General features: G+C 43.5%; 220 protein-coding genes, 5 tRNA genes and 10 pseudogenes. 95 read left to right on the top strand and 140 right to left on the bottom strand.

Features of this window, described 5'->3' with window-relative positions:
* Positions 1-1,038: 1,038 nt before the first annotated feature.
* From putP to CW735_RS10050, 4 genes are all read left to right on the top strand, one after another.
* Positions 1,039-2,538, top strand: coding sequence for a sodium/proline symporter PutP (gene putP, locus CW735_RS10065; RefSeq protein WP_100971940.1), 1,500 nt, complete (start codon positions 1,039-1,041; stop codon positions 2,536-2,538).
* Positions 2,539-2,553: 15 nt separating this feature from the next.
* Positions 2,554-3,663 (top strand): glutamate 5-kinase, encoded by a 1,110-nt coding sequence (gene proB, locus CW735_RS10060; RefSeq protein WP_100971938.1) that lies wholly within the window; start codon positions 2,554-2,556, stop codon positions 3,661-3,663.
* Entirely contained in the window at positions 3,660-4,907 is a 1,248-nt protein-coding gene (locus tag CW735_RS10055) for a glutamate-5-semialdehyde dehydrogenase (protein WP_100971936.1), read from the top strand. Before proB ends, CW735_RS10055 begins: the two co-directional genes overlap by 4 nt.
* A gap of 184 nt (positions 4,908-5,091) precedes the next feature.
* Positions 5,092-6,039: a mechanosensitive ion channel family protein gene (locus CW735_RS10050; RefSeq protein WP_100971934.1), complete on the top strand. Its 948-nt coding sequence runs from the start codon at positions 5,092-5,094 to the stop codon at positions 6,037-6,039.
* On the opposite strand, the gene CW735_RS10045 is transcribed toward CW735_RS10050, so the two are convergent.
* Both CW735_RS10045 and CW735_RS19560 read right to left on the bottom strand, forming a co-directional pair.
* Positions 6,036-6,587, bottom strand: a complete 552-nt coding sequence (locus CW735_RS10045) for an HNH endonuclease (protein ID WP_100971932.1) — start codon at positions 6,585-6,587, stop codon at positions 6,036-6,038. The two genes, CW735_RS10050 and CW735_RS10045, sit on opposite strands and share 4 nt — an antisense overlap.
* A 139-nt stretch (positions 6,588-6,726) precedes the next feature.
* The gene (locus CW735_RS19560; protein ID WP_157812679.1) at positions 6,727-6,882 is read right to left on the bottom strand and encodes a hypothetical protein; all 156 of its coding nucleotides are present in this window, start codon (positions 6,880-6,882) and stop codon (positions 6,727-6,729) included.
* Positions 6,883-6,885: 3 nt separating this feature from the next.
* Here CW735_RS19560 and pnp point away from each other — a divergent pair, with 3 nt between their 5' ends.
* From pnp to CW735_RS10030, 3 genes are all read left to right on the top strand, one after another.
* Positions 6,886-8,997 (top strand): polyribonucleotide nucleotidyltransferase, encoded by a 2,112-nt coding sequence (gene pnp / locus CW735_RS10040; RefSeq protein WP_100971930.1) that lies wholly within the window; start codon positions 6,886-6,888, stop codon positions 8,995-8,997.
* A gap of 148 nt (positions 8,998-9,145) precedes the next feature.
* Positions 9,146-9,439: a DUF1244 domain-containing protein gene (locus CW735_RS10035; protein ID WP_100971928.1), complete on the top strand. Its 294-nt coding sequence runs from the start codon at positions 9,146-9,148 to the stop codon at positions 9,437-9,439.
* 360 nt (positions 9,440-9,799) lie between these two features.
* The gene (locus tag CW735_RS10030) at positions 9,800-11,080 is read left to right on the top strand and encodes an MATE family efflux transporter (protein WP_232368257.1); all 1,281 of its coding nucleotides are present in this window, start codon (positions 9,800-9,802) and stop codon (positions 11,078-11,080) included.
* Positions 11,081-11,089: 9 nt separating this feature from the next.
* On the opposite strand, the gene CW735_RS10025 is transcribed toward CW735_RS10030, so the two are convergent.
* A protein-coding gene (locus tag CW735_RS10025) for an IS3 family transposase (protein WP_100970927.1) occupies positions 11,090-12,267 on the bottom strand; the annotation gives its coding sequence in 2 pieces (ribosomal slippage) (positions 11,090-12,018 and positions 12,018-12,267; 1,179 coding nt in all).
* A gap of 388 nt (positions 12,268-12,655) precedes the next feature.
* Between CW735_RS10025 and CW735_RS10020 the strand changes: the two genes are divergently transcribed.
* Together CW735_RS10020 and CW735_RS10015 are read left to right on the top strand one after the other, a co-directional pair.
* Complete coding sequence (locus tag CW735_RS10020) at positions 12,656-15,400, top strand: M16 family metallopeptidase (protein ID WP_100971926.1); 2,745 nt, start codon at positions 12,656-12,658, stop codon at positions 15,398-15,400.
* Between the two features lie 77 nt (positions 15,401-15,477).
* Positions 15,478-16,536, top strand: coding sequence for a PhzF family phenazine biosynthesis protein (locus CW735_RS10015; protein WP_100971924.1), 1,059 nt, complete (start codon positions 15,478-15,480; stop codon positions 16,534-16,536).
* Positions 16,537-16,584: 48 nt separating this feature from the next.
* On the opposite strand, the gene CW735_RS10010 is transcribed toward CW735_RS10015, so the two are convergent.
* Positions 16,585-16,824, bottom strand: coding sequence for an RNA recognition motif domain-containing protein (locus CW735_RS10010; RefSeq protein WP_100971922.1), 240 nt, complete (start codon positions 16,822-16,824; stop codon positions 16,585-16,587).
* Between the two features lie 213 nt (positions 16,825-17,037).
* Between CW735_RS10010 and CW735_RS10005 the strand changes: the two genes are divergently transcribed.
* Positions 17,038-18,558, top strand: a complete 1,521-nt coding sequence (locus tag CW735_RS10005) for a M24 family metallopeptidase (protein WP_232368256.1) — start codon at positions 17,038-17,040, stop codon at positions 18,556-18,558.
* Positions 18,559-19,036: 478 nt separating this feature from the next.
* Here the strand turns inward: CW735_RS10005 and CW735_RS10000 are convergent, their stop codons facing one another.
* The 3 genes from CW735_RS10000 to cysK all read right to left on the bottom strand — a co-directional run bounded on the left by CW735_RS10000 (position 19,037) and on the right by cysK (position 22,344).
* Entirely contained in the window at positions 19,037-20,227 is a 1,191-nt protein-coding gene (locus CW735_RS10000) for an alpha/beta hydrolase (RefSeq protein WP_100971920.1), read from the bottom strand.
* Positions 20,228-20,610: 383 nt separating this feature from the next.
* Positions 20,611-21,069: a hypothetical protein gene (locus CW735_RS09995; RefSeq protein WP_071979052.1), complete on the bottom strand. Its 459-nt coding sequence runs from the start codon at positions 21,067-21,069 to the stop codon at positions 20,611-20,613.
* 309 nt (positions 21,070-21,378) lie between these two features.
* On the bottom strand, positions 21,379-22,344 hold the full coding sequence (gene cysK, locus CW735_RS09990) for a cysteine synthase A (RefSeq protein ID WP_071979051.1): 966 nt from the start codon (positions 22,342-22,344) through the stop codon (positions 21,379-21,381).
* Positions 22,345-22,557: 213 nt separating this feature from the next.
* Here cysK and CW735_RS09985 point away from each other — a divergent pair, with 213 nt between their 5' ends.
* Together CW735_RS09985 and CW735_RS09980 are read left to right on the top strand one after the other, a co-directional pair.
* Entirely contained in the window at positions 22,558-23,394 is an 837-nt protein-coding gene (locus CW735_RS09985; RefSeq protein ID WP_071979050.1) for an AAA family ATPase, read from the top strand.
* On the top strand, positions 23,394-24,575 hold the full coding sequence (locus CW735_RS09980) for a vWA domain-containing protein (protein WP_071979049.1): 1,182 nt from the start codon (positions 23,394-23,396) through the stop codon (positions 24,573-24,575). The genes CW735_RS09985 and CW735_RS09980 overlap by 1 nt, the downstream gene beginning before the upstream one ends.
* 54 nt (positions 24,576-24,629) lie before the next feature.
* Here CW735_RS09980 and CW735_RS09975 read toward each other — a convergent pair whose 3' ends face one another.
* The 3 genes from CW735_RS09975 to CW735_RS09965 form a co-directional block, all read right to left on the bottom strand.
* Positions 24,630-25,994 (bottom strand): MATE family efflux transporter, encoded by a 1,365-nt coding sequence (locus CW735_RS09975; RefSeq protein ID WP_071981177.1) that lies wholly within the window; start codon positions 25,992-25,994, stop codon positions 24,630-24,632.
* A gap of 143 nt (positions 25,995-26,137) precedes the next feature.
* Positions 26,138-27,391 (bottom strand): molybdopterin molybdotransferase MoeA, encoded by a 1,254-nt coding sequence (gene moeA, locus CW735_RS09970; RefSeq protein WP_071979048.1) that lies wholly within the window; start codon positions 27,389-27,391, stop codon positions 26,138-26,140.
* Positions 27,392-27,578: 187 nt separating this feature from the next.
* Positions 27,579-28,208, bottom strand: coding sequence for a phosphoglycolate phosphatase (locus CW735_RS09965; RefSeq protein WP_232368255.1), 630 nt, complete (start codon positions 28,206-28,208; stop codon positions 27,579-27,581).
* A 155-nt stretch (positions 28,209-28,363) separates the two neighbouring features.
* On the opposite strand from CW735_RS09965, the gene CW735_RS09960 reads away from it, so the two are divergent.
* Positions 28,364-29,563, top strand: a complete 1,200-nt coding sequence (locus CW735_RS09960) for an IS4 family transposase (protein ID WP_100970741.1) — start codon at positions 28,364-28,366, stop codon at positions 29,561-29,563.
* Between the two features lie 119 nt (positions 29,564-29,682).
* Here the strand turns inward: CW735_RS09960 and CW735_RS09955 are convergent, their stop codons facing one another.
* The 6 genes from CW735_RS09955 to cmoA form a co-directional block, all read right to left on the bottom strand.
* Positions 29,683-31,437 carry a sugar phosphorylase gene (locus tag CW735_RS09955; protein WP_100971916.1) on the bottom strand — a complete coding sequence of 585 codons (1,755 nt, stop codon included), beginning with the start codon at positions 31,435-31,437 and terminating at the stop codon, positions 29,683-29,685.
* Position 31,438: 1 nt separating this feature from the next.
* Positions 31,439-32,665 carry a glycosyl transferase gene (locus tag CW735_RS09950; RefSeq protein WP_071979045.1) on the bottom strand — a complete coding sequence of 409 codons (1,227 nt, stop codon included), beginning with the start codon at positions 32,663-32,665 and terminating at the stop codon, positions 31,439-31,441.
* Between the two features lie 12 nt (positions 32,666-32,677).
* Positions 32,678-33,487: an HAD-IIB family hydrolase gene (locus tag CW735_RS09945; RefSeq protein WP_071979044.1), complete on the bottom strand. Its 810-nt coding sequence runs from the start codon at positions 33,485-33,487 to the stop codon at positions 32,678-32,680.
* Complete coding sequence (locus CW735_RS09940; RefSeq protein ID WP_071979043.1) at positions 33,487-34,356, bottom strand: kinase; 870 nt, start codon at positions 34,354-34,356, stop codon at positions 33,487-33,489. Before CW735_RS09940 ends, CW735_RS09945 begins: the two co-directional genes overlap by 1 nt.
* Before the next feature lie 95 nt (positions 34,357-34,451).
* Positions 34,452-35,426 carry a tRNA 5-methoxyuridine(34)/uridine 5-oxyacetic acid(34) synthase CmoB gene (gene cmoB, locus CW735_RS09935; protein WP_071981176.1) on the bottom strand — a complete coding sequence of 325 codons (975 nt, stop codon included), beginning with the start codon at positions 35,424-35,426 and terminating at the stop codon, positions 34,452-34,454.
* A gap of 77 nt (positions 35,427-35,503) precedes the next feature.
* Positions 35,504-36,235 (bottom strand): carboxy-S-adenosyl-L-methionine synthase CmoA, encoded by a 732-nt coding sequence (gene cmoA / locus CW735_RS09930; RefSeq protein WP_071981175.1) that lies wholly within the window; start codon positions 36,233-36,235, stop codon positions 35,504-35,506.
* A gap of 173 nt (positions 36,236-36,408) precedes the next feature.
* Between cmoA and CW735_RS09925 the strand changes: the two genes are divergently transcribed.
* Positions 36,409-37,044 carry a response regulator transcription factor gene (locus CW735_RS09925; RefSeq protein ID WP_071979042.1) on the top strand — a complete coding sequence of 212 codons (636 nt, stop codon included), beginning with the start codon at positions 36,409-36,411 and terminating at the stop codon, positions 37,042-37,044.
* A 279-nt stretch (positions 37,045-37,323) separates the two neighbouring features.
* On the opposite strand, the gene fadE is transcribed toward CW735_RS09925, so the two are convergent.
* The 4 genes from fadE to purM all read right to left on the bottom strand — a co-directional run bounded on the left by fadE (position 37,324) and on the right by purM (position 42,583).
* Positions 37,324-39,786 carry an acyl-CoA dehydrogenase FadE gene (gene fadE, locus CW735_RS09920; protein ID WP_071979041.1) on the bottom strand — a complete coding sequence of 821 codons (2,463 nt, stop codon included), beginning with the start codon at positions 39,784-39,786 and terminating at the stop codon, positions 37,324-37,326.
* 358 nt (positions 39,787-40,144) lie between these two features.
* The gene (locus CW735_RS09915; RefSeq protein ID WP_071979040.1) at positions 40,145-40,906 is read right to left on the bottom strand and encodes a DUF3108 domain-containing protein; all 762 of its coding nucleotides are present in this window, start codon (positions 40,904-40,906) and stop codon (positions 40,145-40,147) included.
* Positions 40,893-41,543 (bottom strand): phosphoribosylglycinamide formyltransferase, encoded by a 651-nt coding sequence (gene purN / locus CW735_RS09910; RefSeq protein ID WP_071979039.1) that lies wholly within the window; start codon positions 41,541-41,543, stop codon positions 40,893-40,895. The genes CW735_RS09915 and purN overlap by 14 nt, the downstream gene beginning before the upstream one ends.
* Positions 41,540-42,583 (bottom strand): phosphoribosylformylglycinamidine cyclo-ligase, encoded by a 1,044-nt coding sequence (gene purM / locus CW735_RS09905; protein WP_071979038.1) that lies wholly within the window; start codon positions 42,581-42,583, stop codon positions 41,540-41,542. The genes purN and purM overlap by 4 nt, the downstream gene beginning before the upstream one ends.
* Positions 42,584-43,079: 496 nt before the next feature.
* Here purM and CW735_RS09900 point away from each other — a divergent pair, with 496 nt between their 5' ends.
* Positions 43,080-44,507, top strand: a complete 1,428-nt coding sequence (locus CW735_RS09900; protein ID WP_071979037.1) for a DUF2066 domain-containing protein — start codon at positions 43,080-43,082, stop codon at positions 44,505-44,507.
* Between the two features lie 6 nt (positions 44,508-44,513).
* Positions 44,514-45,251, top strand: coding sequence for a DnaA regulatory inactivator Hda (gene hda / locus CW735_RS09895; protein WP_100971914.1), 738 nt, complete (start codon positions 44,514-44,516; stop codon positions 45,249-45,251).
* Between the two features lie 84 nt (positions 45,252-45,335).
* On the opposite strand, the gene CW735_RS09890 is transcribed toward hda, so the two are convergent.
* Genes CW735_RS09890 through arsC form a run of 3 tightly spaced genes read right to left on the bottom strand, consistent with a single transcriptional unit; the run spans position 45,336 to position 46,742 of the window.
* Complete coding sequence (locus CW735_RS09890; protein WP_071979035.1) at positions 45,336-45,755, bottom strand: DUF2069 domain-containing protein; 420 nt, start codon at positions 45,753-45,755, stop codon at positions 45,336-45,338.
* Between the two features lies 1 nt (position 45,756).
* On the bottom strand, positions 45,757-46,389 hold the full coding sequence (wrbA, locus tag CW735_RS09885; protein WP_071979034.1) for an NAD(P)H:quinone oxidoreductase: 633 nt from the start codon (positions 46,387-46,389) through the stop codon (positions 45,757-45,759).
* Complete coding sequence (gene arsC / locus CW735_RS09880) at positions 46,386-46,742, bottom strand: arsenate reductase (glutaredoxin) (RefSeq protein ID WP_071979033.1); 357 nt, start codon at positions 46,740-46,742, stop codon at positions 46,386-46,388. The genes wrbA and arsC overlap by 4 nt, the downstream gene beginning before the upstream one ends.
* Before the next feature lie 471 nt (positions 46,743-47,213).
* Between arsC and CW735_RS09875 the strand changes: the two genes are divergently transcribed.
* On the top strand, positions 47,214-47,738 hold the full coding sequence (locus CW735_RS09875) for a TlpA family protein disulfide reductase (RefSeq protein ID WP_071979032.1): 525 nt from the start codon (positions 47,214-47,216) through the stop codon (positions 47,736-47,738).
* A 61-nt stretch (positions 47,739-47,799) separates the two neighbouring features.
* On the opposite strand, the gene CW735_RS09870 is transcribed toward CW735_RS09875, so the two are convergent.
* A complete protein-coding gene (locus tag CW735_RS09870; protein WP_071979031.1) occupies positions 47,800-49,263 on the bottom strand; it encodes a M48 family metalloprotease in 1,464 nt (487 codons plus the stop codon).
* Positions 49,264-49,585: 322 nt separating this feature from the next.
* On the opposite strand from CW735_RS09870, the gene CW735_RS09865 reads away from it, so the two are divergent.
* Positions 49,586-50,671, top strand: coding sequence for an AI-2E family transporter (locus CW735_RS09865; RefSeq protein ID WP_071979030.1), 1,086 nt, complete (start codon positions 49,586-49,588; stop codon positions 50,669-50,671).
* 386 nt (positions 50,672-51,057) lie between these two features.
* On the opposite strand, the gene CW735_RS09860 is transcribed toward CW735_RS09865, so the two are convergent.
* Entirely contained in the window at positions 51,058-51,264 is a 207-nt protein-coding gene (locus CW735_RS09860) for a hypothetical protein (RefSeq protein WP_015068459.1), read from the bottom strand.
* On the opposite strand from CW735_RS09860, the gene CW735_RS09855 reads away from it, so the two are divergent.
* Positions 51,265-51,645 carry a hypothetical protein gene (locus CW735_RS09855; protein ID WP_157812678.1) on the top strand — a complete coding sequence of 127 codons (381 nt, stop codon included), beginning with the start codon at positions 51,265-51,267 and terminating at the stop codon, positions 51,643-51,645. It begins immediately after the preceding gene.
* On the opposite strand, the gene CW735_RS09850 is transcribed toward CW735_RS09855, so the two are convergent.
* A complete protein-coding gene (locus tag CW735_RS09850) occupies positions 51,642-51,980 on the bottom strand; it encodes a hypothetical protein (protein ID WP_100971910.1) in 339 nt (112 codons plus the stop codon). The two genes, CW735_RS09855 and CW735_RS09850, sit on opposite strands and share 4 nt — an antisense overlap.
* A gap of 298 nt (positions 51,981-52,278) precedes the next feature.
* On the opposite strand from CW735_RS09850, the gene CW735_RS09845 reads away from it, so the two are divergent.
* The 8 genes from CW735_RS09845 to CW735_RS09810 are packed head-to-tail and all read left to right on the top strand — an operon-like array spanning position 52,279 to position 55,788.
* Positions 52,279-53,079, top strand: a complete 801-nt coding sequence (locus CW735_RS09845) for a tyrosine-type recombinase/integrase (protein ID WP_157812677.1) — start codon at positions 52,279-52,281, stop codon at positions 53,077-53,079.
* Positions 53,072-53,356, top strand: coding sequence for a helix-turn-helix domain-containing protein (locus tag CW735_RS09840; protein WP_100971906.1), 285 nt, complete (start codon positions 53,072-53,074; stop codon positions 53,354-53,356). Before CW735_RS09845 ends, CW735_RS09840 begins: the two co-directional genes overlap by 8 nt.
* A gap of 29 nt (positions 53,357-53,385) precedes the next feature.
* The gene (locus CW735_RS09835) at positions 53,386-53,637 is read left to right on the top strand and encodes a hypothetical protein (protein ID WP_157812676.1); all 252 of its coding nucleotides are present in this window, start codon (positions 53,386-53,388) and stop codon (positions 53,635-53,637) included.
* An 11-nt stretch (positions 53,638-53,648) separates the two neighbouring features.
* Positions 53,649-54,050 (top strand): hypothetical protein, encoded by a 402-nt coding sequence (locus CW735_RS09830; RefSeq protein WP_157812675.1) that lies wholly within the window; start codon positions 53,649-53,651, stop codon positions 54,048-54,050.
* Between the two features lie 34 nt (positions 54,051-54,084).
* A complete protein-coding gene (locus CW735_RS09825) occupies positions 54,085-54,312 on the top strand; it encodes a hypothetical protein (RefSeq protein WP_100971901.1) in 228 nt (75 codons plus the stop codon).
* 21 nt (positions 54,313-54,333) lie between these two features.
* Complete coding sequence (locus CW735_RS09820; protein WP_100971899.1) at positions 54,334-55,044, top strand: hypothetical protein; 711 nt, start codon at positions 54,334-54,336, stop codon at positions 55,042-55,044.
* Positions 55,045-55,054: 10 nt separating this feature from the next.
* Complete coding sequence (locus CW735_RS09815) at positions 55,055-55,282, top strand: hypothetical protein (RefSeq protein ID WP_198520967.1); 228 nt, start codon at positions 55,055-55,057, stop codon at positions 55,280-55,282.
* Between the two features lie 23 nt (positions 55,283-55,305).
* Positions 55,306-55,788 carry a hypothetical protein gene (locus CW735_RS09810; protein WP_100971897.1) on the top strand — a complete coding sequence of 161 codons (483 nt, stop codon included), beginning with the start codon at positions 55,306-55,308 and terminating at the stop codon, positions 55,786-55,788.
* A 223-nt stretch (positions 55,789-56,011) separates the two neighbouring features.
* On the opposite strand, the pseudogene CW735_RS09805 reads toward CW735_RS09810, so the two are convergent.
* A pseudogene (locus CW735_RS09805) lies at positions 56,012-57,904 on the bottom strand (pectate lyase family protein); the annotation flags it as partial.
* A 635-nt stretch (positions 57,905-58,539) separates the two neighbouring features.
* Here CW735_RS09805 and CW735_RS09800 point away from each other — a divergent pair.
* From CW735_RS09800 to CW735_RS09785, 4 genes are all read left to right on the top strand, one after another.
* On the top strand, positions 58,540-59,100 hold the full coding sequence (locus tag CW735_RS09800; RefSeq protein WP_020743577.1) for an RNA polymerase sigma factor: 561 nt from the start codon (positions 58,540-58,542) through the stop codon (positions 59,098-59,100).
* Positions 59,087-60,007, top strand: a complete 921-nt coding sequence (locus CW735_RS09795; protein ID WP_020743578.1) for a FecR family protein — start codon at positions 59,087-59,089, stop codon at positions 60,005-60,007. The genes CW735_RS09800 and CW735_RS09795 overlap by 14 nt, the downstream gene beginning before the upstream one ends.
* 99 nt (positions 60,008-60,106) lie before the next feature.
* Positions 60,107-62,710 carry a TonB-dependent receptor domain-containing protein gene (locus CW735_RS09790; RefSeq protein WP_198520966.1) on the top strand — a complete coding sequence of 868 codons (2,604 nt, stop codon included), beginning with the start codon at positions 60,107-60,109 and terminating at the stop codon, positions 62,708-62,710.
* Positions 62,711-62,719: 9 nt separating this feature from the next.
* Positions 62,720-64,285: an alkaline phosphatase D family protein gene (locus tag CW735_RS09785; RefSeq protein WP_020743580.1), complete on the top strand. Its 1,566-nt coding sequence runs from the start codon at positions 62,720-62,722 to the stop codon at positions 64,283-64,285.
* 162 nt (positions 64,286-64,447) lie between these two features.
* Here the strand turns inward: CW735_RS09785 and CW735_RS09780 are convergent.
* Positions 64,448-64,953 (bottom strand): annotated as a pseudogene (locus CW735_RS09780) (epoxyqueuosine reductase QueH).
* A 60-nt stretch (positions 64,954-65,013) separates the two neighbouring features.
* Between CW735_RS09780 and CW735_RS09775 the strand changes: the two are divergent.
* The 4 genes from CW735_RS09775 (at position 65,014) to CW735_RS09765 (ending at position 68,920) form a co-directional block, all read left to right on the top strand.
* Positions 65,014-65,340: a hypothetical protein gene (locus CW735_RS09775; RefSeq protein WP_100971891.1), complete on the top strand. Its 327-nt coding sequence runs from the start codon at positions 65,014-65,016 to the stop codon at positions 65,338-65,340.
* Between the two features lie 20 nt (positions 65,341-65,360).
* Positions 65,361-65,489, top strand: coding sequence for a hypothetical protein (locus tag CW735_RS20020; protein WP_269748008.1), 129 nt, complete (start codon positions 65,361-65,363; stop codon positions 65,487-65,489).
* A 179-nt stretch (positions 65,490-65,668) separates the two neighbouring features.
* A complete protein-coding gene (locus CW735_RS09770) occupies positions 65,669-65,866 on the top strand; it encodes a hypothetical protein (RefSeq protein ID WP_100971889.1) in 198 nt (65 codons plus the stop codon).
* A gap of 48 nt (positions 65,867-65,914) precedes the next feature.
* On the top strand, positions 65,915-68,920 hold the full coding sequence (locus CW735_RS09765) for a Tn3 family transposase (RefSeq protein WP_088941599.1): 3,006 nt from the start codon (positions 65,915-65,917) through the stop codon (positions 68,918-68,920).
* Positions 68,921-68,946: 26 nt separating this feature from the next.
* Here CW735_RS09765 and CW735_RS09760 read toward each other — a convergent pair whose 3' ends face one another.
* Entirely contained in the window at positions 68,947-69,513 is a 567-nt protein-coding gene (locus CW735_RS09760) for a recombinase family protein (protein ID WP_015068652.1), read from the bottom strand.
* A gap of 917 nt (positions 69,514-70,430) precedes the next feature.
* Between CW735_RS09760 and CW735_RS09755 the strand changes: the two genes are divergently transcribed.
* The 4 genes from CW735_RS09755 to CW735_RS19555 are packed head-to-tail and all read left to right on the top strand — an operon-like array spanning position 70,431 to position 72,960.
* Entirely contained in the window at positions 70,431-71,183 is a 753-nt protein-coding gene (locus CW735_RS09755; protein WP_015068650.1) for a Phenylacetic acid catabolic protein, read from the top strand.
* Positions 71,184-71,206: 23 nt separating this feature from the next.
* Positions 71,207-72,340 carry a radical SAM protein gene (locus tag CW735_RS09750; RefSeq protein WP_015068649.1) on the top strand — a complete coding sequence of 378 codons (1,134 nt, stop codon included), beginning with the start codon at positions 71,207-71,209 and terminating at the stop codon, positions 72,338-72,340.
* Positions 72,340-72,786, top strand: a complete 447-nt coding sequence (locus tag CW735_RS09745; RefSeq protein ID WP_015068648.1) for a MaoC family dehydratase — start codon at positions 72,340-72,342, stop codon at positions 72,784-72,786. Before CW735_RS09750 ends, CW735_RS09745 begins: the two co-directional genes overlap by 1 nt.
* A 21-nt stretch (positions 72,787-72,807) precedes the next feature.
* Positions 72,808-72,960: a hypothetical protein gene (locus CW735_RS19555; RefSeq protein ID WP_020742482.1), complete on the top strand. Its 153-nt coding sequence runs from the start codon at positions 72,808-72,810 to the stop codon at positions 72,958-72,960.
* A gap of 86 nt (positions 72,961-73,046) precedes the next feature.
* On the opposite strand, the gene CW735_RS09740 is transcribed toward CW735_RS19555, so the two are convergent.
* From CW735_RS09740 to tnpA (CW735_RS09720), 5 genes are all read right to left on the bottom strand, one after another.
* On the bottom strand, positions 73,047-73,316 hold the full coding sequence (locus tag CW735_RS09740) for a response regulator (protein WP_015068647.1): 270 nt from the start codon (positions 73,314-73,316) through the stop codon (positions 73,047-73,049).
* A 217-nt stretch (positions 73,317-73,533) separates the two neighbouring features.
* The gene (locus CW735_RS09735) at positions 73,534-73,866 is read right to left on the bottom strand and encodes a hypothetical protein (RefSeq protein ID WP_100970760.1); all 333 of its coding nucleotides are present in this window, start codon (positions 73,864-73,866) and stop codon (positions 73,534-73,536) included.
* A gap of 7 nt (positions 73,867-73,873) precedes the next feature.
* Positions 73,874-75,460 carry an IS66 family transposase gene (gene tnpC / locus CW735_RS09730; RefSeq protein ID WP_198520977.1) on the bottom strand — a complete coding sequence of 529 codons (1,587 nt, stop codon included), beginning with the start codon at positions 75,458-75,460 and terminating at the stop codon, positions 73,874-73,876.
* A gap of 23 nt (positions 75,461-75,483) precedes the next feature.
* Positions 75,484-75,819 (bottom strand): IS66 family insertion sequence element accessory protein TnpB, encoded by a 336-nt coding sequence (gene tnpB / locus CW735_RS09725; protein ID WP_100970759.1) that lies wholly within the window; start codon positions 75,817-75,819, stop codon positions 75,484-75,486.
* A complete protein-coding gene (gene tnpA / locus CW735_RS09720; RefSeq protein ID WP_100970758.1) occupies positions 75,819-76,091 on the bottom strand; it encodes an IS66 family insertion sequence element accessory protein TnpA in 273 nt (90 codons plus the stop codon). The genes tnpB (CW735_RS09725) and tnpA (CW735_RS09720) overlap by 1 nt, the downstream gene beginning before the upstream one ends.
* 140 nt (positions 76,092-76,231) lie before the next feature.
* Between tnpA (CW735_RS09720) and CW735_RS09715 the strand changes: the two are divergent.
* Positions 76,232-77,101 (top strand): annotated as a pseudogene (locus CW735_RS09715) (IS5 family transposase); the annotation flags it as partial.
* Positions 77,102-77,452: 351 nt separating this feature from the next.
* On the opposite strand, the pseudogene CW735_RS09710 reads toward CW735_RS09715, so the two are convergent.
* From CW735_RS09710 to CW735_RS09675, 8 genes and pseudogenes are all read right to left on the bottom strand, one after another.
* A pseudogene (locus CW735_RS09710) lies at positions 77,453-77,815 on the bottom strand (ISAs1 family transposase); the annotation flags it as partial.
* A 263-nt stretch (positions 77,816-78,078) separates the two neighbouring features.
* Positions 78,079-78,567, bottom strand: coding sequence for a site-specific integrase (locus tag CW735_RS09705; RefSeq protein ID WP_100971884.1), 489 nt, complete (start codon positions 78,565-78,567; stop codon positions 78,079-78,081).
* Entirely contained in the window at positions 78,568-79,329 is a 762-nt protein-coding gene (locus tag CW735_RS09700) for an IS5 family transposase (RefSeq protein ID WP_100970740.1), read from the bottom strand.
* Between the two features lie 79 nt (positions 79,330-79,408).
* Entirely contained in the window at positions 79,409-80,263 is an 855-nt protein-coding gene (locus CW735_RS09695) for a hypothetical protein (protein WP_157812673.1), read from the bottom strand.
* Between the two features lie 988 nt (positions 80,264-81,251).
* Positions 81,252-82,757 carry an IS66 family transposase gene (gene tnpC / locus CW735_RS09690; protein WP_100971880.1) on the bottom strand — a complete coding sequence of 502 codons (1,506 nt, stop codon included), beginning with the start codon at positions 82,755-82,757 and terminating at the stop codon, positions 81,252-81,254.
* Positions 82,758-82,843: 86 nt separating this feature from the next.
* The gene (gene tnpB, locus CW735_RS09685) at positions 82,844-83,194 is read right to left on the bottom strand and encodes an IS66 family insertion sequence element accessory protein TnpB (protein ID WP_100971818.1); all 351 of its coding nucleotides are present in this window, start codon (positions 83,192-83,194) and stop codon (positions 82,844-82,846) included.
* Positions 83,191-83,517, bottom strand: coding sequence for an IS66 family insertion sequence element accessory protein TnpA (tnpA, locus tag CW735_RS09680; protein WP_232368427.1), 327 nt, complete (start codon positions 83,515-83,517; stop codon positions 83,191-83,193). Before tnpA (CW735_RS09680) ends, tnpB (CW735_RS09685) begins: the two co-directional genes overlap by 4 nt.
* A 307-nt stretch (positions 83,518-83,824) precedes the next feature.
* Positions 83,825-84,775: an IS30 family transposase gene (locus CW735_RS09675; RefSeq protein WP_100971878.1), complete on the bottom strand. Its 951-nt coding sequence runs from the start codon at positions 84,773-84,775 to the stop codon at positions 83,825-83,827.
* Positions 84,776-85,098: 323 nt separating this feature from the next.
* Here CW735_RS09675 and CW735_RS09670 point away from each other — a divergent pair, with 323 nt between their 5' ends.
* On the top strand, positions 85,099-86,310 hold the full coding sequence (locus tag CW735_RS09670) for a tyrosine-type recombinase/integrase (protein WP_232368409.1): 1,212 nt from the start codon (positions 85,099-85,101) through the stop codon (positions 86,308-86,310).
* A 244-nt stretch (positions 86,311-86,554) separates the two neighbouring features.
* Positions 86,555-86,905, top strand: a complete 351-nt coding sequence (locus CW735_RS09665; RefSeq protein WP_100971876.1) for a hypothetical protein — start codon at positions 86,555-86,557, stop codon at positions 86,903-86,905.
* A 76-nt stretch (positions 86,906-86,981) separates the two neighbouring features.
* Here CW735_RS09665 and CW735_RS09660 read toward each other — a convergent pair whose 3' ends face one another.
* Positions 86,982-87,404 (bottom strand): universal stress protein, encoded by a 423-nt coding sequence (locus tag CW735_RS09660; protein ID WP_071978962.1) that lies wholly within the window; start codon positions 87,402-87,404, stop codon positions 86,982-86,984.
* Between the two features lie 139 nt (positions 87,405-87,543).
* On the opposite strand from CW735_RS09660, the gene CW735_RS09655 reads away from it, so the two are divergent.
* Positions 87,544-88,032: a c-type cytochrome gene (locus tag CW735_RS09655; protein WP_100971874.1), complete on the top strand. Its 489-nt coding sequence runs from the start codon at positions 87,544-87,546 to the stop codon at positions 88,030-88,032.
* 71 nt (positions 88,033-88,103) lie between these two features.
* Here the strand turns inward: CW735_RS09655 and CW735_RS09650 are convergent, their stop codons facing one another.
* Complete coding sequence (locus tag CW735_RS09650; protein WP_100971872.1) at positions 88,104-89,732, bottom strand: FMN-binding glutamate synthase family protein; 1,629 nt, start codon at positions 89,730-89,732, stop codon at positions 88,104-88,106.
* Between the two features lie 324 nt (positions 89,733-90,056).
* Here CW735_RS09650 and CW735_RS09645 point away from each other — a divergent pair, with 324 nt between their 5' ends.
* The 3 genes from CW735_RS09645 to bfr (CW735_RS09635) all read left to right on the top strand — a co-directional run bounded on the left by CW735_RS09645 (position 90,057) and on the right by bfr (CW735_RS09635) (position 92,706).
* Complete coding sequence (locus CW735_RS09645; RefSeq protein ID WP_100971870.1) at positions 90,057-91,640, top strand: cation:proton antiporter family protein; 1,584 nt, start codon at positions 90,057-90,059, stop codon at positions 91,638-91,640.
* 122 nt (positions 91,641-91,762) lie between these two features.
* Entirely contained in the window at positions 91,763-92,239 is a 477-nt protein-coding gene (bfr, locus tag CW735_RS09640) for a bacterioferritin (protein ID WP_071978966.1), read from the top strand.
* Positions 92,239-92,706, top strand: coding sequence for a bacterioferritin (gene bfr, locus CW735_RS09635; protein ID WP_100971868.1), 468 nt, complete (start codon positions 92,239-92,241; stop codon positions 92,704-92,706). Before bfr (CW735_RS09640) ends, bfr (CW735_RS09635) begins: the two co-directional genes overlap by 1 nt.
* A 16-nt stretch (positions 92,707-92,722) precedes the next feature.
* Here bfr (CW735_RS09635) and CW735_RS09630 read toward each other — a convergent pair whose 3' ends face one another.
* The gene (locus CW735_RS09630) at positions 92,723-93,136 is read right to left on the bottom strand and encodes a hypothetical protein (protein WP_232230632.1); all 414 of its coding nucleotides are present in this window, start codon (positions 93,134-93,136) and stop codon (positions 92,723-92,725) included.
* A gap of 288 nt (positions 93,137-93,424) precedes the next feature.
* On the opposite strand from CW735_RS09630, the gene ccoN reads away from it, so the two are divergent.
* The 12 genes from ccoN (at position 93,425) to CW735_RS09565 (ending at position 104,505) form a co-directional block, all read left to right on the top strand.
* Complete coding sequence (ccoN, locus tag CW735_RS09620; protein WP_100971866.1) at positions 93,425-94,858, top strand: cytochrome-c oxidase, cbb3-type subunit I; 1,434 nt, start codon at positions 93,425-93,427, stop codon at positions 94,856-94,858.
* Between the two features lie 15 nt (positions 94,859-94,873).
* Complete coding sequence (gene ccoO, locus CW735_RS09615) at positions 94,874-95,479, top strand: cytochrome-c oxidase, cbb3-type subunit II (protein ID WP_071978971.1); 606 nt, start codon at positions 94,874-94,876, stop codon at positions 95,477-95,479.
* Between the two features lies 1 nt (position 95,480).
* Positions 95,481-95,642, top strand: a complete 162-nt coding sequence (locus CW735_RS09610; protein WP_071978972.1) for a cbb3-type cytochrome oxidase subunit 3 — start codon at positions 95,481-95,483, stop codon at positions 95,640-95,642.
* 16 nt (positions 95,643-95,658) lie between these two features.
* Positions 95,659-96,612 (top strand): cytochrome-c oxidase, cbb3-type subunit III, encoded by a 954-nt coding sequence (gene ccoP, locus CW735_RS09605; RefSeq protein WP_100971864.1) that lies wholly within the window; start codon positions 95,659-95,661, stop codon positions 96,610-96,612.
* Between the two features lie 285 nt (positions 96,613-96,897).
* Positions 96,898-97,377: a FixH family protein gene (locus CW735_RS09600; protein WP_071978974.1), complete on the top strand. Its 480-nt coding sequence runs from the start codon at positions 96,898-96,900 to the stop codon at positions 97,375-97,377.
* Entirely contained in the window at positions 97,377-99,755 is a 2,379-nt protein-coding gene (locus tag CW735_RS09595; RefSeq protein ID WP_071978975.1) for a heavy metal translocating P-type ATPase, read from the top strand. The genes CW735_RS09600 and CW735_RS09595 overlap by 1 nt, the downstream gene beginning before the upstream one ends.
* A 1-nt stretch (position 99,756) precedes the next feature.
* Positions 99,757-99,972, top strand: coding sequence for a cbb3-type cytochrome oxidase assembly protein CcoS (ccoS, locus tag CW735_RS09590; RefSeq protein WP_071978976.1), 216 nt, complete (start codon positions 99,757-99,759; stop codon positions 99,970-99,972).
* Entirely contained in the window at positions 99,959-100,618 is a 660-nt protein-coding gene (locus CW735_RS09585) for a sulfite exporter TauE/SafE family protein (protein WP_071978977.1), read from the top strand. The genes ccoS and CW735_RS09585 overlap by 14 nt, the downstream gene beginning before the upstream one ends.
* Positions 100,619-100,665: 47 nt before the next feature.
* On the top strand, positions 100,666-101,406 hold the full coding sequence (gene fnr / locus CW735_RS09580; RefSeq protein ID WP_071978978.1) for a fumarate/nitrate reduction transcriptional regulator Fnr: 741 nt from the start codon (positions 100,666-100,668) through the stop codon (positions 101,404-101,406).
* 101 nt (positions 101,407-101,507) lie between these two features.
* On the top strand, positions 101,508-102,431 hold the full coding sequence (uspE, locus tag CW735_RS09575) for a universal stress protein UspE (RefSeq protein WP_100971862.1): 924 nt from the start codon (positions 101,508-101,510) through the stop codon (positions 102,429-102,431).
* Between the two features lie 119 nt (positions 102,432-102,550).
* On the top strand, positions 102,551-103,504 hold the full coding sequence (gene ttcA / locus CW735_RS09570) for a tRNA 2-thiocytidine(32) synthetase TtcA (protein ID WP_100971852.1): 954 nt from the start codon (positions 102,551-102,553) through the stop codon (positions 103,502-103,504).
* Positions 103,504-104,505, top strand: coding sequence for a patatin-like phospholipase family protein (locus tag CW735_RS09565; protein ID WP_100971850.1), 1,002 nt, complete (start codon positions 103,504-103,506; stop codon positions 104,503-104,505). The genes ttcA and CW735_RS09565 overlap by 1 nt, the downstream gene beginning before the upstream one ends.
* On the opposite strand, the gene CW735_RS09560 is transcribed toward CW735_RS09565, so the two are convergent.
* The 8 genes from CW735_RS09560 to CW735_RS09525 form a co-directional block, all read right to left on the bottom strand.
* A complete protein-coding gene (locus CW735_RS09560) occupies positions 104,497-105,132 on the bottom strand; it encodes a DUF2987 domain-containing protein (RefSeq protein ID WP_100971848.1) in 636 nt (211 codons plus the stop codon). The two genes, CW735_RS09565 and CW735_RS09560, sit on opposite strands and share 9 nt — an antisense overlap.
* The gene (locus CW735_RS09555; RefSeq protein WP_100971846.1) at positions 105,129-105,920 is read right to left on the bottom strand and encodes a glucosaminidase domain-containing protein; all 792 of its coding nucleotides are present in this window, start codon (positions 105,918-105,920) and stop codon (positions 105,129-105,131) included. The genes CW735_RS09560 and CW735_RS09555 overlap by 4 nt, the downstream gene beginning before the upstream one ends.
* The gene (locus CW735_RS09550; protein WP_100973227.1) at positions 105,913-106,644 is read right to left on the bottom strand and encodes a stress protein; all 732 of its coding nucleotides are present in this window, start codon (positions 106,642-106,644) and stop codon (positions 105,913-105,915) included. The genes CW735_RS09555 and CW735_RS09550 overlap by 8 nt, the downstream gene beginning before the upstream one ends.
* Before the next feature lie 86 nt (positions 106,645-106,730).
* Positions 106,731-107,357: a LysE family translocator gene (locus CW735_RS09545; RefSeq protein WP_071978984.1), complete on the bottom strand. Its 627-nt coding sequence runs from the start codon at positions 107,355-107,357 to the stop codon at positions 106,731-106,733.
* An 11-nt stretch (positions 107,358-107,368) separates the two neighbouring features.
* Positions 107,369-108,169 carry a Sir2 family NAD+-dependent deacetylase gene (gene cobB / locus CW735_RS09540; RefSeq protein WP_232368408.1) on the bottom strand — a complete coding sequence of 267 codons (801 nt, stop codon included), beginning with the start codon at positions 108,167-108,169 and terminating at the stop codon, positions 107,369-107,371.
* Entirely contained in the window at positions 108,130-108,957 is an 828-nt protein-coding gene (locus CW735_RS09535; RefSeq protein ID WP_100971842.1) for a sulfurtransferase, read from the bottom strand. The genes cobB and CW735_RS09535 overlap by 40 nt, the downstream gene beginning before the upstream one ends.
* 106 nt (positions 108,958-109,063) lie before the next feature.
* Positions 109,064-109,561: a thiol peroxidase gene (tpx, locus tag CW735_RS09530; RefSeq protein WP_100971840.1), complete on the bottom strand. Its 498-nt coding sequence runs from the start codon at positions 109,559-109,561 to the stop codon at positions 109,064-109,066.
* 193 nt (positions 109,562-109,754) lie between these two features.
* Positions 109,755-110,438 (bottom strand): tRNA-uridine aminocarboxypropyltransferase, encoded by a 684-nt coding sequence (locus CW735_RS09525; protein WP_100971838.1) that lies wholly within the window; start codon positions 110,436-110,438, stop codon positions 109,755-109,757.
* Between the two features lie 188 nt (positions 110,439-110,626).
* Between CW735_RS09525 and CW735_RS09520 the strand changes: the two genes are divergently transcribed.
* Entirely contained in the window at positions 110,627-111,742 is a 1,116-nt protein-coding gene (locus CW735_RS09520) for an EAL domain-containing protein (RefSeq protein WP_100971836.1), read from the top strand.
* 62 nt (positions 111,743-111,804) lie between these two features.
* Here the strand turns inward: CW735_RS09520 and CW735_RS19755 are convergent, their stop codons facing one another.
* The 14 genes and pseudogenes from CW735_RS19755 to CW735_RS09455 all read right to left on the bottom strand — a co-directional run bounded on the left by CW735_RS19755 (position 111,805) and on the right by CW735_RS09455 (position 122,714).
* Positions 111,805-111,999 carry a hypothetical protein gene (locus CW735_RS19755; RefSeq protein WP_198521004.1) on the bottom strand — a complete coding sequence of 65 codons (195 nt, stop codon included), beginning with the start codon at positions 111,997-111,999 and terminating at the stop codon, positions 111,805-111,807.
* A gap of 56 nt (positions 112,000-112,055) precedes the next feature.
* Positions 112,056-112,424, bottom strand: a complete 369-nt coding sequence (locus CW735_RS19750) for a methyltransferase domain-containing protein (protein ID WP_198521003.1) — start codon at positions 112,422-112,424, stop codon at positions 112,056-112,058.
* A gap of 63 nt (positions 112,425-112,487) precedes the next feature.
* Positions 112,488-112,709, bottom strand: a complete 222-nt coding sequence (locus CW735_RS09510; RefSeq protein WP_100971834.1) for a hypothetical protein — start codon at positions 112,707-112,709, stop codon at positions 112,488-112,490.
* A gap of 185 nt (positions 112,710-112,894) precedes the next feature.
* Positions 112,895-112,981, bottom strand: a tRNA-Leu gene (locus CW735_RS09505).
* A gap of 58 nt (positions 112,982-113,039) precedes the next feature.
* A tRNA-Cys gene (locus CW735_RS09500) sits at positions 113,040-113,113 on the bottom strand.
* A gap of 65 nt (positions 113,114-113,178) precedes the next feature.
* Positions 113,179-113,254 (bottom strand) — tRNA-Gly (locus CW735_RS09495).
* A gap of 175 nt (positions 113,255-113,429) precedes the next feature.
* Positions 113,430-113,996: a CDP-diacylglycerol--glycerol-3-phosphate 3-phosphatidyltransferase gene (gene pgsA, locus CW735_RS09490; protein WP_071978991.1), complete on the bottom strand. Its 567-nt coding sequence runs from the start codon at positions 113,994-113,996 to the stop codon at positions 113,430-113,432.
* A gap of 111 nt (positions 113,997-114,107) precedes the next feature.
* Positions 114,108-115,925 carry an excinuclease ABC subunit UvrC gene (uvrC, locus tag CW735_RS09485; RefSeq protein ID WP_071978992.1) on the bottom strand — a complete coding sequence of 606 codons (1,818 nt, stop codon included), beginning with the start codon at positions 115,923-115,925 and terminating at the stop codon, positions 114,108-114,110.
* 18 nt (positions 115,926-115,943) lie between these two features.
* A complete protein-coding gene (gene uvrY / locus CW735_RS09480; protein WP_071978993.1) occupies positions 115,944-116,588 on the bottom strand; it encodes a UvrY/SirA/GacA family response regulator transcription factor in 645 nt (214 codons plus the stop codon).
* A 146-nt stretch (positions 116,589-116,734) separates the two neighbouring features.
* A complete protein-coding gene (locus CW735_RS09475) occupies positions 116,735-118,129 on the bottom strand; it encodes an aminotransferase class I/II-fold pyridoxal phosphate-dependent enzyme (RefSeq protein WP_100971832.1) in 1,395 nt (464 codons plus the stop codon).
* A 157-nt stretch (positions 118,130-118,286) separates the two neighbouring features.
* A pseudogene (gene ovoA / locus CW735_RS09470) lies at positions 118,287-120,398 on the bottom strand (5-histidylcysteine sulfoxide synthase).
* Positions 120,399-120,931: 533 nt separating this feature from the next.
* Positions 120,932-121,023, bottom strand: a tRNA-Ser gene (locus tag CW735_RS09465).
* A 145-nt stretch (positions 121,024-121,168) separates the two neighbouring features.
* Positions 121,169-122,029, bottom strand: coding sequence for a DODA-type extradiol aromatic ring-opening family dioxygenase (locus CW735_RS09460; RefSeq protein WP_100971830.1), 861 nt, complete (start codon positions 122,027-122,029; stop codon positions 121,169-121,171).
* A gap of 238 nt (positions 122,030-122,267) precedes the next feature.
* Complete coding sequence (locus CW735_RS09455; RefSeq protein ID WP_100971828.1) at positions 122,268-122,714, bottom strand: DoxX family protein; 447 nt, start codon at positions 122,712-122,714, stop codon at positions 122,268-122,270.
* A gap of 238 nt (positions 122,715-122,952) precedes the next feature.
* Between CW735_RS09455 and CW735_RS09450 the strand changes: the two genes are divergently transcribed.
* A complete protein-coding gene (locus CW735_RS09450) occupies positions 122,953-123,858 on the top strand; it encodes a LysR family transcriptional regulator (protein ID WP_100971826.1) in 906 nt (301 codons plus the stop codon).
* A gap of 140 nt (positions 123,859-123,998) precedes the next feature.
* Here the strand turns inward: CW735_RS09450 and CW735_RS09445 are convergent, their stop codons facing one another.
* Together CW735_RS09445 and CW735_RS09440 are read right to left on the bottom strand one after the other, a co-directional pair.
* Complete coding sequence (locus CW735_RS09445; RefSeq protein ID WP_100971824.1) at positions 123,999-125,465, bottom strand: DUF3360 family protein; 1,467 nt, start codon at positions 125,463-125,465, stop codon at positions 123,999-124,001.
* A gap of 160 nt (positions 125,466-125,625) precedes the next feature.
* Positions 125,626-125,717, bottom strand: a tRNA-Ser gene (locus CW735_RS09440).
* A gap of 239 nt (positions 125,718-125,956) precedes the next feature.
* Here CW735_RS09440 and CW735_RS09435 point away from each other — a divergent pair.
* The 5 genes from CW735_RS09435 to CW735_RS09415 all read left to right on the top strand — a co-directional run bounded on the left by CW735_RS09435 (position 125,957) and on the right by CW735_RS09415 (position 128,206).
* On the top strand, positions 125,957-126,625 hold the full coding sequence (locus CW735_RS09435; RefSeq protein WP_071978994.1) for a Bax inhibitor-1/YccA family protein: 669 nt from the start codon (positions 125,957-125,959) through the stop codon (positions 126,623-126,625).
* A gap of 64 nt (positions 126,626-126,689) precedes the next feature.
* Complete coding sequence (gene tusD, locus CW735_RS09430; RefSeq protein ID WP_100971822.1) at positions 126,690-127,079, top strand: sulfurtransferase complex subunit TusD; 390 nt, start codon at positions 126,690-126,692, stop codon at positions 127,077-127,079.
* Positions 127,079-127,447: a DsrE family protein gene (locus tag CW735_RS09425; RefSeq protein ID WP_071978996.1), complete on the top strand. Its 369-nt coding sequence runs from the start codon at positions 127,079-127,081 to the stop codon at positions 127,445-127,447. The genes tusD and CW735_RS09425 overlap by 1 nt, the downstream gene beginning before the upstream one ends.
* Positions 127,447-127,779, top strand: coding sequence for a DsrH/TusB family sulfur metabolism protein (locus CW735_RS09420; protein WP_071978997.1), 333 nt, complete (start codon positions 127,447-127,449; stop codon positions 127,777-127,779). Before CW735_RS09425 ends, CW735_RS09420 begins: the two co-directional genes overlap by 1 nt.
* A gap of 79 nt (positions 127,780-127,858) precedes the next feature.
* A complete protein-coding gene (locus CW735_RS09415; protein ID WP_071978998.1) occupies positions 127,859-128,206 on the top strand; it encodes a TusE/DsrC/DsvC family sulfur relay protein in 348 nt (115 codons plus the stop codon).
* A 34-nt stretch (positions 128,207-128,240) separates the two neighbouring features.
* On the opposite strand, the gene CW735_RS09410 is transcribed toward CW735_RS09415, so the two are convergent.
* Positions 128,241-128,960, bottom strand: a complete 720-nt coding sequence (locus tag CW735_RS09410) for an SOS response-associated peptidase family protein (protein ID WP_232230580.1) — start codon at positions 128,958-128,960, stop codon at positions 128,241-128,243.
* A 359-nt stretch (positions 128,961-129,319) separates the two neighbouring features.
* On the opposite strand from CW735_RS09410, the gene CW735_RS09405 reads away from it, so the two are divergent.
* A protein-coding gene (locus tag CW735_RS09405) for an IS3 family transposase (RefSeq protein ID WP_100970927.1) occupies positions 129,320-130,497 on the top strand; the annotation gives its coding sequence in 2 pieces (ribosomal slippage) (positions 129,320-129,569 and positions 129,569-130,497; 1,179 coding nt in all).
* A 38-nt stretch (positions 130,498-130,535) separates the two neighbouring features.
* Positions 130,536-132,200 (top strand): Tn3 family transposase, encoded by a 1,665-nt coding sequence (locus CW735_RS09400; protein ID WP_157812672.1) that lies wholly within the window; start codon positions 130,536-130,538, stop codon positions 132,198-132,200.
* A gap of 169 nt (positions 132,201-132,369) precedes the next feature.
* On the opposite strand, the gene CW735_RS20055 is transcribed toward CW735_RS09400, so the two are convergent.
* Positions 132,370-132,597, bottom strand: coding sequence for a MerR family DNA-binding protein (locus tag CW735_RS20055; protein WP_332310103.1), 228 nt, complete (start codon positions 132,595-132,597; stop codon positions 132,370-132,372).
* A gap of 49 nt (positions 132,598-132,646) precedes the next feature.
* Between CW735_RS20055 and tnpA (CW735_RS09390) the strand changes: the two genes are divergently transcribed.
* The 3 genes from tnpA (CW735_RS09390) (at position 132,647) to tnpC (CW735_RS09380) (ending at position 134,897) form a co-directional block, all read left to right on the top strand.
* Positions 132,647-132,967, top strand: coding sequence for an IS66 family insertion sequence element accessory protein TnpA (tnpA, locus tag CW735_RS09390; RefSeq protein ID WP_100971820.1), 321 nt, complete (start codon positions 132,647-132,649; stop codon positions 132,965-132,967).
* Complete coding sequence (gene tnpB / locus CW735_RS09385; RefSeq protein WP_100971818.1) at positions 132,964-133,314, top strand: IS66 family insertion sequence element accessory protein TnpB; 351 nt, start codon at positions 132,964-132,966, stop codon at positions 133,312-133,314. Before tnpA (CW735_RS09390) ends, tnpB (CW735_RS09385) begins: the two co-directional genes overlap by 4 nt.
* Positions 133,315-133,400: 86 nt before the next feature.
* Positions 133,401-134,897: an IS66 family transposase gene (tnpC, locus tag CW735_RS09380; protein WP_100971816.1), complete on the top strand. Its 1,497-nt coding sequence runs from the start codon at positions 133,401-133,403 to the stop codon at positions 134,895-134,897.
* Here the strand turns inward: tnpC (CW735_RS09380) and CW735_RS09375 are convergent.
* The 6 genes from CW735_RS09375 to merR form a co-directional block, all read right to left on the bottom strand.
* Positions 134,871-135,164, bottom strand: coding sequence for a hypothetical protein (locus tag CW735_RS09375; RefSeq protein ID WP_232368407.1), 294 nt, complete (start codon positions 135,162-135,164; stop codon positions 134,871-134,873). The two genes, tnpC (CW735_RS09380) and CW735_RS09375, sit on opposite strands and share 27 nt — an antisense overlap.
* Positions 135,165-135,277: 113 nt before the next feature.
* Entirely contained in the window at positions 135,278-136,717 is a 1,440-nt protein-coding gene (gene merA, locus CW735_RS09370; RefSeq protein ID WP_008467329.1) for a mercury(II) reductase, read from the bottom strand.
* Between the two features lie 20 nt (positions 136,718-136,737).
* Positions 136,738-137,157, bottom strand: coding sequence for an organomercurial transporter MerC (merC, locus tag CW735_RS09365; RefSeq protein WP_008467331.1), 420 nt, complete (start codon positions 137,155-137,157; stop codon positions 136,738-136,740).
* Positions 137,157-137,441: a mercury resistance system periplasmic binding protein MerP gene (merP, locus tag CW735_RS09360; RefSeq protein WP_008110847.1), complete on the bottom strand. Its 285-nt coding sequence runs from the start codon at positions 137,439-137,441 to the stop codon at positions 137,157-137,159. The genes merC and merP overlap by 1 nt, the downstream gene beginning before the upstream one ends.
* Before the next feature lie 46 nt (positions 137,442-137,487).
* On the bottom strand, positions 137,488-137,835 hold the full coding sequence (locus CW735_RS09355) for a mercuric transporter MerT family protein (RefSeq protein WP_016899520.1): 348 nt from the start codon (positions 137,833-137,835) through the stop codon (positions 137,488-137,490).
* Between the two features lie 190 nt (positions 137,836-138,025).
* Positions 138,026-138,397, bottom strand: a complete 372-nt coding sequence (merR, locus tag CW735_RS09350; RefSeq protein WP_033011277.1) for an Hg(II)-responsive transcriptional regulator — start codon at positions 138,395-138,397, stop codon at positions 138,026-138,028.
* A gap of 197 nt (positions 138,398-138,594) precedes the next feature.
* On the opposite strand from merR, the gene CW735_RS09345 reads away from it, so the two are divergent.
* The gene (locus CW735_RS09345) at positions 138,595-139,551 is read left to right on the top strand and encodes an IS1595 family transposase (protein ID WP_157812624.1); all 957 of its coding nucleotides are present in this window, start codon (positions 138,595-138,597) and stop codon (positions 139,549-139,551) included.
* Between the two features lie 340 nt (positions 139,552-139,891).
* On the opposite strand, the gene CW735_RS09340 is transcribed toward CW735_RS09345, so the two are convergent.
* The 11 genes and pseudogenes from CW735_RS09340 to CW735_RS09295 all read right to left on the bottom strand — a co-directional run bounded on the left by CW735_RS09340 (position 139,892) and on the right by CW735_RS09295 (position 152,439).
* Positions 139,892-140,236, bottom strand: coding sequence for a copper-binding protein (locus CW735_RS09340; RefSeq protein ID WP_198521002.1), 345 nt, complete (start codon positions 140,234-140,236; stop codon positions 139,892-139,894).
* A gap of 101 nt (positions 140,237-140,337) precedes the next feature.
* A complete protein-coding gene (locus tag CW735_RS09335; protein WP_100971814.1) occupies positions 140,338-143,541 on the bottom strand; it encodes an efflux RND transporter permease subunit in 3,204 nt (1,067 codons plus the stop codon).
* Entirely contained in the window at positions 143,535-145,145 is a 1,611-nt protein-coding gene (locus tag CW735_RS09330) for an efflux RND transporter periplasmic adaptor subunit (protein WP_100971812.1), read from the bottom strand. The genes CW735_RS09335 and CW735_RS09330 overlap by 7 nt, the downstream gene beginning before the upstream one ends.
* Positions 145,138-145,797 (bottom strand): TolC family protein, encoded by a 660-nt coding sequence (locus tag CW735_RS09325; RefSeq protein ID WP_157812671.1) that lies wholly within the window; start codon positions 145,795-145,797, stop codon positions 145,138-145,140. The genes CW735_RS09330 and CW735_RS09325 overlap by 8 nt, the downstream gene beginning before the upstream one ends.
* Before the next feature lie 45 nt (positions 145,798-145,842).
* Positions 145,843-146,175 (bottom strand): hypothetical protein, encoded by a 333-nt coding sequence (locus tag CW735_RS09320; RefSeq protein WP_100970760.1) that lies wholly within the window; start codon positions 146,173-146,175, stop codon positions 145,843-145,845.
* A gap of 7 nt (positions 146,176-146,182) precedes the next feature.
* Positions 146,183-147,769, bottom strand: coding sequence for an IS66 family transposase (tnpC, locus tag CW735_RS09315; RefSeq protein ID WP_198520977.1), 1,587 nt, complete (start codon positions 147,767-147,769; stop codon positions 146,183-146,185).
* 23 nt (positions 147,770-147,792) lie between these two features.
* The gene (tnpB, locus tag CW735_RS09310) at positions 147,793-148,128 is read right to left on the bottom strand and encodes an IS66 family insertion sequence element accessory protein TnpB (RefSeq protein ID WP_100970759.1); all 336 of its coding nucleotides are present in this window, start codon (positions 148,126-148,128) and stop codon (positions 147,793-147,795) included.
* A complete protein-coding gene (gene tnpA / locus CW735_RS09305) occupies positions 148,128-148,400 on the bottom strand; it encodes an IS66 family insertion sequence element accessory protein TnpA (protein ID WP_100970758.1) in 273 nt (90 codons plus the stop codon). The genes tnpB (CW735_RS09310) and tnpA (CW735_RS09305) overlap by 1 nt, the downstream gene beginning before the upstream one ends.
* Positions 148,401-148,554: 154 nt before the next feature.
* Positions 148,555-149,643, bottom strand: a pseudogene (locus tag CW735_RS19925) (Tn3 family transposase); the annotation flags it as partial.
* A 45-nt stretch (positions 149,644-149,688) separates the two neighbouring features.
* Positions 149,689-150,495, bottom strand: a pseudogene (locus CW735_RS19920) (PAS domain-containing protein); the annotation flags it as partial.
* 405 nt (positions 150,496-150,900) lie between these two features.
* A complete protein-coding gene (locus CW735_RS09295; protein WP_071979000.1) occupies positions 150,901-152,439 on the bottom strand; it encodes a methyl-accepting chemotaxis protein in 1,539 nt (512 codons plus the stop codon).
* A gap of 339 nt (positions 152,440-152,778) precedes the next feature.
* On the opposite strand from CW735_RS09295, the pseudogene CW735_RS09290 reads away from it, so the two are divergent.
* A pseudogene (locus tag CW735_RS09290) lies at positions 152,779-152,969 on the top strand (IS5/IS1182 family transposase); the annotation flags it as partial.
* A gap of 9 nt (positions 152,970-152,978) precedes the next feature.
* Positions 152,979-153,311 carry a hypothetical protein gene (locus tag CW735_RS19740; RefSeq protein ID WP_198033625.1) on the top strand — a complete coding sequence of 111 codons (333 nt, stop codon included), beginning with the start codon at positions 152,979-152,981 and terminating at the stop codon, positions 153,309-153,311.
* Here CW735_RS19740 and CW735_RS09285 read toward each other — a convergent pair.
* The 10 genes from CW735_RS09285 to lrp all read right to left on the bottom strand — a co-directional run bounded on the left by CW735_RS09285 (position 153,288) and on the right by lrp (position 166,540).
* On the bottom strand, positions 153,288-154,979 hold the full coding sequence (locus CW735_RS09285; RefSeq protein WP_100971808.1) for a GGDEF domain-containing protein: 1,692 nt from the start codon (positions 154,977-154,979) through the stop codon (positions 153,288-153,290). The two genes, CW735_RS19740 and CW735_RS09285, sit on opposite strands and share 24 nt — an antisense overlap.
* A complete protein-coding gene (locus CW735_RS20015) occupies positions 154,958-155,083 on the bottom strand; it encodes a hypothetical protein (RefSeq protein ID WP_269529704.1) in 126 nt (41 codons plus the stop codon). Before CW735_RS20015 ends, CW735_RS09285 begins: the two co-directional genes overlap by 22 nt.
* Positions 155,084-155,199: 116 nt before the next feature.
* Positions 155,200-158,124, bottom strand: coding sequence for a bifunctional diguanylate cyclase/phosphodiesterase (locus CW735_RS09280; protein ID WP_100971806.1), 2,925 nt, complete (start codon positions 158,122-158,124; stop codon positions 155,200-155,202).
* 392 nt (positions 158,125-158,516) lie between these two features.
* Complete coding sequence (locus CW735_RS09275; protein WP_071979004.1) at positions 158,517-158,915, bottom strand: DUF4158 domain-containing protein; 399 nt, start codon at positions 158,913-158,915, stop codon at positions 158,517-158,519.
* A gap of 251 nt (positions 158,916-159,166) precedes the next feature.
* Positions 159,167-160,462, bottom strand: a complete 1,296-nt coding sequence (gene serS, locus CW735_RS09270; RefSeq protein WP_071979005.1) for a serine--tRNA ligase — start codon at positions 160,460-160,462, stop codon at positions 159,167-159,169.
* 10 nt (positions 160,463-160,472) lie between these two features.
* Positions 160,473-160,856, bottom strand: coding sequence for a fluoride efflux transporter CrcB (crcB, locus tag CW735_RS09265; RefSeq protein ID WP_071979006.1), 384 nt, complete (start codon positions 160,854-160,856; stop codon positions 160,473-160,475).
* Between the two features lie 66 nt (positions 160,857-160,922).
* Positions 160,923-162,233: a replication-associated recombination protein A gene (locus tag CW735_RS09260; RefSeq protein ID WP_083595211.1), complete on the bottom strand. Its 1,311-nt coding sequence runs from the start codon at positions 162,231-162,233 to the stop codon at positions 160,923-160,925.
* Positions 162,220-163,095, bottom strand: coding sequence for an outer membrane lipoprotein chaperone LolA (lolA, locus tag CW735_RS09255; protein ID WP_232368406.1), 876 nt, complete (start codon positions 163,093-163,095; stop codon positions 162,220-162,222). The genes CW735_RS09260 and lolA overlap by 14 nt, the downstream gene beginning before the upstream one ends.
* Positions 163,096-163,099: 4 nt before the next feature.
* Positions 163,100-165,853, bottom strand: coding sequence for a DNA translocase FtsK (locus tag CW735_RS09250; RefSeq protein WP_071979008.1), 2,754 nt, complete (start codon positions 165,851-165,853; stop codon positions 163,100-163,102).
* A 201-nt stretch (positions 165,854-166,054) separates the two neighbouring features.
* Positions 166,055-166,540 (bottom strand): leucine-responsive transcriptional regulator Lrp, encoded by a 486-nt coding sequence (gene lrp, locus CW735_RS09245; RefSeq protein WP_071979009.1) that lies wholly within the window; start codon positions 166,538-166,540, stop codon positions 166,055-166,057.
* Between the two features lie 158 nt (positions 166,541-166,698).
* Between lrp and ald the strand changes: the two genes are divergently transcribed.
* Positions 166,699-167,832 carry an alanine dehydrogenase gene (gene ald / locus CW735_RS09240; protein ID WP_071979010.1) on the top strand — a complete coding sequence of 378 codons (1,134 nt, stop codon included), beginning with the start codon at positions 166,699-166,701 and terminating at the stop codon, positions 167,830-167,832.
* 148 nt (positions 167,833-167,980) lie between these two features.
* Here the strand turns inward: ald and pyrF are convergent, their stop codons facing one another.
* The 5 genes from pyrF to CW735_RS09215 form a co-directional block, all read right to left on the bottom strand.
* Positions 167,981-168,694 carry an orotidine-5'-phosphate decarboxylase gene (pyrF, locus tag CW735_RS09235; RefSeq protein WP_232368405.1) on the bottom strand — a complete coding sequence of 238 codons (714 nt, stop codon included), beginning with the start codon at positions 168,692-168,694 and terminating at the stop codon, positions 167,981-167,983.
* 6 nt (positions 168,695-168,700) lie between these two features.
* Positions 168,701-169,870, bottom strand: a complete 1,170-nt coding sequence (lapB, locus tag CW735_RS09230) for a lipopolysaccharide assembly protein LapB (RefSeq protein ID WP_071979011.1) — start codon at positions 169,868-169,870, stop codon at positions 168,701-168,703.
* Complete coding sequence (locus tag CW735_RS09225) at positions 169,870-170,115, bottom strand: LapA family protein (RefSeq protein WP_232230582.1); 246 nt, start codon at positions 170,113-170,115, stop codon at positions 169,870-169,872. The genes lapB and CW735_RS09225 overlap by 1 nt, the downstream gene beginning before the upstream one ends.
* A gap of 106 nt (positions 170,116-170,221) precedes the next feature.
* Positions 170,222-172,561 carry a PilZ domain-containing protein gene (locus CW735_RS09220; RefSeq protein ID WP_100971804.1) on the bottom strand — a complete coding sequence of 780 codons (2,340 nt, stop codon included), beginning with the start codon at positions 172,559-172,561 and terminating at the stop codon, positions 170,222-170,224.
* Positions 172,562-173,048: 487 nt separating this feature from the next.
* Positions 173,049-173,255, bottom strand: coding sequence for a hypothetical protein (locus tag CW735_RS09215; protein WP_015068459.1), 207 nt, complete (start codon positions 173,253-173,255; stop codon positions 173,049-173,051).
* On the opposite strand from CW735_RS09215, the gene CW735_RS09210 reads away from it, so the two are divergent.
* Positions 173,256-173,570 carry a hypothetical protein gene (locus CW735_RS09210; RefSeq protein ID WP_157812670.1) on the top strand — a complete coding sequence of 105 codons (315 nt, stop codon included), beginning with the start codon at positions 173,256-173,258 and terminating at the stop codon, positions 173,568-173,570. It begins immediately after the preceding gene.
* A gap of 14 nt (positions 173,571-173,584) precedes the next feature.
* On the opposite strand, the gene ihfB is transcribed toward CW735_RS09210, so the two are convergent.
* From ihfB to gyrA, 6 genes are all read right to left on the bottom strand, one after another.
* The gene (ihfB, locus tag CW735_RS09205) at positions 173,585-173,872 is read right to left on the bottom strand and encodes an integration host factor subunit beta (protein ID WP_032096429.1); all 288 of its coding nucleotides are present in this window, start codon (positions 173,870-173,872) and stop codon (positions 173,585-173,587) included.
* A 77-nt stretch (positions 173,873-173,949) separates the two neighbouring features.
* On the bottom strand, positions 173,950-175,620 hold the full coding sequence (rpsA, locus tag CW735_RS09200) for a 30S ribosomal protein S1 (protein ID WP_071979013.1): 1,671 nt from the start codon (positions 175,618-175,620) through the stop codon (positions 173,950-173,952).
* A 120-nt stretch (positions 175,621-175,740) separates the two neighbouring features.
* Complete coding sequence (gene cmk / locus CW735_RS09195; RefSeq protein ID WP_071981172.1) at positions 175,741-176,412, bottom strand: (d)CMP kinase; 672 nt, start codon at positions 176,410-176,412, stop codon at positions 175,741-175,743.
* Positions 176,413-176,543: 131 nt separating this feature from the next.
* Entirely contained in the window at positions 176,544-177,821 is a 1,278-nt protein-coding gene (gene aroA / locus CW735_RS09190) for a 3-phosphoshikimate 1-carboxyvinyltransferase (protein ID WP_071981173.1), read from the bottom strand.
* A 19-nt stretch (positions 177,822-177,840) separates the two neighbouring features.
* Complete coding sequence (gene serC / locus CW735_RS09185; protein WP_071981174.1) at positions 177,841-178,926, bottom strand: 3-phosphoserine/phosphohydroxythreonine transaminase; 1,086 nt, start codon at positions 178,924-178,926, stop codon at positions 177,841-177,843.
* A gap of 171 nt (positions 178,927-179,097) precedes the next feature.
* Positions 179,098-181,791, bottom strand: a complete 2,694-nt coding sequence (gyrA, locus tag CW735_RS09180; RefSeq protein WP_071979014.1) for a DNA topoisomerase (ATP-hydrolyzing) subunit A — start codon at positions 181,789-181,791, stop codon at positions 179,098-179,100.
* A gap of 305 nt (positions 181,792-182,096) precedes the next feature.
* Here gyrA and ubiG point away from each other — a divergent pair, with 305 nt between their 5' ends.
* The 4 genes from ubiG to yfaE all read left to right on the top strand — a co-directional run bounded on the left by ubiG (position 182,097) and on the right by yfaE (position 187,204).
* Positions 182,097-182,801 carry a bifunctional 2-polyprenyl-6-hydroxyphenol methylase/3-demethylubiquinol 3-O-methyltransferase UbiG gene (ubiG, locus tag CW735_RS09175; RefSeq protein ID WP_083595212.1) on the top strand — a complete coding sequence of 235 codons (705 nt, stop codon included), beginning with the start codon at positions 182,097-182,099 and terminating at the stop codon, positions 182,799-182,801.
* A 552-nt stretch (positions 182,802-183,353) separates the two neighbouring features.
* Positions 183,354-185,675, top strand: a complete 2,322-nt coding sequence (nrdA, locus tag CW735_RS09170; protein WP_100971800.1) for a class 1a ribonucleoside-diphosphate reductase subunit alpha — start codon at positions 183,354-183,356, stop codon at positions 185,673-185,675.
* Positions 185,676-185,788: 113 nt separating this feature from the next.
* Positions 185,789-186,919, top strand: a complete 1,131-nt coding sequence (nrdB, locus tag CW735_RS09165) for a class Ia ribonucleoside-diphosphate reductase subunit beta (RefSeq protein WP_071979017.1) — start codon at positions 185,789-185,791, stop codon at positions 186,917-186,919.
* Positions 186,920-186,931: 12 nt separating this feature from the next.
* A complete protein-coding gene (yfaE, locus tag CW735_RS09160; RefSeq protein ID WP_071979018.1) occupies positions 186,932-187,204 on the top strand; it encodes a class I ribonucleotide reductase maintenance protein YfaE in 273 nt (90 codons plus the stop codon).
* Positions 187,205-187,344: 140 nt separating this feature from the next.
* On the opposite strand, the gene CW735_RS09155 is transcribed toward yfaE, so the two are convergent.
* Positions 187,345-187,719, bottom strand: coding sequence for a winged helix-turn-helix domain-containing protein (locus tag CW735_RS09155; protein WP_071979019.1), 375 nt, complete (start codon positions 187,717-187,719; stop codon positions 187,345-187,347).
* 242 nt (positions 187,720-187,961) lie between these two features.
* Here CW735_RS09155 and CW735_RS09150 point away from each other — a divergent pair, with 242 nt between their 5' ends.
* Positions 187,962-188,357 carry a DUF3718 domain-containing protein gene (locus CW735_RS09150; RefSeq protein ID WP_071979020.1) on the top strand — a complete coding sequence of 132 codons (396 nt, stop codon included), beginning with the start codon at positions 187,962-187,964 and terminating at the stop codon, positions 188,355-188,357.
* A gap of 152 nt (positions 188,358-188,509) precedes the next feature.
* Here the strand turns inward: CW735_RS09150 and CW735_RS09145 are convergent, their stop codons facing one another.
* Positions 188,510-189,745 carry a sensor domain-containing phosphodiesterase gene (locus CW735_RS09145; protein WP_071979021.1) on the bottom strand — a complete coding sequence of 412 codons (1,236 nt, stop codon included), beginning with the start codon at positions 189,743-189,745 and terminating at the stop codon, positions 188,510-188,512.
* A 234-nt stretch (positions 189,746-189,979) separates the two neighbouring features.
* Between CW735_RS09145 and CW735_RS09140 the strand changes: the two genes are divergently transcribed.
* On the top strand, positions 189,980-191,077 hold the full coding sequence (locus CW735_RS09140; protein WP_100971798.1) for an NADH:flavin oxidoreductase: 1,098 nt from the start codon (positions 189,980-189,982) through the stop codon (positions 191,075-191,077).
* Positions 191,078-191,157: 80 nt separating this feature from the next.
* Here the strand turns inward: CW735_RS09140 and CW735_RS09135 are convergent, their stop codons facing one another.
* The 5 genes from CW735_RS09135 to dapA all read right to left on the bottom strand — a co-directional run bounded on the left by CW735_RS09135 (position 191,158) and on the right by dapA (position 197,572).
* Positions 191,158-193,467: a sensor domain-containing phosphodiesterase gene (locus CW735_RS09135; RefSeq protein WP_071979023.1), complete on the bottom strand. Its 2,310-nt coding sequence runs from the start codon at positions 193,465-193,467 to the stop codon at positions 191,158-191,160.
* 344 nt (positions 193,468-193,811) lie between these two features.
* The gene (locus CW735_RS09130) at positions 193,812-194,687 is read right to left on the bottom strand and encodes a DMT family transporter (RefSeq protein WP_071979024.1); all 876 of its coding nucleotides are present in this window, start codon (positions 194,685-194,687) and stop codon (positions 193,812-193,814) included.
* Between the two features lie 157 nt (positions 194,688-194,844).
* Positions 194,845-195,558 (bottom strand): phosphoribosylaminoimidazolesuccinocarboxamide synthase, encoded by a 714-nt coding sequence (gene purC / locus CW735_RS09125; protein WP_071979025.1) that lies wholly within the window; start codon positions 195,556-195,558, stop codon positions 194,845-194,847.
* A 12-nt stretch (positions 195,559-195,570) separates the two neighbouring features.
* Positions 195,571-196,674: an outer membrane protein assembly factor BamC gene (gene bamC, locus CW735_RS09120; protein WP_071979026.1), complete on the bottom strand. Its 1,104-nt coding sequence runs from the start codon at positions 196,672-196,674 to the stop codon at positions 195,571-195,573.
* 13 nt (positions 196,675-196,687) lie between these two features.
* Positions 196,688-197,572, bottom strand: a complete 885-nt coding sequence (gene dapA, locus CW735_RS09115; RefSeq protein WP_071979027.1) for a 4-hydroxy-tetrahydrodipicolinate synthase — start codon at positions 197,570-197,572, stop codon at positions 196,688-196,690.
* A 178-nt stretch (positions 197,573-197,750) separates the two neighbouring features.
* Here dapA and CW735_RS09110 point away from each other — a divergent pair, with 178 nt between their 5' ends.
* Both CW735_RS09110 and bcp read left to right on the top strand, forming a co-directional pair.
* Positions 197,751-198,308, top strand: coding sequence for a glycine cleavage system protein R (locus CW735_RS09110; RefSeq protein ID WP_071979028.1), 558 nt, complete (start codon positions 197,751-197,753; stop codon positions 198,306-198,308).
* Positions 198,286-198,753, top strand: coding sequence for a thioredoxin-dependent thiol peroxidase (bcp, locus tag CW735_RS09105; RefSeq protein ID WP_071979029.1), 468 nt, complete (start codon positions 198,286-198,288; stop codon positions 198,751-198,753). The genes CW735_RS09110 and bcp overlap by 23 nt, the downstream gene beginning before the upstream one ends.
* On the opposite strand, the gene CW735_RS19550 is transcribed toward bcp, so the two are convergent.
* Complete coding sequence (locus CW735_RS19550; protein WP_157812669.1) at positions 198,739-199,110, bottom strand: hypothetical protein; 372 nt, start codon at positions 199,108-199,110, stop codon at positions 198,739-198,741. The genes bcp and CW735_RS19550 overlap by 15 nt on opposite strands.
* Here CW735_RS19550 and CW735_RS09095 point away from each other — a divergent pair, their 5' ends adjacent.
* Positions 199,111-199,317, top strand: a complete 207-nt coding sequence (locus CW735_RS09095; RefSeq protein WP_015068459.1) for a hypothetical protein — start codon at positions 199,111-199,113, stop codon at positions 199,315-199,317.
* A 370-nt stretch (positions 199,318-199,687) separates the two neighbouring features.
* On the opposite strand, the gene CW735_RS19735 is transcribed toward CW735_RS09095, so the two are convergent.
* The 4 genes from CW735_RS19735 to CW735_RS09080 all read right to left on the bottom strand — a co-directional run bounded on the left by CW735_RS19735 (position 199,688) and on the right by CW735_RS09080 (position 202,108).
* Complete coding sequence (locus CW735_RS19735) at positions 199,688-199,861, bottom strand: hypothetical protein (RefSeq protein WP_198521001.1); 174 nt, start codon at positions 199,859-199,861, stop codon at positions 199,688-199,690.
* A gap of 8 nt (positions 199,862-199,869) precedes the next feature.
* On the bottom strand, positions 199,870-200,058 hold the full coding sequence (locus tag CW735_RS09090; protein WP_100971796.1) for a hypothetical protein: 189 nt from the start codon (positions 200,056-200,058) through the stop codon (positions 199,870-199,872).
* Between the two features lie 91 nt (positions 200,059-200,149).
* Positions 200,150-201,610, bottom strand: a complete 1,461-nt coding sequence (locus CW735_RS09085; protein ID WP_100971794.1) for a hypothetical protein — start codon at positions 201,608-201,610, stop codon at positions 200,150-200,152.
* 42 nt (positions 201,611-201,652) lie between these two features.
* Positions 201,653-202,108, bottom strand: a complete 456-nt coding sequence (locus CW735_RS09080) for a hypothetical protein (RefSeq protein WP_100971792.1) — start codon at positions 202,106-202,108, stop codon at positions 201,653-201,655.
* 188 nt (positions 202,109-202,296) lie between these two features.
* Here CW735_RS09080 and CW735_RS09075 point away from each other — a divergent pair, with 188 nt between their 5' ends.
* The 6 genes and pseudogenes from CW735_RS09075 to CW735_RS09055 all read left to right on the top strand — a co-directional run.
* Positions 202,297-203,472 carry a hypothetical protein gene (locus CW735_RS09075; protein ID WP_100971790.1) on the top strand — a complete coding sequence of 392 codons (1,176 nt, stop codon included), beginning with the start codon at positions 202,297-202,299 and terminating at the stop codon, positions 203,470-203,472.
* 91 nt (positions 203,473-203,563) lie between these two features.
* Entirely contained in the window at positions 203,564-203,998 is a 435-nt protein-coding gene (locus tag CW735_RS09070; RefSeq protein WP_100971788.1) for a hypothetical protein, read from the top strand.
* A gap of 24 nt (positions 203,999-204,022) precedes the next feature.
* The gene (locus CW735_RS09065) at positions 204,023-204,346 is read left to right on the top strand and encodes a hypothetical protein (RefSeq protein ID WP_100971786.1); all 324 of its coding nucleotides are present in this window, start codon (positions 204,023-204,025) and stop codon (positions 204,344-204,346) included.
* A 293-nt stretch (positions 204,347-204,639) separates the two neighbouring features.
* A complete protein-coding gene (locus CW735_RS20125) occupies positions 204,640-205,086 on the top strand; it encodes a DUF4158 domain-containing protein (protein WP_442857499.1) in 447 nt (148 codons plus the stop codon).
* Positions 204,974-206,452: pseudogene (locus CW735_RS09060) on the top strand (Tn3-like element ISShfr9 family transposase); the annotation flags it as partial. The gene CW735_RS20125 and the pseudogene CW735_RS09060, both read left to right, overlap by 113 nt.
* 118 nt (positions 206,453-206,570) lie before the next feature.
* Positions 206,571-207,371, top strand: a pseudogene (locus CW735_RS09055) (IS481 family transposase); the annotation flags it as partial.
* 7 nt (positions 207,372-207,378) lie between these two features.
* Here the strand turns inward: CW735_RS09055 and CW735_RS09050 are convergent.
* From CW735_RS09050 to CW735_RS08985, 14 genes are all read right to left on the bottom strand, one after another.
* Positions 207,379-207,711, bottom strand: a complete 333-nt coding sequence (locus CW735_RS09050) for a hypothetical protein (RefSeq protein WP_100970760.1) — start codon at positions 207,709-207,711, stop codon at positions 207,379-207,381.
* Positions 207,712-207,718: 7 nt separating this feature from the next.
* Positions 207,719-209,305 carry an IS66 family transposase gene (gene tnpC / locus CW735_RS09045; protein ID WP_198520977.1) on the bottom strand — a complete coding sequence of 529 codons (1,587 nt, stop codon included), beginning with the start codon at positions 209,303-209,305 and terminating at the stop codon, positions 207,719-207,721.
* Positions 209,306-209,328: 23 nt separating this feature from the next.
* The gene (gene tnpB / locus CW735_RS09040; RefSeq protein WP_100970759.1) at positions 209,329-209,664 is read right to left on the bottom strand and encodes an IS66 family insertion sequence element accessory protein TnpB; all 336 of its coding nucleotides are present in this window, start codon (positions 209,662-209,664) and stop codon (positions 209,329-209,331) included.
* Positions 209,664-209,936 (bottom strand): IS66 family insertion sequence element accessory protein TnpA, encoded by a 273-nt coding sequence (gene tnpA, locus CW735_RS09035; RefSeq protein ID WP_100970758.1) that lies wholly within the window; start codon positions 209,934-209,936, stop codon positions 209,664-209,666. The genes tnpB (CW735_RS09040) and tnpA (CW735_RS09035) overlap by 1 nt, the downstream gene beginning before the upstream one ends.
* 599 nt (positions 209,937-210,535) lie before the next feature.
* Entirely contained in the window at positions 210,536-210,895 is a 360-nt protein-coding gene (locus tag CW735_RS09030; protein ID WP_100971782.1) for a DUF6488 family protein, read from the bottom strand.
* A gap of 17 nt (positions 210,896-210,912) precedes the next feature.
* Complete coding sequence (locus CW735_RS09025) at positions 210,913-211,425, bottom strand: hypothetical protein (protein ID WP_039227589.1); 513 nt, start codon at positions 211,423-211,425, stop codon at positions 210,913-210,915.
* 20 nt (positions 211,426-211,445) lie between these two features.
* Positions 211,446-212,144 (bottom strand): HupE/UreJ family protein, encoded by a 699-nt coding sequence (locus CW735_RS09020; protein WP_100971779.1) that lies wholly within the window; start codon positions 212,142-212,144, stop codon positions 211,446-211,448.
* Positions 212,145-212,148: 4 nt separating this feature from the next.
* The gene (locus CW735_RS09015; protein WP_061439146.1) at positions 212,149-215,295 is read right to left on the bottom strand and encodes an efflux RND transporter permease subunit; all 3,147 of its coding nucleotides are present in this window, start codon (positions 215,293-215,295) and stop codon (positions 212,149-212,151) included.
* Positions 215,296-215,307: 12 nt separating this feature from the next.
* Positions 215,308-216,546, bottom strand: coding sequence for an efflux RND transporter periplasmic adaptor subunit (locus CW735_RS09010; RefSeq protein WP_100971777.1), 1,239 nt, complete (start codon positions 216,544-216,546; stop codon positions 215,308-215,310).
* Positions 216,543-217,832, bottom strand: a complete 1,290-nt coding sequence (locus tag CW735_RS09005; protein WP_100971775.1) for a TolC family protein — start codon at positions 217,830-217,832, stop codon at positions 216,543-216,545. The genes CW735_RS09010 and CW735_RS09005 overlap by 4 nt, the downstream gene beginning before the upstream one ends.
* 87 nt (positions 217,833-217,919) lie before the next feature.
* Positions 217,920-218,864 carry a M56 family metallopeptidase gene (locus tag CW735_RS09000; protein ID WP_100971773.1) on the bottom strand — a complete coding sequence of 315 codons (945 nt, stop codon included), beginning with the start codon at positions 218,862-218,864 and terminating at the stop codon, positions 217,920-217,922.
* A gap of 9 nt (positions 218,865-218,873) precedes the next feature.
* On the bottom strand, positions 218,874-219,260 hold the full coding sequence (locus CW735_RS08995; RefSeq protein WP_100971771.1) for a BlaI/MecI/CopY family transcriptional regulator: 387 nt from the start codon (positions 219,258-219,260) through the stop codon (positions 218,874-218,876).
* A 144-nt stretch (positions 219,261-219,404) separates the two neighbouring features.
* Positions 219,405-219,803, bottom strand: a complete 399-nt coding sequence (locus tag CW735_RS08990; RefSeq protein ID WP_232368404.1) for a hypothetical protein — start codon at positions 219,801-219,803, stop codon at positions 219,405-219,407.
* A gap of 159 nt (positions 219,804-219,962) precedes the next feature.
* Entirely contained in the window at positions 219,963-220,145 is a 183-nt protein-coding gene (locus CW735_RS08985; RefSeq protein ID WP_100971769.1) for a hypothetical protein, read from the bottom strand.
* Positions 220,146-220,307: 162 nt separating this feature from the next.
* Here CW735_RS08985 and CW735_RS08980 point away from each other — a divergent pair, with 162 nt between their 5' ends.
* Positions 220,308-220,724: a DNA replication terminus site-binding protein gene (locus CW735_RS08980; protein WP_232368403.1), complete on the top strand. Its 417-nt coding sequence runs from the start codon at positions 220,308-220,310 to the stop codon at positions 220,722-220,724.
* A gap of 93 nt (positions 220,725-220,817) precedes the next feature.
* Here the strand turns inward: CW735_RS08980 and CW735_RS08975 are convergent, their stop codons facing one another.
* Entirely contained in the window at positions 220,818-221,561 is a 744-nt protein-coding gene (locus CW735_RS08975; protein WP_232368402.1) for a chromosome partitioning protein ParA, read from the bottom strand.
* 36 nt (positions 221,562-221,597) lie between these two features.
* Positions 221,598-221,867: a DNA-binding protein gene (locus tag CW735_RS19915; RefSeq protein WP_232368401.1), complete on the bottom strand. Its 270-nt coding sequence runs from the start codon at positions 221,865-221,867 to the stop codon at positions 221,598-221,600.
* A 207-nt stretch (positions 221,868-222,074) separates the two neighbouring features.
* Between CW735_RS19915 and CW735_RS08970 the strand changes: the two genes are divergently transcribed.
* Positions 222,075-223,082, top strand: a complete 1,008-nt coding sequence (locus tag CW735_RS08970; RefSeq protein ID WP_020744756.1) for a tyrosine-type recombinase/integrase — start codon at positions 222,075-222,077, stop codon at positions 223,080-223,082.
* A gap of 29 nt (positions 223,083-223,111) precedes the next feature.
* Here CW735_RS08970 and CW735_RS08965 read toward each other — a convergent pair whose 3' ends face one another.
* From CW735_RS08965 to CW735_RS08955, 3 genes are all read right to left on the bottom strand, one after another.
* Positions 223,112-223,954 (bottom strand): DUF1259 domain-containing protein, encoded by an 843-nt coding sequence (locus tag CW735_RS08965; protein ID WP_197044467.1) that lies wholly within the window; start codon positions 223,952-223,954, stop codon positions 223,112-223,114.
* A 118-nt stretch (positions 223,955-224,072) separates the two neighbouring features.
* Positions 224,073-225,530, bottom strand: coding sequence for a chromate efflux transporter (gene chrA / locus CW735_RS08960; protein ID WP_020744758.1), 1,458 nt, complete (start codon positions 225,528-225,530; stop codon positions 224,073-224,075).
* Between the two features lie 2 nt (positions 225,531-225,532).
* Positions 225,533-226,462 carry a chromate resistance protein ChrB domain-containing protein gene (locus tag CW735_RS08955; protein WP_020744759.1) on the bottom strand — a complete coding sequence of 310 codons (930 nt, stop codon included), beginning with the start codon at positions 226,460-226,462 and terminating at the stop codon, positions 225,533-225,535.
* A 169-nt stretch (positions 226,463-226,631) separates the two neighbouring features.
* On the opposite strand from CW735_RS08955, the gene CW735_RS08950 reads away from it, so the two are divergent.
* From CW735_RS08950 to CW735_RS08940, 3 genes are all read left to right on the top strand, one after another.
* Positions 226,632-229,565, top strand: a complete 2,934-nt coding sequence (locus tag CW735_RS08950) for a Tn3 family transposase (protein ID WP_020744760.1) — start codon at positions 226,632-226,634, stop codon at positions 229,563-229,565.
* A gap of 108 nt (positions 229,566-229,673) precedes the next feature.
* Complete coding sequence (locus CW735_RS08945; RefSeq protein WP_157812668.1) at positions 229,674-229,991, top strand: hypothetical protein; 318 nt, start codon at positions 229,674-229,676, stop codon at positions 229,989-229,991.
* A 72-nt stretch (positions 229,992-230,063) separates the two neighbouring features.
* Positions 230,064-230,453, top strand: a complete 390-nt coding sequence (locus CW735_RS08940) for a YkvA family protein (RefSeq protein ID WP_068434980.1) — start codon at positions 230,064-230,066, stop codon at positions 230,451-230,453.
* Positions 230,454-230,686 lie beyond the last annotated feature (233 nt).

Raw genomic sequence — 230,686 nt, 5'->3', positions numbered from 1 at the left:
AAGCTCATACAAGGAGCATTCCGTTTAAAAACTTTTACTGATGTAACTAATCTTCCTCTCGGTACAATACTTTTGATTTGTTTTTAAAGTCATGAATTTTATGGGTTTATAGGGTTTGTTAAATTAATGAAAGGGTGTGTTTGGCAAATAAAGAGAATGTGTTTTGCCTTTGCAATAAACCTCAGGCCTCGCTTTATCTTAAAAGACTCTACGTCGGATTTTCACTGTCTGTGCAAAATTTTCATCCCAATCAATGTGAAAATCAGTCAAAAGGGGCGAGGTGATTGTTGTGTTAGTTGTATTTATATAAATTCTGTTTTTATAGCGGTGGAGAAGATAAAACCATTTTGGTTTGCAGTAATAACCCTCTTCGGTCTTGATTTTGCGGAGTCTAAGTATAATTTCACCCGAAGGTGTTCATAGAGCAAAACTGGCGAATAAAGCGGTTATTTTAGTTTATTCGAACCTTTACTTTAAAAAGCGGCTAAAAAGATTTTGAAAGTAACAGTGTGCTCTAGATGCAGAGATTAAAGCTTCTTTTGAATGTTATTTGTTCTGGTGCTTGCTTGTATTTAATTTATGTCATAATTGTTTCTATAACTATTTAAGTACCCAGGTTTAGTTAAATACGCCGTAATTTGATATTGTTTCATGAAAATTTATAAAAAGTTAACCTGCTGATATTTAAGGTTTAAGTGCTTAATTTTCTGGTGTTGTTGCTTGTGAAACATCATTGGTGTGAAAGTCATGACAAATTGCTCTGAAATTAAGTTGTGCATAATTTGCGCTTGATATTTTCTCGCAAATCTATATATTGTTTGAACTCTAATGATTATTGCTCGATGCAATTGATGGGGTTTGGTCATAATTCCAAAAGCCTACAAGTCGATTGGCACAGTGCTCGCTCCATTGACGAAGCGTTAACGAAGCCAAGGTTAACGAAGCCAAGGTTAACGAAGAATGTGCAGTTTAAGCTATCAAGTTGTTAAATCGTCAAATTATTAGATTTTCGAGGCAGCAGAGGATTTTTCGCAATACATGGCATTTGAAAGTTACATATCGCTGGCAGTGTATTTTATTGCAATGCTAGGTATAGGCGTGTTTGCCTATCGCCAATCTACAAGCGATATTTCAGGTTATATCCTTGGTGGACGTCAAGTAAGTCCCCACGTAACAGCGCTTTCAGCCGGCGCTTCAGACATGTCCGGTTGGATGCTTATGGGTTTGCCTGGAGCTATGTACATATCAGGCTTCGATGCAGTTTATATAGCGATCGGTCTTTTGACCGGGGCGCTTTTAAACTATATTTTCGTTGCACCTAAGTTACGCGTATACACCGAGGTAGCAGATGACTCGCTTACGGTTCCAGAGTTTTTTGCTAAGCGCTTTAATTCGCCAAAGTCGAGTTTGCGCATTGTTTCGGCAACAATCATCGTACTGTTTTTCACCCTGTATACATCCGCTGGTTTAGTAGCAGGCGGCAAGCTTTTTGAGAGTGCATTTTCTCTCGATTACCAAGTTGGTTTGTTCATAACTCTTGGCGTAGTGGTGTCATACACTTTGTTAGGCGGTTTTTTGGCAGTTAGCCTAACCGACTTTGTTCAAGGTAGTATTATGTTTCTAGCGTTAGTGCTAGTTCCTGTTGTGGCCTTCAGTCAATTTGATAGCGCGTCGCAAATGACGAGCGCAGCGTATGCATCTGTACCGAATTTTTCAGACTCTTTGGAAGCGTTAACATTGGTCGGCTTGCTATCGAGTCTTGGATGGGGGCTTGGTTATTTTGGTCAACCTCACATCATTGTTAGATTTATGGCAATTAGATCGGTGAAAGCCATCTCCACGGCTCGAACAATTGGCATGTCGTGGATGACGGTAACTATCATAGGCTCTTTGGGTACAGGACTTGTAGGTGTTGCCTATGCAAACCAGTTTGGTCTTCGTGTAGATGATCCGGAAACTATTTTTATTATTTTCTCGCAAATTTTGTTTCACCCATACATTAGCGGGTTTTTGATGGCGGCTATACTCGCTGCGATCATGAGTACAATTTCGTCACAACTGCTGGTTTCTGCGAGTTCGCTGACCGAAGATATCTATCGAGTCATTACAAAGAAAGAAGTGTCTGATAAACAAACAGTCACAATTGGACGTTATGGTGTAGCAGGGGTTGCTGTAGTGGCTCTGATTTTGGCCCTAGATTCATCAAACACAATTTTGTCATTAGTGAGTAACGCATGGGCAGGATTTGGTGCTGCTTTTGGTCCTTTAGTGCTGTTTTGTCTGTATAAAAAGGACCTAACTGCGAAGGCTGCGCTTGCCGGTATGGTTTCGGGAGCAGTGACAGTACTGTTCTGGATATACGCGCCTATACTTGAAGGTGGGCAGGCATTGAGCAGCGTCATTTACGAAATTATTCCAGGGTTTGCAATAAGTGCAATTACTCTGTGGGCGGTAACTAGATGGGGCGAAAATCCATCACCAAATGTAGAAGCTACATTTGAACAAGCCGGCCAAGAATTAGCGAATCAACAATCTTAAGGTTAGATATATATTATGAGTCATCCAAATTGGAATCGCGTCGTCATTAAAGTAGGTAGTGCACTTATTGCGCCGAATCAACAGGGGTGTAGTAGCCACTATTTGCTGAGTATCGCACAATTTATAGTTCGCTGTAGAGCGAACGGTACGCAAGTTGTTCTTGTGTCATCGGGGTCAGTTGCCGCAGGGTCACACATGTTCGCAGATCAGGAAAAGACCAATATTGCGGTGAAAAAAGCGATGGCGGCCGCGGGTCAAACCGAAATGATCGCAACGTGGGATCGACTGTTTGATTTCCCATCGGCACAAATGTTGTTAACACATGCAGACCTTCGCGACAGAGAGCGTTACGTGAGTATTCGTGAAACAATTTTCAGCTTGCTGGACAACAATATTCTGCCGATTGTTAACGAGAACGACACCGTAACTACTGATAAACTCAAAGTAGGCGACAATGATAATTTGTCAGCGATGGTAGCGGCAGCGGCCGATGCCGATGCGCTTATCATTTGTTCTGACATCGATGGGTTGTATAACAAGAACCCGCACGAGCACGACGATGCAAAAATGCTGAAATCGGTGGATACTATCGACGAAAGTATTTATGCCATGGCCGGCGGCGCAGTGAAAGGCGGTGTTGGAACCGGCGGAATGCGCACCAAAATTGAAGCGGCCGAAAAAGCGGTATCTCACGGTATAGATACCTACATTATTAATGGCTTTACCGAGCTGTCTTTTAATATGCTGTTAGCAGGTGAAAATCCTGGCACGCATTTCAGACCGTTCAAGAAGCCAATGAAAGAAAACGAGCACTGGATGCGTCATACATCAAATGCGCAGGGCGAAGTGATTATCGAAGGTAATTTCGATGGCACGTTAGGTACCGACAGTGACCAGTTAACGAGTAGCGAAATAATCGGCGTAAAAGGCGAGTTTTCCGTAGGCGATACTATTTTGGTACGCAAGGAAGACGGCACTAAACTGGTAAAGGCCAAGTCGAATTATAGTAGCTGTTTATTGAATTTTATTGCGAATCAGGACAGTGATGAATTTGCCCACGAGTTCGAAGAGAAAACGGGGCCAATTATTTCTGATCAGCACGTAGCAAACCTGGAGAAAGAATGAGTATTATTACTGAGTTAGCACAACAAGCAAAACAAGCTGCACGTAAATTGGCTGTTTTAGACGAAAGCCAAAAGAACGCGGTGTTAACTGACATGGCTGCAGCTATTAGAGCCAACAAAGACAAGATAATTGCGGTTAACGAAAAAGAAGTAGCTCGCGCCAAAGAAAATAACCTTGATGAAGCTATGATCGATCGTCTCATCCTAGATGATGAGCGTATAGAAGCGATGGCAGAGGGAATCGAAGTTATTGTTGAGCTTGACGATCCCGTGGGTAAAGAACGTGTTTTCGGTACTCGACCTAACGGCATCGAAATTAAGAAAATGCGCATCCCTCTAGGGGTAGTGTGCATGATTTATGAAGCGCGTCCAAATGTAACTGCTGATGCAGGTGCTCTATGCTTCAAATCAGGTAATGCAGTTATTTTGCGTGGTGGTAAAGAGGCGCTAGATACGAGTCTTGCCATTGCAGAGCTAATGCAAGATACACTTGAAAAGCACAACTTGCCGAAGGCGTTAGTGACGGTTGTACCTAACCCTGACCGCGCGCTAATGCAAGAGTTGATGGAACAAAGAGACTATATTGACGTGATCATACCTCGCGGCGGTGAAGGTCTAATCAATTACGTTACCGATAACTCTAAAGTTCCGGTAATTCAGCATTTTAAAGGCGTTTGTCACTTATACGTAGACAGTGACGCTGACTTAGACAATGCACTAGAGATTTTGCTTAACGGTAAAACTCAGAGAACAGGCGTGTGTAATGCACTTGAAGGTTTAGTTGTTCACCAAGCAATTGCTGGCGACTTTTTACCTCGTGTTGCGCAAGCATTTAAAGAGCATGGTGTTAAGGTTCACGTTGACAGTACAGGCAGTGAATACTTTGAGGGTGCTGACGTTATTGATGAATCTGGGTTCGGTGAAGAGTACTTAGGTCTTGAAATAGCAATTCGTGTTGTTGATGACTTCGACGGTGCAATCGATCACATAGCGCAGTTTGGTAGTAACCACACCGAAGTTATTTGTACAAAAGACAAAGAAAAAGCGAAATTATTCCAACGCGCAGTTGATGCCAGTGTTGTTATGGTAAACGCTTCTTCACGTTTTTCTGACGGAAGTCAGCTAGGTTTAGGCGCAGAAATAGGTATAGCGACAACAAAGTTGCATGCCTATGGCCCAATGGGACTAGAGTCTTTAACCTCAGAAAAATATTTAGTGAATGGCGAAGGTCAAATTCGCCAATAAGCCAAATATAAGAGTTTTTTTGTTAAGGGTGTTTTTAATAAACAGTTTTCGGGAATAAAAGCTCGCAAAAAGCACATAGTGACTGGTCGGCATTGTGCCTGCTCGTTGAGTGCTTCATAATACAAAGCGCTGACATTCGTCAGCGTTTTTTTTTGCTTTCAATAAATTAGAGTGGAGTGACTTGATGGAGAATGTGATGGAACCAGCACAAATATGGCAAACATTCATCGCGTATGCGCATGAATACAAGCTATTGGCTTCTGTCTTACTGCTTATTTCTCTGCATTATACCAAAAAGGGCATGTTGCGCCTTATTAAACTCAGAAGTTCTCGCAAAGGTGAGGATAGACGAAATCAGATCAACATTTTAGAGCAGCTGGGTAATGCGTTAATCATCATATTGCTGATGGTGCTTTGGTCTGCTGAAATTCAAACCCTCGCTATATCAATTGCTGCATTCATGGTGGCCATTGTGCTGGCCACCCGCGAATTTATTCAATGCTTCATGGGCTTTATTTACTATCTGGGTGCTCGGCCTTTTCGGGTGGGCGACTGGATACAGATGAATAACAATATAGGTGAAGTGGTAGAAATGGACTGGGCCAAAACCACCATGTTGGAAGTGGATAGGGAGAGCTTCAACTATACGGGTAAGCACGTATACGTACCTAATAGCCAACTGGTTACTCAAACGGTACGCAACCTCAACTTTATGCGTCGATATCGCTTGCATTCTTTCAGTATTGTTAACGAGCCTACCGTAAACGCCTATAGTCTTTTACCGGCATTTCACGCAAGAGCGCAGGCTCACTGTGAGTATTTTCGCGATGTCGCAGAACGATACAAGGGTTTAATCGAAAGACATCTCGAGCAAGAATTTATTCGAATCGATCCGGAAATTGAAATCAAAACCAACGAGCTTGCAAAAGTGGTGGTGCAGGTTAACCTTTTTTGTCCTACGGACGAGGCACAAGAACTTGAGCACAAGATGTGTTCAGATTGGTTGAGCCTTTGGTTTAGAGCGTTGAAAGAAGAAAGTCAGATGCTGGCAACGCTTCAAGAGCAAAGTCAAACATCCATGCAGGCCCACAATGCAATAAGTACACAATCGTCTTCAGGTGGCGCACTCTAGCTGCACTTCCATTGCCTATATCGAGTAAAATGACTTTCCAAAAAAGCCATTTGGTCTGCTAAAATTTTTCTGTTCATCAAATAAAAACGCTCATATACGTTTGGCCTGAACGGAACTGCAAGTAATGGCATATTTGCCTCTTCGGGGGTCTTTGCTCCTTTTGCGTGATTACATCTCTGACAGGCAGAGGCCACGTTGGTCCAGTTGTCTTTTCCGCCCCTTGAACGAGGTATAATATGATCCCGCGTAAGCTGTTTTGGCGAAAACTGCGCACCGCAATAAAGGCACATATAACTATCGCGACGGAAAAGGTATTTATTGGTTAATGCAATTTTTCCACTCATATCAGTGACCTTGCCATCGCAAGCGATAATACTCGACAACGACAGCTCACTTTGAATACCTGCGTGATTCCATCCACCTTTAAGCGTTATGGCATCTGTGCCAAGCTCGAACAATACCTTGTCTTGGCAATAAAGTTTGGCGGCGTGCTCTATGTCTATCCACTCTTGTGGCATTCCAGCCTTATTCAGTCTTAGCACAAGCATAAATTCCCCTTAACGCACATTTGTTTTATACAGTTGTTTTATGTGGTTGTTAGTTTTGACCTTTGCTTTTTTCTATCGTACTCGATTTTGTGACATCAGTTTATTGCATTGTGATGAAAATATAGCCATGTAATCTTTTTTAATCGAGTGATGAAGCTGCGGTAGGAAATGCAGGAGATAAATACATAATAATTTCAATCTTCTCCTTCATTTGGCGATGGCAAAATTCTGTGTTCATCGCTATACTGAGCACCGCAATTAAAAGCGATAAATAAAGATTGGAATTAAAGGACAAATAGTGACTCCTATTACTAAATCATTTCAGTATGGTCAGCATACTGTAACTCTAGAGACGGGCGTAATTGCTCGTCAGGCAACAGCTGCGGTTTTGGCAAGTATGGACGACACGTCTGTATTGGTATCGGTAGTTGGTAAGAAAGAAGCGAATGCAGGTCAAGATTTCTTCCCACTAACGGTAAACTACCAAGAAAAAGCGTATGCTGCGGGTAAAATCCCTGGTGGATTCTTCAAGCGTGAAGGCCGTCCATCTGAAGGTGAAACGTTAATTGCACGTCTTATTGACCGTCCAATTCGTCCACTTTTCCCTGAAGGCTTCAAAAATGAAGTTCAGATTATCATCACTGTAATGTCTGCTAACCCAGATATTCCTACTGATATCATCTCACTTATTGGTACCTCTGCAGCACTAGCCATTTCTGGTATGCCGTTTAATGGTCCAGTTGGTGCAGCTCGTGTTGGATACAGCAATGGTGAATATATTCTTAATACACGTGCTGAAGAGCAAGAGTCAAGCGAACTTGACTTGGTTGTTGCTGGTACAGAAGGTGCGGTATTAATGGTTGAATCTGAAGCCAATGTGCTTTCAGAAGACACTATGCTTGGTGCCGTTATGTACGGTCACGAGCAAATGCAAACTGTTGTTAAGGCGGTAAATGAATTCGCGGCTGAAGTTGGTACTGAAAAGTGGGACTGGAAACCAGAAGCGGAAAATACATCGCTAAAAGACAAAGTAAAAGCGTTAGCTGAAGCAGAAATGACGGCTGCTTACCAGATTTCTGACAAGCTAGAGCGTAAAGACGCAGTTGTTGCTGCGACAGAAAAAGCGCTTGCAGCCATTGTTGCAGAAGACGAAGAGCAAGACCAAAAAGAAGTACTTGACCTTCTTCACGAGCTTGAGTCTGACGTAGTACGTTCACGTATTCTTTCTGGCGAGCCACGCATCGACGGTCGCGACCCTAAAATGATTCGCGCCATTGATGTGGCTACAGGCATTTTACCGCGCACTCATGGTTCGTCATTGTTTACTCGTGGTGAAACGCAAGCTATCGTTGCAGCAACGCTTGGTACAGAGCGTGATGCACAGATGATTGACGAGCTTCAGGGCAAGCGCGATAGTCGCTTCATGCTTCACTACAACTTCCCTCCATACTGTGTGGGTGAAACCGGTTTTGTTGGTTCACCAAAGCGTCGCGAAATTGGCCACGGCCGTTTAGCAAAGCGCGGTATTCAAGCAGTTATGCCAAGTGAAGAAGAATTCCCGTACGTAGTACGTGTAGTATCTGAAATCACTGAGTCTAACGGTTCATCATCTATGGCGTCAGTATGTGGTACTTCACTTGCGCTTATGGATGCAGGTGTTCCTATCAAGGCATCTGTTGCTGGTATCGCAATGGGTCTTGTGAAAAGTGATGACAACTTTGTTGTACTTTCAGACATCCTTGGTGACGAAGATCACCTTGGCGATATGGACTTTAAAGTAGCGGGTACTACCGATGGTATTACTGCACTTCAAATGGACATAAAGATTGAAGGTATTACTAAAGAGATCATGCAGATCGCACTTAAGCAGGCTAAAGAAGCACGTTTGCATATCTTAAAAGTGATGGATGAAGCCATTGGCGGACATCGCGAAGAACTTAGTGAATTTGCACCTCGCATCTACACCATGAAGGTAGACCAGGATAAGATCCGTGATGTGATTGGTAAAGGCGGCGCAATGATCCGTCAAATTACTGAAGAATCTGATACCAACATCGAAATTGAAGATGACGGCACTATCAAAATCTTCGCAACAGAGCGTGCGAAAGCAGAAATCGCTATTGCTAAGATTGAGCAAGTGACTGCTGAAATTGAAGTGGGTAAAACCTATAACGGTAAAATTACCCGCATCGTTGACTTCGGTGCATTCGTAGAAGTACTACCTGGTAAGGAAGGTCTTGTACACATTTCACAAATCGCTCACGAGCGTGTGAATAAAGTAACTGACTACCTTAAAGAAGGTGAGATGGTTGATGTTAAGGTTATGGAAATTGATCGCCAAAACCGCGTACGTCTAAGCATTAAAGAACTTCTAGAAAAGCCTGCGCCTAAGTCTGACGACGCAGAGTAATAGTGTGGAAAAAGCGCAAAAATGCTTTTGTACATTCATTAAAGAATGTGCCCATTAAGAAGTAAGAAAGACTGAAAAAGGGAGCCTAGCTCCCTTTTTTGTTTTGGTTGACCCGTCCTAAATAGCGTTAAGGTAAAAAAGGATAAAAATGGATAAGCAAACTCAAACTGAAATAGAAGCTGCCGTATTTCGTCGTTTAGTAGAGCACCTAGACGAAAATAAAGACGTTCAGAATATCGATTTGATGATTTTGGCTGATTTTTGTCGTAACTGTTTAGCGAAATGGTATTCGTCAGCGGCTAGCGAGAAAGGCGTTGATGTAGATTACGAGGCTGCTAGAAAGGTTGTTTATAAAATGCCTTATTCAGAATGGAAAGAAAAACACCAGCTTCCTGCTACAGATGAACAACTAGAGAAGTTAGCCGCTAGACAGCAGAAGTAATGCAGTACGTCACTGCTATTTGCCTCCAATTATACAGGCAGCACCGTCAAGTTTAGGCGTGCTGCCTTTAAACTCTTTTATCGCCTGCTCAAAATTCAGCCTCAATTTCTGCTATGACGTCATCATATTGATATCTTATCTTTACTATATAACTAAACTTAAAACTCCCGCCTGCGTAAAAACGTCCATGAAAGAAATCGCGCTTTGGTAAGTGCTTTTTATTATCGCATTTGCTCCTATAAACGAGCAGATGCGTCTTTATTATTGTTCGATTTTTGTTGTTTTTATGGAGTGTATTTTTCTTTGGGGCTTAAAAATCGGTATGTCACTAGCGTTATCCGACATAGCTGGAGTAGCTAAATGGAAGCAAAGAAGTCAGACCCATCTTTAACCGAAGGCTCAATTGTGGGCCACATGATTCGGTTATCTATACCTGCATCCACAGGCATGATTTTCAATACTCTCTACAACCTTACCGACATTTGGTTTGCGGGCTATCTTTCAGACAATGCGTTGGCCGGGCTGTCTATTGCCTCTAGCGTTTTCTTTTTGCTGCTGTCTATTGGTATAGGCATTCAAACTGGTGCTTCAGCTATGATAGCGCCTGGTGCTGGCCGTGGCGAAACACATGAGGTTAAAGGTTGGCTTGATAATGTCAGTGGTTTAGCGATTGCGTTTAGTGCATTGTCTTGTGTAATTGGCTTCTTTGCTGCTCGCCCTCTAGTGGTTTTACTTGGCGCCGAACCTAATATAGAACCTCTGGCTATGGACTATCTATGGGTAACTTTAGCTGGCTCTCTTGGTTTTACTTTGTCTTTTGGTGCCGCAGGTGCACTCATGGCATTAGGTGATACAAAATCTAACCGCAACGCCTTAATGGTGGGCTTTGTCGCTAATTTCGGGCTCAATCCTCTATTCACGTTTGTATTAGATTTAGGCGTAAGTGGCATTGCCCTCGCAACTGTTGTTATCAAGTTTGCAACCGCATTTTATTTGTTTCGAGTGCTGATGAAACGGTTGAATATCTCTGTGAAACCCACCTTTGATAAAGCACGATGGCGTGATTTATTACGGCAGATACTGCCAGCCAGTTTTAATATGCTCACCATCATTTTGGGCGGGTTTATTACGGTGGCTCTTATAGGGCAGTTCGGTAGTGAGCATGTTGCTGGCTACACTGTAGGACTTCGCCTCGAGCAAGTGTTGCTGTTACCGGCTTTGGGTTTAAACAGTGCAGTTATGGCTATTGCTGGGCAAAACATGGGGTTGAACTATTTCGACAGAGTATCGGAGACTTATCGCAAAGGGCTACTAATAGGTTTGTTTATGGCCTTTGTATCAATACCTGTAATGTATTTTCTTTCGCCCTTGGCCATGAGCTTATTTACTGATGATACAACCATACAAAGCACAGGTATTACTTATTTAAGGATAGACACATTAGCTTTCTATGCTTATGTAATCTTGTTCCAAAGCGTGGCGGTATTGCAGGCGATGCAAAAGCCCATGTTCCCCATGTATTTGGGTATAGCACGCCAACTTGTAGTGCCAGCAGCAATTAACTATACGCTCATTATTGTATTGGACTACCCTATGGTATCGATGTTCTACACTATAGTTGACGTGGTCAACCAAAATTGACCAACCCAGTTAAGCTACTTTCTTCTGTTTCAATGCTGCCACTTCATACTGATTCGGACTCATATATCCTAAGTATGAATGTAACCGCATCGGATTATAAAACATCGCGATGTACTGCAAGATATCTTGCTGTGCTTCGAGACGGGTTTGATATGACTTCCAATGCACACGTTCTTGTTTCAGTGTACCGAAGAAACTCTCTACCACGGCATTATCCCAACAGTCGCCTTTTCGACTCATGCTGCCAATAAAACCATGGCCTTTCAATAATCGACGATACTGGTCACTTGCATACTGACTTCCTCTGTCAGAATGAACAATCAATCCTGGCTTCGGGCGACGTTGCCAAATCGCCATTGTCAGTGCATCGCAAACAAGCTTGGCCTTCATTCGTGAACCCATACTCCAGCCCACAACCTTCCGCGAGAACAGATCAATAACCACGGCTAAATACAACCAACCTTCACGTGTCCAGACGTAGGTAATATCGCAAACATACGCTTGGTCCGGTGCGTTAACGTCAAACTCACGGTTGAGTACATTGTCGAATACGGGCTTGTCGTGATCACTATTGGTGGTGATTTTATACTTCTTCTTGTATCGAACCTTTACGTTGGCTTCTTTCATTAACTGCCGCGTTTGCTGTCGGCCTACTGGATAACCTAAACAGTTCAATGCTCGCTGCATTCTGCGGCTACCGTATGTATGCTCACTCGCAACATCTATGGCTTCAATCCATTCGAGCATCTCAGCTTTTTCGTTATCCTTCTGCGTCTGCGGCCATTCCTGCTTCTTCATATACCGGTAGAAGCCATTTCTATTCACGCCCAACAGTCGACACATTAAATCGACTGGATAGGTCTTTTTACGTTGCGCGATGAAACGATATTTTATTTCGTTTCCTTGGCGAAAAAGACCGTCGCTTCCTTTAATATGCGCTTTTCCATTTCAAGCTGTTTGACCTGCGCTTTAAGTCGACGGATCTCTTCTTGCTCTGGTGTTAATTTACCGTTGCCCCTAAATGCTTGCCCATCATCATCTTGCTGGTATTCCTTGACCCAGCGACTGATCATCTGATTGTTAACATCTAACATTTTGGCAACATCGGTTCTGCTATGGCCTTGATCAAGCACAAGACTAACCGCATCGAGTTTAAATTCTTTGGTGTAACGCTTTCTTTCAGGCATCTCTTTCTCCAGTTAAGCTGATATTATACTCTTAACTGGACTGGTCAATTCAATTGGACCACGTCAAGTGGGTGTTGTTATTCTCAGTGCCGTGATTGCCTTTTTCTATACCACAAGAGAAATAAGCCGACTAAGCAGCGCTTAAAAACTAGTTGAAATGTACAGTGGCTTCTTCCGTTTTTTAACGTTTTGTAACGATTCTTATTGCGTCTGATCATTGCGTTAGTGTCATCACAACGCTAACTTAATTGTGGGGAGCTTCTGCTTTCTTAGCATTGAAGAGGAAACGCCTCTAATTAATGGGAGTTAGGTTTCGGTGCTAACGAAAATAGATGACAAAATAGTACAAATATAAATAGAACGTTCATAAAAATAAGGACAATATTTTATGCGGGTGTTTAAAAATTTAACGAGGCGATGTCTTAGCGTTGTAGCCATCACCTTGGTGGGAATGTCACCGGTCGTTGCTGATGACGATATTGATATTAGCTACGAAAAGTTCACCATGGACAACGGCCTTACCGTTATTGTTCATGAAGATCGAAAGGCGCCGGTTGTGGCCGTGGCGGTATGGTATAAGGTTGGTTCGAAAGATGAGCCTGAAGGTAAATCAGGGTTTGCTCATCTTTTCGAGCACCTTATGTTCAATGGCACTGAAAACTATGATGACGAGTGGTTTGGTGCGCTACAAGAAGCCGGTGCTACGGGTCTAAATGGCACCACCAGTTTCGACCGCACTAACTACTTTCAAACCGTTCCGACACCTGCTCTTGACCGTATATTATGGATGGAATCAGACCGCATGGGTCACCTCCTAGGCGCAGTGACGCAAGAGAAACTGGATGAGCAGCGCGGCGTTGTTCAAAATGAGAAACGTCAACGTGGAGACCAGCCCTATGGTGCGTTTTTAGATCATGCCGTTAAAGCACTGTTTCCCAACGAACATCCGTATTCACATAACGTTATCGGCTCTATGGAAGATTTGAACTCCGCTTCACTAGACGATGTGAAGTCGTGGTTCAATAAATACTATGGCCCGAACAACGCGATTTTGGTGCTTAGTGGTGATATTAATGCTGACGAAGCCAAGCCTCTGGTCAATAAGTATTTTGGTGATATTGAACCTGGCCCATCTTTGTCTAAATGGCAATCTTGGATCCCAACGCGTACCGCGAACACCAGAGAAATTATTCAGGACAAAGTACCGCAAACTCGAATCTCACGCCTTTGGGTTTCGCCTGAAAACATGAGCCCAGAAGCCACAGATCTGCTTATTGCAGCAAGTGTGCTAGGTGATGGCAAAAACTCTCGCATGTACAAAGAGCTTGTTTACGACCAACAAATCGCAACAAATGCATCGGTGTTTAATTACGAGCTACAAATTGCGTCCATTTTCGGTCTTAGCGTAGATGTAGCACCAGGCGCAGATGTTAAGAAAGTAGAGCGTGAAATGGATAAAATTATCCAAGAGTTTTTGCGTAAAGGCCCTACCAAAGATGAAGTAAAGCTGGTATCAACAAAGCGCCGTGCTTCAATTATTCGTGGGCTTGAAGAAGTAGGAGGCTTCGGTGGTAAAGCTGATAGACTGGCATCAGGTGAATTCATTGCTGGCGACCCTACGTATTTTAAAACCGAGTTGAAAGAACTTGCTAGCGCCACACCCAAGAAGGTTAAAGCTGCGGCTAATGAATGGTTGGGCGATGGATGGCATCAAATTACCTTTGTGCCTTTTGCCGAGCATGCTGCGACTACTGAAGGGGTAGACAGAAGTTCAGGGCTTCCTACCATATCTGCGGAGACTCAATTGTCGTTTCCTGATGTGGAGAAAACCACCTTATCAAATGGTATTGAAGTGGTGTTTGCAAAGCGCTCAACTGTACCCATTGTGAATGTTGCCGTTCAGTTTGACGCTGGTTATTCTGCCGATGCGGGTGGAAAACTCGGATTGGCAAATTTTGCCACTGTCATGTTAGATGAAGGCGCTGGCCGTTATGATGCACTAGAGCTAGCGGCGGAGCTTGAAAAGCTAGGTACTAGGTTAAACAGTGGTTCTAACCTTGATACCACCACTGTCAGTATGTCTATGTTAAAAGAAAATATGGACGATTCTTTGTCGTTGTTTGGTGATATTTTGAAAAAGCCGACCTTTGATAAAGAAGAGATTGAACGTCAGCGCGCGCTTATTCTAAGCGAAATTGCGCAGCAGAAAACACGTCCAGTGAGCATTGCCCTTACCTTGCTACCACCGCTTATTTACGGCGATGATCACGCTTATGGGATCCCTTTTACCGGTTCTGGAACTGCTGAAGGTGTTCAGTCGGTCACTCGCAGCGACCTGGTCGACTTTAAAAACACCTGGTTACGTCCAGATAATGCCACGGTATTCGTAGTGGGCGACACCACGCTCGACGAAATTAAACCCGTGCTTGAAAAAGAGTTTGGTAAATGGAAGGCATCGGGTGAAAAGGGCACTAAGCAAATTGCCCAGGCAAGCATGCCAGAAAAGGGAAGAGCGATTATTATTGACCGTCCTGGGTCTCAACAATCGCTTATTCTTGCTGCACATTTAGCACCGCCTACCGGTGTAGATAATAACATTGCCATTATGGCGATGAATGAGACCTTGGGTGGAGCCTTTACTGCGCGTGTGAACATGAATTTGCGTGAAGACAAGGGTTGGGCCTATGGCGCCTACACTTTCTTACAAGAAGCAAGAGGTCAAAGGCCGTATATGGTTTATGCACCTGTACAAACCGATAAAACCGGTGCATCTCTACTGGAATTAAAGAAAGAGCTTAATGGCTACTTAGGCGACAAACCGCCCACAGAGTTAGAGTTAGAGCGCGCACGATTAGACCAAGTACGTTCGTTGCCAGGACAGTTTGAAACGGCTGGCTCTGTGCTTAGCAGTTTGCTATCGAGCAGTCGCTTTAATCGCGACTACGACTACCCTGAAAGTTTAGTGGAGAAGTATAATAGCTTGTCGCTAGACGACTTAAACGATGCTGCAAAGCAGGTGGTTCAGCCTGATAAATTAACATGGTTGATTATTGGCGATGCAGAGAAAATTAAAGCAGAAGTGGAAGCTGCTAATATTGGGCCTGTTTCTGTTCAGAGTATGAGTAGCCTTTAATAGCGTTATAACCCAAGACAAAGCCGAAGCCAAATAGCTTCGGCTTTTTTTGTTTTATAGGTATAAATAAAAAGAAAATGGACAAGAATAGAGTGAAGAAAATAAAAGTATTTTTGGTCAATGCATTTACTAAGAATAACGGCGGCGGAAACCCCGCTGGAGTGGTGCTAAATGCAGACGGGTTAACTTATGATGAAAAGTTAGCAATAGCCAAAGCGGTAGGCTATTCCGAAACGGCATTTGTTTCTAAAATTGTAAATAGTAAAAGTTCTAGTGGGGCTACTCGTAGAAGTGCAGTCGAGAATGCCAATACCGATGTCGATATGGATGCCGAAGTGTCGTTTTTTACTGTTACCGACGAGGTCGATTTTTGTGGTCACGCTACACTAGCAGCATTTTCAACGCTATTTCATCAAGGGGTGTTTCAACCTGGAAGCTATGTGCAAAAAACAAAAGCGGGTCTGCTAGGTGTTTCCATAATGTCGAACGGGCATGTTGAAATGAAGCAAAAAGCACCAGAGTTTATTGGAGAGCTAACCTGCGAAGCAATTTCTGACGTTATCTGTATTGCTCCACAAGTGCTTGCTCAAACAGAACTTCCAATTGAGATAGTCTGTACGGGACTGCCTGATATTATCGTGCCTGTGCCAATGGGGTATTTAGACAAGATACAGCTTGATAGCACGAAAACTATTGAATTTTGTAAGGCGCATAATGCTGTTGGCATTCACGCCTTTGAACTGTGTGAAAGTGATAATACGATAACGGCAAGCTGCAGAAACTTTGCCCCGTTACTTGGCATTACTGAAGAGTCGGCTACCGGAAGTGCCAGTGGTGCATTAGCGTGCTATCTCGCTAAGCATTATATTGGGCACAGCGCTGTAAGTCGCACCGGGAATAGCACTGGACAGCGTAATACACACTCTCAGCACAGTGCATTGGGTAAAAAAGGGACTGACTCTGCTATAACGTTTAATTTTGAGTTTGAACAAGGCCGCGCAATGAACTGCCCCTCAGCAATTACTGCGACTGTGGTCACAGCGACAAACAATGGCTTATCGAGTAGCAGTCACGGCTGGACAGTTTCTGTTGGCGGTTATGCTAGCCAGTTCGGTGAAAAAACAGTAGCGCTTTAGTGTAGTTACTTAAAAGGCGTGTGCCAGTAAGGAACTGTTACAAGCGCTCTAGTCTTGCGCAAGCTTAACTCTAATTTTGTTATTGGCTACAGTGGCGTGGTGTAAGCTTTTAAGGGCCTTTTGCGCATCGTCAGTATTGTTCATTTCTACAAAGGCAAAGCCTTTAGATTGACCCGTTTCTTTATCTAGCACTAGGCTGCATTCGTCCACTTTACCGTGGGCAGAAAAAAGAGAAAGTATTTCGTCTTGTGTCGTTGTTCTCGCAAGATTGCGAACTAAAAGTTTCATAGAGATTTCGCTTATATAATTAAGGCGACATTGTCTCAGGTATATTGTCGCAAACCAAGAAAAGAATATGTTTATTCATTGCACGGAAAATACTCTCATTTTTCTTGGTATTTTTCTTATTATTTCTCGGTAGCAACTAATGTGGTGCCACAATACGAATGGATGATAGAGTTTTAAAATTGAACATCTAAAAAGAAAAAAGAGAATAGAAGAATGACAACACGCTCACGTTTTATGTTCCTTGCACAGATTGTTGTGGTTGGCGTTAGTGCCTTCAATGCGCAAGTTGCTCTGGCAAATGTCGACAGTGACTTATCACAGAGCAGCAGGCAACTGTTGAATGAACCACTTGAAATAACAGCAAACACTGAAAACCGAATTCCCGATTTAAAGACGATAAACGAGTATATCGCGTATTTTAATTCGCCATCACCATGGGGTGAAATTAGAAAAAAGCGAATTAAAACACTGCTACCTTTAGCACTGAAAAATGCTGACTTACGTTATTGGCTAATTGTGTGCCGTGAGAATAATAATGACCCCTTAGCGAACCACGTAGGTTGCGAGAATGCTGGGGGCACTGCGGTCATTTTATTCAGTCTAGAAGAAGACGTTGCCGAGGAAGCCCGGACCAAGAGAGCAAACGCTATTAGTTCGCGAATATTTTCACCTACAAGTGAGTCTACGGCACTAAAAGAGCTTGGCACGTTCGACTACGTGGTTGATGTTTCAAAAGGTGAAAGTGCGGTTAACGCTGCAGCCACTTGGATGGCTAAGCAACAAATAAAAGGGCGGGTTGGCATAAACAGTTTCAGCGTTAATCCTTTTGCAGATGGCTTGAGCCACTCTCAATATCTCATGCTTGAGAAGGCATTTAAAAACCGTGATGTCTCACTGGTTTCTGCTGAAGACGTAATTTATTACTGGCTAGCTCGCAAACTTCCCGAAGAGGTAGATATTATGGAAAAAGCGGCTGCTATTACTTCACGGTGGGAATATGAAGCTTACCAAATGGTGAAACCCGGAATAACGACAGATAAAGACATTGCCGGTTTCTTAAAACAAAAGATGGCAGAGGCTGGTGTTACCGATGGATGGGCGGAAAGTCAGAATCCAGCAGTGAATTCTGGGCCCGATCGTGGTCATTCTCATCCTACAGAGCGAGTTATACAGGGCGGAGATGTTATCCAAATAGATTTTGGTATTCGCGTTTTTGAACAATGGGTGACAGATGTACAACGCTTCGCGTACGTACTCAACACTGACGAACAAGCGGCGCCTCAATTTATACAGCATGCGTGGGAAAGCGCGATAGCAGGACGCAACGCAGCATTTAATACAATGAAACCGGGAGTGTCGGGTAACGAAGTTCACAAAGCGCAGCTTGCAGTCATGCAGAAAAATGGCTCATTACCCGTGATGTGGAGTACGGGACATCCGGTTGGCTACGTCGCTCATGATGTAGGCCCCAACTTAGGCGTTCGGCCCGCATCAGACAAACTTCTGGATACACATATGACTTTTGCCTTTGATGGCTTTTTCAGTTGGCCTTATAACCCAGATGAAGGAGATAAGGCTACAGACGTTGAAACAGACAGCCATAGCGCGGGCAACGAAAAAAACAACGTTCAAAAGACTAAGACAATTTCAGTAGAAGATATGGTAGTCATCACTGAACAGGGCGCTAGGTTTCTCACCGCACCACAAACGTCTCTTGTTGTAGTAGGCCATTAAAGTTGTTATTCAAAGAAACATGACAACAAAGTTCGAAACTTATATGTGGGTAACAAGGTTACGAAACCGACAGGCAACGCAGCGCCTATTGATGCCTGCCGCTAAATCTTGTGGGGCCGCTGTGAGCGAATTGCGGTCATTCGGCATAGACCCTTGGCCTTCAGGCGATAGTTGTTTTAAGCAACGGCGTTGCGCGGGTTTCGCCTAAAGGCGAGTCTCTTTCTTTTGCTTCGCCAAAAGAAAGAAACCAAAGAAAAGGCGACCCCGGGATCGTTCGAAAGCCCGGTATTTTGGCCAATTTTTGAGGCAAATGCGCAAACTCGTGGTTCGCTACCGTCGAACCGCTCAGACACGCGCATTTTTAAAACCTCACAACCGGCCAAAATACCGGCTCACTTTACGGGGACCCCAAAAAGAAAACAGCTTTTTTGGACATCCATACAATCAGAGTGGTTTTCAACGAATATTTCGAAATGTATTAAATGCCTGCTTGCAACCATTCCATCGCCGCAGGGAATCGGCGCGACCAGTCCACTTCGCAGTGCCGCCCAACATCATCTTTCACCAACTTAAGATTTTCCGGTTTAAATCCCTGTTTAAGCAGCAGGCTATTTAATTGTTCGATCTGCTCGTAATTGCCATATTCCATCTGCCCTATATCAAAATATATTTTGCTATTGCCAATAGTTTGCTGCTGTTTAATGGCTTCGAATAACACATTTATTCCGTCCATATTTTCAATCGCTAAAGCCGGTGAAAATGCGGCTGTAAAACCAAAAGTGTCGCTATGCTTCAGCGCGGCATAAATGGCCATTAAGCCGCCCAGCGAGCTGCCCGCTAAACCGGTGCCGGCTGGCTGCGGATCGGTTCGGTAGCGGCTGTCGATAAAGGGTTTTAGAGTATCTTTAATCGAGCGAATCGTTAATTCTCCTTGGCCTTGTGTGGCTTTGCCATCGCGGTTTTTAAATGCCCAGGGGTTGTATTCAACCCATCGCTCAGCGCTATTGGGCACCGCCACCACAATCATTTCATCCAGATTGCCAGCACTGGTCAGCTCCTCCAATAGCTCATCAATGCGCCATTCATCGCTGTGTGCCGTTTGAGCGTTAAAAATATTTTGGCCATCCAACATATATAAAACCGGGTAGGTTTTGTCAGTGTTGTGTTGGTAGGACTTAGGCAGATAAACGGAGATATCACTGCTGCGGCCAAATTGGGGCAGTGTAATATTTTTATGCTGTACGATGCTGCCGCTTAAACTCGGCTCGGCTGCTTTTAAAGGCTTATCGCCAGTCCAGAGCGGAATATGAACTGCCATTTCCGCATCGCCACCCGTTGCTTTATGTAGATAGGTACATTGGCTTTTTGCCATTTCGTTGGCGGGCATCCATTGCCAATTTTTGTCTTTGACCATGGTAAAAAATACATTTTTCTCGGTGATCGGAATGGTAACGCTCAGCTCCTCGTTATTTTTTATAAGTGAGTAAGCCTTGTCACCGTCCAGTGCCCAATCATTAAAATTACCGACCAGATGAATAGTGTCATTAGCAGAGTAATCAGCCGGTGGTGTCACTTTGATAGTTAAGGTCGGTGCTGGCGGATTTTTGTCGGCACATGCGCTTAGGGCTAACACAGCGGCGATGGTCAGGGTGATTTTGTTATGAGTCATGGCTCTTGTATTCCTCTACTCTTGTGGCTGTTCTGATTGTTCCACATGCTAAGCGACTTTAGGGGGGGGACCCTAAGTAATTGTCATTTCAATAAATGATTGTTTGTATAACTTCTACAACCAGTTTCGCCATCAAAAGTATGTGATGTCGGCTATTGGCACAAAGCGGCACTATGAGCTTTGAAACCTGACCGTCCGTTGTTTGTCTTTAGCTGACCATGGTAAATTACTCGATGGGCTACCGTAAATCGCTTATTTACAATAGTCGCCAAAACTAGTTTTGAGGCAAAACATTGTTAGAGCGAAATGCAAGCTAAGTAATACTCCTCTAACTTTAATGTCACGGTTTCAGACTATTATTCTGGATGTGATATAAAGCGAGGCTATAAGTAGGTATCAGGGTGAATCTTGTTCACCTTCCAATCACCATCTTCTTTGATAAGGTCGAGACTGCGTAAGTCTTCTATTTTGTCTTCACCATACATACCGCTTAAAAATACAGTGATGGTCGATTTTTCGGCAAATTCAGTTCTGCCTATTTTGCCTGCTGTTTGAGGTGTCACCGTAACGGTGTCGTACTTCAAGTTGAGTAAATGGCGCTGTACATTTTTGTTGGTATGGTAGCGTTTTAGTATTCGGGTCATCTTTTCGCTAGATAAAGAAATTGCTCTATCTAAATTATCGTCTTCGTAAACACTGTTTAGAAAAACAACAGTTGTGTATTCTGGTGTACTCTCGTCAAGCATGCCGTAACGACCAATACCTTTTTCTTTTTCTCCACATGCACTGAGCAATAGTAGGGAGATAAGGCCAAACAAGGTATACAACTTATGGGCGTTCATTTTACAAGCCTCCTGAGGCGAAAAAGGTTAAAGGGCAAATATGTGTTTAATGACGTACTATGCCAGTTCTTTATTGACCTATACTGTTATTGTTTTGTCGTATTGTAACGATAATTAAGGACTAATAACTAAGTACTACTAATTAAGTGCTAAGGGTAACAGGGTAGCAAATAATGTGCAGCTATCCGTAATGTAAACGTCAATTTTTAATACAAAAAAAAGCGAGGGACTAAATATAGTCTTCCTCGCTTTTCAGTACGCTATTACAGCATTTTACTGTACGCGTAACGCTTTTAGTCTACCGTTCAACTATTGAACTTCTTCCTGTTCGTCGAACGCACCAGCAAACATTGGGCTACTTAAGTAACGCTCTGTACCGCTAGCAAGAAGAACAACAACAATCTTATCTTTGTTTTCCGGACGTTCAGCGAAACGCTTCGCTGCCACAACCGCTGCACCAGAGGAAATACCTGCTAAAATACCTTCTTCTGTCATTAGCTTGCGTGCCATGTCCATGCAGTCTTCGTTAGAGACTTGCTCAACTTCGTCGATAAGGTCTAAGTCAAGGTTTCCAGGAATAAACCCAGCACCAATACCCTGAATTTTATGTGGACCAGGAGTTAACTCTTCACCCGCTAATGCTTGTGTGATAACCGGCGAATCAGTTGGCTCAACCGCTACAGATGTAATAGCTTTGCCCTTGGTGTTTTTAAGGTAACGGCTTACACCTGTAATGGTACCGCCTGTACCCACACCCGCTACGAATGCATCAACTTTACCGTCGGTGTCTTCCCAAATTTCAGGGCCTGTGGTCTTTTCGTGAATAGCTGGGTTAGCAGGGTTGTCAAACTGCTGAAGCAGTACATACTTTTCAGGATCAGAGTTGACGATTTCTTGTGCTGCGGCCACTGCGCCTTTCATTCCTTTAGGAGCCTCTGTAAGCACTAGGTTTGCACCTAATGCTTTAAGCAGTTTGCGGCGTTCCAAGCTCATACTACTTGGCATAGTTAGCGTTATTTTGTAACCACGTGAAGCAGCAACGAACGCTAAGGCAATACCCGTATTACCACTTGTAGGCTCTACAATCTCTTTACCCTTTGTCAGAACACCGCGCTCTTCTGCATCCCAGACCATGTTTGCACCAATACGGCACTTAACGCTGAAACTTGGGTTGCGAGACTCTATTTTTGCGTACACATTACCAGAGGTAACGCGATTTAGTTTCACTAGTGGCGTACGGCCAATGGCTAGGGAATTGTCGTCAAATACGTTCATCTTTTATCCTTAACTCGTTCCTGATTCACAAGCAAACCCCAAAAGTCGTGATCTGTACGGCCAATATAATAGTTAATAATTCATAGCCTGAATTTGGGGATTTCTTTATACCCCTATATGATTGGTCCTAAAAGTAAAAATGCAAAGTGTTTTTTAGCTATATGTTATTGTTAAATTACATGAAGACGAAGAATTAAACGGAGTATAAGAAGAATGGCTTTTAGCGGCACGTCTAATTACATCGCAACCAAAGACCTACAGCTCGCTGTTAATGCGGCAATCACACTAGAGCGGCCTCTACTTATAAAGGGTGAGCCGGGCACGGGTAAAACCATGCTTGCCGAGGAGCTTGCCGACAGTTTAGGTACCGAACTAATTCAATGGCACATTAAATCAACCACGAAAGCGCAGCAAGGCTTATACGAATACGATGCGGTGTCTCGTCTTAGAGATTCGCAGCTAGGCGATGATAGAGTGCACGATATCGGTAACTACATTGTAAAGGGGAAACTGTGGGAAGCGTTTAGCGCAGAAAAACGCCCGGTGTTACTTATTGACGAGATAGACAAAGCCGATATCGAGTTTCCAAACGATTTATTGCTTGAACTCGATAAAATGGAATTTTTCGTTTATGAAACCCAAGAGCGAGTCGTTGCCGCTCAGCGTCCCATTGTGATTATTACGTCGAATAATGAAAAAGAGCTGCCAGATGCATTCTTGCGCCGTTGTTTCTTCCATTACATTCAGTTTCCTACGCCAGACGACATGCGAGAAATTGTTAATGTGCATTTTCCCGACCTTAAGAAAAACTTGTTAGACGAAGCACTGTCTGCATTTTTTAATCTACGTGACGTGCCAGGGCTTAAGAAAAAACCGTCGACGTCTGAGTTAATCGATTGGTTGAAACTGCTAGTCGCAGAAGACATTCCACCAGAGGCGCTTCACAACAAAGACGGTAAGGCTTCAATCCCACCACTATACGGGGCATTACTTAAAAACGAGCAAGATATTCACCTTTTTGAAAAACTGGTCTTTATGGCGAGACGCTAATGCTTATTGAGTTTTTTTTCACGCTGAGAAAGTATCAAGTAAAAACCACTCTTCGTGAGTTGCTTGATTTGTTGCGCGCATTAGAAAAGCATGTGGTTTATGCAGACATAGAGGGCTTTTATAGCCTGTCTCGCACCATAATGGTTAAAGATGAAACTCAATACGATAAGTTTGATCGCGCCTTTGCGCACTATTTTGAAGGTGTTGAATCTATCGATCTGTTCGGAAAGGAAATCCCTGAAGAGTGGTTGCGCAAAGAACTTGAAAAGAACTTAAGCCCAGAGGAGCGCGAGGCGCTGCGCAAAGCCGGTGGGCTTGATGAGCTTATGGAAACTCTTAAAAAGCGGCTGGAAGAGCAAGAAAAACGTCACCAAGGCGGTAATAAATGGATAGGCACAGGGGGGACTTCGCCCTTTGGTGCTTATGGAGATAACCCTGAAGGGGTTCGCATTGGTCAAAAAGGAAATAGAAAGTTTTCTGCTGCCAAAGTGTGGGATAAGCGAGAGTTTAGAAACCTCTCTTCCGATGTGGAGTTAGGCACCCGCAACATAAAAGTTGCATTGCGCAAATTGAGAAAGTTTGCTCGAACTGGCGCCAGTGAAGAGCTGGACGTGAGAACTACCATAGGCGAGACCGCTAAAAAAGGTGGCATGCTAGATATTCACATGGCACCAGAGCGTCACAACGCGGTAAAGGTGCTGATGTTTTTTGATGTGGGGGGATCAATGGACCCACACGTTAAAACTACGCAGGAGCTTTTTTCCGCCGTACAGTCAGAGTTTAAGTATTTAGAGTATTTCTACTTTCACAATTGTGTGTACGAGGAAGTATGGAAAGACAATCTTAGACGCAATAAAGAGCGCATTCCTATTTGGGATATCATTCATCGCTACGGCAAAGATTACAAAGTTATCTTTGTTGGCGACGCCACCATGGGACCCTATGAAATTACCTATCCGGGTGGAAGCGTAGAGCACTGGAATGAAGAGGCGGGCAGTGTATGGATGCAGCGGCTGCTTAATCATTTTAGTAACGCGGTGTGGCTAAACCCACAGGCCGAAAACTATTGGCCATACTATTCTTCCATTAAAATAATGAGAGAGATTATGGAAGATAAAATGTATGCGCTAACGCTCGAAGGACTAACAGACGCTATAAAAGGATTAAGCCGTTCTCGCTAGCTAAGAAATAAACAAAACGCCCTCGATAAAAAGAGGGCTAGCTTGTAAGTACAATTACGCTTTTAACACGGCGGTTTTTCGTTGAATATAAAGTAGTCTTGCACCAAGTAGCACAGCTGCTGCACTTAGCCCCACAATAAATCCAATCCAAAAGCCGGCAGCTGCCATCGGCTCAGCGGTAAGCCACGATGTTCTTCCCAAAACAACGCCTGTGGGCAAGCCAATAAGCCAATATGATACAAACGTGATTAGAAACATGGCGGTAGTGTCTTTATAACCCCTAAGCGCATTGGCAGATATAACCTGCACTGCATCAGATAGCTGAAAAAGTGCTGCATAGATAAGTAGCGCATTGGCAAGGGCGTAAACCTCGCTGTCGTTTGTATACAGCCCGATAATAAACCCCTTAGCCACTAGGGTAAAAGTAGCAGTGCATGCAGAGGTAACAAAGCCAATTAAAATAGCACTTCGCGCAGCTATTTTTGCTTGGCGTATATTGTTTTGCCCGATGCGATAGCCAATACGAATAGCCACTGCCATGCCAATGCTCATAGGAAACATAAACATAAGGGCTGAAAAGTTCAGTGCCACTTGATGAGCGGCAACCACATTTGCACCAAAGGGAGCGATAAGCAGCGCTACTGCAGAAAACAGTGTCACTTCAAACAATATGGTCATCGCGATTGGAAGTCCCATAGCGAAGGTTCTACCAATGACTTTTAAGTCTGGGCGATACCAATAAGTAAACAGGGCGTATTTTGCTAGCGCCGGTGCAAACTTTACGTAAATGATAGTGGCTACGAGCATGGTATAAATCACAAGGGCAGTAGCAACACCGCACCCTGCGCCCCCCATGGCGGGAAGGGGGCCCACCCCATAAATAAACAGGTAGTTACCGACCACATTTGCCATCAAACCAATGACTGTAATGATCATCGTAGGTTTAGTTTTCCCCAACCCCTCGCAATAGTTTCTCAACCACTGATATATGGCAAAGCCTGGCATTGCGATAAATACATAGATAACGTAGTCGACGGTGATCGTGTGTAATTCAGGTGCCATCGGAAACAACGAGACTATGGCCTCGGTAAAGGGCACAAGTGCGGCAATAAGCAAACCAACGAACAGTACTAAGTAGCCTGCTTGCTGACTTGCATTGGCTATGCCTGAGATATTTTTGTTGCCATGAAGCCGAGAAATTATAGGGGGTAGAGCAAGGGCGATACCCTGTATAAAACACAGAAGAGGAATGGTAATACTAAAACCTAGCGCTACCGCGGCCATGTCGGTTGCACTGTATCGCCCTGCCATAATTGTGTCGCTTACACCCATTAACATTTGGGTTATTTGCGCAATAAGCAGCGGCCACGCGAGTTTTAATACATCTCTGGCTTCAATAAAAAAGCGTTGTTTTATCACAGGTATAAATTCTCTTATTTGTTTTATGAAAGCCCAACATGGCAAACGTATGGTCAACGAAATTATTATAACGCAGCGCTTTGGCGCTTGGTCTCTGGCCATCAGTGCCTGACTCAGCCATTTCAAAAATAGCGTCACATGTTCTATGTAAAAGGAATAACGGGAATAGCGTCACCTTTGTTCAGCTCAGCGAGTTCTTCATGCACTACCATAAAACAATTCGCTGAGGTGATAGAGGTCATCACTCCCGAGCTTTGGTTTTTTAACGGTGTAACAACAAGGTTGCCTTGTGTATCAGTGCTCATTAGCGCACGCTGGAAATCACGGCGGCCTGGACGACGCTTGATGTCTTTCGTCAATGTGGCTGTAACAGTGAATAGACCTAGGTCATCTTGTCGGCCCTGCATTTTGCGAATTATAGGCAATACCAGTAGTTTGGCGGTGACGAATGAAGAAACCGGATTGCCTGGAAGCCCGCAAAATACAGTGTCATCAAGTTTACCTAGCGCAAAAGGTTTACCGGGTTTAACTGCGATCTTCCAAAACTCGATGCTGCCCATTGAATCAATGACGTCTTTAACATAGTCGGCATCACCAACAGACACGCCACCACTACTTATCATGATATCAACGGTGTTAGACGCTTGATGAAATAAGTCTGACAGCGAGGCTTTATCGTCTTTCACTATGCCAAAATCGATAATCTCGACATTTTCGTCCTCGACAATGGCGCTTATACCCGCACGGTTCGATTCAAAAATTTGCGTGTCGCTGCATGCTTCACCGGGCGCTGCTAATTCATTGCCCGTGGCCACAATGCCAACGCGAAGCTTTCTGTAGACAGGTAGCGTGTTTAATCCTTGAGACGACAATAGCATTAAGTGCTCAGCCCTAAGTAACGTTCCTTTTTTGATAAGTACCTCTCCGCTGGCAATATCATTGGCTTTCACACGAATATTTTCACCAGCATTAGGGAGGGTATGGACAGTCACTGTGTTTGCATCGCTAGAGCTAGTATTTTCTACCATCACCACGGCGTTTGCACCCTGAGGAATAGGTGCACCTGTCATGATTTTATAAGCATGTTCTGAATGAAGAGGTGTCGCGGCTCTGTCACCCGCGGTAATAACACCCTGCACAGTGAAAGTTTTACCGGAAGAATCCGTTGCTTCGGTATTGTCGTTAGCTAAAGAGCTGGATTCGGCAGTGACATGAATAGCATAGCCGTCCATAGACGAGTTATCCCATGGTGGCACGTTTGTCGAGGCAATAATATCTTCTGCAACTACTCTACGGTGAGCTTTTGCTAAACTGACATATTCAACGTCGCTCACTGCGTGAGCTGTTGCTCGCGCTTTTATCAGTGCGTCTTCCAAAGAAAGCCAGCTTGTCGACATACCCGTAACTCCCTGAATTATTTAACAGGCGGATAGTACAGAAAAAAGTATATTTTACCAAAGGGTAATGTCTCTATTTCCGCGTGTTGATCTTTGTTGTACGAATTATGTTCTAAGCGATGAAGTTTTAAATTCTAAGGCATTTTAATTGTGAAACGGTGTTGCAGGCTCAACTAATCTAATGCATTTAAGCCACTATGGATGCTATTTCTTTAAACTTGCTAAACACCCAGTCGGGTTGGTAAGTACTGATATCCTCTCCATAATTGTAGCCATAGGTTAAGCCTACACTGCGCATATTTGCAGCCTTTGAAGCTAAAATGTCGTTTTTCGAATCCCCCACCATAACGCATTCGCTCGCGTCAGTGTTTAGTGTTTTACACACATGGTTGAGAGGCAAAGGGGAGGGCTTTTTTTCTTTAAGTGAATCGCCACCAATAAACAGCGTAAAAAAGCTGTCTATGCTGAGTGCCTCAACAATAGGTGCAATAAACTTTTTGGGTTTGTTGGTAACCAAAGCAAGAGTAAACCCCCGAGCGGCCAGGCTTTTTAACGTGTCGTAAACTCCTGGGTATAAACTAGACTCTTTACAAACGTTGCGGTCGTAGTGATATAAAAAGCGCTGAAAAGTGTGTTCTATTAGCTCTTCGCTATTTAGTTGGTCTGGGGTGTCAGCATTGTTTACCCCGTTTGCTAATCCTCGCTCTACAAGTACTTTTGCACCATTTCCTACCCAGTTTCTAATAACGCAATTGCTGTGCGTAGGCATACCTACATCGTCAAGCGCAGCATTAAGTGCAATGGCTAAATCGGGCACAGAGTCGACTAAGGTACCGTCTAAATCAAAGATAAAAGTGGATATAGGTTCTGAGCTATCCCCACGAATAGTAAAATAAAGTCAAAGAGTTAGGGAACATTCATGGCATTTGGTGATCAGATCTTTCGCCAAAAAAAACCAACACAGAAAACACCATGAATGCACGCTCTATATTGAACAATCTTGTCTCTTTTGTCAGCCATAAAATGCATAAAACCCGCAAACAGGCCGTTGTCGCCTGTGTGCGAAGCTTGATTGAGAGCGGTTCGGCCACTGTGACCAGTATGGGGCGCGGTATCCGTTCCAATGCCTATGAGAAACACCGTATTAAGCGGGCTGACCGGCTGTTATCTAATGGTCACCTCCAGCGTGAAGTACCGTTTATCTATGCAATGATTTGCCGGTTATTTTGTACCTGTAAACATCCTGTCATTGCCGTTGACTGGTCAGATTTGGATAAGTGCAAAAAGCACTTTTTACTTCGCGCCGCAATTGTCGTTAAAGGGCGGCCTATTACCCTTTATCAGGAAGTGCATGATAGAAAAGCCAGTGCAAAAGCGACTACACATAGAGACTTTTTAGAGATATTGCACACGCTCTTACCGGATACCTGCCAGCCCATTATTGTCACTGATGCGGGCTACAAATCGCCGTGGTTTCGTGAAGTGCAGGCATTGAGATGGCATATTGTCGGACGTGTGCGAAAGCCACATTTATATTCGCTGGATGGCGGTAATGAATGGCAATCTATCGCTGAGCTTTATCTAAAGGCTACAACACGGCCCAAGCGATTTGATAACGCGCTTATCGTCAAGTCACGACCTTTTGCCTGTACCTTGGTGTTGGTTAAAGAGAAAGCGAAAGGTCGACGAGCGTTTAATGCCAATGGCTCGCGCCAACGGGATACCAATTCATTGAAATATGCTGATGGCGCAAGAGATCCGTGGCTACTGGCGACGTCATTGCCCTACCATCGTCACTTATCTAAACAAGTCATCGATATTTATCGCCAGCGCATGCAAATAGAAGAAGGCTTTCGGGATATGAAAAGCACGCGCTTTGGTCTGGGGTATGAAAATAATCGCAGCACAACCAAGACACGCATTACTGTTCTGGTCTTGCTTACCACACTGGCTTCGTTAGTGGCTGTACTGTTGGGCATGCTATTAGTTGTCAGTAACAAGCATCGACGCTTTCAGGCAAATACCGAAACAAAATCCGTACTATCCTTTCACTTTCTTGGCTTGAGAGCTTTTAACACCTCAATGCGATTTACCCTGCATCAGTGGAAAAAGACGATCCGCTGGCTTGATGAACTCACCGCTGAAGCTTGCATGAGCAAGATTACATGCTAAATTCGTGGGGATCCCTCAGATATAGGTTGCATAGATTATAAAACCGAGAATGTTGAAAGGAGATGAAAAGGCGCGTGAATATATTCTTCTCAAGCGCCTTCAAACATTATAAGCAGAACCTATTCAAAGTCTTGGTTACTTATCCATAAGGTCTGATAGGGTTTTAACTGAATAAAGCCGCTAGAAAGACAAATTTCATCCCGAGTGACTAAATCTATCCAATTGTCGGTGCCTATTAAATTAATGTCTGACAATAGAATCGTTCTTTCTTCATCGCAAATGTTGCTTACACAAAAGACGCTTTGCTTTCTATCGAGGCTTTGACGCCAGTAGCCAAATATCTCGTTACCGAGTTGTAGCGTAAATTGAGTGGCATTAGGATGAAAAGCAGGCTGCGCTTTTCTGATCCGTATCAGCTGCGACAAACGCGTGAGCACTTTATGATGCTGTGAGTGGGGCGAGTCTAGTAACACCTCTAACTCATCGATATCCCAGCGGCGTCGGTTTATACTTCGGTTTTGGCCGGTATTCGCGACTTTTTCATAGTCGTTAGATGTGCCAAGCAGACTGTGAATATAAAGCCCCGGAATACCTTCCATTCCCAACATAATTGCATGGGCGCAAATAAAGCGGTCTACCTGATATTTATCAGGCCCCTTGGTTGTGCCCTGTAAGGCATCGAACAAGGTGATATTTATCTCATAGGGCTTTTGCTTTCCGTGTTCGGATGCACGCCAAGAAATTTTACCACCAAAATTTTGCATGGTGTGCACTAGCTCAGATATTTCCTCATCGTCGAGCAGTCCTTCGGCTGGGCGTAAGCCAATACCATCATGAGAAGCAATGAAATTAAAATATGCCGTGCCGTTTTGCGCTGGTGGCATACTCATCATCCAGCTTTTCAAGTAGGTACAGTCTCCGGTAACTAACGTATTTACAAGCAAAGGAGGCAGTGAGAAGTTGTAAATCGCATGGGCCTCGTTTGCATTACCGAAATAGGTTAAATTCTCCCTATTTGGAATGTTGGTTTCAGTAATTATGATAATTGAGGGATCGACATGTTCAATCAATGTACGTAATAAGCGCACAACCTCATGGGTTTGCGACAAATTAATACAATTAGAGCCAACAATCTTCCAGAGAAATGCCACGGCATCCAAGCGGAAAAGCTTAGTTCCTTTATCGATATAAAGTTTAATAATATCGACAAAAGCAAGCAGCACTTTGGGGTTCCTAAAGTCAAAGTCGACTTGGTCGTGACTAAAGGTACACCATACATGTTTTACACCGTCGGCGGTTTCTGTTTCTCTTAGTAGCGGCGACACACGAGGTCGCGTAACCATAGAGAGATCGTCGCTTGGATCAGCGGTAAAGAAAAAGTCGGACCCAGGACCTTCGCTCTTGATGAAGTTATCAAACCATATGCTTCTTGCGGAACAATGGTTAATCACCAAGTCTGTCATTAGCCCATAGTCTTTTGCTATTGCCTCGATATCATCCCACGATCCCAAAGACTCATTCACGGTGGAATAGTCGATTACCGAAAAACCGTCATCGGAACTGTAGGGAAAAAACGGCAGAATATGCACATTATTAACGGTATTTTTGCAGTATTGATGCAAAAAGTTGTTTAGCGTTACCAAGGGACGTTCATTCTCTCGAATAACGCTGTCCCCGTAGGTAATCATAATAATGTCCTGCTCATCCCAATAGTTGTAATGTGATTTTGGGGAAGCAATATCTTCACTCGACGCAATGCCAATTGCAGCTAATAGCTGTGTTGCTAGGGTGTCATAAGACACATCTAGCGACACATCGGCGTAAATCGTTTCTAAATGGTGCTTTACTTTGTCATGGAGAGGGTCCCATGCCATATTATTTCTCCATATATTCAGCGGTATCGGCTTCAACGGCTTCAAGCAAGCGCTCTAGAATATCAGGCACTGCACTGGTAACGCGGTTCCAGCTTGGTATAAAAGGGGTTTCCATTGGGTTTTCCAAGAAATTCTGACCCGCTTTCATAATGTTACTTGCAAACATCTCTACGGCTTTTTCTTCGTTATGAATATCGAGGTTTAATCCGTTCATAACTGCGTCGTTGTGATACGTTTCGATAAAGTCTAACGCGATCCTGAAGTAGGTGGCTTTTATCGAACGGAACATTTCATTACTAAACGTGTAGCCTTGAGTTGCTAGTTTTCTGAATATGGCTTTTGTAATGTCGATAGACATCTTAGAAAGACCACCTTCGTCATTGTTGAGGGATAGGTCTTGGTGTTTGTGATCGTAAATATCGCAAATATCGGCCTGACACAGTCTGTTGTGTGAATAATTACGGTGCATTTCAGACAATACACCTATCTCTAGTCCCCAGTCACTTGGGATACGTATATCGTTTAGCACATCACGTCTAAATGAAAACTCTCCGGCCAGTGGATAACGGAAACTGTCCATAAATTCTAAGTATTCATTATCTCCCATTATGCGTTTAAGTGCTCTTAGCAACGGAGTAACTAATAGGCGAGAAACGCGGCCATTTATTTTGCCGTTGGCCACACGAGCGTAATATCCTTTACAGAACTCGTAGTTGAAGTTTGGGTTAGCAACCGGATAGATGAGTTTAGCAAGTAGGTCTTTTTCATAGGTTACGATGTCACAATCGTGAAGCGCAACCGATTCTGCGCGGTTCGATGCAAGGATATACCCCATGCAATACCACACATTTCTGCCTTTACCCATTTCTTTAGGGGCAAGGCCCTGAGCTTGAAGTTCTTCGTCGATTGCGCGTAAACGAGGTCCATCATTCCACAGCACGCGGTGGTGTTGCGGTAACTTGCTAAAAAACGAAAGAGCATGCTTGTACTGATCTTCGTTAGAGCGGTCGAGTCCGATAACAATTTCAGAAAGATAGGGCACGTTTGTGAGTTCTTCAACAATATGGGGTAGGGCTTCACCTTCCAACTCAGAAAATAGTGACGGCAAGATTAGCGCCATTGGACGTTTTTTTGAAAACTGCAGCAGTTCTGCTTCAATTTCCTCGGTGGGTCTACGAGCTAAGTTGTGTAATGTGGTTATAACACCGTTTTGATAAAAATCAGCCATGTGTCCTCCTGATCATAAAGATAATAATTGGGTAAGCATTTCAGTCCAGCCTTCTGGACCATTTAGGGTGCTGGTATATACCTCTTCTTTTTTTACATCTGGCGGAGGATTTACCGGTGAAAGTATTCTTATTGATATATCTGCAGCTTCTAACATAGCGATGTCGTTTTTGCCGTCACCTAAGGCTACGGTCTGAACGGCAACGCCATTTTGTCTTTGGTATTCTTTTGCCAGCCAAGAAAGGGCTTGGCCTTTGTCACAATTACCCGATACGTGTATAAAACGTCCGCCCTCTAGAGGAAACGCGCCTCGTTGGGTAATAGCGTCTAAAAATATCTGTTTGTCGTCATCAGAACCTTCCCATAACACGGGCTCGCCAAACTGACGTTTCGCGGCGAGAGAAGCCGACTGCTCATCAAGACCCGTGCAAGCTTGAATGTCTTCTATAGACATTTTTGAAAATTGCTTATAGCTACCTTCAAAGTCTCCGCTTATTTTTTCTAGTAGTTTTATCCAATGGTTTTTACTAGATATAAAGGCCTTGCACCAATAACCGTCGACCCAAACAGTACCACTTGGTTTTTGTTTAAAAAATCCATGAGGGATAAATATAGCCGCGCCGTTCTCAATAATAAAAGGGCCGGTTAAATTTATGTCCTCTCGCAAGGGCTGTAATTCAGCGAAGGTTTTGCTGGTGGTTGGGATAACAGGTATGTTTTTTTTATCGAGTGCTGCCAAGGCTGGTTTCGCCGCCTCAAAAGAGTACGTATGATGGTCTAACAACGTGCCATCCATATCGGTGAAAACAAGCGTTTTTGTCATTACTTCAAGTCCTGTTGTGAAATCGTTCTTTGTTCATCGAGATGGAAAACGGTATTACACTTATCTGGCAATGTAGCGAGCGCATGCTCTGTTAAACGCTGATAGTGCTGAATAAAACGCGCGACTTCTTCGTCACTCATAATGCCGTCAGCCTGGTTTTTTGTGGCTCTAGCAAGCTTGTGCTCTTGTTCTAGACGCCACTGATAAACACAGTCAAAAGATGGTGCTGCTAACATCACACTATAATCTATCTTTTCGAAAAGTGTTTGATATTGATCCTGCAATTCACCATTGACAAATGTGCGCCAAGTGCACAACGAGTCTTCGTTTTCTTCTAACGCATTGACGGGAGTTCTAAGTGCTGATTTGGCTTGCGGTGGTACACCAACACACCAGCCCTCGAGAATTATCACATCGGGCGTTTCGCTAATAAGCGGCCAGTTGCCAACAGGAAACGGGTTGTCAGATGCTTTATCAAAGCGCGGCAGTCTTGTCGGTTCACCATTTGTTAACTTTGCAAAAGTTTCCAGAGCTAGAGGGATATCGTGAGTACCCGGCACGCCTCGAGTTCTTAATAGTGGGTGTACTTTGATAGCAAGCGCATTGCGGCTCGCTTTATCTAGATAAAAGTCATCTATAGAGAGAGATACCACGCGTAAATCATGCTCAGTTTCTAAAAACGTCTCTATAAAATTAGTGAGCGTAGATTTTCCAGAGCCTTGGCAGCCATTAATGCCAAGGATAAATGGTTTTTTTGCACCTTTTTGGTGCTTAATGAGCCTTTCACAGAGTGGGGTGAACCACTTTTGTGCAGTATCTGCATAGCTACTTGGCAAATGATGGGCTGTTAAAAAGCCATGTATGTCCATGTTATTACCCTAATCAATACAGAATTCGCACTCCATAGCTGATTAGGGTTACAACATCTGTGCCAACAAAGCGGGTAGCAAGAATAGGCAGTAAATTACTTTTTGTTGGCCACAATAACGGCTCTTTGTGGTGCAGGGTAGCCTTCAATGGTGCGAGTAATATCTGCCGGATCAAGAAAATCTTTCAAAGACTGTGTTTCCATCCATTCTGTTGACCGCTGCTCATCAAGAGTGGTGTGATTAACATCAACAACGCGAATATTTTCAAATCCTAGCCGACCCAGCCAAACCATGAGCGCCTCAGAACTTGGAAGAAACCAGACATTGCGCATTTGAGCGTAGCGCTCGCCGGCCATTAGCACTGTATTTTCGTCGCCATCAACCACTAGCGTTTCAAGTATGAGTTCCCCGCCTTTTCTAAGCTGGTTTTTTAGCTGAGTGAGAAACTGCATAGGATCTTTTCGGTGATAGAGTACTCCCATGGAAAAGACAGTATCGAAGGCTTTAAGCGGCTGCATGTCCTCTATGCCCAGCGGCAAGAAATGTATGTTCCGCTGCCCGACAAAGTGTTTAATTGCCTGAAACTGGATTAAAAACAACTGCGTAGGATCAATGCCATAAACGCCAGCAGCGTCATCTCCTAGCATTCGCCACATGTGATAGCCACTGCCACACCCTACATCTAATACATACCTGTTTTTTAACGGCGCTATATGGGGTGCTACCCGATCCCATTTCCAGTCAGAGCGCCATTCAGTATCGATATGAATATCGTGTAGAAAAAAGGGACCTTTTCGCCAAGGCATAAATTGCTTCAACAACCCTGAAATTTGTTTCTTAGTGTAGTCGTTGATGTCAGATTCTTTGCCAATAGTAACGCTGTCACCTAATTCAACAACGCTTGGCGACGTGGTAGGAAGCTTATTAAGCAAGCGACACCACTTGTCGAATTCACCGTGTTTGTTATGTTGTTGCCAGGTATTAATTTGTGAAGGTAGGGTTTGAAGCCACGATGAAAGCGGGCTATCCAGCAAGGATTTATAACAGTCGTTAAACCATTCCTGCGCAATTTTGCTCATTATAAACTCATTTATTTAAGGTAAAATTCCCTATGCGAGTTGATAGGGAATCGATAGCATTGTTGATGCTATTTTTTGATAGCAACCATGGACGTGAAATTATAACACTTGAACCACATCACTACATCGTCGAATCCCGCGTCTAATAGTCGACGTTCATGCTCTTCAAACGTGTCGGTAAGCATGACTTTTTCAAGTGAGGCGCGTTTTTGGCTTACTTCCAACTCGCTGTAGCCGTTATTGCGTTTAAACTGGTGATGGAGGTCGATTAACAATTCATTACCGGCTACTGAGGGGTGACGTATCTTCTCTGACAGCACGAGTATTCCACCTGGATTAAGTCCGTCAAATATGCGCTCTAACAGTGCCTTTCTGTCTGCAGGAGGTATGAACTGAAGAGTAAAGTTCATAATCACCATTGAGGCATTTTCAATGCTTACGTCCTGTGCCATTCCTTTTTTAACTGAGACAGGGTTGGGCAAAGAAAAAGTCTGCACAATTCGCTGACATCTTTCTACCATGGCTTCAGAACTGTCAACGCCGATAATCTCGCAGTTGATATTCTGAGTGGCTCGGGCCACTGAAAGACTCGCAGCACCTAAAGAACAACCCAAATCGTATACACGACTTCTTTCGGTAACTTTCATGCTCGCAAGTTCGCCAATAGCATGAATTATTGATTCATAGCCTGGTACAGAGCGCTGAATCATGTCAGGAAACACATCAACCACCGACTCATCAAAGGTAAAGTCAGCGACTTTTGTTAGTGGAGTTGCAAAAAGGTTGTCGTGTTTCTTCACGTAATACTCATAGGTTTTGGTTTGGTGTCGTAATTTTACCGTTTGAATACCAAATGCCAAATCAAAACGTGATTTAAATGCTGAATTTATAGCTTTTTTGTTGTTTAGGGCTTTTCGTCACTAGCCTAAAGTATTAATCTATACACATATTATAAAAAGGACGTAGTACGTTAATGACTAGAATCTTAATAGCCGACGATCACCCGTTGTTTCGCGAAGCCTTGAGCGGTGCGCTTACTCCCTATTTTGAAAATGCTCAAATCATTGAAGCAGAAAGTCTAGACACTGCTTTGGCTAAGCTTGGTGAGTACGACGACATTAAATTAGTACTTCTTGATTTAAATATGCCAGGTGGTGAATATTTCAATGGACTTATAACTCTTAAAGAACAATATCCAAATGTTCCAATTGGTGTAATTTCAGGAAGCGATGGTGTTGAGGTTGTTGCTCAGGTAATGAGCTTAGGCGCACAAGGTTTTATCCCTAAAGTATCGGCAACACGAGAAATAGCTCAGGCTATTGTCGATATCATAGCGGGCAAGAAATGGCTTCCAGAGGGTGTTGCTGAACAGCTTGATAAAGTGGATGACGAACTTAAAGTGCTATTACAGCGATTCCGCGAACTAACGCCTAAGCAAATTCAGGTTCTTTCATATTTAAGAGCAGGCTTGATGAATAAGCAAATCGCTCATGAGATGAACGTGACAGAAGCCACAATTAAAGCGCACATCAGCGCCATATTGCGTAAATTAGAGATTAACACGCGTACTCAGGCCGTGTTGCTGATGGATAAACTCCAACTAAGTTAAAACATTCGTATTTTGAACGCCAATATACGTATACAAATCCGGAAAGCTTGACCAAGCTATCCGGATTTTTTGTTTTTATTGCCCTGCACTTTAATAATACCAGCCCGCCTAGATACTTAGCCACTCACTTAGTCACTTACTTAGCTACTCAGCGTGACTTAAAATATTCGTAATCGCGGCGTGTTATCGCAGGTATAACTTATCTTCAGATATATTCTAGACATAAAAAAGGCCACTGAATGTGGCCTTTATACATTTGAATTATCTCGCAGTTAATGGCTATGCCGCCTTACCGCTTTTCTTCTTCGCTACAGTAGATGAATTGATTTTTGCTACCAACTCTTCGTGGTCGAAGTCGTCAACGTTAATTGTACGAAGTCTTCCTGCTTCTGTTTTGTGCATCAAGTCTGCTTCTGACTGGTCAATGATACCTTCAGCAAGTGCTTCATCAGCAAGAACATCTAAGCGTGTAAACGGAAGCTTAGCTTTCTTGTGTTTACAGATGCGGTCGAAGATAGGCTCGCACAGTAAAACATCATCGAGAGTTTGTTCAAGATCACCAAACAAGCTGCCGTCTTCACGACTAAGGTACTGACCATGACCAAGGCGGCTTCTTGATGTTGACGGTGTTTGAAGCATTTTTGCAATAGCATGCTCGGTTTTGTCTGAAGGTTTTCCAACGCGACGACCAACAGGAAGTACCATTACACGAAGTGCAACAGCAATGGCCTTGTTAGGGAAGTTTGCAAGGAAGTCTTCAATAGCAGTCTCTATATCGTGAAGGGTAGTTTGCATTGCCCAATGTAGAAGCGGCAAATCTTCCTTCAAGCGACCTTCTTCGTCAAAGCGCTTCAACGTGGTGCTACCCATATAAATACCACTTAAGATATCGCCTAATCGGGCAGATAATCTCTCGCGACGTTTAAGGTCTCCACCAAGCACACCCATAGACACATCGGTAAGAAGCGCCAGGTTTGCACTGTAACCTTGCATTAGCTTGTAATAACGAGCCGTTTCGTCTGTAAATGGAGCACTACTAAAGGCACCATTTGTGAGCGAGAACCAAATGCTACGTACTGTGTTAGCAACAGCGAAACCAATGTGACCAAATACGGCCTTATCGAATGCGACTAATGCTTCTTTTTTGTCTTCAATGGCTGCAGCTTGCAATTCTTTGAGAACAAAGGGATGACAGCGCATTGCGCCCTGACCAAAGATCATCATGTTACGAGTAAGAATGTTGGCGCCCTCTACGGTAATAGAGATAGGCACACCTTGGTAGCCGCGGCCTAAATAGTTATTAGGGCCAAGCATAACGCCCTTACCGCCATGAACGTCCATGGAATCATCCATTACTTGTCGCATTTTCTCCGTCAGATGGTATTTACAAATTGCAGAGATAACAGATGGTTTCTCGCCCAAGTCAACACCGACTGTTGAGAAGCGTGTTACGCCATCCATTAAATAAGCATTACCACCAATGCGGGCCAACATTTCTTCTACACCTTCCATATGACCTACTGGCATACGGAACTGACGACGAATTCGGGCATAAGCACCTGTGGCAAGAGAAACAGACTTCGCGCCACCAGCAGCTGAAGACGGTAGAGTGATACAGCGACCTACTGACAGACACTCCATCAGCATACGCCAGCCGCGTCCGGCCATTGCAGGCCCGCCGATGATATAGTCGATTGGTACAAAGATGTCGTCCCCTTTAATAGGACCGTTTTGAAACGGTGTATTAAGCGGGAAGTGGCGACGTCCAATTTCTAAGCCCTTGGTGTCGCGAGGGATTAGCGCACAGGTAATACCTGGATCGGCATTGTCGCCTAGTAATCCATCAGGATCTTTCAGTTTAAATGCCAAACCGATAACAGTGGCAACCGGCGCAAGCGTGATATAACGCTTGCTAAAAGTTAGGCGCATGCCTAGTACTTCTTCACCGTTAAACTCGCCCTTGCATACAATACCTACATCTGGAATTGCCCCTGCGTCTGACCCTGCTTCTGGACCAGTAAGAGCAAAGCAAGGAATTTCTTCACCCGCCGCTAGGCGTGGTAGATAATGGTCTTGCTGTTCCTTCGTACCATAATGCTGAAGAAGCTCGCCCGGGCCTAAAGAGTTAGGAACGCCAACCGTACTTGATAATACGGCACTAACACCGGCTAGCTTCTGCAAAACGCGAGATTGAGCGAATGCAGAAAACTCGAGACCGCCATATTCTTTTTTGATGATCATCGCAAAGAACTTGTGCTCTTTGAGGAATTGCCAAATCTCTGGAGGCAGGTCTGCGTCTTTGTGATTTATTTGCCACTCGTCAACCATTGAGCAGACTTCTTCACAAGGTCCGTCGAGAAACGCTTGCTCTTCTGCGGTTAAGCGACCTTTTGGAATGCGATGCAATTTATCCCAATCTGGCTTCCCACTAAATATATCGCCATCCCACCAGACAGTACCGGCGTCGATAGCTTCTTGTTCAGTGCTCGACATTTCAGGCATAACCTTGCGGTAAAATGCCAGTAGCTTTTTAGAGATGTGTTGTTGTCTGATATTCGACAGCGTAAACGGCAGTGTTAATGCAAGATACACTAACCAACCAAACAGGCCAATATCGCCAAAAAAGGTGCCTAAAACCATGACGCCTGCACCCATAGCGACTGCTGTCACCAGGCTGGTACGCTGATAACTAGCAATGGCTAGCGTCAGAACGACCAGTGAGAACCATATAAAATCTGCCATACATCACTCCTGAAAGGCGTTGAACATTACACTTGTCTGCTTTATTACGCGTTGGCTCGTTACAATCTTGAGAACGGCTTTTGAGGTCAGACCAGCATGCCCTAAACCTATTATTTATAAGCCCAAAGATCAAGATTTTTACATGAATAATCTATTAATCACGATGTTAATAATGGGCTTTCATACACTGTTTTTAACAGTATAGTGGTTGGTGGGAAAAGTAGTTAATAAGAATGGACAGCCAAAAAAGGAGAGGGCTGTAAAATAAAAATAGGCTCTTACGACCTATTAAACACCGCCTGACAATAGGCGGCGCTAAAATAACAAGCAGCGTTTTTTGTAGAAGTACGCAGAGTATTTATAACAATGTGAAAGCGTTGAGCTTAATGTCACCTTGTTCGTCGCCTTCTTTAAATTGTTGTAATCTTACTAATGCGTAATTCAATTCTGGTGCAAACCATGCAAAGGTCTCGCGCTTTTTAGATTCGCGGATGAGCTTCACTTTTACCGCAGCGATTTTTCCATAGGGTAGTGAAAGAGTTTCGTTTGCAACCACTTCAACGCCATACTGTCTGCGTTGCCCTCGATAGTTCACAAAATCATAAGTAACAGAGGTTTCACCATTAGCCAGCTTTTTCGCTAAATCTAGGCGATAAATCTGATTATCAAACTCGCCATCCCAAGGGTATTTTTCACCGTTATCTACGGATATTTGCCCATCATTTTTTTGGGTAAAAGTGACTTCTAAAGACTTATCCGGGCCTGTACCAGAACGACTATAAGAATACTCTGAGGCTATCACCTCACCATCTTGAATGGAAAAAATAGAGTGCTCAGTGCGTTTGTCGGATAAAAAGAATTTGGATACTTTCGAAGTGTAAAGCAGGGAATACTTATCATCAGTAAGTTGTAACAGCTCAATTGAAGCCTCACCCACATCGTCTCCCCATTTGTAGGCTGTGTAGGTGGCTTTGTAGGGGTCTAGATTCAGCGCTGCCTTTGCATCAGTATCAGCATCAGATTTTACAACGCTGTCAGCGAACGCATTCGCTGACAGAGCCGAAAAAACAACGAAAATAAACGCCCTTGCTGCTACTTTAAACGGTTTAATCGTTTGCATAGCCTGTTTCTGGTAGCTCTTGCTCATCTAAGATAGCCTTATTGTCTCTCATCGATAACCTGCCAGCGCTGAACCAGCGAAGAACAAGAGGATAAATGCGCCTTTCTTGTTCTTGTACTCGCTCAGCTAAATCGTCAGCACTATCATCTTCAAACACAGGAACTCTACTTTGAATGATAACAGGGCCTCCATCAAGCTCGGGCGTAACAAAGTGAACACTAACGCCGTGCTCTGTATCACCGTTATCGATTGCCCGTTGGTGAGTATGTAAACCTTTGTACTTGGGCAACAAAGATGGATGAATGTTCACTAATTTACCAGCAAACTCATCGACAAACTCGGGTGTTAGGATGCGCATAAAACCAGCAAGAACAACACAATCGGCGCCAAAGGCATTTATTTGCTCCTTCAGCGCGCTGTCGTAAGACTCTCTGTCTTCAAATTGTGTATGGTCTAGACAGACCGCGTTTATGCCCGCATTTTTTGCGCGCTCCAGACCGTAAGCGTTGGGACGGTTACTAATAACGCCGCTAACTACGGCGTTAAGACGACCGGAACTAATTTCATCTATTATTGCTTGTAGGTTACTTCCGTTGCCTGAGATCAGGACACAAAGTTTTGTCACAGCGTTGCTCACTCGTTGATCTCTACTTGTTCATCGTTGCCTTCTTTTGCTTCGATGCTACCAATCAACCATGCGTTTTCGCCTTGCGCCGACAAAATGTCTAGGGAGCGCTGAACGTCATCTTCGTCAACCACGATCACAAGGCCAACGCCACAGTTAAACGTACGATACATTTCATGACGAGTTACGTTGCCGTTAGACTGTAACCAAGAGAAAATCTCGGGCCAATGCCATGTGGTTTCATCAATAATAACCTTCGCGTCATCTGGCAGCACACGAGGAATATTTTCCCAAAAGCCACCGCCAGTGATATGTGAAATGGCGCTTACTTTAACTTCGTCAAGTAAAGCGAGAACCGACTTAACATAAATGCGCGTTGGCTCCAGCAGGTGCTCTATGATGGGCTTGCCGTTTAAATCTGCGTTAACGTCGGCGTTGCTCACTTCAATAATTTTACGCACAAGAGAGTAACCGTTTGAGTGAGGTCCTGATGAGCCAAGAGCAATAAGCTTTTGTCCAGGTTTAACATTGGTACCGTCGATTACGTCTTCTGCCTCTACAACACCGACGCAGAAACCAGCGATGTCATAGTCACCTCCATGATACATGCCTGGCATTTCGGCGGTTTCACCACCTATTAATGCGCAGCCAGCAAGTTCACAGCCTGCACCAATACCAGTCACTACCGATGTTGCAACGTCAACATCTAGCTTACCCGTGGCATAATAATCGAGGAAGAATAAAGGCTCAGCACCTTGCACGATGAGGTCGTTCACACACATAGCCACAAGGTCAATACCTACGCCGTCATGTCGATTAGCATCCATGGCAACGCGGAGCTTGGTACCTACACCGTCAGTTCCAGAAACTAAAAGTGGTTTTTTGTATTTCGACGGTAATTCACACAGCGCGCCGAAACCACCTAAGTTACCTTTAACTTCAGGTCGGTGTGTTTTCTTTGTTACTGACTTAATGCGCTCTACAAGTTGATTTCCTGCGTCAATATCTACGCCTGCGTCTTTGTAGCTTAAAGAGGTTTTATTTTCGCTCACGGTTGGGCCCTGGAACTAAGAGGTAGAAAACCGCGGATTCTACCAGCAACTCGGCGCAAGTCCAATTTGTAGCGGCGATTTTGTGGGCTTTTTTCCAATAAGGCGTGATACTGTTTGATAATTCTCTACGGCTTGATGAAAGATTTTCTATTTTCGTAAAGTTTTGATTTGTTTTCGAGATGGCTTTTTAACAGTACAAAATGAATACGGGGCGTGCTAATCATTGATGCACGTTGGCTGTACATTATTACAGCAAACTTCAACAAGTGCTGAGGCCAGAAAGCTTAATGAAATACAGAAAAATTGAGATTAAATCGGCACTTAATTTAATTTTTCTCGGTTTAAGGATGAAATAAGCGCAAATATAAAAGAGAATGGAGTTTTGATTTTGCTTTTCCATTGTCCAGCTTGAATAAGGCTAGTGCAGTGGCGCGTACAATTTTTCAGTTTAGGGAATTACAGTGAACACGGATCAGGTAGAGTGGGAGTTAGTGTAGTGAGAGTGGATGATTTGCGTTCTTTATTGTTGTCAAAAGAAGCGTCTTCAAAAGATGCGGCTTCAACATATGTGGCTTCAAGACATGTGGTTTCAATACGAGAATATTCGCATCAAGGTGCTTTGATGCTAAAAGCGCTTATGTTATTTGTGATGTGCGCCACTGCCTTTGCTACAAATGCAATTGAAAGAATTGTGGTAAACGAAGCAAAAGTTCTTGTTGATGACCAGAGTTCTCGCACGCAGAAAAGCGCAGCAAAAAAAGCGCTACGTGAAGTATTTCTTAAAATGTCGGGCTCGTCTGAAACGTTAAGTAATGCAGGTGTAAGAGCTGCACTCGCTTCACCAGAGGCCTTGCTTCGTTCGTATCGCTATTCCTACAACGGTGACGAAACTTATTATGTTGCGGAATTCGATTCGTCAAAAATTGCTGAAATATTGCAGCGAGAAATGTTGCCGCTCTGGGGAGATAGAAGGCCCGAAACTTTGATTTGGCTGGCGATACAAGACGAAAAAGAAAACAAAGTTATTATTGATGAAGCGCTGAACCATCCTATTTCTGAGGCTATAAACACCACAGCTAAGAAACGAGGTTTGCCATTAAGTTTGCCGCTCATGGATTTAACCGACAGCGTCAACATTTCTACCTACGACATTTGGGGGCGCTTTGTGGAGCCTGTCCGAAACGCGTCCGAGCGATACCAAGTTGACAATATTATTGCCGCTCGCGTTTATAAAAACGACGCCACCTCGGTGCCAGATTTCCCCCGCGAGCCTGAAGTGCCTGCAAGCACAGAGAACGAAGAAACTTATGAATTATCCGATGAAGACGATTTTTCGAGTATAGACGAGTTAGTACAGAGCCAATTTGATAACGGCAACGTCGATAGTGTTGAAGCGGTGCCTAACGGAGCGATGACGGGGCAACAAACAGAGCAAACTGCGCCATCCAGTGTAAAACCTTTCACCATGGATGAATTTGAGGAATATGCAAAGCGTGCTGAAGCAGGTGACTTTGGCCTTGACTGGGTGTTTATTAGTAATGACAGTGTCAGCTATGGCAGTATTTACGATGACACTCCAGCGGCGCTAGGAAATGCTTTGGTCGATGCATATGCCAATTATCTCTCATCACAATACGCCGTGATTGGTGTTAACGAAGCAGACCGTGAAATACTTGAAATTTCTGTTGCTAACGTTGGCTCACTTTCAAGTTATGCCAGTTTGAAACGCTACTTAATGTCACTAAGCGTTATTGAAAATGCGGCGCTAATAAAGCAATCAGGCACAGTGGCGACGTTTTCGGTTACATTAATTGGCACGAGTGATGACTTAATGAATTCCGTTGGATTAGAAGCTAAACTGAACCCCGTTACCGATGCCTATGGGCAACCTGTTCAAGGGTTTAACTTTTACTGGAACAATTAGTCATTTATGCAATTACCACTGCCTGTAACGTTACCCGTAGACGAAAACTTTGATAGTTTCGTTAGGCATGGGAATGAAGAGATAGTGACCTTACTAGAAGATATCGTTTGCGCGTTGCCAACATGGCGCACGTCCGATTCGTTAGGTCAACTCGTCTCTCTTAAAATGCCTTTAGTCACGTTATTAGGAAGCGGGAGTGCAGGGAAAAGTCACTTATTGTTCGCAGCATGCCACCATTTAGCATCTAAGCAGGTTAGCCACCTGTATTTGAATCTCAATGATTATAAAGCTTGGTCTCACGACATTTTTGAGGGGCTTGAGAACCTCTCGCTTATTGCGCTTGATAATATTCACGCTATTGCTGGAAATGCTGAGTGGGAAGAAGCGCTGTTTGACCTATTGAACCGAGTGGTAGAAACCCAAAATGCACTGGTGCTTTGTGCTAGCCAACTCGGCCCATCTAACCCTGCATTTTCATTACCCGATTTGCGTTCTCGTTTAGCATGGGGGGTTATTTACCACATCAATGCACTTGACGACACCGGCAGAGAAGTAGCGTTGCGTTTGCGTGCAAAAGAACGAGGCCTTCAATTATCCAACCAAGCCCTAAACTTCTTACTGCACCACAGCGAAAGAGACTTAAAAAGCCTAATGACACTGCTTGGTAGGTTAGATACACGTTCGCTACAGGAGCAAAAACGGCTCTCGGTAGCTATGGTAAAACGAGAGTTGGGTATTGTATAACCCCTTTTTCCTGCGCTGACACGCCGCACTTACTAGCATTTTAAGTCTCGCTGAGTGGGTAAGTATCTTTGCTCAACGATATTACTATTTGTTTTGCTCGAAGTAGGCTTTTTCTTCTTCCATTTCTTCTTTAAGTTTCTTTATTCCCAAACCAAGCTCGCGCCCACGTTTTCTCGCAAATGCACTACAGCCAATAAACATGGTAGTGCAAAGTATCAGTTCAACTACGCCGTACCATCTTTCAGCCGGAACTGCATAAACTACGGTGCATGCATGGATTAAATAAAATAAAACCACAAAGTTAGCCCAAGCATGGGTGTAAGGCTTTCCTTTTAATACTCCTCTGTAGGGCAGTAAAAGCGGTAATAAATAAATTAACACTATAAATACGGGGGAATAGGTGTGTACCTTAGTGAATGTGAACTGCCATAATGTTAGCCAAACAATTAATAACGTATGACTTATAAGCGCTAAGTAGCGGAAAAAGCGCGTGTCTGAGGCCATTCTAACTCTCCGAACCTGGTTGTATTTGAAGTTTCTTTGCAAAAGAGGCAAGACGCTTACCCTGTGCTATGCAAAGTGTTTTTTCATCGTCACTCAATTGAGTTTTGTTACTGTTGGTTTCATGAGCCACATGAGTGACGCCATAGGGACTACCGCCAGTGGTGGTAGTGTGTAGCTCTGGCTCGCTGTAAGGAAGACCGCAAAACATCATACCGTGGTGAAGAAGCGGGATCATCATAGAAAGCAAAGTCGATTCTTGACCGCCGTGCATTGAGGATGATGAGGTAAATACACAGGCAGGCTTATCTATCAAAGATCCTTTCAGCCATAAGCTGCTCGTAGAGTCTAAAAAGTATTTCATAGGCGCCGCCATGTTGCCAAAGCGAGTAGGGCTCCCTAATGCCAATGCGCTGCATGATTCCAATTCGTTAATTGTAACGAGTGGAACGTCAAGTTCGCTGTCTCGGGTAGTCAACGACTTTACTTCGCTGTCCTCTTGCTTCTCAACTTTCAAACCAGGAACGGTGCGAACAATAACGGGTACATTTTCTGATGTAACACCCTGGGCAATAGCATCTGCTAGTCGCCGAGTGCTGCCATGATTGCTGTAGTAGAGTACAAGAACTGGGTTCACGATAATATATCCAACACATTTTCTGGAGGACGACCAATACGCGCTTTGTCACCACAAATGACAATAGGTCGCTCAATGAGTTTTGGTGTTTCTGCCATTGCGTTGAACAAACGTTTTTCCTCTATTGAAGGGTCTGCAAGATGCGCTTCTTTATATTCCTGCTCCTTTATACGCATCATTTGGCGAACCGATTCAATGTTAAGTTTTTTAAACACTGCTTTTAGTTCTTCCTCAGACAAAGGCGTCTTTAAATATTCAATAATTGTTGGTGACACCCCTTTTTCTTCTAGTAAAGCCAAGGTTTGCCTGCTTTTAGAGCAGCGAGGGTTATGTAATATAGTCACATCAGTCATATTTTGAGTGCTCTCAGTCTACTATTTTGCGCAGACTATTGCGTTTTTAATCAATGATTTCAAGCTATATTAGGGCGTGTTGAACTTTGTTGTACATTTTTGCAGCGGCCTGTGAGCATTTTACCCTTTGTCGCCGCTTTTTTATTTAGGCCCTTTGACTTAGCCCTTTTGACTTAGCCCCTTTGACTTAGCCCACTGGGCCTACAGGACTGTTTCGCGATTAAAATGCTTCCATTTAGCTCAACACTCGTACAACAAAGATCAGCACGCCCTTCAATGTTTATCTCAAAAATGTTGTAACTAGCTTTAACTATGTAATAGGTTAGTTAGAAAGCGCTTTGCCATGGTAATAAGTACAAGTTTTTAAGGTAATAGGTTTCAGAGCGCATGAATCTAGAGTACATGATTTAAAAAAGCACACGGATTTGGAGTTCAGACCGGTGTTAACTTATTAAAGTTGGTGAGGACAGTGTGAATTCAGTAGTCAAAGCAATTATCTTTTTTCTTATAGCAATAGCCGCGCTAAGTGGAGGCATATTCACATATCAGTCTCAACGAGGCGATTTGAAACCTTCAAAAGAACCAAGCTACGATTTTGTTACAACAAGCGGCCAAGAGTACCGCTGGCAAGACTTAGCGGGGAAGTGGACAGTCATTAATTATTTTGCCCCTTGGTGTGCGCCATGCTTACGAGAAATGCCTGAGCTAAACAGGTTCAATACGCAACTTCCCGACGACACGTTAATTTTCGCTATCAATTACGACCGAAAAACTCGTGTTGAGCTAAAAGAAATGGCGAATAAATTTGATATTAACGTGCCTATTATTTTTGCATCGGATGCCACTTATCTGCCAATGAAAAAACCGCCGTATTTACCGGCAACGTTCATTATTGGTCCAGACGGTAAGCTTAGCGATACCTTGATGGGCGAGGTAACCGAGACCCAGCTGCGTGAACGCATCATTTCGCTGAAAAATGCTCGCAACGCATCCTAGCTATTTAATTTAGGCCAATGGTATGGCTTTCCATTAGACGCTAATTAGTGTTTTACTGAGCCTAAAGTCGCTCTAGCCTGTCTTCTTGATCGCGAAATTGCTTGATTCGCGCTCGAATACGTTGTTTTTGCAAATGATTATCGGCGGCAAAATTGTAAGCATACTGAAGTTCATCAACCGCTCTGTTATAGGCTCCGTAAAGCGCATAAACTTCAGCTTTGCTCTGATGCATTTGAGAAAACTGCTTCGCTTTTTGATAAGCCTCACTCATCAGTTGATAGGCAACTTGATAATCCTTTTTCACTAGTAAGAAGTCTTTCAATAGCTCAATAGCGTCGTCATATTTCTGCGCGCTGATGAGAGCGTTAGCTTGGTTTAACGCTAACACCTGATTTCGTGGGTTATGCGTAACGTGTGGTTTAAGCATTTCTACCGCTTTTAACGGCTGACCTAGGGCAATATGAATATCTGTTGCAGCATCTAAATAAAATAGATTAGTTGGGTCTTTCTCCATTAATGTACGTAAAATTTCTTGCGCTTTGCGGTTCTCTTCATTTCGCATGTACGCTAAAGCAAGCCCATAAAGCGACGCTTCTCGACTGCGTTGAGCCTGCTGTTCTACCGCTGCCTGATAATATTCCAGGGCATAGTCTTTTTCAAAAGAATAACGAGATTTTATGCGTGCCTTCGCTAGCTCAAATTGTTTATTGATTGGCAGGTAGCGTCTTGGATAGTCGTTAGCTCTGCTACGCGCATCAGCAATACGGGTTTCGGTTAATGGGTGAGTTAACAATCTTGCAGGAGGACGTGAAACCATGCGGTACTCTTCCGCCATAGTTGAGAAAAAGCTGGCTGCGCCCTTGGGGTCGAACCCGGCTCTGGCCAACATAGCAATGCCAATTCGGTCGGCCTCTTGCTCATTAGAGCGCGTGTAGTCGATCTGTAACTGTGCCGATGCTGCTGAGCCTGCTTGCATGGCGGCCATACCCGCTTGGGGGTTTGCCATTGCAATAAGTATCCCGCCAATCAATGACGCCAGTGCAAGCGGAGAAGAGCGCTTTTGCGCCTGCATTCTTCTTGCTATGTGGCGCAGCGTGACGTGTGAGACTTCGTGCGCCAACACTGAAGCTAGCTCACTTTCATTTTCCGCTCGGCGCATCAACCCTGTATGCACGCCAATGTGACCGCCGAAAAAGGCAAACGCGTTAATAGCATCATTATTAACCCAGAAAAATTTGAAGGGGAATTTCGCATTATCTGCATGAACGACTAAACGGTTGCCCAAATCTTGTAAATATTCATCCAAAACTGGATCGGAAATAATCGGGCTTTGCCCCCGCATTTGACGCATGACAGCGTCGCCAATGAGCATTTCTTTATCAAGTGAAATAGCGTCTGACGCAACAACGCCAATTTCTGGAAGGGTATTCTTATTACTATAGCTCATATCTTGAGCAATGGCAGAAAGGCTGCCAATAAGCGCGCAAGATAAAAGAACAAAGAATGCAGATAATTGTTTTCTCATGAACCTACAACAAACGTTAATAACTGTTTCTTAGAGCGGTAAGTCGTTAAACAGTTTCAATTAAATTTTTATTTTGTGGCTACTTACTTAGGGCCTCACTATGAAACCATTGTGCATCAACCAACAATGTAATACCACTTCGACGAAATTATTGTTAACAAGGAGGTTAAACTTTAACCCACCGCCTTGCTTAACGTTAGTTATACGCAATCAAAGTCATACCAGTTTGATTTTCAAAGAATCTTGTCTAGTTAATATTGCTAATACGCCACCCGATAAACTATGATGCGTGTCCTATTCTTTGTATTTTCTGGATGTTGTTATGATCAGCGTTTTTGGGCGATGGTACCGACGCAAGTTTTCCGATCCTGATGCAGCTATGCTGCTGATACTCATTTTGCTCAGTACCGCAGTTTTGTTGCTATGGGGCGAATTAATTATGCCCGTTTTAGTGGCAGCTGTTATTGCCTACCTTCTTGACTGGCCCGTAACCCGATTAATTCGTTTGGGGGTGGGAAGAGGCATAGCGTGCGGTGTTGTCCTCCTTGGGTTTATTACGGTTACCATATTTACTCTCATTGGCCTTGTTCCTATTATTTCGAAACAAAGTGTTAATCTTATTCAAGAAACGCCACTGATTTGGCAAAAAGCACAAGAGTGGATCTTAACGCTCCCTGACAAATATCCAGATTATGTTCAGGTGTACCAAATTCATCAAATGATGGAGGGGCTTAACGATAGGCTCGTGGAAGTAGGGGAAACGTTAATCTCCATTTCCTTTAGCAATATAGCCAATATTGCGGCACTGCTGGTTTATATGGTGCTGGTTCCGCTTATGATATTTTTTATGCTGAAAGATAAGATGTTTTTTCTCGATAGCATTTCTAGAATTCTTCCCAAGGAGAGACGGTTAATCACTCAGGTTGGCCACGAGATGAATTCGCAAATAGCTAATTACATACGTGGCAAAGTTATAGAGATTTTGATTGTCGGTGTGGTGAGCTGCGTTACCTTCGTGCTGATGGATTTACGCTATGCTATTTTACTTGGCGTGTTAGTGGGGTTGTCAGTGCTTATTCCCTACATTGGCGCAGCCGTAGTCACAATCCCCATCGCTATTGTAGCCATGTTTCAATGGGGGATTAGCCCAGAGTTTTGGTACTTGATGATAGCGTACGGTATTATTCAGGGGTTAGACGGTAACCTATTAGTGCCGTTATTGTTCTCAGAGGCGGTGAGCCTTCATCCGCTCTACATTATTATCGCGGTATTGGTATTTGGCGGGTTGTGGGGCTTCTGGGGCGTGTTTTTTGCTATCCCCCTTGCTACGCTAGTCAAAGCGGTGGTAACGGCCTGGTCTAGTAACCCGGTTGGAAGCACGGCGAGCGAACCAGTTATTGAAAAGTAAACCTTATTGTGAAGAATAAGATCATAGGAATAGGGTTGTATCGAGTAGGGTGAGGCTTGCGCCTCATCCCTCTCACAGAACCGTACGTACGGGCCTCGTATACGGCTCCTGCATACTTCATATCACTTGCTAAGTGACACAATGCTAATTTGCAATCTAGTATCGTGCGCCCTATGGACATCGTTCATTTTCTAACATTGTGGTAACTTTCATTGCAGGGTTTGGCGTTCTAGCACTGAGGCAATCTACCAAATTTGACTACAATTACTTCCCATATACGGCCTGTCTCACCAGACATCACTATTCCTAGCGCACCGATTCGACTTGTCCCGCTGATCAGGCGGCTTGTGTATCAATGATAAAAAAACTCACAACTCATCAGAGTCTTAAAGTCTGCTTCCCCCCTTCGCAATCCATTTAAGCTTTTGGCTAAAATAGATCCTATCAAACACAATGCTGATAGTCGGCTTGGTTTTACCCTCCACACCATTACTGGCTTTCATCGGCCTAGCCTTACTCACTACTACGGGTTCATCTGCCACCTCACACTCGCAACATTCTTGGATCACTCCTTGAACGATACGTCCAACCATTTGATTGGATCTAATGCCAGGCTTCCCCAGTTACTGCACTGGCTCCCTGTTAGAAATTCCACCCTCAAACACAAAACAGGACTGACTGAGTATCGGGCTTCGCGCTATTTTGCACGCTTACCCTCCTGTCTTGCCGAATCAGGTTCACTTGCGTTGTGTACCTCTAACTTCCTATGGCTTCCTTCAGACCCTGCCGTTGGCCAACAACGCCCTTGCCATTCGGATTATCTTCCCCTCAGTCAGGGTGATTCAGGTTTCTTTCAACCTGACGGGTTTGCCAGCTTCGCTGGGCAAACAAAAAAAGGCACCTTCATCGAAAGGTGCCTTTTGCATAGGTATGTCCAAGAAAAGCAGCTTTACTGCATTCAATACAATCGTTAGGCGCGTGCGGCAAAATTGAACGCGATGACATTCGAACGTGCAGGCTCAAAAAAAGACTTTAAGCCTTCATTAGCTGAATGGTCGATAGATGCACTGTCACCAAACGCTGTCTTAATATCATTAAATACTCGCGCTGATTGGTAGTCTTTGAATGTCTCAGGCCAGTAGTACACTTTGCCATCGCTTGACGTGATGTGAAAAAAGTAGGTCCACGTTTTGGTCTTATAGTCTGGGCTGTGATTCTCGATTCGGCAGACAAGATGATTTCCTGCTCCAACGGCTTTATGAAGATCTCGAAGCTCTTTCTCGTCAGCAGATAATAATAATTCGTTCATGGTCTCTAAACCCTTTGTTATGTCTCTTTAAATATAATACGAAAAAAAATTCACCCTGATATTTATTAAGAGTGCAAAAAAATAGAGTTAACGTATCAAGCTGAAAATTATCAATAAAAGAGCTATACAGAAGTCTAAGAAGGTTGGGTAAAGATGAACTATTGTGGGAGAGTAATAAAGTGTCTACTGAATAATATGAATCATACTCTCTGCAAGTTTCCTATTACCCTTTATTCTTAGCGACCTGTAGACGGGCGATATTTTTTTATACTACTATGTTGGAAACATGGTTTCCTATATGAATATGTCTGACGAAAATATTGATTTTAAATGGCGCTGGAATCCTCCTTCTTTGCGAACAGTTAAACAGCCAGAAACCCTTACGCCAGATGAGTTTCTGGATATGGTTGAGCGTGTCGATAACGAGGGTGTTGATCCGCTGATTGGATTGCGCAACCAGTGCATGTTGCTAACTACCTATTTTAGTTGCTTCAGAGCTGTTGAAGTGAGCCAGTGGAAAGTAAAAGAAGCCCTATACCCTGACGGCTCCTTAATGTACGTCACACGCTTGAGAAAAGAGGGAACGAAGGGTAATTATCCAGCCATAGCCCATATCCCCAATGTGCGTGAATACAGAGAGTATTTAGAAAAATGGTTCGATGCGAGAGTTAAGCATCGAATTGGGCTGGCTAAAATTGGCTCAGTTGAATATAGGGGCTTAGATCCTGAGTCGCATGTATTTCTAAGTAACTGGCGAGGTATGTGGCAACCGTTTTCGCTCACTAGAAAAGTCTCGAAAGGCAAGGAATACAAGGTTGCTACTGCTGTTCAAAATTTACTGACCAAGCTTTACAAGGATTATGGTTATCTTAAATCAAGTAGTCACGCTGGCCGTCATAGCTTTGCTCGGTTCGCACAAAGATTATTAGAGAAGAAAAACAACCCTGACACATCACGTATAATTCAAACACTGCTCCACCATAAGACTGAAGAGGCGCAGCGTGACTATACGGATGTAGATTTCAACCATATTAGAAAGGTGGCTCAAAAGATGATGCCCAAACCCAAGAAACGGGGAAGACCGCCGAAAAATGACTAGCTATAGCAAAACAAAAACAAGCTACTACAGAAGGCTTTATGTAGCGTATCTGATTGACTCTGGCACCAATACTGTACCAGCGTTACTTGATGCTACTGAAATGCACCGCAGAACGCTTCAGGACACATTAAAGGCGCTTGCTGACCTAGATATCGTTATTGAGAGTCGGGGCGGGACTAAGAACGCCAGCTACGCATTTAAGTCATGGGGTGCAATTGATAAAGATTGGATACGAAATAACTTGCAGCACATTAAAGGCGTGCTAGAATGCAGTTAAGTTAAATAATTTAAATGGGAAACAGGAACGTGGCAAATACGGCATCAATCGAATCGAAAGACATTGATAGAGCGACTGAATTCAGCTTGTCAGGTTACAACAATGCCGGTGTTCGTGCGGTCTTCAATGAAAAAGAAGGTGGTTTTTGCACAACAAGCTATAGCTACTCAATGAGCCAAGAAGCTAAGAGCTATTCTGCGGCCAGAATCGCACTGCTACTTCAGATGGCTTCAGGTCTTACTAACGAACAGATCAGCCAAATGATGCTGAAAAATAGATAATGGGAAATATGATGGAAGACAAAGATATTCTAAAGCTAAACAAGCTTGTTAACCTATCAAGTGAAGAGTTTGGTCTTGATATGACTGTCGAGGTCGATTCCATTTCAGAGCCTTTAATGTTACAGGTGGGGGTTAGAGGAATTGGAGTCTTCAACTTCAAAGAAAAAGAAGCTCTACTGTTCATTCATGATCCAGCGTTGGCATTAGCAAAAAAGCACAATGTATCAAAGTCTCACCTGCTTGCTTTTTATTCTGCGAATAATAATGATTTAAATCGGTGTCAATCACTAACAAAGAAAGGGACGCGCTGCACTAGAGTTAGCAATGTTACTGTAAGCGGAATTAGTGATTATGTCCCGCAAAAAGTGTACTTATGCCATCAGCATGAGGAACGCGCAATTTTATCTAAATAAATCAATTTATAAGTAGAGGAAATACGAGGCAGCAATGAACACATTCATGTATATCGATAAGCGCTTAATCGACTTAGGCCAAGAACAAAAAGCAAAGCTTGTTCACGCTTTAAATGATGAAGAAAAAGCGTTGGTAAACGCGTTTTACACTGGTGCAAAAAATGAACTTGAGTCGCTGCGTGATGAATTAATTAGTGATGTGTCACCTGTTGATGACGAATTACCTGAAAATCACATCGTTAATCACGCAGAAATGCGTTAATCGAGCTAATGGGAAATAAGTATGGGCCAGTCTTTAACAAGGGATGAGTTAATTGGATGTTTAGGTGATTCCTGTGATCCAGAGGATAAGGCTTTTCTAGATATTGCTTTTCAAAGCATAGTCCGCCATCAACGCTACCTGTCATTCCATTATGAACAATTCAAATCGGCAGCCTCCTTACACCAGATGGCTATGCGAGGAGAAGTGCCGGAAGGAGGTAACGAGGAGCCACAGTTTCATCGAGACATTTTTGAGGCTAATGCATTCGCTTTTTTTAGATGCCTTCATGCTGTCATAGATTCAGTTCCCTATATTTTGAACTTAATTCTTGGTGACCTTGATAGAGAAGGGCGTGTCACTTGGGGCTCAGTCAAAAAGAAGCTTACAGTGTGCGGTGCCACCGACGTGATTGGTGCAATCAATAAGCTAGATGCAATGAATGAATACAAACAGCTTACTAAATTAGTAAATATCAGCAAACATCGCCGACTACCGAGGATTGATTCAGGTGAATTTTCGGAAGATAGAGCTCCTAAATTTAATAGTGAGGAGTTGGGCGAGGCGCAAGGAAAACTCAATATCGATTCTTTTATGCATCATTGCCACGACAGGCTATTGCCTCAATCACTTGAAGTGCTGAAATCGTTTTGTAAATTTTGGAGAAAAAAGACAGCGCCAAATGAACAGAAAGAACCTGAATCTAACAGCTCAAAGTCTCCTATTAGTTCATAAAGGAAACACGATGCCCCAGACACAGCAAGCTTTTGAAGAAAAATACAACTGTAAAATGGCCATCACTAAAATTGAAACTGGCAAGTATGCGTCATGCCCTTTTTGTGGAAAGTCTGTCCTGAGCGTCGAAAATCTGAAATCTGCTTGGGGTACTGGCGAAAGCGAAGAACATGTTGTTTGTAATAATTGCGCGGCCAGTGCTCCAGTAGAGTGTTGGCAAGAACGTAAATCGGCCTAATTGGCCTGATAGGAGATCGAACAATGGCGTTCAAGTGGTCAAAGCTATTCAAAAAAACTGTGCTTGAACGGCCAGCTGGGAATGGCAAAGAGAAATTGACGTTCCCATCCGCGATAGAAACTATTCCCTTGACTGTATGGATACTCACATTACTGAGTGCGCTTATACTCACTGAAGGCTACTTTGGCATATTATTTCAAATTAAAGCAGATACCGTTAAATATTGGTTTCAGCGCTCCGGTTCTTTAGTCACAATCTTGGGTATATTGGTCGAAATCTCTGTTAGTTCTAGGATGGAAAACATCAAAGCGAACTGGTTATCGCCCCAAAGCTTTATACATAATATGTGGAGGAATGATACTGATTACAGAAAAGCGCAAGCTGACATTATCGACACTGCGGTTCTGGCGACAAAATACATACCTGTTATCGTTATTGCCATTGGGACCATAATTTGGGGGTATGGCGATATGATTCACGATTTATTTTCAAGAATAAACACATAGGAAATACAGTTGACGCACTTCCTCTTTTTCAAAAAGTTGCGATTTCTGAGCATACAAATTTTCCGAAAGGTTCTTACACAGTTGAATATGAGTTGAAGTCTAAGGATACAGAAGAAAGGAAATACAAAAAAAGAGAGGGAGAAAAGAAAGACATACGCAAAGTATGATAATTTCACACAGTGAAAAAACAGACCTCATCAGTTGATGAGGTCTAAGAGTGCTACTATTGACTGATCAACTCAAACATTTGGTTTTGAGCGCCAGCAGTACAAGTCCACTGCACAATATCTGTACCATCTGCCGTTGCGTTGCCACTCACATCTAAACACAACTCACTCCACTTCGGAATGATACGCCACTTGCCAGTACCCGCAGATTGGAACCGGAACAATTGATTATCACCGCCCCAATAATCATAGAGGATCACTGTGGCTCCATTACCAGATATTGACGTATTGATATCTAACGATTTAGTAGGGGCATTCAATGGTGAGATACGGTGCCAGATCCCATCTACTTGCGAGATTGCGAACTTCTGACAATCGTTATCTAGCCATGCGTACTGCTGAATGTTGGTGAGGTTTGCGGTGCCACAGCCATTCACATCTACCGCTTTATCACTGTGTACCGGACTTATCCAATACCTACCATTCACTGTGCCATTATTGCCGCTACCGCCGCTTCTACCGCCACCTGAGCTATAACCATTGTAAACTTCAAACTCGGCTACACGGGGCTGAGTAGAAGACGACTGTATAACAAAACTGATTTTGTTCACTGTTGTATCGCTAAACGAAATAACGTTGGGCACAGCCCCTCCTGTCGCTAAGGTGACGCCGGTATCATAATTGACCAGTGCCCAATTGGTGATCGCATTTTCGTAACCCGATGCAGATACAATACGCACTGCATTTACCGTGGCATTCAGGTTTTTCACATTGATGGTGCCAGTTGACCCATTTGGAGACCAATAGGAACTGGTGTCACCATCTATAACGTTTCCATAGCTTGTTCCACTGGCTTTACTGCTGCCATCAGCAGCTGCAGATAGCGCCAAATTCGTTCCAGTTCCCGAGCCGTCGCCGTTGCCGCCACCGCCGTTACCGCCACCATTGTCTGGCGGAGTAGTTGTTGAACAATCACCATCAGACACAGCAAGCCCTTTATTAGCCCCTGCCGTTGCAGCTATGATTGAAGGCACACAGCTAGCGTTATCTAAGCTATAGCTATAAGGAATGCTAATGGATGTGGTAGATGATGGATTGGGGCCCGCAGGATAGTTTTTATTGCCAGATGACGTCCAAGTTATGTTGTCAAAGATGTTGCCACTTACCTGCCAATAACCCATGTCGTTGGTATAAAATGTTCCGAGTACATCCTTTGAATCTTCAAAGTAGTTATTTTCAGCTCTGATTTTACCACCAATTCGTGGGTTCATTCCCGATTCATTAAGGCTTACATAGTGATTGTTGTACGCATGGGCTGTGGCGTGACGCAGCAAGGGCGTACGCGAATCTATGTTCTGATAGAGGTTGTGATGGTAGGTGACCGGACCATTTTCATCATCAGAATCGCTTGATCCCACCAGTCCTCCGCGCCCAGAGTTTTTCAAGATGCTGTACGACAAGGTAACCTATTTGGTATCTGCTTTAATATCAAACAGGGCGTCATAGCCGGCACTTTCACCACCGCTTGCTTCAAGGGTAACGTGGTCTACCCACACATTTCTCACCGTGGATTCCATGCCGATCGCATCACCACCATTTGACGTGGGGGAGCCAGATTTTTTCACGTTTCTTACGTGTATATTTTGAATAATAATATTGGATGCATTGCGAATATGAATACCGAGTTCATCGAATAGCGCGCCACTTCCAACACCCACCAAGGTAATATTGCTCACATCTTTTATTTCAATCTTATCTTCCGCGGTATTACAGCTATCACCAGAGACTTTACTGGTATTGCCGTGATTTACGGTACCTTGCACCTGAATGATAATGGGTTCATCGCTACTGCTTCGATTGCACAGTGCTTCATGCATACCTGTACCAGTAGAAACGGTTACAACACTTCCTCCCTGGCCACCTGTTGTGCCACCGTTTTGCGTCGCAAACCAGTTTCTGCCGATACAGGCAAAGCGAGGGGTAACGCTGTCATGCCCAGGCATAACGCTAATTTTGATGCCTTGTGTTTCATAAAACCTCCGAGGTTTCTGTGTAACCCGGACTTCGTCTGGCGTGTCCTATATTATTGCGCCAGACCTCGTATTACGGTTTCTATAATAGGAGCCTGTTTCTTACCAGTTACTTCATATATGAACAAATTAGGCAATTTCTCAACAACGCTCCTCATCGCGTACTACATTGAGTCTTGTACTCGATGGCCGATATGATTACAAACAAAAATGATTGGCTTTTTTATTTATATTAAAGTTTGAATAATTTTTAGCGGCATACTGCTAATTGAAGCTGCCGACTACCTTTGATGTTAGGTGATTTGTTGATTTGGCTTGGGCCTAGTTCATGCTTTTTTTATTTGGGGTGGTTATATTTTCTATCACTAAGCCGAGGCTAAAAATGATTGTCGTAACCATCGTACTACTTGGTGCTCGGGTCATAAAAGGGAAGTGGACAGTATTAACGCTTCGTAGGGGCGTATATCACCTTTATAATTTTGTTCGTAGCCACAAAACTGTCATCATGACGTTTTATAGTTTTAGCTAACCCAACGCAATAGAAAAAACATTTTGTGGAAGCTGTTCTTTTCTCTTCGCTTTATCGCAGTTATTGGAAAACTTTGTGCCAGAAGTTAAGGGCTAACTTTGGCGAAGGGCCGCCCGATCCAGAAGACATTACTCAACAAGCTTTCATAAAATATCGCCAGCAAGCGGCAAGTAAAAACATCGAGAACCCTCAAGGCTATTTGTATACGCTGGCAAAAAATCTCTATATTGATCAGTATCGCTCACAAAATCGATACGATGGTTTAATTGATGATGTGTTCGCTGACCTCGCACTGGAGCCCATTAATACAAATTCTTCCGAAGATATTGCGTTACAAAATGAAAAATTAGCTGTGATTGATGACGTAATAGCCGCGTTGCCAGAGAAGCAGCGTTTACTTATAAAAGCCAACCGAATTCACGGAGAAACCTACCACCAAATATCAAAGCGCACCGGATACTCAGTATCGAACATTTGTCGTACGCTAGAATTGGTGAATAAGGCATTACAAGAAGCGGTAGATAATTGGGAAAATGGCCATCCACCACACACTTTTGAAAAGAAGCGTCGCAATGACAGAAATTGAAAAGCAAGCCAATAAGTGGCTAATTCTTCTTCATAGTGGCGAGGCTTCACAACAAGACATCCAGGCATTCAAGCAGTGGCTTCAAGTCTCTTCATGTCATGTTGAAACATACAGACACGCTGAATCACTGTGGCGGATGACTCGTTATTCGGAATCGTTATATACAACTCACACAACCCGCTCTAGCCGCAAAAGTACATATATATTGAGCACTATGGCAACTGCTGCGTTATTGCTAATAGCATGTCTGCTTTTTTTTCAGTTACAGCCGGTTTCTCCCATGCAAGGCGAGCGGCTACTCACCACTGATGTAGGGCAAATACAAACCTTTACACTTGCTGATAACTCTTCGGTTACTTTGGGGGGCGACAGCAAGGTCAGCGTGTGGTTTGACGAAGCTCAGCGCAGCACTCGTCTTATCAAGGGGGACGCGCTGTTCGATGTTCAACACGACCCCCAGCGTCCCTTTGTTACTTACATTGATGATGCGCAGATTACGGTGTTGGGTACGCGCTATGACGTACAGAAAAGGCCTTATCAAAACAGCGTTACGGTGGGGCACGGAAAGGTTAATGTAGCCAATAATCGTGAGGAGGTAAGTCTTACTCCAGGCCAAAAAGTAAACCTTGTTACCAATAAAATTGGCAAGGTTTCGTATGTTGAGCCTGATTTTTTTGCGCAATGGAAGCAGCAACGTTTTGCCTTTTCTCATCATACATTAGAAGACGTAGTATCGGTTATTAATCGCCACAACTTAACGCCGGTACGAATTGCCACACCCACTTTACGGACACTTCGTGTTACCGTCGCTTTCTCGGCCGTGCAGAGTTTTCAGGTACTGGAAAGTTTGGCACAGCAATATGAATTCGATATCAAAAAAACGCCTTCTGAAATCCTACTTTTTTAGTGAAGTTTTTATGAAGCTTTAATGAATGGTGAAAAATATAGGTTTCGCAAACGTTAGGTAAGTAGCACATGCTTTAACTACTTAAAAATGGAAGAACCTATGTTTACACATTCTCGCTTTACACCTATTTGCTTAGCGTTGGGCGTTGCCCTAAGTTCTGGCTCATCTTGCGTTTATGCTCAGTCGACCAATACAGTAACGCTGACAGATGCCATTAGTCATTTATCTGCTCAGTACAAGGTTGTTATTCTAACTACCATTGCAGATAGTGATTCTGTAAAAGTTCCACCGGTTTCTGCTTCTGTGACTATAGAACAAGCGCTTGCAACTATGTTAGCGGGAACTGAATTGGAGGTGATAAAAGATGGTAAAGGTTCTTATGTTATTCAAACCAAGCCATTAAAAAAGACAAGTGAAACGTCACAGGAAGCGTTAAAGAAAGCGAGCTCCACTGAGCCCACTATGACATTGGGGCAAATTGAAGAAATTGTCATAACAGCGCAAAAAACTTCTCAGAATCTGCAACAGGTGGCTGCTTCTATCTCCGCAGTGAATGGGGAAAATCTAGAAAAAATGAATGTGAACAGCGTGTTTGATCTGTCTGGTAAGTTGCCGGGGCTAGTAATGACCAGTGTTCAAGGGTATCGGCCTACTGTCTCCATTCGCGGGATCGGCAATGAAATTCCTGACAACGCAGGAACCAAGCAGGCTGTTGCATTTCATGTCGATGGCGTTTTCATGGCTAATGATTATGCACTTCTCGCGGACATGTCTGATGTTAGCAGAATCGAGATGACGCGAGGGCCAGACGGTACACTTTACGGTAACAGCTCTACCGGCGGTGCTATTAATTTAGTGTCTCACAAGCCTCAACACGACGAATTATTTGGGGCTATGAGCTTCGCAGCCGGCGCATATTCTCAGCAGGAAGCAAGGGCAATGGTCAATGTTCCGGTAAACAATGAACTTGCGTTTCGTGTTAGCGCCTCACATCGTCAGCGAGACGGATATACTGAAAATAAAGCGATTGAAAATTATGAGCTAGATGATGTGGATAACCAAACTATCAAGGCACAGATTAGTTGGCAGCCGTCAGATGATATCAATGTGCTTTTTCAACATCAGGTGTTTTCCAGTGACACAAATGGTCCAGCCCTTAAAGGTGGGTTCGATACCATTTCTGACGATCCTCGCGTTGTTTATCACGATACACCCGAGTTCTATCGCCTTAATACGCAGTTGAGTAGTTTTCATTTCGACTGGACATTGCCGGGAAGTGCGTTGAGTGTGATTTTAAGTAAGCAGCGGTATCACATGCGCCGAAAGTTTGATTTTGACCGGTCGTCACTTACCGCTAACGACCCTGCGCCACTACCATTAGTAGGAGAGCTAGATTTATTGGGAGAAGCGCCCATTCCGCAGTTTGTAGGAAATTTGTCTCAATTAGACCATTCATATACAGCTGAAATTAACCTTACTTCTGCACCTGACGCCGACGGGCTTAAATGGGTAGTGGGAGCATTCTTTTTAGATACAGAAATTTTCAGCAATACCCGTAACTTTTATGATGCAGACAGAGATGGCGAGCCGGTAAATGAAACCATTACTGGACCGAATATTTTTGCAGACAACGCCGATATCGATTTTATCAATTCAGACTATCGCAATTTCAATTCATACGCCATATTTGGCCAATTTACCTATCCGTTTTCAACTCAGCTGGCGGTTACCGCTGGTTTGCGCTTTACCAATAATAAATTTGAAGATGAACGTTGTAGCTTAAATTGTGTTCCCACTCGTTCGCCAATCACCAGTACGCCAGCCAACGAAACCGACAATGTTACCGGAAAGGTTGCACTGGAATATACGTGGAACCAAGACATGATGAGTTACGTTTCTATTGCCACAGGAGTAAAGCCAGCTGGTTCAAACAGTAGTGCAGATACTCGCTTTTTTCCTGAAGTCTTCGATCAGGAAGAAGTTATAGCGTATGAAGTGGGTAACAAAGCGGAATTATTCAATAAACGCAGCCGTTTGAATATTGCCGCTTTCTATTACGATTACAAAGATTATTTATTTGAATCTAGCGGTATCGGCCGATTTGCGTCAGGGGCATCTAACTTACCTGAAGCGGAGATTTACGGTATTGAGGTGGAATCTGATACTTGGGTTACTGAATCGTTGTCCCTTACTTTATCATTAAGTGCAATGGAGTCTGAAATCATCAAGGGCCGTGATGCAATCGACCGTGCAGAGGCCGAAAACCAAAGTGTGGGTCTTATTCTTGCTGGTGCTAGCAGTGAAGAGATTAACGCTGCGCGAGAAGCAACCGCAATTAATCTAACGGGTAACGAACTACCCAAAATACCAGACCTTATGGCTAATGTAGGGCTCGTCTACTACCTTACGGACAGCATGGGGGGCGAATGGGAATTTTCTGGGCAATACACTTATCGAGGTGAATTTTATGCCAGAGCATTTAACTCATCGCAAAGAGATAATGTCCCCTCGTATGGTATGACAAACCTCAATGTTACTTACTTTACACCACAAAAAAGCTGGAAGATTGACCTTAATGTACATAATCTATTCGATGAAGACGCGGTTATTACCCGCTTTACCGATACTTTTGGTCTGGGCTTTACCAGCGATCAATATCTTGCTCCACGAACCGTCACTCTACGAGCCAAATACTTTTTCTAGGAAAGCAGTGTGATAAGAAGAGACTTCATTAAATTAAGTCTGGCAACAGCGGGTTTACCCGTTGTAGCCTGTGCGCAAACAAGCAATCCGTTTGTCTACCGGTGCGCCATTACCAGTGGACCTGCGGTCGGTAGTGCTACTCAGTACAGCGCCATTATCTGGTGTAGGGCCAATCGAAATAGTGTTCTTGCCGTAGAAATAAGCGAAACCGAAAATTTTAATAACATCGTTACTGTAATAGGTAGTGAGGCGCAAGCTGACCGTGATTTTAATTGCAAAGCAACATTAACATCGTTAAAACCGGGCACAGAGTATTATTATCGCTGTCACATGCGCGATACTGAAACTGGCGTGCAAATAAGCGATGATGTATCTGGACGCTTTTGTACAGCACACACGACGGCGGCAGCGCTTAGTTTTTGTTGGTCTGGAGACACCGCTGGACAAGGCTATGGCATAGACCCTACCCATGGGGGAATGAAAACTTATCAAGTCATGTTGCAACATCAGCCCGATTTTCTTGTTCATTGTGGCGATCAAATTTACGCAGACAACCCCATATTACCGGAATTAAAAGCTGAAGATGGCAGTGTGTGGCAAAATCGGCATGCGGACTATGTCGATCATGTTGCGCAAACCACCCAGGATTTTAGGGATCGGTTTTATTACAACTACTTTGACCCTCACTTCGCAGCGTTTCATCGCCACGTTGCAACCTACTATTTATGGGATGACCATGAAGTGCGTAATAACTGGTATCCAAATCAAATAGTAGAGGATCAGCGATACGAAACTAAACAAGCGTCCACCTTAGCTCAGCGTGCACGCACCGCTATGGTTGAGTGTAATCCGTTACCTGATACAGCAAGACAGCAGCTTTATCAGCATGTTTCGCGAGGGCCGCTGCTTGATTTATTTTTGGTGGATATGCGCAGCTATCGCACTGCAAACCGAACACCTTCTCAAACAAGAGAGGACGTGAAGGAGCATATATTTGGTGCCCAGCAATTGGCTTGGTTGAAAGCGTCGCTGCTTGATGCTAAAGGTGTGTGGAAAATTATAGCCTTGGACATGCCCATAGGGCTAGTGGTCGAAGATTATCACGACGGTACTATTGAAGCTGTTGCTAACCGCGACGGACCAGTTACTGGCCGTGAAGCAGATGTTGCTGAACTGCTTAGTTTCATAAAACTGCACGATATAGAGAATGTCCATTTTATCACCGCTGACGTGCATTATTGTGCGTCTCATTATTATTCGCCCACTAACGCACAATTCAAACAGTTTAAGCCATTTTGGGAATTTGTAAGCGGCCCACTTCACGCTGGCACCTTTGGGCCTAATCGTCTTGATAACACGTTCGGGCCTGAGCTGGTATTTAAAGGCATACCAGACGACCTGCCACCAAATTTATCACCGGTGTCGGGGTATCAGTTCTTTGGTGTAATGAGTATAGATGCGCAGAGTCAGAAATTAACTGTGTCTCACATTAATCGTGAAGGTGACGTCTTGTGGTCTAAGGTACTTAAACCTGAAAAACAACGTGCTGCCCAACAGTATCAGCAATCGCTTTAGTGACGTTGTACTGTAGGAAAAAATTGTCTTTTTTCTCTGGAGGCTTGTAACTACGGCAGGGGATAAGGGGTATGATTCCTTGCCTGCCGTGTTTTCTTTTGAGTAATTTGTACACCAATGCAAGGCAACAATGTTAAACGCATAGACAACGTACTGTGAGAACTAGTCTTTATTCTCTGAAACGTGAGCCGGTTCTTCATTGCTATAATACATTACGCCAAGTTCGATTTTTTCTCTCCCTTGAGCTAGTCGGTGCTTGTTGGTATCACGTAGGGAGTAAACACACCCGCAGTATTCCTGTTGATAGAAGTTTTCTCGTTTACTAATTTCAATCATACGCGCAGAGCCGCCACCCTTTCGCCAATTGTAGTCCCAGTAAGTTAACCCTTCATAAGGCTTGGCGGCGCGATGCCCGCAGTCGTTAATTTGTTTCATGTCTTTCCAGCGCGAAATACCTAAACAGCTGGTCATTACTTTAAAGCCGTGCTCGTGGGCGTAGAGGGCAGTGCGCTCAAAGCGCATATCAAAACACATGGTGCAACGAATACCTCGTTCTGGCTCGTGTTCCATACCTTTGGCACGTGTAAACCAGTTGTCGCGATCGTAGTCAGCATCAATAAAGGGAACACCGACTCTTCGGCAAAACGAATATTTTCTTCTTTGCGCAGTTCATACTCTTTGCGTGGATGAATGTTCGGGTTATAAAAGAAAATAGTAAAAAACCAGTTATGAATAAATCGCCTTTAGCAAACATTTATGCATGGCTAATAATTACCGGAATAGTGCTAGGTCCATTGGGTTTAATTATTGGCAATCCTAGCGTTGCTGCATTTGGAAACGGAGCTTTTATTGCAGTTTTTTTTACTCCAGTATTTTTTACAAAAAAACTTAGTTTAAAGGATTCAGTTTTTGGCGGTATTTGGACTGCAACAGTATTTTATTTTGCATCAAAAGGTGACGTGTCAACTGATTGGCTATTATCTACGATCCCAATGCTGGTTATAAGTATTTTGGTAAGTAAGTGGGCTAATACTTCGTTTACCAAGTCAAATTAGAGTGTGATAGGAAATTTAACATGAGCCGACAGGTGAAAGTGACACAGCTAAGCGCAGAGGGCGTGACACACGCTTTTATAGCAAAAGGTGATGTAACTCCCGATGCTATGAAAAAAGCCTGTCAGGAACAGTTTATACCTTCTCAGTAAGAAGATGCTGCCATTGATCTTAGTGGTGCAAAAATAAATAAAGGTCAATATCGGTGGGTTCCTGCTAGAGATGAGTATGGTGAGTTTTGTGGATCTCGCTTGATACCTACTGAAAAGGTCGGCAAGGGTTCGTTTTTTGGTACTGAGTTGATAGTAAGTTAGATATAGGAATTATCACCATGGCATCTGATAGTGAACTAGGTTGGAGTGATTACTTAGAAATAATCCCTAACAAATACAAATACAAATACAAAGACGAACCAGATAATTTCAAAATTAGCGTTGGTGACTGGAAATCAGATAGTGATGGTTGGCCGGAGTTTCGCGCCTTTATGGGGTTTTGCGCCCATCCCCTCGAAATCGGCATTAGGAATTAAAACATTGAGTCTGTTATGATTATGAAAAAATAATCAGGACTATATGCCATCGCTGCTGAACAAACAAAACGCATTCAAATACTCACGTCGTTTGAAGTCAAAGAACTTTATGCTCTCCCCAACTTTAGTCACTCCGACAGAGAAGACTACTTTTCACTCGACAAGGAAACTCAGAAACTGGTCAATACGTTGAGGCAAACAGAGACCAGAATCTATTTTATCCTCTTATTGGGTTATTTCAGATCCAGACCAATAATTTTCAATTTTACATTCTCAGATGTTGAACCTGACTTTAACTACGTTAAAGCAAAATATTTCAGCGATAAAAGCGTTCAAGATGAAGATATTCCACCGCGAACCAAAACAGCGTTAGTTAGAAAACTTCTGACTTATACAGGCTTCTCCGTTTACCAGAGCAAGAATGACAAGGCACCTTTACTCAAAAGGCTCAATGTCGTTGTTAAAATCAATCAAGAGCCAAGATATGTGTTTGATGAATGCATTGCTTACTTTGGACAAAACAGGATTGCGTTAGCTGGTTATACGACACTTCAAGATATCATATCGAGTGTACTTTCTAGTGAGCGTAGTCGCATTGAGTCTGTCCTGAACCAAAACCTAGGCAGTGATACAAAAGCTACGCTTCTTAGATTGCTTGATTCCAAAAGCACGTTCACAGATCTCGCTATGTTAAAGCGCATGGCGAAGGATTTTTCAGCCAGCCAAATATCACAAGAACTAAAGACGCATAAAATCATACGTGCGCTTTATCCAGAAATTAAGACACTGATTGCTGAATTAGAGCTGTCACCGAAAAACCTTGAATACTACGCGTCTTTAGTAAAACACAAGTCGGTTTATAAGTTAAAAAGACATGCTGATAGTCAAACCTTGTTATATCTTGTTTGTTATCTATTCTTCAGGTACCGCGAAACTAACGACAACCTCGTTTCTGCATTTATCTATCTCGTCCGAAAGCTTGCTGAAGGAGCAAAGAGTCACGCCAAACAGGGAGTTATCGAAGATATAAACATTGTCAGAACAAAATTGAAATCGGCTGGCAGTCTGCTGAATTACTTCATTGACAGCGATATTGACGATGCATTGACCTTTGGCGATGTACGCAAAAAAGCCTTTAAGTTGCTACCTGCTGAGAACATTAAATTGCTTAGCGAACATCTTGATAGCAATGATTTTGATGGGCGTAAATATGAGTGGCAATTTATTGATAAACAGTCAAGCAAGGTGAGTAAACTTCTACGCTCCTTGTTCATGGCCATAGACATTGAGTTTATCCATTTAAAAGATGATTTACATAATCAGTATGTAACGTTGCGCTCTGAACTCAGTGAATGCAAGGCTGTTAGAACCATCAACCTAGACTTGGTACCCAAAGGTGACCGAGGGTATTTGCAAGGAGAAGTTTCTAAGCAAATAGCTATTCGTTTTGAGTACTTCCTGTATCGTAAAGCAGAGCAACTATTTCAAAACAATAGCCTTACCGTAAAAGAGAGTGTCAATAATCGTAGTCTGAGTTCAGATTTAATCCAGCCAAAAGAATGGCAAAACAAAGACGATATTATTGAAAATACAGGGCTTGATAAACTATCAGCACCAATTAACCAAACCTTGGATGAGAAGCAGTATCAGCTTGAAGTGAAATTGAAAGAGGCTGGCACACATATATTCAGTGGTGACAACAAATACGTCGAAGTTATACCTGGTAAGTCAGAACTAAAATGGTCTATCCCAAATAGCCGCTGGCAACAAACGGTTGATAACCCTCTCTATAATCAAATTCAGCATATGGGTATTGTCGAGCTTATGCTGTTTGTTGACGAAAAAACTAATTACCTCAATGCTTTTACACATATCGCTACCACAAAACAAAAATCATCAGTAGACAAAGAAGATCTGGTTGCCTGCATACTCGCCAACGGTACGAATTACGGCCTATATAAAATGGCCAATATCTCCGACCGTTCGATGGGAAAGTTGCGCAGTGTTAATGATAGTTACATCAGATACGAGACGCTGAAAGAGTCTAATGATCAGATCTCTAATGCCATTGCTATCCTGCCAATATTTGCTTACTACCATATTGATGACAATCAGTTATTTTCAAGCATCGATGGTCAAAAATTCGAGTGTAGGATCAACACCTTTAAAGCCCGTTATTCATCCAAGTATTTTGCCAAAGGCAAAGGTGTCTCAGCGCTGACGTTAGTGTCAAATCATGTGCCAGTGAATACTCAAGTTATTGGCGCGAATGAATATGAAGGTCATTTTGCATTTGATTTGCTTTACAACAATACCTCTGAGATACAGCCAAATACGTTATCCACCGATAACCACGGCACGAATAACGTCAATTTCGCTATTTTAGATTTCTTTGGCTACACCTTTGCGCCTCGATACGCAAAAATGAAACGAGTGTTTTTTGACTTATTTGAAGTTACTGAAGAAGAAGGTGGCCGAATTCAGTTAAAGAAAGACGTTAACTATAAATTAGTGGCTGAAGAATGGGAAAACATTCAACATATCCTTTGTTCTCTTAGCCAAAAGACAACTACTCAAAGCACCATCATTAGAAAGCTCAGTAACGGCAAGAGTCGCACGTTGTCAGCTTTGCATGAGTATGATCGTCTAATTAAAGCGATTTACGTTTTGGAGTACGTTGATAGCTCAACACTACGCCATTATGTTCAGCAAGCGTTAAATAGAGGGGAAGCCTATCACCAGTTAAAACGAGCCATTACCTCAGTCAATGGTAATAGATTTCGTGGTGGTAACGATTATCAGGTGTCTCAATGGAATGATTGTGCGCGGCTCATTTCAAACTGTATTATCTATTATAATTCTGCCTTGTTATCAGCCTTTTTGAAGATCCAAGAAAGAAACGGTAGACAAGATGTGGTAGATATTATTTCTAAACTATCACCGGTTGCTTGGCAGCACATCAACTTGAACGGAGAGTATGCCTTTAACAAAAATCGTAAAGCGATTGATTTGGCAGGTTTGCTTAGTGGTGTGGAGCCTCTGCAAAGTGAATAATAGTTCAATGAGTTGCTTTCTTATAATCACATTGCTAAATAACGATAGAAAGTTGCTTTAGATATAGAAAGTGAATTACAAATAGACTCTATAGAAAGTGAATTATTTTGGTGCATCTGCTTTGCCATCTGGACTTTAGGGTTGTTGATACCGATTTTAGGTCTACCGCCATTCCGTCCTCGTGCTCTTGCAGCAGATAAACCAGCATTGGTCCGCTCTTGGATTAATCGTCTCTCAAATTGCGACAATGCACTAAATATATTGAACATCAACTCACCTGAAGCTGTTGTTGTATCAATAGCACCGTCCTGGATCGATTTGAATCCAATGTCTTTTTCAACTAATGACTCAATCAAATTGATCAAGTGAGACATTGAGCGGCCAAGACGATCTAATCGCCATACTATTAAAATGTCTCCAGATGACAATGTATCAAGACATTTATCTAATCCTGGTCGAGTTGATTTTGCTCCCGACGTTTTATCGGTAAAAATATGTTCAGGAGCACACCCGTTGTTCATTAACGCATCGATCTGTAGATTTAAGTCTTGATCAGATGTACTTACTCGAGCATACCCTATTTTGAGCCCCATAATCTTATTTACATGTTGAAAAATGACTTTATGAGACTATATTAAATGAGATGGGTTTATAAAACAAATAGAACCAATAAAATCAGACCGAGCGGAGAAAATACTTTTCACTCTCATAAAACGGTCGTTTTTTAATACTTTCTTGTTTGATGAATTTATTGATTTAGTATTAATTTAATTAGTTTCTTCATTGAGATACTGACGCTATCATTAACACAGCAGTAGGTGTAAATAGAGGAAGTTCAAACGTCGGCGTTGAACTAAAAGGTATTACCATTGCATAGACTTGAGAAAGAGTTGCTCGACTTAGTTCAATCCGATACGCGCATATTCAGGTTTATTGAACACTCGTCATTGGACGGTATGTGGCATTGGGACTTGGAGAACGCTGAACACTTTTTGGTCCATATTTTTCTTGGTCGAAAGATCGGATCTTGGAACAGGCAATTAGTTCAATTTCTTAAACCGAGTTCAGGTTAGTTAGACCGTCAAGTTCCTTTAGTAATCACGCGACTATACTTTAGGTATGGTCGTAGCTCGTGATATCAATTCCCAGCGTTAAGAACTTAGTTAATAACTTTATTACTTTCTGGCAAATTTTTTAAACAACGTCTTTACAAATTTGCAGATCATTTCTATGGTTATTTTGTGGTATGGACTTTCCAATTGGAAAGCCGTATGACGTTGTGTGGAACTCGCCTTGATTTTTTTGAGTTATTTTGTAGGTTCAAGTAAAACATGTGTTTGCTTTAAAGGTCCAGTTATCTGTTAGGCATTGATGTAACTCATTTTCTGCTGTCATGAACATTAGTAGCAATTTGAATTTCTGAAAAAGGTGGGCATCCTATAGACAGGACCTTACCAAGATTAACTTCGCATTTGTTCTTGGTAACTACTTTTCCAAAAAGGACTGTGAAATGCTACAAGAATCTATTGCTGTAAAAGATGTAAGCCCATTCCATATATCAACTCCATCAGAACTACTTGAAACACCTAAAGAATATCAAGATCTCGTTAAGAGGCAATTGACTGCCCATGCTGAAGGGGAACTTTCTGGAGCTGATGACTATGTAAAATTGTTTTACTTTTTGACAAATGACCCCTACGAGAAAGCAGTGTGCTGCGAATTAGCCAAGGATGAACTTGACCACTATCAAAGAGCTGCGGACATTTTATTAGATATTGGTATAGATACGTCATTTATGCTATCGCAAAACTTGAACGATAGAGCGTTCTACGCGACCGAAGCCGTAAAAAGTTGTCGAAATTGGGCTGAAAGAGCATTGATTTCGACTCTTGTAGAAGACGCTGTAATTGATGTCCTAGAGGAAATGGCTCAAAGTTCCTACAGGCCTATTGCTGACATGTGCCCTCATGTTTTAAAGGATGAAAAACTGCACGTTGGGCATGGATTCAGGATTACGAGGAGCATGTGTAAGACGAAAAATGGATTCAAGCAAATTCAAGAAGCTCTTATAAGAATGTGGCCAGTAACACTTGATACCTTTGGCAGAAGTGATTCCCCAAGGTCAGAATTGTACGTGAAATACGGGTTGAGGCAAAAGTCATATTCCGTTGCACGCAACGAATTTGCGGAAAAGGCCAGAAGAAAATTAGAAGCTCTTGGACTTCATGTACCAGACGATACTGCAAACAGAAAGTTTCTCTAATCTTATGCTAGAAGGATTTGCTTATGAAAGATGTTACCAAAAATGCAATATTTAAAAGGCTTAACGGTGACTTTGAATATTATGCTCGTTATCAACGGATTAAACAAATTAGTTCAAGAGTTAGAGTGTCAGAGTATTTAATCACTACAGCGTGCAATATAAGGTGTAAAGGTTGTTGGTTTTTTGAATATGACTTTGACAAAAGAACAAAAGATTTGTCCAAAAAGGATGAAATTAAAAAGTTTCTTATCTCTGAGAGGAATAGAGGTATCAATACTAGTCTGATTATAGGAGGCGAGCCTACGCTCCATCCCAAAAGACTCGAATTATTTGCTGAGATTATGGAGTTTAATAGCATATCAACCAATGGTCTTAAAGCTTTGCCCAAAGAAGGCTTTAAGGATTTTTCGGTTTTAATCTCTTTGTTTGGTGGTGGCTCTCTAGACGATGACCTGCGAGCGATCAAACCTAACGGAAACTCCTTTTCGGGTCTATTTGAGACTGCTCTTAAGAACTATAAATATGATCCGAGAGCCCATTTCATTTTTGCAGTGACTGAAGATGGAATTGCTCATATCGAAGAGACAGTGAGAAAAATATCGGAAAATGGAAATACAGTCTCAGTTAATTTTTATAGTAAGTATGGTACGAGCGATCCACTCCGGACCAAGTACGAAAAAAGATTACTTGATGAAATTTTGCGAGTCAGGGAGTTGTTTCCAGAGACACTCGCTAGCCACCCTTACTACATTGAAGCTATGGTAACAGGGAAAAGTCACTGGGGAGATTTTGGATATGATGTTTGCCCCAGTGTGAGTGTAGACCATCCACAAAATGCTGAAAGAATTAAGAACGGTAATGCTGTACTTCCAGGATTTAATGCCTACGCCTCAGACTGCAAAACGGTAAACTTTTGCTGCACTTCAGGACATTGCGAGGATTGTAGAGACAGCCAAGCTGTAATGAGTTGGATAATGATAAATCAAAAGAGATTCGTCAAAGATGAAAATCTACTCAAAATATGGATTGAGATTGCAGAGAGCTATTGGCATCAATTTGTATGGGCTCATGATTTCCGCTATTCCGCGCCATCATTGCAAACTAGCGAAAATCTTAATCTGAGAAATCAGCACCATCTTCTAAAGGAGGTTGGCTAATGCAATCTATGCAAAGCGTTCAGGAGCAGAAAGAATATTTGCCAGACGTAGGCTACATCATTGAGTCCCAATTACTCTTAAGTGAGAAGGAAGTAGTAGATGGAGCCAAGTTCATTGGCGATTTAAATCCTGTACATAATGACCCAGATAACGAACAAACAATTCGTCTTGGAGGGATTATTGCAAGTGGCAGCCATATCACTGCAGTATTTTCCGCTCTTCTTCCTACTCACTTCATGAAATTTGGTCCTATGCTTGGAGCTCACATGGATGTAAAGTTCACAGCACCGATAAAACCCAATACAATCTACACTATGAATTGGGTTGTACAGTCAAAGGAGTATAAAAAGAGTCTCGGCGGTACAATTTACGCCAATGCGGGTACTATTATCGATCCAGCTGGCAATGTGACAGTTAGAGCAAACGCAAGCATCATCCTCTACTAGAACTATTTAGAGGGGTGTTGATTGCTAACCCGAAAACGCCCCTCAAGTTTACTTGTTATTATTCGTTCTGAAAATTCAGATGCCGTTGAAGCAGCGATGACAAAGCATATCTGCGGCTCAACTACTGTCCATGCTGATGAAAATGCCGCTTATGATGTATTGAGTGCATACTAAAATAGTACCGACTAAACACACCAGTCAATTGATCTACATGTATCAACTCTCGATATGTTTCTAATTGTTTTGAAGTATTCAAGTGTTTAACAAGTCATTGTTGAAGAGTTGAGAGAGATAGTGGCTTCTTTAGGAAGTCGGTAGCGCTCAATACCATTGATGTCTGGTAAGTAAACATCTAGCACAATGATATCTGGTTTATACAATTGGCAAAACTTAACTGCACTTTTACCGTTTGCAACAATACGGATTTTCTTTAATGCTGTGAGGTTGTTTGATATAAGTTCAGAAGTAATGGCGTCATCTTCAACAATCAGAAGTTGACCTGCGAGTAGCTTATTTACATCTTTAGACATGTGGACACCTCACAACTTTGTCTACTAGTAGTAATAGTCTTGGCGATGTCTACCATTAGTCAAAAGACTATTTCACTGTACGCGCAGTTATTGCTTGAACAAGCATGAGGGTCATTCTCACAGCAGAAGCTTTTATCATTTTAGTTATCTATGCCTATTTTTAATTATTTGGCAGTTTTTCGAAGAATTCACAAAAAGCGCGTTCATTTGTAACCGATCATTTTAGACCGTTCTTGACCGCCTGACTAAGATCGAGTTTAGCAACGCTAACCGCAGTTACTATGCCAGCCGGCACCTTGTGATGCGTCTTGCCATTGTTGTTAGCAATGAGCACCGTTTTTCTATTTTTCTTAAGTAACGTGCCGGTGATAGTTTTGCCATCATGAGCATACTGCACTTTCATGCCTGGGCGCAGTTTAGCAAGCGCTTCTCTATCTTGTTTTGCTCGTAATTCATCAATGCGGTTAACGACCGCTTCATTGAGTATATACAATTGGTCGAGAGTGAGTTGGCTAATATCGATGGTCGTTTTCGTTTCTTTTTCGGTCATAGCGTCTTCACTTTTCTATGTCTGAGCGCAGGCGTTTATCAGCGAACAGTGCTTTCCAGCGTCTAGGGGTTAAGTCGATGATGTCTTTGGCTGGATGTTGCGATACGCGTTGCAGTACATCGACTAGGTAGTGGTATGGATTGATGTTGTGTAATTTGCAGGTCACGGTGAGTGTATGCAAGGCACCAAGCTGTTTTGCGCCCAACTCACTCCAGCAGAACAAATGGTTCTTCTTACCCATAGGGATAACGCGTAAGGCCCTTTCTAAATGATTAGTGTCGATATTCACTTGTGCGTGCGTCAGGTAAGTCTTTAACTCATGATGACGGTCATAGGCATAAGCTAAGGCTTTGCTTAACGGATCTTTAGGTAATAATTCTGGGCGTTGGCGTTGCTCGTATAGCCAATGAAACAGAGCATTGATGACAGGCTCGCTGTGTTTGAGGCGATATTGCACGGTATCCTCGGCATTAAGCGCGTGTTTTCGTATGTGTGCTTCCACTTTATACAGCTTTTGTATTTCAGCCAAGGCGTATTGTGCCTCTTTAGGATGATAATCCAATGCTTTTTCGAAGTAGCGGCGCGTATGCGCCCAACAGGCTGCATGGGTGATGTGTTGGCCTTGGCTGTTTAGCGTATCAATGATTTGGCTATACACCGCATAACCATCGCTTAGCAAGGTGCCATTAAAGCCAGTGAGTTGCGCAATCGCATGTTGTTTGCCGCGAGAAGATGACCAGGTAAAGGCCACTTCATCTTGCTCACCATAAATGGGCCAGAAGTAGGTTTGTTTCATGGTGTTATGTTTGCGGCGAGTCGAGGCTTGTCGACCCGCCTTCATCGGCGTTTCATCCATGCTGATGTTGCCCCCACTCAGTATATTACTCAGCACTGCTTGTGCGATAGGGATAACTAAATCAATGCTTTGACTGACGTAGTTGATTAAGCTCGCCCGCGATAAAGTCACACCCGATTGCAGCATACGTAAATGCTGTCGGTGAAGGGGTAAATGGAATACGGCTTTATCAACCATGAGGCCCGCTAATAGTGATACATCCGCATACGCCCCTTCTAACACATTATCGGGAGTTGAGGGGGACAACATGTTGCCCGTTTCTTTGCTTTTAAAGACTTTTTTGCGATAAATTAAGACTTGGTAGCTACCTGGCAGTTGCGCTAAGCGATGGGTCTCTTTCGTGCCAATAATTTCATACTTATCAGCATCCTCACCTTCAAGCTCGGGGCAAGGCACATCAATCACTTTTGTGGGCACGTCATCAGTAAAGCGAAGGCCGGTATCATTGACGTTATTGTCATCTTTTTGTTTAGTGGAGCGGGCATAGCCTTTGACGGCTTTTTTAGGTGCTGGCGGTAAATCTTCATTCGTCGCTTGGCCAAACAACTGCGTTTGGTCAGAATTCTCTACTATGTGCTTTTCTGACTTACGCCCAAACAACTGACGCTTAAACCAGTCGACTTGTTGTTGCAACTGCGCGGCGTGTGCTTGTGACTCAGCCAGTTTTGCACACACATTAGCATATTCTTCTTGTGGAATATGAGGTGTGTTTTGTGGCAAATCGGCAGCGCTTTTCATGCGGCTAAGTATAGCAAATTCAGCTACTTAAGTCGCATGTTTTGTTTGCCTTTTTGCCAATAAACACCATCAATCAAACACTGTAACTGCGCGGTGTTCAGGGCGATTTTATGCCCATTACCTGACACTTTACCGAAGGTGCCCCGCTCCAATCTTTTCGACCATAAACAGTAACCGCCTTGATGGTAATACAGCACTTTTATCATGGTGCGTTTGCGGTTCACAAACACAAACCAATCGCCGAGCTGTGCTTGCATCTGCAACTGATTGTTCACCAACGCCGCTAAGCCGTCGAACTGCTTGCGCATATCGGCAATACCAAGATATAACCATATTTTAGCGCTACTTGCTGTTAGCATTAACCATCTCTACTCATGTTCAGCACCACACCGTTTGGTAGCGTTAACTCGATTTGCCATTGGCGCATGGCTGGCCGATGTGAGGTCATGCTGTCAATGGGCAGCCATTGCGGTGATGTCTGCGGCAACGACAAAGCTTGACGTTTTTTGCGTTGCAAATAAAAAGTGGACTGGTTAATGTGGTGCGTGTGGCAAAACTGCGCGATGGTCATATCGCTGGCTTCTTGCGCATCGATAAGTTGCTGCCATTCTTGAGAGCTTCGTCTAGTCATTGATATTTTCTCCTATATTAATCAATGATTAGATTTTAGGGGCTTAGCTTAAGAATAAAAGAGCGGTCTATTTTGACCGCTTACGTTCATTTGGCCGTCATCATTCTGATGCCGATTTCGAGGGGATGGGCGCAAAACCCCTGGAAGTGATTGAACCCTTTTATCCTAAAGCTGGCAATGGTAGACGTCCGTACGCGCTTGAGACCATGTTTCGCATTCATTGTATGCAGCAATGGTATAGCCTCGGTGATGAAGCCATGGAAGATGCGTTATATGAAATTGCCTTGATGCGTCAGTTTGCGCAACTGACATTGGATAAAGCCATTCCAGACCGCACTACCATTATGAACTTTCGACACTTGCTGGAAAAGCACAAGCTGACTCGCAAATTATTCAAAACGGTCAACCAATGGCTGTCTGACTGCGGTGTGATGATGACGCAGGGTACACTGGTGGATGCGACGATTATTGAAGCACCCAGCTCCACTAAAAACAAAAAGAATGAACGAGACCCTGATATGCATCAGACCAAGAAAGGCAATGAATGGCACTTCGGTATGAAAGCCCATATTGGTGTGGATGCCAAGAGTGGCCTCACCCATACGCTGGTGACCACCGCCACAAACGAGCATGACCTGAACCAGTTGAAGAACCTGTTGCATGGCGAAGAAGAATTCGTTTCCGGCGATGCCGGTTATCAGGGCGCTTCGATGCGGGAAGAGTTGCAAGATACGAATGTGGAATGGCTGATTGCTGAACGCCCCGGAAATGTCCGGGCACTGAAAAAGCATCCTCGCAAAAACAAAACGGCCATTAACATCGAATACTTAAAAGCCAGCATCAGAGCAAAAGTGGAGCATCCGTTTCGGATCATCAAATGTCAGTTTGGCTTTATCAAAGCACGTTATAAAGGGCTGATGAAAAATGACTCACAGTTAGCCATGTTATTCACCTTGGCGAACCTGTTTAAAGTAGACCAGATGTTAAGGCGACAGCCAAGATCTATCTGAAATCCGGGAATAACCCGGAATAAGGCCGAAATCAGGCCTAAAACGGCAGTATATTTGCCGAAATTGAAATTTTAGCGTTCAAAAATTAGACGGTAAGTGCAAAGGCTGGTTCAAGAACTAAATTGCAGGACTTATTCGCAGTTTCCCTAGTCCATTTTTATTAAAGATCAACAAATATCTGAATGTAATAGCGTTCCATGTTGAAGTCGGAGTAGCGCGTCAAAAACAAATAATACCTGTTGCTTATTGACAGGGTTCGTTCATTTGCAATGCACTCTGTGTGGGAACGCTCTATGCAAATAATTCTCATTCGCTATGCGTGATTTTAGGGCTTTGTTTAGTAAAAGCCCAAAGCCGCTTACCGTCAATCGCAATTAGCTGCCCTTCAGATAACTCTGCGACTGATTGCATCCAACCTATAAAACAGCGCTGAAACTGTTCGCTATCGACTCTTGATATAACACGAGCAATAGTGTCATGAACGGGCAATCCATTCTTAAATAAGCCTTTCTCGCTGAACCAGTCAAAGTGTAAATCACCAAAATCTTCAATGTCTTCCCAGCCTTTGGCACCAGCGATAGAAGCACACACTACAAGGAATAAAATATCAGTGAATAAATGCGCCACTTTAGCTGATTGACGAGGATCTTCTAACTCACTAAAAAGCTGTTCAAATGCACCTGTGCCCGTGACTCTCTCCGCAAAAGAGAGTATAAGATCACAGCTACTATATTTCGTCCAGTTGTAATGTTTCTTGTTAACTCAGTTGTTCAATAAATGTTCGTGATCTTGCCCTGATGTTGTGATAGGCAGTTACACAAAATTAGTTACAGTCTCTAAATATGAGTTTTCACACGGACTGCGTACAAACCAGTCGTCCAGAAATTATTAGCAGATGACCGCTTTTGACCAAACTGAGACTATCAGTACTTATCTAAGATACGCTATCGCCAAGTTCAAAATAATGGATTTTTTGCTCAGAGCTTTCGTTGAGAACCTTTGCGTATTCTATCTCTGTGTGCGGGAGCTACATAAATTTCAACTGTAGTTTTTACGCTGGCATGGCCAAGTTCTTCGGCTAGCATAGTTTCGTTCAATTCATCTAATGCTTGAGTAGCACCGGTATGCCTCAACCAATGCGATGATGCGCCGGCTATATCAAGCGCCTGTTGTTTCTTTCCACTCTTCATAAGAGTAGAAATAACTAAATCGAACGCCTCTTCAACAATATTATTGACACTGTCTTGCTTAAGCGGTTTATCAGTTTTGGTAGACGGGAGGATAGGAGTGTCTTCATCGATTCTGGGAAGGGGGGCTAAGTCCATCGATTCACGGTATCTACCCAGCACACTTTCGATATATGAATCAGGTACCGTTACTACACGTTCTTTTTTTCCTTTGCCTACGACATGTAATACCCAGCCTTCATTACTAGGGTCTGTTGATCTTTGCTGTACATATTTCACTCAGCAGTACATGGGTAGCCACATCATTGAAAATGCCAGTGATACCATGCTGGCATAATTCCTTGCTAATTTTTCATACCTCGTTGATATTGAACGATAATGCTTTATTCGAGCAAAGGCGTTTTCAACAAGGTGACGATATTTATAGAGACACCAATCAACGCTGTCTTTATCTATATCCTGACCATAGTTTCGTTTGGGTATGACTGAAGCACCACCTTTAGCTTCAATATATTTCCTCAAAGTATCACTATCGTACCCTTTGTCGCCGACGAAAATGTTAACTTCTCTTAAGTGATCAACTAGACTTTGAGCGCGAGCGATATCATTTCTCTGGCCTTCTGACAGTTCAAAATATATGGGGAGCCCGCCACTATCCACGGCTAGATGAATTTTTGTTGAGTTACCACCTCGGCTCTTTCCAATGCATTCATTATCAGTAGTAGCAGCTCCGGTACTATGCTGATGAGCTTTAATAATTGAACCGTCAGCAAAGACCCAATCGTAATCAGCTAGTTTAGCTAACTCATTGAATAACATATTCAATAAACCTTTCTTTGACCATAAATTGAATCGGCGATAAACGGCGCTCCATCTGCCAAATTCTGCCGGTAAATCACGCCAAGGAATACCGGTTCTCAGCCGGAATAATATCCCTTCAAACGTCATTCTATGTTCTGGTTTGTTGTAAATGCGGCCAGTGCTCTTCATTACTTGAAGTAGCTTTTGCCACCGCTTATCAGTTAGCATTAGTCTTGGCATGGTAGTGAGTTGTTCTTTTACTTTTGGCGAAGCAAATTATAACTCTTTACCATGCTGTTCAAAAACTAATCACGAAAGATCAACACGCCTTAGGGTCCGGTCTAAAATGATTGAACAAAGGGGTGTAATAATCACGAGAAGATAATTCCGAGATTCTTAAGAACAACACTTTTAGGGACAACACTACAAACCTGTGAATTTCAAACTTTGGGTTTCCGTCAGCTGCATCTGTCAGACACTTTATAAATGTATCCCAGACCTCATCGTCAAATGTATGTGGCGGCTGATATACCTTACCTTTAATCAGATATTTACAGTTTTTCTTAGCGTCAGCCAAATAGTTACGCATAACTAGTTCAGCATCTATTAGCCATTTAAAAAAAACATTTAATGATGCATACGAATTGCGAAGTGACGTTTGGCAGATTTTATAGGCATGTTTAGTGCTGGAAGCTTTACCAGGTGCTATCAATAATTCGATTTTCCGATTTGCTTTAGGCGTGCGATGCACGAAAGGGCGCCATTCTGGATTGACTACGCGAATATCTGAATTAGATCTGTATTTAAAGCGGCTCGATATTGTTGTGTCAGCAATTAGTTTTTTTGGTGGTGACCAAATCCAATCGATATACAACTTTATGTCTTCAAGTTTAGTATCTAGAACAGATTTACCGCGTTCGTGCCAGCAAAACAAGGTAAATCTCTCTGCCTCATTTCTGAACCTTGATTGCGTGCCTTTTGCATTGCTTAAGCCTGTTACCAAAAAATTAAGTAATTGCCTCAAATCGTTTTTTGCAGGAATGCCTTGTTGCTCAAATGAATCAAGATACTCAGACAAAGTAGGGTACACCGATTTAAATTCTTGAGTGTCAAGAATATCTCGCAGTGACGCTTGTAGGTCGATGGTGTCAGTAATGGCAAGTTGAGATGTCATGTCACGGTATTCCAGGTTTATAAGAAACACTTTCTATCTTTGATATAAAACTTAAATGCCAGAATCCAGCAGGCAATCAGAGCGCCGAGAGCTAGTTTATCGTACCGTCTAAGAAATTTATCTCTGATAACATCTTCAATTCCTTTAAAAACTCCTTGTAGTTGAAAATTTTTCATATCATGGTGACCATAAGCGCTTATCAAGAAGAACAGGATAATCCCTAACAAGAATGCAAAAACACATCACTTAGACATTAGAACAGCATACAAAAATTCCACCATCCAGTTTGGCATTTAACACAATCCTATAAACAAATATTGCTTCTTACTTCAGGTAATTCACATTAAACGTAGTGTTCCGAATGTTCAAATAAAATTCTTTGCATTGAAACCTTCTTTGGCAATTGAGGGTGATTGATGTCAATTCTCAGATGATTAAATCATTATTTTACAAACTCTTTTGCAATTTTGACTAGATATAGACCCCAAGGACGTCGACTTGCCAGTCATCTTTAATTTATAAATGTGTTCGTACGTGAATGAAATCTTATTTGCAGGGGTGTAGCTCGTCAGATTTCACACAGCATCACATATTAAATACCCATCTATATTCGGCGTTATTGTCTTAGCTATAAATACAAAAGTGACCAAGTTTCCTCATCATTGAAAAGCTTAAAGCCGGCAAATCTTACATAACGCCGAAAAAGTATGTAAGCCATCACGCACAGCAAACCGACCAACAAGCCATGCATTAACCCTTCAACCGTCATAATACTTAATTTCGCATAATGTATATTATGTTAAATAAACTATTTATAGAGTAACAAAGATCGGTTTAATTGAGGGCTGGAATTTCAAACCTTACCTATTTAAATTTTAAGTATCTATAATATTAAATTTAGAATTTAAAACCGTTTTATCTTTGAATGAATAATTACAAGTAAGAACATTGTTTAAGCTACTTTTACGTAAGCGTCCGGCAATTCCACCTAGCGCTTAGCAAACTGCCATGGTAGCAGTTGCTCGATATCGACGTCGGGCTTGCTGAGTTCATCAAGGCAAGTCATCACATACTCGAACACATTGAGGTCGTTGGCTTTTGCAGTTTCGATAACACTGTAGAGCACGGCACTGGCGTTTGCGCCTGTGGCGGTTTGGCTAAACAGCCAGTTTTTTCTGCCTATGACGAATGGCTTAATCGCGCGCTCAGCGCGATTATTATCGATACTTAGTTGGCCGTCGAGTGTATAACGTACAAGCTTTTCCCATTGGTTCAAGCAGTATTGTATCGCTTCGCCTAATTTGGTTTTCGGTAACACTTGTTGAACTGATTTCATTAGCCATGCGTGAAGCTGATTGAGCAACGGTAGGCTCTTTTCTTGTCTGGTAAGGTAGCGCGTTTCCACCGTTTTATCTTTTAGCTGTGTTTCGATGCGGTAGAGTTTTTGGATGTGATTGAGCGCCCAATCTGCTTTGCCACTGCCTTTCTTTCCTGCACCTTTTTTGGCTTCGATAAACTTACGACGTGCATGTGCCCAACAACCAATGAGTGTGGCTTGCGTTTGCTCGTAGCCTTGATAGCCATCCACTTGCAGGTAGCCGCTATAGCCTTGCAGGAAGTCTACTGCGCATTGCCCAGCCCGACTATTGTGGTAGTCGTACAACACGATATTGGATGTCGCTGTATCGGTGATATTACCGCTAGGCGAGTCAGCGCCACTGGCGTACAGCCACATATAGCTGTTCGCTTTTTCAGACTCAACGACTTTCAGCGTGGTTTCATCCGCCGCGATAACGGGTTGTTTTAGCAGATGTTGATGAAGCTGTTCATAAAGCGGTTTAAACAGCTCAGCGCAGCGGATTATCCAGTCAGCCATGGTTTTACGACTTAATTCGATACCATGCTGCTTAAACATAGCTTCTTGGCGATAAAGTGGTAAGCCATATTGGTATTTGCTGGTGATAATTTGGGCTAACAAGCTTGGTGTGGCATAACCTTTTGGGATAACGCTGTGAGGCACAGGCGCTTGTTTTACCTTATTGCTGATACCGTCTTTATCGCAAGTACGGCACGCATATTTAGGGCGAACATGCTCAATCACTTTAACCTGAGCAGGAATAAACTGAAGTTTCTCTGACTTATCTTCACCTATACGATGTAACTCACTCGCACAACAGGCACAGACTTTCTCTTCGTCGCTGATATCGTGAACAATAACTTCGCGAGGCAGGTCTTTCGGTAGCGGTTTACGTACAGGCTTTTTACGAGTGTAGCTAATCGCTTCTTCAGCTGTTTCAGCTGTTTCAGTTTCAACAACCAGTTCTTCCGCTTCATTGAACAACTCACCTTGCCCAGGGTGGCCTTCGGTGCTTTTACCGAACTGCTTGTGCTGGGCAACACGGAACTGTTCTTCTAAATAGGCAATCCGCGCGCTCTTCTCTTCAAGAAGCGCTTCAAGTTCAGCAATGCGGGATTGATATTCTTTCTCGTTCATACCGTTATTATCCCGTATTAAGCTGCTGATTACCTTACATTATTAAGACTATTTCGTGATCGTTAATCGCTACTTATGATCACAGGTTATAAGCCGGATGCATTGTAATGCAAGGGCTGATGGCCTATGACATCGTAGCCCGATAACAGCCATTGTAACTGTTGTTCACTCATATGCATCTGTTTTAAGTTCGCATCGACAGGCCATTTAAAGCGATGCTTCTCGAGGCGTTTATACCAGAGTGCGAAGCCCGTTTTATCCCAATAGAGTATTTTGACCTTATCGCGCTTTTTGTTGCAGAAGACGAACAGAGCATCGCGAAACGGATTCAGGTTCATATCCTGCTCAACAACGACAATTAAGCCGTTAATCGATTTGCGGAAGTCGACGATATCCATGTATAGGTAAATATCAGCAGGCTCAACGAACATCTTCATTCGCTTAATGCCTTCATCACAGCGGCAACCCAGTGAGGGTTAATATTGGTTGGCACGCTAAGTTGAGCGTTTCCCAATTTCAGGAGGAGGTCGCCACCCGTTGCTTCGGTGTAGGATTCAACCTTCGTGACTTCACGCTTCACTTGAACAAACTTGCTGCTTGTTCGTTGAAGCCGAATATCGCGACGTCGGGTATAGTAAGTTTGAACATTAATCTGCTGCTGGCGACAAAACTCTACCGCAGTGAGTCCGCTTTGTTTTTGTTGCTCAAATAGATTGAGCCAGTCTTGCACTTCTCTTCGTTGATGTTGCTGCACGGTCATTCCCCTTTGCAAAGAGAACACCATGCCGTAGCTAATTTATGAATTGAATGCGGGGATTACCGGACGGACACACTTTTACGATTATATTTTCTATTTCTAATAATTGAGGTCTGTAATGATTTATTGAAATATGGCGGAAAAAGAATTCGCTTCTTTGTAATATGTTATTTTCATGTGATATCTTGCACATCACGTTAACGTGCAGATTTGGATTCGGCGTTAAGTGTTATGGATTTAAATATCTGTTTAAAATTCAAAGTTTTATGAGTTGCCGCGAATTCAAGTCCGAAGTGCACCACTCGCTAAATTAGGCCGCTCCGCGTAATTTATTAAAGACAACTTCTGGCTGTTTGTAACCAAGGCACTTCCTTGGTCTCAAATTCAGAGCACGTTGCGCTTGCGCAATCTGCTCGTGTGTTACTGTGCCCAGGTCTGTACCTTTGCTGATGTACTGCCGCAGTAACCCGTTAAAGTTCTCATTCAAACCTCGCTCCCAAGACGAATAGGGATTGGCGAAGTAGACGTCTGTTTTCAGCTTTTCAGCGACCAACTCGTGCCCGCAGAATTCGGTTCCATTCTCCGCGGTAATAGTGTGCACATGCCTGCGAAAGCGCCATAACATACCAATCATTGCACGACTAACTTCCGCTGCGCTCTTCGCCGGCACCTTACGAATTAGATAAAACTTACTTTTGCGCTCAACTAAACTCACAATCGCACCCGTTCCATTTTTCCCTAATACGGTATCGGCTTCCCAATCGCCAAAGCGTTTCTTTTTATCAACGATAGCAGGCCTATGCTCAATACCAACGCGGTTCGGGATAATCACGCGTGTCGCGCGACTGCCTTTTCGGTACTTACGTCGGCCATAACGCAGCTGTTTGTGTAACTTGCCTCCCGATAATTTATCGCGTTGCACATAGCCGTAAATCCACTCGTGGCTCACTGGGTGACCGATAAGTTTACCCACACCTGATATTTGCTCGGGACTCCACTTTTCATTCAGCCCAAACTCGACAAAGACAATAGTGAGTGCTGATACACGATATTTTGCTGCACTTCGCCGTCGTTTAACCGTTTTTGATTGCGCAACCTCAGGAAGATAATGCGTACCGCGAATTCTATTACGCCGAACCTCTCGACTTATCGTGCTGTGGCTCACTTTCAAACGATTTCCAATTTCTCGGTAACTGAAACCCTCGCGTAAGTAGGCTTCTATCTGGTATCGTTGTCCCTCGATCAACTGCTTGTAACTCATGGTAACTACTCTTGTTTTTTGGCGATTACAGAGTAACACCAACAGGCAGTTGATCTCTTCTCACCATTTAACCAAGAGTGGTGCACTTATCATATGAATTCGGGACTAAAGTGAGGTGAAATCGTGAGTTACTCGCTTTTTGGCATATTGTATCTTCACGCATGATAATTACAGTTATCATGCGTGAAAGCGAAAATAACTTTTATAAAACAAATAGATATAATCGCATTAAGCTAGAGATCAAGTCTGTTTTAACACGAGGTTGCAGCATGCTAACACGCACACAGCAGCAATCCGCGATTTAACGTCCTACTGGAGATGTTATGGCAACCAATAAACAAAACAATCGCGTACATAACTCGCTGCCAATACCAAACTCAGAATCTCAATTTACTCCATTTACTCCATTGAGCAGTGAATTAGACAACAGAAGTGATGATGACAGTAGCCACGTTTCTAATAGCAAAGATGAGGAAAAGGACCGCGCCCATACTAGTTTCCTGCCTGTAACACACGCATCAAGCTACAATTCGATGCACAGTTACTATAACGATATCTTTTCTAAATTACCTTACAACACTCAGCGCGCTTATATCAGCGACTACAATGAATTTTCAATTTTTTGTCAACAGCAAAACTTAGGTGGCTTAACCGAAAGCTTTGAACATAACGAACATTGTATAAAACAATATGTCGCAGAGTTATGTAAGTCTCCCCTCGCCTACAGAACTATTAAACGACGGCTTTCCGCTTTAAGTAAGTTTTTAGGCGTTGCCAAGTTACCAAATCCTATTGTGCGGTCCGTTTACTTAAGAGATTTTATCCGGCTATCACTTATAGAAAACCGAAAGTTTCGGCTGTCACACAAGCAAGCTGTGCCACTCACTATAGAAATGGTAGAGCAAATTAATAATAAAATAATTCCTGACTCTCTGTTAGAGCTTCGCGATCTTGCGATTATTAATCTGATGTTTGATGCCCTTCTCCGCGCAGACGAATTGGTTCGTGTATGTGTTGAACACATATCCCATAGGAACAATACTGTGTTGGTCGTTTCATCTAAAAGTGATCAAAGTGGTCAGGGACAGTATCGTTATGTTTCTTCAAGCACGCTTTCAATGATTAATGAATTTATCAATGAGGCGAATGTAAACCCTCACACTTCTGAAACAAGAGACACTTCAGACCCCCGTTCTATTTCTAAAGGTGTGCTATTTCGAAGACTGACAAATCATAAAACAGCGCTATTACCCTATGACGAAAATGCTCCGAGTAATCATGCGGCCGTGCTCAATTATTCTAGTGTTTATCGGGTTTGGCAGAGGATCGCGAAACGAGCGGGAATTAAAGAAAATATTACACCTCATAGTGGTCGTGTGGGTGGTGCAGTTTCACTAGCCGAATATGGTGCAACACTGCCAGAACTGCAGTTAGCTGGCGGTTGGCAATCACCAGAAATGCCTGGTCATTACACTAAGCAAGCTAATGTAAAACGCGGTGGCATGGCCAAATTATCCTCAAAGCACAAGCGCTAACGTTCAATTTAAATTTCGGCTTAAACTTTATATAAAACAGAGATATAACTTCAAACGTTAGTTACGCGTACCCGCGAAGGAACAGCCTTTTTGATTTGCCTTTAATGAATCGAACTAAGAAGACGTTTTCTACGTATGAAACCTATATAGAGAATTTATGTAGAGAACCTAAAGTTAAGAACCTACGTTAAGAGCCTCGGCTCACTACGGTTAATTGATTAACGATGTATTTTAAGGAGACAGAATGAGTAATAGTATTAATTCAAAGCATGGAAAGTTACTAGCCGAAATTGTCGTTCCATCGTCACAATGGAAGTTACAACCCGAAAAGCAATCCCCTTTCAAAAGCGATTCCGAAGCGGTTGAATATTTAGACTCTCATAACGAGCCACTTTATCTTCACGTACCTATTGTTGAGAGCGACGACACTGTTCGTCTATCTGTGACGTCACGAGATGAAGATGTCGTGTTTACAATTAAGAGTACTCAAAACGGTGGTGAAACTGCACTTCATTATTCGCATTTAAAAAACTTAGAAAGTACCCTTAGAACACTGGTAAATGATAGCTGCGACCTGTCGATTAAAGCTATGTAGGGTCGGCGCGAGCAGGGCCTGACACTAATAGTCAGGCTAGTTATCTCTCCTGCCCTCGCTTTGCAAAAAGTTTTCCTTAAACTTTAACTGCAAGTACGTCAGTTTTTACGCCATGCAAAACCGCGTTAGCGGTAGAGCCTAGCAGTAATTTAAGCCCGCTTTGACCATGCGTACCTACCACGATAAGGTCTGCGTTTAGTTTTTCTGCTAAGTGATGAATCTCATCTGAAGGAGAACCAATTTCCACATTCACATTAGTTTGCGGGATTTTATATTTTGTCGCAACTTCGTTAAGTACTTCCAACGCTTGCGCTCTTACATCTTCAGAAAAGTCCTTCTCTAAAAAGAAACCATAGGGTTCAACATGAGTTTGTGGGTATGCCACATAAAGAAGATGGAGTTGCTTACTGTCATTGGCAATTGCCAGAGCCTTTTCAACTACAAGTTCATAATCTGAATAAACATCGATAGGTACTAAGATTGTGTCGTAAGTTTGCATTTTAATGTCCTTCCTTATTAGTAAGCTTCTTCAACCATAGTCTATGCTTTCATCAATAGTATTGAGGCAAATCAAGTTTATTAAGTTCATCCTGGTCAATACTAATAGTGAAGCAATAGTGAAACTTAAGGAGAGCGCAATGCGTTTTACACTCATTCTAGCTGCATGCCTTTTAATAGTAGGGTGTGATCAAGGGGCCAAATCACCAAGAGGGTTTAGCTTACCAGAAGGTGATGCCGATAATGGTGCATTGGTATTTAAAAAGTATGGTTGCAACGATTGTCATACTGTAGCGGGTGAAACAGCAGAAGAGGATAAAAATTATCTTATTAGCCACCCCATTCCTCTTGGCGGTAGCAGTGGTCGAATTAAAACCTATGGAGAGTTAGTTACAAGTATTATAAATCCGTCACATAAATTAACGCCTCGACGACCGGCTAGCTTTACTAGTGAGGACGGGGTTTCGTTTATGCGAGTCATCAATGATGAACTTACAGTAAGCGAACTGATAGACTTAGTCGCCTATCTGCAGCCCAAGTATAAAGTTATGCCCTATCGCACTACAGACTACAGATTGTATCAATTGCGCATACCAGAAAAAGAAGTTAATACAAGTAACGACGAGTGAACTGCTTTCTTGCTAACACGTTTATACTTCTGAAAGTGTCGCTAAATTGTAATTCAATAAGGCAGTGTAAATCACACTGCCTTCGTCTCTTTATCAATTTCTGCTAACAAGCTCGATGGCATAAAGCTATCTGCATTTGCCTCTTCAAAATGAAGTTTGAAGCGTTCGGGAATGTCATCATTTAAGAAACACCCTTTCTTCACAAGCGGAAACATTTCGTCGTAGCGAGCTATATTGCACTGGTCTATACGCTTAAATATGTGGGTTCTGTTTAGCTCATTGGTATTTACATGACCCGTAGACGATAGAAGGTCGATTAAGGCATGCACAGTTTTTTGATGAAAGCGGAAAACTCGTTGGTATTTGTCTTCCACATCTAACCCTCGCGCAAGTTTAGGGTCTTGAGTCGCAACGCCAGTTGGGCACTTATTGGTGTTACACGATAGTGATTGAACACAGCCCAGCGCCAACATCATCCCCCGAGCACTGTTTACTAAGTCAGCGCCTAAGCTAAGGTTTTTCGCTAATTGAAATGCGGTAATAATTTTACCAGACGCAATTATTTTTATATCTTGTCGAAGTCCGAAGCCATTTAAACAGTCGTCGACGAAAGCAAGCGCGTCGCGCAACGGAAACCCAATAGAATTAGTATATTCCAAGGGAGCTGCACCTGTTCCACCCTCGCCCCCATCGACGGTGATAAAGTCGGGGGCTATTTTCTTTTCAACCATTGCCTTACACATGGCAATGAACTCGCTTTTTCGGCCCAACGCTAACTTGATACCAATAGGTTTGCCACCGCTTAACTCTCGTAACTTTTCGATAAAATCTATCATTTCTAAAGGAGTGGAAAAGGCCTTGTGTCGAGGTGGAGAATCTACTTGTGTACCTGCTTTTACGCCTCGTATCTCTGCAATTTCAGGCGTGTTTTTGTACGCTGGAAGAATTCCGCCATGACCTGGCTTAGCGCCTTGGCTTAGCTTAATTTCTATCATTTTCACACTGTCTAATTTAGCTTTCTCTTCAAATAGAGCAGCGTCAAAGCCACCTTCTTCAGTTCTGCAACCAAAGTATCCTGTTCCGATTTGCCACACCACATCACCATTATTCTCTAAGTGATATGGTGTTAAACCGCCCTCTCCCGTATTGTGGTAAAAACCGCCTTTTGCGGCCCCTTTGTTGAGTGCTAAAATGGCGTTTTTTGATAGGCTTCCAAAACTCATGGCGCTAATGTTTAGCACGCTGGCATTGTACGGTTTTTTGCAGTGTGGGCCGCCAACCAGAATGCGAGGGTTCTGCTCTACATCATCCACTTCGCGAGCCGCCAAAGAGTGTCCCATCCACTCGTATCCGTTTTCATAAGTGTCCAGCTGTGTTCCGAAAGGCACCGTCTCTCTACTGTCTTTTGCGCGCTGATAAACGATATTTCTAAACATTCGAGAGATAGGAGAACCGCCCGTGTCTGTTTCGATAATGTACTGTTGAATGTAGGGGCGCAGCCCCTCCACGCCCCATCTCACCCGGCCGATTAATGGGAAGTTGCGCAGTATCGCGTGCTTTGCTTGGTTGGCATCGTATAAAGCGACCAGTAGGAGTAGGCACGTTAAAACAAGTCCCCACCAAACCCACGGCAGAACAAAACCTATTGCAACGTTTATAACAACCACCATGGATAACGTAGCTAATATCGTACTTCGCATTTCTCTTCCTTTGCTAAATTCTAACGCTGCTTAGGTACTATAACTCACATATCAAGAGTTGTAGTGTTTGTCCCTCAAGTTTATATCTATGGATGCGTACATCCACGGGATCAGTCTTACACAGTGGTAAGTTATCTGTTTTCCATACATTTTTGACTCAAGTCAAACCCTTTTAAGTTACGCATAACCTAAATTTAACAAATGCTGTGCGAAAATCGAATGTAACGTGGTAATGTTTATAGTATTGAGGGCTGCCACAGCTAGAGTCATTATTTCGACCAGTGGCCAAGACATTTCTTGTCAACAAATAGGGTTATTTTATCCATGGAGTATGCGTTTCTTCTCTTTGCTTTCGTATGTGGATTGACAGTAAAGCTCGTAGGTATACCGCCTCTGGTGGGGTATCTAATCGCAGGCTTTTTACTTAACTTTGCTGGATATTCTCTCACAGAAGACCTGTCACACATTGCTGATTTGGGCATTACCATCATGCTTTTCACCATTGGGCTTAAACTCAATCTTAAAGATTTAAGTCGTCGAGAGGTGTGGATGGGAAGTATTACACACACTCTCGTTTGGATTGGTGTTATAACCTGCACTATATACGGGGTGGCCGCCCTGGTAGCAACTACACAAAATGCCATCACTTTGCAAAGTGCTATGCTTATAGCCTTTGCGTTAAGCTTCAGTAGTACTGTGTGTGTGGTTAAAGTACTGGAAGAAAGTGGCGAGAGCAAAACACGCCACGGTCGCTTGGCGATCGGGATACTCGTTATGCAAGATGTTTTTGCAGTTGTCTTTCTCGTGGCGTCTACGGGCAAGTTGCCATCGCTTTATGCGTTTGGCTTGCTTGCGTTGTTCCCTGCTATGCCGCTTATTAAAAGAGTGATCAATAAGTCTGGTCACGGTGAGTTGCTTCCGCTTACCGGGTTTATTTTGGCACTGGGTGGATATCAACTATTTGAAATGGTAAACATTAAAGGCGATTTAGGCGCCTTAATATTCGGCATCATGCTAGCGCGCCATGAGAAAGCCACCGAGCTCGCAAAATCCTTACTGAGTTTTAAAGATTTATTTTTAATTGGTTTCTTCCTTTCTATAGGGCTTACCGCTCTGCCTACTCTTTCTATGGTTGGTTTGGCGTTACTGCTTTGCTTATTCCTTCCATTAAAAGCGCTACTTTTCTTTGGTTTATTCACCTCATTGCGCTTACGCGGACGCACTGCATATTTAAGCAGTTTAGTGTTAGGCAACTACAGTGAGTTTGGTCTGATTGTAGGCGCTGTTGCCGTATCTATGGGATTATTCGCAGAGACCTGGCTTGTGGTTATTGCGCTAGCAGTATCAATATCTTTTGTTATTACCAGTATTTTATATCGCGGCTCTCATTCTCAATACAATCGCTTTAAAGAGCAAATAAAACGATTTGAGAAAAATGAACGTCTCAAAGAAGACATCTACCCGACCCTTAATGGTGCTGAGTTTTTAGTTATCGGGATGGGAAGAGTTGGAAAAGGAGCATTTAGTGCTTTATCTAAGCTCTCAGACGTGAATGTGTGGGGTATGGACGCTGATAGAGTGAAGATAAAAAGTATGACAGATGACGGTCTGAACGTGATTTGCGGCGACGGTGAAGATGTCGATCTTTGGGAAAACCTTGATTTAACCAATACGGAACTAGTATTGCTCGCACTACCTTCAATTCAAGACGCTATAAACATTACCAAACAGCTTAAAAATGCTGGCTATCGGGGTCGAGTCGCCGCTATTGCCAGATACGAAGATGAAGTATCTTATCTGTTAGAAAACGGCATTGATAAAGTCTTCAACTTCTTCACCGAGGCAGGTTTAGGGTTTGCTGATGAAAGTCTTACTTATGTACGAGAAGACAGAGAAGCTCATTACTAATGCGAACAAAGGATTGATTGAGAACTGTTTTCATTAGTAAAACATTGTTTTTTATAGAAATTTTGACAAACTTCAGTCAATCAACTACACTCTCGCCATAATTACTTAAGAAGGTATTCGCAATGCAAGGTGATAGACAAGTTATAGCGAAATTGAATGAGGTGCTTACAAGTGAACTTACCTCTATAAATCAATACTTTCTGCATGCTCGGATGTTTAAAAATTGGGGCTTTAACGTTCTTAATGAAAAGAACTACAAAAAGTCGATCAAGGACATGAAGCAGGCAGATGACATCATTGAGCGTATTTTATTTCTCGAGGGGTTACCTAACCTTCAGGCGCTTGGCAAGCTTTATATCGGTGAAGATACCGAAGAAATGTTGAAATGCGATGCTCGTTTTGAAAAAGAGCAACTACCACTTTTACGAGAAGCCATAGCCCTCTGCGAAGAAAAGCAAGATTATGTCTCACGAGATCTTTTAGAAGATATTTTAGAGTATGAAGAAGAGCATCTTGATTGGATCGAAACTCAAGAATATCAAATTGATACCATGGGTATTGAAAACTATCTTCAAGCGCAAGTAATGGGAGACGACTAATGAAAGGCAATCAAAACATCATCAACGGTCTTAATGAGCTTTTGTCGTACGAGCTTGCTGCAATGGACCAATACTTCATTCATTCGCAAATGTATCTCGATTGGGGTTTCAACAAGTTGTATGAGCGCATCGATCACGAATTTGACGATGAGCGCGGCCATGCCACCAAGCTTATTGAACGTATGCTGTTTTTGGAAGGCACTCCGGATATGACGAAGCGTACCGGCTTTAAAGTGGGTACCGATGTTCCAGAGATGTTAGAAAGCGACCTTCGTGTTGAATACGAAGTTGATGCGAAACTGCGTGAAGTCATTGCACTTTGCGAGCAAGAAAACGACTACGTTACCCGCGATATGCTCATTGTGTTGCTTGATGATACTGAAATGGACCACGCCCACTGGCTAGAGCAGCAGTTAGGCCTGATTAAACGTATTGGATTACAGAACTATCTTCAAGCCATGATGTAACAGACAAAGAGCTGAGTTAGCTCTCGGTGGTAAAATACAGGTAGCTTGGTGCTGCCTGTTTTTTTATGTTTATTCTTAGTTGCCAAGTCATTACCGGCTCGCTACAGCTGCCAAGCATAAACCAACCTTGCCACTCCCCGCCGTCAGTTTCGTCAAACAATACCGGGATTTTTCCCATATACATGTTTACCCCTTCAATCCACGCACTTTCTATTGCTTTACCTTCTGGTAGACGCACAGACAAGGTTATCGATTCTTCGGGGATTGGCGTTTCAGAAAAGCGAGCGACAGCGAGCTCATCGTCTATACTCAACTCGCAAATATTATTACTAAAAGTACACGTGCTTTTTAAGCCACTGGCGATAGAGTGGTGAGAAGAAGATTGATAACTGTGTGCTATGTACACACACACAGCAACAACCAAAATCACAAGCAATGGAGCTTGCTTTTGTAAAAATTTTGATCTTTTTTTGTTACTGTTTTTTATCATTTCTTAAATTTTGTGTATTTCTTTATTGATAGAGATCAAGGGAAGCTAGTTTATGGTATCTTTTTGTTATCAAAAACCTTATTATCCGCGGACCAACTGGCTTGGAGACAATAATTATTACTCTTTCCGAGCTCGGTGTGAAGCGTTATTATTTGATGATACGCGTTTCAACCGCACTATTTTGGCAGTTGGAGACCATAGTTCATTTGAAGTGGAAGATTCATTAAAATGAGTGAGACAAGCCAAGCACAACCTGATTACAATTATAAAGTAGTTAGGCAATTTACCATCATGACTATAGTCTGGGGTATCATTGGTATGGGACTGGGGGTATTCATTGCCGCGCAATTATTTGCACCTATGCTCAACTTTGACACACCATGGCTAACTTTTTCGCGTTTGCGTCCTTTGCACACTAACGCTGTTATCTTTGCCTTTGGCGGCTGCGCATTATTTGCGACGTCGTACTACATCGTTCAACGTACCTGCCAAGTTAGGTTGTTCAGTGACAAGCTCGCTGCATTTACCTTCTGGGGCTGGCAAGCCGTTATCGTTTTGGCTGTTATTACCCTACCTATGGGTTTAAGCAGCTCTAAAGAATACGCGGAACTTGAATGGCCAATCGATATCCTGATTGCCCTTGTCTGGATTGCCTATATCATTAATTTCTTTGGTACGCTGGTTATTCGAAAAGTATCCCATATTTACGTAGCCAACTGGTTCCTAGGTGCGTTCATGCTTACTGTTGCAGTTCTGCACATTGGTAACAGCATGGTGATTCCAGTATCGTTCACCAAGTCTTACTCCCTATATGCAGGTGCTGTAGACGCTATGATGCAGTGGTGGTATGGCCACAACGCGGTTGGATTCTTCTTAACCGCAGGTTTCTTAGGCATGATGTACTACTTCGTTCCTAAGCAAGCTGGCCGTCCGGTTTACTCATACAGATTGTCAATCGTTCACTTTTGGGCACTGATTTCTCTTTATATTTGGGCTGGCCCTCACCACTTGCACTACACTGCTCTTCCAGATTGGACGCAGTCACTTGGTATGGTGATGTCTATCATTCTATTCGTGCCTTCTTGGGGCGGAATGATTAACGGTATAATGACGCTATCTGGCGCATGGCATAAACTACGTACCGACCCTGTACTGCGTTTCCTTATTGTTTCACTGTCTTTCTATGGTATGTCTACCTTCGAAGGCCCTATGATGGCAATAAAAACAGTAAATGCACTATCACACTACACAGACTGGACTATCGGACACGTTCACTCTGGTGCGTTAGGTTGGGTTGCTATGGTGTCAATCGGCTCTGTTTACCACTTAATTCCAGTGCTATTTAACCAGCCAGCAATGTACAGCACGCGTCTTGTTAATGTTCACTTCTGGTTCGCAACGATCGGTGTTGTACTTTACATCGTAGCAATGTGGATGTCGGGTGTACTTCAAGGTTTAATGTGGCGCGCAGTAAACGCTGACGGTACGCTGACATACAGCTTTGTTGAATCGCTAGAGGCGTCTAAGCCATTCTACGTGGTTCGTTTCATTGGTGGTTGTTTCGTTGTTGCGGGCATGCTCGTTATGGCTTACAACACATGGAATACTGTTCGTGCCCCTAAAGGCAGTATCGCTATAGACCCAGCGACACAGCCGGCGTAACTGAGGAGACGAATAATGAAAAATCCACATGAGTTAATTGAAAAAAACGTTGGCCTTTTAACCGTATTGATCTTGGTTGCAATCAGCTTTGGTGCCATGGTTCAAATCACGCCGTTGATGTTTCAGCAGCAAACAATGGAACCGGTAAAGGGCTTACGTCCATATACAGCGCTTGAGCTAGAAGGCCGCGACATTTACATCCGTGAAGGCTGTGTAGGTTGTCACAGTCAAATGGTTCGCCCTTTCCGCGCAGAAACAGAGCGTTACGGTCACTACAGTGTTGCTGGTGAATCAGTATGGGAACACCCTTTCCTTTGGGGTTCAAAACGTACTGGCCCTGACCTTGCTCGCGTTGGTGGTCGTTACAGCGACGAGTGGCATCGTGTTCACCTGCTTAATCCTCGCAATGTTGTTCCAGAATCGAATATGCCAGGTTTTCCTTGGCTAGCGGAAAACACGCTTAACGGCGAGTTGACTGCAGAGAAAATGGAAGTGTTCCGCGGCTTTGGTGTTCCTTACACCGATGAAGATATCGCAGGAGCAAAAGCGGCAGTACAGGGTAAATCAGAAATGCAGGCCCTTATTGCTTATCTACAATCTCTTGGCACACATTTGAAATAATATGGACCAAGGAATTATAGGCAGCATTTTTACTATCATCGTCTTTGTTTGCTTCATTGGCATAGTTTGGTGGGCATTTAGTAGCAGCAACAAGCAAAAGTTTGATGAAGCCGCAAACCTACCGTTTGCAGACGAAGAAAAAGAAAAATCAAAAGAAGATTAGCAGGAGTCTTGAACTCATGAGTATGTTTTGGACAATTTGGATTTCAGTGATAACCATAGGGTCAATCATTGGTTGCTACTTCCTTCTGCGCTGGTGTCTTTCTAACCAGACAGGTGTACCAGAAGGAGAGTCAATGGGTCACGAATTTGATGGTATCGAGGAGTTGAATAATCAACTTCCTCGCTGGTGGACAATTATGTTCTACATCACCATCGTTTGGGGCTTTTTATATCTGGCACTTTATCCCGGTTTAGGTGCTTACGAAGGTTTATTAGGTTGGAAGAGCTCTCACCAAAATATTCAGTCTTTAGAAGAGTCTATGCAAGCGCGAATTGACGCAAAAGAGCAAGGCAGATTGGTTCAATACGACCGCGAGTTAGACTATGCGGCCGATAAATTTGACCCAATTTTCGAAGCTTATGCGCAAATTCCGGTTGAAGAGCTGGCGAATGATCCAGAGGCAAACAAAGTAGGTCAGCGTTTGTTCCTACAGAATTGCTCTCAGTGCCACGGTTCTGATGCTCGCGGTCAAAACGGCGGCTTCCCTAACCTTACCGACGACGATTGGTTGTATGGCGGTTCAGGTGACAAAATTGTTGAGACGCTGATAAACGGTCGACGCGCTGCAATGCCAGCATGGCTGGATGCTATGGGCGAAGACGGCATAGACGAAGTGGTTAACTACATACTAAGTCTGAGCGGACGTGATGTAGATCCACAGCTTGCGAAAGCAGGTAAAGCCCGCTTTGCTGCATGTGCTGCATGCCACGGTATGGATGGTAAGGGTAATCAAATGCTTGGCGCTCCTAACCTTACAGACAACATCTGGCTATACGGCGGCAGTCACAGAGCAGTGACAGAAACGCTTACTTATGGTCGTAATGGCGTAATGCCAGCGTTTAAGAAAACTCTAGGTGAAGACAAAATTCATGTCGTTGCAGCCTATGTTTACAGCCTTTCAAATGATTAATATATGAATCGCTAAATATCGCAAAAAGCCCCGTTACTGCGGGGCTTTTTTTATGAGAAAATACGACAGCGTGAATGTTAAAGGAATTGATGCTTAAGGATTTGATGGAAAAGGAATTTACGTTCACATCTAGATTAACGTCATACCCATAGATATTTTTGTGTTTTTATAGCGCGGCAGTAGTTGAGTACAACTGACGCCCTAAAAATAGCAAAGCAGAAAAAAGTAAAACAAAAGAGTGTCTATGCGTATGCAGTTAGCAAATAACATCGAGATTATCTATTAATGAATACACCTTGGTATAAACAATTTTGGCCCTGGTTTCTTATTGCTGTACCTGTGATAACAGCGGTTATGGGCGGCGTACTTTTAAATCTTGCGATTTCAACCGAAGACAGTTTAGTGGTTGATGACTATTACAAAGAAGGTAAAGCTATTAATGCTCGTCTGGATAAGGAAGATGTTGCTCGCAGACTTAATATGACGTCAGATCTCACTATCAACGATGGCAGTATTGCGCTGGAATTCCATTCTGGTATTCCAGCAGAGGGCAATGCCTTAAAACTTAATTTCTACCACGTCACGCTAGAAGAAAAAGACGTAAGTACCCTACTCAGCCGCGACGCCAACGGTATTTATCGCGGTTACATAGAAGAGAACTTAGATGGAAAATGGAAGGTATCTCTAACACCTGTAGATGAAAGCTGGAAAATAGAGAACACACTGATACTTCCTAATACCGACGTTATAAAGTTTAATCCTTAATGAAAGAGACCAACTGTTATCACTGCGGTTTACCCAATGATGACGACAAATGTTATGAAACTGTTGTACTGGGTGCAACCAGGCAAATGTGTTGCCCTGGTTGTCAAGCCGTTGCTGAAGCCATTGTTAACAACGGCCTAGAAGATTATTACCAGTTTAGAACAGAGCCCGCGCAAAAATCGGATGATAGCATTCTCGACACTCTCGATAGACTAAAAGTGTACGACGACCCAACCCTTCAAGACGAGTTTGTTTACGATGAGGGGCAGCACAAGCAAATTCAATTAACTCTCGAGGGTATTACTTGTGCTGCGTGTGGTTGGTTGATTGAAAAGCAACTCGCTAAAGTGAACGGCATACAGCAGGTTGCTGTTAATGTTCAAGAGCGCAGAGCATTAGTCACTTGGTCAGAATCAAAAATTAAGTTAAGCCAAATTCTCTCCACTCTGAAGCGAATTGGATACTCCGGTTCTCCCTTCCACCCCGACGAGCATGAAGCCAGTTACAAACGTGAAGAAAAGGTATTTATTAAAAAGCTTGGTTTAGCCGGCATCATGACCATGCAGGTAATGATGCTAATGACGGGCCTTTACTTCGACTGGTTTGGCGCTATTGAATTAGAAACTCGTCAATATTTTTACTGGGTAGCCTTAACGCTAACCACACCCGTGGTGCTGTATTCGGGGAGTACTTTTTATGTGGGTGCAGCAAAAGCCTTAAGCGCCAGAACCGTGAATATGGACGTGCCAGTCACAATAGCCATCTTCGGCACCTACATTGCGGGCATTCGCTCTACACTGCTCGAACAAGGAGAAGTGTATTTTGAGTCTATCTGTATGTTTATATTTCTGTTGCTTCTAAGTCGATTTTTAGAGCACAGAAGTCGGCATCGTGCCGCACAGATATCTGCAAATATGATGCAATATATTCCAGTATCAGCAACTAAATTGCTGCCCGACGGAAGCATGAGTGAATGCTTGGCAAAGCAGCTTAAACCCAATGATGTGGTGGTAATAAAACCGGGCGCTACCATTCCTGTTGACGGGCTAGTTGAAGAAGGTAGTGCGTCTGTCGACGAATCTATGCTAACAGGAGAATTTGATCCTGTCGTAAAACATGCCAAAAGTACCGTTTACGGCGGCACAATTTGCCGTGACGGGACGCTAACGGTAACGGTTACACATACACTCAAAAATGCCTTGGTAAATCAAATAATGCGCCTTCAGGCCAGCGCCATGGCAAGTAAACCAAAAGCTGCGCAACTGGCCGATGAGTTTTCGAGATACTTTGTCAGTGCAGTCTTGTTAATCGCATTATTAACCTATAGCTACTGGACCTATAACGGCAATGCTGATGCTTTTTGGATCACCATTTCTGTATTAGTAGCCACTTGTCCTTGTGCTCTAGGCCTTGCTACGCCTTCTGCATTAACCTGCGCAATGGCAAAACTCAACAAACAAGGCATTCTGTTAAAAAGGGCTGACGCCCTAGAGCAAATTACCACGATAAATACCGTTGCTCTTGATAAAACCGGTACTCTCACGCAAGGAAAGTTTAGCATCAAGCAAGACTGGTACGCAGACACGGTCGACAGCACCAAAGCGTGGGAAATTTCGGTTGCTCTAGAATCACGTTCTGAGCACCCTATTGCCAATGCCTTCTCTGGCGATGTATTACACAGGGTAAGCCAATTTTCAGTCACTCCGGGCGGCGGAATTAGTGGCGAAATAAACGGCGCTAATTTTACAATGGGTTCGGCGGCATTTTGTGAGATAAGTCCCGAGTCGTTGCCGATATCAGCCAATGTATATTTAGCCACAGACGGCAAATTAGTAGCGGCGTTTCAAGTAAGCGATAGTCTACGAAAAGACGCCAAAACCACATTAGATGCACTTGCCGTTCATAATGACTTGGTCGTGTTAAGTGGCGATACACAACAAAACGTAAACGAACTAACCGCTTCCCTACCCGTTTCGATGGCAATGGGTGGACTTACTCCTGAGCAGAAATTTGAAGAGGTACGGCTGCTTCAGTCACGCAATAAGAAAGTGATGATGATGGGAGATGGTATTAATGACGCTCCGGTTCTTGCCAGCGCCGATGTAGCTATTGCGGTAGGCAATGCAACGGATGTAGCTAAAACTGCCGCAGATGTTATTCTTCTTGGCGACCAGCTTCTTTCCGTCCCACTGTTAATTGAAACTGCCCACAAGGCAAAAACGAAAATTCGTCAAAATATCGGATGGTCTGTGCTGTATAACCTGATCATTCTACCGTTTGCGGTTTCAGGGCTTTTGTCGCCGTGGATGGCCGTTGTTGGCATGTCATTAAGCAGTATTATTGTCGTTACCAATTCAACCCGATTATTGAGCAAATAGCATGAGCATTATTTATGTACTTATTCCTATCGCTATTATTATTGTCGCCCTTGCCGTGGTAATCTTTTTTTGGGCGGTAAAATCGAATCAGTTTGAAGATCTAGATCGACAGGGCTACAGTATTTTGTTCGACGATGACCTCTCACCTGAGGAAAAGAAACTCGCAGAACAGCGCAAGCGAATTCAGCAAGAAAACGAAAAAAATGGATCAGATTAGCTATCTTTCTGCATTCCTTATTGGACTAGCTGGCGGGGTTCACTGCGTTGGTATGTGCGGGGGCATAGTATCTGCCTTGCGCATGGTAACTCCGAAAGATAAGCCTGCACTTCCTTTCACCCTTGCTTACAACAGTGGCCGTATTGCAAGCTATACACTTGCTGGTGCGATTACCGGCGCTCTTGGTAAAATAGCCACCGATTTTGTACCACTAGCGAATTACGTCCTTTCTTTGCTAAGCGGTGTGATGCTTTTCCTACTTGCTTGCTATTTAGGGAAGTGGTGGACTGGATTAACAGCGCTTGAAAGTGCAGGAAAGCATCTATTTAAATATGTTCAGCCCATTTCAAAACGCTTTCTCCCGTTTAAAACGCCCTTAAGCGCAATACCTTATGGCTTTCTTTGGGGGTGGTTACCCTGTGGGCTTGTATATTCCACTTTAACTTGGTCTCTTGCTGCAGGCTCTGCGATACAAGGCGCTGGAATTATGTTCTTTTTTGGTTTGGGCACATTGCCAACATTACTTGCTGTGGGCGCTGGCAGCCAGTATATTGTGAGAGGCTTTAGACACATTATTGTGCGTCAAGGTATTGCATCGGCCATGGCCTTGTATGCAGCTTATCTTATTTATAGCGCATTATCTTAAATGGTGTTGTAACATATACCCATGTTCATCCTAAGAGAATAGAAATTATGAGCAAAGGAAGCGGATTCTCTATCCACTGTCAAAACTGCAGCTTTAGTCATTTATGTTTGCCAGTGGCTTTGAATAAGACAGAAATCGAATCGTTAGACGATATCATTGAGCGTAAAAAACCTCTGCATAAAGGCGACACGCTAATAAACAATGGCGATACCTTTACTTCATTGTTTGCAGTAAGAACGGGCTCGTTTAAATCATTTGTTACCAATTCAGACGGCGAAGAGCAAATTACTGGCTTCCATTTTCCTGGTGACATCGTCGGTTTCGACGCACTGCGCGAAAGTAGGCATCAAAGTTATACTCAGGCGTTAGAAACCGCCATGGTTTGCGAATTACCCTACGAAACACTAGATGAGATGGCAGTTCAGTTTCCTAAATTACGCCATCAGATTATGAGCTTTATGAGTGCTGAGATAAAACAAGATCACGACATGATCATGATGCTCAATAAACGAACAGCCGAGGAGCGCTTGCTCTATTTCATCTCTCATCTTTCTCAGCGTTTTGAAGAGCGTGGTTTTTCACTCCGAGAGTTTCATCTTACAATGACCCGTAATGAAATTGGTAATTACCTGGGTCTTACCATTGAAACCATTAGTCGTTTGTTAAGCCGTTTTCAAAAAGAAAAGCTGATAAAAGTAGATGGGAAACTGATTACTATCCTCGACTTCGATGCTATTGATGGCAAGGTAACTGCGCTAAAAGGCCCCAGTATTGTTTGCAACGGTTAACAGCTTAACCGTTGCAACTGTTAAAATATTGATCTAAAACAACCCACACTTTCGCTATTGTCTATTACACTTAATGTATTGCTTCATAAGAAGGAGACATTATGATTGAGTGTAATCACATTTTGGCAATTGTTGATTCAGAGCGAGATAATCAGCCCGCATTAAGTCGAGCTCTTGAACTTGCCTCAAAAACCGGCGCCACCGTGACTGCCATGATGGTAGTTTATGACCTCTCTTATGATATGACGACCATGCTTAGTCCCGACGAGCGGGATACTATGCGAGACGCAGTGACAAAGGATCAATCGAAGTGGCTTGGGGAACAATTAAAGGAACAAGGCTTTTCCAACATTGATATTGTTGTTGAGTGGAATAACAGAGCCCACGAAGCCATCATTTACTACGCACTCAATAACCAAATAGACTTAGTGGTTAAAGCAACAAAAGACCACGACGACATCGCCTCAGTGTTGTTTACGCCAACCGACTGGCATCTAATGAGAAAGTGTCCTCGCCCTGTTCTCCTTGTAAAAGAGCACGACTGGCCGGAAGATGGCGAAATAATAGCTGCAGTGAATGTAGGCAGTGAAGATGAGGAACATGCTGCACTCAACGACAAAATAACCGTGATCGCAAACGAGTATGCAAGGCTGTTAAAAGGCCACGTTAACTTAGTGAATAGTTACCCTTCCACACCGTTGAATATTGCCATTGAGGTGCCAGAGTTCGATTCTGACAAATATCACAGCGCAGTTAAAAATCATCATCATGATGAAATGGACAAACACGCGGCGAAACATGGGATTGCTCCTGACAAATGTATCGTAAAAGAAGGTTTACCTGAACGCGTTATCCCTCAAGTTGCCAAGGACATAGATGCCGAACTGGTGATCATAGGCACGGTAGGACGGGTTGGTATCTCTGCCGCGTTAATAGGCAACACCGCAGAGCACGTTATTGATGCTCTTAACTGTGATGTATTAGCGATTAAACCTAACGGGTTTGTATCGCCTTATACGGTCTAGCAACGCTGAGACATTTGTTTCGCCCTCAATCGGTTGAAGAAATTCCGGACACAACCGTAGTTAACAAAAGCCGCTTTATTGTATAATGGCGGCTTTTACACGAACCAAGTTAGTTAATTATGAGTTTAGGCACTAACGGCGCTAATACGTCGTCTTCTGCTGCGCAGGAAAGTAAGCAAAAGCACAGTTTCAATAAGCTACAAAAGCGTCTTCGCCGTAATGTGGGTAAAGCGATAGCCGACTTTGGCATGATTGAAGAAAACGACAAGGTAATGGTGTGTTTGTCCGGTGGCAAGGACAGCTATACCATGCTCGATATACTTATGTTCTTAAAGCGTGTTGCGCCTATCCACTTTGACATTATCGCGGTAAATTTAGACCAAAAGCAGCCTGGCTTTCCTGAACATATCTTGCCTAATTACTTGGACAGCGTAAATGTAGATTACAAAATAGTGGAAGAAGACACCTATTCCATTGTTAAAGATAAAATCCCAGAGGGAAAAACCACGTGTTCGCTTTGCTCAAGATTGCGCAGAGGTATTCTATATCGCACGGCAAAAGAACTTGGTGCAACAAAAATAGCCCTTGGCCATCACCGCGATGACATGCTGGAAACTTTCTTTCTCAACATGTTCCATGGTGGGAAGTTAAAATCAATGCCGCCAAAACTAGTGAGTGACAATGGCGAACACATTGTTATACGTCCACTAGCCTACTGCACTGAAAACGATATTAAGGTGTATTCCGAAGCCTCCGACTTTCCCATTATTCCCTGTAACTTATGTGGTTCGCAAGAAAATCTGCAGCGACAGCATATAAAGGGGATGTTGCAAGATTGGAACGCACGCTTTCCGGGCCGCATTGAGTCTATGTTCAGTGCACTTCAAAATGTTGCTCCCTCGCACTTAGTTGACAGTAACTTATATGACTTTAAGTCTATTACTACTCAGGAAGGGCCCGTAAAAGACGGTGATATTGGTTTCGACCAGCCTACATTTAATGCGCCTGATAACGCTCAAATGCCAGACTCTTCTGAAGTTATCGACATAGTAAACATTATGGAACCACGTTAATGAAAATTGGAATTGCATTAGGAGCTGGTGCAGCAAGAGGCTGGACCCATATTGGAATTATACAAGCTCTTGAAAAGCTGGGTGTTAAGATTGACATTGTGGCGGGCTGTTCTATTGGTGCATATGTTGGAGCAGCCTACTCTAGCGGCAAACTAGAAGGCTTGAAAGAATGGGCCTGCTCGCTCAGCGATTGGCAGGTGCTTGCATTAATGGGCGTGGGTTTGCGTCGAGGCGGCCTTGCAAGCGGCCAAAAAGTCTTCGACAAATTGGCCAGTGAATTTTGTGCAGACAGCTATGAGGCAATGAACAAGCCTTTCGCTTCTGTCGCCACCGATTTATATACTGGGCGTGAGGTGGTATTTGACTCTGGCCCGGTTGGTAATTCTATTCAGGCCTCTTGTGCTATCCCTGCACTTTTCTCACCGGTTGCTTACGAAGATCGCTGGCTTGTTGATGGGGCTGTCGTTAATCCGGTGCCAGTGAATTTATGTCGACAGTTGGGAGCAGATTTTGTAATCGCAGTAAACCTCAACGCCGACTTTAGACCTCTTCGCTTAGAAAAACTTCGCAAGGATCACGAAGATAACCAGCAAAAAACCGAAGACTTTTTCACCAAAAGCCAGAACGTTCTCAAGCAGTGGTTTACCCCTGATAGTAAATCGGAAGATGAGTCACAGAACGATAGTCATTCACAAGAAAATAGCGATTCACTGGGCTCTGAGGTTATTGAGAAAGTAGAAGAAGAATTTACCGAAGTACCAGCAAAGGTGAATAAGAAAAATCCGCCGGGTATAATGAGCGTAATGAGCAGCTCATTGGAGATACTGCAGGCTCGAGTAACGCGCTCCCGTCTCGCCGGAGACCCACCTGATATTCTTATAGAGCCTCAACTCACCGATGTGGGTATTATGGAGTTTCACCGCGCGGAAGAGCTTTGCCAGAAGGGTGAAGAAACCATCACCCGACTCGCAGAACAAATTCGCTACCAGCTATTAACTTGAGGCCATAGCAGTAATACGAAGAGGGGCTTGAGGTAATGACAACCCCCTCGCCTCACTGATCCACTCTTGTTCAAGGTGCAAAACGCCATTATTAATGGTGACACCTTGAGGTGTAGTGTGGTCTAGATTCTCATCCTTAAATTGAATCATCAGCCCTTTTACCGTTGGCATCATAAAAGATAGAAAACTTCCCATTTCGTTGAAAAACGCTTCATATTGCGAATAAATAAACTCAAGTTCCTCTTGGGTGTAGCGGGTTTTGAGATATTCAGGTTTGGTTTCCAATTGAACGGACATGTCGCACACGTTAGCGGCTTCATCAAGGGAAATTCGCACAAGCGCGTCGGCAAGTTTAAGTGCTCTTTCAGTAGGTACGGTAAATCGCCCCTCGTCGCTGACATCTAATGACATCGTTTTTTTATCTGTGACAATTTCAGCACTACTTACGCCACATAAGCGCCCTTCGCCGACGCGAAGAAAACCAAACGCAAACTGCAAAGCTTGGGTGTCTTCGTTATCTAATTTTTTAACATGGCTATAAAACCGGCTATATTCAACGTCAATGGTTTCCGCCTTTGAATCAACCGTCATAAGCCCTAAAAGCAACACCAAAGCTACCCGTATCATTCGCTTAAAAACTCCTCGTTGTACTTGATCATATTTTGTAATTCTTCCACGTATGCCGCTCCTCTCTCAGAGTATTTCATCAGGCCCTCGGCAAGCGCTACGCCACTAATGGCAATTTGATTTGCGCGCAAGCGACTGCGGATTTCGCGCAAATCTTTATAAGCATCATGCCTGTTCAAATTACGCATATAGGTATAAGTCGCCTGAGATAAATTTTCGAACTTAGCCACTTCGTGAGATGCGTCATCATTTCGTCTGTTAGGCACAAAACCACAGCCTTTTGTGAAGCACCATAACCCAAAAAAGTTATACCCCTTGCGGGCGAACCTGCTAGTTCCCCAAGCTGATTCATTTGCAGCTTGAACAAGTACCAGTTCCACAGGCAAGACATCAATTTTCTGTAGTAAATTAAGCAGCCTTGTTTTAAGGGGCAGCTCTGCATCAACTCTATATTCTTTTTCTAGCCATGCCAGTCGGGAAATATCTTCTTCGCTAAACAGCTCATCCGCCAGCGCCTTGCGATATAAAGTTTGAACATAATGACGCAGCGTAAGCAGATACGCATTTTGTTTTTCTACCTCTGGCCTTAGATAGTCGAAAAACGCAGCCTTCTTTTCTGCTATTTGGGTGTATTTAGAAAAGTCTGGTACTGGCTTATTAGCCTTAACGGTTTGCGGCACGTCCAGAATATCTGGCGTACCCTCTTTGAAAATTATCGCGTTGATCACTATGACCGCCAAAACACCCAGTGTTATGAGGACAATCTTAAAGGTTTCGCGTTTATGCATTAAAATTCGACTCTTTAACGTCGCTTCCTGATGTTATTACGTTTGCCCCCTGCTCGCCTACCAGCTCCTCATAAATAAGGCCCATAGTACTGAAATAAAATGGCAAGACCCAAATTAGCGACAGGCCGAAAGTAAGTGGCACTGTGGCAAACAAAAGAAAAAAGACACCAAATATCCCCAGCATCTGTTTCCAGTATGCGTTGAATACGCGACAAGAGAGAATAATGGCACTAATTGGCGTTAGTTTTCTGTCTGCAACCAGCATGAGAGAAAATGACGAAGCTAAGTAAAAGTAAACGCCAGGAAGAATAAGCAACACTACACCTAGCTGTACCAAAATACTGTTTATCAACTGTGTTAGCGCTACAAGGAATAAAAGAGGAAAATAAGCGAACACCGAAAATACGGTAGTACTTTCGCCCCTCGCGTGCTTAACACCGGCCATATATAAGCCAGTTATCAGCGGTGAAACCAAACAAATTGCTACAATTTCAATAATTGATTGGTGTTCTATCACATAGCTGCCGTCGCCATTAACGGTTATAAAACTCTGAGCAATGACACCCATCACAACAAACGTGAGAAACATAACAATACTGCTTTGAAGCAAAGGAGAAAAGTTGGCTTTCGTTAACTCAGAAGCTTTTTTCAGCAGTGCTTTCACATCAAAATTATACTGCTTTGCTAATGTCGTGTTTAAGCGATCAGAATTTACGTCTTTCACATCATTCCTATAGTACATACGTGAGAACCGCGCAGAGTATAACAATTCGCGCACATGAATGCTTGTTCGCATACTATTATTCGTTTTTAACCCGCTACCAGCTTAACCGCTAGTCCAACGAGCAAAACCCCCATGGCACGATCTAACCAATAGCCTTTCTTACCAATAAATTCTGCCACTTTTCCCGTACTCAACATGAACGACAAAAAGGAAAACCACAAACCGGTAGCAACAGCCAAGTAAACGCCATAGGCTAACCGCACTTCAAAAGGGGTTTCAATGCTGATGATAGCGGTAAACAATGACAAAAAGAACAAGGTTGCTTTAGGGTTTAGACCATTGGTTAAAAAGCCCATCCAAAGGGCTTTTTTAGCCGAAATCATAGCTTTTGGCTGGTCTTGATCTGAGGTGACTGCGTCATTATTTGGTTTGCTACGCAGTGCACCAAAGGCAAGATACAGTAAATAGGCCGCGGCCAAATAGCTGAAGGTTTTAAATAGCCATGGCGTGGTTGCTATCACTACGCTTAAGCCCACCAGAGAATACGCCACGTGCAACAAAATAGCAGCACCAATGCCTACACTGGTGTAAAGCGCAATACGTCTGCCGTAAGCGACACTGTTTCTCACTACAATAGCGAAGTCTGGCCCCGGGCTTGCAACTGCGACAAGATGAACAAGCGCAATAGTTAAAAATTCGTTGAGGTAAGGCATTTGGCTAGTCTTTAAAATCCATATTGTTCAAGTAGTTCATCTACCCACATAGGTACAATTTCTGAAGCTTTACCCGTTAGTGATTCGTCAAAAAGCGCATTAGAACTCCCAGGCTCGAGATTTGCCTCTATGGTATGAGCACCACTACTCTTTGCTAATTGAACAAACCCGGCGGCCGGGTAAACATTCCCTGAGGTGCCAATAGCAATAAAGATATCAGCATTGGAAAGATGTGCATAAATATCGTCCATGTACATAGGCATTTCACCAAACCAAACGATATCGGGCCTGAGGTTATTGGTGTTGCAACAAGGACATGGCGTTGTATGATCAAATGGCGCTTCCCAATCAAACGTTTTTAGAGAAAACCCACATCTTGCCGAAAGCAATTCACCATGCATATGTAAAACACGCTCGCTGCCCCCTCGCTCGTGCAAATTATCTACATTCTGTGTTACCAACACCATTTTGTCTTGCCACCGCTGCTCTAGCTTCGCAAGTGCATGATGTGCTGAATTAGGCTTTACCTTATCCTCTTGCAGCTGAGCTCTACGCGCATTATAAAATCGGTAAACTAAATCGGGATTACGTTTGAAAGCCTCAGGCGTGGCGACTTCCTCAACGCTGTGGTTTTCCCAAAGACCATCGTTATCTCGAAATGTTTTTAATCCAGATTCCGCCGATATACCTGCTCCGGTAAGCACAACAATATTGGGAAGTGTTTTGTTCAAGGGCATGATTTGCTCGTTTTGTATTAGAATTTTTGCGAGTGCTAGCCAACGGCTACGGGATAACTCTCGTTGGCGCCCCACTCTGACCACGAACCGTCGTAAACAGATACGTCTTTCGCTCCGCACAGTAAAGCTGCAAAAGCGACCACACAGGCAGTAATGCCTGAACCGCAAGTACATATAATGGGTAGTGACAAATCTATTTTCGACTGGTCAAAAATGCGTTTAAGGGAATCAATCGGAAGGTAGTGTCCGTCGCTGAGCAAGTCGCCATAGGGAATATTAAAAGCGCCAGGCATATGGCCAGATCTTACACCAACACGAGGTTCAGACACCTCACCTCGAAATCGAGGTTTATTTCGTGCGTCTAAAAGCTGCACATTGGAATCAAGCGCCCTAACAACACTATCGGCATTAACAAACCAACCCTCACTAGGTGATGCTTGATACGTTAACTTGCCATAGAACTGTTGCTCAGAAACCGGCAAACCTGCACTTTGCCATGCTGGCTGCCCACCATCGAGTAAAAATACAGATTTGTGACCAATAGCTTTGAGCATCCACCATACTCGGGGGGCGCTAAAAATCCCTCTGGTGTCGTAAACAACTACTGTTGTGTTTGCAGTTATTCCTGTTTTCCCTAAATACAATGCCAAATGCTGTGCAGATGGCATGGTATGAGGAAGACCTTTAGAGTGGTCGCTGCCCTCACCGTCGAGATCAATATCTACAGATGCGGGCAACACCATCGCATTACGCTTATCGGGTGTTTGCGTGAGTGGGTCGTCCATTAAAGCGCGTAAGAGAGTGACCGGAAGCTCCTGCATTTTACTTGCAAGCTCTCCAACCTGAAGCAACGCTGAAGACATAAATTTCTCCTAAAATTCACTCAATATTGCAACTGCCTTGCCTCTAATTACTTAATAAGACAGTTGCAAATTACGTTAATAACGGGCAATGCCCACGCTGACGTTTTTAGTTCAATGCAGCAATCGCGGCATCATAGTTTGGCTCTTCTGTAGTTTCAGCAACTTGCTCGGTATAAGTTACTTTACCTTCTGTATCGATAACTACAACACAGCGAGACATAAGCCCTGTTAATGGCGCAGACTCGAAGGCCACTCCATAGTCTTCACCGAACGATGAGCGAAATGTCGATCCAGTGGTGACATTTTCAATGCCTTCAGCACCGCAGAAACGACCCGCTGCAAATGGAAGATCCGCAGAAACACAAATAACAACCGTATTATCAAGCGTAGCGGCATGCTCATTAAACTTGCGAACAGACGCGGCACAGGTTCCTGTGTCGACTGATGGAAAAATATTTAGTACTACTTGCTTACCTGATAATTCCGCTAGCGTTACTTCACCTAAATCGGCTTTTACAAGGGTGAATGCGGGCGCATTTTCACCAACGCTTGGTAACTCGCCTACTGTTTTTACTTCGTTACCCTGAAAAGTGACTGTCGACATAATTAATCTCTCCGTTTAGCTCGTTGAAAAAGGGTGTAAGACACACCGTTTTGATACTAATCGTTTACGCAATTTGCGCTGTAAACGCTCAATACTGTATTGCAGATAATTTTACTGTTGGTTACAGGTTACATAAATAGCTACCTTACCTGCAAATTTCGCTTTCTTACCTGTGCTTTTTTATTTTGTTGCGCTATTTTACTTGAGATGTAGCAAACGCCAGCTTATCTCTTAAATGAGGCTTGCCTTTTACATACTCACGCCGAAAAATACTAAAATACTGGGCTAGCGTTTCTGCCCCCTCTTTTTCTCCAGCCAGTTCAAGCACGCTTATGCCCACTTCTGCCGTACAATGCTGGAAGGTATGACTTGCCTCTCGTAATAAGTAGTCAGAGGTTTCATTCACATTTACCCCTAAAACCGGCAAATTGGCGAGATAAGCACTTTTGCTGAACATTTTTTTTGCTTCACGCCATGTTCCGTCTAGAAAAATGAATAATAGTTTCTTGTTATCAATCTGGGGGGGGTGATTAATACAGTTATCAGCATGCGCGTATTCATGAGGAAACACCACAATAGGCAAATAGCTGGAGTTATTCAGCAGTTCGAGTAATTGAGCTTGAGGCTCTGTGCGATGCCACAAAAAGGCATAATTCTCTTTAACCACATCGGCAATGAGCCTACCCGTATTGGTTGGCTTATAATACTCTCCTTTGTACATGAGAAATACGGTGGCAACGTTAGTACTTTGCGCAGGCTTGTGGCAGCAAATGCAGTTTTGCTTTGGTAACAGACATTCGTCACAGCGTTTTACTTTACTTCCCCTAGCGTGAAAAGGACGCTCAGACTTAAGCAGTTCTTCAGCTCGCAAAGACATGACTGAATTCAACGGTTTACCCTACTGAAAAAGATGAAAATAGTGTGCATAAGCGCGAAAGATAGCATATTTGTATCGCAGCATCTTTAGAAGTTGATTTAAAACCTTAAAAGAAATTAATTACATAGAAAACTAAATAGTACTGAAAACTGTAACAACAAGTGTATACCATGTTTTAGGAAGTATTAATGTATTGTGCCGATTGTGAATCCATAGACGACTATTTTTTTGATACCACTCATTTTTGGATTTTTGTTCCCACCCTAGAAACCTTTTCTAAAGTTGCTGGGCTTTGCGGATCTATGGACATCAACGCGACTCAACAGTCCGATCACTGTATATCTTGTGTCGTTGAACGCCCGGCTATTCAGAAGTTTATTATGTCAATAAATGGTGCGCTTGAGTCAAAAGAAAAAGAAAATACGAAGGTAACAACGGCATGCCACGATGGCGCCCCGTCAATTGACGACATGGGGCGTATAGTGACATTAGAAATTTTGGTTAATCGTTATCAAGCAAAATGGTTAATCGACAGTATTGAAAAAGAACGTTATGAGACTTGGTTTCAGCCTATTATTGACGCGCGAGATGAAAGCGTTTTTGCTCACGAAGGATTGTTTAGGGTGCGCGACAGCGATGATTCTATCGTACCGCCAGCGTTAGCCTTTAAATTAGCAGAAAAATCTGACCTGCTGTTCTCTCTCGACCTAGTAGCAAGACGTTCGGCCGTTGAATGCGCAGCGCGGGGTAAGCTTAATTCCAAGCTGTTTATTAACTTTAACCCGTCAAGCATATACGACCCGTCTTACTGCCTAAGAGCTACTGCTGCAGCAATCAATGAAATAGGTCTTTCACCCTCTGATATTGTGTTTGAAGTAACCGAAACTCACAGAGCCGACGACCTTAACCATTTAAAGGGGATACTGGCGTTCTATCGCAATGCGGGCTTCCAAATTGCACTAGATGATATTGGCTCCGGTTGGTCAGGATTAAACTTACTTCAAAGTTTACGCCCCGACTTTGTAAAAATAGATATGGAGTTAGTTAGGGGTGTACATAATGATGCTTATAAACAAAATATCGTGAATAGTCTCATTCAAATAGCAAATCGCAGCGGTATAGAGGTAATTGCGGAAGGTGTGGAAACAGAGGATGAAGCAAGCTGGTTAAAAAATGCGAAAGCCGATTATCTCCAAGGCTATCTCTATGGACGGCCTGCCCCGCTGTCAACACAGACCTTATCGGCTGAAGAAGCGCAGCAAATTGATCAAAAAATGAATCCACTGAAAGCTGCCGCGAAATAAACGTTTAAAATTGAGGCGTTAAAATAGGTCCGGCGAAAAGACCAATACTATTTTCATTACGGTTACGCTTGCGCTTTACTAGCAATGACATAAACGTGATCTTCTGGGTATTGGTCTTTCTCTAAATGCTGAATGTGTAGCCCGTTTTCGATAAGAAGCTGAATATTTTTGTTCGTACCAATGGAGCTGTAATAAAAGGTGTTACCCTGCATTGTGCCGGTTTGTTCGCCCTCTACACCGCCAAAGGTGTAAAGCAAAACTCCACCTTCCTTCAAACAGTTACAAAGCTTTGTGAGCACTGGCTTTTGCATGCTCAGCGGAAGATGAAATAAGCTATCCCAAGCATAAATATAATCATACTCGTTGTCTGGTTGCCAAGCGCCAATATCATCATGCAAAAATGGTGGCTAGGATGGTTGTCTTTTGCCAACTTAATCATCTTTTCAGACACATCAATGCCTGTAAGCAAAAAGCCGCTACGCTCTAATATTGAAATAAATCTGTCGCTGCTGCCGCAACCAACATCAAGCGCTAATGGTGCAGTTTGCCTTTCTTCTCTCTTTGCTGACACAAAGCTAAGCGCATGCTCAAATGGCTTCACACCATATGAAGATGTTTTATGATAATCATGCCACCACGAGGCAATTTTATCGTACTGCTTGCCTGTAAGATGAGGTTCCATAATAAGTTCTACCTCTTATGCGAACGCGCAGTTACCCTAATTCAATGAAAGAGTACGCAATATCTACGCAGACGCAAACTTAAAAAGAAGAAGCCCAAATCCACCGAAAAAAATAACCCAAAATATCGTCATCAACACCAGCGTTTTGGATTGGAACAGGGATTGTAGAAAAGCATACTCAGTTAAAAAGCCTGTAGCTAAAAGCACATCGTTTTTATCCGCTTCCTTGTTGCGTACTTCCTTTTTCTGAGCTTCCTTGTTACTCATTTGCATAGATTCATCCATTCGTTTAATTGCTACCTACTTTCACTTTATCAGTAAAAATGATGTGCGCAAGAACCGAGGCTATGTCGCTGCAAAAATATTGAATGGTTTATAACAGGAGTAAAACAAGAAGATGATATTGAAAGAAAAGCTGTATTCTTAATATGATTGGTTTTATGAGAATTTATAATGCTAGAAAAAATAAATGGTGCCCGGGGCCGGACTTGAACCGGCACGCTGTTACCAGCGAGGGATTTTAAATCCCTTGTGTCTACCAATTTCACCACCCGGGCATTGGGTTGCTTTTCAGCGAGGTGTCAGGCGTAGAACCTGATGTGGCGTTGCTGATTATGGAGGCGGAACCCGGAGTCGAACCGAGATCCACGGATTTGCAATCCGCTGCATAGCCATTCTGCCATTCCGCCTTAGTAATCTGACTGTAATAAACTGTGACTAGTATTAATCTGTCTATTACTTATGCCAGCGATTTTGGAGCGGGAAACGAGATTCGAACTCGCGACCCCGACCTTGGCAAGGTCGTGCTCTACCAACTGAGCTATTCCCGCACTTTTAAATCGTACACTTCGTTTGGGTTATGTCCTCTCGAAATGTGGGATGCATTCTACCTACCCAATCAAAACTGTCAATACGAAAAAACGTTTAAATTGAGATAAATGCGTGTTTTTATGATCGTTTGCTATTTTTTTATTCACTTTGGTTAAAGCGCGATCAATTTTGTTTTTACGCACCGCCTTTCAAGTGTGGCCAGGCCGCTTTTGTATAGACAAGCATTGACCAAATTGACAGCACCGCGGCGATATAAAGTAAAATATAGCCTAGGGTTACCCAGTAAATTGGAAAGCCCATAAAGGTTTCTAAGCCTGAAAGTAAGCCAATAAGGGCTAACATTTGAGCTGTAGTTTTCGCTTTACCAATAAATGATACTTTCACAGCATCGCGTACACCGTTTGAGCCCATCCATTCACGCAGTGCAGATACGTAAATTTCTCGAACTAATAATGCCACGGCTGGAAGTGTTACCCACAAAGTTGCATAACTATGAGTAATCATGAGAAGTGCCGTAGCTACAATAAGCTTATCTGCTACAGGGTCGAGAAAGGCACCAAACGGCGTCGATTGCTGTAACTTTCTTGCTAAATACCCATCAAACCAATCGGTAATGGCCGCAAGCCAAAATACAAATGCGCCCGCCTCGTGAGCCCAACGCCAATCTAGAAAATAAACAACCACGAAAACAGGAATTAAAATTACTCTGAACAAAGTAATGCAGTTTGGAACATTCCACATAAAAGATATATCTCAGTTTTGCCCTAGGGCATTTTTAGCGCTAGCCTTTTACGGCTTTAATTTGTCTACACCTTACCTTAATTTAATCATTATTGCTTGCCAGTCACTATGTTATTGGTGCAAGTGGTCGTAAATTGTATCGGCTAGATCTTGGCTAATGCCGGGTACGCTGGCAATTTCACCCTTACTGGCTTTTTTCAGGCCATGTAAGCCACCCATAAACTTTAACAGCGTTTGGCGACGCTTAGCGCCAACACCTGGAATAGATTCAAGGCTTGAGGTATTTTTTACTTTTTGCCGTCTGTTCCTGTGGCCGGTTATAGCAAAGCGGTGAGATTCATCTCGAATATGTTGTACTAAATGCAAGGCTGGAGAATGACTTTCCATTGGCAGCACGTCGTGACTACCAGCAAGTATCAATGTTTCTAAGCCAGGCTTACGTGTGGTTCCTTTAGCAACCCCTAAAAGCATAGGCTTTTTATCATGAGGCCAGTCTTCGAAAAATGCCTCCGCTTGCGCTAGTTGCCCCTTGCCACCGTCAATTAACAGCAAATCAGGTATTTTCTGTACTTCTTTCACCGATTTATACCGGCGCTTTAACGCCTGTGCCATTGCAGCGTAATCGTCGCCTGGCGTAATTCCCTCAATGTTGTATCGACGGTAATCACTCTTTAACGGCCCTTCTCTATTGAATACCACGCATGAGGCTACTGTTTGTTGTCCCGAGGTATGGCTGATATCAAAACATTCCATACGCTGAATTGGGCTGTCTACTTCCATGGCCTCTTCTAAATCGAGGTAGCGAGCAAAAACCGACTTCTGTTGGCTGTATTGAGCATCAAGCGCAGACTCAGCATTTGTTTGTGCTAATTCGAGGTACTGCCGCTTTTCTTCCCGAGCACCTTTAAAGAACGTTACTTTGTGATTGGCTTCGCTACTTAGCAGCTCTACTATAGCGGCTTCGTCACTTAAAGTGTGCGCCATAACAATTTGACGTGGAATAGTTTTATTTCCAGCCAAATAAAACTGTAAAAAGAACGACTCGAAAACTTCGCTCTCATTAGCAATGTTGGGCACTTTTGGGAAAAAAGCCTTGCTGCCTAAAAGTTGCCCTTCGCGAATAAACATAACCTGTATACACGCCATATTACCTTTAAACGCGAAGCCAAATACATCCATGTTGTCTTGTGTACCTGCAACCCATTGACGCTCTTGTACCTTGCGAAGGGCATTAATTTGATCTCGGTAGCGCGCAGCAGCTTCGAAATTCAGCGCTTCACTGGCCTTTTCCATGTTCTTCACCAAGCTACCAATAACCTGTTGATTTTTTCCTTTTAAAAACAAACGGGCAAAATTTACTTGTTCTTTATATTCTTCATCAGACACATACCCCTCGACACAAGGTGCACTGCATCGTTGCATTTGATATTGCAAGCAAGGGCGACTGCGAGCCCGGTAGTAACTGTCTTCGCATTGACGTACTGGAAAAATACGCTGCATAGAGCGCAAGCTTTCTCTTACCGACCAAGCACTGGGATAAGGTCCAAAATACTCGCCCTTCTTTTTCTTCGGTCCGCGATGAAAAGATAGACGAGGATGTTCATGGTCAGATAAAAATATAAACGGATACGATTTGTCGTCGCGCATAACCACGTTGTATCGCGGCTTATATTTTTTTATGAAGTTGTTTTCTAAAAGAAAAGCTTCTGTTTCACTGTTAACAACCGTGACATCCATATGCGCAATTTGACTGACAAGCGATCGTGTTTTCGCGTTATCCACGTTAGTGCGAAAATAACTAGAAACACGTTTTTTTAAGTTTTTCGCTTTTCCAACATAAATGACCTCCTCCTGTGCACTGTACATTCGGTACACGCCAGGTTGGGAGGTAAGATTTTTTAGAAACGCTGCTGAGTCGAATGCAGACATAATGTAAGAGGTTGTTACCTATAGCAGATTTGAATCGATAAGTTTGTGGCGCAGCGCTAAATGAGTCAGCTCTACGTCGGTTGCCACCCCAAGTTTATCAAACATTCTATAACGGTATGTGTTTACCGTTTTAGGGTTGATGCTAAGCTCGCTGGCTATTTCGGGCACGCGCTTACCCTTAGTCAACCGCATAGCAATGCTCAGTTCTCGCGAAGACAAATCGTTAAAAGGATTGTCTGAACGTGGTGATAGCCTTCCAATAGCAATGCTGTTTGCCACGTCACTATCAACATATTTTTGACCTGCAGCCACTTTGTGAATAGCCCGAATGACTTCATCGGGTTCGGCGTCTTTAGTCAAAAATCCGTATGCCCCAGCTTCCATTACCTGCATAGGTATTGGGCTTTCGGTATGCATAGACAGACAGATCACTCGCGTATTCTCAGACATACGCACAATTTTTTTCGTTGCCTCTAAGCCGCCAATGCCGGGCATATTTACATCCATCAATATAACATCGGGGGCATTCTTTCTGCATAGTTGAACCGCATCTTCACCGCTCTTCGCTTCAGCGAGAATAGTAAAACCATCGACGTCTTCCAATATGCGTCGAATCCCTGTCCTTACCAATTCATGGTCGTCTACTAGGATTATTTTGATCACAAGATTGTCTCACTAACATCGCGTCTTACAAACGATTGTATAAATCGCCATACGCATAGATTTATTATTTTTTAATGGCTCTGTAGGCATAATACCACGAGATTCGCCAAGGTGAAGCATACTTCATTTTTTTAGTTTAGGGCGTGTTAAACGAAAAATAGTCTATTTAAAGCTTCTATTATTTGCAAAGGGTGGCAAGCAAGGTTCAGTCGAATAAAGCCTGGCGCATTGAAAAGACTTCCATCGCTACCAACAACGCCGCGCTTTATACAGGTTTCAAAACCTGACGCCGGCTTAAACACAGTTGATTTGTCATTACGCCCAAACAAAAAACTTATATCTTGCGTCTGATCCTGTCTTAGCGTCTGCACGGTAGAATTTTTTTGTGCCGGCAAAGCATGATGTGCATCAGATAGGCATAACCATAAAAAGTAGCCCGCCTGCCCCATTGTGTAACTACACTTAATATGATGTTCTTTAAAATAAAAATGAACTAGCTTGCGGTTTAATGCAATCGCACTTCGCACTTCATCTAGCCATTGCTTTGAGTTGTTATAGGCAGCTTGCAATGCAATTTGCGACAGATTACTGGCATCTAAATGCCGTGATGTTATGGCGGCACGAAAAGCTTCTCGTCGCTCACTATCGTCAATGATGGCGTAAGAACCACCAGGGATAGCAGCGAGATTGAATGCTTTTGACGCGCTGTTAATATGAACAATGTTTTTTTGCAGGCGCCGGTCTACACCGGATCCAAACAGCGGGATCGCTTCTGGACTGTCTTCATCAACAAAACCGAATTCACTGTGCACCTCATCGGTAATAATGGTGATATTATTTTCGTGACAAAACTGTATGATTTCTGCTTGAAGATCTGCTGAGAGTACGGTGCCAGTAGGATTGTTTGGATGACACAGTACAAACGCAGTGGCATTTTGAGATAGCACGCTAACGTCTACGATTGGGCTTTTATCTTTACCAGGTCTATTGGCGCCGTTATTTGTATCCGTTTTAAAAGGAACGCGATGAACGTTCAAATTATTGTTGATAATGCAATCAACCAACGGCCCGTAAGTGGTATCAAAAATCATGACATCATCGCCACTACGGCAAAATGTTTTTAACGCCACATCGACAGCGCTTATTACACTGGCCACACCAATAACGTTTTCAGATGGCACACCATGCCATGAACTAACACTTTTCTGCAGAGTATCTGTCTGATATCCGTAACGTTCATTTGCACATTGTGCTATGGCAGTAGCAATAGCACAATGCGGCTGGGTATCCATATCCGCAATCCACATCGATAGTGAATCTGCTGGCGCCTGGGGAAAACGTTCGGCCAAGACCGCATGCTTTAATCGGCTCTGCGCTGTGGTTTCTAACTCGGCGCGAGTATTTTTTTGTATGCCTTCTCTAGTACTGTCTAATGAAGTTGCAGTCAATGTCTTGCAAAAACGCGGAGCCTCCCAAACGTGTTGATAAGCCAACAAGTTACTCACTATGCTTTCGCCAGTTTGTGATTCAGCGCTATTCATATGTGCATTTCTTTAAAAAAGGCAGGCGCTGCTGCGCACAGAGCAACGATGGCCAGCACTTAGAAGTTTCGGTGCCGGCATCATCGCGCTTTTTATACTGCCTTTTCCTCTAACTTGTCGACGCACTAGTCGTCGCACTTGTCGTCGAGGCACCCAGTTATTTCCGTTTTTCAAAAACGTTAAACTCGGAAAGCGTATGCTGATATTTGCGCTTGGTTTCTCGGATCACAAACGCTATTTCTTGAGGTGCGCAAACTCTGGTTAAGTTCGTGCTTAGTGCTTGTTCCAGTGCCTCTGTAGAACTCAAGGTTTCGCCGTTTTCATCTTTGTAACCGCCTAACCATTCACTGCGTTCTGTATATTCCTCTAACCACGTAAACGGGCTGGCAACTATAAGTAATCCACCTGGATTAAGGCGTTCGCTCATATCCGCAAGCACTTTACGAGGGCTGTATACTCTGTCTATCAGGTTACCCATGAAAATCAGGTCATACCCAGTGAGATGAGGCTTAAGGTTACACGCATCGCCTTGAGAGAATGACACCTTTTCTACTGTATCCTCTAAGCCCATAGCGGCGAGTTTTCGAGATTTAAATGAAGTGAGTTCGCCCTCTTCTATCAGGTTGTAGCGTACTTCACCGCGTTCCTGCATCGAAAATGCTGTTTTGATAAAGCGAGCGGAAAAATCCACACCGTCAACATGGTCAAAGTGTTTTGCTAGCTCGAACGTAGAGCGCCCCACAGCACACCCTAAATCAAGGGCTTTAACTGATTTTCTGTTCTCCATTGCGCGAATACAAAACTCAGCACTTGCCTTTGCAAAGTTCTCAACACCGTAGTATTCATCACCGTAGTGAAACTCGCTGTATTGCGAAACTTGTGTATCACTTTCGTAATCTAAATCATTCACTTGAATAACACTCTCACCTTGTACATACCTAAAACCTGCGTGCTGGAAAAAATGACGTCTAAATGCATAGCGGCTATCTTTCATTGCCTCGTTGCCCGTTGAAACCCAGCTACCGCCTTTTATTAGGTTATGTTTGTTGTCGTATGTCGGCGTTGTAAAGTCGTCGTAAAGTGGATGCACTTTAAAGCCGTCGTACGGATAAATGGGCGTTTCAGTCCACTGCCACACATTGCCCACTACATCAAAGAATTCACCTGTTTTATTTACGTTAACAGGTTCGCTAGATGCGAATTTGTGCAAAGCAATGTTAAAACCATCAGAATAAACCTTCTGGGTAAGTCCAGCCTCATCTCTTAGGCGTAGCCATTCGTTTTCAGTGGGTAATCGAATTAACTCACCACTTTTTTCGCTCTTGTAGTTACAAAAAGCTTTAGCTTCATGATAGTTAACATCAACAGGCCAGTCTAAAGGCAGTGGAAATTCATCGGTCATGCTGCGATACAGGTAACCCGAGTCTGTACGACGCCAAAATATTGGATGTTCAGCTTTGGTGTAAAGACGCCACTTATTTCCCTCTTCTTCCCAAAACTGTGCGTTTTGATATCCGCCGTCGTTTATAAAGTCTAAGAACTCGCCATTGCTTACCAAAAAGCGAGAAGCTTTGAATTCGTTGACACGCTCGTCGAGATTACCGTACTCGTTATCCCAACCGTAATATTCGTTGTCCCACGTTTTATTAGCAGACACGTTCCCTGCTGAGACAGTAATCATTTCATTTTTTGGTATTGCGCTTACATCGGTAATCGATGAGTGACAGCGAGGCCAACTTTGGCTTGCATCAACGTGAGAGAGAGGAAGTTGCCTAATAAGCACAGACGAAGTTTCAAGATGGATACGCTCGTGTTCAATACCCATCACTATTGGCCACATTGGGCTTTCCCAGTTGATTGGCATAGCAAACGGTATGGTGTCGATTAAATCGCACATTAATGTTCTTACTTGCTGGCGGTATGAACGAACCTCATTTACCGTAGGCCAATCATAATTTTTGTCGTTCAAATCATCCCAACTCATCTCATCGACACCAATGGCGAATAAAGATTCAAACCGAGGGTTTATGCGCTCGTTGATAGCTTTTGATAAAATGAGTTTATTAATAAAAAAAGTTGCTGTATGGCCAAAGTAAAAAATAAGTGGGTGGCGTAACTTCTCAGGGCGCAGATAAAAAGCATCGTCGCTTTTAAGACAAGAAAACAGTGATTAATAAGTATCGAAGGAATCGAGAAAATATTTTTTCACTTCCATACGTTTTTGCTCAACAGAACCTTCAATAAGATTGAGCGTGGACATTGCCTGCATATATTCCTCGTTTTTTATTCTTTATTAACGTGTGCCAAATTAGTGCCTACCGATGAACTGTCGCGCATAAACACTCGACAAGATTGAGCGCATTAATTTTTCGTTATATAACTTCGCTACATTGTAGTTGTAGCAAATCTACGCTGTTTTATCAGACTTTTCTTATATAGGCGTTGTGATAATACAGCGTATTTATGATGATGAGATGAACCTTAAATACCCTGAGCAGAATAGATGAGATCACAAGTTCAGTGTGTTTATTAATAAAATGGCATACAACACATAGTCTGATTTTAAGTTCGACAGAACGGCTGGTTTCCGTCAGCTAATGCCTAATGAGCGTGTAATGTGCAAGTAGCTGTTTAAACACTGTTCAAATAGCTTTTCAGATAGATACTAGGTTATTTGTTGAAGAAGTCGTTGCAGCCCGGGTAACAGCAGACTTTTATGCAATAAAAGTAACAAATGGAACCTACATAGAGTGAAACAGAAGGACATAAAAAAACCCGCAGCAAGTGCGGGTTTTCGTAATATGGCGGAGAGTGAGGGATTCGAACCCCCGGTGGGTTTGACCCCACGTCTGATTTCAAGTCAGGTGCATTAAACCGAGCTCTGCCAACTCTCCTTAAGTGCTGCGTATGATAATGATTTTACCGCCTCTGTAAACCCTTTATTTCAACAAAATCAACCAACTGCCGAAATGCTAACCAAAATGGCTAATTTTTGATTTATGCCGATTAAATTTACATCGTTTATCGATATTCACGAACTTAATCATGCCACAAAAACATCGCGGCGGGTTTATCCATTACATGCAACGATGCTGTGTAGTCTGCTTTGCGCTTATTAGCACCATAACATACGTGAAGTGGTATCAGGTGTTCCTCTCTCGGATGAGCATATCTCGCCTCAGGTGCATTTTCCCATTGAATAAGTTGTTCTTCTCTTTCATTTTCAGCGACTATATGGCCTTCCGCATCGCCTCCAACGACATTCTTCATCCAATCGTTAAACGCTTTTGCCTTACGGTAGGCTTCATCACTACTGTCAAAAAAACCATGCATATTGTGAAAAGAGGAACCAGAACCAAGAAGCAAAATTCTCTCTCCATTGTTTTCAAGACGAGTTCCGCTGCTGTGTAAAGAGCTGTTAAAGCGCAAAAGCGCACTTTTTAACGCTGCGCCGAGTTGAATATGTTCAGCAGAATTTAAATCAGCCTTCAAAGAAACTTGAATACAGGGGATGTTTGCGTGTGGAAACATTAATGTAAGCGGTATAAACATTCCATGGTCAAACCCTCTATAGTCATCTGTTGCTAGCGGTATATTTTCACCCTGTAAAGTCTCTGCTAGATAATGAGCCAGTGCTGGAAAGCCTGGTGCATCATACTTCAAAGAATAGGCTTGTTCGGGAAAACCATAGTAATCATAGATAATGTCTGGGGTTGAGTTAGCAGTAACTGTAAACACAGGCTCTTCCCAGTGCGCGCTGACAATTACAATGAAATCTGGCCGACCAATTTTGCTTGTTAATTCATTCAATGTTTTGATCATTTCACTGTGTTTTGAATGATTTAGTAAGGGCAACGGTCCGCCCCCGTGAGTAATATAGGCAGTTGAGACTCTTGCCATGGTTAATACCTTTTACAATTATTTTCCCTATTCTTAAACAAGCAGCTTTTTTAAGCGCTGTTCTTGAAGAGTTGTTTTTTAAAGCAGACTAGGCACGCAACAAACTCGATGAGTTCGCATTTGCGTGTGATAACTCTTGAGATGAGAAAGAATGAAAAATGTTTGAGTAACAAGTCGAAACGGTGGTAGACATCAAAGCGTAATGTTTAATACACCACCGTTTTGCAAGTGCGTGCTGTTAATTCAGTTTACTGACAATGAGTTTGTCTACTGAGTATTTCCCTCCTCCCTGTACCGCAAGTGCAACGGTGATAGCGAAAAGCGATAAAGCAAACTCATAGCCATTATTACTCATAAATAAACCGTTACTTGCATGTACACTAAAAATAGCCACTAACATGGTAAAAGCACTTACCGCGGCAGCCGGTCGAGTTAAAAACCCAAGTATTAACGCTAAACCGCCAAAAAATTCAGCGCTACCCGCTAAAAGTGCCATAACAAATCCAGGTGCTAGCCCAATACTTTCCATCCACTGGGCAGTGCCCTCTAAGCCGTATCCACCAAACATGCCAAATAGTTTTTGTGCGCCATGGGCAGCCAGAATAATGCCAACTGGTAAACGTAATATTGCACCCGCGATGCTGTCGTTGGTAATAAAAATTTTATTTAGTATTGCATTTTTCATAGTTGTTGCTCCTAAATTTGTAGTTTGTCGTAACGTTAAGTTGTGACGTTAATTGCATTTGGCTGCTTGTTGTAAAAAGCGGCTCACTTAAGGTGTTTGTAAATCTTAACTAGCAACATAACTTGAATAAATACGCCATCCGTTGAATTATTAACAATGTTTTGTTGTAAATTGGCAACCTTTTAGCGTTTGTCTTTATAACTTCTCTATTTATACAAATGCAGCTTAGAGGCAATAAATGGATCGGATAGATTTACTGAAAACCTTTGTCACGGTGGTTAACGAAGGTAGTTTTACTAATGCGGCACTGCGATTAAATACATCGAATCAACTGGTTAGCAAATACATAAGCCAGCTTGAAAAGAAGCTTGACGTGAGACTTTTTAATCGCACAACGCGTAAAATACATTTAACCGAAGCTGGATATCAGTGTTTGCAACATGCTAATCACATACTTGAAAGTATGAATGATATGGAAGGGCAACTGGGGCTACTTAGTACGCAAGTAAAAGGCACCTTACGAGTGAGCGCTCCCGTTTCATTTTCTACGCTTCATTTATCCTCTTGCTTAAGTGCTTTTCAAAAACAATTTCCCGATGTTTCTATTAATTTGCAGCTTAACGACAGAAAAGTGGATGTGGTGGATGAAGGTTTAGATGTGGCACTGCGTGCAGGTGTCCTTAGTGATTCTTCGCTTGTGGCAAAGAAAATTACAACCATCAAGCTTGCTCTTTGTGCGTCGCCGAGTTACCTCAAGAAATACGGTATCCCCGAGCATCCTTCGCAATTAAAACCCGAGCATTATTTAGAGTACTCCCATGTTAATTACGAAAACGAAGAGTCTGAACTTATACAGGCGTTAAAAGCTAATGCACAAAAGCATACACCTCGGCTAACGGCAAACAATGGTGAAGTTTTATCTGATGTGGCAGCACAAGGTGAAGGTTATGTTTTACAGCCAACATTTATAGTAGCCGAAGCACTTAAAAACCAAGAACTGGTGTCTATTTTAGAAGACTTTGTTCCCCAATCAATTTCTCTTTATGCGGTTTATCCTCACAGAAAATTAGTGTCGTCAAAACTTAGAGTATTTATCGATTTTTTGTGCGAATTTTTCGAAGAAGAGCCATATTGGGACCGGTGAGACAGAAATCATAAAAAGCTTCTATACGCTGCCTTCGCCACCTATAAATTGTCATTTATAGGATAGCAAAGGCATAAATGTGCGTAAAAAAAGCTTTTTAAAATTCAATGAAAGCGTCTAGCTTTTAATAAAATAGAATATTAGACGCGAAACGTATCCATTATTGCAGGCACTCCAGGGAACATGCCGATGAGCGCCATAACAGTACAAAGCACAATAAAAGTGATGCCAGGTATTAGCCACCTCCCTGCTTTGCCGAGATCCAGAGCACGATCTTTACACCCCACAATACCTAAATTATCTAGCAGCATAGTAAACGACCAACCAAAAACTGGGTTTACCAGCACAGAACTTATTACGACAAGGGCAGCAGATTGAGTTGTCTTTCCCTCGCGAGTCATTTGCATACCCGCTTCCATCAAAGGTAAAAATACACCCACGATTAAAGCAACACACAATACTGGTGGCCAAATTGCTAAGTCCATTGGGTAACCCCAAATGGCAGCAATAACGCACAAAACACCTGTTATTATCGCGCCGCCAGGAATAGGCCTACGGGCAATTGAGGCTGGGATGATGTAAGTTCCCCATGAGGATGCGATGTTGCCTCCTCCCAACGCAGAACCCACTGCTTGGCGAGTAGACGCCGCTATCATAGTGTCATCGATATTCATGTAGGCTTTTTCGCTGTTCTTCGGGTAACTTAGCTTTTGGAACACCTGCTGACCTAGAAAGTCGGGAGACCACATAGCAACCGCTAATACCGCAAAGGGTAATACAGCAACAAAATTTGACCAATCTGGTAGACCTAGTTGCCAACCTGTATGTTCTCCCCACCAATATGCTGGGTTTAAATTAGGTATTCCCGGCGTGGTTGAGAACTCAAATGGTGCCCCTAATGCGAGGGCGAGTACTGCCGCCATTACGGCACCGAGAGGAATAGCCAGCCAGCGTTTTTTAATGTGCTCCAGCCAAGCATACATAATAATAGTAGCAACAAGCACAACGAACGCCACATAGCCCATATCAAAGCCTTCAGCCCAAGCAAAAAGCTTTTTCACTTGGCCTGTAATACCAATGAACCCAAGATACAGTAGTAATCCACCACACACACCGTTACTGGTAAGCCTGGCCAGAAGACTGCCCCCCTTCGTTATTCCAAGCAAAAAACCAAACACGCCGATAAGTAAACCCAATGCCATAGGATGGCCGCCAGATGCCACCATAAGCGGTACAAGTGGCAGTAAGGGCCCATGCGTTCCTGCCAAATTTGCAGTAGGATTTAAAAAGCCAGAAATCAGCACAACAAACAAAACAGCGGCTATCAATAGCTCAAAGCGAACATTTTCAATTACAAATTCCGGTGATAGGTCAAGCGGTGCAGCAAATGCCCCTACTACAGCGGCTACCATAACAATTTTACCTATGGTAGCTGCCATACCTGGAATAAAATCTTCCCACTCTATGCGATAGTCTTTCAATGGGATATTAGGGCGCCAGCGTTTGGGGGAAAGTATTTGTAATTCGTGGTTGAGATAATCATCTCGGGTTTCAAATGAGCCACTTGGCTTGTGTAGTTCTTGATAAGAAGAGCTATCTTGAGACACAAAACACCTGTAGGTTGCAAAAAGGAAGCGCAAGGGTAAACAGGTGTATGAACGGTAACAATGCGACTGTAGTCTTAGACAAAAGGTTAACCGACAGCTAAAAAGGCATTTTTATTTGGCGCATAAAAAAACCCGCAACGATGTGCGGGTTTCTCTAATCTGGCGGAGAGTGAGGGATTCGAACCCCCGGTGGGTTTGACCCCACGTCTGATTTCAAGTCAGGTGCATTAAACCGAGCTCTGCCAACTCTCCAGAAGTGCTGCGTATCTTAATGATATTTTTTTCGCTGTAAAGGGAAAAATTAAAAAACTTATTTAAGTGCCCATAAATCAATCAAATAACGTATCAACTGAGTGCCTTGGGTGTTTTTATAGGCACATAACGTCTTTTTCATCTGAAACTACTTGAAAATGGGAACTAAAACCCATACAACATACACTAATTAACAGTGTACCATTTGTGGTCATATCATAGTCCTTTTGGAGGAAACAATGGATCAACGTTCGATGTATTCTAGTGCATCTCAACCATCGGTATTGCAGACGAACAAGGTTCTACGCAACACCTACATGCTGCTTGCGATGACACTAGCGTTTAGTGCAGTTTGTGCAGGTGTCGCCATGGCAGTAGGTATTTCTCCTATGATGTCTTTAGGCATGACCATAGGCGCATTTATCACTCTATTTGTTGTACAGAAAAAAGCAGACTCTTCATCAGGTATCTTTTGGGTGTTTGTATTTACCGGCCTGTTAGGTGCATCGCTAGCATTTACGCTTCAACGATTTATGGCGCTGCCTGGCGGTCCAGCACTAATTATGCAAGCGCTTGGCGCGACCGCGTTAGTATTTTTTGCACTATCCGGTTACGTTTTAACCACGAAGAAAGACTTTTCGTTTATGGGTGGCTTCTTGATGGTTGGTTTAGTTGTGGTGATTGTCGCTGCAATAGCTAATATCTTTTTTGCAGTACCAGCGGTAAGTTTGGCGATTAGTGCGGCTATTGTATTTATTATGTCTGGTCTCATTCTGTTCGACACTAGTCGTATTGTTAACGGTGGCGAAACCAACTATATTCGCGCTACAGTATCGCTTTACCTGAACATTTATAATTTGTTCACTGCTATCCTTCACCTATTAGGTGCATTTGGCGGCGACGACTAATTTAGCGTTTTAAGCTATAAACAAACACCCCTTAACCGGGGTGTTTTTGTTTGGAACACTTTTTATGGCGCAATATTCAGTTTTAATTACCTCATCGCCTTTTCAAGGCGACAGCGCTCTTCGCGCGTATCAATTTATACAGGGCGTGATCAGTAATGGTGATACGGTAGACAACTTATTCTTTTACGGCGACGGTGTTTACCACACCAATAACCTAATGCTTAATACTGGCGATGAATTTTACGGCCAAGATGCTTGGAAGCGCTTAAGCGAGCAACACGAAGTTAAGCTGCTGGTGTGCATTACAGCGGCGGTTAAACGAGGTATTGTTAGCGATCAAGAGGCACAAGAACACGGCATAGCCCAAGCTAACCTTTCTGCCCCTTTTATACAGGCAGGATTGGGTGAATTTTTTACCGAGCTACATAATTGCGACAGACTGGTAAAGTTTTAATGGCCACAATACTTATTCGATTCACACAAAGCCCTTATGGCACCGCAATCAGCCAAGACGGTTTAGATTTTACCTTAGCTGCGACTAATTACGGCCATAACGTCATCGTTTTGTTTGAAGGTGAAGGTGTGCTCCAGCTTACTAAAACTCCATCTCGCAAAGGTATTAAAAACCACAGTAAACGGCTGGCATCCATGCCTTTTTTCGATATTGAAGACTGCTACATTTGCAAAGACAGTGCAGAAAATTTTCAAATTCATACGCTGTTTGAGAACACCCAAGTTATTGAAGAGATCGAAGCCCAATTCGTGACAGCGCACGAACGTGTTGCTTTAGTTGAAAAAGCCGATCATGTGGTGACATTTTAATGCTGATAAATATAACTAAAAGAGCAATTACTGCCGGCGATATCGCGTTTATTGATGCTGCACTAAGCCATGAAGGTGCAAATGACTCAGGAGATAAGCAAAACATCTCAGTTATCGTGTTTTCGGGCGATGGAGTATATGCACAGCATCATTTAGCTACTACTGAACACGTTTTTAAAGAGCAGTCTATTGAAACAAGTGCTGCTAAACTTTACGCAGTAGCAGACGATGTAGCATCTCGTGGTGTAAAACCTTTAAAGCACCTAGCTTTAATTAGCGCGGGGGAATTTGCTGCGCTATCAGGGCAGCATCAACATTGGGTTGCTATCTAGGACGTGCCTTAGTATCTAAAAGCAGCTGTGAAGAATGACTCACGAATGAAAAATACTCTGAATAACAATGGCGAAAGACATGTCACAAGAAACATTTAGTTTTTCCTACAATGGAAAAGAGATCCCAACAGATAAAGCAGGCTATTTGCTAGATTACACTTTGTGGGATGAAGGCATGGTGCCCTTTTTAGCCGAGGAGGAAAGCATCGAACTTACCGACGCCCACTGGGAAGTGGTTCGATTTGTTCGCGAGTTTTATGAGGAATACGAGACAAGCCCAGCCATTAGAGCATTAGTAAAAGCTATGGCGAATAAATTTGGGCCTGAAAAAGGCAATAGCCGTTATCTACAGCGCCTGTTTAAAAAAGGCCCTGCTAAGCAGGCTACAAAGCTTGCAGGACTACCCAAACCTGCTCGCTGCTTGTAAACGCATATGTCTCGCTAAACCTCTGATTATATCGCTAACAATGCGGCTGGCTAGCGGGTAATAAAGCCGTCGGAGATATCGCTTCGCCACTTTTAAATGTTTTAACCTTAGTCACTTCTAAATCTGTATAAATTTGTGGGTTAGCCAGTAAATCATTTACAAAAGAACTGTCTTCATTGCTAAGCCAAGCATTAATCGCGCTTTTGTCATGAGGTAAGAAAAAGGGAATCGATTTTTCGTGATACTTGCTAAAGTCTTCTCTCGGCGGTCTGGTTACCACGGCGCAACTAAAACACCCGTTGCTAAAGACTCGATAAACCGCGCCCAATAATAACGCGCCAGACTTAGGCCGCATTAAATAATGTGATTTACCCTTTCCCTCCAGGTTAGACTCGCCCACTGCTGTAGCAACAACAATACCGCGGCGTCTAGTAATCGCTTTCTGCCAATAAGGACTGTCCAAGTTTCTTGCGTTAAACGTGGTGCGTTTACCAAGTTCTATATTGTCGCCATTGATCTTGGCATCAAACCACCAAGTTGGATGTATTGTATTTGAATGATCAACAATAAGATTGGTAATGCGCTTTTCTACATTGCCGCCAAAGGCAGGATAAAAGTTGAGAATGTCACCCTGTAGGGCTTCCTCTTTAAACAGTGACATTGTGCCTTCTAACCCTACTTGGGGTTTTGCGCCCATCCCCTCGAAATTAACCTTAGCTTGAATTTTCACGCTTAGAGTAACTTTTCGTACCATTGGACTTCACCCCTTGAATAACACAGTTTGTATTATTTAGCCCATCCCCTCGAAATCGGCATTAGTATTCTTAAGTAATAATACACAGTGGTAAACTATCTTATGAAAAGTTTACCACTTTAGTCGCTTAAATCGGCTTTATGGTAATGTTAAGCAGTTGACTGGTAAACATTAACCTCATTGATTAAGGTATGCTGATTAAAAATAACAAGAAAGGCTTACCACTATTTCTTCATCAAACACCAAGCGTATACAAATTCTCAGCGAATCAGAAATCAACGAACTCTATGCCTTGACGTGGTCCAATTGAATTGACCAGTCCAGTTAAGAGTATAATATCAGCTTAACTGGAGAAAGAGATGCCTGAAAGAAAGCGTTACACCAAAGAATTTAAACTCGATGCGGTTAGTCTTGTGCTTGATCAAGGCCATAGCAGAACCGATGTTGCCAAAATGTTAGATGTTAACAATCAGATGATCAGTCGCTGGGTCAAGGAATACCAGCAAGATGATGATGGGCAAGCATTTAGGGGCAACGGTAAATTAACACCAGAGCAAGAAGAGATCCGTCGACTTAAAGCGCAGGTCAAACAGCTTGAAATGGAAAAGCGCATATTAAAGGAAGCGACGGTCTTTTTCGCCAAGGAAACGAAATAAAATATCGTTTCATCGCGCAACGTAAAAAGACCTATCCAGTCGATTTAATGTGTCGACTGTTGGGCGTGAATAGAAATGGCTTCTACCGGTATATGAAGAAGCAGGAATGGCCGCAGACGCAGAAGGATAACGAAAAAGCTGAGATGCTCGAATGGATTGAAGCCATAGATGTTGCGAGTGAGCATACATACGGTAGCCGCAGAATGCAGCGAGCATTGAACTGTTTAGGTTATCCAGTAGGCCGACAGCAAACGCGGCAGTTAATGAAAGAAGCCAACGTAAAGGTTCGATACAAGAAGAAGTATAAAATCACCACCAATAGTGATCACGACAAGCCCGTATTCGACAATGTACTCAACCGTGAGTTTGACGTTAACGCACCGGACCAAGCGTATGTTTGCGATATTACCTACGTCTGGACACGTGAAGGTTGGTTGTATTTAGCCGTGGTTATTGATCTGTTCTCGCGGAAGGTTGTGGGCTGGAGTATGGGTTCACGAATGAAGGCCAAGCTTGTTTGCGATGCACTGACAATGGCGATTTGGCAACGTCGCCCGAAGCCAGGATTGATTGTTCATTCTGACAGAGGAAGTCAGTATGCAAGTGACCAGTATCGTCGATTATTGAAAGGCCATGGTTTTATTGGCAGCATGAGTCGAAAAGGCGACTGTTGGGATAATGCCGTGGTAGAGAGTTTCTTCGGTACACTGAAACAAGAACGTGTGCATTGGAAGTCATATCAAACCCGTCTCGAAGCACAGCAAGATATCTTGCAGTACATCGCGATGTTTTATAATCCGATGCGGTTACATTCATACTTAGGATATATGAGTCCGAATCAGTATGAAGTGGCAGCATTGAAACAGAAGAAAGTAGCTTAACTGGGTTGGTCAATTTTGGTTGACCACGTCACATCGATGTGGTACCTAAACATGACCGAGAGTATTTAGAGGGAGAAAATACCAAATTAATTGCTAATCGATTTGAGTATTTCCTTTATCGTAAAGCCGAACAATTATTTCACAGTAATAGCTTAACGGTGAAAGAAAGCGTTAATAACCGTAGTTTAACGTCAGATCTTATACAACCTAAAGAATGGCAGCAAAAAGAGACAATCATTGAAAACACTGGCCTTGATAAGCTGGCAACACCGATTAACCAAACACTCGCAGATAAGAGCCAACAATTAGAAGTTAAGCTGAAGGAAGCAAGCGAGCATATCTTTAGTGGTGATAATAAGTATGTTGAGTTTATTCCTGGCAAAGCCGAACTCAAGTGGTCAATTCCTAACAGCCGTTGGCAACAAACAATTGAAAACCCGCTCTACAATCAAATTCAACACATGGGTATCGTTGAACTCATGTTGTTTGTTGATCAAAAGACAGGTTACTTAAATTCATTTACACACATATCAGCAACTAAAGAAAAATCACCAGTAAATAAAGAAGATCTGATCGCCTGTATATTGGCAAACGGCACCAATTACGGCCTATATAAAATGGCGAATATCTCTGACCGTTCAATGGGTAAATTACGCAGTGTAGATGATAGTTATGTCAGATATGAAACACTCAAAACGTCTAATGATCAGGTTTCTAATGCTATAGCCACGTTGCCAATATTTGCCTATTACCATGTGGACGATAATCAGTTGTTTTCAAGCATTGATGGTCAAAAATTTGAGTGTCGCATAAATACGTTTAAGGCTCGGTATTCGTCTAAGTACTTCTCCAAAGGTAAAGGTGTTTCAGCATTAACATTGGTTTCTAATCATGTTCCGGTGAGTACGCAAGTCATTGGCGCTAACGAATATGAAGGTCACTTTGCTTTTGACTTACTCTATAACAACTCTTCAGATATACAGCCTAATACCTTATCGACCGATACGCATGGTACCAATAATGTTAACTTCGCTATATTAGATTTCTTTGGTTACACATTCGCCCCTCGATACGCGAAAATGAAAAAGGTGTTTTTTGAGCTATTTGAAGTGACTGAAGAGAACGGAGGCCGTATTCAATTAAAGAAAGATATTAATCATAAGCTAATTGCTGAAGAATGGGACAATATTCAGCATATTGTTTGTTCATTGAGTCGTAAAACCACCACTCAAAGCACAATCATTAGAAAGTTGAGTAACGGCAAGAGCCGAAGATTGTCAGCATTGCATGAGTACGACCGTTTAATTAAATCTATTTATGTTTTGGAGTATGTTGATAATTCAACGTTGCGTCATTACGTCCAGCAAGCCTTGAACAGAGGTGAAGCATACCATCAGTTAAAACGTGCTATTACTTCAGTTAATGGCAATAAATTTCGTGGGGGGAATGATTACCAAGTATCACAATGGAACGATTGTGCTCGACTCATTTCAAATTGCATTATTTATTATAATTCCGCGTTACTATCGGCATTTTTACAAATCCAAGAGAGGAACGGTAGGCAAGATGTGGTTGATGTTATTTCTCGGCTTTCACCTGTTGCTTGGCAACACATTAATCTAAATGGGGAATATGCCTTTAATAAAGACCGCAAAGAAATCGACTTAGCTGGTTTACTTAGTGATGTAGAATCAATAAGTTAAAGAATGCCATCTGTTTGTATTTCTAATTCAAAAGGTACTGCGCATCAAAGTGCCATTAAAAATTGGAGGTGTTGATATTCTATATGCTTGATATATACAAGCTAACATTGATAGAAAACAGATAAGCTAACAAGTTTTTAGTCGAGCCATGAACTGTTCTATAATTGTTCTAATTGCAAAACTCTTCAATTTGGTTTGTTACTAGATTTAAAAATACTTTTCTATGCTCGATTTTAGTAAGTAGCAGCTTTTGGATGTCTTCAGGAACTTTTCTTTCTCCTGCATCTATTGCCATTAGTAATGGCTTGATATCAACTACAAGAAGACCTGCCGCCCTTGCTGCTCGAATGAACTTTAATCTCTTTAATGGTGTCCGTCCGGTAATCCCCGCATTCAATTCATAAATTAGCTACGGCATGGTGTTCTCTTTACTAAGGAGAATGACCATGCCTCAATATCAACGAAGAGAAGTGCAAGACTGGCTCAACTTATTCGAGCAGCAAAAGCAAAGCGGACTCACTGCGGTAGAGTTTTGTCGTCAGCAGCAGATTAACGTTCAAACTTACTATACCCGACGTCGCGATATTCGGCTTCAACGAACAAGCAGCAAGTTTGTTCAGGTGAAACGTGAAGTCACGAAGGTTGAATCCTACACCGAAGCAATGGGTGGCGACCTCCTCCTGAAATTGGGAAACGCTCAACTTAGCGTGCCAACCACTATTAACCCTCACTGGGTTGCTACTGTGATGAAGGCATTGGCCGAATGAAGATGTTCGTAGAGCCTGCCGACATTTACTTGTACATGGATATCGTCGACTTCCGCAAATCGATTAATGGCTTAATTGTCGTGGTTGAGCAGGATATGAACCTGAATCCGTTTCGCGATGCGCTGTTCGTCTTCTGCAACAAAAAGCGCGATAAGGTCAAAATACTCTATTGGGATAAAACGGGCTTCGCACTCTGGTATAAACGCCTCGAAAAACATCGCTTTAAATGGCCTGTCGATGCGAACTTAAAACAGATGCATATGAGTGAACAGCAGCTACAATGGCTGTTATCGGGCTACGATGTCATAGGGCATCAGCCGTTGCACTACAACGCATCCGGCTTATAACCTGTGATCATAAGTAGCGATTAACGATCACGAAATAGTCTTAATAATGTAAGGTAATCAGCACCTTAATACGGGATAATAGCGGTATGAACGAGAAAGAATACCAATCCCGCATCGCTGAACTTGAAGCGCTTCTTGAAGAGAAGAGCGCGCGGATTGCCTATTTAGAAGAACAGTTCCGTGTTGCCCAGCACAAGCAGTTCGGTAAAAGTACCGAAGGCCACCCTGGGCAAGGTGAGTTGTTTAACGAAGCGGAAGAACTGGTTGTTGAATCTGAAACAGCCGAAGAAACGATTAGCTATACCCGCAAAAAGCCCACACGTAAACCGCTACCTAAAGACCTGCATCGTGAAGTTATCGTTCACGATATTAGCGACGAAGAAAAAATCTGTGGCTGTTGTGCGGGCGAATTACATCGCATTGGTGAAGATAAGTCAGAGAAGCTTCAGTTTATTCCTGCACAGGTTAAAGTGATAGAGCATGTTCGCCCTAAATATGCGTGCCGTACCTGTGAAAAGGACGGTATCAACAACACGATTAAACAAGCGCCCGTACCTCACAGCGTGATTCCAAAAGGCTACGCAACGCCAAGCTTGTTAAGTCAAATCATCACCAGCAAATATCAGTATGGGTTACCGCTTTATCGACAAGAAGCGATGTTCAAACAGCACGGTATTGAATTAAGCCGTAAGACGATGGCGGACTGGATAATCCGCTGTGCTGAGTTGTTTAAACCGCTTTATGAGCAGCTTCATCAACACCTGTTAAAGCAACCTGTTATCGCGGCGGATGAAACCACGCTAAAAGTGGTTGAGTCTGAAAAAGCGAACAGCTATATGTGGTTGTACGCCAGTGGCGCTGATTCACCTAGCGGTAATATCACCGATACAGCGACATCCAATATCGTGTTGTACGACTACCACAATAGTCGGGCTGGGCAATGCGCAGTAGACTTCCTGCAAGGCTATAGCGGCTACCTGCAAGTGGATGGCTATCAAGGCTACGAGCAAACGCAAGCCACACTCATTGGTTGTTGGGCACATGCACGTCGTAAGTTTATCGAAGCCAAAAAAGGTGCAGGAAAGAAAGGCAGTGGCAAAGCAGATTGGGCGCTCAATCACATCCAAAAACTCTACCGCATCGAAACACAGCTAAAAGATAAAACGGTGGAAACGCGCTACCTTACCAGACAAGAAAAGAGCCTACCGTTGCTCAATCAGCTTCACGCATGGCTAATGAAATCAGTTCAACAAGTGTTACCGAAAACCAAATTAGGCGAAGCGATACAATACTGCTTGAACCAATGGGAAAAGCTTGTACGTTATACACTCGACGGCCAACTAAGTATCGATAATAATCGCGCTGAGCGCGCGATTAAGCCATTCGTCATAGGCAGAAAAAACTGGCTGTTTAGCCAAACCGCCACAGGCGCAAACGCCAGTGCCGTGCTCTACAGTGTTATCGAAACTGCAAAAGCCAACGACCTCAATGTGTTCGAGTATGTGATGACTTGCCTTGATGAACTCAGCAAGCCCGACGTCGATATCGAGCAACTGCTACCATGGCAGTTTGCTAAGCGCTAGGTGGAATTGCCGGACGCTTACCTTTAATGCACATAAGCCGTAAAGTGAATGGCCTGACTTAGTTTTTTCTTCGCAGTGTACTAAGTTCTCAAGAACATAATTTCTTACCGTATGGACAGATGTTTGTGCAGCTAGTGCCAGTTGAGAAATACTCAAAGGAAAATCCAACGCATCATCATCACTACTAATGAACTTATTGATGTCAGGTATCTCTGTCAAAAAACTGACTTCACCAACAGGAATGTTTTCAACCTTAGATTTAATCATGATTTAGCATGCTTCCAATTTGTGTTGTTAATGGAATGCCTTAAGATATCTTGATTACATTCAATCAATTGGCACTCCATTAACATTTCTGTAAGTACATTACCGTTAAATGATTACCCTGCGCAGCAAGATAGCTCTTTAACGTCTTTGCTAAAGGTTTGAGCGCATAACTTCAATCCTTCAACCATCGTCAAATACGGAAATAGTTGACCTGCCAATTCTTCGACTGTCATTTTATTATGAATAGCAAGAGCCGCACTTTGAATCAGTTCTCCGCCTTCATGGGCTAAAATTTGTGCGCCTATCAGTTTTCCCGTGGATTCTTCAGCTACCAACTTGATAAAACCATCCGTTTCAAAATTTGCTAAAGCTCTTGGTACGTTTTCCATATCAAGTACACGACTTATCGTATTTATTCCTACCGCTGAAGCTTGTACTTCGGTTAGACCTACCGTAGCAACTTGTGGGTCGGTGAATATAACAGCAGGCATGGTAGATAAGTCGAGTTGCGCATTTCCACCTGTCATATTAATTCCAGCCCTACTTCCGGCAGCAGCAGCAACATAAACAAATTGTGGCATATTGGAGCAGTCTCCAGCGGCATAAATGTTAGCTGTTGATGTTTCCATCATACTATTAACAACAATGGCACCACTTTTATCTGTTTCAACACCAACATTTTCTAAACCAAGCTTTCCAGTATTTGCATGGCGACCCGTAGAGATAAGCAATTTTTCAGCGATTAATGTTCCTTCGTTAGTTTCCAATGAAAAACCATTGCTATCATAAGAAACATGACTTGCTTGCGTATTATTAAGTACCCTAATACCTTCTTTTTCAAAGCACTCTGCCAGTTTTTCACCTAATAACGGATCTTCAGCATATAAAAGGGTATGTCTGGCTAGAATTGTCACACGGCTACCTAAACGGGCATAAGCTTGCGCAATTTCCAGAGCAACAACGGAGGAGCCGATGACAACTAGACTACTCGGTAACTCTTCTGCAAATAAGGCTTCTGTTGATGTCCAATAAGGTGTATCAACTAAACCCTTAATTGGCGGAATGCTTGGTGTAGAGCCTGTTGCAATTAAAATGCGATCTGCAACCAGCTCTTCTTCACTACCATCAGACTTGTGAACTAGCAAGGTATTTTGATTTTTAAAACGTGCATAACCTTTAAGTAAAGATAGCGCGGGATTACTCTCTAAAATACGTTGATATTTAGCATCGCGTAGTTCTTCGACGCGAGCGTTTTGCTGATGTGCTAATAAGGAGCGGCTAAGTTGTGGCTGAATATTTTCTAAACCATCAAACGGGTTAGTACGTTGCTGATGCGCTAATTGCGCAGCACGGATCAATATTTTTGAAGGAACACAGCCGACATTTACACAGCAACCTCCGATTACATCGGCTCCTTCAATGATAGTAACTCTTGCTCCGCCTTCTGCTGCTTTAATCGCACTGGCAAAGGCCCCTGAACCACTACCAATAATGGCTACATGTAATTGTTCTGGCTGGATGTCATTTGACGAGCAACAACTATTCGTTGACATATTTTATTCCTCTTAAAAAGTTAAGCGGTACAAGTTTCATCATCACAGCGTTTATTCGCTGGAGAAACCATGTCCCAAATTGATACAGCAACCATTAGTCCTAGCCCCGTATAAGTAACGTATGAACTCCACCCGTACTGGAACCAAGGGTATAAAGAGAGTAAAACCAAAATGGGGCCAATTGAACCGATAAAACTACGGTGCCATTGACGATGGCTAAACCAGCCTAAGATATTCATTGCCAGCGCTAATACTGCAAACAGTGGTAACAACGTATTAATAAATACCCCTTCCCACTGACTAAGAAATCCCATCCCAATTGCCGCACCAAGACTAGCTATCGCGGGAAAACACATGGCGCATCCCATTGCCGAAACAAGTGCACCTATAGAGCCTGCTTTATCTCCGATACGCGTAACTAGTTCTAAGGGGCTAAACATTACTTATTTTCACTTTTTAAATTTGAAGGGTAGCCAGCGTTGGTAGTCGCTGCAATTAATGCATTGATGTTGGTTTTAGTGTCATCAAAAGAAACAACAGCTAGCTTAGGCTTGTAGGTAACTTTCGCATTTTCAACGCCATCAACATTTTCTAATGACTTTTTAACTGTGATTGGACATGTCGCACAGTTCATCGTTGGCACTTCCAGTGTAACTGTTTTTACTTCAGCAAAAGCACCAAAACTAGAAAGTGAAAGCAGTGCGGTTAATAATAATTTTTTCATAATTAGCTCCAAATTTTAAAATGTTATAAATTTCTTGATCTGTATATTAAGCAAACAAAAGTATCCAATAATTACTGGTCACTAAAATTGTCGCAACTATAGCGCTCAGCCAGAAAATGACTTTTCGTTGTTGCTGTTTCTTAGGAATTGCACAGGCCGTTCCCGGCTCACACTCTTCTACAGGACGGTAAATTTTCCAACCTGAGTAACCAAACAACAACACTACAAATGCGATAAATAATGGCCTATAGGGTTCAAATGCAGTTAAATTACCAATCCATGAGCCACTTACCCCAAGTAATAACAGGAGCAAAGGACCTACACAGCATACGCCTGCGCCTAATGCTGCTATGATGCCTCCTATCATTGGAAGGTTTGATTCTTTTTGATTCATATAGATACCTCATTAAGTGATAATGCAAGTGTATTGCATGTACCTAAGTACGGAGTCAAGGGTGATTTATAAAAAATTTATCTTTGATAATCTGCTACGACAGATACGGGGAATAAGCTAACTTGAATTAAGGCGCAGAAGTAAAATTGGATATGCTGTTTTAGTGGGAAATGGTAGTTAAGTGAATCATTTACTTCGGTTGCAACGAATCAATTATTGGGCAGTGGCTATCGTCATCATTATTTTGGCATTGTCCTAAATGTTCTTCCAAAGCGTGTTCTAACAACAACAAGTCAGCCATCTTTTTTTGTACTGCGATCAGTTTTTTATTAGCTAATTCTTGTACTTTACTACATGGACTATCGTTTAACGCAAGTAACCCTTCAATCTCATTTAGCGTAAAACCTAATTCTTGAGAACGCTTGATAAAATGTATTCTATTTACCGTTTCTTTCGGGTAATGTCTATAGCCCTGCATAGGCTTTGGTGGTTGTTTAATTAAGCCTTTGCGTTCATAAAAGCGAATTGTTTCGACATTTACACTCAGTTCTTTAGCCAACATACTTATGGTTCGTTTAGACACGTTATCAATTACCTTACTGACTTTTTGTTTACTTACTTTATATCTAATTAAAGTGACCATCAATGAATACCAGTTTAAACATCGCTAATTGATTTTGTTTTTTCTTCTATTAAATAGGCTATGTTCTGCTAAATTGTTGCTATACTGTATATGAATACAGTTATTGAGGGTTGATCATGATCCCAGCACAATTTACAAAGCTTATAGCCGAGTTAGAACACTTAACAGATAGTCAAACCCGTTATGTTGAGAAGCTGCTGAAAGGCACTGATAGCGTCTCACAGTTGATAACAGAGCTTGAGGAGCGGATGGTTGAAAACCCTGAATGTCCGCACTGCCATAGCTCACTGATCAATCGGCACGGCAAGGTAAACAAGATGCAGCGTTATCGCTGCAAGAACTGCGGCAAAACCTTTGTAGCGACAACGGCGACACCGCTAGCTCGACTGAGGTACAAAGAGCTTTGGTTAGAATATATTCGCTGTATGCTGGACAGTAAGCCATTGCGTAAATGTGCCGAAGAATGTGGCCTCCACCTTGAAACATCGTTCAGGTGGCGGCACCGATTCTTGGCGCTACCATCAGCACTGAAAGCGAGCAAATTAGAAGGCATTATCGAGGCAGACGAAACACTTTTTCCCTACTCAGAGAAAGGCTCAAAACGGATGACTCGTCAGCCCCGTAAAAGAGGGGTGAAAGCGAAAAAACGAGGGCGTTCAAAGGATGATTGGGTGCCAGTTTTAACGGTCAGAGACCGAGCTAAGAGTACGTATGAAGCCGTTGTGCCAAGTGTTACATCGGAAGCTTTGCATCAGGAGCTAGCAGGAAAATTAGAGAAAGACAGTGTGTTGTGTAGTGATGGCTATAAGCCCTACATAGCTCTTTCTGAGAAAAATGATTTAATACACAAGCGCTTAGATGTGGCAGGAGGAATTAAGGTGATAGATAAAGTCTTTCACATTCAAAATGTTAACGCCTATCACAGCCGTCTGAAAGCGTGGATAAAACGGTTTAACGGAGTAGCCACAAAATACTTGGAACACTACCTGGGTTGGTTCAGGTTTATGGATAATCCAGAAAACCTTAACGAAAACAGGCTCTTTTCGATTCAACAACAGTTAATCCGAACATAGCCATTAAATAAGTAAAGTTACCGTTGTTACAACAATATTAAACCACAACAATGTATGGTTTATCCTTTTTCATTATCAAAGTCCAAATTAGTGTTATTACATGCAGTTCTACATGAGTATACCCATAAAGATTCCGGGAAGGGGTAAAGGTAACCTTACCAGTGCTTACCTCGTTAATTTAACAAAGTTAAATTGTAGAAGATACAATACCGCCGACAACACCAGTCGCTAGCGGTCATTGTACCTCTGCACTAATTCCAGTGTTTAGTTTCATTGATATAAAAGCTAAACTTTCAATCAGTGCCGTCACTTAAATAGCTATTTACGGAGTTTTTTTAGGCTAGTTCATATCGACAATGATAAATCTGCCATCGTTGGATTTAATAAAGCTAAAGTTAACAGTGTCTCCGACCTTTACTTCGTCAACTAAGTCTTTATTCTCTACTGCAAAAAACATTTTCATAGCGCCCCAGTTTAAACTCTTGATTGGGCCATGAGCGAGTTTTATCTTTTGTGCTTTTTTGTCAATAGCTAGTATTTTACCTTTGCCTTTATGTTGATTAACAGACACCGTATTGATTGTACTTTTTGATTCTGCATTCATTGGTGCAGCGTATCCAGACATCGAAATTAACCCTAGGCTAGATGCTACAAGTAGTGGAGTAATATAGTTTTTGATTTTCATAGTTTTTTCTCATTTATTGATTAAAATTTTTATAATACTTACTGTCTATTAAACAGGGTATTACGGTTTTATTTGCTATACACAAATCTGTAGATAGTCCTTTATTTACTTACAATCTCTTCATATTCCTTTGAACTCCTGTGTTGTTGGTTTAAAGCGGGAATCTTCCATATAACGAATAAAGCAGGAAAAACCAACAATACAATGATTAATGCCGTAGCGGTCCCACCAACCATAGGTGCTGCAATGCGCTTCATGACATCTGCTCCGGTGCCATCACTGATCATGACGGGGATCAAGGAAACTAATAAGGTTAAGCTCGTCATTAGCATTGGTCTTATTCGCTGCGAAGCGCCTGTAGCCACTTTTTCAAGAAACGTCGTTGTATCCTTGTCACGGTCATTCACGTGTTCGCTGTAGGATTGATCAAGATAATGCAGCATAAGCAAGCCCATTTCAGCAGCGAGTCCTGCCATTGCAATCATACCAACCCAAACAGCAACACTCAGTTTGAAATTTAGAAAATAAAGCAACCAAATTGATCCCATTAATGAAAATGGCATCGCACTCAAAACAAACAGTGTGTCACTCATTCTTCCTCGGTGCAGATAAAGCAACATGAAAATTGCTAATAGTGTTGCAGGAATTACCCATTGAAGTTTGGCTTTTGCACGTTCAAAATATTGAAACTGTCCCGCCCATCCAAGCCTGTAACCCGCTGGTAGTGCAACGTTTTTATCAATAGCATTCTTGGCAAAATTGACATAATCAGCAACACCGATATCACCTTTGATATCAACAAAAACAAAGCCAACTAATTGTCCATCTTCGTTACGGATCATGGGAGCACCCGTTCTAAAATTGATATCAGCTAATTCTGTGATAGGCACCTGTTGACCTGTTTTTGTGTGCACCAAAACTTGCTCAAGCTTGTCGATAGAGTCTCTGTAATCACGAGCATATCTAACAATGACATCATAGCGATCACGCCCTTCGATTGTTTGGGTCGCTTGCATTCCACCAACTGATGCCATAAGTACGTCTTCCACATCTTGTACATTCAATCCATAGCGTGATGCGGCCTCACGGTTGATGTCAAAATCTAAGAAATACCCGCCAGTGAGTCGTTCCGCAAATGCACTACGGGTATATTCACTAGTCGCAGAATTATTTTGGAGTTCTTTTTCAATAGATACCGCGATATCTTCAATTTGTTTGATATCGTCACCAAATACCTTAATCCCCAGCGTACTTCGAATTCCTGTTGCTAACATTTCTGTTCGCGTTTGAATAGGCATCCACCAAATGTTTGGCATGCCGGGATATCGAAGCTCTTCGTCCATCTCTGCAATTAGATCATCCCAAGTTAACCCTTCTCGCCATTGGTCTTTAGGTTTAAGTGTTATAACAGTTTCCACCATAGACAAAGGAGCTGGATCAGTAGCACTGTCTGAACGTCCAATTTTTCCAAAAACTCGTTCGACTTCCGGAAATTTTTTTAACTCTGCATCCATGCTTTGTAATACTTTACCCGCCTCTGTTATCGACATGCCGGGTAGAGCTGTTGGCATATAGAGAATACTGCCTTCATTGAGTGGAGGCATGAATTCGTTACCTAGCTGACGAGCCACAGGTATTGTTAAAATCAATGTTAACAACGAAACCCCAATCACTGGCCATCGATACTTGATGCAAGTTCGAATAGCTGGAAGAAATACCGCGATTAATATTCGATTAACAGGATTGCGATCGGATCTTATTTTTCCTTTAACCAGCAATATTGTGAGTGCAGGAATCAAAGTGACAGATAGAATTGCTGCAAACGCCATACTGTAAGTTTTTGTGTATGCAAGTGGCTTGAAAAGACGACCTTCTGTAGCCTCTAGAGAAAACACTGGTACAAACGAAATAGTGATGATGATCAATGAGAAAAAGATGCTTGGCCCCACATCTTTCATCGCCCGAATGATAATTTCTTTACGATCATGAGTACCTCCTTCCTGACTCAACTTTTTATGGACATTGTCCATCATGACCACCGCAGCATCGACCATAGCTCCAATAGCAACAGCTATCCCCCCAAGTGACATGATATTGGCAGTTAATCCTTGAAAAGCCATAGGAATAAAGGAAAGTAAGATAGCTATAGGCAAAGTAATACATGCGACTAGCGCTGAACGAACATGTAACAAGAACGCGAAAATAATCAGTGATACGACGATCATTTCTTCTATCAGCGTGTTGCGTAAGGTGCTGATGGCACGTAATATCAGATCTGAACGGTCGTAGGTGATAACGACCTCAACGCCATCAGGGAGACCAGCCTGAACTTCCTCAAGACGCTGTTTTACTCGTTCAATAACACTAAGCGCATTTTCACCATAGCGCATAACCACTATACCACCGACGGTTTGACCCTCACCATCTAGCTCGGCTAAACCTCGCTGCATTGCAGGACCTAATGTAATGTCCGCTACTTGGGCAAGTGTAATAGGCACGTGGTTTTCATCGACACCAATAACGACTTTGTTCAAATCATCTTTTGATTTGATATATCCTCTACCACGAACAAAGTGCTCGTGACCTGCAATTTCAAGCACTCGACCACCAACATCATTGTTAGAACGCCGTATTGCATTCACCACTTTTGGGAGTTCAATACCAAACCTTGATAATCGATGCGGATCAATTTGCACTTGGTATTCTTTAACAAAACCTCCAATCGAAGCGACTTCGGCAACACCATCTATAGCGCTGAGCCAATACCTTAATTTAAAGTCTTGTAAAGCTCGCAGCTCCGACAAATCGAGTGTTCCTGATTTATCGACGAGCGCATATTGAAATACCCAGCCTACACCAGTGGCATCAGGCCCAAGAGTTGGTTGAACATCCGGTGGTAGATCACTTGCAACAGTATTCAAATATTCAAGTACTCGCGATCTTGCCCAGTAAATATCTGTGCCATCTTCAAAGATGACGTAAACAAAACTAGCACCCAAGAAGCTTTGGCCTCGTACGAATCGAACGTTGGGTACTGACAATAACGCTGTTGTTAATGGGTAAGTGATTTGATCTTCAACCAAGTCAGGACTGCGGCCTTTCCAGTCTGTATACACAATGACTTGAGCATCTGATAAGTCAGGAACTGCATCTAATGGTGCCTGGAAAACACTTCGATAACCCCAAATAGCCATGATTAAAACAAGTATGATAGTTATCCCTGGCTTGTTAGCACAGTATGCAATGAGCTTAGCAACTAGACCATCACTGGTGTTTGGTGCAATGCTATTTTTAGCAGTTACCATTGGTCTACTCCCGCCTTGAGTTTACTTTCTGCTGCAACCAAGAAATTACCGGAAGTTACGATGGTATCGTTCTCTTCTAAGCCGCTTCGTATGACAATATAATCTCCGTTGCTGTATCCTGTTTTGACAGATTTCGGTTTTAAACGGCCTTCACCTAAATCAACAAATACAATTCGTTTATTTCCTGAAACTAAAACAGAGTCTTCAGGGATAAGGAGCTGTGAACCAAGATGCGCTTTCAGTGTGACATTTGCGAAAAGTCCAGGTTGGAGTTTCCCATCTGAATTTTCAACCTTAAGACGAACCCTAGCGGTTCGAGTCTGACTGTTCAAAAAAGGATCAACCTGCATGACATCTGCCGAAAACTCCTGACCAGGTATGTTTGTTATACGGATCGAAGCAGTCATATCAGGACTAATCAGTGGTAAGTGTTGTTCGTAAGCGAATGCTTCAATCCATAAAACATTTAAGTCAGCTAGTTTTAATAGTGTATCGCCGCGCTTAAAAGATGAGCCGCTCACAATATTTTTTTCGATTATGACAGCTTCATAAGGTGCAAATATCGGAACATAATCCTGAGCTTGGCGTTGTTTCTCTAGCCACACTATTTGTTGGTTACTTAATCCCCATAAATTCAAACGTTTACGTCCAGCCTCTATTAACGCGGCTCTTTGATTTTTTGATTCTCGCTGGTGACTTCGTTTAAGCGTTTCTAAATACTCTTCTTGAAGTGAAAGTAGTTCTGGACTATAGACAGTGAACAGAATTTCCCCTTTTTTCATCTTTCGTCCTTCATAATCAGCATTAAGGTCGCCTATCCAGCCATCAAACCGTAAACTGATTGCTGACAATTGTGTTTCGTCATAGGTCACTTCTCCTTGCAAATTTATAGGGAGAGAAAAAGGTGCCCTTATAACTTGATCTGTTTTGACTCCGATTTTTTGTCGTCTCCCTTCATTAATCATCACGCTGCCACTCTTTAACTCCTCTTTGGTTACAGGAACAAGATCCATTCCACAAATAGGACATGTGCCAGGTGTGGCTGACTTCACTGAAGGATGCATTGAACAGGTATGGTAAGCTACATCGCCTGATGGTGTTGAAGTGGATAGTTCCAGCCCTTTGCGACCAGTAGCCATATCAAAGGTCAGATCAACGTGATGTTGCTCACTGGTGGCAATATCGACGGCCAGCGGCCAGCTACCTGCCATAGACAATTCGAAGTCACCTTTATATATACCAGGAGATATTTCTTTGATATCTGCTTGTGCATACATGGCTGGCATGCTTCCCATTGCAGGCATTTCACCTACAGCCCTGACTTTGGCATTTGTAACTGCATTACCTTCTTTATCTTTAACCACAATAGTAATTTGATTTGTGCCCACTTGAGGTGTTTCTGGGTTAATACTCACCGCGACTTTAAATGGACCTGCATCAATAAACTCCTGATTTGAAATCTCAGAAGTTGGTGAATTAAACATCTCCTTAAAAGAAGACCAATCCATAAAAGTTCCGCCTATAGCAAGCGTGACAATCGACAATAGTCCGAGAAACCCTAAAAAATATTCTCTTCGTATTGATTTTCTAGGTTTCTCACTCATAATTTTTCTCCTGCTTTATATTCTGAAATTCATTGTTTTCGCCAAATTGCGAATTTGCTACTGGGTAGACCAAGCCTGCTGCTGCTAAAAGTTGAGAGTAGTATGCAAACTGATCTCTTAATGCTTGATCTGCTTTTCTTTCCGTAGACAATAATTGCCTTTGGGCTGTTAGAAAAGATAGGAAGTCACCGCTACCAGAGCGATATTCATCTCTTGCAGTATTCATATTTTCTTCAGCTAAGGGTAAGAGTTCACTATGGTAAAGTTGAAGCACCTCTTTGGCTTCTCGCCAATGGCTATAACTTTGTGTCAAAGTTTCACGTAATTCTGAGGTTATATCCTGTTGCTGCCAACCTAGCGCAAGGCGCTCTGCTTTGATTTTTCCTTCTCTGCTTGTACGTTTACCGAAATCAAATGGTAAATTAAAGCCAACACCGACAACCCACTGTTGTTCATTATTCATCCATAAATTATTATATCGCGCAAACGCATTAAAAGAGGGATAACGATCTTTTTCGGCCAGAGAAAGCTCTTTATTTTTTTTGCGTAGTTGTGCCTGAATAGATTTTATCGATGGTTGATCCGTGATGTTGAATATAGCTTTATCAAATTGCTTTTGATCAAAATGTGTTAGCGGTAGCTCATCACTCACTATCTTACTCTGTGGCGAGAAATTTCCTATTCTTCGTGTAACCGATCATTTTAGACCGTTCTTGACCGCCTGACTAAGATCGAGTTTAGCAACGCTAACCGCAGTTACTATGCCAGCCGGCACCTTGTGATGCGTCTTGCCATTGTTGTTAGCAATGAGCACCGTTTTTCTATTTTTCTTAAGTAACGTGCCGGTGATAGTTTTGCCATCATGAGCATACTGCACTTTCATGCCTGGGCGCAGTTTAGCAAGCGCTTCTCTATCTTGTTTTGCTCGTAATTCATCAATGCGGTTAACGACCGCTTCATTGAGTATATACAATTGGTCGAGAGTGAGTTGGCTAATATCGATGGTCGTTTTCGTTTCTTTTTCGGTCATAGCGTCTTCACTTTTCTATGTCTGAGCGCAGGCGTTTATCAGCGAACAGTGCTTTCCAGCGTCTAGGGGTTAAGTCGATGATGTCTTTGGCTGGATGTTGCGATACGCGTTGCAGTACATCGACTAGGTAGTGGTATGGATTGATGTTGTGTAATTTGCAGGTCACGGTGAGTGTATGCAAGGCACCAAGCTGTTTTGCGCCCAACTCACTCCAGCAGAACAAATGGTTCTTCTTACCCATAGGGATAACGCGTAAGGCCCTTTCTAAATGATTAGTGTCGATATTCACTTGTGCGTGCGTCAGGTAAGTCTTTAACTCATGATGACGGTCATAGGCATAAGCTAAGGCTTTGCTTAACGGATCTTTAGGTAATAATTCTGGGCGTTGGCGTTGCTCGTATAGCCAATGAAACAGAGCATTGATGACAGGCTCGCTGTGTTTGAGGCGATATTGCACGGTATCCTCGGCATTAAGCGCGTGTTTTCGTATGTGTGCTTCCACTTTATACAGCTTTTGTATTTCAGCCAAGGCGTATTGTGCCTCTTTAGGATGATAATCCAATGCTTTTTCGAAGTAGCGGCGCGTATGCGCCCAACAGGCTGCATGGGTGATGTGTTGGCCTTGGCTGTTTAGCGTATCAATGATTTGGCTATACACCGCATAACCATCGCTTAGCAAGGTGCCATTAAAGCCAGTGAGTTGCGCAATCGCATGTTGTTTGCCGCGAGAAGATGACCAGGTAAAGGCCACTTCATCTTGCTCACCATAAATGGGCCAGAAGTAGGTTTGTTTCATGGTGTTATGTTTGCGGCGAGTCGAGGCTTGTCGACCCGCCTTCATCGGCGTTTCATCCATGCTGATGTTGCCCCCACTCAGTATATTACTCAGCACTGCTTGTGCGATAGGGATAACTAAATCAATGCTTTGACTGACGTAGTTGATTAAGCTCGCCCGCGATAAAGTCACACCCGATTGCAGCATACGTAAATGCTGTCGGTGAAGGGGTAAATGGAATACGGCTTTATCAACCATGAGGCCCGCTAATAGTGATACATCCGCATACGCCCCTTCTAACACATTATCGGGAGTTGAGGGGGACAACATGTTGCCCGTTTCTTTGCTTTTAAAGACTTTTTTGCGATAAATTAAGACTTGGTAGCTACCTGGCAGTTGCGCTAAGCGATGGGTCTCTTTCGTGCCAATAATTTCATACTTATCAGCATCCTCACCTTCAAGCTCGGGGCAAGGCACATCAATCACTTTTGTGGGCACGTCATCAGTAAAGCGAAGGCCGGTATCATTGACGTTATTGTCATCTTTTTGTTTAGTGGAGCGGGCATAGCCTTTGACGGCTTTTTTAGGTGCTGGCGGTAAATCTTCATTCGTCGCTTGGCCAAACAACTGCGTTTGGTCAGAATTCTCTACTATGTGCTTTTCTGACTTACGCCCAAACAACTGACGCTTAAACCAGTCGACTTGTTGTTGCAACTGCGCGGCGTGTGCTTGTGACTCAGCCAGTTTTGCACACACATTAGCATATTCTTCTTGTGGAATATGAGGTGTGTTTTGTGGCAAATCGGCAGCGCTTTTCATGCGGCTAAGTATAGCAAATTCAGCTACTTAAGTCGCATGTTTTGTTTGCCTTTTTGCCAATAAACACCATCAATCAAACACTGTAACTGCGCGGTGTTCAGGGCGATTTTATGCCCATTACCTGACACTTTACCGAAGGTGCCCCGCTCCAATCTTTTCGACCATAAACAGTAACCGCCTTGATGGTAATACAGCACTTTTATCATGGTGCGTTTGCGGTTCACAAACACAAACCAATCGCCGAGCTGTGCTTGCATCTGCAACTGATTGTTCACCAACGCCGCTAAGCCGTCGAACTGCTTGCGCATATCGGCAATACCAAGATATAACCATATTTTAGCGCTACTTGCTGTTAGCATTAACCATCTCTACTCATGTTCAGCACCACACCGTTTGGTAGCGTTAACTCGATTTGCCATTGGCGCATGGCTGGCCGATGTGAGGTCATGCTGTCAATGGGCAGCCATTGCGGTGATGTCTGCGGCAACGACAAAGCTTGACGTTTTTTGCGTTGCAAATAAAAAGTGGACTGGTTAATGTGGTGCGTGTGGCAAAACTGCGCGATGGTCATATCGCTGGCTTCTTGCGCATCGATAAGTTGCTGCCATTCTTGAGAGCTTCGTCTAGTCATTGATATTTTCTCCTATATTAATCAATGATTAGATTTTAGGGGCTTAGCTTAAGAATAAAAGAGCGGTCTATTTTGACCGCTTACCTGCAGACATTCCGTCCTAGATTTTCAATTATCTCCGCAGCCCTTTATTACCAGTGCTTGTAGAGGCTCGTCAATTTTCAATCAACACCTCTTCTTCCGTAATTGGACGGATTAATTCATCCATATCAAGTATATCCTGACCGAAGTTAAAACTGTAGGTACCATTGAGATTGATGTTTGTCCAAGCGACCGGCGACACCTGTTGTGTCAGTGTTAGCATATCGATTTGCCCCGTATGCTCGAAGTGAACAAGTAATTTACTGAGCACGAGTGAGTTAAAGTAGATGATGGCATTGGTCAGCAATCGTGCACAATCGTTCCATAACTCAATTTCATAATCAGTCGAGCCTCGGAATCGATTCCCATTAACCGAAGCAATTGCTCTTCTCAGCTGATGATAAGCTTCACCTCTATTCAAAGCACGTTGCACATGTTTTCTAAGTTTCTCATCGCCCATGTAGTTCAAGATATAAAGGGCTTTAACCAACCGATTGTATTCGGTGATGGCCTTCAATAAAGGGTGATCTTTGGGGTAACCTGATAGTTTGCGCACCAATACAGCTTGTGTGGTTGTCTTGCGCTGCAGAGAGATCATGATCCGTTGTGCGACATCCCATTGGCTCTCGACTGTGGCGATATCAATGGGCGTTTTCATCACTAACTGTTCATTGTGAATGCTAAACTGGTCATCAATGACGCTACCAACATTTGCATAGCGAGGAGCAAACGCATAGCCAGATAAGTCTAGCAGAGCGAAATTCATATGGTTAGCCCCGTGAGTATCCGTTGATAATACATCCGGCTTGATGTCTGAGGTATTGCTGAACAACAGGTCGTAGATAAAGTGAGATTCATGCTCATTAGCGCCAATCATTTTTGCGTTGATGGCGGCATGATTTGCTACCAACGTGACCGCAGACACGCCCTTGTTAGTGCCGAAGTATTTGGAGGCATAACGGGTTTTAAATGTCTCTAGCCGACTTTCGAACTTTTGGCCATCAGCACTTGCGTGCAATAAATTCTCTTGGATCTGGTAGTGTTTAAAGATAGGTAATCGTGCAATCGCATTACAGATAGCATCATTGGCGTCAACTAACGTCTCGCGCCTGAGGTAATTGGCTTGAATGGAACGCAGCTGATTATACTGCCTATCGGAGATATCTCTTACCAGCCCAATGTATTGTTTCTCTCCCTTCTCCACCGACTCAGTTAGCGATAACTCCATTTGAAAAACGTCGCCATTTTTTCTTCTAGCCGGGAGTTGCCGACCTACACCTATAATCTTAGCCTCACCCGTTGCTTTGTAGTGTTGCATGTAACTATCGTGTTTCATGGCATAGGGCTGTGGCATTAACATGGCAACATTCGCGCCTATTGGCTCACTCTTATCATAACCGAACAGCCTAACTGCTACCTCGTTGCACTGCCGTATTTGGCCTTCGCTGTTAATAGTGATGACTGCATCGTTCAAGTTATTCAAAATATTTTCGAGTGTTTCGGTATGTTCCTTAAGGCGAGTAGATATCAGCCTTGCTTCTGTTACATCTTCAAATGTGCCATAAACTCGCACCACTTTGCCCTGTTGGTCTACCTCAGAGTTTCCGGTAGTTCGCACCCACTTCGCATTGCCACTGGCGTCGGTAAAAGCAAGCTCTAAATCATAAGCCTCAAGATTGGTTGTAAGGTCGTGAAATGCGCGCTTAATTTTTTCCTGCGATTGAGGCGCATAAAAGCTCATGGCTTCATTTGGCGTGAGTGATTGATTCTTTGACACTCCGTAAATACGGTAAATTTCATCAGACCAAAATACGCCTTTGGCGTGATAGTGAAACTCCCATGCCCCAATTTTTGCGATAGATTGAATGTCGTTTAACAGTCCTAGCTGTGCCGTCGTTTGTTTATTTAGGAAGCACTTTTGAAGGTAAGCACTCAATTGCTCTGCAACGGTTTCAAATAGCTTTTTTTTCAGTGGCTCAACATCGGCTGAAGCTGCAAAGCACCCTGTAAGCATACCTACAGTACCAGCGTTTTCATTGGAAATGGGCGCATTCATACTCACCTCTATCTCGTTAGGCAAGTTAGTGCAGATTATTGATGAAGAATGAATATGGTTCGGGTCTTTTGCTTCCCTTTCAGCTGCGTCGTTATGTGAATTATTTATGGTAAATGTAATTGTTTGCTCAATGGCACGAGAACTAGCCATTTATAATGTCGAGATCTTATGGTTGCCAACTACACCAATAAATAGGGCTTCAGCACCTAGTATTTTTAGCAGAGTATCAAGTTTTTTCCTGAAGATAAACTGCCTCATCGGAAACCAATACCGTGAATGCATCACTGTCAAATTTTATTTTATATTTAAACATTAATATCCCTAGCTAAAACACTTTTCACCAATAGGACTGAAGATACACCGCTATTCTCGGAACGAGAGTGGTAAAGAAGCCAGTGACTCTGAGCGTTTTGTAATTTGGTCCGATTGTTCCGACACATTGCAAGCTAACACAAGGTTATTATCCGCTTCGTGATTAACGTTAACAACATTTCTACTAATTTCTTCTGCTACCACACTTTGCTCTTCGGCTGCAGTTGAAATTTGTGTTGCGTAGTCTGCTATTGTAGCGACGTCATCATAAACCTTATTGATAATATTGACGGTTCCCTGAGTGTCTAACAAACACTGCTCTGCCGCTTGCTTACCCTGTTGCATTTTTCCAGCCCACGCAAGTAACGTTTCCCTAATACCTGCCATGGAATGATGGATTTGTTCTGTGGCATCGTGGGTGCGCGTTGATAGCGCTCGCACTTCCTCTGCAACAACAGAAAATCCTCTACCATGCTCTCCCGCTCTGGCAGCCTCAATAGCTGCATTTAAGGCTAATAAATTCGTTTGATCTGCAATACCTTGAATTTCTTTCGTCACGCTGCCAATTTTTTCTGCTTCATCAGCTAATACCTTTGACGCCTGAGCAGATGCAGAGACCTCATCTGATAAAACCGTAACGGCATCCATAGTATTTTTCATTGAGTCTGTTGCTTTGCTGCACTCCGCATGTACAGCATCAACACGCTCTGATGTACTGGCAGTATTTGATGCCACATCGCGAATAGTCGTAGACATTTCTTCAATTGCCGCAGCCAACTGATGAAGCTCTCGAGTTTGCCGCTCTACGCCCTTTTGCGTTTCTGAAGAGGCACGCTTTAAAGTCACCGCACTCTCTAATAGCATTTTTGCGCCATCACTGGCTCTGACCAGAATCGTTTGCGCTCGACCTTGATGTAACAACTCCCTAAAATGTATGACATCAATAAGCGATGAGCCACTGTAAACATGCCTGGAAACGCTATCGTATTCATGGCACATCTTTTTGAGTATGCTTGGTGTTCTGATGAGCTCGGCATAAAAACAAAAGAATGTCGCAATAGGGAAAATAAGGGCAAAATACGGTGATTTAAAAGACAAAAGCAAAGCAATCAATGACAACAGTATAAAACCACATAGCCGAAACTGATGAGAAGACCACATGGGTTTTTTAATACGTTCGCCATTGTTTAGGCGAGCGTAAAGTGATTCCGCGCGCGTTTTAACTGAAAGGGAAAGTGTCGTCCTTACCGACTGAAACCCAGCCAGTTCACCTGATTCAAAAACAGGTGTAACAAACGCATCAACCCAATAATATCTTCCATCTTTGCACCTGTTCTTTACTGCACCACGCCACGACTTTCCTGCTTGTAACTTTGACCACATGTCAGCAAATGCTGCTTTTGGCATATCTGGATGACGGACTATGTTATGGTTTTTGCCAATAAGTTCATCGCTGGTAAAACCAGCAACTCGACAAAATTCACTGTTAACATATTTGATGACCCCTCGCATATCAGTGACTGAAACTAACTCTTCCTCATCAGAAAAAGTCACTTCTTCATCGATGATAGCTTGATTACGGCGAGACATAGTTGACCCCGAGAAAATTAAAAACACTTAATATTTCAAAGTATATTCAAAACGTTAAATTAAAGCTATCTCTTGACTTGAGGTAGCACGAGTGCTCAATTTTCACTTAGTGCAGCCAAACTAACTGTTAATACCTGTTTCAGATAGTCTGTGATGCGATGTGCACGTTTTTGTTTACACGGAATGCTATTTTTTCCGCTTGTATCGGCTGGCATCATATTGATTGCAATTTTCCAGCAGTTGAAAGTATGTATGCTGCATTATCATTTGTCAGCGTGGACACCTTCTTGACGATCTCATTAAATATGCGGATACGGCGTTATGCCAAGCAAAAAAAGCAGGAAAGGGAACAGTAAAACAGGCAACAATGATATTGATTGGGCGATGTATCGCTATCGTCATTTAGTCGAGAATGAAATGTTGAAAATCAAGAAGTATCGAGCCGTAGCGACCCGATATGATAAGTTAACCAGAAACTACCACAGTGTTTTGGCATTGGCTTTGCGCTTATGTGGTTACCGATGTGGGTTGATGAGAACATGAACAACAAAAATCAACACGACCTAGGAATCGGTGAATCATCTTCCCTAAGATTTTCCCGTATCAACAAACAGGGAAATAAAGTTTTGCTTGAGGCGATATGCGTTCCTGTCAGCAATGGTGGAAACATACTGAAAATATTTAAAATTGCAAATGATGTGACAGCAGCGAGGCAAGCGGAAACAAAACTGTCTAACGTTCAACGCTCTTTAGATAAATCCATGGTGATGATTCGATTTTTTGTCACCGGCGTTATCGGAGAAGTGAACGAAAATTTCTCAATGTGGGGCTATGATGGGCTATACACTTTAAGCTTCTTCATTGTCCACTAATACCACTCGATTTCTCCCTTCTCTTTTCCCTTTATACAAGCCATCATCAAGTCGTACATAGAAATCCTCGACGGATGAATCGTTCATTGAATAAGAAGCAACCGCCAGCGTTACTGTAATATGGGTGACGCCCGAGCGGGTCGAAATGGCGGTATATTCCACCAACTCCCGAACACGTTCGGCTAAACAGTAGCCTTCACTGAGGGTTGTACCCGGTAGAATTATCATGAACTCCTCGCCGCCCATTCTGGCGAAAACGTCATCTGAACGAAGCACTTCTTTCACTGTTTGTGCAAGAAGCGTTAACGCTCTGTCGCCTACGGCATGACCGTATGTGTCATTAACTTTCTTAAAATAATCAATATCAAAGCTAATAACTGCGCATTCTTCATTGTCATTCAAACGGCCATGATTGGCGTTGAACAGCTTTTTCAAGAAGGCCCGATTAAAAATTTGTGTGAGGGCATCGGTGTTAGACTGTTCTCTCAATCTTATTTCTAGCGCTTTTCGCTCTGTAATATCTTGCACCGTGCCAATTAACACCGAGCTATCAGCATTGTCACGCTGCGGAACAACATGAGCATACTCATGTACCCAGCGTATTGTGCCATCAGGTCGAACAATTCTATGCTCTACATCTTGTATGCCTGTTAACTTTGCTTGCTCTTCACTCGCCTGCACTCTCTTTCTATCATCTGGATGAACGGCATCATAAAACGCCTTGGTCGAAGGCTGAAAACTATCGGGCTCAAACCCAAAAATCTCAAAAATCTGTGGAGACCAAAATAAATCGCCTGTTTCAGTATTCGCCTCCCAGTGACCAAGCTGCGCGAGCGTTTGTGCTTGTTTAAGCCTACGCTGACTTTCTTCTAATTTGAGCGACACCTTTTTTGTGTCTGTCGAATCTACGATTAGCCCATACCATCGCGTTTTATTGTTGAGGCGTTCCGGCCTAGCATAGCCAGAGACCCAGCGAGTTTGGCCATGTAACTCAACACGATACTCTGCGACCCAAGGCTCTAGATTTTGTGCTGACTGCAATATACTCTTTTCAACATATTCCACATCGGCTGGGTGTATTGCTGCAAACACTTCATCAACCTGCTCCATTGCCTCTTCCGGCGTAACCCCATAAATATCAGCAATTCCAGGACTGGCATAAGGGAAGGCCATTTGCCCATCATCGTCCATTTCAAACTCATAGATTACACCGGGTACAGAACTCGCTATTTTATTTAAGCGTTGTGCAGCAATGTCCTCTCGTTTTTCTTGCGTAATGTCGATATGTGAGCCCACTATCCACTCGGGCAAGCCTTCAGGGTTGCGAGTCACTACCCTGCCATGGTCCCTTACCCAAATCCAGGTACCATCTCTGTGTTTCATTCTAACTTCACAGTGATAAAAGGGAGTGTGGCCGTCAAAATGCGCATTCAACAGGCGCTCCGACTCAGCTAAATCATCGGGATGGGCAAAGTTAAGCCATGTGTCTATGTTGGTTGGGGAAATCTCGTCTAATGTATAGCCGATAATCTGCGCCCAGCGCTCATTAAAGCGCGTCTCTCCAGTTTGCACATTCCATTCCCATGTACCAATGTTTGTTCCATCAATTATCTGTCGTAAACGCGCAACCTCCATGTGCAATTCGTTTAGCTTGTTTTTTTCTTCCACTTTCTTTCACCGCTGTCTTTTTTTGTATTTAGAATAAAAAGATGCCCTTTGGAAGCACCAAATCCATTAAGGCCGCAAAGCTCAAGCGGCAAAATATCTATCATCAACCTCACCCAACGCCATATATGCAATCTATATACATTCGCCGCAGGTACGCAGACCTACCAGCTGCCATTTTTTGACTGGTTCCTCGTAGTACCTTACGTGGGCTTGATTAGTATTAAATTTCTAATTCGTCGATGCTGCACGGCTTTCCAAACAAGTATCCTTGATAAGCATTACAGCCCATGCTCTGTAACAGTGCGCGCTGCGCCTGTGTTTCAACACCTTCAGCGATAACCTCTAACTTCAATGATTGCGAGAGTGTTATCACTGATTGTGCAATAGCTCTGTCATTGTCATCAACCAAGATATCTCGCACAAAGGCCTGGTCTATTTTTAATTGATTTAGCGGTAGTTGCTTTAAATAAAATAACGATGAATAACCAGTCCCAAAATCATCTATAGAAAACATCACTCCGTGTTGCTGCAGTGCAGACATTTTAGTTTTGATATCAGCTATATCGCTGACCAGCATGCTCTCCGTCAACTCTAATTTTAGGCGACGAGGGTTGGCGCCGGTATGGTGAAGCGCGTCAAGCACTGTCTGCACGAAATTGTTTTTATTAAACTGGATAGCACTGATATTAACGGCTATGGTAAGTGCTTCTTTAGCGGACTCCTTTGCCCAGCTAGCTAGCGTTTGGCACGCTTGCTGTAGAACCCATTGACCTATTGGAACGATAAGGCCGGTATCTTCTGCGATGGGAATAAATTGCGCTGGTGAAATCATTCCCTTCATAGGATGACACCAGCGCAGCAACACTTCTACGCCAATGGCATGGCCATAGTCGTCAGTCTGCTTTTGATAATACAGTTCAAATTGCTCGTTTGAAATTGCGGCGTATAACTCCTGAATTATCTCCGCTTTTGTATTTACATCAGCCTGCATTTTCGGGTTGAAAAAACATACGCGATTTCGTCCTGCTGCTTTGGCCTTATACATCGCCATATCGGCTTGTTTTAATAAGTCGCCAAGAACGTCGGCGCTTCGATTGAAAATAGTAATGCCGATACTGGCTGAACACTGATACGTGATGGCCTCGATATCATATTGCTGCCCAATTTTTGTTAACAGTTTTACAGCGAGCGCTTCACTTTGTGACGCAGCCACCTCTTCGGTGTCACTTAATTCTGTGACGAGGATGACGAATTCATCACCACTCAGTCTCGATACCGTACCCCCATGCCCGACGGTTTGCGCCAGCCTTTGGGCTACCTCACACAGTAACAAATCACCTTTGTCATGCCCTGCGCTGTCATTAAAATCCTTAAAGTTATCTAAATCGAGAAACAGTAATGCTGCATGGGCGCCTGTGCGGCTGCAATTGGATTGCGCTTGATACAAACGGTCCAACAACAAGCGACGGTTTGGAAGGGATGTTAGGGGGTCGTAAAAAGCGAGCTGGTGTATTTTGTCTTCGCGCTTTTTACGCTCTGATATGTCACGCACTATGCCGATGAAGTTAATTTCATCATCTAGAGATACTTCAACCACGCCCAGTTCAATAGGAAATGCCGACCCATCTTTTCGCTGTGCGTCTAGCTCGCGAATTTGTCCCGTAATATTACTGATACCGCGACTAAGATAGTTTGATAAATACGTATCATGGTGTTCGCGATGCGGCGAGCCCATCAGCATATTGACATTTTGACCAATAAGCTCGCGATGTGAGTACCCAAAAATGCTTTGCGCAGCCTGATTAGCAGTCAGCATTATGCCGCTTGAATCAATGGTGATGATGCCATCAAGTAAGTTGTCTACTACAGCGCTCATTTTAGACGATGTCTCTTTGAGCTGACTTTCTGCTTGCAACTGCTCATCAATACTAAAATGCGTACCTAATAACCATTCAACCTCGCCATTTGGTGCATTTGACGCCACCTTTCCTCTCGTGTTTATCCATTTCCACTGGCCGTTTTTGTGTTTCATTCGAATATTGACATCGTAATGCGATGTTAAACCCAGTGCGTATTCATCAATTTGCTGCGCGGCATAAACCAAGTCGTCTGGATGAGTCAGGCACTCCCATGTGTGCCTGTTGATGGGCATGAGCTCATATAACTCATAGCCGAGTAAGGTTGCCCATTTCTCATTAACAATGAGTTGGCCATCCAGTAAATTTAAACGCCATACTCCTATATTATTGGTATCAATAACCGCATCAAGTAAGTGCTGGTTATCGTTGATGATGTCATCTTTGTGCTTCTCATTCGTGATATTGCGCACAATCACTAGCACTTCACTGTTATTTAACTTTTGATACCTTGCTTCGAAAGATTGCTTCAGTTTATTGAGGGTATACTGGTGTTGAAGTAACGTATTACTATTAAACGCCTTTTCAACGTAACGATTCATTTGGTTAGCCAATTCGACAGGTAACACATCGAAGAGCTTTTGCCCCAAAACCTCATCTTTTGGCTTGAGCAAATCAGGATGTTCATTACACAGGGTAAACCGAAGGTGTGTGTCAATAACAAAGACCATATCCGGTAACGATTCAATAATTGAGGCCGTACGCAGATTGCTCGCCACAAGGCGCTGCTCAAGATGCTCAATATCGATTTTAGCTATTTCATGTTCAACCAAATCAGCAAACCCGCGTAATTGCTGCTTTTCTCGTTGTGAAAATTCTCGCTCTTTTGAGTCGATAATGCATAAGGTACCTATGGGCTGCCCGCCAGGTTCACGCAGTGGCGCACCCGCATAAAAACGAATATTTGGCTTTTGTAGTACTAAGGGGTTGTCAGAGAAACGCGCATCCTTGGTAGCATTCTGTACTACCAATACGTCATGTTGTAATATCGCGTGCCCGCAGAACGATATTGAACGACTTGTCTGGCAATCATCAATACCCACTTTTGATTTGAACCATTGCCTGTCGCTATCGACAAAGGAAACCAAGCAGATGTCAACATTAAATACAGACGCAGCTAATCGAGTAATTCGATCAAACCGTTCTTCCGGTGGTGAGTCGAGTAACGCAGTGCGCTTTAACGCAAGTAATCTTGAAGCTTCGTCTGCAGGGAAATCTGGTGAATTCATGCGCATCTCCGTATATACAGTTTATGAATGTAAACCGTAAATAGCCATTTGTCATCATAACCATCAATTGACGAACTTTGATGAAGAATACGACGGCCTGATTCAATAGTGCGGCGAAGATTTTTACCCCAGACAAATTAATTGATGCGAGCGGGGGCCTTCATGACAGCATAGAACGCAGACTGGTTTGCTTCGCACGTATTTGTAATTCGTCCGGTTTTTTTTCAAAAACAAAATCATAGTCTCAGGGGTTGTTCGTAATTGCTCCCATCTAAATCTCGATTATTGATAGCATATGAGCATTAACCGTCCTGAGGCAATAAAATATTACCGATAAAAACTCAATACAAGCATCAAATAAATATCTCGGCTCTATACACGTAGCCGCAATTTCATTGGCATGCGCTGATAAATCGCCCTTGCCATGATTTATTCCATTCATGATGCTTACGCAGTTTAAATATACGCTTGTAAAACCGCGAGATTTGCGCAGGACTTACCGTGAAGCGTTTTAAGGTTGGCTTATCATAGTATTCACTTGCGATAAACCAAAGATCAGATTCAGTATCACCAAATGACGCATTCAAACAGATGGGTTTGATCTTGAAGTATCCTAATAAAGCAATAAAGAAACATCGATGTGAAATATTGCGGATACGAGCAGCCGCGTCTGCTTCAATACTATTTAACGAAAAGTTTTGCCGTCTTTGTTCGTCATCAAGGGTGGGAATTCCATATAAATCGTCTAATTCTGAAGCTAATAATATCTGTCTGCGTTCATCAAATGCCATGAACATGTCCTAATTTTCATTAAAACATGATGATATGAAATTTGATGATGCTCTGTAAGCCTTGTATTTAAAGCTCTACAGAGATAATTGAAAATTTAAGACGGAATGTCCAAACTACCCCAACTCAGCACAAATCGGCACAAGTAAGCGTTATGCGTAACCACTTTCATATATGAATACAAAAAAGCCTGAGATATTTTTACTCAGGCTTTTCTCTATATATCAATAGTTAACTGTTGAGTTAGAACAATCTATTGGGCCTTCAATACTTCAATACCGCCCATATAAGGTACTAACGCCTTTGGTACTGTAACGCTACCATCAGCCTGCTGATTGTTCTCTAAAATAGCGACTAAAGTACGCCCTACAGCCAAACCAGAGCCATTTAACGTGTGCAATAACTCAGGTTTGTTCGTTTCTGGATTACGGAAACGCGCCTGCATTCTACGCGCTTGGAAATCTAACATGTTAGAGCATGAAGAAATTTCTCTGTACGTGTTTTGCGCTGGTAACCAAACTTCCAAGTCATAAGTTTTACATGCACCAAAGCCCATGTCGCCAGTGCAAAGCAACATCTTACGGTACGGCAATTCTAGCTTTTGTAAAATCGCTTCTGCGTGGCTGGTAAGCTGTTCGAGTGCCTCGAAACTGTCTTCAGGTTTTACTAATTGTACTAGTTCAACTTTGTCAAATTGATGTTGACGAATAAGACCACGAGTATCACGGCCGTACGACCCTGCTTCAGAACGGAAGCACGGCGTATGCGCCGTCATTTTCACGGGCAGAGACTTAGCGTCCACTATTTCATCACGCACCATATTAGTCAGCGGAACCTCTGCTGTTGGGATAAGAGATAACCCTTGTCCCTCTTCTGTTGCCGGCTGAGTGTGAAAAAGATCTTCACCGAACTTAGGAAGCTGACCCGTGCCATAAAGGCTGTCTGAATTTACCAAGTAAGGAACATACATTTCTTGATAGCCGTGCTCGGTTGTATGAACGTCGAGCATAAACTGCGCTAATGCACGATTAAGGCGAGCTATATCACCGCGCATAACCACAAAGCGGCTGCCCGTAATTTTACTGGCCGTTGCAAAGTCAAGGCCCGCATTTAATCCTTCACCTATATCCACATGATCGCTTACTTCAAAATCAAAGCTTTTTGGCTCGCCCCAACGCGAAATCTCAACGTTATGATTTTCGTTTTCACCAACAGGCACAGACTCATCGGGTAAATTTGGAATGCCCTGCGTCATTGTTGTTATTTCTTCCAACAATTCACTAAGTTCAGCCTTTGCTGAGTCTAATTCATCGCCTAGTTTGCCAACTTCAGCTAACAATGGCGCAATGTCTTGTCCCTGTGCTTTTGCTTTGCCAATAGACTTACTTCGCACATTGCGCTCGTTCTGCAGATCCTGCGTTCTGGATTGAAGTGTTTTTCTTTTTTCTTCAAGCGAACTAAATGCTGCCACATCAAGCTTAAAACCACGGGCAGCCAAACGTTCGGCAGTTTGTTCTATATCGCTTCGCAAACACTTTGGATCTAACATGTGTTCCTACTTATCCTTTCATAAATTCAATCGCCAGCCAGCCTGCTAATAAACAAGCGCCGACATTAAGAAATACATTTGCCACGGCTTTCAGCCATAGCCCATTTTCTAACAAGGTTAACGTTTCAATAGAAAACGTTGAGAATGTTGTAAACGCACCAAGTAGCCCCACGCCAATGAGCGCGCGGTATGGCGAATCGCTCAAATCGTGACGTTCTATAAAGCCATAGAGTACCGCCAGGGCGAATGAGCCGATAACATTTACCGTTAGTGTACCAAACGGCATGTTTTTTCCAAACCAAGAATCTATGGTTGTGGTAACAAAATACCGTAAACATGCACCCGTTGCGCCGCCTGCCGCAATAAAGCAGTACAATGCTAAGCCATTTGACACCCTAAAACCCCTTTAAATCTTTAAAATTCGTTTTTCTATTGCTCGCTTTTTGTAAAGCGCATATCGCTATTGTCGTTTATTACTACTTTGCGTATTTAATCCATCGAGAAAGTCTCTTTTTGCTTTGAGGGCTTTTTCAAGGCCACGCTCGCTTGGTTCATAAAAACGTGAGCCTGTTATCTCATCGGGCAGATAGGTTTCGCCAGCGGCAAATGCATTGGGTTCATTGTGTGCATATCGATACCCATCACCATGGCCTAACTCTTTCATTAACGAAGTAGGTGCATTGCGCAGATGCATTGGCACTGGCGCGTCAGAGGTTTTTCTCGCTAGCGCTTTTGCAGCACTGAAGGCCATATAAACTGCGTTGCTCTTTGCGGCTAATGCGCAGTAAACCGCAGCTTGCGCTATGGCTCTCTCACCTTCTGCGGGACCTACGCGATGAAACGTGTCCCACGCGTTAATGCACAACTGCATAGCTCTGGGGTCCGCATTGCCAATATCTTCAGAAGCAATGGCGAGTAAACGTCGACCTACATAAAGCGCATCTCCGCCGCCCTCTAAAATACGAGCATACCAGTAAAGCGCCGCATCGGGATCTGAGCCTCTTACCGACTTGTGAAAGGCAGAAATTAGGTCGTAAAACGTATCGCCTTTATTATCGTAACTTGCTACTTTCTGTCCTACTGCTTGTTCAATGTCGCCAATTGCAATGGCATCAGAGTCGGTAAAATCAGCAGATAGCTCTAAATATGTTAACAAGCGTCTTGCGTCACCGCTGCTTAAATCAATTAATGCTTGTTTAGCGTTGTCAGCAATGTGTAGTTTTCTCTCGCCAAGTCCTTTATCGGTATCTACAAGAGCCCTCTCTACTAAGTCACCCAGCGCGCCGTTTTCTAACGGTTTAAGTACGTAAACTCTTACTCGTGATAGTAATGCGTTGTTTAGCTCAAAGGATGGGTTTTCAGTAGTAGCACCAATAAATGTAACCACGCCAGATTCAACAAAAGGCAAAAAAGCATCTTGCTGACTTTTATTAAAGCGGTGTACCTCATCTACAAACAGTAAGGTTCGCTGGTTATAGCGCGCGTTCTCTTGCGCGGTATCCATGGCAGCGCGAATGTCTTTTACCCCAGAGGTGACAGCAGAGATCCGTAACACCGTTGCTTGGGTGTAATGCGCTATCAGCTCAGCAAGGGTGGTTTTTCCGGTGCCCGGCGGGCCCCACAAAATCATTGAATGGCAATGTCCAGCCTCGAGCATTTTACGCAGCGGTTTATCAGGCCCTAGAAGATGGGATTGACCACTGTATTCTTCAATGGTTGTTGGCCGCATGCGGGCGGCCAGAGGTGCAAAAGCTTGATTAACGTTGGTCATCAATAATAAAGCTTTCTGGCACATCAACCTCAAAGGTGTCAGCGGCTAGCGGAAATTTAGTTTCTATATCACTAAAAATTAGCGTACTTAACTGCTGTTGCGCATCAAGCATGGTCAGGGCTGCCAGTGCATCGCTACTGTTAAATGTCATAGTGAGCGTAAGAATTTGACCGTCTTGCGACTTAGGCGTAATTTGAAAGCTCTTTAAATTCGCAGCGGTGGTGTTATTAGACATTGAGGCTAACGCGTCGTCTAGCTGACTAATTGAGAACATAGACCAAGTGTCCTCATCATTCGACGTTAACAGCATGATCGGATTGTCTTTAATGGCATTATCTTGCGATAAAATAGTGACCTGCTCTACAAAAGTGTCCACATTCCAAACGGCTTCGCCGTCGGCTATAAGAAGAGTTTCGTCTGGAAATGTAGTTTCCCAACGCAGTTTGTTCGGCCGTGTCATGGTGAGCACGCCCTCTGCCTCGTGAACAACATTTTGTTGTGCATCTACTACCGTTTGGCTAAATGCAGCGCGAAACTGCTGCATGTTGTTCAGCAATGCTTTGAGCTTTGTTTGTGCATTCTCCTGATACATGCCTTGATGCATGTTTTGATGAGCAACACTTTCAGAGCCATTAGCTGCTTTTTGAGCACTCTGTATTTCCGCAGAGCCTACAGAACCTGAACTCTCAATGTCAGAGTTCACCACTGCCTCAGCGTTTAATACAAAGCTTGTTGAGCCCAATGTGACAAAAAGTACACTACGCAACACGTTTACTGCATTCTTTTTCGCACAACCTTTCGCATTACTTTTCGCATTACCTTTCGTGTTGTGTTTCGTGTTGTATTTCATGCTGTAGTTCATGTTGTTAATCCTTGATTGGCGGCGGCGCAATGACTTCTCGATTTCCGTTGTGCCCTTGTGCACTTACGACCCCACTAGCTTCCATTTGTTCCACCAAGCGCGCTGCGCGATTGTAACCAATTCTAAACTTGCGCTGCACGCTAGACACACTCGCACGGCGGGTTTCGGTTACGAAAGCAACAGCATCATCGTAAAAAGCATCAAACTCTTGCTCTTCGCCTTCCGGCTGCTCGCCCGGTAACAACACCTCTGCAGATGCTTCACCGTTGAGAATTTCATCAATGTATTCAGGCTCGCCACGTTTCTGCCAGTCTGCAACAACAGCATGAACTTCATGGTCGTCTACAAATGCACCATGAACCCTTGTTGGCACGGGGCTTCCCGGCGGTAAATACAACATATCGCCCATGCCAAGAAGCGTTTCGGCGCCCTGTTGGTCTAATATGGTGCGTGAGTCGATCTTGCTCGATACCTGAAAGGCTATACGCGTTGGAATATTGGCTTTTATTAATCCGGTAATAACGTCAACAGAAGGACGCTGTGTTGCTAAAATAAGGTGTATTCCAGCAGCGCGGGCTTTCTGTGCAATTCGAGCGATAAGCTCTTCTACTTTCTTGCCCACGATCATCATCATATCGGCGAATTCGTCGACCACAACAACAATGGCTGGCAACTTGTCTAAATCAGGAGCTTCCGCTTCCATGCTTTCTTCACTTTTCCACAGCGGATCCTTTATCGGAGTTCCGTTAGCTTTGGCTTCTTCTACTTTTACGTTATAGCCCTTGAGGTTTCTCACTCCAAGCGCGCTCATAAGACGATAGCGTCGCTCCATTTCGCCCACGCACCAGCGAAGCGCATTGGCGGCTTCTTTCATGTCGGTAACGACTTCAGAAAGTAGATGAGGAATACCCTCATACACAGACAGTTCAAGCATTTTTGGGTCAATCATGATCATGCGAACGTCTTCAGGAGTACTTTTATACAGCAAGCTCAAAATCATGACGTTAACGCCTACCGATTTACCCGATCCCGTTGTACCCGCCACTAACACATGAGGCATTTTTGCTAAATCTACAATAACGGGCTTGCCAGAAATATCAGCGCCAAGCACCATGGTGAGTGGCGACTTGTTAGATTGGAACGTATCGCAGCTTATCACTTCACTTAAACGCACCATTTCACGCTGTTTATTTGGCAACTCTAAACCAATTACCGACTTTCCGGGGATAACTTCTACAACACGCACCGAAATAGCAGACATCGCTCGCGCTAGGTCTTTCGATAAGCCAGTTATCTTACTTACTTTCACCCCAGGTGCTAAATCAAGCTCGAATCGGGTAATTACGGGGCCTGGATACACACCCACTACTGTGGCTTCAATATTAAAATCGGCTAGCTTTTCTTCAACAAGCCTAGATATGCCGTCAATCTCTTCCTGTGTCAGCGGGTTCTCGTGCTTGTCTGCTCGTTCTAAAAGGTCAAACGACGGCATTGGAGCTAAAGACTCATCCACCACAGGTTTAGGTTTTATGGGTTTAGCGCCCACCGCTGCAGGTGAAAACGGCTGCTGCACTGCAGTTTCGTTCACGTTTGTATTTACGTTAGCATCTGAACTGGTATCAACCTCGTGGCTATCTAAGGCCTGTTTCTGACCTTGCTGATGTGCAGGTTCATCCTCGTCACTGGCATAAGGCATATCAGCATCGAACTCTTCATATTCGTCAAACGCACTGAATGTAGGCTCAGTTTTCTCTATTGTCGTTTGTGCTGTACTGGTCTCTTCATACGACGATGACGAGCCAAGCCCTACTTTGTCTTTTACAGCCTCGCGCATTCCAGAAAGTGAAAATGCTGATTTCTTGGGTTCCGCAGTGTGCTGTGCACCTTGTTCTGAGTTCGCGCCCTCATGTTCACCAAGACTTTCCTCTTCGTCGTTATCTGGCTCATCGGTATGGGAATAAAATGGAGGTGTTTGCGCTGTAGGTGCGCTTTCCTTGCTGCCAAACTGTCTCTCTGGTCCCCTTCCCTCTTTGCGCGGTGATGGCTTTTCCTCTTCGTCTGCTTCAAACGCAGGCTCGGCACGCATAGTTGTAATATCGAGCTCACCTGAGTGACCATTGCCAGTCTTAGCATTGCTTGAAAGTGCTAAGCGAGGTATTTCTAGAGCAAGTACACGCTGCGGAGCGGTTACCGCTTTACGGGTTAACCACAGCGTACTCTCACCAATTTTATCAATTATAAATAGCCAGCTAATGCCAGTTAGTAAGGTAAACCCAGTGCAGAAAAAGCACAGCAACAGCAATATGGTTCCTGCTGTATTAAAATAGGGTACTAAGGCCGAGCTAATAACGTCGCCAACAAATCCGCCAGCAGAGAAGTTGAAAATATCATCAAAGTTAATACTAGCGATACCCGTTGCGCCTAGGGCCATTAAAAGGCCGCCAATTATGCGAAGTCCAATAGTAAGGTAATCGAACTCATCGAGTTCTTTTATATGCTGGAAAAGAAACCAACCTAAGAATGCTGCACCGAATGGCAACAGGTAGGCAAGGTATCCAAAGGAGAACAATAACAAATCGGCAACCCAGGCTCCGGTAGCGCCCACCCAATTATGAACATCAAGTTGTAAACCTGCTTGACTCCACCCCGGATCACCCGGGTGAAAAGATGCTAGTGCCAGCAATAAGAAGAAGGCGAAAACACAGGCGACTATCATGCCTGCTTCCCACACTCGCTGAACCCCTGTTAATCGCGCCATAACTCTGAAAAACCTTTAATGTATGTGGCATTAATGAGGATGTAATGCCCTTAAGCACAAGTATCATTGGTACTGATCCTTGCATTCCCTACTCTATTACCGCTTGAGTCGCTTCTGTAAGGTATTGAAAGCGTGCGAATATTCAAGCACTGTATTTTTGCACAGCCTACCACAAAAGCAACATTTTCAGCCATGCTTTCATTACTTCAAATTAATCCTCAACGACGACGTACTTTTTACTTCTTCCATCACCACATAGGTGCGAGACTCACTAACTCCGGGTAAACGCAACAAAGTGTCGCCCAACAATTTACGATAACTCGACATATCTGCAACCCTAGCTTTTAAGAGAAAATCAAAATCGCCTGACACAAGGTGACACTCTTGAATATCATCGTGAAGCTTCACCGCAGCAGAAAATTCTGCAAAGATATCGACAGATGTCTTCGTAAGAGTTATTTCGACAAACACCAACATAGCGGCACCTAATTTCTCAGGATCAACGAGAGCGTGATAACCTTTTATATATCCCTGACTTTCTAGACGCTTTACGCGCTCTAGGCATGGGCTAGGACTTAGCCCCACTTCTTTCGCCAATTCCACGTTAGAAATTCGACCGTTTTTCTGAAGCTGAACAAGAATATTCCTGTCTATTCGGTCAAGGTGTTTAGGTGTTTTTACTAGCATATAAAATATTACTAAAGCCTGATTTAGCCATACTATATTTTATAAACTCGTATTTTTCAGCACATAGTTCGCTTTTTATTCACGTATACTCGCCAAATAGTTTTTCAGTAAATATTTGTTCGAGCCACACTGAGCTCACCAGTAAAAGAGGACCTTGTATGTTAGTTGGTGTACCAAAAGAAATAAAAAATCACGAGTACCGTGTTGGCCTAACGCCAGCTGCAGTAAAAGAATTTACGAGTAACGGGCATTCAGTGCTGGTACAAACGTTAGCGGGCGATGCAATTGGCTTCACAGATGATATGTACGTTGCTGCTGGAGCAACTATTGCGCCTACTGCAGAGCAAGTCTTCGCAGAAGCAGAAATGATAATTAAAGTGAAAGAGCCACAGCCTAATGAATGTAAAATGCTGAGAAAAGGGCAAACGCTTTATACCTATTTGCACTTAGCACCCGATCCTACACAGACTAAACTTCTCGTGGAATCAGGCGCAACCTGTATTGCGTATGAAACTGTAACAGATGATCGCGGTGGCCTTCCGCTCCTTGCTCCTATGAGTGAAGTCGCTGGCCGTATGTCTGTTCAAGCTGGCGCTCATTACCTAGAAAAAGCCCACGGCGGAAGCGGGACATTACTTGGTGGCGTACCCGGTGTTGCTCCAGGTAAAGTACTTGTCATTGGCGGAGGTGTTGTTGGCACTAATGCTGCAAAAATGGCTCTTGGTTTAGGCGCAGAAGTGGTTATTCTTGATCGCTCTCTGCCTCGTCTTCGCCAGATTGATGATATTTTCAATGGCCAAGTGAAAACCGTATACTCGACGGTTGATGCAATTGAGCATTATTCTTCAAAGGCTGACCTTGTGGTAGGTGCAGTACTTATTCCAGGAGCGGCAGCGCCAAAACTACTTAATCGTGAGCAAATTGCAGCCATGAAGCCTGGCTCGGTATTGGTTGATGTAGCCATTGACCAAGGCGGATGTTTTGAAACATCAAAAGCTACAACGCATCAAGATCCGGTTTACGTAATTGATGACGTAGTTCACTATTGTGTTGCGAACATGCCAGGCGGTGTGGCACGTACCTCAACCATGGCATTAAACAATGCTACGCTACCTTTTGGTTTAGCCTTGGCAAATAAAGGGCCGGTACAGGCAATGCTTGATGACAAGCATTTACTTAACGGACTAAACACCCACGAAGGTAAAGTAACTTATAGAGCCGTTGTCGACGCACTAGGTGAAGAACTAGGCCTGACCTACACACCTGCTGAAGTGGCGTTAAAAGGTTTATAAACCATTTTATGAGATCGCTCGCTAAATTTAAAAGCTAATAGCTTAAAGACTCCAGGTAAACAAAAGCCCGACATTTAAGAAATATCGGGCTTTTTATTGCTTTTCTCACCGACTAAACGTTCAGATAATGCAAAACGCTGGGCTAGCCTCAAATAGAGTCATTTACCTGAGTTAACACAGCCATAGGATCTGCTGCTTGAGTGATAGGCCTTCCCATTACTAAATAGCTTACGCCATCTTTCATTGCCTCTGCAGGTGTCATCACCCGCTTTTGGTCCCCAGCGTCTGCACCGACAGGTCGAATTCCTGGCGTCACTAATAGAAAGTCGTTGCTGTGTGAATTACGCAGTGCTTTAGCTTCTTTAGCAGAGCACACAATTCCGTCTAGCCCTGCTGTGGCAGTCAGTGCCGCTAACCTTAAAACTTGCTCTTCTGGTGTAACATTATCAATCACGCCAGAAAGTTGCTCTTGGTCCATACTCGTCAGCACTGTGACTGCGATTAATTTAGTGCTTGGGTTAGCGCTATTTTCAATCGCCTGCTTGGCGGCCTGCATCATCGGAAGCCCGCCTGATGCATGAACATTTACCATCCACACACCGAGTTCGGCGGCTGCTTTGCAGGCTTTGGCTACCGTATTAGGTATGTCATGAAACTTCAAATCTAAAAAGACATCAAACCCTTTTCCTATCAAAGTTTTGACAAACTCTGGCCCAAACAAAGTAAACATCTCTTTGCCAACTTTTAGCTTACACTGACTGGGATCTAATTTATCAACAAACGCCAGTGCACTGTCTTTGTCATCGTAATCAAGCGCGACAATGACGCGAGGCTCTTTAGTCGGCTTTTGCATATCTTGCATCTTACGCTACTCTCCATCCAACCCTTTAATGGGCTTAACAACACCCCATTTCTTACATGATGGGCATAACCAATATAATTTTCTACCCGAAAAACCACAGCTGTTGCAGCGATACTTCGGTCTCTGTAGCATTTGCTTTTCTACTAACTCTTTTAAATCACGTAAGCTATTAGCGGAATTTTTATCTTCTAGCTGGTCTATATACAGCCCCATAAGAGTCTTAAAGCCGCGCATTGTGGGGCGTTTTCGCAGTTGCTCGATAAGATATTCACTGGCCTGAGATGTTTCACCCTTCTTCATTAATACATCTACCATTGCCAGGTATGACGTGGCGCATTCTTGCCAATGTGCTTCTAAGTTCTTCTCGAAGGCGTCCCACTCCCCAGTTTCTTCAGCTATTTTCTCTAAACTAGGAACGGCCTCACTAAACCAGTTGATATCTCGTTCTGCCACCTGAACGAAATAAGCCGTTGCGTCGGTATAACGCTTTTGATCAAGCGCTAGCTCACCCAGCATTAGCCAAGGGCGAACCGCATGTTCGTCTGCGTTCACAGCTTTTTGCAACAACGTAAGCGCTGCTCCCTGAGCGTCGTTTTTAAGCTCAACAGTTGCCTGTTCGCAATAAAAATGGGCCAAACGCTCGCATACATCATCGTTGTCGCCATGGCACTCTACCATGCGCTCAGCTAGCTCTATAGCACGTTGCCATTCTTTGGTGGTTTGATAAATACTGAATAACTGTTGCTGCGCAACCAAGTAGTGTTTGTCACTGTTTAGTAACTGTAAAAAAGCGTTTTCTGCGCGCTCTAAAAAGCCCGCTTGGGTGTAATCTTGACCAAGCTCTCGAAGCGCATTTTCACGCTGTGCCGGCTGAAGTTCGTCGCGACTAACTAAATTTTGATGTACTTTGATGGCGCGGTCTATTTCGCCCCGATGGCGAAAGAAGCTTCCCATCGCGATGTGCGTTTCCACAGTATCGCTATTGACATTAATCATTTTAATTAATGTATCAACCGCCTTATCTGGTTGGTCTGAAAGGAGAAAATTTAGGCCTTTGTAATAATACTTAGAGAGTATACTCGACTGCTTCCTCTGCGCCTGGCGAACGCTATTGCGCCCCATTATCCAGCCATATCCTGCGGCAACAGGCAAAAGTAAAAACAGCAACTCAAGCATTAGTGTTCTTTTTCCAAATGCTGCATCTTAGATTTTGCCGACATTAGCTGCACTTTCAATCGCAACCAGCTAGCTAGCATAATTAAGATACCTACAATAACTCCTATAGATAACGAAATAGCAATCAGTGTGGACAGTCGTATGTTCGCCTGAGCAATAAGGTAGTTTACTGTTACCATTCCCTCGTTTTGCGAACCTATGACAAAGGCCACCGCAAGTAGCACTAGAATGATCAGAAATGACACGATCCCTTTCAACACAAAGCCCTTTATTTTTAATTTGTTGCTAAGAATAGCAAAACAGGAAATAAGATAACACAAAAAAGCGCTACCTAATGATGCGCGAGGATGTTTATGCAGGCACAGGCTCCGCTTCTTTTGCTTTTCGTTTTGCTATGAGGTTTTCAACCACTAAATCGTGATGCAACGCAGACATATTTGTGATGAAAATACAGTGGGTGTAACCAGCCTGCATGGTTTCTAATTTGTCATACATAGCTTTGTCGAGCTTAGACAACTGAGCTAAGCGCTTTTTAGTGAGCGGAGTAATAGCACCATGACATCGAATAGCAGTAACATCTGTAGCGCTTAGCTGAATTTTCCCTTCTTCTAATTGGCTCTTAATTTGCGCACGTAGTTTAGAGTAGAGAAAGTCTTTTTCTTTGATAAATACAAGGCGGTTATCGCTTTTTCGAACACAATGCACGACTAAGCTTTGCTCTAGCGTCTCTTTAAACATGCCTTCGAGTATTTGCGATTTGGGTTTGGCCTGTCCTTTATCAGCGAAAAAACCGTGTAGTGGAATAATGTTTTGCGTGCGAGAAAACGGATAAAGATCATCCGAATTATCACTCTGATAAACGGTTTTTAGTCTATCTAGTGTAAAGCGGTTCATTACACATAACACTGCAAGTGACGGCATATGCCTTACCGCAAGCTCCCATATGAATCGATGAGTAGAACGCTGAATACGAGCGATATCTCTCACCTTAAAGTACGCGGTGTTTTCCTCAACGATATTGTCCACATTGGCGCTTACTTTTGACTTTCGCCCGTCTTCAGATAAATTGAGTCTCACAACCCCTGAGGGCGGATGATAGTGCACCACTTTGTATTTTTCGTTTTTAATCTTCAAATCGGGAACGGAAACACGAATATCTTTTTGCAGCTCGCTATTTGGCGCTACAAGCAATCGCATTCCGCTGGCAGATAAATCAGCAACTTTAGCGTCTATTGACGAAAGCAGCCCCATTTTTATCGACGCTGACTTATCAATGACATAACGGGTTTCACTTCGTCTGTCTAAGTCTTCTTCCATTACGTAGTCGATATGCCAATTATCGCCACTGGCTTTAAGCTCACTGGAGAGTGGTTTGAAATTACATTTAGCGCTAAGGGTTAAATTTGCTATGTAGCTAGACACATCTTTGCAATAGAGCACGTGACTTAAATTAGACAGCTGTTCAAACGCTTTACTTGCGATGTCATGAATAGCAAACGCTTTTTGCTTATCCTCTCGAGTGACTGTATCCATTCTGCAATGAGTACAAATAAAATCACCATTCTTTGCCAGTAGGTATATAAGCGCGTTTAACTGACCTAGCTTGATAAGTTGCCTGTGCGTTGCCGTAATTTTCACAGCGCCACTTTTAACTTTTATTGTTCCATGAAAGACAAAAGCTTCGTTGTATTTCAATATTTCGTTTGAAAGAGACTCAAAAAATGGCTTGTCCTGAAGACTGGCAAGAAGGTTCTCAGCATTGTTATGCTCTACGTTAGCTTTGGTGAACAAGGCAATATTTGGCTTCAAGCTTTTCTTATGGGGAGACAAGTACACTGGCAGCCATGGACTATTTTCTAAAATTCTGTCTCTCTCTAACTCCTGCATCGCTCGTTCTATTTCTAAATCTCGCTGCAGGGGTTGGCGGTGTGCAGTAATCTCAATATAGCGTTTTAATATATTGATAAAGTCGCTATCAATATCGTTGGGGAACAAAAAGAATGACTCATACTTTCCAAGATGCTTATTGTATTTCACCGACTGCAGATGAAAAGTTATATCGGTAGGCTCTTTAGTTAGACCTAACACCTCCGGTAGAGTGAAAGTAATATCATCACCTGTGGTGACATTAGGCGGACGTTTAGTTTCTACCGCCATCCCTACATGAGAAAATGAACTAACAGAGCAATGCCTACCCTTTTCGAAGTCTGGCGATGATACTGTAAAATTTGGACGAATGGCTATGTCATCCCCAAAATCAATATCAGTAAACGACTGACTTTCAATATTGAACGCATCGACTATTTTTCTAAACTGATCTTTCTTAATTTGATTCTGATAGAAGTCGGAATTCATCACCGACTCGAAAACACCAACGGTATATCTATCTTGATAAAGCGAGGTCTCGCTTTTGAGGATTTTAGCCCCTACTTTGTCTAAGCGCATTTGAATACCAAAGTGCTTAAACTTCATAACGGGAAACTGTGCAAAGGCGGAATTATCTGCAGGCGCGTCTGTGAGTGAAGTAAGCCTAACGACCTCCTCTTTGACTACCTTTCGCACACTGCTAGGCAAACGTTTTGAAAACTTGTTAATACCTTCTAACAAGCGATTTTGTTGCTCGTAGGGAATGAGTGCACGAATTAGCGGCTGATACTGTTTTATTATTGCTTGTTCTTCGCCGGCTGACATGACTTCTATAAAAACCGATTATTATTATTCGGGTAATATATAACTGTCTTAATAAAGGGGTCAATAGTTATTCAGCAAGAAACATACGTATTACAAAGTATACGCATAAAAAAGAAAGAACCAAGGTAAATAGCGGGCACATCGAGTAGGGTGAGGCTTGCGCCTCATCCCTCTCACAGAACCGTACGTACGGGCCTCGTATACGGCTCCTGCATACTTCATATCACTTGCTAAGTGACACAATGCTAATTTGCAATCTAGTATCGTGCGCCCTATGGACATCGTTCATTTTCTAACATTGTGGTAACTTTCATTGCAGGGTTTGGCGTTCTAGCACTGAGGCAATCTACCAAATTTGACTACAATTACTTCCCATATACGGCCTGTCTCACCAGACATCACTATTCCTAGCGCACCGATTCGACTTGTCCCGCTGATCTGGCGGCTTGTGTATCAATGATAAAAAAACTCACAACTCATCAGAGTCTTAAAGTCTGCTTCCCCCCTTCGCAATCCATTTAAGCTTTTGGCTAAAATAGATCCTATCAAACACAATGCTGATAGTCGGCTTGGTTTTACCCTCCACACCATTACTGGCTTTCATCGGCCTAGCCTTACTCACTACTACGGGTTCATCTGCCACCTCACACTCGCAACATTCTTGGATCACTCCTTGAACGATACGTCCAACCATTTGATTGGATCTAATGCCAGGCTTCCCCAGTTACTGCACTGGCTCCCTGTTAGAAATTCCACCCTCAAACACAAAACAGGACTGACTGAGTATCGGGCTTCGCGCTATTTTGCACGCTTACCCTCCTGTCTTGCCGAATCAGGTTCACTTGCGTTGTGTACCTCTAACTTCCTATGGCTTCCTTCAGACCCTGCCGTTGGCCAACAACGCCCTTGCCATTCGGATTATCTTCCCCTCAGTCAGGGTGATTCAGGTTTCTTTCAACCTGACGGGTTTGCCAGCTTCGCTGGGCAAACAAAAAAAAGCCGCTTTTAAAGCGGCTTTTATATCTAAGCTATTGAGGCATCAACTCTTTCACGAAGTTCTTTGCCTGGCTTAAAGTGTGGAACGTACTTACCGTCCAGCTTTACAGTTTCGCCCGTTTTAGGGTTTCTACCTACGCGTGGCGCGCGGTAGTGCAGTGAAAAACTACCGAAACCTCGAATTTCAATACGCTCGCCCTTCTGAAGGGTTTGCGCCATTTGTTCGAGAAGCTCTTTAATTGCCAGTTCTAGCTCCTTCGCGGGAACCTGACGCGCTTGATCCGCGAGCCGTTCAATTAATTCAGACTTGGTCATGCTTAACCTCATTGTCAATATTATTGTTTAAACAGCTATCGCGAACAGGGTGTGCCTTTTGCACACCCACAAAAGCATTACTCGCCTTTAGCAGCTTTGAATGCTTCTGCCATCGCGTTAGCAAAACCAGCATCGTCTTGCTGGTTAACCTTGTCGATAGCTTCTTTCTCGTCAGCCTGATCTTTCGCTCTTACAGATAGGTTAACAGTGCGGTTTTTACGGTCAACGCCCATAAATTTCGCTTCAATGCTATCACCAACTTTTGCTACTTCAGTTGCGTCTTCAACACGTTCTACAGCAATATCTGCAACACGGATGTAACCATCAACTTCTTCAGCTAGGTTTACAGTAACGCCTTTTGGCTCAACTTCAGTTACTGTACCAACAACGATAGCACCTTTCTTGTTATCTGTCAGATACTTGTTGAACGGATCTTCTTCAATTTGCTTAACGCCTAGAGAGATACGCTCACGCTCTGGATCGACTTGAAGCACAACTGCAGAGATTTCGTCGCCTTTCTTATAGTCGCGAACTGCGTCTTCACCAGATTTGTTCCAGCTGATGTCAGAAAGGTGAACTAGACCGTCGATGCCGCCGTCAAGACCGATGAAGATACCGAAGTCAGTGATTGACTTGATCTTACCAGATACTTTGTCACCTTTTTCGTGTGACTCAGCGAAAGTTTCCCAAGGGTTAGCAATACATTGCTTAAGACCTAGAGAAATACGACGACGCTCTTCGTCAATTTCAAGAACCATTACATCAACAGTGTCACCTAGGTTAACAACTTTAGATGGGTGGATGTTCTTGTTAGTCCAGTCCATTTCAGAAACGTGTACTAGACCTTCTACACCGTCTTCGATTTCTACGAAGCAGCCGTAATCAGTTAGGTTAGTTACCTGACCGTTGATCTTAGTACCTTCTGGGTAACGAGACGCAATTTCTTGCCATGGATCGTTGCCCATTTGCTTCATACCAAGAGAAACACGCTGCTTCTCTTTGTCGAACTTAAGTACTTTAACGTTAATTTCGTCACCAACATTAACGATTTCACTTGGGTGCTTAACGCGCTTCCAAGCCATATCTGTAATGTGTAGTAGACCGTCTACGCCACCAAGGTCAACGAACGCACCGTAATCGGTAAGGTTCTTAACGATACCTTTGATTTCGTGGCCTTCTTCAAGGTTTGCAAGAAGTGTTTCGCGCTCTTGGCTGCTTTCTGCTTCGATAACTGCACGACGAGAAACAACAACGTTGTTGCGTTTTGCATCAAGCTTGATAACTTTGAATTCAAGCTCTTTGCCTTCAAGGTGAGTTGTGTCACGTACTGGACGTACATCAACCAATGAACCTGGAAGGAATGCGCGTACACTGTTTACTTCAACAGTGAAACCGCCTTTAACTTTACCGTTGATAACGCCCTTAATGGTAACCTTATCATCGTAAGCTTTTTCCAGCTCAACCCATGCTTCGTGACGCTTCGCTTTTTCGCGAGATAGGATAGTTTCACCGAAACCATCTTCTACAGCATCTAGTGCTACATCTACTTCGTCACCGATGGCAATTTCTAATTCGCCTTCAGCATTTTTAAATTGGTCTGCTGGGATAGCACTTTCTGATTTCAAGCCAGCGTCAACAAGAACGATGTCCTTGTCGATAGAAACAACAGTACCTTTTACAATTGAACCAGGACGTGTTTCTAGTTCTTGTAAGCTTTCTTCAAAAAGTTGTGCAAAATTTTCAGTCATAAGTCTCAGATAACTTTTAAGTTGATATCCACGCTTCTAATCCGGATAACGCGGGGTTATTAAAAAATCGCCGCCACTTCCTGTAGCAGCTCTGCTTTGAACGTATTTTGTCCCACAGGATTAACCTCGTGAGGAAATAATATCCATCGCTTTTTCAAAGACTTGGTTAATATCCAAGTCTGTCGAATCTATAATTACAGCATCTTCTGCCGGTACCAAAGGAGCTACCGAACGTTGAGTATCGCGCTCGTCTCTTGCCTTGATATCGGTTAAAAGGCGCGCAATATTAACATCCATGCCCTTAGCTTTCAACTGGCTATAACGACGCTCTGCGCGAGCTTCAGCGCTTGCTGTAAGAAAAATCTTTACCTGTGCATCTGGGAATACCACAGTTCCCATATCGCGACCATCTGCAACAAGACCAGGAGCCTGTTGAAATGCGCGCTGGCGACGAAGCAAAGCTTCGCGAACACGGGGTAATGCAGCCACTTTGGAAGCAACGGCACCGACGTCTTCAGTACGAATGTCGTCGGTAACATCCTCGCCTTCCAAAATAACGCGTGTGGCATCTCCATTGGTCTCAAAACTAACATCTAGACCAGTTGCGAGAGGAACAATACATTCTTCATCATCACACGGGAGGTCGTGGTGGAGCGCAGCAACAGCAAGAACGCGATAAATCGCACCGCTATCTAAAAAGTGCCACTCTAACTTTTTGGCTAATAAGCTACTTAAAGTACCTTTACCAGCACCACTTGGGCCGTCGACCGTGACTACGGGTGTGGAATGCATACCTGCTCCATTTTTCATTTTGCTAAAAATCGCGCGTAATTATACGCTTTAGTGCAGGATAAGCAATGCCGCCCTCTCAAGAAGAGGGCGACACAATACTGGTCCGCATAGATAATTACCGCACGGGTAACTTAGACTAAGGTATTAAATCGAGTGAAATAGTCAGGGAACGTTTTACGGGTACATCCTGGGTCGTTTATCGTGACTGCCGTATCGCTTAGTGCAACTAGTGAAAAACACATGGCAATTCTATGGTCATTGTAGGTATCAATTTCAGCGTGTTTCAGTTCGTCTGTGGGCCATACTTTTATGTAGTCGTGCCCTTCTTCCACCTTCGCCCCTACTTTTCTCAATTCAGTGGCCATCGCATGCAACCTATCGGTTTCCTTCACACGCCAATTATAGATGTTGGTCATTAACGTTGGTCCCTCGGCGAAAAGCGCCGTTGTAGCAATCGTCATAGCAGCATCTGGAATGTGGTTCATATCCATCGAAATACCTTTCAATGGCGCACCAGTCACTTCGATATATTCATCGTGCCAGTTTACAGAAGCGCCCATCGCCTCTAATACTTCTGCAAAGCGAATGTCACCTTGGATACTGTTTTTACCAATACCGGTTACGCGTACCGTACCACCTTTAATAGCGCCAGCTGCGAGGAAGTAAGAAGCAGAAGACGCATCCCCCTCAACCATAAATTTGCCCGGCGCCACATATTTTGCGTCGCCAGAAATGGTGAAGGTTTGATAATTGTTATTTACAACTTCAACACCAAACTTAGCCATGGTATCAAGGGTGATGTCGATATAGGGTTTAGACACCAACTCACCTTTTATCTTAATGGTCACATCATTTTTAAACAGTGGTGCGGCCATCAAAAGCGCCGTAAGAAATTGACTAGATACGCTGCCGTCAACAGACATTTCATTAGCAGTTAACGCCTTGCCTTTAATTTGAAGGGGCGGAAAACCATCATTTTTTAAATACTTAATGTCAGCGCCAGCTTCTCGTAATCCGTCCACCAAATCTGAAATTGGACGTTCTTCCATGCGCGGTTCACCGGTTAACACCACATCCACATTGCTCACGGCCAAAGCAGCACACAAAGGGCGCATTGCAGTACCTGCATTTCCTAAAAAAAGTTCCTGTGGCTCACTGACATTAAAAGCGCCACCATTACCTTTCACTACGCATCGAGTCTTATCATCGCTAAGTGTATAGTTCACTCCAAGCTGAGTGAGCGCGTTAAGCATATGTGAAATGTCGTCACTGTCTAAAAGATTGGTGAGTTCGGTATCTCCTTCACAAAGCGCAGCAAGCAGCAAGGCTCTATTAGACAGACTCTTCGAACCAGGTACATTGACCACTCCCGATACTTTGCTAATCGGTGCTAATGTTAACTGTTCCATATTTGTATTCACTTGTTCTTTATCCATTCACTCGTTCAAACTCACGCATAAATTCTACCAATGCTAGAACACCGTCTACCGGCATCGCATTGTAGATACTAGCTCGCATACCGCCAACAGAGCGGTGGCCTTTAAGAGCAAGTAATCCAGCTTCTTGCGATTGTTTTAAAAACAGACCTTCTAGCTCTGTGTTTGCGAGATGAAACGGTACGTTCATTTTTGAACGATTGTCTGGGTGAACGTTACTTGAATAAAAGTCAGAGCTATCAATAGCCGAGTACAACAACGCCGCTTTTTCAGCATTACGCTTCGCCATGGCAGCAACGCCGCCCATTTCCTTGAGCCATTCAAAAACTAGGCCCGCTAAATACCAAGAAAATGTAGGAGGCGTGTTATACATAGAGTCAGATTTTGCCGCTAGCTCGTAGTCAAAGATCGATGGCGTTTCTTTGCGTGCACGGCCAACTAGATCATCTCTAACAATCACTACAGATAAACCACTAGGGCCAATATTTTTTTGAGCCCCAGCATAGATAACGCCGTGTTTTGCAACATCAATAGGTTGAGACAAAATGGTAGACGACATATCTGAAACCAGAGGCACATCGCCCGATTCAGGTAACCAGTCGAAAGCAATTCCGTCTACGGTTTCGTTCGGACAAAAATGATAGTAGGAAGCCCCTTGGTCAATGTTGGCCAAAGATGGCTTTGGGACATAGTGCATTCCATCTTTTTCTGACACTTCACCAACCACAACGGCATTGTTGTATTTGTCCGCTTCTGCCACAGCACCTTTAGACCAAGAGCCACTTACTAAATGCAAACTAGTGTCGCCCGATTGGGAAAGGTTAAGGGGTACCGCCGCAAATTGTCCTCGCCCGCCACCATGGGTGAAAAGTACATGGTAATTAGAAGGCACTGACAGAAGGTCACGCAGATCTTGCTCTGCCTTTGCAGCAATTTCTATGAAATCTTTGCCGCGATGACTTACTTCCATTACTGAGCAGTTCATATCCCGCCAGTTCGTGAACTCGCTTTGGGCTTTTTGCATCACTTCTTTAGGAAGCATTGCTGGGCCAGCGCTAAAGTTGAATACCTCTTTCATTGCGTTTTTCAACACCTGTATATTGTTGATGCCAATTAAACTGCCAATTGGCAAACAAGCGGCATAAGCCGCTTGTTTATAAGAACACTGATATTGCACAACTACCCGTTACTGACCTATTCTGAGATTAATACCTCAGTAACCGCAGTGCTTGGATAATCTACAATACCCCTAGTCTTCTGTCGTTGAGCTATCGTTGTCTTGTGCAACGTTTTCTTCTTGCTCAGGTAATACTTCAGAAACAATTGGATTGCCATCTTCGTCTAAATCAGGCAAATCTACTACTTCTTCGATACGCTGTAACCCGACCACATGTTCACCTTCAACAGTACGCATCAAGCGAACGCCTTGAGTGTTTCGGCCGACAACGGATACTTCACTCACCCGTGTACGTACCAATGTGCCCTGGTCACTAATTAGCATCATTTCATTTGAGTCATCAACCTGAACAGCGCCGACAACTTTACCGTTTCGCTCCGATACCTTAATAGAAACCACGCCTTGTGTTGCACGGCTCTTCGCAGGGTATTCTTCAAGCGGAGTACGTTTACCAAAACCGTTTACCGTTGCGGTCAAAATAGGTCCGTCACCTTTGGGAACAATAAGAGAGACTACTTTTTGATCGTCTTGTAAGCGAATGCCTCGAACACCGGTAGCAGTTCTACCCATGGGTCTAAGGGCATACAGTTCTTCACCCGTTTCTGGATCGCGCTTAACTTCACCGGTTTCACTATCGCGAAGCTTCTCATTGAAACGCACAACTTTACCAGCATCAGAGAACAACATAATGTCGTCATCGCCGTCGGTAATATCTACGCCAATTAGCTCGTCACCATCGTTAAGGTTCACCGCAATTATACCGTTTGAACGCGGGCGAGAGTACAGGCTCAAGTCTGTCTTTTTAACCGTGCCGTTGGCCGTTGCCATCAGCACATATTTACCTTCAACAAATTCTTTGATAGGCAATATAGCGGTAATTCTCTCATTTTCTTCAAGTGGAAGAATATTGACAATTGGTCTACCGCGCGCATTTCTGCTTGCGAAAGGTAACTGATACACTTTTAGCCAGTACAACCTGCCGCGGGTTGAGAAGCAAAGAATATGGTCGTGGGTATTTGCCACTAACAGCTTCTCAATAATATCTTCGTCTTTCATCTTAGTTGCAGATTTACCGCGGCCGCCGCGACGCTGGGCCTCGTAATCTGTCAACTTCTGGTACTTCACGTAACCTTCACGAGACAAGGTTACTACTACCTCTTCTCTTTCGATTAGATCTTCAATGTCGATATCGTGGCTGGCAGCCGTAATTTCTGTACGACGCTCGTCGCCGTATTCTTCGCGTACTTTCTCAAGCTCTTCTTGAATAACTTCCATCAAACGCTCTGGGCTGTTTAATATGTGAAGTAACTCAGCAATAAGCTCAAGTAACTGCTTGTATTCTTCAAGAATTTTTTCGTGTTCAAGACCTGTTAACTTATGCAAGCGAAGGTCAAGAATAGCTTGTGCCTGTTGCTCGGTTAGGAAATATTTTCCGTCGCGAATACCAAATTCTGGCATTAACCAATCTGGTCGTGCTGCATCGTCACCGGCGCGCTCTAGCATTTGCGATACATCACCAAGGGCCCAGCCTTGAGCAACCAATGCTTTTTTAGCATCAGCGGGGCTTGGAGATGCCTTGATAAGCTCGATAATAGGGTCGATATTAGCAAGCGCTATCGCCAAGCCTTCTAAGATGTGCGCACGATCACGTGCTTTGCGAAGCTCAAATACCGTACGGCGAGTAACAACCTCACGACGGTGCAGTATAAAGGCTTCCAGCGTATCTTTAAGGTTAAATAGTTTTGGCTGGGTATTGTCCAGCGCTACCATGTTAATACCAAATACCGTTTGTAACTGAGTATTGGCATACAGGTGGTTCAGCAACACTTCTGCTGATTCGTTACGTTTAACCTCGATAACAATCCGCATACCGTCTTTGTCAGACTCGTCGCGTAATGCTGATATACCTTCAATGCGTTTTTCTTTAACAAGCTCTGCCATTTTTTCAATAAGACGAGCTTTGTTAACTTGATAAGGTATTTCGTTAACGATAATTGTTTCTTTACCGTTAGCGTCGGTTTCTATATCCGCTTTTGCTCGCAGGTATATTTTGCCGCGACCGGTGCGGTACGCGTCCTCAATACCTTTACGACCGCTGATAGTTGCGGCAGTTGGGAAGTCTGGGCCGGGGATATGAGTCATTAACTCATCAATTGTTATATCAGGGTTCTCAATAAGAGCAACGCAGCCATTGATAACTTCAGTGAGGTTGTGAGGCGGTATGTTTGTTGCCATACCTACCGCAATACCCGACGAACCATTTACTAGTAAGTTAGGCACTTTTGTGGGCAGAACTTCAGGAATAAATTCTGTACCGTCGTAGTTTGGCACAAAATCAACAGTTTCTTTGTCAAGGTCGGCCAAAAGCTCATGAGCAATTTTAGCCATTCGGACTTCGGTATAACGCATTGCTGCCGCAGAATCACCATCTACAGAACCAAAGTTACCTTGACCGTCAACTAGCATGTAACGCAGTGAAAACGGCTGTGCCATTCGCACTATTGTGTCGTATACAGCAGAATCACCGTGGGGGTGATATTTACCAATAACGTCACCTACCACACGGGCAGATTTTTTATACGGCTTATTGAAGTCATTTTTAAGTTCGTTCATCGCAAATAGCACTCGGCGGTGAACTGGCTTCAAGCCATCTCGTACATCAGGCAATGCTCGCCCGACAATAACGCTCATCGCGTAATCGAGGTATGAGTTTTTTAACTCTTCCTCAATGTTAACGGGGAGAATTTCTTTAGCGTTATCAGACATAAACTGCTTAATCCCTTTTTCTTGATTTGTTCTGCGTTATCCGTTTTGTCCTCGTTTTGATTCATTAAATCAGAAGGACATGGTGCGCACTATTGTTATTATGTGGGTTCATAATCGTTTCGTCAGTGTACCACTTGATGACAGATTTATGTAGCGCTTAATTGCGGTTATTCCCCCTCAACAAGGCAAGCGATTATTTTTCGCGCAGACGAGCAATTTACACCTCTGTTTTCACCAAAAAATGTAACTCCAATGACGGGTTTTACGTTATGTTATTAACTCGTAATCGGAGGAATTACTTACCCATGACAAATGTTGACCAACAAGAAATAGAAAAATTCTCTCAACTAGCCTCTCGGTGGTGGGATCCAGAAGGAGAATTTAAGCCTTTACATCTAATAAACCCATTGCGCCTTGATTTTGTTAATCAACATACACAAGGATTGTTCGGTAAGTCGGTGATTGATATTGGCTGCGGTGGCGGCATTCTAGCCGAATCTATGGCTAAAGCGGGCGCAGAAGTTACTGGTCTCGATATGGCGCAAGCTTCTTTAGAGGTGGCCAAGCTACACGGATTAGAATCGGGTGTTAAAGTAAATTATGTATGCTCTACAGCTGAAGACTTTGCGTCTGAACACGCGGGAAAATTTGACGTAGTGACTTGTATGGAGATGCTAGAGCACGTACCTAATCCTGAGTCAGTAGTAAAAGCCTGCGCAAAGTTAGCAAAACCAGGCGGCCATGTATTTTTCTCTACGCTTAATCGAAATGTGAAGTCGTATTTGATGGGGATCGTTGGCGCCGAGTATATTCTCAAACTCGTGCCGAAAGGCACTCACGATCATAAGAAGTTTTTAAAACCATCTGAGCTGATGGCAATGACAGACAAAGCAGGTTTATTGCCTAAAGATATGACAGGGTTACACATGGATCCGATCACCCAAGGCTTTTACTTATCTGCAAATAATGTAGATGTTAATTACCTTCTATATACAGTGGTACAAAGCTAACTTAACACTACATATTGGGCCATGGTGATATTTCATACACCATATATCGTGTTTTCATAAAAAAGCGTTTTTAATATTAAATTAATTTAGCGACAGATCAAAGTACGAAAAGTGCTTGCATTTGATTTAATTGAAGCTTGTAGAACGCTAAAAAGTTAGTTGTTACTAACGTAAAATCTATGCCAGATTGAGTGTTGGAAATACCACCAGATATTGGGTTGCATTACAGCTCAAACCTCACTATCTTGTGTTCTGTCCAACTGGAGATCCAGCAATAATTTCAGGATCTGACAGCGGCTTTTGGTATCAACCATACAAGCCCTTTTCAGGACAAACTAAAAGTAAAAATTTATCGGCAGTCTCTACTGTATTCTAACGGTTAAGACGGCTTGCGTGCGTGTATTTAACAAGGCGGTCTGAAATCTCTGACCTACAGCGCAACATTCGCACTTCGATACACGCACAAAAGAAATACAACACAAACTAAAACGACATAAAGTGGGTTAGAAAAAACTTTCGCTTTACGCGCTAACAGACAAACGGCTAGGTAACATGAATAATAATTTATTTGTCACCAAACGAAACGGTGAAAAAGAGTCTATTGATTTAGAGAAAATCCATAAAGTTGTCACATGGGCAGCGAAAGGGCTTAGCAATGTGTCTGTTTCGCAAGTGGAGATTAAAGCTCAAATCCAATTCTATGACGGTATAAACACCAGTGAAATTCACGAGACTCTGATCAAATCAGCAGCCGATCTTATTTCAACAGACGCACCAGATTATCAGTATCTAGCTGCTCGACTTGCCATTTTCCATTTACGCAAAAAAGCATACGGTCAGTTTGAGCCGCCAGCACTCCTCGATCACGTTAAACAAATGGTTGAAATGGGTAAATATGACAGCCATCTGCTAGAAGATTATTCGGCAGAAGAATTTGCCGAAATGGACACTTATATAGACCATTGGAGAGATATGAACTTCAGCTACGCTGCAGTTAAACAGCTTGAAGGTAAATATCTTGTTCAAAATCGTGTTACCGGTGAAATATACGAGAGTGCACAATTCCTTTATATTCTTGTAGCAGCATGCTTGTTTGCCAACTACGACAAAGAGACGAGAATGGACTACATTCGCCGTTTCTATGATGCGGCCTCTACGTTCAAGCTTTCTTTGCCCACGCCAATTATGGCGGGTGTGCGTACCCCTACTCGTCAGTTCAGCTCTTGCGTTCTTATTGAAGCTGGCGACAGTCTAGATTCCATTAACGCTACTGCAAGTGCCATTGTAAAATATGTCAGCCAACGGGCTGGTATTGGCGTGAATGCGGGTAGAATTAGAGCGTTAGGCAGCCCTATTCGCGGTGGCGAAGCTTTCCATACTGGTTGTATTCCTTTTTATAAGTATTTCCAAACAGCCGTAAAAAGCTGTTCTCAAGGTGGCGTGCGCGGTGGTGCAGCAACGCTATTTTATCCTCTTTGGCACATGGAAGTTGAATCGCTTCTCGTACTTAAAAATAACCGTGGTGTTGAAGAGAACCGTGTTCGCCATCTCGACTATGGCGTTCAGTTTAATAAATTGATGTACCAGCGAATGATGAAAGACGGCTACATCTCGCTATTTAGCCCTTCAGACGTTCCGGGTCTTTACGACGCGTTCTTTGCCGACCAAGATAAATTTGAAGAGCTTTACGTTAAATACGAGAACGATGACAGCATTCGCAAGAAGCAGATTAAAGCAATGGAGCTGTTTAGCTTGTTCATGCAGGAGCGTGCGAGCACAGGTCGTATTTACCTTCAAAATGTGGACCATTGTAATACCCACAGTCCGTTCAACCCAGAAGTAGCACCTGTTCGTCAAAGTAACCTGTGTTTAGAAATTGCGCTTCCTACTAAGCCACTTCAGCACGTGAACGACGAAGAAGGCGAAATAGCATTATGTACACTTTCAGCATTTAACTTAGGTGCCATCAAGTCGCTGGATGAATTCGAAGAATTGGCAGACCTAGCCGTTCGCGCACTTGATAACCTCCTTGATTACCAAGACTACCCTGTCCCGGCCGCTTACAATGCCACTATGGGGCGCAGAACCTTAGGTGTTGGTGTTATTAACTTTGCGTATTACCTTGCGAAGAATAACGTTAGATATTCTGACGGTAGTGCAAACGGTTTGGTTCATCGTACATTCGAGGCCATGCAGTACTATCTTCTTAAAGCCTCAAATAACTTGGCTAAAGAGAAAGGTGCGTGTCCTAAATTCAATGAAACAACCTACTCTCAAGGCGTAATGCCTATCGACAGTTACAAGCGTGATCTTGATAAGGTGTGTAACGAACCTCTTCATTACGACTGGGACGCGCTTCGCGAAGAAGTGAAAACTTACGGTTTACGTAATTCTACTCTATCTGCTCTAATGCCATCTGAAACATCGTCGCAAATTTCAAATGCGACAAATGGAATTGAGCCACCTCGTGGATTTATCAGTATCAAATCCAGTAAAGACGGAGTACTAAAACAAGTAGTGCCAGAGTACGAAACATTGAGAAATCAATATGAGTTGCTGTGGGATATTCCATCAAATGATGGGTATTTGCAGCTCGTTGGTATCATGCAGAAGTTTATCGACCAGACAATTTCAGCCAATACCAACTACGACCCAAGTCGTTACGACGGTAACAAGGTTCCGATGAAGCTATTGCTTAAAGACCTGTTAACTACGTACAAGCTTGGTGTCAAAACATTGTATTATCATAACACCCGAGACGGCGCGTCAGACACCTCCGCACTAGATGTAAAAGCTAGTGAGCCACTTCCTCGTCAAGAAGAAGTAGTGATAGAAGAAGATGATGATTGTGCCGGCGGTGCATGCAAAATCTAATTATTTAGAGGGCATGCGCTCTTTCGGCAACACAGTTGACCGAAAGGCAGTAGATAGCAGCAAGAACACTAATAAAAATACGCGTTTATCATTAAGTTTTTAGTTAGGTCATCATGAAATACACTACGTTTAACCAACAAAGTACAAACCCACTGGTAGAGCCAATGTTTTTCGGCAACCCCGTAAATGTTGCGCGCTACGACCAGCAAAAGCATGCCATTTTCGAAAAGCTTATTGAGAAACAAATAAGTTTTTTCTGGCGTCCTGAAGAAGTAGATGTCACACGCGATCGCGTTGATTTTCAAAAATTAACCGAGCCAGAAAAGCACATCTTTATTTCTAACCTTAAGTACCAGACTCTACTCGACTCTGTACAAGGCAGAAGCCCTAACATAGCGTTCTTGCCAATAATCTCGCTGCCCGAGCTCGAAACTTGGGTAGAAACCTGGTCTTTTTACGAGACGATTCACTCTCGTTCTTACACGCACATTTTGCGTAACCTGTTTTCAGACCCAAGCGAAATTTTTGACGATATTGTTGTAAACGAAGAAATCAAACGTCGCGCTGCCGATATCTCGAAGTATTACGACGACCTCATCTTTGCCACCCAACTATGGCAAACTCAAGGTGAAGGCGTACATACCGTTGATGGCGTTGCTCACACTATCAACATGTATGAACTGAAGAAAAAGCTATACCTATGCATGAACTCAGTAAATGCATTGGAAGCTATACGCTTTTATGTGTCCTTCGCTTGTACCTTCGCGTTCGCTGAGCGAAAGCTTATGGAGGGCAACTCAAAAATTATTCGTCTAATTGCTCGTGATGAGAACCTACACTTATCGTCAACCCAACACGTTCTTAACTTGTGGGCTAAGGGTAAAGACGACCCTGAGATGGCGCAAATTGCTGAAGAATGTAAAGACGAAGCACGCGCTATCTTTATGAATGCGGTTGAGCAAGAAAAAGAGTGGGCAGATTACTTATTCCAGAACGGTTCAATGATTGGACTGAACAAAGAAATTTTGTGTTCATACGTGGAATACATTGCTAACCAGCGTATGACGGCCATTGGTTTTGATGCGCCGTTTGATGTTAGTAGTAATCCTCTACCTTGGATGAATAATTACCTAAACTCAGACAATGTACAGGTTGCTCCACAAGAATCTGAGATAAGCTCTTACCTAGTTGGTCAAATTGACTCTGCGGTAAGCGAAGAAGACTTTGCTGACTTTGAACTGTAATTAAGCAGTTTAATGAGCAGTAGCGATAATATGCTCCGCATCGACATTGTCGATGTGGGGCATATCAACTCCCCTTCCGATAAAACCTTACTAAGCGCTATGGAAGCCGCGGGGATCAATATTCACTACCATTGCCGAGAAGGTTTTTGCGGTGCCTGCAGAACCAAGCTACTCGAAGGTGAAGTTGAGTACACTACAGACCCTTTAGCGTTTATAGACGACGATGAAATTTTGCCCTGTTGTTGTGTGGCTAAGAAACCTCTAAAAATTAAAGTTCCTCTTTAACCCTGCATGTATTGGTATAAATACCAGCTTATTTCATTACTTGAATCACTACATTGTCTATCACGTTGAAACTGGACGCTGTTGATAGTGGCCGCTATGCAGAGAAAAGGCTGTTTCAACCCTGTTTTACCCAAATGAATCTAGTGCCGCTCTCGCCAGTATTTTTTAAAATACCCTACTAGTGTTGAAAGGAAGCCTGGCTGCAAAGGAGCTTTTACGAGTAATCTATAACCTTGGCAGGGTAAGGTTTCTACTTCCCACTCGTTGTTTTCACAAATGGAATGTAGTTTCCGTCTAAGGCGGCACACAAGGTGATTTATAGCATCGTCGCTGACGTACTCATGCCCCCATACAATACGCCGAAGGGCGTCTCTGGGTACACCCTTTTCTTTCGCTTCAATAAGACTGGTTATTAGTCTATCGCATGCTGGTGATAGAGAAACATATTGCCCATCCGAACGGACCAATCGTCTTGTGTCCGACTCGTACATCAGGGTGTTGGCAACAGTTTTCATGACGTGCCCCGATATTTATAAGACTTAAGTATACCACATAGATGATAACAACGTGTTTTGTCTATGATGAAACCATGACATTCATTCTCAAGGTTATGAATTTGAGTCGTTTATTTTTGTCACTCTATTAACACAAGTTCGTCATGGCAGGCGAGAATTGGGCAACTACTCTGAGTGTAGCTACAAGAAGTAAGTAGCTAAATTGCTCATTACCCCATTCTATGTGAAAAGGAATAACCAACATGAAAAACTCTACAATTTATATGGTCGGAGCCTTGCTATCTACTGGCATTTTGTTCTCTGGCGCTGCTTCTGCGTATACGGAAGAGAGACTTATATCAATATGTAAAAACGCCGCTACCGATGACAGTCATGGACTGCGAAGAGATGTAAAGAAAATGATGGTCGGTACCAAAATTGTAAGTAAAGCTTATAGTCTGGTAGCAAATGGCTTGGTGTGTAATGGAATAAGCGTCGTCGACTTTGCACAAAAGTACGGAGCAGTGAAAACACTATCGGTTCTACGAAAACATCACCGTCCATCTCGCCGTGGTGTAGTGGAAATTAGAGACGCCATTGCCAACAATAGTGCGACCTTGCCAAAGGATATTCACGTTAGCTTTGACACAGCAAGATAAGAGCTTGCACACTACTTTACTGTAATTAAAACAAAGTCCGCCCATTGCTTATAATCCTATGCAGCAGTTTCTTTTAATGCTGTGTCTGATTTGACGTTCAACAGCGGACTTTTTTATGACAATTTTAAAGTGGAAACTGTACCAAGTTCATTTTACAACGGCAGCGTAAATTGATGCGCTAACGCTTCATTTAACACCATGGGTTTACCCGTTAAGTACCCTTGAATGCGATCTACACCAAGCTGTTGTAAAACCTTAAGTTCATCGACCACTTCAACACCCTCCGCGATAATTACACAAGAGGTAGACTTAGCGAACGCACAAAGGGCCTTTGCCAGCGCAAGTTTTTTCGGTTGTATATGTATATCGCGAATTAAGCTCAAATCCAGTTTAATAAGATCGGCTTCTAACTCCAATATGTGTTGAAAGCTCGAATAGCCTGCACCCGCATCATCTATAGCCAACTGCATTCCCCGCTCTCGCAGCGGTGCAAGCTTTTTGCGAAATGCAATGTAATCGTTGATTGGTGAATGTTCGGTTACTTCAAGTATTAGCCGACTAATATCAACGCCCTCTAATAACTTATGTATAGAACCATTGAGTATATACTCAGGGGCAATGTTTAACGATAGACTGGTGTCAATAGGTAACCTGTGCATGTTATTCAGTGCTTGCTCAATGGCCTTTAATTGTAGGGCCTCTCCCATTCCTACCTTTTCTGCTTCATCAAACCAAACATCTGGGGTTCTGTAGGGACTTGTATTAAAACGAGCAAGACATTCATAGCCGCAAATCGCGCCAGTTTCTACACTGTAAATAGGCTGATAATGGATATCGAGCACATCACACTCAAGTGCCGATAACGTTGTCTGGGCCATTTGATCATACAGTGTGGTGTTTTTCATTCTTTCTTCGAAGAGTTCGCGATAGATCTCGGCAAAAGCGTTAAGAAATGACAAATCTCGCTGATTGAGTGTATTGTCAGCCTCACTTTTATAACAACACAACGTACCGAACACTTCACCGTCAGATAAAACAATGGGTACGCCAAGATAAGAGCCAATATCCAGCTTTTCCGTGACCTCTAAATCCTTCGCTAATTCATGGTTTTTAGCGTCATGAATGACTTTTTCAAACTCACCCTGACAAATTTTTCCACAATACGATTCGTTGATGGGGTCAGAGTCTCCGACATTGATATCGGGCGAGACATTCGAGTCGTGATCTATTGCTCGGAAAATCCGCTCGCCAGACACAAACTCAGAGAAAAAAGCCACTTCCATATCGAGATGTTTTCGAATCACGCATAACATTTTATGTAAACTGTCGTCAGAATCTGATGGGTCGACATGCTGAAAATTAGTGATATTTGAGGGAGATAAAGCCATAAATCGTACTGCGCGCCTCGTAAAAGCCTTTTAGAAAAATCAACGTTCCTGGTTGCAAAGCATTTTGATATTTTTCTGATTATAGCGGCAATTTTAAATTGTTCACACATTCATTTCTTGTTTATCGTGCACTATCACCAATTGTAAATTGACTTAAGCCCCACGCGCTTTACTATTTTGACTATCCAAATCGAGTTTTAAATAACCCAAACAACAAGAACAAGAGGATGTTCAATGTCCAATACCACGTTATTTTCTTCATTTAATCTAAAAAGCCTATCGCTTAATAATCGAATAGTTATGGCGCCTATGACCAGACAGTTTTCGCCAAACGGCGTACCTACTGATGAGGTTGCAGGCTATTATCAAAGACGTGCAGAAGGAGGTACTGGACTAATAATTACCGAAGGCACGACAGTTAACGATAAAGTCGCGACCATGGGTGCCACTATCCCTCGATTTCATGGAGAGGACGCCCTATCGGGATGGAAGAAGGTAGTTAACGACGTACACAATGCAGGTGGTAAAATAATGCCTCAGCTTTGGCATGTGGGAATGGCCAGAGTCGCTGATAATGCACCACACTCAGAGCTTCCAAGTGCTGGGCCTTCCGGTTTATTTAAACCAGGAAAGCAAGGGGCTGAACCTATGACCGTTGAACACATAGAGTCTGTTATTGAGGCATTTGCTCAGGCAGCTGCAGATGCACAAAAAATAGGCATGGACGGCGTTGAAATTCACGGTGCTCATGGGTATTTAGTCGATCAGTTTTTCTGGGAAGGCACAAACCAACGCACCGACAGTTGGGGTGGAAGCATGGAAAACCGAGGCCGCTTTGCAGTTGAAATTATTAAGGCTATTCGCGCTGCCACTTCTGACAACTTCCCTATTGTATTGCGCTATTCGCAGTGGAAACAGCAAGATTACACTGCGCGTCTCGCTAATACGCCGCAAGAACTTGAGCAATTTTTGACGCAATTAAGTGATGCGGGTGTTGATATATTCCACTGTTCTCAGCGTCGATATTGGGAAAACGAGTTTGAAGGAAGTGATTTAAATTTGGCAGGCTGGACCAAAAAAATAACCGGCAAACCAACAATTACAGTAGGCTCTGTGGGCTTAAACGATGATTTTTTCGGAGCGTTCAAAGGCCAAGACTCAAATACACGCTCTGTTGACGATTTACTAGAGCGCCTAGACGCGGGCGAATTTGACTTGGTTGCAGTGGGACGTGCCCTGCTTCAAGATCCAAATTGGGCAAACAAAATTAAAGAAGGCCGAACAGACGAGCTAAAACAATACTCGGGAAAAGCGTTAAGCACCCTGTCCTAACGCTGAGGTATTTACGGAGAAAAGAAAGCAAATACCTACATCAATAAACGTCACCTATGCCGTTTAAATGATTAAGGCTACTACCCGACATTCTCTAATTGATTGCGCAGCATGGTTTCGAACTGCGCTTTTTTCACCGGTTTAGAGAAGTAGTAGCCTTGGCCATATTCACAGCCCATATTTTTAAGAATATTAAGCTGTTCATTGGTTTCTATACCTTCTGCAACTACTTCAATACCGAGCTTTTTGGCCATTACGATAATGGCTTCACACAAAATTTTGTCGTTACTTACTTCGGTCATTGAATTTACGAAGCTTCTATCAATCTTGATGTAATCCGTGGGAAATTTTTTCAAATAAGAGATGGAAGAAAAGCCTGTGCCAAAATCATCTAACGCAATACTTACCCCTGCTTGCCTAAACTGAAATAACTTCTGCGTAACGCTTTTATCTGCGTCCATTAGCAAGCTTTCCGTAATTTCTAACACTAATGCATTTGATGGCGTATGCGTATTTAAAAGAACATCAAGCCACTCCATAATACTCGGGGCAGTGCTAAAGTAATGACTGGCAGAGGTATTGATACTTAACTGCAGCTCGTTGCAATAGTTTTTGCGGAGGTAGTTTATGTCATCGCACACTTGACGAAAAACCCAGTTGCTAATTTCAATAATCAGCCCAGATTCCTCCGCGATAGAGATAAAATCGTCGGGTCGAATAAGCCCCCGCTTAGGATGTTGCCAACGAATAAGGGCCTCTGCCTTCTGAACGCGCCCAGTTTCCAGCGTAATAATGGGTTGATATTCTATAAAGAATTCGCCATTTTCCGTTGCATAACGAAGATCGTTCAGCAAGTTTAGCCTATTGACGGCGGCCTCACGCATACTTTCCGTGTAGTATTCGTAGTTGTTTCTTCCGCCAGCTTTTACACGATACATTGCTTGATCGGCATTTTTGAGCAAACTAGTCACGTCTTGTGCATCGTCTGGATACAATGTGATGCCTATACTGGCACTAGTGTGTATTAGCTCTTGCTCAATGGTGAATGGCTTCGACAATACAGTAAGCAAGTCTTGAGTAACACGCTCTATGTCCCTCGCATCATGGAGGTTATTTAGGATGATAACAAACTCATCGCCGCCCAAGCGCGCCACGCTATCGTTTTCTCGCACGCAACTCTCTATACGCCTAGCGCTTTCAATTAGCAAACTATCACCAACGCCATGGCCCATGGTGTCATTTATGTCCTTGAAATGGTCGAGATCAAGAAACATGAGGGCGACCTTTGTCGATAACCGGTCTGCTGAACGTAGCGCGTGAGACAAGTTATCTTCCATTAAATGCCTATTTGGCAGGCCTGTTAGGCCGTCAAAATTGGCTTGTCGCCAAATAATTTCGTCTGCTTTTTCGCGCTCAATTGCGATGCTAACTATGTGAGCAAAGTACTTAATTCGTTTTATATCATCGTCAGTAGGAACACCCGATTCTCTCTGGTAGATAGCAAAAGTGCCAAGTACTTTACCATTTGCGCCACAGATAGGCTGCGACCAACAAGATCCTAGCTTTGCTTCCTCAGCGGCACTTCGCCACGACTCCCAATACGTGTGTGTGCGTAAATCGTCTGTTATCACTAACTCATTTAAGTACGCAGCGGTTCCACAAGAGCCTTGCCCTACACCAATTTCAACGCCATCGATAAGATTGTTATAAAAATCAGGTAACGAAGGAGCAGCCCCTACCTTCAACCTTCCGCCCTCTAATAACAGAATGCTACAAATTTGACCTGAATATTCTTTTTCAACCGCCTCGACAATGTCTTCTAGCACGAAGGAAAGCGATTCAGAGTTAACCACCTTTTCAAGGATTGCACTGCGCACCCGGGTGAGTTTTTGAGACTCTTTCAACTCCTGCTGCTTTACGTCCAGCTCAGATGACAAAATAGAAAGATCTGAACGCTTAAGCTCAAGCTCGACTAAACGCCCAAGATCTTTAAGTGCATCCACTTGCTTATTGGAAAGTGTTTTCGGTGTGGTGTCGAAGACGCAAATGGTTCCCACTGCATACCCGTCTACCATCAACTTTATGCCCGCGTAAAAGCGAATAAAAGGTTCTTCGGTTACCAAAGGATTAGTAGCAAAACGCGCATCATTGAGGGTATCGGATACTATTAATGCATCGTTTTCTAGAATCGCATGGGCACAAAAGGCGATATCTCTCGAGGTCTCTTGTAGATCTACATTTACCCGAGATTTGAACCACTGTCTATCCGAATCGATAAGTGAGACAGTAGCGAATTCACAGGAAAAAAGTTGCGACGCAATTCGTGTAATTCTATCAAAACGTTCTTCAGGAGATGTATCCAATATCTCTAAGCTGCGCAACGTATCCATTCGTTTCAGTTCGTTTGGCGGCAATACTGGGATAGTCAAAGTCTCTCCTAAAATCACTTATGTATATTTCTGTGTTTAAACTCGTTTGAATTTGTTCGGAAATTTAGAAAATAGAGGTAAAACTACGCCAGAAAATAGACATTAGCTTCACATAAAAGGTCATTATATAAGTGTAGTTAAAATTGGGAATTAAAGTAACATAAGACTTGCTTAATTGTGCACTTAATTGCATTTTCGCTACTTTTTAGCCACATTTAATAACTAAAGACAGCTTTTTCTCAATACATTAGCGCAATTGAATATTAGGTTAACATTGGGCTTGATTTACATCAAACACACACCTATCAACGCTGCCTGACAACTAAAAATATTCCTCCTAAGGTGATGGCTGAGGCGACCAGTATGGTCCAGCTTAATGATTCATCGAGTAATGCCCATCCCATAAACGCAGCAATTACAGGAACACTTAGTTGTACTGTCGCCGCTGTAGTTGACTTTATAAGTGGCAACGCCGTATACCAAATTGCATACCCAGCACCAGAAGCGAGTGCACCAGACGCGACCGCGAAGACACCACCAACCATATCAATCTTAAGAGGAAATTCGGCAAACAATATAACCGCCACCAAAGGAATGCATAGTATAGACGCATACACAAAGTTACCTGCGCTAGACAGTAAAGGCGATGTTGAAGACTTACCTAACAACGAATATGCTCCCCAGCCTATGCCAGCTAACACCATAAGAACGCTAGAGGTCATTGAGGGTGCGCTGCTGCTAGGTAACAATAAAAGTATTAAGCCTGTTATTGCTAAGGTAAAGCCGAGCCACTGTACAGGTGCAAACCGCTCCCCTTTGTAAAGACCCGTTGCAATCATTGTAATTTGCACAGTGCCAAACAAGAGTAGAGCGCCAGTACCGGTAGACATGGCAATGTAGGCATAAGAAAACCCTAGGGCATAAACGAACAGCGCTAGGCCTGCGGCTACACTTCCCTGTTGCTTTACATTTTTAGCTAACGAGCTGTCTCTGCTAGTTTGTAATTGAGATAATTGGGTAACTTTGGTTAAAACTAAAAGACTAAACGCACCACTAAGCAGCCGAATGATGGTGAAAGAGCTGGGATCAATGTCGGTATTTACCAATGCCATTCGGCAAAGTAATGAATTGGCAGCAAACGCAATCATGGCGGTCACAACAAGCAACGTTGCTTTAAGCACAGTCTTTCTCCTAACAATAGTCATGCGACGTGGCGACTCAGTGTAATTATCTAGGCAACTGGTATCACCTGCACATACAAAAAGAGGACCTAACGGGTCCTCTTCTCTTACACTTTATGAGCTTCGCTTGTCAGTGAACGCTACTTCGTAGCAATAACTAAAGTGACAAACCCAAGCGCTCTGCCACTTCGATGTAGGTTTCTACTACCGAACCAAGCCCTTGCCTAAATCTATCCTTGTCCATTTTCTTATGGGTTTCTTTATCCCACAGACGGCAACCATCAGGGGTAAATTCATCACCCAAAACAATATTGCCTTCACCGTCTACGCCAAACTCTAATTTGTAGTCTACCAACAACATTCCGGCTTCATCGAACAACGCCTTAAGAACACTGTTTACTTTGAACGTTAGCGCCTTCATCTCGCTTATTTGAGATTCAGTTGCCCATCCAAATGACACTATGTGGTAATCGTTCACCATAGGATCGTGAAGCGCATCATTTTTGAGGAAAAACTCAAAAATTGGCGGAGCAAGCAGTTTGCCTTCTTCAACCCCAAGCCTGCGTACAAGAGAACCCGCAGACACGTTTCTTACCACGCATTCAACCGGGATCATGTCGAGCTTTTTGACCAAAGAGTCGTTATCAGATAAAAGCGCCTCAACTTGCGTGGCAATGCCAGCGTCTTCGAGCTTATTCATAATAAAGTGATTAAACTTATTATTTACCTCGCCCTTGCGGTCGAGTTGCTCAATTTTTTCACCATCAAAAGCCGAAGTATCATTTCGAAAGTGCAAAATAAGTTTGTCGCTATCGTCGGTGTAATACACCGTTTTTGCTTTGCCTCGGTAAAGCTCGTCGCGTTTTTCCATTCTCAGTCTCAGTTAAATATCAAGGTTATCTTCTGACATGACCTCAGCGAATGCGCTATAAAGGTCTGCAACCTGATTTGCTTCAAACGGTGTACTTTGATTGTCCATAAACGTAATAGACGTTCTGGTATCGCCCGCTTTCGCAACTTTCAAACGATAATCACCTTTTTCAAGAAGATCTTCATCGCTTGAGAATAAACCGTCCCACCAATCGCCCTGCTGACCGCTATAAGTCACGAAAAGTAAGCCATTTGATTTATCTAAATCTTTCACATTAAAGCCAAGCTTGCGAAGCACTAGCAGCATGCGCGGCCAGACAATATCGTACTGCGACTCAACAACATAAGCCGGTTCACCGTCAGAGTTAAAGCCCATCTCGGTTTGAATACCTTTACGAATACGCGCAAGACGGCGTGTCTGTTCCAATCGAATTTGATATTCGTAATGGCCAACAACCTGGTTAAGAACACTAACCTCCTCGCGGCGCTCTTCGATCTCTGAAATCTCGGCAACAACATCATTGCCAACAGACTTCATATAATCTTTAAGGTCCACGCTTAACGCAGCGCTTCTGCCATGAGGTTTTACATTGAGATTGAACTCGAAACGACGGCCAATTTCACTCTCTTCGTCAATTACACTATACCACGGGCCATCGACGTCTTGTTTTACCACCATCCAATCGGTAATTAGCACGCGCTCTTCTGGATTGAAGGTGTCTACGCCAATTCCATTTTCATCGAGATAGCTTAGTAACGAGTTCCAAATAGCTTCGCTTAGCGGTTGACTGTCATCTACTTGGTCAAACCATATGGTTGCGGTATTCGTTCCCTCTTCTACGTGAGAACCCGTTACCAGTGGAAGGACCAGCGCAGGAGACTGGACTGGCAATGCCTTTCCCAACATATCTGTGCTTGCTTCATCACCTAACTCAGGAAGGGCAAATTCACGAGAAAAAGTAGGCTTGTCTAAATCGGAAGGAATTTTAAGCTCTTTTTGCTCTTCGGTTTCTAGATATTTATAACTGCCAGAAGCAGTCTTTCTATCCATTTGGCTTGTACAACCTGCAAGTGCAACGAATGCGATTGAACTTGCTATAGCCAGCGTTTTATTCATCTGTGTTCCTTAATTAACCAGAAATCAAAGCGTATTTTTGTAATAGTTCTTCGATACGTTTTTGGCTTGATAGTTCCGGTAATACCATTGGTAAACGCATAACAGCGCTTTCCATCATGCCCATTTTGTATAACGCCCATTTCGGCATAACAGGGTTTGGCTCAATAAATAGTTCGCTATGAAGAAGTTCGATGGTTTTATCAATGGCGCGACATTTATCGAAATCTTTTTCTAGCGCAGCTTTACACATTTGTGAAATAGCTTGGGGGACAATATTTGCTGTTACAGAGATAACGCCGTGGCCGCCTTCACACAGGAATTCACTGCTTGTGCCATCGTCACCGCTTAACATAACAAAGTCGGCTGGCACCAAAGGCTGCGTCTCTTTTAAACGAGAAATATCGCCAGTGGCGTCTTTAAGACCAACGATATTGTCGTGGGTAGCAAGCTCAGCAACGGTTTCAGGAAGCATGTCCGCAACTGTTCTACCAGGAACATTATAAAGAATAACCGGCTTTTGACTTGCGTCTGCGATAGCATTGAAGTGAGCAACCATGCCTTTTTGCTGCGGCTTATTGTAATAAGGAACAACGCTTAAAAAGCCATCTACCCCAGCAGCGCCAAGTTGTTCGGTAAGAAAAATAGCTTCAGCAGTTGAATTTGCACCACTGCCGGCAATAATTGGAATTGCGCCCGAGGCCATGGCCACCGTTTCTTTGACCACGTTTACGTGCTCATCAAAGGGAAGCGTCGCTGATTCACCGGTTGTACCAACTGACACAATACCGTGTGTTCCTTGGTCTACATGAAACTTAACAAGCTTCTCTAAAGACTTATAATCTATATCGCCATTTTCAAACATGGGCGTGACGAGTGCGACGTAACTACCAGTAAACATAATCTCTCCGCAAAATGTGAGCGCACATGTTAATTATGTCAGTGCTTAAACACAAGCGGTTGAACCGGTAAATAGACAAGATTTTGACAATAACTTCAGCTACAGAGCTAAAAAGGCACTAACTTAACAAAAAACTCTATGCTAACATCCTGCCATTGTTACGTTTAAAGTGAATTTGATGTCTAAACACCAACTTATTGTTACACTTTTAGGTACAGATAAAAGCGGTATTTTAAGTGAGATAGCCACTGCAGTTTCGCAAGCACAATGCAATATTCTCGATAGTAGGCAAGCGGTTTACGGTCGAGAGTTTTCGTTAACTATGATTATCGAAGGCACACAAAGCGCTATTACAAAGGCGGAGTGCACATTGCCCGCCATCATACAGCGTCTAGACTTACTTTCGATGATGAAGCGAACAAGTCATCACGAAAAGCAAAATCTTGCCCATCTATTTAACGTAGAGTTCAGCGGTGAGGATGCAGCAGGCCTAATTCAATCGGTTACCGGCTTCTTTGCTGAACGCGAAGCTATGATAAGTGCTTTTAGACAACGTACCTATCGCGAGTCGGGGCATGATGTCATGCGTTGTAAATTCGTCGTTTCACTTCCCACATCAGAAAACTTTGAGCAATTAGAATCTGATCTAATGGCGTTGTTTGCTTCGTTAAATGTAACGGGCAAAGTGGTAGATAAACAGAAAAAGGATCCTAATGAACACACTACAAGCTGGTGATAAAGCACCTCAATTCTCTTTACAAAACCAAGATGGCGAAACCGTTTCACTAACCGATTACGCAGGTAAAAAAGTATTAGTGTACTTTTACCCAAAAGCAATGACACCCGGGTGCACTGTTCAGGCGCAAGGTCTTAGAGACATCCAAAGTGAATTGAAGTCAAAAAACGTCGTGGTATTAGGCATTAGCCCAGATGCGGTAAAAAGATTGCCAAAATTCATAGAAAAAGAAAGCTTAAACTTTACTCTGCTTTCAGATGAAGACCATGCCGTAGCAGATGACTTTGGTGTATGGGGCTTAAAGAAGTTTATGGGTAAAGAGTACGATGGCATTCACAGGCTCACCTTTTTAATCAATGAAGATGGTGTAATTGAACACGTTTTCAATAAATTTAAAACAAAAGAGCATCACATAGTAGTACTCGATTATTTAAATAATGCCTAACAGTAGCATTAACGGACCAATAACCAAAAAGCCCCTGTCTCTCTGAGACAGGGGCTTTTTTGTTTGCCCAGCGAAGCTGGCAAACCCGTCAGGTTGAAAGAAACCTGAATCACCCTGACTGAGGGGAAGATAATCCGAATGGCAAGGGCGTTGTTGGCCAACGGCAGGGTCTGAAGGAAGCCATAGGAAGTTAGAGGTACACAACGCAAGTGAACCTGATTCGGCAAGACAGGAGGGTAAGCGTGCAAAATAGCGCGAAGCCCGATACTCAGTCAGTCCTGTTTTGTGTTTGAGGGTGGAATTTCTAACAGGGAGCCAGTGCAGTAACTGGGGAAGCCTGGCATTAGATCCAATCAAATGGTTGGACGTATCGTTCAAGGAGTGATCCAAGAATGTTGCGAGTGTGAGGTGGCAGATGAACCCGTAGTAGTGAGTAAGGCTAGGCCGATGAAAGCCAGTAATGGTGTGGAGGGTAAAACCAAGCCGACTATCAGCATTGTGTTTGATAGGATCTATTTTAGCCAAAAGCTTAAATGGATTGCGAAGGGGGGAAGCAGACTTTAAGACTCTGATGAGTTGTGAGTTTTTTTATCATTGATACACAAGCCGCCAGATCAGCGGGACAAGTCGAATCGGTGCGCTAGGAATAGTGATGTCTGGTGAGACAGGCCGTATATGGGAAGTAATTGTAGTCAAATTTGGTAGATTGCCTCAGTGCTAGAACGCCAAACCCTGCAATGAAAGTTACCACAATGTTAGAAAATGAACGATGTCCATAGGGCGCACGATACTAGATTGCAAATTAGCATTGTGTCACTTAGCAAGTGATATGAAGTATGCAGGAGCCGTATACGAGGCCCGTACGTACGGTTCTGTGAGAGGGATGAGGCGCAAGCCTCACCCTACTCGATGCTTGGGGGAAAAGTGCTTAGGGCTATAAGACGTTATGCCTTTTCAGGTATTTTTCTATCTCTTCGTGCGTGCCAAATGCGCCTAACAGCATTCTTTGCGCATGCATACGTGTTTCATTGTCTGGTCCATTCTTAATCAGTTCGTACCACGTTCTAACGAGTACAAGCGGTATTTCTTTGCTATGCTTGTTGTTCACTAGTTCCCCTACTTCTCTTTCTGTTGCAATAGGTCTTCTTTTCTATCTTCCCAGCCATCAAGCCATGATTCGGCTTCAAGCGAACCATTTTCATAAGGCGGTGTTGGAAATTCTACATCTTCTTCATAGTCGTCATAACCCTCCTGCCATGCAGCGTGCACTTCATTTACGGGAAATTCTTTCTCAGTTTCACTCATAAAACATCCATACCCATTATTTGTTTGGAATTAAACAATACCGTTACTGTATCGCACTTGAAATTGACGCAACCCCACTTTTAAACGGATTCTAAAAGTATTCACTCATGGCCTGCTGCGATGGCTTGTGACCTAACTCTGCCATGGTTCTCACAACGTCTGTATCGTCAACGAACCTTCTGACATCTAAAAGAGCCGCCAATATCTCATCAAACAGAAAATGACTATGGGAGTTTTTGTTAACTAATGTAAAAAAGTAGTTGGTGTAATACCCGATGAACATATTTTCCCAATGCTCTTCGAGGTCTCCTTTCTTCAATTGCGCAGCAACAAAGTTAGACAGTTCTGTTAATGAAGGCCCATGGTAATTAGACCTCAAAAACAAGGGGCCTAGCATGATGTTGATATTGTATTGACTTGCATATGCCATAAAGTTCCAAGCATCGAAATAAAAATACATGTCTTCAGGTGGTCCTTGCGTACCAAAGTCTTCTTTGACCAAATCGGATAATAATTCAAACTGGCGGTGAGTGAAGCTCGTCACACCATCAAACGCAACTTCATGCGTCAATAGCTTTAACTCCTGTCTATCATTCAATAATAACGAGTACTCACTGAGCAAATCCACGATATCCTTGTAGGCAAGGTCAGCTACCTCTCTGCATTTGGCAAGATATTCAACTGCATCAAGCATGGCCTCGATGTACATAAATCCTATACGGCAAAAGCTCGTTGCCTCCTCAGAACCAACACCTACATAACCTAACTGACGTTCGAAATATTCATCTAGGTAGTTCAGCGATGATTTGATTAAATCGACAACCGCATCATCGTCTTTAAATCCAAAATGCCTGTTATTGCATAGTTTGCCATCCCTATGAAGCCACCCATCCATACACCCAAAGCTATTGCTAGAGATGAAACTGGCAAGCCACATCGTATTTGTTTTAAAGCCTACCCGGTGATTCAAGTAATAATCGCAAGCCCAGTACAGCATCTTTTGGCGGTCTGTATAGGCATCTATCATGTCTAAGTTAATCGCTCGACTTGCATCCATCTGGGAGTTACCAAACAATGTGATCGCAACATCCGGCAGGTGTTCAAATGCATCTTCTATCTCTTTGAGTGTAGTTAGGTGCTTCTCTGAACCTGCATGTACTGATAAATAGAGGCTCGCGGATTCTTTAAACTCTTTCAATCTCGCTTCTGTGGTGTAGTCAATCAAATCGTCTAAATGTTTTGGTATGGTATTAAGGACGTTTCTTACCACCTGCTTTGCTTCTACTAACGAATAGCCGGTATAGCCAATGATTCTCTCAGCTAACTCGTTCAGCTCAGCTCTATCAACGGCAGGTTCAATATTTTGAAAGACATACTCATCCGATATGCAATTGTCTATACATCGCACGTTAAATAATTCAGATAGAAATTGTTTTTTACCTGTGTCGTCTAAGTTGGGAAAGAAGTGAGCAATACGTTGGTATATATTCTCGATACTTTCCTCGTTTAGACGTGGTGGGTGCTGGGTTATGGAAGGAATTGTGTCTATCATGGAAAGACCTTATCTGAGAGCGAAAAGTGAATGGATGTGGTGTTAGTTGAGTTCAGGTTCTGCATGGTCATAAATTCGTTGTTTAAGCATTGAAAGTAGTGTTTCAGGCGACTCTTCAACCACACCATCTCCAAGGAGTTCTTCTGGCGTGTTTACAAATGTCACTTGGTCTTGTGTATGCTGTGGTTGGAGTATTGCAATTGCGTAGCGAGCTTGTATTGGCTTAACGTCCAGTCGGTCAAATACGCCATTTAATAAATCAGCTGTGCTTTCTTTGGGGGGGTGTGGCTGGTGGCTTAGATGCAAAACGGTGGTCTCGGTAAGGCGAAGTAAGTGTGAATTGAACGACTCCCCTTCCCCATGGTTATAAGCAATCGGTTGCTCCGCACTCAACGGTTGAACACCCACCACAAAATCATAATACGGTAAGTCGATAGCATCACCGATAAACGTGAGGTCACTTAGATGCTTTGCATCGTCAGCGATAAATCTAATCATTGTTTGTCCTTAGGCTGTTCATAGCAGGCTTTAGGTAAAAGCCTATCATATGAAAAGTCAATAAACCTGCATCACGATAAGCATACATCAATCTCTTGTCACGCAAGGATAGAAGCCAACTCAAGACTGAATATACGATACCATTGCCTTGCCACTTGTCAGCTGACTGTTTGGTATATAATGTAGAAATGAAAAAGCATGGAGAAACAATTTTGAGTGATAATACACATTTTTCCCACAGTTATCCTAACCCACTGAACGTTGTATCCTCTTTATCAGTAAATATTCATGAAGACTGTGGACGTGTACTATGTTCGCCATCTGAAACTTATCTTTTGCCATTTTTAAAAGCCATTAATCAATTACCTATTGATATCAGTCCAGTCAACATAACAAGTGAGGATAAGGTATACACTGAGGTGGTGCTGACGCAAACACTCAAAGAAGGCTTAGTCGCACTTCAACATGGGAACAATGAGAAATACCAAGCCACTAATGCGTCATTAAAAACGCTGTCATATAAAGCTTTTTGTGATGAAAAGACGACGATCCCAGATTTTTATAAGGCCATACTAATTAGCTCAGATTTAATTACATGGCGCAGCGACGAAAACAGTATAACGTTGACTCTGAAGGTACATACAAATGGGGAACGAGAATTCTTTGAATGTGGGTTAAAACTTAATACAGCGGGTTGGAAACTCACACAATTAGACCCCTTAACCTATGAGCTCAACTTCAACGACAACGATGTAAAATATCCAGTTGAAGTCACTCAGCGTGTTTTGCTCAGTCTACCCGATTTAGACAAAATATTAGAGCCTGATATCACTTTCGAGGATGTGCTAGAACACCAACATAACTTAATTAATACCTCCGACGGATTAATCGAGAAACAAACACTTAACGATGAGTTTAATATAAAGCTGGTTACAGCCGACGGGCTCAGTTCTGTGATTGATGATTTGGAGTTATTTAATCCTGAGCTCACTGGCATACTGGAAAGCCTTTTGAGAAAAGAGGAGTTCTTAGGGTATTTGATAGAGTTCGGAAAGGATGATATTCCAGATTTTGGAGAAATTTATTCTTACGATGAAGGAGCAGAACGCAATTATTTTGTTATCCGATTTACACATCCTTTTTATCCTGACGATGAGTGTCACGTCGTATTTGGGGAGACTGTTTATTATCCTGATATGCCGATCATCGTATTAAAGAGACCTGCTGTAGAAATCTATGAAAATATGGAATTATTAGTCACAGAGGAAGACTATTATGAAAAAACAGAGCTAAGCCTACTGGATGCCTTACATTTCATGTTGAGCGCAACGGGACTGCCCAAAGTGCATTTTGACACGCCATAATCAATGGTGAATCGTGAACTTAATCTATCTAAAATAAGCATGGGGACGGTTATTTACACGACGAAATGCTTAACACATAAAGGACATTTCGATGAAAAAAACGCTTTTATTTACCTCTGCCCTGCTATGCCTAGCCTCTTTTACTTTGCACGCTCAAGATAAAATTGAAATTAAAGCATCACCTTCGGCATTGGTATCATCTGAAGAATCAAAAGGAACTGTTTTTCATGTTACGGTACCGGAAAACTCAACCATCATAGCGACGGTGTATGGTGGCGATACAATGCTTTCTGTCCACGATGGTTCAAGCGAAGTAGCTGGTGAAAGAAGCAATAACAGTGCAATTTTTAAAGTAAGAAAGCCCGGTCAGTACGCTATGTCGGCTGTGACGAAATGTGGAGAGGCCTTTTCTATCGTAGCGAATGTATTGCCCTCCAAGTCCGAAGGGGCGCAGATTGAACAGTATATGCCCAAGGTTGCGATTCAAGGCAAAGGATGTGCAGAAGTAAGTGGCGACAAAGATTGATGAATAACCTGTAGGAGGTCTTAGATGGATCTATACGAACTTTATGCGTGGTGCGAGCAAGAATGGGGAAAACCACTTGTCATTCACCCACAGGGCTATGGCGTCGAATCGTACACTGTTGAAGCGGGTGGTGAGCCAATGGATTGCTACTGGGCGATTTTGGAGTATAACGGAAGGCGACGCATTAATTTTTTAATCAGTGCGCACAAGTCCATACCTGAGGGCGCAGGCCCAGCGTTCTATGACTGCCCAGAATACTTTTTTGAACTGGTACCGGAAGAAGACCCGACGTGGCGAGAGCGAGTACGAGAGTATTGGCGACAACTAGCGACGGGAAAAATGCGATAAATTAGTTTGCAATCATTCAGCAAGTCAATCTTGTAGAAAAATCCCTCAATATGATGCCTATATTTTGGTACTATTGGCATTAGAGCGTTGCGAAACGCACTTATAAAAAAATACGAACATAATAATAATCAAAATGGGTAAGACCCTGCTATATGGGGTTCTAGGGATTTTCCCCTCTAAAAAGACTTAATCCTCTGTAGACCACACCAATAAATGGCTGCGGAGGTGGGTTACTACTTATAAGTGTGGCAAATTAGGTAAATATCGTACATTTAATACGGAACAGCCCTGATATGGCCATCAAAAACGAAATTACTATTCTCACGAGAGCAGAACAGGCAGATCTTTATTCCCCACCCATTTTTTCAATCGAAGAACAACGTCTGTACTTTTCTCTGAACGATGCGGAATTGGCAGTTTTTCGGTCAATTCGTCTCAGAGCTCATAGATGTTACTTTGTCGCGATTTTGGGATACTTCAAATCAAAGCCCGTCATCCTAGATATCGCTTACTCGCAGGTTTCTAAGGATTTAATGTTCATCAGTAAAGAGCTGCTTGGCGGCAAGGGGCTCAGACCATTCACTCCCTCACAAAAACAAAAAGATCGACTCTACGCAAAAGTATTAGACCTTGCTGGCCTCATCAACACTGGACAGACTAAAACAGCCCGCAGAGTTATTGTTACAGGAGAAACAACACCGGCTGGAAAGTGCACTCAAAGACGTTGCTCTCCATATTGATGAGGGAGACAATCGAAATGTGATCATGAAAAATCGTACCGGTACCCGCTGGCGTCTGCCGACCAAAAGCGCTACATCTCTGGTCAACAATCCCTTTTTTAAGCGAATGCAACCGGTCGATATCGCGGATGTACTGCGGTATGTAGAGCGCGAAACCGGGTTCATGAAATGTCTGACTCATGTACTTCCGATACAAAAACAAGGGTTCACTCATCAGGATGATTTACTGGCCATTCTGATTGCCAACGCCACTCACCGTGGTGTGTATGGCATGGCGCAGATCTCCGATCGAAGCTATGAACACCTGAGTACGGTGCAGGCCAACTATATCCGGCCTGAAACGCTGCATGATGCCAGCGATGTGATCAATAATGCGGTTGCAGCGCTACCCATCTTCCGCCACTACCATATTCAGGAGGACCAGTTGCATGCCAGTGCGGATGGTCAGAAATTCGAAACCCATCTGGAAACCTTTAAAACCCGGTACTCCTCTAAGTATTTCGGCACCAACAAAGGGATCACGGCCATGACACTGGTGGCCAACCACAGCGCCCTCAATGCTCGGATCATCGGTTCCAACGAGCACGAATCACACTATATTTATGACCTGTTACAATCCAACAGCAGTGAAATCAAACCTGACGTACTCTCGACAGATACACACGGTGTCAATCATGTTAACTTCGCCTTACTGGATCTATGCGGTTACAGTTTTGCACCGCGATACGCGCAGTTCAGTAGTGTCATCAATGATCTGTTTGACGTAACTGAAAATGAACACGGCGGCACCAACCTTGCCCTGAAAAAGCCCATCAGGACGAATGTCATCGAAACGGGATGGCAGGATATTAGGCGCATTCTTCTGTCACTTCAGACAAAGCGAACGACACAGGCAATGCTGGTAAGAAAGTTGTCTGGTTATCCTTCGGGGCACCCGACATTACAGGCGCTGACGGAGTATAATCGACTGGTCAAAGCGCAATATTTACTGGATTACATAGACAATGCCAGTTTGCGGCAGTACGTTCAGCGTGCCCTTAACCGGGGAGAAGCGTGGCACTTCCTGAGACGGGCTATTGCGTCGGTGAATGGCGATCAGTTCCGAGGCAAAAACGAGAGTGAAATCGCTATCTGGAATGAATGTGCAAGATTGCTTGCCAACGCGATCATCTACTTCAACTCCGCGATACTGAGTCATCTGCTGGGACACTTTGAAGCGAGAGGAGATGAAGAGAAAGCGGGTATCACTCGTGCTGTTTCGCCCGTTGCGTGGCAAAATATCAACTTAAGCGGAACGTATAACTTCACTAATACTGGGAAATTGCCCAATATTGGCGAAATAACAAGGCCGATAGTGGATGATTAGGCTCCAAGCTGAAAGTAAACCACCTCCGCAGCCATTTATTGGTGTGGTCTACAGAGGATTATGTCTTTTTAGAGGGGAAAATCCCTAGAACCCCAACAATGCGGGCTTAGTTTGTCGTCTGCGTGGAATTTCTAGGCCCACTCTTCGAAAATGGTACAAGCGATACAAAGAGAAAGGACTAGACGGCCTACAAGACGTTTCTAGACGCCCGCACAGTTCCCCTAACACTAAAATTGACAATCGAATTGAAGGCTGGATTCTCAAACTCAGAAAAGATAGAAAACTTGGTGCCAGAAGAATTCAAAATGAGCTGCTTCGCGAGCTTAACTTTCAGTTATCGCTTGCTTCAATTCACAAAGTGCTGACCAAACATGAAGTAAAACCAATAGTTTTTCAGCGGAAGAAAAAAGACTTCATTCGATACCAAAGACCTATTCCTGGCAACCGAGTTCAGATGGATACATGCAAAATTGCCCCAGGGATTTATCAATATACTGCTGTTGATGATTGCTCTAGATATCGCGTGTTGGACGTTTTTAAACGTAGAACAGCAGCCAATACTCTTACCTTCATCGATAAGGTAATAGAAGAAATGCCATTCCCGATACAGCGAGTTCAAACAGATCGCGGAACGGAGTTTTTTGCTGAAAAAGTACAGCTCAAATTGATGGAGCATGGCATTAAATTTCGCCCTAATAAGCCAGGCTCACCTCACTTAAATGGCAGAGTTGAAAGGTCACAAAGAACTGACAAAGAAGAGTTTTATTCGACCGTTAATTTGGATTTGGAAGAACTCAAAAATGAAACGTTACCTGAGTGGCAGCATTACTACAATTGGCAACGCGCTCACGGCTCATTTAAAGGTAAAACTCCAATGGATATCGTAGGCTCACGCCTTGAAAAAACACCGCTTTGGGAGTAACCGATCATTTTAGACCGTTCTTGACCGCCTGACTAAGATCGAGTTTAGCAACGCTAACCGCAGTTACTATGCCAGCCGGCACCTTGTGATGCGTCTTGCCATTGTTGTTAGCAATGAGCACCGTTTTTCTATTTTTCTTAAGTAACGTGCCGGTGATAGTTTTGCCATCATGAGCATACTGCACTTTCATGCCTGGGCGCAGTTTAGCAAGCGCTTCTCTATCTTGTTTTGCTCGTAATTCATCAATGCGGTTAACGACCGCTTCATTGAGTATATACAATTGGTCGAGAGTGAGTTGGCTAATATCGATGGTCGTTTTCGTTTCTTTTTCGGTCATAGCGTCTTCACTTTTCTATGTCTGAGCGCAGGCGTTTATCAGCGAACAGTGCTTTCCAGCGTCTAGGGGTTAAGTCGATGATGTCTTTGGCTGGATGTTGCGATACGCGTTGCAGTACATCGACTAGGTAGTGGTATGGATTGATGTTGTGTAATTTGCAGGTCACGGTGAGTGTATGCAAGGCACCAAGCTGTTTTGCGCCCAACTCACTCCAGCAGAACAAATGGTTCTTCTTACCCATAGGGATAACGCGTAAGGCCCTTTCTAAATGATTAGTGTCGATATTCACTTGTGCGTGCGTCAGGTAAGTCTTTAACTCATGATGACGGTCATAGGCATAAGCTAAGGCTTTGCTTAACGGATCTTTAGGTAATAATTCTGGGCGTTGGCGTTGCTCGTATAGCCAATGAAACAGAGCATTGATGACAGGCTCGCTGTGTTTGAGGCGATATTGCACGGTATCCTCGGCATTAAGCGCGTGTTTTCGTATGTGTGCTTCCACTTTATACAGCTTTTGTATTTCAGCCAAGGCGTATTGTGCCTCTTTAGGATGATAATCCAATGCTTTTTCGAAGTAGCGGCGCGTATGCGCCCAACAGGCTGCATGGGTGATGTGTTGGCCTTGGCTGTTTAGCGTATCAATGATTTGGCTATACACCGCATAACCATCGCTTAGCAAGGTGCCATTAAAGCCAGTGAGTTGCGCAATCGCATGTTGTTTGCCGCGAGAAGATGACCAGGTAAAGGCCACTTCATCTTGCTCACCATAAATGGGCCAGAAGTAGGTTTGTTTCATGGTGTTATGTTTGCGGCGAGTCGAGGCTTGTCGACCCGCCTTCATCGGCGTTTCATCCATGCTGATGTTGCCCCCACTCAGTATATTACTCAGCACTGCTTGTGCGATAGGGATAACTAAATCAATGCTTTGACTGACGTAGTTGATTAAGCTCGCCCGCGATAAAGTCACACCCGATTGCAGCATACGTAAATGCTGTCGGTGAAGGGGTAAATGGAATACGGCTTTATCAACCATGAGGCCCGCTAATAGTGATACATCCGCATACGCCCCTTCTAACACATTATCGGGAGTTGAGGGGGACAACATGTTGCCCGTTTCTTTGCTTTTAAAGACTTTTTTGCGATAAATTAAGACTTGGTAGCTACCTGGCAGTTGCGCTAAGCGATGGGTCTCTTTCGTGCCAATAATTTCATACTTATCAGCATCCTCACCTTCAAGCTCGGGGCAAGGCACATCAATCACTTTTGTGGGCACGTCATCAGTAAAGCGAAGGCCGGTATCATTGACGTTATTGTCATCTTTTTGTTTAGTGGAGCGGGCATAGCCTTTGACGGCTTTTTTAGGTGCTGGCGGTAAATCTTCATTCGTCGCTTGGCCAAACAACTGCGTTTGGTCAGAATTCTCTACTATGTGCTTTTCTGACTTACGCCCAAACAACTGACGCTTAAACCAGTCGACTTGTTGTTGCAACTGCGCGGCGTGTGCTTGTGACTCAGCCAGTTTTGCACACACATTAGCATATTCTTCTTGTGGAATATGAGGTGTGTTTTGTGGCAAATCGGCAGCGCTTTTCATGCGGCTAAGTATAGCAAATTCAGCTACTTAAGTCGCATGTTTTGTTTGCCTTTTTGCCAATAAACACCATCAATCAAACACTGTAACTGCGCGGTGTTCAGGGCGATTTTATGCCCATTACCTGACACTTTACCGAAGGTGCCCCGCTCCAATCTTTTCGACCATAAACAGTAACCGCCTTGATGGTAATACAGCACTTTTATCATGGTGCGTTTGCGGTTCACAAACACAAACCAATCGCCGAGCTGTGCTTGCATCTGCAACTGATTGTTCACCAACGCCGCTAAGCCGTCGAACTGCTTGCGCATATCGGCAATACCAAGATATAACCATATTTTAGCGCTACTTGCTGTTAGCATTAACCATCTCTACTCATGTTCAGCACCACACCGTTTGGTAGCGTTAACTCGATTTGCCATTGGCGCATGGCTGGCCGATGTGAGGTCATGCTGTCAATGGGCAGCCATTGCGGTGATGTCTGCGGCAACGACAAAGCTTGACGTTTTTTGCGTTGCAAATAAAAAGTGGACTGGTTAATGTGGTGCGTGTGGCAAAACTGCGCGATGGTCATATCGCTGGCTTCTTGCGCATCGATAAGTTGCTGCCATTCTTGAGAGCTTCGTCTAGTCATTGATATTTTCTCCTATATTAATCAATGATTAGATTTTAGGGGCTTAGCTTAAGAATAAAAGAGCGGTCTATTTTGACCGCTTACCTTTGGGAAGACGTTCACGCTAACTACGAAACTGAAAAAGAGCGCATTCAGCTATCGAATTATCAGCGTGATCTTCAACTACGAAAAGTGAAATGATGTCTATGAATCACACATCTAATAATAGATTTTTCAATATTTTTTTATTAGAAGGCATGTAAGTATTTCCTTTAACCTATAATAAACAAAAAGTTCAAACGAAAATTTTTCTAATATAATCTAGTCGATTGATATCAAGCATTACGTTACTCTAACAGCTTGCGTATCAGTCTGATTTAACTTTTTAAAGTAATGCTTACCAACTATTCAAATAGTTTAATATTACTGTAAATCTACACCTTTATTAATACCTATCCTTATATACTAAAAAAGCGAACAAGAGATTGCTTTTTACTTCTTTGTCCAAGAAGATTGAGGGTATGGCTAAGCAAACGTTTCAGAACCAAAAGCACGGTTGGGGGCTGACTTTATGATTCTGAAACTCTCTTGTTCGAAACTTAAATTCTCATTAACTTCGATTAATGAGAATGGCCATGGCCTTTGTCAAATGAGGTTGCCTTTTCAACATTGAGCACTTTCCCTTTTTTGCTAATGCTAAAGAAAAGAGTTTCACCGTTCTCAGAGTTTGTCGCTTTAACTATATATTCTCTCTCTGTCGCTTCAACTAATTCGAAATCTCCCTGTGCAACCTTATTCCATGATGTGTCCAGCTTCCCTACAGACATTCCATTGTTTTTAAAAGTAAGTGTTTTAGCCGTTGTCTGGGCAGCTTGGATCACCTCCATAACACTTACCTCGCCATGCGCTCCTCCATGTGCGAAAGCATTAGAAGAAGCTAAAAGCGCAGATGCAATTGTTAATACTCTTACGTATTTCATTCTGTGATTCCTCATTTTTACTTTAAACCTTCAACGATGTATTCACCGCTGAAAATTAGTTGAACATCAATATCTTTGTCTGTGTTGTTTTTCCAATACCAGCCATGTGACCCGTTAAAAGGAACAACAAAGCTCCCTTTCATACTTTCAACAGTAGCGACAGTATATGACTTAAAATAGCCAGTATTATCACCATCTGGTTCACCATGAAGATCGACATATAGCTCGCCATTACTTGTTTGCCATTCATAAGTGACCTGCTGGCTCTCCATCATGCTGAGCTTATACTCGATACCTTTACCTGCTGGAACAGTAACGACCACTGTATCTTGGTCACCGTCTGTACTTGTCATAGCAGATGGTGATTCTCCTTCCTGATTAAATACTGTTAGACCGAGCTTCTTTCCGACACCAGTAGGGTCAATGTCATACTCAGCAGGTAAAATAAATAACACTAGAGTCACTACTGCTACTGACAATGCAATTACAGTAGCTTTTATAAGTGCTCGATTCGTTTGATTAGATTCCATAAATATATTTCTCATAAGATTTAGCTAACAAAATACCCTGTTAGTTGCATACCAACTAACATAAAACCACCACTCATCAAGGCTGTGTTCGTTGCCGCAGAAAAACGGTCGAAACTCTCGAATTGACGCCAAAAATTAATTAACAGAAGAATAAAAACAAGAGCCATAAACTGACCAATTTCTACTCCAATATTAAAGGAGAGCAGATTTAGCGCTAGCCCATCTTCAGGTAAGTGAAACTCTTGGATCTTTGTTGCCAATCCGAAGCCATGAAACAAGCCAAAAATAAGTACAGCTTTCTTAGGGTCGGGTTGTTTACCAAAGAAATGGGTGAATCCCCCGAGGTTATCAAACCCTTTATAAACTACTGATAAACCGATAATTGCATCAATCAGGTATGCATTAACCTGGATATTAGCTAGGACTCCAGTCATTAGAGTTAAACTGTGACCTATCGTGAACATACTTACGTAGAGCAAGACGTCTTTACTATTTCTCAGAAAAAACAGTACTCCAACTAGAAACAGCAAATGGTCATAACCCGTAACCATATGTTTAGCTCCGATATACAGAAAGGGAATTATCTGGATACCAGTGTTGTTTTCTAAGAAGTTACGTGTACTGTCGTCTACACCGTGTGCAAAGGCTTCAAACGAAGCCATTGCAAACAGAGATAGAAGAAGGTACACAAAATGCGTTAGTTTTAATTTACCTAACATTTATTTACCCTTCGCTTTTCATTAATGAATTCCCAGAATTGTGCTCTTCAGACTTGTCGTTCGAATGTAAAATTCGAAATAGTGCGGGTAAGACGAAAAGCGTTAAGATTGTTGAAGAAATTACACCTCCTATTACAACGGTTGCCAATGGTCTTTGCACTTCAGAGCCGATCCCTGTGTTTAATGCCATTGGAATAAAACCTAGCGAAGCTACGAGAGCTGTAGTGATAACAGGTCTTAATCTCGTTACTGCTCCTTCAATAATTGCACTTTCGAGCAATTGGTTCCTCGAGATTAAATCTCGAATAAACGAAACAAGCACTAATCCGTTCAGAATTGCTATACCAGATAACGCTATAAAGCCGACTGCCGCAGATATCGAAAAAGGGATGCCTCGAAGGTACAAAGCAAAGATCCCCCCTGTAAGTGCCAACGGAACCCCTGAAAAAATAATGAGCGAGTCTTTTATCGAACCTAGTGCCAAGAATAAAAGTAAAACAATAAGAACAAGTGTGACTGGCACCACAATGCTTAAACGCTCAGACGCAGACTGTAGCTTTTGATAAGTACCACCATATTCAATCCAGTAACTGGCAGGTAATTTAACTTTAGATTTAATCGCTGCCTGTATATCTTGAACAAAGCTACCTAAATCTCGACCACGCACGTTGGCAGTAACAACGACTCTGCGCTTTCCGTTTTCGCGGTTGACTTGATTAGCTCCTAAAATAACTTCCATATCAGCAAGCTCTTTTAGAGGTATATGCTCACCATTTGGTAAGGAGATAGGCAAATTAGACAGCGAATTTACATCTTGGCGCTTTTCCTCAGGAAGACGCGCTACAATATCGAAACGTTTATCGCCTTCGTAAAATTTTCCTGCGACTTGCCCCCCCATAGACACAGCTACTTGTGTTTGAAAGTCTTCAAGGCTAAGCCCGTATAATGCGAGCTTTTCTCTGTGCGGTAGAAAAGTGAGTACTGGAAGACCTTTAGTTTGCTCTACCTGCACATCACGTATACCTTCAACATCCTGAATTGCCGTTTCGATTTCTTTCCCGAGTTCAGCCAAAGTATCAAAATCATCACCAAATACTTTTATTGCAAGCTCTGCTCTAACTCCAGCAAGCAACTCATTAAATCGCATCTGTATTGGTTGGAGAAATTCATACCTATTGCCTGGCACAGGTGTAACTAGTTCTTCTAATTCAGCAACTAGCTGTTCTTTAGTCTTATTAGGGTTAGGCCATTCGCTTCTAGGCTTAATAATTATAAAATTATCAGCAACGCTAGGAGGAACTGCATCTGTAGCTACATTCGCGGTACCTATTTTTGCAAATACGCGCTCTACTTCGGGTAACGCTTTTATTCTCTCTTCAAGTACTTTCTGCATCGCAATAGATTGCGATAGTGAAGTACCAGGAATTCTCAGCGCATGCATCGCGATGTCGCCCTCATCAAGGTTTGGCACAAACTCACTGCCGAGCCGCATCCCCATAAATGAAGCCAGCACAACTAATGAAAATGCAACTGTAATGACCAGCCATCTCGCCTTTAAAATAACCTTCAGAGCAGGCCTATAAAGTGATACTGAGGTATTGATAATGATGTTTTCTTTCTCAGTTACCTTGCCTTTGAAAGTTAGCGCGATAGCAGCAGGGATAAATGTAATTGAAAGTACCATCGCGCTAACAAGAGCTATTACTACCGTTATTGCCATTGGGTGAAACATCTTTCCCTCAACACCTGATAGCGCAAATATAGGTAAGTAGACTGCGGTGATTATGAAAACCCCGAATAAAGCAGGTCGAATGACCTCTCGTGTCGCATCGTAAACTAAGGATAAACGTTGTTTGGCGTTAAGCTCGCCTTTTTGAGTGGCATGAGAAAGTCTCCTCAAACAATTCTCAACGATAATGATAGCCCCGTCGACTAACAATCCAAAATCGAGTGCACCTAAGCTCATCAGATTCGCTGTTGTTCGTGTTTGAATCATTCCCGTTACAGTCATAAGCATGGCGAAAGGAATAACTAAAGCTGTCAAAAATGCGGCTCTTATGTTGCCTAATAGTAAGAAGAGAACAACAATGACCAAAATAGCCCCTTCAGTAAGGTTCATTTTGACCGTATCTAATGTTGTATTGACTAGTTTTGTTCGATCGTAGACAGCGTTTACGACTATTCCTTCGGGAAGTGACGCGCTAATTTCTTTTATTCGTTCACCAACACCTCTCGCGACCTTTTGGCTGTTCTCGCCTATCAACATAAAGACTGTACTCAGCACGACCTCTCGACCATTCTGTGTTGCAGCCCCAGATCTTAGCTCCTTACCTTCTTTTACTTCCGCGACGTCTTTTACTCGAACAATCTTGCCAAGGTCTGTAGGCAAAGGAATCTCAGAAATTTGTTTAAGCGTTTCCACTTGTCCAGGCAGTCGAATTAACCATTGAGCACCATTTTTCTCAATAAAACCTGCACCTTTATTTGAATTATGCTTTCCTACTGCATTTATGACATCTTGCTGAGTTAAACCGAATAACAATAATTTATCGGGGTTCAGTGCAATAAGGATCTCGCGCTCAAATCCTCCAATTGGGTTGACTTCAACAACGCCTTCTACTTGCATCAATTGTGGGCGAATTACCCAATCATGAACTGTTCTTAAGTCTGTCGGGGAAATTGGACGACCATCTTCATTGGTTGCCCCTTCCTTAGCGTCAACCGTGAACATGAATATTTCACCAAGTCCCGTAGAAATTGGCCCCAACTCAGGCTCCAGTCCTGAGGGAAGTTCAGATTTTGCAGCGTTAATACGTTCATTGACTAATTGCCTAGCAAAATAGATATCAGTGTCATCATTAAAGATTGCAACTACTTGTGATAATCCATAGCGAGATACAGAACGCGTATAAGACAGGTTTGGAACCCCTGACAATGCGGTTTCAAGAGGAAACGTGATACGTTGCTCTACCTCCAGTGGGGTATACCCAAGTGCCTCTGTATTTATTACAACCTGCACATTGGTAATGTCTGGTACAGCATCAATTGGCAGCTTTTGGAAGTTCCAAAGGCCAAGCATCGCTACCGCGAAAACAAAAACGAGAATTAGCTTACTTCTCTCGATTGAAAATTTTAAAATAGCATCTAACATTCAAGGAGTTCCTTAGTGGTCGTGAGACGCGCCCGACTTCTCAATATCAGCCTTTATTATGTAGCTGTTGAGAGTGACATATTCTGTTCCAGAGGGAATGCCGTTTAGTACTTCAACCCATCCCTCTGCTTTTCGGCCGAGCTCAAGCATCCGAACTTCGTATTGATCACCAAACTTTCCATAGACCACCGTGAAATCTCTGAAAGCCTGAAGGGATTCCTCTTTCACAGCTCTTTCAACGGTGAATGAGTCAAAGAGAATTTGGGCAGTTATAAACTGTCCTGGTGAGTAAAAGCCGTCATTATTATTGACAATGGCGCGATAGACTTTTGCTTGCGAGCCGTTAACGGCATAAAGGCTGTCAAAAATTTTAGTGCTTATCGTCTTATCGTGACCCGGAACTTGTATATCGACGGGAGCATCTAACAATTTCTTGTTTTGGTCTTCTGGATATACGTTCAGCTCTGCTATTAACTGCGAGGTATCAGTAATAGCGACTAGTTTCTTGTCTCCCGATTGTTCGCCTACCCCAATATCCTGAAATGTAATTAGGCCATCAATCGGCGATTTAACTTGATAACTTTGCAAGCTTTCGCTTGATTGGATAGTGAAAAGAGTCTGCCCTTTCTTTACTGCTTGACCTAAAATGACATCAACAGAAGTTATTTCGCCTGGATAACGCGCAGATATATTTCTCACTGCATTGGGGGGTAAAACTAACTGGCCATATACTTTCAACCGCGCGTTAAGTTTTTTACTCGATACGAAATCGGTTTTAATGTCCATAGCCTTTGCTAGTGAATCATCTATTTTTGTCCTTCCTTCATAGTTATCGTAAGACCATTCGTATGTTTTGCCTTGGTAATTGGCGGTAAGTGAAACTAAAAAAGAGTGAGGTTCATAGATAACCATGTCACCGCGCAGATAATTGCCCTCAACATAAAAATCTATGTCATCGATGCCATCTCCCAAACGCGTGAGTTTTACGTTCACTTCAATGTCTTCAGCTGATATTCGCTGTCCTGCATAACTAGCGTATACACGAAATTCGGGAGGGGTGTCGGTTTCATAAATCGCCAGCTCGATAGCAAGGTCACCCTGTCTCAATACTCGACCATTATTAGGGCCTTTCTCTACTTCTTCTTTAGTAATTTCTTTAGCTGACTCAGCAACAGCTAGGTTACTGATTGCGGATAAGCTAATGCCAATATGGGCAAATGCTATTAAGGTAAATAATTTGCGAAGTTTCATAGTGCTCTCTCATTCTTGGATACCGAAGTACCCGTTAATCTCTCTAATTCAATGTTAAATAGTTGAATGTTGGTATAGGCATCGATTAGGCTCTTCTGCGCATTTAACAGTTCTTTCTGGACCGCAAAGAGGTCCGTATATGAGTAAACTCCGATGTTGTATGCTCGACTAGCTTGCTCACTTGCTTGCTCTAACATCGGAATGGAACTGTTTGATAATTTTTGGATTACATGGAGGCTGTGCTTTAATTTGTGAGTCAACAATAGAGCATCAGTGGAAATACTTTGAAGTAAGGCATCAGATTCAGCAGCACTTTGGCTTTGCTTCGCACGCAAAGACGTGATTAATCCTTTATTACGACCTTCGCCTCCAATAGGTATTGATATCCCAGCTACAAATGCAAAGTCGTCAATTACTTCGTTTCGTCTAATGCCTGTCGACACTTCCCAAGCGGGTGACTCCTCTACTACTGCCAAATCAATTTCAGATTCAATTTCTTGTTGCTGTAATATGTAGCGTTGGATTTTCGGGTTTTCCTTCAATCTTTTCAAAACTTCATCTAACTCAGAAATTGAAGGAATATTTGTAAGCGTTCCAGTTACTGAAAAGTTTGTAGTGCCCTTCCACTGCGCCGCTAATGCAGATTTTGTTGCTGCAATCTCATGAATAAGATCTTCTACTTCTAGCTCATACAAAGATAGCGAAGCGCGAGCGCGGAGTTCATCGATAGCGTTAGCTTTTGCAGCTTTTACACGACCTTCTACAATGTCCAAGAGATTTTTCGCTTGGTCTTCTGCAATCTTTGCTAATTTTAAGTTCTCTTTTTGAGCCAATAAGGTTATGTACAATTGTGCTGTATTTGCTGCGATATCAACGGCTCTAACCTCTTGATCAATTGTAGTTGTGTCAGCTTTCGATGAAGCCAGATTGACCCTAGACTCGATAATGTCATTTTCAAGTAACCATGAAATGCTCAATGTTGCTTGCAATCCAGATACCCCTGAGTTGTTACCGGAGCCCAAGAAATCCTCGAGTTGCGCATTAATTACTTTAGGCGTTCCAACCTCAGCTTGAGTAATAAGAGCTTTTGCAGCCTCTGATTTATGTGTGAATACATGTAATTCAGGATGTTGTTGCAGGGATAGACTAATTGCATCATTCAATGTGAGTATTTCTTGTGCATTAACACCAACAGACATCCCACTGATGGACATGCTTATAAGCATACCACGCACAAAATACCGATTAATGATCGGTTTTTTGCTTAATTTTTTTCCAAAAAACATAAATAAAATCCTTATGAAAGCTTTTTAAAAGCCTTCGACTAAGTTTGAAAATAAAAACCGTTCGCAGGTCGGTTTTTTGAATAAATTTTAATGGTTAAACACCATTTCAATAAGATGATGAACACCGTCTAAAGAAATCATACATAGAAAAAATAATGCAATGGCAAAAGAGAACGCTACAGTCTTATTGATAGGTGACAACTGCAACCTACCCAAGAGGAAATAGATGCGTTGCTCGAGGACATCTGCTCCGAAATTTACAACTAAAGCGCTTGATTTAAGTATGTCCTCTTGCGCATTCAGCTTTGCAACTTTAATTAAAGTGCTTGCTACGAATATCCGGTCAATTCCTTCTTCTAATACAGCATTGTCTGCATCTTGTTCCATAGCCAACACCATCTGTAGAGTTAGTAATCTTGCTACTGGTGCAAAATAAAATGAGACCAAAATACTAAAAAGCCACTTTTTCAAGGGATCATTATTTACAACATGCGCTCTTTCGTGCTTTAAAATGACATCAAGTTCTTCGAGAGTAACCTCATTCAAAAGCCCTGTAGTTATGAAGCATTTCTTGCTCCGTATTCCAGAAGTAAACGCTGCAAACTTAGGTATCTCAACTTCATATACCTCTCTGCTTAAGTTTTTTGAGAGGCAAGTTAGCAATCTCACTTCCTGTCTATGAAGCCACAGCTGTCTTGTCTTTGAAGTCAACACAAATAGTATATAAGAGAGCAGAAATATTATTGTAACTGAATGCCAACTAAACCAGTTGAAGTCTGATATGTGATGCCAATGAGCATATTGTTTAGTTTCAAATACGCTTGAGTAAACATATATATCAAGTAAGTAAAGACAGACTAAAACGCTCATTATCCATGGTATTGAAACACAAAACCAAAGCAGAGCTTTCCTTGGTTTTAACTGAACAGACGTTAACTTTTGCCCTAGTAAAGAAACGGCAATAGACACAACCAAATTAGCTAGTGCGAATGCAATAGTAAAAATTGCTAGTAGGTTGAAGAATATTGTCATTATTTTTACTTAATCCTTGTTCACTGACTTTAGCTTTTTTTGCTCTTCAATAAGTTGCTCAAGTTTAGTTAATTGATCGACACTAAATTCACTTGAGATGGAAGAAAAAGCTGCGATAAGGCTGCTATCGTCGCCAGCAATAAAGTCACTCGCAACCGACTTTATAAGCTGTCCAATCAACTCGTATCTCTCGACTTTTGTGTTGTATATATAGGCGTGCCCTTCTTTTTTTCTAGCTAAGAGTCCCTTTTTGAAAAGGCGATCAAGTGTACTCTGGTAGGTATTTAAACTTCCCCCCCTCACATTTGTGAAATGTGAATAAATTTGTTTCACATCAACATCTTTGTGCTTCCATAAATAATGTAGAACTAGCTTTTCAAGTTCACCAAGATTCAAATTCGCCGCACCCTTTTAAAAAACCGATTAACGATAGGTATTATACATAGAGAGCACCGACCATCAATCGGTTTTTATCTCAATTTTTTTTCACTTCATCGTTAGGCGGAACTTATTAATAATATTATCTCACTATATTTTGCACTAAATACACCCACGCTTTCTCAACTCCTCAGCCCATTCTTTAAAGCGATTTTCGTCGCGCTCTGCGGTCTTTGCTCGTCTGTTCAATGTTTTCTTAGACAATGCTTTGGACTCTTCTTTATCAAAAGTAACTCCAGATAAAGCGTCAGCAAACATTTGACTATAATGCTGCTCAATTATTGTTGCACTAGTTCCACGCTGACGCGCAATCACGACCATACTTTTTCCGTTGAGTAGCTGCAAAGTAATAAAAGTATGCCGCAGAGAATAAAGCACTCGTAGCCCTCTAAGAGACTCTTTCAAGCAAGAACTTTGAAGTACCTTCTCAAATGCCTTGCCTAATTGTGCTGTAGACTCGCCATCTGATAGTAAGAAAAGCTTTTGTTTATGTGTGCGCAATTCTCGTAGATGAGAATTACGTCCTGTACATTTAAAGTGAACTACCAGCCGTCCAATAAGGCTTTCGCCTATGGTAGTAAGCTTAGTGTCATTGTAATGACAATTTCCGTCACTGCTCGACGACGAAATGCCTTTTGATAGATAAACACCGACAAATAGTTACTGCCCCCCGGTAAGCGAAACGATATATTTAAAACCAAAATTGCGCTTAGTTTGAGCTTGCTGCCATTGCTCAATTCGCCCGTCGAAAAATGTTTCTAATGGGTTTTCAATTCCGTTCCATACGGCTAAGTGGCCTTTCACATCTACTGGGTCTAGCTCTAAAAGCTTGAGTACATCCATGTTCCTAATTTACCTATTACTTAATACTACAATTCAGCAAACTCTATAACACACTGCCACTACCCCATAAACCGGAATAGATTTGAGCTGGTGGGTAAATAGGCTTAAAATTGCTGTATAAGTAAACAGCACTATGGTTAATAAATGTTTCTACAATTCCACATGAGTAATATTGAAGCGTTTCTGAAAGAGCTAGAAGAACTGCTCCTCGATAGCGCCTGCCCGGCTTCAACATATTACTACGCCATTGAGCCTGTACTTAAAGAACAAGAAGAGGAACTTATTGAGCACGGCTACTCAAGCATTAATGTTGATATGTTTACTGGCCAAGAAGCGATTTTGAAAATTATTGATGCTTACAAGGACATGTACGTATTCGATGAAACGCCACAAAAATCACGCAGGTTCGTACAAAAACACCCTGGCTTCGTAGTAGCAACCAAAAACAAACAAGAGATTATTGCTTGCATTGAAAAGATCAATAATGAGAAGAAGGCATTTAGAGCGGCAGTAGGACCAGCGGGGGCATTTGAACGAAAACCTACGGTTTTGAATCCTGTGGCACCCTCGAAACCGTAGGTTTCCGTCAGATAGCCGCTAACCCGGCATTTGCCCTTAAAACTTGGTCATCTTTGGAACATTACTGAATATTCAATGCTGTGACAGCCTTTTTCATAGCGAACCCTGGAGTTGTTTGAATTGTCCTAGGATCATCGCCTTTTCCTGAAGAATTACCTTGTTCTCATCGGTCAGATACGTCACTTTATCCTGGATGGTTTTCACCTCGGTTTTGGTGGCCTTCAAAGCTTGGGATAACACGGCCAATTCCTTATCGACATCTGCTTTCTGAGCAGTGAGAGCTGCTATTTTTTCTGCCAATTGCTCATTTTTATGCTGGTATTCCTGGTTCTTCGTCATGGCGTCTTCAAGGTCGCGCTTCAGGTTCTGGGTCTCATCTACCTTTCCGTTCAAATCCCTGTTTAGCGTCGCATTGGTCTGTTCAAGTTTATCTGCATTGCTTTGTAACTGCGCATTGGCATCAAATAACTCGGACACTCTTGACTCAGCCTGGTCGAACCGGTGTTGCAGTTCCTGCATCTGGTCTTTCAACCCCTGGGTATCGATCCGGAACTGTTCGCGTTCTTGCTGACGGTCTTCGGCAGTGCGCTGCTGATAATGTTCAAAATGATCGCGGATGTCCTTATTTTCCTGCTTAAGTTCCGCAATACTTTCCTTTAATTCAGCGGTTCGCACAATGGCTTCGTCTCGTTGGGCCTCGGCTTTGACCACGCTGATACGCACATCTTCCAGAGACTTGTCTAACGCGCTTTTTTCTTTGTTCTGCCGTTCAATCTGGCTCTCAAGATCCTGTTGTCGGGCAGTAAGTTGCGCGATGGTGTTTTTGGAATCGGCCAATTCTTTGCGGAGTTCTTTATTTGACGCCTCAAATTCCTAACGGGTCTCCTCAATACGGTGGTCGGCCATCTGCTGTACCCGCTCGTGGAGTGATTTCACTACCTCCACCAGGTCATTCGGGAGTCCACCGATATCGGCTACCTCTCCGTTGTCTGATCGCCAACGCTTGAGCAGCGGCGCGATGGTGCTTTTGCTGCCGGTGCCCATATGTTCCCGCACTCGATCCACCGTAGGCTCCTGGCCTTGGGTTTTGATGGCTTCGGCGGCTTTGGCGACATCGTGGTAAGTGACTCCGGCGCGTGCCATAGGGAGATTTCCTCTCAAACTATTTAGTAACGTATTATGTAACACGTAATATAACATTATATTTATGCTTATCAAAGTTTCTTGAGTTTCAATTGTTAACCTTCGATAATAAATGTTATCGTTGGTTATGGTATTAAGCTGAAAATCTTCTGCTTGTAACGCCGGTACATAGCCGCCTTTCTGGTCACACCGATAGGAATACAATTCATGAACACCAAACCACCCAAAATGGCCACCGACTTAGCATTACGTAATGAGGAATCGAACCAGATTGCTCATCGGGAATCCGAGTCACTGCGGCACTACCTCCAGGCGGCCACCTCCGATAACACCCGCAAGGCCTACCGATCCGCCATTCGCCAATTTGAGAAATGGGGTGGCCGGTTGCCGACTGACCGAGATACGGTGGTGCGCTATCTGCTCGCCAGGGCCGAATCGCTCAACGCCCGGACGTTAGATCTCCACCTCACCGCCATTAGCCAGTGGCACCATTACCAAGGCGTCACTGATCCGGTGCGCGATCCCCTGGTGCGGAAAACCATGGAAGGCATTCGTCGCACTCATGGCCAACCCAAACGCAAGGCCAAGGCCCTACGCCTGGAACACATCGCACAAATGGTGGATTACCTGCGGTGTTTGCCGGATAGCAAAAAGAAGCATAGGGATATCGCCCTGGTGTTGACCGGCTTTTTCGGCGCTTTTCGTCGCAGCGAACTGGTGGCCATTCAAATCAGTGATCTGAATTGGGAGCCGGAAGGCCTGATCATCCGGTTGCCGCGCTCCAAAACGGATCAACAGGCGGCAGGGCTGGCCCGCGCCTTACCTTTCGGTACGCCAGGTTGTTGTCCGGCTACAGCAATCAAGGCCTGGATGGATAGCGCTGAGATTGATAGCGGCCCGCTCTTTAGGCCGGCTAACCGCTGGGATCAGGTGACGCCCAGGCCTCTGAACCCAGGGGCAATTAATGACTTGCTCAAAACCCTGGGCAAGGCCTGTCAGTTCGACTTCGTGCCCGAGTTGAGCAGTCACAGTTTTCGCCGCGGCCTTTCCACTTCGGCGGCTCGAGAACGGGTAGACTTCGAGCTGATCAAGAAACAAGGCGGCTGGAAAAGCGATGCAACGGTCTGGGAGTACATCGAAGAAGGCCAGCAACTTTCGAATAATGCCTCGCTGATATTGATGGAAAAGTTGGTCACGCTGATCGACCCCGTATAACCCGACAAATCACGAATCCCACTCTCAATTCATCTTTGCGTCTCCAGCGCTGCCCGTATCGCTTTCGCCAGATCCTCGGGCTGGCCCTTGCCCCAATAATGCAGGAAATAGTAGGAAGGCGTTTCACCGGTCATATGGTTGTGCAGCGCCACGATGTGGATGCCCGCCTGACGCAGCGCCCGCATCACCGGCTGGATCTCGTCCGCGGTCATGGCAAAATCCCCATCGACGACCGCCTGCTTCTCATTCCCGGAGAAGGCGGCCCAGGTGGACAGGCCCATGGATGCGCCAAATTCCACACCGTGCATTCTGGCGCTGCGCCCGAACGTGAATTTCAGCACCTGCCCGTTAAGGCTGCCCTCGGCATCCAGAATCTTTTCCAACGTCTTGGTGTTGTATTTGCCGGTGATATCGGGCACATCACCCGGAAATCGTTCTTGCGGTACGGGATGCTTTTTACGCACTTGTTTAATGGCATCCCACATGGCCTTAACGCCTTCGGCGAGTGACTCGGCGTTTCGTCCATGGCCGCCGATGTGCATAAAGTAAACCGGCGGACGGTCGAACACGAAATGGTTGTGCAGCGCGGTGATGTCCAGGCCGTGGGCAAAGGCGGCGTCCATGGCCGGGGTGATTTCATCCTCAAACACCACCGTATCCCCCATCACCATAACACCACCCTCCGGCAAGGCCTTGAACGCGGCCCAACTCCCGAGGCCCGCCGGCGGCGGGAACTTCATACCGTCAACGGTGACGGGCACGTCGTCGCGCTTCCAGCCGATACGCACCACGCCATCAGGTTTGGCCGTTGCCTGGGTGCCAGCCGCCTGGCCAATGGCCTTATCATCGAGGCGGCCGGAATCGTCGGCCATTGTTATGGATGCTTGAATGAATAAAGCGCACATTAGAATGAATGCTCGAAGCGGAGACATTGTCATGGCTATTCCTCTTTTTTTGTTGCTGTGAAACATTTTTGGCTGTATTGGGGGGTTACGCCGCCGGGGCGCCTGCAAATAACAGATGGTACACAATACCCAGCAGTGCGCTGACTAAAATCATCGGCAACATGCCCACCTTAAAGCGCAACATAGCGATAAAGGCGCCCGCGGCCAGCGCGACGCTGACAATGTGGATGCTGCCCCAGGCGGGTATCAGCAGTAGCATACCATAGGCCCGTACAGTTTCAACCTCGTTAAAGGCGACGTGCACCGCGAACCAGATGGCGAGATTCAGCATCACGCCCACCACGGCCGCCGTGACCGCCGACAGCGCCGCGCTCACCGCCTGGTTGCCGCGCAGTGTTTCCACATACGGCGCGCCCAGGAAGATCCACAAAAAGCAGGGAACGAAGGTGACCCAGGTGGCTAAAACCGATGCCAAGATGCCTGCTGTGAAGGGGTCGAGCGTTCCCGGAGCCCGGAAGGCCCCCATAAAGCCCACGAATTGCACCACTTGGATCAGCGGGCCGGGTGTAGTTTCCGCCATACCCAGACCATCCAGCATTTCCCCCGGTGCCAGCCATCCATAGTTTTGTACCGCCTCCTGGGCCATGTAGGCCAGCACCGAATAGGCGCCACCGAAGGTGACAACCGCCAGTTTGCTGAAGAAAAGCCCAATCTGGGTGAACACATCCTCATAGCCCAAGGTCACAAGCAGGGCGACAAGTGGCGCAAACCACAGCGGCAGCCAGACGGCGAGCACCTTGAGTGCCCGCCCCCGTGACGCCCGGGTATGGCTTGCCGCGCCGCCCTCCATCATGGCATCAATCGCACGCCCGGCGTCCTCGGGGGTATCGTGCCCCTTGATGACCACAAAGCGTTCCGGATCGACATGCCGACCCAGCAGACCGATCAATCCGGCGGTAACGATTACGATCGGGAAAGGCACGGCAAAGAAGAAGATCGCCACGAAAGCGGCGACCGCCAATGCGTACATGTAGGCGTTCTTGAGGACGCGCTTGCCGATGCGGATCACCGCCTGGATCACGATCGCCAGCACGGCCGCCTTGATACCGAAAAACAGGGCCTGCACCAGTGACGCTTCCTGATATCCAGCGTAGAGCAGACTGAGCACCAGAATGCTGAGAAAGCCCGGCAGCACGAACAGGGCGCCCGCAACCAGTCCACCCTTGATGCCATGCAGCAGCCAGCCGATATAGGTGGCCAGTTGCTGGGCTTCAGGTCCGGGCAGCACCATGCAGTAATTCAGCGCGTGCAGGAAGCGGCTCTCACTGACCCATTGCTTTTCATCCACCAGAATACGGTGCATCACCGCGATCTGGCCGGCGGGACCGCCAAAGCTCAGGATGGCGACCCGCAACCAGACACGCACGGCCTCCCCGAAGGTGATGTAATGGCCGAAAGCATTGAGGTTACCAGCGGTCGCATCCCTGGTGATTTGATTGGACCCGCTGCTTGGCGGTGCAGATGAAGTTGACGGTTCGTGCATGGTTATTGTTCCTTAACGTAAGTGACCAACAGGCTGTCGAAAACCTGATTGGCAGCTTGTAATAATTGATCATCATCGCTATGGGTTTCGCGCAGCCCTATCAATACACACTCGACCCCGGCGGCCTCCGGCGGCTGATGTCCCCCCACATCGAGGTAGTGCACGAGTTTTCCAAGCCGGAGTAGCGCGGGTGAATCCAGGTCGAAGCTCGCCAGCAGCGTTTCGAAAGTGACTTTTTCTTCCACGTGAGTAAAGGTCGCCCCATCGAAATCGAACCCCAGCGCCTCATCCGGGCAGTCGTCCGGCGAGGCCAGCCATAAAAAGCGTGCGGATGGATCGATGAAGCGGCCAATCAGCCAGGCACTGGCCAAACGGTCCACCCACGGCCGACGCCGCGTCGCCCAGAGCCTGCCTTGATAATCGGCTCGATCAAGACGGCGGATTGTGCGAGGTTCGGGCTGCGGCTCATCGGGAGACAAGACCCGGTTGGCATCGCTTTCCAGCTGTTTCAGAGCCGTATCGATTCGATCCCGCGCGGCACCGGGGAAAAAATCGATGGCTGACAGTCGCGTGAAGCTTTTGCGCAGTTTGCGTGTTTCCTTCATTACCTCCATGGCGGTTTCCGGCAAGAGCTTTGCCCGCAGGTCCGCCATCGCCGAGTCCAGCGACTCATAGTCTTCCGAGCGATCGAATAGCGCGGGGAACGCTTCGGTTTCAGGATCATTAGCGTGCAGTACATGGGCGGTCCCGCCATTATCACGGACATCCTGGGCAATTGCCTCTAGCTTTTCGGCATGATCAGAGATGGCTGGCAGTAGATAGACGCCATCACGCAGCGAAACGGCCCCCAGGGCTTTGATGGCGCGCCATGCCCGCATGCGCACGGTGGCGTTTTCAGTGGGGAGTGAAAGTATCAGCAGTATCCAGGACATGCGTAGATCTTAGCACATATATGTTATAATCTCTACACATTTTTAAACCGAATAACCCTTGGGCAAGAGCGATTGCCTTTAAAGGCGGTGATGCACCTTTAAATACCGCATCCATCAATAAAAACAGCGCTATAGCGTAGTTGGCGTGACCGGAGCCAAGTGAGGTCCTATGACAGCCAAAGAGCAGTTCTTAACCAATCAGCAGCGGTACCAACCGTTAATATTGCCGCAACGATTCTCCGATGAGGAAATGGTTCGCGATTGGACGCTAAGCCGTCGTGATTGCGAGGTCGTCAACAAGTATCGCAAGCAATATCGCCTGGGATTTGCCATCCAACTGTGTGCCATGCGCCTCTATGGCCGGTTTCTAAACCAGCTTCATGATCTTTCGCCACGAGTGATCAGCTATCTGAGTAGTCAACTCGATCTTCCTCCTACGCTAACGGTGGAAGTGCCCGAAAGAGAAGCCACGGTGTTGGAACACCGGAACAATATCCTCAAGTACCTGGGCTTTCATCGGTTTGACGACAAAGTGGAAGCAGATCTGGACCGCTGGATTGAAGAACATGCCCAACAGGGACTGCTTCCGGATGAACTTTTTCACCGGGCAGAACGCCACCTTCTGTTGAAACGTATTGTTTTACCTGGCCCCACGACGATCGAAAGACAGATCATCCGCATATGTAACCAGGTACACGCTCAGCTTTTTGAGCAAGTGTTTGATCAGATGTCGCCGGAATTACGCGATGCCATTGACGATTTGTTGCAAGCCACCGACGGCAATCAACGAACCTACTTCAACCAACTCAAAGAGTACCCGCCGGGTGCGAAAATATCATCACTGAAACGCTATTTGGAACGCTATGACAATCTGGTGTCCACCGGCATTAATGAGTTCGAAGAAAAGGTCATTGATACCGCTTTTCTTAACTACCTGTACCGACTGACCAAGCGTTACAGCGCTAAGGACATGAAGCGCTTCAAGGACCATAAGCGCTATGCATTGATGGTTTGCTTCCTGTTGGAATCCCGCAAGATCCTGTTGGATCATCTGGTCAAAATGCATGATCAGTACATGACAGAGCTATGCCGGCAAACCAAAAACAGCCACGACAAAAAACACAAGGAGTTTCGCAAGCGCCAAAAGAAAGCCATCGATGCTGTGCTTGAAACCACGCATGTTTTGCTGGAATGGCCGGATGAACAGCCATTGTACAAGAAGGACTTGTGGCAACGCATTGACGAGAAACATCTGCTGGCATCCATTGACGACCTGCACATTTTTAAACGCCTGGAGGAACGCGGCTACTGCGATTTGTTGCTGGCCCGTTATCCCAGTTTGCGAAAATATTTTGCCGACTTTATCCGGTTACCATTTGAAGTGGCTAAAGGTTCCGGGCCGCTGATAAAAGCTATTGAGTTCGTCCGGAAATTGGATGATGGCGACCTGAAAAAGCTACCCGAGAACACACCGACAGCATTCATTCCCCGCGAACTACGCCGCAGCCTTAAAGATCAAGCCGATAACATCAATCGCAACGTTTGGGAAATGGGATTGGCTCTCGCTATGAAAGACGCCTTGCGTTCCGGCGATTTGTACTTGCCGCAGAGTAAGCAGCATGTTTCGTTCTGGGATCTCACCTTAAATGAACCCAGTTGGGATGAAACCAGACAGGCTGTCTATACCGAACTTCAACAGCCTCCACCGCACGAAGTTCGAGCCGCCATTTCAACGCAGTTCCACGAATCAGTCTCTGAAGCGAAAAAGCTGTTCGGCCTGGACAACTTCGCGGAAATTCAAAACGGCCGATTGAAACTCAAACGTGATGACAAGCTCGAGGTCCCGGATAAAGTCAACCAACTGCAAAAAGTGATCGATGCACATATGCCCAGCATACGTATCGAACAGCTTCTGATGGAAGTAGATCAAATGACACATTACAGCCGTCATTTTGTCCCTATCCAGCACCATCAATCGCGCCCCAAAGCCTTTTACAAAAGCCTGATGGCCGCCATTATTTCGCAGGCCACCAACCTGGGTGTCGTATCCATGAGCAATAGCGTTAAAGGTGTGACCGTCGATATGCTCCGGCATATCCTGCAATACTATATTCGAGAGGAAACCCTGATCAACGCCAGTGCTGAAATTGTGTATCAACACCATGAGCTGCCGTTGAGTGCGGTGCACGGAACCGGTACATTGTCCTCATCGGATGCGCAACGCTTTAAAATCCGCGCCGACAGCCTGTTGGCTTCTTACTATCCCCGCTACTACGGTTATTATGAAAAAGCCATCGGGATCTACACCCACGTTTCCGATCAATATTCAGTGTTCAGCACCAAGATTATTTCCTGTAGCCCGCGTGAAGCGCTGTATGTTTTGGACGGCCTGCTGGAGAACAACACGATTCTGAAAATCCGGGAGCACACCACCGATACACATGGCTATACCGAAATCGTCTTCGCACTCTGTCATTTGCTCGGATTCTACTTTATGCCACGCATTCGGGATCTCAAAGATCAGCAGCTTTACCGTATTGACAAAACCGTCGATTACGGCGACCTCAACCATTTACTCACCAAAACAGCCGATCTGGCCATCATTGAGGAACAGTGGGAATATATGATGCGAGTGGCGATTTCACTGAAGCAGAAAACTGCGCCAGCACACGTCATCGTCCAACGATTAACCAATAGTTCACCTTCGGATCGCCTCACCAAAGCCTTTACGAACTTGGGGCGGATTATCAAGACCGAATACATTCTGCGGTACCTGACTGACAAAGAACTCCGTCAAACCGTCCAACGGCAACTGAATAAAGGGGAATACCGACATAAACTGCCGCGCTGGATATTCTTTGCGGATCAGGGTGAATTCACCACAGGCGACTATGAAGAAATCATGAACAAGGCCAGTAGTCTCAGCTTTGTGTCCAATGCCATTCTGTACTGGAACACCATCAAGATAAGCGACATTGTGGAGCAGCTTCGGCAGCAAGGGGAGGAAATCGACGACGAGACCTTATCTCATATCTCGTTGTTGCCCTATAAGCATGTGTTACCCAACGGTACATACTTTATTGAAGATGAGGAGAAGGGATGATTCGCCGGAAACCTACGGTTTCGACGTGGTCACTGGGTTCAAAACCGTAGGTTCTCGTTCAAATGCCCCCGCGGGTCCTATGAGGCCAGTCAGGATCACGCTGAAAACTTGAAAGAAAAGTTGCACGCGAGCCAGGCCGTCATAACACAATGGGCAACGCGAACAGAAACGCTGGAAGCGACAGTCGACCGCCTCCAGCTGGAGCGAGATAGCGACGCCGAACACCGGGAGAAGCTTGGTGCGGCCCTAACGGATTCTGAAAAACATCTCGCGGCCTGCCAGCAGCGGATCTCCGACCTCGGAGAGCGGATGGCGGCGGTTGACGATCGAAATCAGCTCCTCGACGATGAAAATCGCCACCTGCTTCAAGAGCAAGCTGTCCTCCAGGGGCAGTTGAAACAACTGCAAACACACGGGGCTAAATAGCCCGCTATGTCGGCGTCGGCCCGACCATCCTTTAGTTTTGTGGGCAATGCCAATCGCGCAAGGAGAAGATAAATGTCTACGGTGCTCACCGGCCGACTGCGGGCTGCGGCAAAACGCATCAAACATGATGCACTGACTGTCTATTTTGTGGCGCGAGACCCGAATACCCCGATCCTCGTTCGCCTGCTTGCGCTCGCAATTGCAGCATACGCCTTAAGCCCAATCGATCTCATTCCGGATTTCATACCGATCCTGGGATATCTTGACGATATCATCCTGCTGCCGTTGGGCATCATCCTTGTCATCAAACTGACGCCATCAAGTGTGATAGAGGTGAGTCGCTCGAAAGCAGCCAAAGCAGCATCCAAACCAACTAGTCAAGTTGCGGCCGCAGTCGTTATTGTCATATGGCTTTTATGTGCCGCAGCTTTTGGTTACTGGGTGTGGGATTACGGCAGGTAACGTATCGTCTGCACAAACTGGAATAGGTATTTTAGTACAGTAAAACAGATGGTTGAGCCACTTTTTGGAGGATTTCGTCAGAATCGTTGCCGACCCTCAGTATACATTGGCGCTTGTTTGTATAAATCAAGCTTAATTTACCTTTTTGTTTAGAAACAATACAAACAGTAAAAATACATAAACCTATCAATGTTATTGCAGCGAATGTACTACACTGCTTGTAACTGCTCAGA

The sequence above is a fragment of the Alteromonas sp. MB-3u-76 genome (assembly GCF_002831605.1).
GTDB lineage: Bacteria > Pseudomonadota > Gammaproteobacteria > Enterobacterales > Alteromonadaceae > Alteromonas > Alteromonas hispanica.
The sequence above is the reverse complement of the archived record's forward strand: the minus strand, read 5'-3'. Positions and strand labels throughout refer to the sequence as shown.

Excerpts from the sequence above, each read along its gene's own strand:
- CW735_RS09945 (WP_071979044.1), bottom strand. The coding sequence starts at position 33,487 with ATGACAAAAACGCTTGTTTTCACCGATATGGATGGCACGTTGTTAGAC.
- CW735_RS09695 (WP_157812673.1), bottom strand. The coding sequence starts at position 80,263 with ATGACATCTCAACTTGCCATTACTGACACCATCGACCTACAAGCGTCA.
- proB (WP_100971938.1), top strand. The coding sequence starts at position 2,554 with ATGAGTCATCCAAATTGGAATCGCGTCGTCATTAAAGTAGGTAGTGCA.
- CW735_RS08970 (WP_020744756.1), top strand. The coding sequence starts at position 222,075 with ATGAACACCAAACCACCCAAAATGGCCACCGACTTAGCATTACGTAAT.
- CW735_RS09030 (WP_100971782.1), bottom strand. The coding sequence starts at position 210,895 with ATGAAATACGTAAGAGTATTAACAATTGCATCTGCGCTTTTAGCTTCT.
- CW735_RS09755 (WP_015068650.1), top strand. The coding sequence starts at position 70,431 with ATGCTACAAGAATCTATTGCTGTAAAAGATGTAAGCCCATTCCATATA.
- CW735_RS10045 (WP_100971932.1), bottom strand. The coding sequence starts at position 6,587 with ATGCTTGTGCTAAGACTGAATAAGGCTGGAATGCCACAAGAGTGGATA.
- CW735_RS09760 (WP_015068652.1), bottom strand. The coding sequence starts at position 69,513 with ATGGGGCTCAAAATAGGGTATGCTCGAGTAAGTACATCTGATCAAGAC.
- CW735_RS09995 (WP_071979052.1), bottom strand. The coding sequence starts at position 21,069 with ATGAACGCCCATAAGTTGTATACCTTGTTTGGCCTTATCTCCCTACTA.
- ubiG (WP_083595212.1), top strand. The coding sequence starts at position 182,097 with ATGACAAATGTTGACCAACAAGAAATAGAAAAATTCTCTCAACTAGCC.
- CW735_RS09050 (WP_100970760.1), bottom strand. The coding sequence starts at position 207,711 with ATGACCGAAAAAGAAACGAAAACGACCATCGATATTAGCCAACTCACT.
- CW735_RS19750 (WP_198521003.1), bottom strand. The coding sequence starts at position 112,424 with ATGGAACCTCATCTTACAGGCAAGCAGTACGATAAAATTGCCTCGTGG.
- arsC (WP_071979033.1), bottom strand. The coding sequence starts at position 46,742 with ATGACTGATGTGACTATATTACATAACCCTCGCTGCTCTAAAAGCAGG.
- CW735_RS09840 (WP_100971906.1), top strand. The coding sequence starts at position 53,072 with ATGACTAGCTATAGCAAAACAAAAACAAGCTACTACAGAAGGCTTTAT.
- ccoS (WP_071978976.1), top strand. The coding sequence starts at position 99,757 with ATGAGCATTATTTATGTACTTATTCCTATCGCTATTATTATTGTCGCC.
- CW735_RS09135 (WP_071979023.1), bottom strand. The coding sequence starts at position 193,467 with ATGGATACGTTGCGCAGCTTAGAGATATTGGATACATCTCCTGAAGAA.
- CW735_RS09075 (WP_100971790.1), top strand. The coding sequence starts at position 202,297 with ATGAAAAAGCATGGAGAAACAATTTTGAGTGATAATACACATTTTTCC.
- nrdA (WP_100971800.1), top strand. The coding sequence starts at position 183,354 with ATGAATAATAATTTATTTGTCACCAAACGAAACGGTGAAAAAGAGTCT.
- chrA (WP_020744758.1), bottom strand. The coding sequence starts at position 225,530 with ATGCACGAACCGTCAACTTCATCTGCACCGCCAAGCAGCGGGTCCAAT.
- CW735_RS09260 (WP_083595211.1), bottom strand. The coding sequence starts at position 162,233 with ATGACCAACGTTAATCAAGCTTTTGCACCTCTGGCCGCCCGCATGCGG.
- CW735_RS09820 (WP_100971899.1), top strand. The coding sequence starts at position 54,334 with ATGGGCCAGTCTTTAACAAGGGATGAGTTAATTGGATGTTTAGGTGAT.
- ihfB (WP_032096429.1), bottom strand. The coding sequence starts at position 173,872 with ATGACCAAGTCTGAATTAATTGAACGGCTCGCGGATCAAGCGCGTCAG.
- uvrC (WP_071978992.1), bottom strand. The coding sequence starts at position 115,925 with ATGTCTGCATTCGACTCAGCAGCGTTTCTAAAAAATCTTACCTCCCAA.
- merR (WP_033011277.1), bottom strand. The coding sequence starts at position 138,397 with ATGTTGGCTAAAGAACTGAGTGTAAATGTCGAAACAATTCGCTTTTAT.
- CW735_RS09275 (WP_071979004.1), bottom strand. The coding sequence starts at position 158,915 with ATGGCATTTGATGAACGCAGACAGATATTATTAGCTTCAGAATTAGAC.
- CW735_RS09005 (WP_100971775.1), bottom strand. The coding sequence starts at position 217,832 with ATGTTTTTTGGAAAAAAATTAAGCAAAAAACCGATCATTAATCGGTAT.
- CW735_RS09020 (WP_100971779.1), bottom strand. The coding sequence starts at position 212,144 with ATGTTAGGTAAATTAAAACTAACGCATTTTGTGTACCTTCTTCTATCT.
- CW735_RS09655 (WP_100971874.1), top strand. The coding sequence starts at position 87,544 with ATGCGTTTTACACTCATTCTAGCTGCATGCCTTTTAATAGTAGGGTGT.
- CW735_RS09010 (WP_100971777.1), bottom strand. The coding sequence starts at position 216,546 with ATGAAACTTCGCAAATTATTTACCTTAATAGCATTTGCCCATATTGGC.
- CW735_RS09585 (WP_071978977.1), top strand. The coding sequence starts at position 99,959 with ATGGATCAGATTAGCTATCTTTCTGCATTCCTTATTGGACTAGCTGGC.
- CW735_RS09940 (WP_071979043.1), bottom strand. The coding sequence starts at position 34,356 with ATGGACATACATGGCTTTTTAACAGCCCATCATTTGCCAAGTAGCTAT.
- serC (WP_071981174.1), bottom strand. The coding sequence starts at position 178,926 with ATGAAAGAGGTATTCAACTTTAGCGCTGGCCCAGCAATGCTTCCTAAA.
- CW735_RS09015 (WP_061439146.1), bottom strand. The coding sequence starts at position 215,295 with ATGTTAGATGCTATTTTAAAATTTTCAATCGAGAGAAGTAAGCTAATT.
- tnpA (WP_100970758.1), bottom strand. The coding sequence starts at position 148,400 with ATGACTAGACGAAGCTCTCAAGAATGGCAGCAACTTATCGATGCGCAA.
- CW735_RS10000 (WP_100971920.1), bottom strand. The coding sequence starts at position 20,227 with ATGACTCATAACAAAATCACCCTGACCATCGCCGCTGTGTTAGCCCTA.
- tnpA (WP_100970758.1), bottom strand. The coding sequence starts at position 209,936 with ATGACTAGACGAAGCTCTCAAGAATGGCAGCAACTTATCGATGCGCAA.
- CW735_RS09595 (WP_071978975.1), top strand. The coding sequence starts at position 97,377 with ATGAAAGAGACCAACTGTTATCACTGCGGTTTACCCAATGATGACGAC.
- ccoO (WP_071978971.1), top strand. The coding sequence starts at position 94,874 with ATGAAAAATCCACATGAGTTAATTGAAAAAAACGTTGGCCTTTTAACC.
- CW735_RS09510 (WP_100971834.1), bottom strand. The coding sequence starts at position 112,709 with ATGGATGAATCTATGCAAATGAGTAACAAGGAAGCTCAGAAAAAGGAA.
- ald (WP_071979010.1), top strand. The coding sequence starts at position 166,699 with ATGTTAGTTGGTGTACCAAAAGAAATAAAAAATCACGAGTACCGTGTT.
- CW735_RS09790 (WP_198520966.1), top strand. The coding sequence starts at position 60,107 with ATGTTTACACATTCTCGCTTTACACCTATTTGCTTAGCGTTGGGCGTT.
- CW735_RS09645 (WP_100971870.1), top strand. The coding sequence starts at position 90,057 with ATGGAGTATGCGTTTCTTCTCTTTGCTTTCGTATGTGGATTGACAGTA.
- CW735_RS10055 (WP_100971936.1), top strand. The coding sequence starts at position 3,660 with ATGAGTATTATTACTGAGTTAGCACAACAAGCAAAACAAGCTGCACGT.
- CW735_RS09375 (WP_232368407.1), bottom strand. The coding sequence starts at position 135,164 with ATGATTAAATCTAAGGTTGAAAACATTCCTGTTGGTGAAGTCAGTTTT.
- bfr (WP_100971868.1), top strand. The coding sequence starts at position 92,239 with ATGAAAGGCAATCAAAACATCATCAACGGTCTTAATGAGCTTTTGTCG.
- putP (WP_100971940.1), top strand. The coding sequence starts at position 1,039 with ATGGCATTTGAAAGTTACATATCGCTGGCAGTGTATTTTATTGCAATG.
- CW735_RS09650 (WP_100971872.1), bottom strand. The coding sequence starts at position 89,732 with ATGCGAAGTACGATATTAGCTACGTTATCCATGGTGGTTGTTATAAAC.
- tnpC (WP_100971880.1), bottom strand. The coding sequence starts at position 82,757 with ATGAACGAGAAAGAATATCAATCCCGCATTGCTGAACTTGAAGCGCTT.
- CW735_RS09330 (WP_100971812.1), bottom strand. The coding sequence starts at position 145,145 with ATGAGTGAGAAACCTAGAAAATCAATACGAAGAGAATATTTTTTAGGG.
- CW735_RS09925 (WP_071979042.1), top strand. The coding sequence starts at position 36,409 with ATGACTAGAATCTTAATAGCCGACGATCACCCGTTGTTTCGCGAAGCC.
- CW735_RS09355 (WP_016899520.1), bottom strand. The coding sequence starts at position 137,835 with ATGAATCAAAAAGAATCAAACCTTCCAATGATAGGAGGCATCATAGCA.
- tnpA (WP_100971820.1), top strand. The coding sequence starts at position 132,647 with ATGCCTCAATATCAACGAAGAGAAGTGCAAGACTGGCTCAACTTATTC.
- aroA (WP_071981173.1), bottom strand. The coding sequence starts at position 177,821 with ATGGAACAGTTAACATTAGCACCGATTAGCAAAGTATCGGGAGTGGTC.
- CW735_RS09450 (WP_100971826.1), top strand. The coding sequence starts at position 122,953 with ATGGATCGGATAGATTTACTGAAAACCTTTGTCACGGTGGTTAACGAA.
- CW735_RS09815 (WP_198520967.1), top strand. The coding sequence starts at position 55,055 with ATGCCCCAGACACAGCAAGCTTTTGAAGAAAAATACAACTGTAAAATG.
- nrdB (WP_071979017.1), top strand. The coding sequence starts at position 185,789 with ATGAAATACACTACGTTTAACCAACAAAGTACAAACCCACTGGTAGAG.
- tnpB (WP_100970759.1), bottom strand. The coding sequence starts at position 75,819 with ATGCTAACAGCAAGTAGCGCTAAAATATGGTTATATCTTGGTATTGCC.
- ttcA (WP_100971852.1), top strand. The coding sequence starts at position 102,551 with ATGAGTTTAGGCACTAACGGCGCTAATACGTCGTCTTCTGCTGCGCAG.
- tnpB (WP_100971818.1), bottom strand. The coding sequence starts at position 83,194 with ATGAAGATGTTCGTTGAGCCTGCTGATATTTACCTATACATGGATATC.
- CW735_RS09555 (WP_100971846.1), bottom strand. The coding sequence starts at position 105,920 with ATGCATAAACGCGAAACCTTTAAGATTGTCCTCATAACACTGGGTGTT.
- CW735_RS09335 (WP_100971814.1), bottom strand. The coding sequence starts at position 143,541 with ATGGTAACTGCTAAAAATAGCATTGCACCAAACACCAGTGATGGTCTA.
- CW735_RS09025 (WP_039227589.1), bottom strand. The coding sequence starts at position 211,425 with ATGGAATCTAATCAAACGAATCGAGCACTTATAAAAGCTACTGTAATT.
- CW735_RS09085 (WP_100971794.1), bottom strand. The coding sequence starts at position 201,610 with ATGATAGACACAATTCCTTCCATAACCCAGCACCCACCACGTCTAAAC.
- CW735_RS09890 (WP_071979035.1), bottom strand. The coding sequence starts at position 45,755 with ATGGCCTCAGACACGCGCTTTTTCCGCTACTTAGCGCTTATAAGTCAT.
- CW735_RS20020 (WP_269748008.1), top strand. The coding sequence starts at position 65,361 with ATGAGCCGACAGGTGAAAGTGACACAGCTAAGCGCAGAGGGCGTGACA.
- purC (WP_071979025.1), bottom strand. The coding sequence starts at position 195,558 with ATGGAAAAACGCGACGAGCTTTACCGAGGCAAAGCAAAAACGGTGTAT.
- CW735_RS08980 (WP_232368403.1), top strand. The coding sequence starts at position 220,308 with ATGAGTAATATTGAAGCGTTTCTGAAAGAGCTAGAAGAACTGCTCCTC.
- CW735_RS08950 (WP_020744760.1), top strand. The coding sequence starts at position 226,632 with ATGACAGCCAAAGAGCAGTTCTTAACCAATCAGCAGCGGTACCAACCG.
- fadE (WP_071979041.1), bottom strand. The coding sequence starts at position 39,786 with ATGGCAGATTTTATATGGTTCTCACTGGTCGTTCTGACGCTAGCCATT.
- hda (WP_100971914.1), top strand. The coding sequence starts at position 44,514 with ATGCAATTACCACTGCCTGTAACGTTACCCGTAGACGAAAACTTTGAT.
- tusD (WP_100971822.1), top strand. The coding sequence starts at position 126,690 with ATGGCGCAATATTCAGTTTTAATTACCTCATCGCCTTTTCAAGGCGAC.
- pgsA (WP_071978991.1), bottom strand. The coding sequence starts at position 113,996 with ATGTGGAATGTTCCAAACTGCATTACTTTGTTCAGAGTAATTTTAATT.
- CW735_RS09080 (WP_100971792.1), bottom strand. The coding sequence starts at position 202,108 with ATGATTAGATTTATCGCTGACGATGCAAAGCATCTAAGTGACCTCACG.
- CW735_RS09700 (WP_100970740.1), bottom strand. The coding sequence starts at position 79,329 with ATGCCAAGACTAATGCTAACTGATAAGCGGTGGCAAAAGCTACTTCAA.
- CW735_RS09535 (WP_100971842.1), bottom strand. The coding sequence starts at position 108,957 with ATGTCTTCAGCGTTGCTTCAGGTTGGAGAGCTTGCAAGTAAAATGCAG.
- CW735_RS09860 (WP_015068459.1), bottom strand. The coding sequence starts at position 51,264 with ATGGTTGGACGTATCGTTCAAGGAGTGATCCAAGAATGTTGCGAGTGT.
- CW735_RS09545 (WP_071978984.1), bottom strand. The coding sequence starts at position 107,357 with ATGCCTTACCTCAACGAATTTTTAACTATTGCGCTTGTTCATCTTGTC.
- bamC (WP_071979026.1), bottom strand. The coding sequence starts at position 196,674 with ATGAATAAAACGCTGGCTATAGCAAGTTCAATCGCATTCGTTGCACTT.
- tnpC (WP_198520977.1), bottom strand. The coding sequence starts at position 209,305 with ATGAAAAGCGCTGCCGATTTGCCACAAAACACACCTCATATTCCACAA.
- dapA (WP_071979027.1), bottom strand. The coding sequence starts at position 197,572 with ATGTTTACTGGTAGTTACGTCGCACTCGTCACGCCCATGTTTGAAAAT.
- merP (WP_008110847.1), bottom strand. The coding sequence starts at position 137,441 with ATGAAAAAATTATTATTAACCGCACTGCTTTCACTTTCTAGTTTTGGT.
- tnpC (WP_100971816.1), top strand. The coding sequence starts at position 133,401 with ATGAACGAGAAAGAATACCAATCCCGCATCGCTGAACTTGAAGCGCTT.
- CW735_RS09455 (WP_100971828.1), bottom strand. The coding sequence starts at position 122,714 with ATGAAAAATGCAATACTAAATAAAATTTTTATTACCAACGACAGCATC.
- tnpC (WP_198520977.1), bottom strand. The coding sequence starts at position 75,460 with ATGAAAAGCGCTGCCGATTTGCCACAAAACACACCTCATATTCCACAA.
- pyrF (WP_232368405.1), bottom strand. The coding sequence starts at position 168,694 with ATGCAAGATATGCAAAAGCCGACTAAAGAGCCTCGCGTCATTGTCGCG.
- CW735_RS09850 (WP_100971910.1), bottom strand. The coding sequence starts at position 51,980 with ATGAACGAATTATTATTATCTGCTGACGAGAAAGAGCTTCGAGATCTT.
- CW735_RS09280 (WP_100971806.1), bottom strand. The coding sequence starts at position 158,124 with ATGAATTCACCAGATTTCCCTGCAGACGAAGCTTCAAGATTACTTGCG.
- CW735_RS09475 (WP_100971832.1), bottom strand. The coding sequence starts at position 118,129 with ATGAATAGCGCTGAATCACAAACTGGCGAAAGCATAGTGAGTAACTTG.
- cysK (WP_071979051.1), bottom strand. The coding sequence starts at position 22,344 with ATGAACGTATTTGACGACAATTCCCTAGCCATTGGCCGTACGCCACTA.
- CW735_RS19740 (WP_198033625.1), top strand. The coding sequence starts at position 152,979 with ATGAACAACAAAAATCAACACGACCTAGGAATCGGTGAATCATCTTCC.
- CW735_RS09150 (WP_071979020.1), top strand. The coding sequence starts at position 187,962 with ATGAAAAACTCTACAATTTATATGGTCGGAGCCTTGCTATCTACTGGC.
- CW735_RS09750 (WP_015068649.1), top strand. The coding sequence starts at position 71,207 with ATGAAAGATGTTACCAAAAATGCAATATTTAAAAGGCTTAACGGTGAC.
- merC (WP_008467331.1), bottom strand. The coding sequence starts at position 137,157 with ATGTTTAGCCCCTTAGAACTAGTTACGCGTATCGGAGATAAAGCAGGC.
- tnpA (WP_232368427.1), bottom strand. The coding sequence starts at position 83,517 with ATGACCGTGCAGCAACATCAACGAAGAGAAGTGCAAGACTGGCTCAAT.
- CW735_RS09345 (WP_157812624.1), top strand. The coding sequence starts at position 138,595 with ATGATCCCAGCACAATTTACAAAGCTTATAGCCGAGTTAGAACACTTA.
- CW735_RS08955 (WP_020744759.1), bottom strand. The coding sequence starts at position 226,462 with ATGTCCTGGATACTGCTGATACTTTCACTCCCCACTGAAAACGCCACC.
- CW735_RS09950 (WP_071979045.1), bottom strand. The coding sequence starts at position 32,665 with ATGGCTGATTTTTATCAAAACGGTGTTATAACCACATTACACAACTTA.
- CW735_RS10020 (WP_100971926.1), top strand. The coding sequence starts at position 12,656 with ATGCGGGTGTTTAAAAATTTAACGAGGCGATGTCTTAGCGTTGTAGCC.
- merA (WP_008467329.1), bottom strand. The coding sequence starts at position 136,717 with ATGTCAACGAATAGTTGTTGCTCGTCAAATGACATCCAGCCAGAACAA.
- CW735_RS09660 (WP_071978962.1), bottom strand. The coding sequence starts at position 87,404 with ATGCAAACTTACGACACAATCTTAGTACCTATCGATGTTTATTCAGAT.
- CW735_RS09960 (WP_100970741.1), top strand. The coding sequence starts at position 28,364 with ATGAATGCACGCTCTATATTGAACAATCTTGTCTCTTTTGTCAGCCAT.
- CW735_RS10035 (WP_100971928.1), top strand. The coding sequence starts at position 9,146 with ATGGATAAGCAAACTCAAACTGAAATAGAAGCTGCCGTATTTCGTCGT.
- CW735_RS09600 (WP_071978974.1), top strand. The coding sequence starts at position 96,898 with ATGAATACACCTTGGTATAAACAATTTTGGCCCTGGTTTCTTATTGCT.
- uspE (WP_100971862.1), top strand. The coding sequence starts at position 101,508 with ATGATTGAGTGTAATCACATTTTGGCAATTGTTGATTCAGAGCGAGAT.
- yfaE (WP_071979018.1), top strand. The coding sequence starts at position 186,932 with ATGAGCAGTAGCGATAATATGCTCCGCATCGACATTGTCGATGTGGGG.
- CW735_RS09870 (WP_071979031.1), bottom strand. The coding sequence starts at position 49,263 with ATGAGAAAACAATTATCTGCATTCTTTGTTCTTTTATCTTGCGCGCTT.
- CW735_RS09525 (WP_100971838.1), bottom strand. The coding sequence starts at position 110,438 with ATGTCTTTGCGAGCTGAAGAACTGCTTAAGTCTGAGCGTCCTTTTCAC.
- CW735_RS09825 (WP_100971901.1), top strand. The coding sequence starts at position 54,085 with ATGAACACATTCATGTATATCGATAAGCGCTTAATCGACTTAGGCCAA.
- CW735_RS09670 (WP_232368409.1), top strand. The coding sequence starts at position 85,099 with ATGGCAACCAATAAACAAAACAATCGCGTACATAACTCGCTGCCAATA.
- CW735_RS20125 (WP_442857499.1), top strand. The coding sequence starts at position 204,640 with ATGGCCATCAAAAACGAAATTACTATTCTCACGAGAGCAGAACAGGCA.
- serS (WP_071979005.1), bottom strand. The coding sequence starts at position 160,462 with ATGTTAGATCCAAAGTGTTTGCGAAGCGATATAGAACAAACTGCCGAA.
- CW735_RS09735 (WP_100970760.1), bottom strand. The coding sequence starts at position 73,866 with ATGACCGAAAAAGAAACGAAAACGACCATCGATATTAGCCAACTCACT.
- CW735_RS09610 (WP_071978972.1), top strand. The coding sequence starts at position 95,481 with ATGGACCAAGGAATTATAGGCAGCATTTTTACTATCATCGTCTTTGTT.
- tnpA (WP_100970758.1), bottom strand. The coding sequence starts at position 76,091 with ATGACTAGACGAAGCTCTCAAGAATGGCAGCAACTTATCGATGCGCAA.
- CW735_RS09795 (WP_020743578.1), top strand. The coding sequence starts at position 59,087 with ATGACAGAAATTGAAAAGCAAGCCAATAAGTGGCTAATTCTTCTTCAT.
- CW735_RS10030 (WP_232368257.1), top strand. The coding sequence starts at position 9,800 with ATGGAAGCAAAGAAGTCAGACCCATCTTTAACCGAAGGCTCAATTGTG.
- CW735_RS10005 (WP_232368256.1), top strand. The coding sequence starts at position 17,038 with ATGACAACACGCTCACGTTTTATGTTCCTTGCACAGATTGTTGTGGTT.
- CW735_RS09520 (WP_100971836.1), top strand. The coding sequence starts at position 110,627 with ATGTATTGTGCCGATTGTGAATCCATAGACGACTATTTTTTTGATACC.
- CW735_RS09980 (WP_071979049.1), top strand. The coding sequence starts at position 23,394 with ATGCTTATTGAGTTTTTTTTCACGCTGAGAAAGTATCAAGTAAAAACC.
- CW735_RS09110 (WP_071979028.1), top strand. The coding sequence starts at position 197,751 with ATGTCTAAACACCAACTTATTGTTACACTTTTAGGTACAGATAAAAGC.
- CW735_RS10010 (WP_100971922.1), bottom strand. The coding sequence starts at position 16,824 with ATGAAACTTTTAGTTCGCAATCTTGCGAGAACAACGACACAAGACGAA.
- CW735_RS09145 (WP_071979021.1), bottom strand. The coding sequence starts at position 189,745 with ATGGCTTTATCTCCCTCAAATATCACTAATTTTCAGCATGTCGACCCA.
- CW735_RS09095 (WP_015068459.1), top strand. The coding sequence starts at position 199,111 with ATGGTTGGACGTATCGTTCAAGGAGTGATCCAAGAATGTTGCGAGTGT.
- tpx (WP_100971840.1), bottom strand. The coding sequence starts at position 109,561 with ATGTCGACAGTCACTTTTCAGGGTAACGAAGTAAAAACAGTAGGCGAG.
- cmk (WP_071981172.1), bottom strand. The coding sequence starts at position 176,412 with ATGCATTCCACACCCGTAGTCACGGTCGACGGCCCAAGTGGTGCTGGT.
- CW735_RS20015 (WP_269529704.1), bottom strand. The coding sequence starts at position 155,083 with ATGATAGATATTTTGCCGCTTGAGCTTTGCGGCCTTAATGGATTTGGT.
- CW735_RS10015 (WP_100971924.1), top strand. The coding sequence starts at position 15,478 with ATGGACAAGAATAGAGTGAAGAAAATAAAAGTATTTTTGGTCAATGCA.
- CW735_RS09675 (WP_100971878.1), bottom strand. The coding sequence starts at position 84,775 with ATGAGTTACAAGCAGTTGATCGAGGGACAACGATACCAGATAGAAGCC.
- CW735_RS09955 (WP_100971916.1), bottom strand. The coding sequence starts at position 31,437 with ATGGCATGGGACCCTCTCCATGACAAAGTAAAGCACCATTTAGAAACG.
- fnr (WP_071978978.1), top strand. The coding sequence starts at position 100,666 with ATGAGCAAAGGAAGCGGATTCTCTATCCACTGTCAAAACTGCAGCTTT.
- CW735_RS09065 (WP_100971786.1), top strand. The coding sequence starts at position 204,023 with ATGGATCTATACGAACTTTATGCGTGGTGCGAGCAAGAATGGGGAAAA.
- CW735_RS09425 (WP_071978996.1), top strand. The coding sequence starts at position 127,079 with ATGGCCACAATACTTATTCGATTCACACAAAGCCCTTATGGCACCGCA.
- CW735_RS09775 (WP_100971891.1), top strand. The coding sequence starts at position 65,014 with ATGAATAAATCGCCTTTAGCAAACATTTATGCATGGCTAATAATTACC.
- CW735_RS09155 (WP_071979019.1), bottom strand. The coding sequence starts at position 187,719 with ATGAAAACTGTTGCCAACACCCTGATGTACGAGTCGGACACAAGACGA.
- CW735_RS09845 (WP_157812677.1), top strand. The coding sequence starts at position 52,279 with ATGAATATGTCTGACGAAAATATTGATTTTAAATGGCGCTGGAATCCT.
- CW735_RS09070 (WP_100971788.1), top strand. The coding sequence starts at position 203,564 with ATGAAAAAAACGCTTTTATTTACCTCTGCCCTGCTATGCCTAGCCTCT.
- ccoN (WP_100971866.1), top strand. The coding sequence starts at position 93,425 with ATGAGTGAGACAAGCCAAGCACAACCTGATTACAATTATAAAGTAGTT.
- CW735_RS09745 (WP_015068648.1), top strand. The coding sequence starts at position 72,340 with ATGCAATCTATGCAAAGCGTTCAGGAGCAGAAAGAATATTTGCCAGAC.
- CW735_RS09415 (WP_071978998.1), top strand. The coding sequence starts at position 127,859 with ATGTCACAAGAAACATTTAGTTTTTCCTACAATGGAAAAGAGATCCCA.
- CW735_RS09830 (WP_157812675.1), top strand. The coding sequence starts at position 53,649 with ATGGAAGACAAAGATATTCTAAAGCTAAACAAGCTTGTTAACCTATCA.
- CW735_RS08985 (WP_100971769.1), bottom strand. The coding sequence starts at position 220,145 with ATGGATGTACTCAAGCTTTTAGAGCTAGACCCAGTAGATGTGAAAGGC.
- lrp (WP_071979009.1), bottom strand. The coding sequence starts at position 166,540 with ATGCTAGTAAAAACACCTAAACACCTTGACCGAATAGACAGGAATATT.
- CW735_RS09410 (WP_232230580.1), bottom strand. The coding sequence starts at position 128,960 with ATGGTACGAAAAGTTACTCTAAGCGTGAAAATTCAAGCTAAGGTTAAT.
- CW735_RS08965 (WP_197044467.1), bottom strand. The coding sequence starts at position 223,954 with ATGGCCGACGATTCCGGCCGCCTCGATGATAAGGCCATTGGCCAGGCG.
- CW735_RS09250 (WP_071979008.1), bottom strand. The coding sequence starts at position 165,853 with ATGGCGCGATTAACAGGGGTTCAGCGAGTGTGGGAAGCAGGCATGATA.
- CW735_RS09740 (WP_015068647.1), bottom strand. The coding sequence starts at position 73,316 with ATGTCTAAAGATGTAAATAAGCTACTCGCAGGTCAACTTCTGATTGTT.
- CW735_RS09915 (WP_071979040.1), bottom strand. The coding sequence starts at position 40,906 with ATGCAAACGATTAAACCGTTTAAAGTAGCAGCAAGGGCGTTTATTTTC.
- CW735_RS09770 (WP_100971889.1), top strand. The coding sequence starts at position 65,669 with ATGGCATCTGATAGTGAACTAGGTTGGAGTGATTACTTAGAAATAATC.
- CW735_RS09865 (WP_071979030.1), top strand. The coding sequence starts at position 49,586 with ATGATCAGCGTTTTTGGGCGATGGTACCGACGCAAGTTTTCCGATCCT.
- lolA (WP_232368406.1), bottom strand. The coding sequence starts at position 163,095 with ATGAACTACAGCATGAAATACAACACGAAACACAACACGAAAGGTAAT.
- CW735_RS09320 (WP_100970760.1), bottom strand. The coding sequence starts at position 146,175 with ATGACCGAAAAAGAAACGAAAACGACCATCGATATTAGCCAACTCACT.
- CW735_RS09215 (WP_015068459.1), bottom strand. The coding sequence starts at position 173,255 with ATGGTTGGACGTATCGTTCAAGGAGTGATCCAAGAATGTTGCGAGTGT.
- CW735_RS09090 (WP_100971796.1), bottom strand. The coding sequence starts at position 200,058 with ATGAGTGAAACTGAGAAAGAATTTCCCGTAAATGAAGTGCACGCTGCA.
- CW735_RS09340 (WP_198521002.1), bottom strand. The coding sequence starts at position 140,236 with ATGAAAATCAAAAACTATATTACTCCACTACTTGTAGCATCTAGCCTA.
- bcp (WP_071979029.1), top strand. The coding sequence starts at position 198,286 with ATGAACACACTACAAGCTGGTGATAAAGCACCTCAATTCTCTTTACAA.
- ccoP (WP_100971864.1), top strand. The coding sequence starts at position 95,659 with ATGAGTATGTTTTGGACAATTTGGATTTCAGTGATAACCATAGGGTCA.
- CW735_RS09985 (WP_071979050.1), top strand. The coding sequence starts at position 22,558 with ATGGCTTTTAGCGGCACGTCTAATTACATCGCAACCAAAGACCTACAG.
- CW735_RS09220 (WP_100971804.1), bottom strand. The coding sequence starts at position 172,561 with ATGTCAGCCGGCGAAGAACAAGCAATAATAAAACAGTATCAGCCGCTA.
- moeA (WP_071979048.1), bottom strand. The coding sequence starts at position 27,391 with ATGTCGACAAGCTGGCTTTCTTTGGAAGACGCACTGATAAAAGCGCGA.
- CW735_RS09565 (WP_100971850.1), top strand. The coding sequence starts at position 103,504 with ATGAAAATTGGAATTGCATTAGGAGCTGGTGCAGCAAGAGGCTGGACC.
- CW735_RS09000 (WP_100971773.1), bottom strand. The coding sequence starts at position 218,864 with ATGACAATATTCTTCAACCTACTAGCAATTTTTACTATTGCATTCGCA.
- CW735_RS09435 (WP_071978994.1), top strand. The coding sequence starts at position 125,957 with ATGGATCAACGTTCGATGTATTCTAGTGCATCTCAACCATCGGTATTG.
- CW735_RS09420 (WP_071978997.1), top strand. The coding sequence starts at position 127,447 with ATGCTGATAAATATAACTAAAAGAGCAATTACTGCCGGCGATATCGCG.
- CW735_RS09140 (WP_100971798.1), top strand. The coding sequence starts at position 189,980 with ATGTCCAATACCACGTTATTTTCTTCATTTAATCTAAAAAGCCTATCG.
- CW735_RS09560 (WP_100971848.1), bottom strand. The coding sequence starts at position 105,132 with ATGATACGGGTAGCTTTGGTGTTGCTTTTAGGGCTTATGACGGTTGAT.
- CW735_RS09460 (WP_100971830.1), bottom strand. The coding sequence starts at position 122,029 with ATGGCAAGAGTCTCAACTGCCTATATTACTCACGGGGGCGGACCGTTG.
- CW735_RS08940 (WP_068434980.1), top strand. The coding sequence starts at position 230,064 with ATGTCTACGGTGCTCACCGGCCGACTGCGGGCTGCGGCAAAACGCATC.
- lapB (WP_071979011.1), bottom strand. The coding sequence starts at position 169,870 with ATGCTTGAGTTGCTGTTTTTACTTTTGCCTGTTGCCGCAGGATATGGC.
- CW735_RS09665 (WP_100971876.1), top strand. The coding sequence starts at position 86,555 with ATGAGTAATAGTATTAATTCAAAGCATGGAAAGTTACTAGCCGAAATT.
- bfr (WP_071978966.1), top strand. The coding sequence starts at position 91,763 with ATGCAAGGTGATAGACAAGTTATAGCGAAATTGAATGAGGTGCTTACA.
- rpsA (WP_071979013.1), bottom strand. The coding sequence starts at position 175,620 with ATGACTGAAAATTTTGCACAACTTTTTGAAGAAAGCTTACAAGAACTA.
- tnpC (WP_198520977.1), bottom strand. The coding sequence starts at position 147,769 with ATGAAAAGCGCTGCCGATTTGCCACAAAACACACCTCATATTCCACAA.
- gyrA (WP_071979014.1), bottom strand. The coding sequence starts at position 181,791 with ATGTCTGATAACGCTAAAGAAATTCTCCCCGTTAACATTGAGGAAGAG.
- CW735_RS09295 (WP_071979000.1), bottom strand. The coding sequence starts at position 152,439 with ATGTCTCGCCGTAATCAAGCTATCATCGATGAAGAAGTGACTTTTTCT.
- tnpB (WP_100970759.1), bottom strand. The coding sequence starts at position 148,128 with ATGCTAACAGCAAGTAGCGCTAAAATATGGTTATATCTTGGTATTGCC.
- tnpB (WP_100971818.1), top strand. The coding sequence starts at position 132,964 with ATGAAGATGTTCGTAGAGCCTGCCGACATTTACTTGTACATGGATATC.
- CW735_RS10050 (WP_100971934.1), top strand. The coding sequence starts at position 5,092 with ATGGAGAATGTGATGGAACCAGCACAAATATGGCAAACATTCATCGCG.
- CW735_RS19915 (WP_232368401.1), bottom strand. The coding sequence starts at position 221,867 with ATGGCACGCGCCGGAGTCACTTACCACGATGTCGCCAAAGCCGCCGAA.
- tnpB (WP_100970759.1), bottom strand. The coding sequence starts at position 209,664 with ATGCTAACAGCAAGTAGCGCTAAAATATGGTTATATCTTGGTATTGCC.
- CW735_RS09810 (WP_100971897.1), top strand. The coding sequence starts at position 55,306 with ATGGCGTTCAAGTGGTCAAAGCTATTCAAAAAAACTGTGCTTGAACGG.